The sequence below is a fragment of the Amycolatopsis halotolerans genome (assembly GCF_042647905.1).
GTDB lineage: Bacteria > Actinomycetota > Actinomycetes > Mycobacteriales > Pseudonocardiaceae > Amycolatopsis > Amycolatopsis halotolerans.
The window spans coordinates 1-184,938 of sequence record NZ_JBHRWI010000049.1; the positions used below are offsets into that span (position 1 = coordinate 1).

General features: G+C 68.6%; 172 protein-coding genes, 1 tRNA gene and 1 pseudogene. 73 read left to right on the forward strand and 101 right to left on the reverse strand.

All coding sequences use genetic code 11. The annotated features are described in order from the left end of the window. Positions 1-131 precede the first annotated feature (131 nt). The gene (locus ACFORO_RS33720) at positions 132-557 is read right to left on the reverse strand and encodes a PPOX class F420-dependent oxidoreductase (protein WP_377871188.1); all 426 of its coding nucleotides are present in this window, start codon (positions 555-557) and stop codon (positions 132-134) included. Positions 558-808: 251 nt separating this feature from the next. Between ACFORO_RS33720 and ACFORO_RS33725 the strand changes: the two genes are divergently transcribed. The 4 genes from ACFORO_RS33725 to ACFORO_RS33740 all read left to right on the forward strand — a co-directional run bounded on the left by ACFORO_RS33725 (position 809) and on the right by ACFORO_RS33740 (position 5,618). After that, entirely contained in the window at positions 809-1,336 is a 528-nt protein-coding gene (locus ACFORO_RS33725) for a MarR family winged helix-turn-helix transcriptional regulator (RefSeq protein ID WP_344266566.1), read from the forward strand. Then, positions 1,333-3,954: an MFS transporter gene (locus ACFORO_RS33730; RefSeq protein ID WP_377871189.1), complete on the forward strand. Its 2,622-nt coding sequence runs from the start codon at positions 1,333-1,335 to the stop codon at positions 3,952-3,954. Before ACFORO_RS33725 ends, ACFORO_RS33730 begins: the two co-directional genes overlap by 4 nt. Then, positions 3,951-4,775: a YceI family protein gene (locus ACFORO_RS33735; RefSeq protein WP_354740776.1), complete on the forward strand. Its 825-nt coding sequence runs from the start codon at positions 3,951-3,953 to the stop codon at positions 4,773-4,775. The genes ACFORO_RS33730 and ACFORO_RS33735 overlap by 4 nt, the downstream gene beginning before the upstream one ends. 165 nt (positions 4,776-4,940) lie before the next feature. Then, positions 4,941-5,618, forward strand: coding sequence for a DedA family protein (locus ACFORO_RS33740; protein WP_354740774.1), 678 nt, complete (start codon positions 4,941-4,943; stop codon positions 5,616-5,618). Positions 5,619-5,622: 4 nt separating this feature from the next. Here ACFORO_RS33740 and ACFORO_RS33745 read toward each other — a convergent pair whose 3' ends face one another. The 8 genes from ACFORO_RS33745 to ACFORO_RS33780 all read right to left on the reverse strand — a co-directional run bounded on the left by ACFORO_RS33745 (position 5,623) and on the right by ACFORO_RS33780 (position 11,793). Beyond that, entirely contained in the window at positions 5,623-6,033 is a 411-nt protein-coding gene (locus ACFORO_RS33745) for a VOC family protein (RefSeq protein WP_354740772.1), read from the reverse strand. Positions 6,034-6,165: 132 nt separating this feature from the next. Then, complete coding sequence (locus tag ACFORO_RS33750) at positions 6,166-6,909, reverse strand: SDR family oxidoreductase (protein WP_377871190.1); 744 nt, start codon at positions 6,907-6,909, stop codon at positions 6,166-6,168. A gap of 14 nt (positions 6,910-6,923) precedes the next feature. After that, positions 6,924-7,445, reverse strand: coding sequence for a hypothetical protein (locus tag ACFORO_RS33755; protein ID WP_377871191.1), 522 nt, complete (start codon positions 7,443-7,445; stop codon positions 6,924-6,926). 18 nt (positions 7,446-7,463) lie between these two features. Further along, entirely contained in the window at positions 7,464-8,099 is a 636-nt protein-coding gene (locus ACFORO_RS33760; RefSeq protein WP_116201184.1) for a nucleoside/nucleotide kinase family protein, read from the reverse strand. After that, on the reverse strand, positions 8,096-8,962 hold the full coding sequence (locus tag ACFORO_RS33765) for a PfkB family carbohydrate kinase (RefSeq protein WP_377871309.1): 867 nt from the start codon (positions 8,960-8,962) through the stop codon (positions 8,096-8,098). Before ACFORO_RS33765 ends, ACFORO_RS33760 begins: the two co-directional genes overlap by 4 nt. Before the next feature lie 7 nt (positions 8,963-8,969). Next, on the reverse strand, positions 8,970-9,791 hold the full coding sequence (locus ACFORO_RS33770; RefSeq protein ID WP_377871193.1) for an ATP-binding cassette domain-containing protein: 822 nt from the start codon (positions 9,789-9,791) through the stop codon (positions 8,970-8,972). After that, a complete protein-coding gene (locus ACFORO_RS33775) occupies positions 9,788-10,777 on the reverse strand; it encodes an ABC transporter permease (RefSeq protein ID WP_377871195.1) in 990 nt (329 codons plus the stop codon). Before ACFORO_RS33775 ends, ACFORO_RS33770 begins: the two co-directional genes overlap by 4 nt. After that, a complete protein-coding gene (locus tag ACFORO_RS33780) occupies positions 10,774-11,793 on the reverse strand; it encodes a substrate-binding domain-containing protein (RefSeq protein WP_377871196.1) in 1,020 nt (339 codons plus the stop codon). The genes ACFORO_RS33775 and ACFORO_RS33780 overlap by 4 nt, the downstream gene beginning before the upstream one ends. A 131-nt stretch (positions 11,794-11,924) precedes the next feature. Here ACFORO_RS33780 and ACFORO_RS33785 point away from each other — a divergent pair, with 131 nt between their 5' ends. Together ACFORO_RS33785 and ACFORO_RS33790 are read left to right on the forward strand one after the other, a co-directional pair. Continuing rightward, the gene (locus ACFORO_RS33785) at positions 11,925-12,944 is read left to right on the forward strand and encodes a LacI family DNA-binding transcriptional regulator (RefSeq protein WP_354740761.1); all 1,020 of its coding nucleotides are present in this window, start codon (positions 11,925-11,927) and stop codon (positions 12,942-12,944) included. 148 nt (positions 12,945-13,092) lie between these two features. Further along, complete coding sequence (locus tag ACFORO_RS33790; RefSeq protein WP_354740760.1) at positions 13,093-13,959, forward strand: LacI family DNA-binding transcriptional regulator; 867 nt, start codon at positions 13,093-13,095, stop codon at positions 13,957-13,959. Between the two features lie 3 nt (positions 13,960-13,962). Here ACFORO_RS33790 and ACFORO_RS33795 read toward each other — a convergent pair whose 3' ends face one another. The 12 genes from ACFORO_RS33795 to ACFORO_RS33850 all read right to left on the reverse strand — a co-directional run bounded on the left by ACFORO_RS33795 (position 13,963) and on the right by ACFORO_RS33850 (position 23,834). Continuing rightward, the gene (locus ACFORO_RS33795) at positions 13,963-14,976 is read right to left on the reverse strand and encodes a glycoside hydrolase family 76 protein (protein ID WP_377871311.1); all 1,014 of its coding nucleotides are present in this window, start codon (positions 14,974-14,976) and stop codon (positions 13,963-13,965) included. A gap of 675 nt (positions 14,977-15,651) precedes the next feature. Further along, on the reverse strand, positions 15,652-16,311 hold the full coding sequence (locus tag ACFORO_RS33800; protein ID WP_377871197.1) for a TrmH family RNA methyltransferase: 660 nt from the start codon (positions 16,309-16,311) through the stop codon (positions 15,652-15,654). 16 nt (positions 16,312-16,327) lie between these two features. Next, positions 16,328-16,726 (reverse strand): DUF2784 domain-containing protein, encoded by a 399-nt coding sequence (locus ACFORO_RS33805; protein ID WP_354740756.1) that lies wholly within the window; start codon positions 16,724-16,726, stop codon positions 16,328-16,330. A 285-nt stretch (positions 16,727-17,011) separates the two neighbouring features. Next, complete coding sequence (locus ACFORO_RS33810) at positions 17,012-17,284, reverse strand: hypothetical protein (protein WP_377871198.1); 273 nt, start codon at positions 17,282-17,284, stop codon at positions 17,012-17,014. 48 nt (positions 17,285-17,332) lie between these two features. Next, entirely contained in the window at positions 17,333-17,635 is a 303-nt protein-coding gene (locus ACFORO_RS33815) for a hypothetical protein (protein ID WP_377871199.1), read from the reverse strand. Beyond that, complete coding sequence (locus ACFORO_RS33820; protein ID WP_354740750.1) at positions 17,632-17,994, reverse strand: Asp23/Gls24 family envelope stress response protein; 363 nt, start codon at positions 17,992-17,994, stop codon at positions 17,632-17,634. The genes ACFORO_RS33815 and ACFORO_RS33820 overlap by 4 nt, the downstream gene beginning before the upstream one ends. Next, positions 17,991-18,548 (reverse strand): Asp23/Gls24 family envelope stress response protein, encoded by a 558-nt coding sequence (locus ACFORO_RS33825; protein WP_354740748.1) that lies wholly within the window; start codon positions 18,546-18,548, stop codon positions 17,991-17,993. The genes ACFORO_RS33820 and ACFORO_RS33825 overlap by 4 nt, the downstream gene beginning before the upstream one ends. After that, positions 18,539-19,093, reverse strand: a complete 555-nt coding sequence (locus ACFORO_RS33830) for an RNA polymerase sigma factor (protein WP_354740746.1) — start codon at positions 19,091-19,093, stop codon at positions 18,539-18,541. Before ACFORO_RS33830 ends, ACFORO_RS33825 begins: the two co-directional genes overlap by 10 nt. A 105-nt stretch (positions 19,094-19,198) precedes the next feature. Continuing rightward, positions 19,199-19,762: an orotate phosphoribosyltransferase gene (gene pyrE / locus ACFORO_RS33835; protein WP_116201197.1), complete on the reverse strand. Its 564-nt coding sequence runs from the start codon at positions 19,760-19,762 to the stop codon at positions 19,199-19,201. A gap of 40 nt (positions 19,763-19,802) precedes the next feature. After that, positions 19,803-22,217: an ABC transporter permease gene (locus ACFORO_RS33840; RefSeq protein WP_449224225.1), complete on the reverse strand. Its 2,415-nt coding sequence runs from the start codon at positions 22,215-22,217 to the stop codon at positions 19,803-19,805. 23 nt (positions 22,218-22,240) lie between these two features. Next, positions 22,241-22,987, reverse strand: coding sequence for an ABC transporter ATP-binding protein (locus tag ACFORO_RS33845; protein WP_377871202.1), 747 nt, complete (start codon positions 22,985-22,987; stop codon positions 22,241-22,243). Between the two features lie 79 nt (positions 22,988-23,066). Then, a complete protein-coding gene (locus ACFORO_RS33850; protein ID WP_377871203.1) occupies positions 23,067-23,834 on the reverse strand; it encodes an SDR family NAD(P)-dependent oxidoreductase in 768 nt (255 codons plus the stop codon). A gap of 61 nt (positions 23,835-23,895) precedes the next feature. Between ACFORO_RS33850 and ACFORO_RS33855 the strand changes: the two genes are divergently transcribed. Continuing rightward, on the forward strand, positions 23,896-24,765 hold the full coding sequence (locus ACFORO_RS33855; RefSeq protein ID WP_377871204.1) for a hypothetical protein: 870 nt from the start codon (positions 23,896-23,898) through the stop codon (positions 24,763-24,765). 240 nt (positions 24,766-25,005) lie between these two features. Next, a complete protein-coding gene (locus ACFORO_RS33860; RefSeq protein WP_377871205.1) occupies positions 25,006-28,203 on the forward strand; it encodes an arabinosyltransferase domain-containing protein in 3,198 nt (1,065 codons plus the stop codon). Positions 28,204-28,260: 57 nt separating this feature from the next. Here ACFORO_RS33860 and ACFORO_RS33865 read toward each other — a convergent pair whose 3' ends face one another. Continuing rightward, positions 28,261-29,409 (reverse strand): glycoside hydrolase family 88/105 protein, encoded by a 1,149-nt coding sequence (locus tag ACFORO_RS33865; protein ID WP_377871206.1) that lies wholly within the window; start codon positions 29,407-29,409, stop codon positions 28,261-28,263. A gap of 281 nt (positions 29,410-29,690) precedes the next feature. On the opposite strand from ACFORO_RS33865, the pseudogene ACFORO_RS33870 reads away from it, so the two are divergent. Then, positions 29,691-30,386 (forward strand): annotated as a pseudogene (locus ACFORO_RS33870) (hypothetical protein); the annotation flags it as partial. Positions 30,387-30,807: 421 nt separating this feature from the next. On the opposite strand, the gene clpB reads toward ACFORO_RS33870, so the two are convergent. From clpB to ACFORO_RS33890, 4 genes are all read right to left on the reverse strand, one after another. Beyond that, complete coding sequence (gene clpB / locus ACFORO_RS33875; protein ID WP_377871208.1) at positions 30,808-33,402, reverse strand: ATP-dependent chaperone ClpB; 2,595 nt, start codon at positions 33,400-33,402, stop codon at positions 30,808-30,810. A gap of 93 nt (positions 33,403-33,495) precedes the next feature. After that, a complete protein-coding gene (locus ACFORO_RS33880; RefSeq protein ID WP_354740727.1) occupies positions 33,496-34,683 on the reverse strand; it encodes an MFS transporter in 1,188 nt (395 codons plus the stop codon). A gap of 138 nt (positions 34,684-34,821) precedes the next feature. Then, positions 34,822-36,942, reverse strand: coding sequence for an MFS transporter (locus ACFORO_RS33885; RefSeq protein WP_377871312.1), 2,121 nt, complete (start codon positions 36,940-36,942; stop codon positions 34,822-34,824). Between the two features lie 38 nt (positions 36,943-36,980). Continuing rightward, positions 36,981-37,469 (reverse strand): MarR family winged helix-turn-helix transcriptional regulator, encoded by a 489-nt coding sequence (locus ACFORO_RS33890; RefSeq protein ID WP_377871209.1) that lies wholly within the window; start codon positions 37,467-37,469, stop codon positions 36,981-36,983. 345 nt (positions 37,470-37,814) lie between these two features. Here ACFORO_RS33890 and ACFORO_RS33895 point away from each other — a divergent pair, with 345 nt between their 5' ends. Both ACFORO_RS33895 and ACFORO_RS33900 read left to right on the forward strand, forming a co-directional pair. Beyond that, the gene (locus ACFORO_RS33895; protein WP_344287647.1) at positions 37,815-38,993 is read left to right on the forward strand and encodes a globin domain-containing protein; all 1,179 of its coding nucleotides are present in this window, start codon (positions 37,815-37,817) and stop codon (positions 38,991-38,993) included. A gap of 34 nt (positions 38,994-39,027) precedes the next feature. Continuing rightward, positions 39,028-39,735 carry a dienelactone hydrolase family protein gene (locus tag ACFORO_RS33900; protein ID WP_377871210.1) on the forward strand — a complete coding sequence of 236 codons (708 nt, stop codon included), beginning with the start codon at positions 39,028-39,030 and terminating at the stop codon, positions 39,733-39,735. Here the strand turns inward: ACFORO_RS33900 and ACFORO_RS33905 are convergent. Further along, positions 39,714-40,412 carry a hypothetical protein gene (locus ACFORO_RS33905; RefSeq protein WP_377871211.1) on the reverse strand — a complete coding sequence of 233 codons (699 nt, stop codon included), beginning with the start codon at positions 40,410-40,412 and terminating at the stop codon, positions 39,714-39,716. The two genes, ACFORO_RS33900 and ACFORO_RS33905, sit on opposite strands and share 22 nt — an antisense overlap. 135 nt (positions 40,413-40,547) lie before the next feature. Here ACFORO_RS33905 and ACFORO_RS33910 point away from each other — a divergent pair, with 135 nt between their 5' ends. Continuing rightward, complete coding sequence (locus ACFORO_RS33910; protein WP_377871212.1) at positions 40,548-41,606, forward strand: sensor histidine kinase; 1,059 nt, start codon at positions 40,548-40,550, stop codon at positions 41,604-41,606. Continuing rightward, a complete protein-coding gene (locus ACFORO_RS33915) occupies positions 41,599-42,258 on the forward strand; it encodes a response regulator (RefSeq protein WP_377871213.1) in 660 nt (219 codons plus the stop codon). The genes ACFORO_RS33910 and ACFORO_RS33915 overlap by 8 nt, the downstream gene beginning before the upstream one ends. A 1-nt stretch (position 42,259) precedes the next feature. Here ACFORO_RS33915 and ACFORO_RS33920 read toward each other — a convergent pair whose 3' ends face one another. Next, positions 42,260-43,192: an SDR family oxidoreductase gene (locus tag ACFORO_RS33920; RefSeq protein WP_377871215.1), complete on the reverse strand. Its 933-nt coding sequence runs from the start codon at positions 43,190-43,192 to the stop codon at positions 42,260-42,262. Between the two features lie 100 nt (positions 43,193-43,292). On the opposite strand from ACFORO_RS33920, the gene ACFORO_RS33925 reads away from it, so the two are divergent. After that, positions 43,293-43,868, forward strand: a complete 576-nt coding sequence (locus ACFORO_RS33925; protein WP_377871216.1) for a TetR family transcriptional regulator — start codon at positions 43,293-43,295, stop codon at positions 43,866-43,868. Between the two features lie 254 nt (positions 43,869-44,122). Here the strand turns inward: ACFORO_RS33925 and ACFORO_RS33930 are convergent, their stop codons facing one another. The 7 genes from ACFORO_RS33930 to ACFORO_RS33960 form a co-directional block, all read right to left on the reverse strand. After that, positions 44,123-44,557, reverse strand: a complete 435-nt coding sequence (locus ACFORO_RS33930; protein WP_354740713.1) for a heat shock protein transcriptional repressor HspR — start codon at positions 44,555-44,557, stop codon at positions 44,123-44,125. Positions 44,558-44,562: 5 nt separating this feature from the next. Beyond that, the gene (gene dnaJ / locus ACFORO_RS33935) at positions 44,563-45,747 is read right to left on the reverse strand and encodes a molecular chaperone DnaJ (protein WP_354740711.1); all 1,185 of its coding nucleotides are present in this window, start codon (positions 45,745-45,747) and stop codon (positions 44,563-44,565) included. Between the two features lie 33 nt (positions 45,748-45,780). After that, positions 45,781-46,488, reverse strand: a complete 708-nt coding sequence (grpE, locus tag ACFORO_RS33940; protein WP_377871218.1) for a nucleotide exchange factor GrpE — start codon at positions 46,486-46,488, stop codon at positions 45,781-45,783. After that, on the reverse strand, positions 46,485-48,350 hold the full coding sequence (gene dnaK, locus ACFORO_RS33945) for a molecular chaperone DnaK (protein WP_354740707.1): 1,866 nt from the start codon (positions 48,348-48,350) through the stop codon (positions 46,485-46,487). Before dnaK ends, grpE (ACFORO_RS33940) begins: the two co-directional genes overlap by 4 nt. Positions 48,351-48,537: 187 nt before the next feature. Then, a complete protein-coding gene (locus ACFORO_RS33950; protein WP_377871219.1) occupies positions 48,538-49,944 on the reverse strand; it encodes an alpha/beta hydrolase in 1,407 nt (468 codons plus the stop codon). Beyond that, on the reverse strand, positions 49,941-50,159 hold the full coding sequence (locus tag ACFORO_RS33955) for a hypothetical protein (protein WP_377871220.1): 219 nt from the start codon (positions 50,157-50,159) through the stop codon (positions 49,941-49,943). Before ACFORO_RS33955 ends, ACFORO_RS33950 begins: the two co-directional genes overlap by 4 nt. A gap of 19 nt (positions 50,160-50,178) precedes the next feature. Next, positions 50,179-50,955, reverse strand: coding sequence for a DUF4097 family beta strand repeat-containing protein (locus tag ACFORO_RS33960; protein ID WP_377871221.1), 777 nt, complete (start codon positions 50,953-50,955; stop codon positions 50,179-50,181). 162 nt (positions 50,956-51,117) lie between these two features. Here ACFORO_RS33960 and ACFORO_RS33965 point away from each other — a divergent pair, with 162 nt between their 5' ends. Then, positions 51,118-51,657, forward strand: a complete 540-nt coding sequence (locus tag ACFORO_RS33965; protein ID WP_377871222.1) for a YbhB/YbcL family Raf kinase inhibitor-like protein — start codon at positions 51,118-51,120, stop codon at positions 51,655-51,657. 8 nt (positions 51,658-51,665) lie between these two features. Beyond that, positions 51,666-52,181: an NUDIX hydrolase gene (locus tag ACFORO_RS33970; RefSeq protein ID WP_377871223.1), complete on the forward strand. Its 516-nt coding sequence runs from the start codon at positions 51,666-51,668 to the stop codon at positions 52,179-52,181. Here the strand turns inward: ACFORO_RS33970 and ACFORO_RS33975 are convergent. The 7 genes from ACFORO_RS33975 to ACFORO_RS34005 are packed head-to-tail and all read right to left on the reverse strand — an operon-like array spanning position 52,133 to position 56,951. Further along, positions 52,133-53,281: an alpha/beta hydrolase family protein gene (locus ACFORO_RS33975; RefSeq protein ID WP_377871224.1), complete on the reverse strand. Its 1,149-nt coding sequence runs from the start codon at positions 53,279-53,281 to the stop codon at positions 52,133-52,135. The two genes, ACFORO_RS33970 and ACFORO_RS33975, sit on opposite strands and share 49 nt — an antisense overlap. Before the next feature lie 17 nt (positions 53,282-53,298). Continuing rightward, the gene (locus ACFORO_RS33980; RefSeq protein ID WP_377871225.1) at positions 53,299-54,279 is read right to left on the reverse strand and encodes an ABC transporter permease subunit; all 981 of its coding nucleotides are present in this window, start codon (positions 54,277-54,279) and stop codon (positions 53,299-53,301) included. Next, positions 54,276-55,160, reverse strand: coding sequence for an ABC transporter ATP-binding protein (locus ACFORO_RS33985; protein ID WP_377871226.1), 885 nt, complete (start codon positions 55,158-55,160; stop codon positions 54,276-54,278). Before ACFORO_RS33985 ends, ACFORO_RS33980 begins: the two co-directional genes overlap by 4 nt. After that, the gene (locus tag ACFORO_RS33990) at positions 55,157-55,561 is read right to left on the reverse strand and encodes a GntR family transcriptional regulator (protein WP_377871227.1); all 405 of its coding nucleotides are present in this window, start codon (positions 55,559-55,561) and stop codon (positions 55,157-55,159) included. Before ACFORO_RS33990 ends, ACFORO_RS33985 begins: the two co-directional genes overlap by 4 nt. 55 nt (positions 55,562-55,616) lie before the next feature. After that, positions 55,617-56,045 (reverse strand): GNAT family N-acetyltransferase, encoded by a 429-nt coding sequence (locus ACFORO_RS33995; protein ID WP_377871228.1) that lies wholly within the window; start codon positions 56,043-56,045, stop codon positions 55,617-55,619. A 22-nt stretch (positions 56,046-56,067) separates the two neighbouring features. Further along, on the reverse strand, positions 56,068-56,628 hold the full coding sequence (locus tag ACFORO_RS34000) for a TetR/AcrR family transcriptional regulator (RefSeq protein WP_354740693.1): 561 nt from the start codon (positions 56,626-56,628) through the stop codon (positions 56,068-56,070). Further along, positions 56,625-56,951, reverse strand: a complete 327-nt coding sequence (locus tag ACFORO_RS34005) for a DMT family transporter (protein WP_354740691.1) — start codon at positions 56,949-56,951, stop codon at positions 56,625-56,627. The genes ACFORO_RS34000 and ACFORO_RS34005 overlap by 4 nt, the downstream gene beginning before the upstream one ends. 169 nt (positions 56,952-57,120) lie before the next feature. On the opposite strand from ACFORO_RS34005, the gene ACFORO_RS34010 reads away from it, so the two are divergent. Both ACFORO_RS34010 and ACFORO_RS34015 read left to right on the forward strand, forming a co-directional pair. Beyond that, complete coding sequence (locus tag ACFORO_RS34010; RefSeq protein ID WP_377871229.1) at positions 57,121-59,412, forward strand: (Fe-S)-binding protein; 2,292 nt, start codon at positions 57,121-57,123, stop codon at positions 59,410-59,412. Positions 59,413-59,491: 79 nt separating this feature from the next. Beyond that, positions 59,492-60,484 carry a cation diffusion facilitator family transporter gene (locus ACFORO_RS34015; RefSeq protein ID WP_377871230.1) on the forward strand — a complete coding sequence of 331 codons (993 nt, stop codon included), beginning with the start codon at positions 59,492-59,494 and terminating at the stop codon, positions 60,482-60,484. Here ACFORO_RS34015 and ACFORO_RS34020 read toward each other — a convergent pair. From ACFORO_RS34020 to ACFORO_RS34035, 4 genes are all read right to left on the reverse strand, one after another. Continuing rightward, positions 60,478-61,161 (reverse strand): CAP domain-containing protein, encoded by a 684-nt coding sequence (locus tag ACFORO_RS34020; RefSeq protein WP_377871313.1) that lies wholly within the window; start codon positions 61,159-61,161, stop codon positions 60,478-60,480. The two genes, ACFORO_RS34015 and ACFORO_RS34020, sit on opposite strands and share 7 nt — an antisense overlap. Positions 61,162-61,264: 103 nt before the next feature. Then, positions 61,265-63,856, reverse strand: a complete 2,592-nt coding sequence (gene rph / locus ACFORO_RS34025) for a rifamycin-inactivating phosphotransferase (protein ID WP_377871231.1) — start codon at positions 63,854-63,856, stop codon at positions 61,265-61,267. A 140-nt stretch (positions 63,857-63,996) separates the two neighbouring features. Beyond that, positions 63,997-67,995: a DUF7507 domain-containing protein gene (locus tag ACFORO_RS34030; protein WP_377871232.1), complete on the reverse strand. Its 3,999-nt coding sequence runs from the start codon at positions 67,993-67,995 to the stop codon at positions 63,997-63,999. Positions 67,996-68,058: 63 nt separating this feature from the next. Next, the gene (locus ACFORO_RS34035; protein WP_354740679.1) at positions 68,059-68,529 is read right to left on the reverse strand and encodes a MarR family winged helix-turn-helix transcriptional regulator; all 471 of its coding nucleotides are present in this window, start codon (positions 68,527-68,529) and stop codon (positions 68,059-68,061) included. Between the two features lie 71 nt (positions 68,530-68,600). On the opposite strand from ACFORO_RS34035, the gene ACFORO_RS34040 reads away from it, so the two are divergent. After that, positions 68,601-69,797 carry an FAD-dependent oxidoreductase gene (locus ACFORO_RS34040; RefSeq protein WP_377871233.1) on the forward strand — a complete coding sequence of 399 codons (1,197 nt, stop codon included), beginning with the start codon at positions 68,601-68,603 and terminating at the stop codon, positions 69,795-69,797. Here ACFORO_RS34040 and dcd read toward each other — a convergent pair. Next, a complete protein-coding gene (dcd, locus tag ACFORO_RS34045; RefSeq protein ID WP_116199417.1) occupies positions 69,794-70,375 on the reverse strand; it encodes a dCTP deaminase in 582 nt (193 codons plus the stop codon). The genes ACFORO_RS34040 and dcd overlap by 4 nt on opposite strands. After that, positions 70,362-71,570, reverse strand: coding sequence for an oxygenase MpaB family protein (locus ACFORO_RS34050; protein ID WP_377871234.1), 1,209 nt, complete (start codon positions 71,568-71,570; stop codon positions 70,362-70,364). Before ACFORO_RS34050 ends, dcd begins: the two co-directional genes overlap by 14 nt. 110 nt (positions 71,571-71,680) lie before the next feature. On the opposite strand from ACFORO_RS34050, the gene ACFORO_RS34055 reads away from it, so the two are divergent. After that, positions 71,681-71,751 (forward strand) — tRNA-Gly (locus ACFORO_RS34055). A gap of 262 nt (positions 71,752-72,013) precedes the next feature. Here the strand turns inward: ACFORO_RS34055 and ACFORO_RS34060 are convergent. From ACFORO_RS34060 to ACFORO_RS34075, 4 genes are all read right to left on the reverse strand, one after another. After that, entirely contained in the window at positions 72,014-72,808 is a 795-nt protein-coding gene (locus ACFORO_RS34060) for a hypothetical protein (protein ID WP_377871236.1), read from the reverse strand. Between the two features lie 775 nt (positions 72,809-73,583). Further along, complete coding sequence (locus tag ACFORO_RS34065) at positions 73,584-74,975, reverse strand: amino acid permease (RefSeq protein WP_377871237.1); 1,392 nt, start codon at positions 74,973-74,975, stop codon at positions 73,584-73,586. Positions 74,976-75,115: 140 nt separating this feature from the next. Then, positions 75,116-75,766 carry a hypothetical protein gene (locus ACFORO_RS34070; protein WP_377871238.1) on the reverse strand — a complete coding sequence of 217 codons (651 nt, stop codon included), beginning with the start codon at positions 75,764-75,766 and terminating at the stop codon, positions 75,116-75,118. Between the two features lie 2 nt (positions 75,767-75,768). Beyond that, entirely contained in the window at positions 75,769-76,437 is a 669-nt protein-coding gene (locus tag ACFORO_RS34075; protein WP_377871239.1) for a hypothetical protein, read from the reverse strand. 114 nt (positions 76,438-76,551) lie between these two features. Here ACFORO_RS34075 and ACFORO_RS34080 point away from each other — a divergent pair, with 114 nt between their 5' ends. Next, on the forward strand, positions 76,552-76,929 hold the full coding sequence (locus ACFORO_RS34080) for a nitroreductase family deazaflavin-dependent oxidoreductase (protein WP_377871240.1): 378 nt from the start codon (positions 76,552-76,554) through the stop codon (positions 76,927-76,929). Between the two features lie 8 nt (positions 76,930-76,937). Continuing rightward, on the forward strand, positions 76,938-77,468 hold the full coding sequence (locus ACFORO_RS34085; protein WP_354740665.1) for a GNAT family N-acetyltransferase: 531 nt from the start codon (positions 76,938-76,940) through the stop codon (positions 77,466-77,468). A gap of 1 nt (position 77,469) precedes the next feature. Here ACFORO_RS34085 and ACFORO_RS34090 read toward each other — a convergent pair whose 3' ends face one another. From ACFORO_RS34090 to ACFORO_RS34115, 6 genes are all read right to left on the reverse strand, one after another. After that, positions 77,470-77,745: a GlsB/YeaQ/YmgE family stress response membrane protein gene (locus ACFORO_RS34090; protein WP_009085047.1), complete on the reverse strand. Its 276-nt coding sequence runs from the start codon at positions 77,743-77,745 to the stop codon at positions 77,470-77,472. Between the two features lie 158 nt (positions 77,746-77,903). Beyond that, the gene (locus tag ACFORO_RS34095) at positions 77,904-79,748 is read right to left on the reverse strand and encodes an acyl-CoA dehydrogenase (protein ID WP_377871241.1); all 1,845 of its coding nucleotides are present in this window, start codon (positions 79,746-79,748) and stop codon (positions 77,904-77,906) included. Positions 79,749-79,905: 157 nt separating this feature from the next. Next, the gene (locus ACFORO_RS34100; protein WP_354740661.1) at positions 79,906-80,694 is read right to left on the reverse strand and encodes a response regulator transcription factor; all 789 of its coding nucleotides are present in this window, start codon (positions 80,692-80,694) and stop codon (positions 79,906-79,908) included. Between the two features lie 245 nt (positions 80,695-80,939). Further along, positions 80,940-81,518, reverse strand: coding sequence for a G/U mismatch-specific DNA glycosylase (gene mug, locus ACFORO_RS34105; RefSeq protein WP_377871242.1), 579 nt, complete (start codon positions 81,516-81,518; stop codon positions 80,940-80,942). A 300-nt stretch (positions 81,519-81,818) separates the two neighbouring features. Beyond that, positions 81,819-82,460, reverse strand: a complete 642-nt coding sequence (locus tag ACFORO_RS34110; protein ID WP_377871243.1) for a VanZ family protein — start codon at positions 82,458-82,460, stop codon at positions 81,819-81,821. A 103-nt stretch (positions 82,461-82,563) separates the two neighbouring features. Beyond that, a complete protein-coding gene (locus ACFORO_RS34115; RefSeq protein WP_354740655.1) occupies positions 82,564-82,689 on the reverse strand; it encodes a hypothetical protein in 126 nt (41 codons plus the stop codon). Between the two features lie 169 nt (positions 82,690-82,858). Between ACFORO_RS34115 and ACFORO_RS34120 the strand changes: the two genes are divergently transcribed. Together ACFORO_RS34120 and ACFORO_RS34125 are read left to right on the forward strand one after the other, a co-directional pair. Then, positions 82,859-84,547, forward strand: a complete 1,689-nt coding sequence (locus ACFORO_RS34120) for a bifunctional metallophosphatase/5'-nucleotidase (protein WP_354740653.1) — start codon at positions 82,859-82,861, stop codon at positions 84,545-84,547. 109 nt (positions 84,548-84,656) lie between these two features. Next, a complete protein-coding gene (locus ACFORO_RS34125) occupies positions 84,657-84,998 on the forward strand; it encodes an MmcQ/YjbR family DNA-binding protein (protein WP_377871244.1) in 342 nt (113 codons plus the stop codon). Here ACFORO_RS34125 and ACFORO_RS34130 read toward each other — a convergent pair. From ACFORO_RS34130 to ACFORO_RS34140, 3 genes are read right to left on the reverse strand one after another with little or no spacing between them, the layout of a single operon-like run. Next, positions 84,988-86,823 (reverse strand): VanW family protein, encoded by a 1,836-nt coding sequence (locus ACFORO_RS34130; protein WP_377871245.1) that lies wholly within the window; start codon positions 86,821-86,823, stop codon positions 84,988-84,990. The genes ACFORO_RS34125 and ACFORO_RS34130 overlap by 11 nt on opposite strands. Positions 86,824-86,847: 24 nt before the next feature. Beyond that, positions 86,848-87,180, reverse strand: a complete 333-nt coding sequence (locus ACFORO_RS34135) for a GroES family chaperonin (protein WP_354740647.1) — start codon at positions 87,178-87,180, stop codon at positions 86,848-86,850. A gap of 1 nt (position 87,181) precedes the next feature. Further along, on the reverse strand, positions 87,182-89,044 hold the full coding sequence (locus tag ACFORO_RS34140) for a thioredoxin-like domain-containing protein (RefSeq protein WP_377871246.1): 1,863 nt from the start codon (positions 89,042-89,044) through the stop codon (positions 87,182-87,184). Between the two features lie 137 nt (positions 89,045-89,181). Between ACFORO_RS34140 and ACFORO_RS34145 the strand changes: the two genes are divergently transcribed. Beyond that, positions 89,182-89,754, forward strand: coding sequence for a hypothetical protein (locus tag ACFORO_RS34145; RefSeq protein WP_377871247.1), 573 nt, complete (start codon positions 89,182-89,184; stop codon positions 89,752-89,754). A gap of 280 nt (positions 89,755-90,034) precedes the next feature. Here ACFORO_RS34145 and ACFORO_RS34150 read toward each other — a convergent pair whose 3' ends face one another. Next, positions 90,035-92,338, reverse strand: coding sequence for an oxidoreductase (locus tag ACFORO_RS34150; protein ID WP_354735645.1), 2,304 nt, complete (start codon positions 92,336-92,338; stop codon positions 90,035-90,037). 280 nt (positions 92,339-92,618) lie between these two features. On the opposite strand from ACFORO_RS34150, the gene ACFORO_RS34155 reads away from it, so the two are divergent. Genes ACFORO_RS34155 through ACFORO_RS34170 form a run of 4 tightly spaced genes read left to right on the forward strand, consistent with a single transcriptional unit; the run spans position 92,619 to position 95,715 of the window. Then, positions 92,619-93,128 (forward strand): hypothetical protein, encoded by a 510-nt coding sequence (locus ACFORO_RS34155; RefSeq protein ID WP_377871248.1) that lies wholly within the window; start codon positions 92,619-92,621, stop codon positions 93,126-93,128. Then, on the forward strand, positions 93,129-93,734 hold the full coding sequence (locus ACFORO_RS34160) for a DUF3558 domain-containing protein (RefSeq protein WP_377871249.1): 606 nt from the start codon (positions 93,129-93,131) through the stop codon (positions 93,732-93,734). It begins immediately after the preceding gene. Between the two features lies 1 nt (position 93,735). Beyond that, positions 93,736-94,944 (forward strand): hypothetical protein, encoded by a 1,209-nt coding sequence (locus ACFORO_RS34165; RefSeq protein WP_377871250.1) that lies wholly within the window; start codon positions 93,736-93,738, stop codon positions 94,942-94,944. Positions 94,945-94,971: 27 nt separating this feature from the next. After that, the gene (locus tag ACFORO_RS34170) at positions 94,972-95,715 is read left to right on the forward strand and encodes an ESX secretion-associated protein EspG (RefSeq protein WP_377896710.1); all 744 of its coding nucleotides are present in this window, start codon (positions 94,972-94,974) and stop codon (positions 95,713-95,715) included. A gap of 34 nt (positions 95,716-95,749) precedes the next feature. Here the strand turns inward: ACFORO_RS34170 and ACFORO_RS34175 are convergent, their stop codons facing one another. From ACFORO_RS34175 to ACFORO_RS34185, 3 genes are read right to left on the reverse strand one after another with little or no spacing between them, the layout of a single operon-like run. Further along, a complete protein-coding gene (locus ACFORO_RS34175; protein ID WP_377896712.1) occupies positions 95,750-96,523 on the reverse strand; it encodes an amino acid ABC transporter ATP-binding protein in 774 nt (257 codons plus the stop codon). Next, a complete protein-coding gene (locus tag ACFORO_RS34180) occupies positions 96,520-97,479 on the reverse strand; it encodes an amino acid ABC transporter permease (RefSeq protein ID WP_354735657.1) in 960 nt (319 codons plus the stop codon). The genes ACFORO_RS34175 and ACFORO_RS34180 overlap by 4 nt, the downstream gene beginning before the upstream one ends. A 23-nt stretch (positions 97,480-97,502) precedes the next feature. Further along, complete coding sequence (locus ACFORO_RS34185; RefSeq protein ID WP_354735659.1) at positions 97,503-98,417, reverse strand: ABC transporter substrate-binding protein; 915 nt, start codon at positions 98,415-98,417, stop codon at positions 97,503-97,505. Positions 98,418-98,583: 166 nt separating this feature from the next. Here ACFORO_RS34185 and ACFORO_RS34190 point away from each other — a divergent pair, with 166 nt between their 5' ends. The 3 genes from ACFORO_RS34190 to ACFORO_RS34200 are packed head-to-tail and all read left to right on the forward strand — an operon-like array spanning position 98,584 to position 102,047. Then, positions 98,584-100,245, forward strand: a complete 1,662-nt coding sequence (locus ACFORO_RS34190; protein ID WP_377871253.1) for a circularly permuted type 2 ATP-grasp protein — start codon at positions 98,584-98,586, stop codon at positions 100,243-100,245. Between the two features lie 15 nt (positions 100,246-100,260). Then, complete coding sequence (locus tag ACFORO_RS34195) at positions 100,261-101,208, forward strand: alpha-E domain-containing protein (protein ID WP_377871314.1); 948 nt, start codon at positions 100,261-100,263, stop codon at positions 101,206-101,208. After that, the gene (locus ACFORO_RS34200; protein ID WP_182892903.1) at positions 101,205-102,047 is read left to right on the forward strand and encodes a transglutaminase family protein; all 843 of its coding nucleotides are present in this window, start codon (positions 101,205-101,207) and stop codon (positions 102,045-102,047) included. The genes ACFORO_RS34195 and ACFORO_RS34200 overlap by 4 nt, the downstream gene beginning before the upstream one ends. Here ACFORO_RS34200 and ACFORO_RS34205 read toward each other — a convergent pair whose 3' ends face one another. Both ACFORO_RS34205 and ACFORO_RS34210 read right to left on the reverse strand, forming a co-directional pair. Then, positions 102,048-103,028, reverse strand: coding sequence for a FecCD family ABC transporter permease (locus tag ACFORO_RS34205; protein ID WP_377871255.1), 981 nt, complete (start codon positions 103,026-103,028; stop codon positions 102,048-102,050). It abuts the gene before it with no gap. Then, a complete protein-coding gene (locus tag ACFORO_RS34210) occupies positions 103,025-104,041 on the reverse strand; it encodes a FecCD family ABC transporter permease (protein ID WP_377871256.1) in 1,017 nt (338 codons plus the stop codon). Before ACFORO_RS34210 ends, ACFORO_RS34205 begins: the two co-directional genes overlap by 4 nt. A gap of 62 nt (positions 104,042-104,103) precedes the next feature. On the opposite strand from ACFORO_RS34210, the gene ACFORO_RS34215 reads away from it, so the two are divergent. After that, positions 104,104-105,117, forward strand: coding sequence for an ABC transporter substrate-binding protein (locus tag ACFORO_RS34215; protein ID WP_377871257.1), 1,014 nt, complete (start codon positions 104,104-104,106; stop codon positions 105,115-105,117). Positions 105,118-105,211: 94 nt separating this feature from the next. On the opposite strand, the gene ACFORO_RS34220 is transcribed toward ACFORO_RS34215, so the two are convergent. Next, the gene (locus ACFORO_RS34220) at positions 105,212-106,633 is read right to left on the reverse strand and encodes a M20/M25/M40 family metallo-hydrolase (RefSeq protein WP_377871259.1); all 1,422 of its coding nucleotides are present in this window, start codon (positions 106,631-106,633) and stop codon (positions 105,212-105,214) included. 361 nt (positions 106,634-106,994) lie between these two features. Between ACFORO_RS34220 and pdhA the strand changes: the two genes are divergently transcribed. The 11 genes from pdhA to ACFORO_RS34275 all read left to right on the forward strand — a co-directional run bounded on the left by pdhA (position 106,995) and on the right by ACFORO_RS34275 (position 118,019). Next, positions 106,995-108,200 carry a pyruvate dehydrogenase (acetyl-transferring) E1 component subunit alpha gene (gene pdhA / locus ACFORO_RS34225; RefSeq protein ID WP_354735671.1) on the forward strand — a complete coding sequence of 402 codons (1,206 nt, stop codon included), beginning with the start codon at positions 106,995-106,997 and terminating at the stop codon, positions 108,198-108,200. After that, positions 108,200-109,192, forward strand: coding sequence for an alpha-ketoacid dehydrogenase subunit beta (locus ACFORO_RS34230; protein ID WP_377871260.1), 993 nt, complete (start codon positions 108,200-108,202; stop codon positions 109,190-109,192). The genes pdhA and ACFORO_RS34230 overlap by 1 nt, the downstream gene beginning before the upstream one ends. A gap of 16 nt (positions 109,193-109,208) precedes the next feature. Further along, entirely contained in the window at positions 109,209-110,687 is a 1,479-nt protein-coding gene (locus tag ACFORO_RS34235) for a dihydrolipoamide acetyltransferase family protein (RefSeq protein WP_377871261.1), read from the forward strand. A 108-nt stretch (positions 110,688-110,795) separates the two neighbouring features. Beyond that, a complete protein-coding gene (locus ACFORO_RS34240; RefSeq protein ID WP_370940618.1) occupies positions 110,796-111,368 on the forward strand; it encodes a TetR/AcrR family transcriptional regulator in 573 nt (190 codons plus the stop codon). A gap of 20 nt (positions 111,369-111,388) precedes the next feature. After that, complete coding sequence (locus tag ACFORO_RS34245; RefSeq protein WP_377871315.1) at positions 111,389-113,323, forward strand: ABC transporter ATP-binding protein; 1,935 nt, start codon at positions 111,389-111,391, stop codon at positions 113,321-113,323. A gap of 31 nt (positions 113,324-113,354) precedes the next feature. Beyond that, positions 113,355-113,939, forward strand: a complete 585-nt coding sequence (locus tag ACFORO_RS34250; RefSeq protein WP_377871262.1) for an ABC transporter ATP-binding protein — start codon at positions 113,355-113,357, stop codon at positions 113,937-113,939. Next, complete coding sequence (locus tag ACFORO_RS34255; RefSeq protein WP_377871263.1) at positions 113,936-115,120, forward strand: hypothetical protein; 1,185 nt, start codon at positions 113,936-113,938, stop codon at positions 115,118-115,120. Before ACFORO_RS34250 ends, ACFORO_RS34255 begins: the two co-directional genes overlap by 4 nt. A 17-nt stretch (positions 115,121-115,137) precedes the next feature. Beyond that, positions 115,138-115,638, forward strand: coding sequence for a DNA topology modulation protein FlaR (locus ACFORO_RS34260; protein WP_377871264.1), 501 nt, complete (start codon positions 115,138-115,140; stop codon positions 115,636-115,638). Positions 115,639-115,987: 349 nt separating this feature from the next. Then, entirely contained in the window at positions 115,988-116,452 is a 465-nt protein-coding gene (locus ACFORO_RS34265) for an FxsA family protein (protein WP_377871265.1), read from the forward strand. Positions 116,453-116,464: 12 nt separating this feature from the next. After that, positions 116,465-116,893: a very short patch repair endonuclease gene (locus tag ACFORO_RS34270; protein ID WP_377871266.1), complete on the forward strand. Its 429-nt coding sequence runs from the start codon at positions 116,465-116,467 to the stop codon at positions 116,891-116,893. 10 nt (positions 116,894-116,903) lie between these two features. Then, complete coding sequence (locus ACFORO_RS34275; protein WP_377871267.1) at positions 116,904-118,019, forward strand: DNA cytosine methyltransferase; 1,116 nt, start codon at positions 116,904-116,906, stop codon at positions 118,017-118,019. Here ACFORO_RS34275 and ACFORO_RS34280 read toward each other — a convergent pair. Next, positions 118,016-118,594 carry an SCP2 sterol-binding domain-containing protein gene (locus ACFORO_RS34280; protein WP_377871268.1) on the reverse strand — a complete coding sequence of 193 codons (579 nt, stop codon included), beginning with the start codon at positions 118,592-118,594 and terminating at the stop codon, positions 118,016-118,018. The two genes, ACFORO_RS34275 and ACFORO_RS34280, sit on opposite strands and share 4 nt — an antisense overlap. A gap of 30 nt (positions 118,595-118,624) precedes the next feature. Beyond that, the gene (locus tag ACFORO_RS34285; protein WP_354735692.1) at positions 118,625-119,269 is read right to left on the reverse strand and encodes an SCP2 sterol-binding domain-containing protein; all 645 of its coding nucleotides are present in this window, start codon (positions 119,267-119,269) and stop codon (positions 118,625-118,627) included. Between the two features lie 120 nt (positions 119,270-119,389). Here ACFORO_RS34285 and ACFORO_RS34290 point away from each other — a divergent pair, with 120 nt between their 5' ends. Beyond that, on the forward strand, positions 119,390-120,046 hold the full coding sequence (locus ACFORO_RS34290; RefSeq protein WP_370932921.1) for a TetR/AcrR family transcriptional regulator: 657 nt from the start codon (positions 119,390-119,392) through the stop codon (positions 120,044-120,046). Between the two features lie 309 nt (positions 120,047-120,355). On the opposite strand, the gene ACFORO_RS34295 is transcribed toward ACFORO_RS34290, so the two are convergent. Then, entirely contained in the window at positions 120,356-121,195 is an 840-nt protein-coding gene (locus tag ACFORO_RS34295) for a MaoC/PaaZ C-terminal domain-containing protein (RefSeq protein ID WP_377871269.1), read from the reverse strand. Between the two features lie 3 nt (positions 121,196-121,198). After that, positions 121,199-122,533, reverse strand: coding sequence for a 3-oxoacyl-ACP reductase (locus tag ACFORO_RS34300; protein ID WP_377871270.1), 1,335 nt, complete (start codon positions 122,531-122,533; stop codon positions 121,199-121,201). 95 nt (positions 122,534-122,628) lie between these two features. On the opposite strand from ACFORO_RS34300, the gene ACFORO_RS34305 reads away from it, so the two are divergent. Beyond that, positions 122,629-123,918: an acetyl-CoA C-acetyltransferase gene (locus tag ACFORO_RS34305; RefSeq protein WP_377871271.1), complete on the forward strand. Its 1,290-nt coding sequence runs from the start codon at positions 122,629-122,631 to the stop codon at positions 123,916-123,918. Between the two features lie 72 nt (positions 123,919-123,990). Here ACFORO_RS34305 and ACFORO_RS34310 read toward each other — a convergent pair whose 3' ends face one another. Further along, complete coding sequence (locus tag ACFORO_RS34310) at positions 123,991-124,497, reverse strand: DoxX family protein (RefSeq protein WP_354735701.1); 507 nt, start codon at positions 124,495-124,497, stop codon at positions 123,991-123,993. 184 nt (positions 124,498-124,681) lie between these two features. Between ACFORO_RS34310 and ACFORO_RS34315 the strand changes: the two genes are divergently transcribed. From ACFORO_RS34315 to ACFORO_RS34335, 5 genes are all read left to right on the forward strand, one after another. Next, complete coding sequence (locus ACFORO_RS34315; protein WP_377871272.1) at positions 124,682-125,440, forward strand: MerR family transcriptional regulator; 759 nt, start codon at positions 124,682-124,684, stop codon at positions 125,438-125,440. 130 nt (positions 125,441-125,570) lie between these two features. Beyond that, positions 125,571-126,761, forward strand: a complete 1,191-nt coding sequence (locus ACFORO_RS34320; protein WP_037809009.1) for an ATP-binding protein — start codon at positions 125,571-125,573, stop codon at positions 126,759-126,761. 256 nt (positions 126,762-127,017) lie between these two features. Further along, on the forward strand, positions 127,018-127,167 hold the full coding sequence (locus ACFORO_RS34325) for a hypothetical protein (RefSeq protein ID WP_162836041.1): 150 nt from the start codon (positions 127,018-127,020) through the stop codon (positions 127,165-127,167). A 222-nt stretch (positions 127,168-127,389) separates the two neighbouring features. Then, positions 127,390-128,358 (forward strand): bifunctional helix-turn-helix transcriptional regulator/GNAT family N-acetyltransferase, encoded by a 969-nt coding sequence (locus ACFORO_RS34330; RefSeq protein WP_377871274.1) that lies wholly within the window; start codon positions 127,390-127,392, stop codon positions 128,356-128,358. Further along, positions 128,359-128,646, forward strand: coding sequence for a hypothetical protein (locus ACFORO_RS34335; protein WP_354735708.1), 288 nt, complete (start codon positions 128,359-128,361; stop codon positions 128,644-128,646). Here the strand turns inward: ACFORO_RS34335 and ACFORO_RS34340 are convergent. Next, positions 128,634-129,209, reverse strand: coding sequence for a peroxidase-related enzyme (locus ACFORO_RS34340; protein ID WP_344282747.1), 576 nt, complete (start codon positions 129,207-129,209; stop codon positions 128,634-128,636). The two genes, ACFORO_RS34335 and ACFORO_RS34340, sit on opposite strands and share 13 nt — an antisense overlap. Before the next feature lie 63 nt (positions 129,210-129,272). Here ACFORO_RS34340 and ACFORO_RS34345 point away from each other — a divergent pair, with 63 nt between their 5' ends. Continuing rightward, on the forward strand, positions 129,273-130,457 hold the full coding sequence (locus tag ACFORO_RS34345) for a pentapeptide repeat-containing protein (RefSeq protein ID WP_377871275.1): 1,185 nt from the start codon (positions 129,273-129,275) through the stop codon (positions 130,455-130,457). A gap of 44 nt (positions 130,458-130,501) precedes the next feature. Beyond that, the gene (locus ACFORO_RS34350; protein WP_377896713.1) at positions 130,502-131,152 is read left to right on the forward strand and encodes a hypothetical protein; all 651 of its coding nucleotides are present in this window, start codon (positions 130,502-130,504) and stop codon (positions 131,150-131,152) included. Between the two features lie 7 nt (positions 131,153-131,159). Here the strand turns inward: ACFORO_RS34350 and mctP are convergent, their stop codons facing one another. Together mctP and ACFORO_RS34360 are read right to left on the reverse strand one after the other, a co-directional pair. Further along, a complete protein-coding gene (gene mctP / locus ACFORO_RS34355) occupies positions 131,160-132,824 on the reverse strand; it encodes a monocarboxylate uptake permease MctP (protein ID WP_377871277.1) in 1,665 nt (554 codons plus the stop codon). Beyond that, complete coding sequence (locus ACFORO_RS34360; protein WP_377871278.1) at positions 132,821-133,099, reverse strand: DUF3311 domain-containing protein; 279 nt, start codon at positions 133,097-133,099, stop codon at positions 132,821-132,823. The genes mctP and ACFORO_RS34360 overlap by 4 nt, the downstream gene beginning before the upstream one ends. Before the next feature lie 304 nt (positions 133,100-133,403). Here ACFORO_RS34360 and ACFORO_RS34365 point away from each other — a divergent pair, with 304 nt between their 5' ends. Continuing rightward, positions 133,404-133,673, forward strand: a complete 270-nt coding sequence (locus ACFORO_RS34365) for a helix-turn-helix domain-containing protein (protein WP_354735714.1) — start codon at positions 133,404-133,406, stop codon at positions 133,671-133,673. A gap of 203 nt (positions 133,674-133,876) precedes the next feature. Here the strand turns inward: ACFORO_RS34365 and ACFORO_RS34370 are convergent, their stop codons facing one another. Then, complete coding sequence (locus ACFORO_RS34370; RefSeq protein WP_377871280.1) at positions 133,877-134,719, reverse strand: LysR family transcriptional regulator; 843 nt, start codon at positions 134,717-134,719, stop codon at positions 133,877-133,879. A gap of 77 nt (positions 134,720-134,796) precedes the next feature. Between ACFORO_RS34370 and ACFORO_RS34375 the strand changes: the two genes are divergently transcribed. Continuing rightward, positions 134,797-135,510, forward strand: a complete 714-nt coding sequence (locus ACFORO_RS34375) for an SDR family oxidoreductase (RefSeq protein WP_377871316.1) — start codon at positions 134,797-134,799, stop codon at positions 135,508-135,510. A 4-nt stretch (positions 135,511-135,514) separates the two neighbouring features. Here the strand turns inward: ACFORO_RS34375 and ACFORO_RS34380 are convergent, their stop codons facing one another. The 13 genes from ACFORO_RS34380 to ACFORO_RS34440 form a co-directional block, all read right to left on the reverse strand. Then, positions 135,515-136,090 (reverse strand): EndoU domain-containing protein, encoded by a 576-nt coding sequence (locus ACFORO_RS34380; RefSeq protein ID WP_344282726.1) that lies wholly within the window; start codon positions 136,088-136,090, stop codon positions 135,515-135,517. 46 nt (positions 136,091-136,136) lie between these two features. Then, entirely contained in the window at positions 136,137-137,405 is a 1,269-nt protein-coding gene (locus tag ACFORO_RS34385; protein WP_377871282.1) for a hypothetical protein, read from the reverse strand. Then, positions 137,399-138,004, reverse strand: coding sequence for an ABC transporter ATP-binding protein (locus ACFORO_RS34390; RefSeq protein WP_354736197.1), 606 nt, complete (start codon positions 138,002-138,004; stop codon positions 137,399-137,401). The genes ACFORO_RS34385 and ACFORO_RS34390 overlap by 7 nt, the downstream gene beginning before the upstream one ends. Continuing rightward, a complete protein-coding gene (locus ACFORO_RS34395) occupies positions 138,001-138,894 on the reverse strand; it encodes a TIGR03621 family F420-dependent LLM class oxidoreductase (protein WP_377871283.1) in 894 nt (297 codons plus the stop codon). Before ACFORO_RS34395 ends, ACFORO_RS34390 begins: the two co-directional genes overlap by 4 nt. A 95-nt stretch (positions 138,895-138,989) precedes the next feature. After that, positions 138,990-140,810 (reverse strand): phosphoenolpyruvate carboxykinase (GTP), encoded by a 1,821-nt coding sequence (locus ACFORO_RS34400; protein WP_354735724.1) that lies wholly within the window; start codon positions 140,808-140,810, stop codon positions 138,990-138,992. A gap of 447 nt (positions 140,811-141,257) precedes the next feature. Then, complete coding sequence (locus tag ACFORO_RS34405; RefSeq protein ID WP_377871284.1) at positions 141,258-141,965, reverse strand: hypothetical protein; 708 nt, start codon at positions 141,963-141,965, stop codon at positions 141,258-141,260. A gap of 98 nt (positions 141,966-142,063) precedes the next feature. Beyond that, positions 142,064-142,555 (reverse strand): hypothetical protein, encoded by a 492-nt coding sequence (locus ACFORO_RS34410; protein ID WP_377871285.1) that lies wholly within the window; start codon positions 142,553-142,555, stop codon positions 142,064-142,066. 127 nt (positions 142,556-142,682) lie between these two features. Next, the gene (locus tag ACFORO_RS34415; protein ID WP_377871286.1) at positions 142,683-144,509 is read right to left on the reverse strand and encodes a dynamin family protein; all 1,827 of its coding nucleotides are present in this window, start codon (positions 144,507-144,509) and stop codon (positions 142,683-142,685) included. Continuing rightward, positions 144,506-144,970 (reverse strand): nucleotide exchange factor GrpE, encoded by a 465-nt coding sequence (gene grpE, locus ACFORO_RS34420; protein WP_377871287.1) that lies wholly within the window; start codon positions 144,968-144,970, stop codon positions 144,506-144,508. The genes ACFORO_RS34415 and grpE (ACFORO_RS34420) overlap by 4 nt, the downstream gene beginning before the upstream one ends. Before the next feature lie 69 nt (positions 144,971-145,039). Next, positions 145,040-145,642, reverse strand: a complete 603-nt coding sequence (locus ACFORO_RS34425) for a TetR/AcrR family transcriptional regulator (protein ID WP_377871288.1) — start codon at positions 145,640-145,642, stop codon at positions 145,040-145,042. Between the two features lie 7 nt (positions 145,643-145,649). Beyond that, positions 145,650-146,129, reverse strand: a complete 480-nt coding sequence (locus ACFORO_RS34430; RefSeq protein WP_377871290.1) for a YqeB family protein — start codon at positions 146,127-146,129, stop codon at positions 145,650-145,652. Between the two features lie 145 nt (positions 146,130-146,274). Then, positions 146,275-146,868: a hypothetical protein gene (locus ACFORO_RS34435; protein WP_354735736.1), complete on the reverse strand. Its 594-nt coding sequence runs from the start codon at positions 146,866-146,868 to the stop codon at positions 146,275-146,277. 32 nt (positions 146,869-146,900) lie between these two features. After that, positions 146,901-148,445 carry a dynamin family protein gene (locus ACFORO_RS34440; protein ID WP_354735738.1) on the reverse strand — a complete coding sequence of 515 codons (1,545 nt, stop codon included), beginning with the start codon at positions 148,443-148,445 and terminating at the stop codon, positions 146,901-146,903. Positions 148,446-148,612: 167 nt separating this feature from the next. Here ACFORO_RS34440 and ACFORO_RS34445 point away from each other — a divergent pair, with 167 nt between their 5' ends. The 8 genes from ACFORO_RS34445 (at position 148,613) to trmB (ending at position 155,669) form a co-directional block, all read left to right on the forward strand. Next, the gene (locus tag ACFORO_RS34445) at positions 148,613-149,824 is read left to right on the forward strand and encodes a sensor histidine kinase (RefSeq protein WP_377871317.1); all 1,212 of its coding nucleotides are present in this window, start codon (positions 148,613-148,615) and stop codon (positions 149,822-149,824) included. Next, positions 149,821-150,477 (forward strand): response regulator transcription factor, encoded by a 657-nt coding sequence (locus tag ACFORO_RS34450; protein WP_344282690.1) that lies wholly within the window; start codon positions 149,821-149,823, stop codon positions 150,475-150,477. Before ACFORO_RS34445 ends, ACFORO_RS34450 begins: the two co-directional genes overlap by 4 nt. Positions 150,478-150,712: 235 nt before the next feature. Continuing rightward, positions 150,713-151,648, forward strand: a complete 936-nt coding sequence (locus tag ACFORO_RS34455) for an ABC transporter ATP-binding protein (RefSeq protein WP_354735740.1) — start codon at positions 150,713-150,715, stop codon at positions 151,646-151,648. Between the two features lie 28 nt (positions 151,649-151,676). Then, positions 151,677-152,423: an ABC transporter permease gene (locus ACFORO_RS34460; RefSeq protein ID WP_377871292.1), complete on the forward strand. Its 747-nt coding sequence runs from the start codon at positions 151,677-151,679 to the stop codon at positions 152,421-152,423. 156 nt (positions 152,424-152,579) lie between these two features. Beyond that, entirely contained in the window at positions 152,580-153,488 is a 909-nt protein-coding gene (locus ACFORO_RS34465; RefSeq protein WP_354735744.1) for an ABC transporter ATP-binding protein, read from the forward strand. Continuing rightward, positions 153,485-154,228 carry a hypothetical protein gene (locus tag ACFORO_RS34470; protein ID WP_377871293.1) on the forward strand — a complete coding sequence of 248 codons (744 nt, stop codon included), beginning with the start codon at positions 153,485-153,487 and terminating at the stop codon, positions 154,226-154,228. The genes ACFORO_RS34465 and ACFORO_RS34470 overlap by 4 nt, the downstream gene beginning before the upstream one ends. 218 nt (positions 154,229-154,446) lie before the next feature. Further along, positions 154,447-154,941 (forward strand): hypothetical protein, encoded by a 495-nt coding sequence (locus tag ACFORO_RS34475; RefSeq protein WP_354736201.1) that lies wholly within the window; start codon positions 154,447-154,449, stop codon positions 154,939-154,941. A 20-nt stretch (positions 154,942-154,961) separates the two neighbouring features. Further along, positions 154,962-155,669, forward strand: coding sequence for a tRNA (guanosine(46)-N7)-methyltransferase TrmB (trmB, locus tag ACFORO_RS34480; RefSeq protein WP_354735748.1), 708 nt, complete (start codon positions 154,962-154,964; stop codon positions 155,667-155,669). A gap of 347 nt (positions 155,670-156,016) precedes the next feature. On the opposite strand, the gene ACFORO_RS34485 is transcribed toward trmB, so the two are convergent. Further along, positions 156,017-158,287: an FtsX-like permease family protein gene (locus tag ACFORO_RS34485; protein ID WP_377871294.1), complete on the reverse strand. Its 2,271-nt coding sequence runs from the start codon at positions 158,285-158,287 to the stop codon at positions 156,017-156,019. Continuing rightward, a complete protein-coding gene (locus ACFORO_RS34490; protein WP_037809043.1) occupies positions 158,284-158,979 on the reverse strand; it encodes an ABC transporter ATP-binding protein in 696 nt (231 codons plus the stop codon). The genes ACFORO_RS34485 and ACFORO_RS34490 overlap by 4 nt, the downstream gene beginning before the upstream one ends. A gap of 187 nt (positions 158,980-159,166) precedes the next feature. Here ACFORO_RS34490 and ACFORO_RS34495 point away from each other — a divergent pair, with 187 nt between their 5' ends. Genes ACFORO_RS34495 through ACFORO_RS34505 form a run of 3 tightly spaced genes read left to right on the forward strand, consistent with a single transcriptional unit; the run spans position 159,167 to position 162,957 of the window. Then, positions 159,167-160,969, forward strand: a complete 1,803-nt coding sequence (locus ACFORO_RS34495; protein ID WP_377871295.1) for a sensor histidine kinase — start codon at positions 159,167-159,169, stop codon at positions 160,967-160,969. Further along, on the forward strand, positions 160,966-161,619 hold the full coding sequence (locus tag ACFORO_RS34500; protein WP_354735754.1) for a response regulator transcription factor: 654 nt from the start codon (positions 160,966-160,968) through the stop codon (positions 161,617-161,619). The genes ACFORO_RS34495 and ACFORO_RS34500 overlap by 4 nt, the downstream gene beginning before the upstream one ends. A gap of 30 nt (positions 161,620-161,649) precedes the next feature. Next, on the forward strand, positions 161,650-162,957 hold the full coding sequence (locus tag ACFORO_RS34505; protein ID WP_377871297.1) for an amidohydrolase family protein: 1,308 nt from the start codon (positions 161,650-161,652) through the stop codon (positions 162,955-162,957). 60 nt (positions 162,958-163,017) lie between these two features. On the opposite strand, the gene ACFORO_RS34510 is transcribed toward ACFORO_RS34505, so the two are convergent. From ACFORO_RS34510 to ACFORO_RS34535, 6 genes are all read right to left on the reverse strand, one after another. Next, positions 163,018-163,695, reverse strand: a complete 678-nt coding sequence (locus tag ACFORO_RS34510; protein WP_377871298.1) for an SDR family oxidoreductase — start codon at positions 163,693-163,695, stop codon at positions 163,018-163,020. Positions 163,696-163,747: 52 nt separating this feature from the next. Then, a complete protein-coding gene (locus tag ACFORO_RS34515) occupies positions 163,748-165,433 on the reverse strand; it encodes a hypothetical protein (protein ID WP_377871299.1) in 1,686 nt (561 codons plus the stop codon). Between the two features lie 99 nt (positions 165,434-165,532). Beyond that, on the reverse strand, positions 165,533-166,912 hold the full coding sequence (locus ACFORO_RS34520) for a DUF7850 domain-containing protein (protein WP_377871300.1): 1,380 nt from the start codon (positions 166,910-166,912) through the stop codon (positions 165,533-165,535). Between the two features lie 54 nt (positions 166,913-166,966). Beyond that, entirely contained in the window at positions 166,967-169,048 is a 2,082-nt protein-coding gene (locus ACFORO_RS34525) for a PhoX family protein (protein ID WP_377871301.1), read from the reverse strand. Between the two features lie 160 nt (positions 169,049-169,208). After that, positions 169,209-170,429 carry an MFS transporter gene (locus tag ACFORO_RS34530; RefSeq protein ID WP_354735764.1) on the reverse strand — a complete coding sequence of 407 codons (1,221 nt, stop codon included), beginning with the start codon at positions 170,427-170,429 and terminating at the stop codon, positions 169,209-169,211. After that, positions 170,426-170,911 carry a MarR family winged helix-turn-helix transcriptional regulator gene (locus tag ACFORO_RS34535; protein ID WP_354735766.1) on the reverse strand — a complete coding sequence of 162 codons (486 nt, stop codon included), beginning with the start codon at positions 170,909-170,911 and terminating at the stop codon, positions 170,426-170,428. Before ACFORO_RS34535 ends, ACFORO_RS34530 begins: the two co-directional genes overlap by 4 nt. Positions 170,912-170,996: 85 nt before the next feature. Here ACFORO_RS34535 and ACFORO_RS34540 point away from each other — a divergent pair, with 85 nt between their 5' ends. Then, a complete protein-coding gene (locus ACFORO_RS34540) occupies positions 170,997-171,635 on the forward strand; it encodes an HAD family hydrolase (protein ID WP_377871303.1) in 639 nt (212 codons plus the stop codon). Positions 171,636-171,742: 107 nt separating this feature from the next. Beyond that, positions 171,743-172,600 carry an SAM-dependent methyltransferase gene (locus ACFORO_RS34545; protein WP_377871304.1) on the forward strand — a complete coding sequence of 286 codons (858 nt, stop codon included), beginning with the start codon at positions 171,743-171,745 and terminating at the stop codon, positions 172,598-172,600. 348 nt (positions 172,601-172,948) lie between these two features. On the opposite strand, the gene ACFORO_RS34550 is transcribed toward ACFORO_RS34545, so the two are convergent. After that, positions 172,949-174,037 (reverse strand): inositol-3-phosphate synthase, encoded by a 1,089-nt coding sequence (locus ACFORO_RS34550; RefSeq protein ID WP_354735772.1) that lies wholly within the window; start codon positions 174,035-174,037, stop codon positions 172,949-172,951. A gap of 65 nt (positions 174,038-174,102) precedes the next feature. Beyond that, positions 174,103-174,660 (reverse strand): PadR family transcriptional regulator, encoded by a 558-nt coding sequence (locus tag ACFORO_RS34555; RefSeq protein ID WP_037716279.1) that lies wholly within the window; start codon positions 174,658-174,660, stop codon positions 174,103-174,105. A 245-nt stretch (positions 174,661-174,905) separates the two neighbouring features. Between ACFORO_RS34555 and ACFORO_RS34560 the strand changes: the two genes are divergently transcribed. The 3 genes from ACFORO_RS34560 to ACFORO_RS34570 all read left to right on the forward strand — a co-directional run bounded on the left by ACFORO_RS34560 (position 174,906) and on the right by ACFORO_RS34570 (position 181,035). Beyond that, positions 174,906-175,307, forward strand: coding sequence for a DUF5318 domain-containing protein (locus ACFORO_RS34560; RefSeq protein WP_354735774.1), 402 nt, complete (start codon positions 174,906-174,908; stop codon positions 175,305-175,307). A gap of 70 nt (positions 175,308-175,377) precedes the next feature. After that, complete coding sequence (locus ACFORO_RS34565; RefSeq protein ID WP_377871305.1) at positions 175,378-178,278, forward strand: transglycosylase domain-containing protein; 2,901 nt, start codon at positions 175,378-175,380, stop codon at positions 178,276-178,278. A 441-nt stretch (positions 178,279-178,719) separates the two neighbouring features. Beyond that, positions 178,720-181,035: a transglycosylase domain-containing protein gene (locus ACFORO_RS34570; RefSeq protein ID WP_377871318.1), complete on the forward strand. Its 2,316-nt coding sequence runs from the start codon at positions 178,720-178,722 to the stop codon at positions 181,033-181,035. Positions 181,036-181,099: 64 nt separating this feature from the next. On the opposite strand, the gene ACFORO_RS34575 is transcribed toward ACFORO_RS34570, so the two are convergent. Continuing rightward, entirely contained in the window at positions 181,100-182,158 is a 1,059-nt protein-coding gene (locus ACFORO_RS34575) for a Gfo/Idh/MocA family oxidoreductase (protein ID WP_377871306.1), read from the reverse strand. Between the two features lie 57 nt (positions 182,159-182,215). On the opposite strand from ACFORO_RS34575, the gene ACFORO_RS34580 reads away from it, so the two are divergent. Together ACFORO_RS34580 and ACFORO_RS34585 are read left to right on the forward strand one after the other, a co-directional pair. Continuing rightward, positions 182,216-183,283 (forward strand): ROK family transcriptional regulator, encoded by a 1,068-nt coding sequence (locus tag ACFORO_RS34580; protein WP_354735781.1) that lies wholly within the window; start codon positions 182,216-182,218, stop codon positions 183,281-183,283. A gap of 35 nt (positions 183,284-183,318) precedes the next feature. Continuing rightward, positions 183,319-184,878, forward strand: a complete 1,560-nt coding sequence (locus ACFORO_RS34585; protein WP_377871308.1) for a glycosyltransferase family 87 protein — start codon at positions 183,319-183,321, stop codon at positions 184,876-184,878. The last annotated feature ends 60 nt before the right edge of the window (positions 184,879-184,938 follow it).

Sequence of the window (184,938 nt, forward strand, 5' to 3'; positions counted from 1 at the left end):
CCGTGACCATCATGCACCGTCAACGACTACGACAGATTTGAGTTACGGATCAATAAGTTCCGGACATGGGGCCCAGACACCTTCAAGGAGTCCTTTACGGACCGCAAACCCCAGCAAACCAGCCGAAAAACTCAGCGGGCCAACCCGTAAACCCGCTCGATCTCCACCGTCAGCACCAACCGCCGGTCCGCCACCATCGCCGCCCGGTACTCCGCCCAGTCGGGATGCTCGCCCGCGACCTTGCGATACAGCGCGATCAACGCCTCCACCGCCTCGTCGTCCGGCGCCGCGGCGACCGGCGACAGCACCGCCCGCCCCTCCGCCACCGCGTACGACCAGCCATTCGAAGACGCTACGTGGTAGCTCACCCGAGGATCCCGCCGCATGTTCTTCGTCTTCGCGCGCGCGTCCGTGATCGACACCTGCAACTGGCGGGCGTCGCGGTCGAAGTAATGCGTCACCGTCGACAGCTGGGGACGGCCGTCCCGCTTCAGGGTCGCCAGGACCCCCTGCTTGCCCGCCGCGATGAGGTCGTAGAGCGCTGTGTCGTCAGTCATACCCCTACAAGGCCCGGCGAGAAGGATCTGTTCCCGCTCCGAAACCCCGAGTGACCAGCGGCGTCCGCATACCGGGAGAAACCGGACGTTACCTCTCCGGTTGAAATCTGCTTGCATGCGGCAACTAAAGTGTCATGTGACACAACCATGGGTCGGCCGCTTGCGAAATACGCCGTACGGGCACACTCTTGCTTGAGGCAACTAGTTGCAGTCGCCAACCAATGGTTTGCTCCACCCCAAGGAAGACCCACATGGCACCTCAGAACTCCGCCGTCAGGCCCGAGGCCGACCTCGACCTTGCCGACCAGCTCGGACACGAGCTGGTCCGGTTCATGCGCTTGATCACCAAGGCGAAGTCCCAGGTCGCCAAGCACGGTCCGGACGGGATTGAACGGGCCGCGTACGCGATCCTCTTCTGCCTCGTCCACGAAGGTCCGCAACGCACCAGCAAGCTGGCCGAGTTCCTGCACTCGGAGATCTCCACGATCAGCAGGCAGTCCAGCTCGCTCGTGCAGCACGGACTCGTCGAACGGCAGGCCGACCCCGAGGACGGCCGCGCCTGCTTGCTCGCCCCGACCGCCGAAGGCCTGCGGGTCTTCGACGAAAACCGCAAGCACCGCGCCCGGTGGCTGGCCGAAGTACTCGGCGACTGGAGCCAGGAGGAGCGCGAGACGCTCAACGAGCTTCTCGCGCGGCTCAACACAGGTATCGAAAAGAACAATCCGTCGCTGTCCGAAATCACGGCGGCGGGACAGGCCAAGGGGGCCTCGAACGCATGACGTCCACCGTTGAAAAACAACCTCAGTCGCGAGGGGGAGCGCCCGCTGACGACAGCGAGAGCGGTCCGCGGCTGACTCACCGCCAAATCGTCACGATCATCAGCGGCCTGATGTGCGGCATGTTCCTCGCCGCGCTCGACCAGACGATCGTGGGCACCTCGATCGTCCGGATCGCCAACGACCTGCACGGCTTCGACCTGCAGGCGTGGGCGACCACGGCGTACCTGATCACGTCGACGATCGCCACGCCGATCTACGGCAAGCTTTCCGACATCTACGGCCGCAAGCCGTTCTACCTCGCCGCGATCGCGATCTTCGTCGTCGGTTCGGCGGCCGCGTCGTTCTCGACGTCGATGTACGAACTGGCCGCGTTCCGCGCGGTGCAGGGTCTCGGCGCCGGCGGTCTGATGTCGCTGGCCATGACGATCATCGGCGACGTGGTCCCGCCGCGGGAACGCCCGCGGTACCAGGGCTACTTCCTCGCCGTGTTCGGCATTTCGACCGTGCTCGGCCCGGTGCTCGGCGGCTTCTTCGCCGGCTTCGACAGCCTGGCCGGCCTGCACGGCTGGCGCTGGGTGTTCCTGATCAACGTGCCGATCGGCATCATCGCGCTGTTCGTCGTCGCCAAGGTGCTGAACGTCCCGCACAACCGCCACGACCACAAGATCGACTGGTGGGGTGCGCTCACCATGGTCATCGCCGTGGTGCCGTTCCTGATCGTCGCCGAACAGGGCCAGAAGTGGGGCTGGGGCGATCAGAAGTCCATCTTGATGTACGTCATCGGCGGCGTCGGCATCGTGCTGTTCATCGTCGTCGAGAAGCTGATGAAGGACGCCGCGCTGATTCCGTTGCGGCTGTTCAAGAACTCGACCTTCACCGTGGCCATCATCGGCGGCGTGATCGTCGGCGTGGCGATGTTCGGCGCGATCACGATGATCCCGCAGTACCTGCAGGTCGTGCAGGGCTACACGCCGACCGAATCGGGTCTGCTGATGCTGCCGCTGATGGTCGGCATCATGTCCAGCTCGATCATCTCCGGCCGGATCACCTCGAAGACCGGGCGCTACAAGATCTTCCCGGTCGTGGGCACGATCCTGATCGCCGCGGGCGCGTTCTTCTTCGCCATCGTCAAGTACGACACCCCGATCTGGCACCCGCTGGTGGCCGCGCTGATCATCGGCCTCGGCCTCGGCCAGTGCATGCAGACGCTGATCATCGCGGTGCAGAACGCCGGCCCGCGCAAGGACATGGGCGTGTCGACCGCGTCGGCCACGTTCTTCCGCCAGATCGGCGGTACCGCGGGTGTCGCGGTGTTCCTGACGATTCTGTTCAACGTGCTGCCGGGCAACATCACCAAGGCGTTCGGCGGCCACATGCCTCCGGGCGCGGGCGGCAACCTCGGCGACCTGTCGAGCAACACCAGCGTCATCCAGACGCTGCCGGAAGCGGTGCGCACGCCGATCCTGATCGGCTTCACCGAGTCCATCACCACGGTGTTCTGGGTCGCGGGCGGCGTCGCGCTGCTGGCCACGCTGGTGCTGCTGTTCATGAAGGAGATCCCGCTGGCGGGCATGAACCCGGCCGCGGCCGCCGTCGAAGGCGGCGAGGCGCTGCTGGACCTGGACGAGACCGCCCCGGTCTCGGACGACACCGCTGAGCTGAAGACGGGTTCGCTGTTCGAGGAGACCCCGAAGGAGCCGGTGCTCGCCGGTGTCGGCGGCAGGCACGCCCTGACCAACGGCCACGGCGACGCGCAGGCGGTGGCCGACGCCCGGCCGATGCCGATCACCAACTCGCTGGCCGACGCCGAATTCGGCACGGCCACCGGCTCGGGCGGCGTCCCGGTCACCGGTCACGTGCGCCGCCAGGACGGCAGCCACGTGAGCGCGGCCGCGCTGACCCTGATCGACCAGCAGGGCCGTCAGGTGGCGCGGGCGACCGGCAACGGCGACGGCAGCTACTCGATCCCGACCCAGGGTCCGGGAACGTACGTGCTGATCGTGTCCGCTCCCGGGCACCAGCCGCAGGCCTCCAGCGTGGTGGTCGGCGGGCACCCGGCGAACCTCGACGTCACGCTCACCGGCTCCGGCGAGCTGACCGGCGTGGTCCGTTCGATCGGCACCGCGACCCCGCTGGCCAACGCGACGGTCACGCTGACCGACTCGCGCGGCGAGGTCAACGGCGCGTTCATCACCACCGAGGACGGCGTCTACACCTTCAGCGGCGTCGGCGCCGGGCAGTACACGCTGGTCGCGAGCGGCCCGCACTACCGCCCGGTCGCGGTCACGCTGACGGTGCCGGACAGCGGCGTGCTTCGCCACGACGTCGAACTCGCCGGCGCAGTGCTGCTCCAGGGCGTCGCGCGCACCGAGGGCGACCGGATCGTGCCGGACGCGCGGATCACCGTGCTCGACGCGAACGGCAACGTCGCGGCGGTGGCCCGCACCGACAGCGAGGGCCGGTATGTCGTCAGCGACCTGCCGATCGGCTCCTACACGGTCGTGGCGAGCGGCTACCCGCCCGCCACCAGCCAGGTGACGCTGAACGACGGCGAGGCGCAGCACGACGTGCGGCTGAGCTACGACCAGGCGCTCGACGAGCTGGTCGACCGGTCATGAGCGGGGGCCTGCGCGCACAGCTGCGCTCGAACGGCGGATGGCCGGTCGAGAACGCGGTGCTCACGGTCACCGACTTGAACGGTCGCCAGGTCGCGCGGCAGGTCACGGACGCGAAGGGGGCAGTGGTCACTGACCCGCTGCCCCCGGGCGTCTACACCGCCGTGATCACCGCGCCGGGGTACACGCCGCTGGCCCGCACCGTGCAGATCGGCTCCGACGGGGCCGGGCTGCTCGGCGACATCGCGCTCGTGCCGGTTTCCGGCGCGGTCGAGCTGCCGCCGGAGGGTCCGTGGACGATCGACCCGATGCACTCGTCGGTGGTCGCCACCGCGCGGCACATGGGCATCGCGAGCATCAAGGTGCGGTTCCCGGACGTGGCCGGGCGGATCGAGGTCGCCCGCCCGGTGGAGCGGTCGACGGTGCACGCCGAGATCAAGGCGGGCAGCATCGAAAGCGGCATCAAGATGCGGGACGACCACCTGCGTTCGGCCGAGTTCCTCGACGTCGACGCGTATCCGCTCATCACGTTCGAAAGCACCGGGCTTTCCCAGCTCGGCACGGACAACTGGGCGCTGCGCGGGGTGCTGACGCTGCACGGCGAACGCCGCGACGTCACGCTCGACCTGCGCTACACCGGGCACGGCCCGGACCCGTGGGGCGGCGTGCGCGCCGCGTTCCACGCCGAAACGCAATTGCACCGCAACGATTTCGCGATCAACTACAGCGCGATGGTGCGGGCCGGCGTGGCCGCGATCGGCACCACCGTCAAGGTGGAGCTGGACATCGAGGCGGTGCAGGGCGAGTCCCTGCCGCAGTTCTAGAGAAAACCGCGACAGGCCGCCCGGGAACTGTTCCGGGCGGCCTGTTCGTTGTCCTGGGCGAAAAGGGTGAACAGTCTGGTTATCCCAGGAATACCCAAAGTCACCGAATGCGGAGGATTCGATGGTTGCGTACTGCAGCCGGTCCCAGCCACGTAGGCTCTTCGCGTGAACCTCGACGCCGCCCAGCCCGCGCACGCCGCGGGAATCGGCCTGAGCTGGCTGGACACCGCCGGCCCGGTGCTCGTCTGGGTCATCGTGCTGTCGTTCGTGCTCATCGAATGCGCGCTCATCATCGGGCTCTTCCTGCCCGGCGATTCGCTGCTGTTCGGCGCGGGCGTGGTGCTCGCGCAGCACGGATCGGACCTCAACGCTTGGCTGCTGTCCGGGGCGGCGCTGCTCACCGCCGTGTTCGGCAACCAGATCGGCTATTACATCGGCCGCGGCGCGGGCACCACGCTGATCGCCCGCCGCGGCGGGCGGATGCTCAACCGGCGCAACCTCGAGCGCGCACAGGAGTTCCTGGACCGCAAGGGTTTCTTCGCGATCGTCGCGGCGAGGTGGATCCCGTGGATCCGCACGCTGGCCCCGCTCATCGCCGGAGCCGCGCGGATGGATTCGCGCCGGTTCCTGCTCGCCACCACCGTCGGCGGGCTGCTGTGGGTGCCGACGCTGGTGCTGCTCGGCTACTACGGCGCGGGCCTGCTCGACGCCATTCCGTGGGTCAAGACCGCGGCGCTGTGGGTGAGCATCGCGTTCTTCGTGTTCGGCACCGCGTACGGCGTGCTGCGCTATCGCCAGGAGATGCGCCGTCCGGTCGACGAAACCGACGACGCGCACGCCTGAGTTCTCAGGCCGGGTCGGACCAGACTTCCAGCTGGATGCCGTCCGGATCGCGGAACACGATCACCGCCGAACCTTCGAAGGTCTGCGACTGCGTCGCGGGCAGGTAGGAAACGCCGTACTCCCGCAGGCGGTCCTCCCATTCGGCGACCTCGGCGCGCGACGAAACCGAGAACGCGACGTGGTCCAGACCAGTGCGTCTTTCGTCGAACGCGGGTCTCACCGCGATCGGATGCTGGACCAGCACGACGGAGAAACCGTCTCCCGCCGAACGCAGAACTACTTTGCGCACCCCGGTTTCCGGGTCTTCGCGCCGATGGCTTTCCTCGAGGTCGAGCACCCGGACGTACCAGGGAACACTTCGGTCCACATCGGTCACGGTGAGCGCCAGATGGTGCACAGACGTGAGCTTGGGCATGACTTTCGCGGCCGTCCTTTCAACCCCTCGTTCCAGACTCGCACACCGGGACAACCGCTACGGGCGAGTTGACCGAGTTCCGGGGTCAATCGTGATCTGCCCGTCTCCGGGCGTCTCACTGTCCGAGATCGATCAGCGGCCGCCGCCGACCTCGAGCACCGCTCCCACGGTGAAGGACGCCTCCGGGGACAACAGCCACAGCACGGCCGCGGCGATTTCTTCCGGCTGGCCCACGCGCCGGAGCGGGATCAGGGCGCTGAACCGCTCGGGCCGGTCCGGCATCCCCGCGGCGGCGTGCAATCCGGTCTCGACCAGGCCAGGCGACACGACGTTGACCCGGATCCCCTCCTCGGCGACTTCCTGCGCGAGGCCGAAGCTGAGCGAGTTGACCGCGGCCTTGGACGCCGCGTAATGCACCCATTCGCCCGATGACCCGGTCCGCGACGCAGTGGACGAGATGTTCACGATCGCTCCGCCGGACCCGCCGTAGCGCGTCGACAGCCGCCGCACCGCCTCGCGGCAGCACAGAAAAACGCCGGTGACGTTGATGTCCAGCACCCGGCGCACAGTCTCGACGCTCTGCTCGTCAAGCCTGCCCGGGGTGTTGCCGGTGATGCCCGCGTTGTTCACCAGGCCGACGATCGGCCCCAGCTCGGCCGCCGCCGAAAAAAGCTCGCTGACCTGCTGTTCGTCGGACACGTCGGCGCGGTGCGCAAGCGCTTGCGCACCGCGGGAACGCACCCGCTCGGCGACCTCCTCGGCCGGGGCCGGATCGCCGGAGTAGTTCACCACCACGTCGTAGCCGCGGGTCGCGGCCAGCTCGCAGATCGCCGCCCCGATGCCCCGGCTGCCGCCGGTGACGACCAAAACCCCCACAGGTCACTCCTTGCTCAGCTCGGCTTGAGCGGCTCGACGAACTGGGCGTCGAGCCACCGCATCTGCGCCATCCACATCCACCACGTCGCGTCGTCCGGGCAGTGCTGCCCGTCGACCGCCTCGCCCCGCAGCCACGCGCCGAGCAGCGCGGTGATCGCCGTGCACACGTCGAGCAGCGCGCGTCCCCACCACCATTGGTGCATCGGGGTGTGCAGTTCGAGGACCCCGCCGTGCTCCGGCAGCACCGACAACGCCCAGTCCAGCCGCGTCCGGACGTCGGCGAGCACCTCCGGCTCGAGCTGCGGTTCGGCGCCGGTCTCGCGCATCCGCTCCACCAGCAGCGCCAGCCTGGGATCCGGCCCCGGCGCCGAAGCGGGCTCGGCCAGACGCCGCTCGACCAGCGCCCGCAGCCCGTTCAGGTGCGTGCGCACGAGCGGGACGTACGGCGGGTAGAGCACGGCGATCCGGGCGTCGCCCGCCCGGTCCCAGGTGACCGCGCCGGCGTAGGGATCCGTCGTCGCCGGATCGTCGAACATCACCTGCTCAGAGCCCGCTCAGAGGGCGAAATTCGTCAGCGGCAGGTTCTCGAGCACCAGGTCGGCGCGGTCGCGGGTGTTCGCGATCAGGTCCGCGTTGCGCTGGTCGGAGCCGAGCGCCCGCTGGCGGGCCTCGACCAGCGAACGGCCGTAGCGCCGGTGCCGGGACACCAGCCGCTCGATCCGCTCCGGCTCGTCCGGGGCGAGGAACCACGCCTCGGTGAGGTACTGCCGCACGCCGCTCCACGGGTCGTCCGGGAGCAGCAGGTAGTTGCCCTCGGTGATGACCAGCTGCACCTCAGGCGCGACCGGGACGGCGCCGGCGATCGGCTCCTCGATCTCGCGGCGGAACTCCGGCGCGTAGACCGTCTCGCGGCCCTCGGCGAGCCGGCGGATCAGCTGCACGTAGCCAGCCGCGTCGAAGGTGTCCGGCGCGCCCTTGCGGTCGGTGCGGCCTAGCCGCTGCAGTTCGACCTGGGCCAGGTGGAAGCCGTCCATCCCGACGACCGCGGCGCGCGAACCGAGCGCGTTGGCGATCGCCCAGGCCAGCGTGGTCTTGCCGGAGGCGGGCGCGCCGATGATGCCGAGCACGTGCCGTTCCCGCGGTTTGGCCAGCTTTTCGGCCCGCGCCAGGAGGTCCTCGAACGCCGTCATCGCACTCCCTCTTCTCTGCTCTTCGCCAGTTCTCCGACCGGCCCGGTCCACGAGCGCGGACCCACGTGCCGGACGCGTTCCGCGGCTACCGCGTTCGCGTATCCGATCCAGTCGGGGACGACACTGTCCCGGTTCGCCACGGCGTACGCGAGCGCGCCGTGCCACACGTCTCCGGCCCCCAGGGTGTCCCGCGCTTCGACGAGCAGCACGGGGACCTGCCCAGAGTCTTCCGTAGTGCTCCAGGCGACCGGCTCCGGGCCCGCCGTCGTGATCGTCACTGACACTCCGCGTTCGGCCAAACTCGGTGCGGGAGCACGGAACCGCGCTGAACAGGCTGCCACGCGGACCAGTGGCAGCAACTGGTCCAGTACCGGTTTCCAGCTGCCCGCGTCGAGGATTACCGGGATCTCGCGGGTGCGGGCCTCCCGGGCGACAGCAAGCGCTAGCTCGGGGTGGTGCCCGTCGACGAGGACGGCTGCCACGCCGTCGAAAAGCGGTGCGAGGTCAGGCAGTTCCAGCGGTTCGTCGGCGGCGGCGTTGCGGGAGACGACGGTGCGTTCGCCATCGCCGTCCCGCACCACGACCGCGCTGACCGGCGGTGCCTGCGTGCGTTCTGGAGCGAGATCGACCAGGTCGACGCCGCAGGCTTCGAGGTCAGCGCGCGCGAGTGCGGCCAGCGGGTGTGTACCGAGAGCCGTCACGAGGGTCGCTTCGCCACCGAGCGCCGAGACGGTCACCGCGGCGTTCGTCGCGGGCCCACCGGCCGCGACATCCACCTGCAGCGACTGCACTTTCTCGCTCGGCTCCGGGAATTCCGCGACCCGTTGCACGACATCGACGGTGCACAACCCCGCCAGCAGCACTCGCACGTCAGGTCAACCCGGCGTGCGTGGTGGACGCGACCTCGACGACTTCGCCGTTGTCGTCGAGCTTCAGCGCACCGGTGAGCAGGCCGACGACCTGGTTCATGCTGTGCGACTTCGGCGTCACCACGGCGACGCGCTTGCCGAGCCGGTGCACGTGGATCCGGTCGGCGATTTCGAAGACGTGCGGCATGTTGTGGCTGATCAGCACCACCGGCAGGCCGCGGTCGCGGATCCGGCCGATCAGCTCCAGCACCTTCGCGGATTCCGCGACGCCCAGCGCGGCCGTCGGCTCGTCCATGATCACCGCTTTGGTGCCGAACGCCGCCGCCCGCGCCACCGCGACGCCTTGCCGCTGCCCGCCGGAGAGCGTTTCCACCAGCTGGGTAATGGATTTGACCTTGATGCCGAGGTCGTCCAGGATCCGCTGCGCTTCGGTGCGCATGGTCGCGCTGTCGAGCTTGCGCAACCCGATCCCGAACGGTCCCTTCAGCCGCTTTTCCCGGCCTAGGAACATGTTCGACGCGATGTCCAGCGCCGGCGCGACCGCCAGATCCTGGTACACCGTCTCGATTCCGAAGTGCCGGGCGTCCAACGGGGACTTGAAGTGGACCGTCTTGCCGTCCACTTTGATCTCTCCGGCGTCCGGCACCACCGCGCCGGACAATGCCTTGATGAGACTGGATTTTCCGGCACCGTTGTCGCCGACCACGGCGAGCACTTCGCCGGGGTAGAGGTCGAAATCGGCACCGTCGATGGCGGTGACCCGGCCGTAGCGCTTCACCAGGCCGCGCGCGGAAAGAGTCGGCTGCTGCTGCGTGGTAGTCATGACTGCTGCTGCCTCCGTGCGATCCGGTCCACGACCACCGCGGCGATCAGCAGCGCGCCGGTCGCCAGGTCCTGGTAATTGCCGTCCACGCCCATCTGCGTCAGGCCCGAGCGCAGCACCGCCACGACCAGCGCGCCGAACAGTGTGCCCAGCACCGAACCGCGGCCGCCGAACAGGCTCGTTCCGCCCAGAACCACGGCGGTGATCGAGTCGAGGTTGCCGAGCTGGAACTGGTTCGGGTCGGCGTTCGGCGTGCGGCCGAGCGCCTGCCACGCGGCGATGCCGAAGCACAGCCCGGCGACCAGATAGACCGACAGCACGGTGCGGTTGACCTTGATCCCGGACAGCCGCGCGGATTCCGGCGCGTTGCCGACGGCGTAAACGTGCTTGCCCCACGCGGTTTTCGTGAGCGCGTACCAGACGGCGAGGAACATGAGCAGCGCGAGCGTCATGCCGTAGGTGATCGGGATGCCACCGAAGAGGTACCGCTTCGTGCCGAGCCAGGTGAGCAGGCCGTCGGACACCGGAACCGCCTGGCCGCCCGCGATCAGCTTCGCCACCGCGGTCAGGCCGGTGAACGTGCCGAGCGTGATGATGAAGGCGGGCAGCTTGATCCGCGTCGCCAGGGTGCCGATGAACAGGCCGACGACGACAGTCAGCACGACTCCGGCCAGCAGTGCGAAGAAAACGTTCGTGACTGCGGCCAGTTTCGCCATCACCAGCGTCGCCACGACCATCGACGAAGCGTTGGAAAGGTCGATGCCCGCGATCAGGATGATCAGCGTCTGGCCGAGCGCGAGCGTGCCGACCACCAGCGACTGCTGGACCACTGTGGACAGATTGTCCAGGTCGAAAAAGGTGTCCGTGGCAAAGGAAAACACCACGACCGCCACGACCAGCGCCAGCGCCGGGCCGACCGCCGGGGCCCGCAGGAAGAACTCGCCGAGCGTCTCGCGCTCGCGGTTGTTGACCGTCGCGCTCGTCATTTCCCGCCTCCCCAGCAGTTCTGCAGGCCCCACGCGGTGTCCTTGCTCGGGACGCCCGGCATCGGGTGGTCGGTGATCACCGTCGAACCGGTGTTGACGAAGCCGCCCGGCTTCTTCCCGGTCTTCGCGTACTCGACCGCCGCGAGCACGCCCTGCTCGGCCATCTTCCGCGGGAACTGCATCACGGTGACGGCGAACTGGCCGTTCTTGACGTTCTGCACGCCCTCGCAGCCGCCGTCGATCGAGCCGACGGTGAGCTGTCCGTTGAGCCCACGCGCCTTCAGCGCCGCGTACGCGCCGCGGCCCATCGGCTCGTTCATCGTGTAGACCGCGTTGAGGTCGGTGGTGCGCTGGAGGAGGTTCTCCATGCCTTGCTGGGCGAGGCTCTGGTCGCCGTTGGCGTTGGCGTGCCCCTTGATCTCCGGCGCGCCGTCCTTGAGCCCGATGCCCTTGAGGAACCCGCCGTGCCGCTGAGTGTCGACCGAAGCGCCCGCGGTGCCGTCGACCATCAGAAGCTTGGGATCGGCGCCCTTCAGCGCCGCCTTGACGTACGCGCCCTGCTGCTCGCCTGCCGCGAAGTTGTCGGTGGCGAAGGTGGCGTCGACCGCGTCCGACGGTTCAGTGGCGGTGTCGAGGGCGATCACCAGGATGCCCGCGTCGCGAGCGTCCTTGATGGCCTTGAGCACGCCGGTAGACGAGCTCGGGGTGATCAGGATGGTGTTGACGCCCTGCTGCATCAGGTTCTCGATGGCGCGCACCTGACCGTCGTTGTCGCCGTCGAACTGCCCGGCGAGCGCACTGAAGTCGGCGCCGTTGGCCTTCGCCGCGGCGGACGCGGCGTTGCGCAGTTCGACGAAGTACGGGTTGGTGTCGGTCTTCGTGACGAGGCCGACCTTGGCCTTGCCGCTCCCGCCGGTTTTGGAGCTGCCGCCCCAGTGGCGTTCGACGGTGCACCCGGCGGTGGAGACCGCGACAGCGGCCGCCAAGGCGAGTGCGGTGAGACTCCGGTGTCTCATGGGGATGCCCTCCGAATCGAGGTGCGAGCTTGCCGATGGACGGGAAGGTAGACAGACTCATGCCATGACGCAAGCGTTTGCGCAAACGCTTGCCAACGCTTCTGGTTGAGCTCTCTCGATGAAGGACAGACATGCCGCGACCCCGCTCCGCCCGCCCGACCCAGCGCGACATCGCCGAAATGGCGGGCGTGTCGATCACGACGGTGTCCCACGTCGTCAACGGCACGCGGGCGGTGGCCGAGGAGACGAAAGCCGCGGTGCTGCGGGCGATCGAGACCACCGGGTACACCGGCGACGCGATCGCGCGCTCGCTGGTCACCGGGGGTACGCGGTCGATCGGGATGGCGATCTCGCTGGTCGCGAACCCGTACTTCGCGGCGCTGATGCACGCGATCGAGCGGGAGGCGTCGGCAAATGGCTACACCGTGCTGCTGGCGGACACGCACGACACCGCGGGCACCGAGCGGGACGTCGTGCGTGCGCTGCGGTCCCGGCGGGTCGACGGCCTGCTGATCACGCCCGCGCCCGGCGACGGATCGGTGCTCGGCGAACTGGTGTCGCTCGACGTGCCGACCGTGCTGATGGACCGGCTCACCACGCGGACCGACATCGACCAGGTTGGCGCGGAGAACATCCAGGCGACCTCGGCGTTGACCGCGCATCTGGCGTCGCTGGGCCATCGCCGGATCGGCATGATCTCCGGCGCGCCCGGTCTCACGACGAGCGACGAACGCGTGCTGGGCTACCGGCTCGGCCTCGGCCGCTCCGGACTGAGCTGGTCGCCGGACCTGGTGGCGTGCGGACAGTCCTCTCGCGACGGTGGCGGCCTGGCGTTGAGCACGCTGCTGGCGCTGCCGGAACCGCCTTCGGCCTTGGTGGTGGCCAACGACAGCATGATGGTCGGCGTCCTGCACGAGGCGCGGCGGCGGGGGTTGCGGATCGGCCAGGACCTGCCGGTGGTGGTGTACGACGACGTCGAATGGGCCGATCTCGTGGACCCGCCGCTGACGACCATGGCCCAGCCGATCGACGAGATCGGCCGCCGCGCGGTCCAGTTGCTGCTGGCTCGACTGGCGGATCCCGGACGGCCCGCCGAGACTGTGCGGTTGCCGCCGACTTTGCGGCACCGGGCTTCCTGCGGGTGCTCGTAGCCGCCGGTCTTGACTGCCCGGCGTAACCAAGCACGTGCTTCGTTCACTCACTTCAGTGATTCTCGGGACCCGATCGTCTCGGACCCTCTCTAGTGCGGCCCGACAGTGGTTACTGTTGGGTAGGTATCTACGACGAGGGCCATGAGAAATGACCGTTCTGGCGCCGGAGGTCTCCCACTGGGACCTGCCGGTCACCCATCGGTTCGGGGTGGCATTGGGGAGGCACGCCAGCCCGTACCACGACCAGCTGCTGCGTGCGATCCGCGGCGCTGCCGCGCGGGCGGGTTGCGACCTGCTGCTGGCCGACACCAGCGACTGCCCGCGCGAGGAAGCCGAAGTGCTGCGCGCCCTGCAGGCGGACCGCGTCGACGGCGTGCTGCTGGTGCCCGCCCCCGGTGACGAGGCTGTCGTGAACGGGCTCGTGCGAACCGGCGTGCCCACCGTGCTGGTGGACCGGATCGCCGGCCGCAACGACGTCGACCAGGTCGGGTCGGAGAACTTCCAGGCCATGTCCGCGCTGGTCGAGCACCTGGCCTCGCGACGGCATCGGCGGATCGCGCTGATCACCGGGACCGAGGGGACCACCGTCAGCGAAGAACGCGCCCTTGGCTATCGCCTTGGCCTAGGCCGTGCGGGCCTGCGCTACCACCCGGAACTGGTCGCCTCCGGCCAATCCACCGCCGGCGGCGCGGCCCGGGCCGCCGCGAAGCTTCTGGACGGTTGGCCCTCGCCCACAGCTTTGGTCGTCGCTGGCGAGGCAATGCTGATCGGGGTGCAGTGGGAAGCACATCGGCGCGGAATCCGGATCGGGTCGGAGCTGGCGGTCGTCGGTTATGGCGACATGGACTGGGCGCGCACGGTTTCGCCTGGCGTGACGACGATGGCGCAACCGATCTCGGAGATCGGCCGCCGGGCGGTGCAGTTGCTGCTGGCGCGCTGCCGGGAGCCGGAGCGTCGGCCGGAGTCCGTCCGTCTCGCGCCTCGGTTTTTGCACCGCGCTTCTTGCGGGTGCTGATCTTTACAGCGTTGCGGCCGCCTCCAGCAACATCCATCCTCCAATTTGGACAGACAAGTCTTTTTCCGCCTTGTTTGGCGGATTCTTCGCTGGCTGTGCCCACTCCGCACTGAAGCGTGGACCGGTTTTCTCTTGCGTTGCCCCGTTCCAGCACGCTTCGGCCGACTTCTGGACTAGCTTCTTGGCCGTCTCCGCTTCCGGCTTGGGGAGAGTTTTCGCCGCAAGTGCCAAGTAGCGAGCCAAAATCGCCGAGAAGAGCCCGCCGTCGCCGCCCTCCGAACCAGGGAGGATGCCGTCGGGTGCTCCGTGTTGTTCGACCGCCCGGATGGTGCGGGCCGCATCTTCCCACTGTTCCTGCTCGAGGCACGCGCCGAGGTAAACCCCTTGGCAGTACGAGAAAAGATGCTTGACCAGTTCGCCGGTGTCCGCCCTTATCCCGTCCCAGACGAGGCCGGTTTCGGGGTCTACCAACGTGTCGGTGAGCCATTGCGTCATGGCGCGGGCGCGTTCTTGATCACCCACACGAGCGTGAAAGATGGCAGCCGGGCCGTTTGCCGGGGTATTCTTGAAGGAGTCGCCCCGCCGCCACCAGATTCCCCCGCCAAGGTCTTCGGTCCAGCCTTCATGCAGCCGTTTGTCGATGGCCTCGATCGCTTCGTTCAGGGTCGCTTCGTCCACTGTGGATAGTCGGCGTACTCGTTGCAACGCGAGCCCTAGCCAGGCTATGTCGTCGTAATAGTCGTTGACCCAGGAGCCGAAGTTGCGCCGGTGCACCGTTGTGACGAACCGATTGATCAGCCGCGCCCGGTCTTCGGTCGGTTCACGCAGCTGCGCGTCGACGAGGCTGTCGAGGAGATGGGCCTGCCACCAGTAGTTCCAGTGCCAGTGGACCCGCTGCCCCAAGGTAGGCGGCCACCCACTGCGGCCGAGAGCGGTGCCGGGCAGAGCCCACAGCCGACGGACGTGCCTGGCACATACGGCCCGCTCAGCCGCCGAGGCCCGCGCTGCGGGGTCGATCGCGCCCTCGGCAGGGCCCGCCGCTCCGGCACGCCCTGCGGAATCGGCCGTGCCTTCGCCGGGATCGACCGCAGAGGCACGCACTGCGAGATCGGCCGTGCCCTCGCCGGGATCGACCGCAGAGGCACGCACTGCAGCGCCGGTCGCGCCCTCGGCAGGGTCCGCCGCCGCGGCTCGCGCTGCGGGATCGGCCTCGCGCTGGGCAGGACCGGTCGCATCGCTGCTCGCAGCGGAATCGGCGGGTTTAGCGGGCTCGGATGGATCGGCGGTCATGGGCCGATTCTGCCTGCGCTGCGGAAAACTTGCCTCTCCACGGCGTTTGCCGACCGAGGAACAACTCGGGGATCCGCCAGGCCGCCCGGGCAGCCACCGCCGCTATTGCCGTTGGCCAACCAATTGCCGCGCCGATCGCTCGAGAGCCCTGCGGCCTTGCCACGCCGATCGCTCGAGAGCTATGCAGCCAGTGCTGTGTCGAGGGGGACCGGTCGCAGCGGCTGACTGCCATGTGGTCAGCCGCGCTAGCCGGGCGGGGGTCAAGAACGGAGCGCGCTGCCAGCGTGCGCTCGAACTGCTTCAGGTCAATCGCGCGGCCAGAGCCGAGTCTGGGTTCTCGTGAGTGGCCATACCGGTTCCAACCGGCGTAGCCACTCACGAGACACCCCGTGGCGGCGCGGGTCACCAGGCTTGGGACAGGTCCGCGTGCTGTCGAACCCACGCGTGCATCACAATCCCCGCCGCGACGCCTGCGTTGATTGACCTCGTCGTGCCGAACTGGGCGATGGACACGACTTTCGCTGAGTCCGACTGGGCGGCTTCGGACAGGCCGGGGCCTTCCTGGCCGAACAGCAGCAGGCACTTGCGCGGCAGCTCGGCAGTCTCCACCGGCTCGGCGCCGGGCGTGTTGTCCACGGCTACCACCGTCAAGTCCTCGGCGGTGGCGAATTCCAGCAAGGTCGCGACGTCCTCGTGGTGGCGGAGGTGCTGGTAGCGGTCCGTCACCATGGCACCGCGGCGGTTCCAGCGGCGGCGGCCGACTATGTGGACCTCCGCGGCGGCGAAGGCGTTCGCGGTGCGGACGACCGTGCCGATGTTGTGGTCGTGCTGGAAGTTCTCGATCGCGACGTGGAACGGGTGCCGTCGGGTGTCCACATCGGACACGATTGCTTCGCGGCGCCAGTAGCGGTACGCGTCGACCACGTTGCGGCGGTCGCCGTTGGTCAGGAGTTCGGGGTCGTAGCGCGGGTCGTCTGGCCAGGTGCCCGGCCACGGACCGACGCCGACCTCCTCGCGGTTCACCCACTCGGTGGGGCCCGCTTCGGGTTGTTCCGTCGTCACGAAGGACGATTCTCGCTCAGCCGAGGCTGACGCCGTGCGCCGGACTGTCGTCGTGGCGGTGTCGCCAGCGCAGATACGCCCCCAGGTACGAGATCACCAGCACCGCTAGCGCCACTGCGACCACCACCGGCAGCAGCGAGCGCGGGATGACCGTCCCGTAGAGGTAGTAGGCGTTGAATCCGCCGGGCAGGTCGCCTAGCCCCTGCTGATGCCGGAAGAAATCCTCCAGCGCGGTGAGCGGGCACGGAATGGGGGTGACATTGACGAGCACGCCCCATACCGCGAAGAAAATGTGCCCGAAAATGACTTTCGGCCACCGCCAGGCAAGGAATCCGCCGAAGCCGATGAAGAGCAGGGCCAGGATGTGCACCGCCACGGTTACGTCGGCGAGAACGTGCGCGACCGTCGTGTCCACCTTCGCCCCCTTCCAGTGCACCTACCAGCGACGTTACTCCGATTACTCGCACCAGGAGCGGGAAATCGGGGGACCTCGTGTGATGTTCGACCCACCGGAGCAACGTGTTCACCCGGCAGGTAACGGAGGGATCACTCCGGGTAGGAGAGTCGCCGCGATACTCGCCACGAGGGACCCAACGCGGCGTAAACGACTCCGTTCCGTGCACGCGGGCGGAGTGCGAATGGCCGGAGAAAGCGAGTGAGAAACGCGGTTGACAAACGCGGGAAGAAGGAACCGGCGCAGTTAGCCCGGCGAGCCCGTGCCGCCGACGCCCGGCCAGAGGGTGACCGCGTTGAGCTTGAGGTCATCGGGCAGCAGGGGATCGCGGTTCGAGCCCTCCATCGTCCAGACGACCTCAGAGTCGGGATAAAGAGTCACGTCGAAGGTCACCTCAACGAGCTGCGCGAACTCGATCGAGAGCACGTCGTCGACGCCGAGAACGACTTCGTCGCCATAGGGTTCGACGTTCCAGGTCCTGGGCTTGTCGTCCTTGTTGGTCACCTGGATCCGGATCATGCGCCCCCCTGGCTCGAATGCCAGGGTACCGAAACGGGCAGGGAGCGTTCAGCCAGTGAACGCCGCTCCGTCGATGTCCGTCACCACCAGGCGAATGCGCGCGTCCGCCCACTCCGTCCCCTCGAGCAGTTCGCGCACCCGCGCCTCGGCGGCCGACAGCAAGGGCGGCAGTGGCAATCGCAGCGCCACCACCCGAACCTCCACTGACTCCGGGGTCAAATCCACCGACCCGCCAGCCGGATCGGTCGGGAGCCAGCTGATTTCCGCGGCCGCGCTCGTCGCGGGGCGAAGGCCGTCGACGGCGGACAGGGCGTCGGCGAGTCTTCCGGCCAGCGAACGCGGATCGGTCACCGCTGCCCCACTTCGATGTCCAAAATGGACACTCGGACGGCGTCCACGGAACGACCGGTCTGCGCGAGGACTTCCCGGAACACCGCGAGCTGCACCGCGCGGCCCACGGCGGCGGCTTGGTCCGCGCCCGAGATGACCACGTCGACCTCGACGGTCACGCGGTCCTCGTGGGTGCGGACCCGGACGCCGTCCGCGGGAGCCGGTTCCAGCCCCTTCCAGCGTTGCCGGGCTTCGCGGGCCCAGGCGGTCGCCAAGCCGAGCAGGCCGGGCTCCAGGCGCACGACTCCGGCGGTTTCGGCGGCCGCCCGGGCGGCGACACTCGCGATCACCGGGGCGGCGATCACGTATTCGGCGGTCATTCCCCGTCCTCGTACACGTCTTCCACCAGCAGATCCAGGCTGACCAACGAAATACCCACTCGCGAGGTCGCGGCAGCCGACACCAGTTCTCGTACGCGGGCCAACGTGTCAGCGCCGCTGGTGTTCCCCAGGCGCGTCGTGAGGGTGAGTTCGACCTCGACCTGCGCCGCGCCAGAGGGATCGACGCCGACCTTTCGCACCCGTACGCGGCGGGCGCGGACGTTGCCGGCGGAGTCGGCGGCGTAGCGGAGCACGACCGCGACGGCTTGCTCGCTCACTTCGACCGAGCCCGGTTCGGCGGCGGGAAGGTCCAGCATCTGGCCGCGACGCACCTCGGCGCGGACGGCCGACATGATCCGGCCTACCAGGTCCGGCGGGGTCGGGTCGGGCTCGTCGATCAGCTCCTGCGTCGCCGCGCGCAGGGCCAGCAGGCTTTCCCGCGCGGTGCGGCAGTGGACGCAGTCGCGCTGGTGCTCGTCGACCTCGTCCAGGTTCTCCCAGAGCCGCTCCAGTTCCCGGCCGCACGGCAATCCGTAGTCCTGGTTCACCTCCACGGCTTCATCACCTCCGCCAGCTGCGCACGGGCCCGGGCGATCCGGCCCCGGACCGCGGTGGGGTTCGCGCCGACGATCTCGCTGATCTCGTCGTACGACCGGCCGTGCACCTCACGCAACAGCCAGCACGCGCGCTGCTGCGGCGTCAGCGTCTGAAGCGCCTCGTCGAGCGCGGCGAGCTGGCCGCTGACCTGCACCGCGTGCTCGGGCTGAGTGTCGCGGCGCGGCGATTCGGCCAGGTCGAGGTCGACGTCGGCCTGCGGGCGGCGCGCCCGGATCACGTTGAGGCAGCGGTTGGTCGTTCCGCGGTACAGCCAGCCGACGAACGCCTTGTCGTCGTTCAGCTGCGCCAGCTTCCGCCACGCGCCGAGGAACGCTTCTTGCACTACGTCCTCGGCGTCGCCGCGGTGGTGCAGCATTTTCAGGGCGAGCCGGAACATCGGGCCCTGATATCGCTGCACGAGCTGTTCGTACGCGCGTACGTCGCCGTCTCGCGCGCGGCCGACGAGCGTGGCGTCGTCGAGCGGGACACTGGTCGTGGTCACGGCACCCCCTTCCGTCAGGGGGACACCGCGTGGCGGGCATTCGTCACGCACGCATTGTGAGTGACTGTGCTCACTCCCGCTCGGTTAAAGCTTCGGTGGAAGCCCTCAGTTGAGCCCGAGGTCGTCCTTGCCCAACAGGTACCGGTACTCGAGCCCGGCCTTCTCGATGGCCTCGCGCGCGCCGGTGTCGCGGTCGACGACCGTCGCGACGCCGACCACGGTGGCCCCGCCTTCGCGCAGCGCCTCGACCGCGGTGAGGACGCTGCCGCCGGTGGTGGAGGTGTCCTCGACGGCCAGCACCCGCTGCCCGCGCACCTCCACGCCCTCGATCCGGCGCTGCATCCCGTGTTCCTTGATCGCCTTGCGGACGACGAACGCGTCGAGCACGACGCCCTCGGCCGCCGCCGAGTGCAGCATCGCCAGCGCCACCGGGTCCGCGCCGAGGGTGAGCCCGCCGGTCGCGACGTAGTCCCAGTCAGCGGTGAGCTGCCGCAGCAGCTTGCCGATCAGCGGGGCGGCCGCGTGCTGCAGCGTCGCCCGCCGGAGGTCGACGTAGTAGTCGGCTTCCTTGCCCGAGGACAAGGTGACTTTGCCGTGCACGACGGCCAGTTCGCTGACCAGCCTGGCCAGTTCGAGCTTCGCAGTTTGATCCAACCCGGGGTACGCCACGGCCGAGAGTCTTACACACGCCACCGACAACTTCCGCGCGTCACTCCCCGGTCGCGACGGCCGTCACCGGACGGGTCCGGGTCGCCACCCAAGCCGGGAGGACCGCGGCGGCCAAGGCGAGCACGATCGCGGTCGCGACGATCACCAGGTAGATGGAGATCGGCCCGTCCGGCAGCACCCGGCCGGTCGCGACGAGACAGAACGGCACGATCGCGCCCGCCGACACCACGGTGCCCAGCAGGATGCCGATAGCGGCGATCAGGCCGCCTTCGCCCGCGGCCATCCGCAGCACCTGGCCACGGGTGAAGCCGCCGAGCCGCTGCAGGCCGAACTCCCGCCGGCGGCGCGAAGTCGCCATGACCAGGGTGTTCACCACGGAGATCACCGTGTAGCCGACGATCATGCCGACCAGCAGGTAGTTCACCCACGCGCCGGTCTCGTCGTTCTTGGCGTTCGCGGCGGCCAGCGTGCTCCGGTCGCCGACGGACACCGGGAGACCGGCGGTCGCGGCGGTCAGGCTTTGGGTCAGCCGGGTCTGGTCGACGCCAGGCGCGGCGCGGACGAGCACCTGCCGGGCCAGACCGGACGTGGTGTGCCCGGCGAGCAGATCGGCGGGCAGCAGGAGCTGCTCGGCCTCGGCCCGCTGGTGCACGATCGCGACGACGCGAAGGGTCCGGTCGGTCCCGTCGCCGAGACGGAGCGTGACGGAATCGCCGACGGACCGGGACGCCTCGGCGGTGTCCGGCAGCGCGACCGTCTCGCCGGTGAGGTCTGCGAGGTTGCCGCGCACGACCGTCGCGGCGTTGGTCGTCGCGTCGGTGAGGCCGAGCGCCGGGTAGCCCTTCTTGGTCTGGTTCCCGTCGAACGGCGCGGTGATGAACGCGCGGCTGGTGACGTACGGCGAGACCGCCGCGACGCCGTCCGCGTGCCGGATCCGGTCGATCGCCTCGGGGGAAATCCCGGTGGGACCCGCGACGATCGCGTCGGCACGGAGGTCTTCGGCGAAGGACTGCGCGGAAGCGGCGGTGGTCGTGGTCTGCAGGTAGATGTTGGCGGTCGCGATGCCGACGGCGAGCATGATCGGCGTGACCGCGCCGGCCACCCGGGTGGCCGCGTTGCGCGTGTTGGTGATCGCCAGCCAGCCGGTGACGCCGCTGAACAGGCGCATCGGGCCCTGCAACAGGATCGCGGTCAGCTTCGTGACGCCCGGGCTGATCATCGCGACGCCGATCGCCCACAGCATCACCGCCGGACCCGCGGTGCTCGCCGCGATGGGTCCCGTCATCACCGCGAGCGTGACGATGGCCAGCGCGGTCCCGCCGCCGAAGCACAGGATGGCGAAGATCAGCCGCAGCGGGGTCAGCCAGCCGCGCGGCACGGAGGCCTCGGCGAGCGCCTCGGTCGGCCGGATGCGGCCGACCCGGAATCCGGCCACCAGCGCGGAAATCCCGACGGCGAGCAGGGTCGCGCCCGCCGCGATGATCATCGGGATCCAGCCCTGGTGGAACTGCACGGCGGGCGAAATGAACCCGCCCGAGGTGAACTGCCCGAACAGCCACCCGCCGAACACCGGGCCCAGCGCCGCCGCGGCTCCGGTCGCGAGCACGCCGATGACCAGCGCTTCGCCGAGAACCATGCGACGCAACTGACGCGGGGTCGTGCCGATCGCGCGCAGCAGAGCCAATTCCCGCTGCCGCTGGCGCACCGACAGCATCAGCGTGCTCGCGATGACGAACACGGCGACCGAAAGGGACAGGCCGCCCGCGACACCGGACAACGGGATCAGCCGGCCGCCGCTCGCTTGTGCCTCCGGGAATTCGGCGAGTCCGCGCTCATCCCCAGTCAGCACGGAAACGCCGGAACCCAGCTGCAAAGCGGCGGGATTGTCAGTGCCGACCCCGAAATAGTCGACCTTGCCGGGGTGGCCGGAGAACTGGTCGGCCACGCTGTCGGCGAAGAACACGTCGGGACGATCGCTGACCTGAGCGACGCGGTATTGGCGCATCGACCCCTGAACAGCAATGTCCACAGTGGATCCAACCGCCACGCCACTGGCAGCGGGCAGCACCACTTCGCCGGCACGCGGCGCAGGACCGGGCAGCCGAGCGGACTCCCAGCCGTGCGCGACGAGAGGCTGCTTGCCCAGCGATACCGGGAAATTCACCTCACCGACCACAGTGGACACACCGGGCGTCGCGCGGATCGTGTCCGCCATCGACCGGTCCAGCCGGACCCGTTCCGGCAGCGTGACCGACTGCGTCTTGGGCTTCTCGGAATTCTTCCGGAGATCGAAATTCTGTTGTCCGGCAACGACAGCCGACGCCCAGGCCAGCCGATGCGGCGGGGTCGCGGACCGGATCCCGGTCTCCATCAGACCGGCGCAGGCGGACACGATCACCGCGCCGAGGAACGCGGCCACGAACGCGGCGATGAACCCGCCGGTGCGAAAACGCAAGGTGCGCAAGGCAAGACTGAACATCAGAAGCCGCCCACCGGCATCCGGTCGGCCCAGGCACCGAGGTGGGTCATGCGTTCCGCGACCGCCGCGGCGGTCGGGCGGAGCAGCTCGCCGGCGACCCGGCCGTCAGCGAGGAAGACAACCCGGTCGGCATAGGAAGCCGCGACGGGATCGTGCGTCACCATCACGACGGTCAGCCCGCCGCGCACCGATTCCGCCAGCAGGCCAAGGATTTCGCCCGCGGTCCGCGTGTCGAGCGCGCCGGTCGGCTCGTCGGCGAACAGCACCGCCGGACGGCTGACCAGCGCGCGAGCGATCGCCACCCGCTGCTGCTGGCCGCCGGACAGCTGGCCCGGCAGGTGCTTGCGCCGGTCGCTCAGCCCGACGTGCCCGAGCATCTCGGCGACGCGGCGGCGGTCCGGACGACGCCCGGCCAGCCGCAGCGGCAGCACGACGTTCTGCTCGACGGTCAGCGCGGGCAGCAGGTTGAACGCCTGGAAGACGAACCCGATCTTGTCCCGGCGCAGCTTCGTCAGCTGGGTCTCGGAGAGCTTGCCCAGCTCCTGGTCGTCGAGCAGCACCGAACCGCTGGTCGGCCGGTCGAGCCCGGCCGCGCAGTGCAGGAACGTGCTCTTGCCCGAGCCCGAGGGGCCCATCACCGCGGTGAACCCGCCGCGCGGAAAAGACAGGCTCACCCCGTCCAGTGCCGTGACCCGGCCGTATTCCTTGCGGACGGATTCGAGCCGCACCGCTTCCCCAGTCGCCATGGGGAAAACGCTATGGGTTTACGGGGGGAAACACCCTGGGGCACACACGCCGGGACGGGGTAGGGCTTTCCCTACCCCCTCAGGTGCGGCGTCGGTTGCCCAAGCCTCCGGCGAGCTTGCGCAGCACCGGCCTCGGCAGTAGTCCGCCGATCCCGACCAGGGCTTTGTACTGCAGGCTCGGCACCGAAATCACCTTGCCGCGCCGCAGGTCAGCGAGGGCTTCGTCGACGACCTGCGCCACGTCGAGCCACAGCGCCTTCGGTCCCTCCCGCTGCAGACCGGCGCGCTCGTGGAACTCGGTGTAGGTGAAGCCGGGACACAGCGCCATCATCCGCACGCCCTTCGGCAGCGACATCGCGATGCCCTCGGTGAACGACGTGACCCAGTTCTTGCTGGCGGTATAGGTCGAGCCGCGTCCTGAGAAGAAGCCAGCGACGCTGCTGACGTTGATCACGTCGCCGCGTCCGCGTTCGACCATGCCCGGCAGCGCCGCCCGGCTCAGCTGCAGCACGGCGGTCACGTTCACGTCGAGCTGGCGCTGCAGGTCCTCGGCCGGGATCTCCCAGAACTCGCCGCTCAGCCCGAAGCCCGCGTTGTTGACCAGCAGGTCGACCGGCCGGGTTTCGAGCAGCTCGGCGACCTGCTTGCGGCCGTCCACTTCGGACAGATCGGCGGACAGCACGGTCGCCTCGACGCCGTGCTGCGCGCGCAGCTGCTCGGCCAGCGCGTTCAGCCGTTCCTCGTCGCGGGCGACCAGGACGAGGTCGTGCTTCTCGGCGGCGAGCCGGCGCGCGAATTCCGCGCCGATGCCCGCGGTGGCTCCGGTGATCATGGCAGTGGTGGTCATGTGGGTGAAGCTACCCGTTTTTCAGCTGCGTTCGCCCTGGTGGCGCAGTATGGTCCGGCGCATGGGCAAGCACACCAAGCGGACGCCCGGATATCTGCCCCGGATGGCCGCCGGTGCGGCGCCCCTCGCTCTGTTGCTCGCCGGCCCGGCCGCGGCGCTGGCGGACACCCCGCGCGGGGGACTGCCGCTCGACCTGCACCAGCACGGTTCCTCCTCCGACCTGCAGTTCACCCGCGACGAGACGATGGCGACGCGTGACCTGCCCGCGTCCGCCGCGTCGAACCTGCGCCAGACGCTTGGCTCGGACACCGCCGGCCAGTCCCAGACCCACGACTTGCGGCTTGGCGAGCCGGGTCGCGCGTTCACCGGCAACGACCTCGACGTGCACCACACGCAGCCGTTCGACGGTGCGCACGTCGCCGGTCTGGACCAGTCGATGCGGCACGGCGTCCAGCTGCCGCACGGCGTCGACGCGCTTTCCAGCAGCAAGACCGGCACCGAGACCGGTCTGGCCGGCCGGTTCTCCGGCGACCTGATGAGCGGCACCCGCCTCGAACGCACCTCGGCCGACGCCGTCGACCTCGGCCCGGCGGGCTCGGTGGTCGCGAACTCCGACGAGAGCTTGCTCGGCCAGTTCACCGGCAAGCTCGACGTGGCGCGGCTGGAGTCGACCGAGCGGCACAGTGTGTCCGGCGACCTCGGCCCGGTGCACGCGCTGGCCGCGACGAGCCAGTCGACCGCCGAGCGCACGGACCGGTTCCACGGCGAACTCTCGGCGGCGGACATCGCGGCGGCGCGGACGAGTACCGCTTCTACCCTGGGTGTTCCGGTTACCCGGAGCCAGCAGGTGGGTGCCGAAGTGCTCGGAAAACCGGTCATCGACAACGGATGGACAGTTTCCGGACCGCCGTTCACCTTGTCGCCCGGCTGAGTTCACTGGCTCGCCGAGTCCGCTTTCGGCAACCGAGTCCGGACCGTTTCCGGATCGTGAAACGGTCCGTCCGGCTCCTGGCTCTGACCTGCTTGGTGTCACCCGTTCGCCGTAAGCGAGTCCGGGTTTACTTCACCCACCGTGGTTATTCGTCGGGGGAATCCCGGCTCGACCAGGTGGGGCCGCCCCCGGGAGAGTCCCCAGCGGGAGGCCCGTTTCCGCTTGGATAGCCTGCGGGGCGTGGTCGACCTCGAATCCGTTGCCGCCGAATCGGCGTCTTCGACAGCTATCGGCAAGAGCCAAGCCGGTCGTCGGGCGCGGTTGCTCGCTGCGGTTTTCGGAATCGCGGGCGCGATCCTCGCGATCGCGGTCCCGTTCCTGCCCGTCACGCTCGAGCAAACCACCCTCGACTGGCCGACCGCCCAGGGCACCAGGGCGGTGACCGCCCCGCTGACCGCGCAGGCGCCGATCTCGCTCGACGCGAAGGTCCCGTGCACGACGGCGCGGGCGCTCGACGCGCGTATCGATGGCAGCGCGGTGCTGTTCAGCACCAACCCGCCGAACTCCGGCATCGGCGTCGTCACCGGGATGGCGCTGCAGGTCGGAAACGGCCAGCTCACGCTTTCCTCACAGGGCCAGCAGCTCGGCTCGGCCCCGGTCGGCGACGGCGATTGCACGATCACCGTGCACACCGACGCGAAGCGGACGACAGCGTCCGTCGGCGGGAACCGGATCGCGGACGTCACCGACGACCACCGGCCGCAGCTCACCGGTTACTACTCAGACCTCACGAATCAGGACGACACGCACGGCCTCTCGGTCTCCGCGCAGGTCGACAACCGCTGGGCCAGCACCGCGACCGGCATCAAGCTCGCCGCCATCGTGCTGTCGGTGCTCTGCTTCATCGGCGCGGTGCTCGCGCTGTACCGCCTGGACCGGCTTTCCGGCCGACGCGCGCCCCGGCTGGCCGCGCGCGGCTGGTGGAAGCTGAAATTCCTCGACATAGCCGTGCTCGGCACGCTCGTCGTCTGGTGGCTGATCGGCGCGATGACCGCCGACGACGGCTACTTCACGACCATGGCGCGCGTCCGCGGCGACGCCGGCTACATCGGCGAGTACTACCGCTGGTTCGCCGCGCCGGACGCGCCGATGGCGTGGTTCGTCGATATCTACGCGGCGATGGCCAAGGTCAGTTCGCTCACGCCGTGGATGCGGCTGCCGTCGCTGTTGATGGGCGTCGCCTGCTGGATGCTGATCAGCCGCGGCGTGCTGCCGAGACTCGGCAGGCAGGTGCGGATCAGCAGCGCGGCCGGCTGGGCGGCGGGCGCGGTCTTCCTCGCCTTCTGGCTGCCCTACGACAACGGCCTGCGCCCGGAGAACCTGGTCGCGCTGCTTTCGCTGATCTCGATCTGCACCGTCGAACGCGCGGTCGCCACCCGGCGGCTGGGTCCGGCGGCGATCGGGCTGACCGTCGCGGCGCTGTGTGTCGCGGTCAACCCGCACGGGTTGATGGCCGTGCTGCCGTTCGTGGTCGGGCTGAAGCCGCTGGCGAAGATCGTGCTCCGGCATGCCCGCCAGTTCGGCTGGGTGCCGGTGCTCGCGCCGATCGCCGCCGCCGGGCTGGTGATTCTCACGCTGATCTTCTGCGACCAGACCCTGCGCGGCGCACTGGAATCGGTGCGGCTGCGGTCGTCGCTCGGACCGACCGGTTCCTGGTACGACGAGCTCGACCGGTACTCGATGCTGTTCAGCAACGGCCCGGACGGCTCCATGACGCGCCGGTTCCCGGTGCTGTTGATCTTCCTGTGCCTGGCGACCTGCGCGGTCGTGCTGCTGCGGCGCGGCAACATCCGCGGCGCCGCGCTCGGCCCGAGCCGTCGGCTGCTCGGCATCAGCGCACTGTCCTTTGTGGTCTTGGCGCTGGCTCCAACCAAGCACACGCACCACTTCGGCATGCTGGTCGCGGTCGGCGGACCGCTCGCCGCGCTCACCGCGTTGTCGACAAGTACGACCGTGCTGTTCTCGCGCCGCAACCGCGCGGCGTTCTTCGCGGGACTGATGGTGATCGTCGCGCTCGCTTCGACCGGGCCGAACGCCTGGTGGTACGTCTCGGCCTGGGGCGTGCCCTGGTTCGACCTGCCGCCGCAGGTGTTCGGCATCAAGCTGAGCACGATGGCGCTCGTGGCGGCGGCGGTCGCGCTGGCGATCGCGGCGATCGAGCACATGAAGCACAACGAGCACGAACCGTTCGTCCCGCCCGCGCCGGTCGCGAAGGGCGACCTGGAAAACCGCGGCCGGGCGCTGCGGCTCGGGCTTGCTCCGCTCTCGACGGTGTGCGCGATTCTGGTGCTGTTCGAGATCGGCAGCATCGCCAAGGGCATCCAGAAGCGCTGGGACACCTACAACATGGGTGCCGACAACATCCGCCAGCTGGCCGGGCAAAGCTGCGGGCTGTCCGACTACATCAAGGTCGAACGCGACCCGAAGGCCGGGCTGCTGCAAGCCGCGCCGCAGCAGCCGGAAAACGCCGCGCCCGGTTGGCAGGTGCCCGCCGACGCAGACCGCGGGGTCACCCCGAAGGACTGGCTGGCCAGCACGCAGAAGGGCTTCGTCACCAACGGCGGACTGCCGACCGAGAACGCCGACAGCTGGAACCCGCCGTACCAGTTCGGCAAGGACGGCGCCCCGATCTGGGGCAGCTACCACAAGTCCGGCGACGGCGCGGGCGACCTGCGCACCCAGTGGTACTCGGTCCCGGAGCGGGCGCGCGACGGCTCGGTGCCGATCGTTGTCGCCCTCGCGGGCAAGGCCGACGACCCGAACTCGCTGACCGCCGAATTCGGCAAGAACACCCCCGCCGGATTCCAGGTGCTCGGCCGCGAGCAGCTCGACGCGAAGAAGAAGGACACCAACTGGCGCGACGCGCGGGTCAGCGTGCCCGAGGGCGCGGACCAGGTGCGGATCGTGGCGAAGGGCCGCGGGCTCGGCAGCGACGGCTGGGTCGCGTTCAGCGCGCCGCGGGCGCCGAAAATCGCGAAGATGACCGACGTCGTCGGGCAGGACCCGGTGTTCCTGGAATGGGCCGCCGCCGCGCAGCACCCGTGCCTGCGCCCGTCGTCGATCCACAACGGGATCGCCGAGGTGCCGAAGTACCGGATCAGCGCGGGCGACGACCTGCGCACGGTCGGCAAGTACTGGTCCTCGCCGGCGGGCGGCGGGTCGTTCGTGTGGATGAACGTGGCCACCCAGATGCAGGCGCTGCCGACGTATCTGGAAGGCGACGTCGAGCGGGACTGGGGCACGTTGTACGAGGTGACTCCCGAGGTCTCGAACGCGCTTCCGGCTTCGGCGGCGTTGCATCAGCAGTCGGTGACGCATTCCGGGATCTGGTCGCCCGGGCCGTTGGCCAAGCCTGCCAACCCGACCGGCGAGTCGTAAGTCCGTGAGGGGAACCCTGAGGAACTCTGATTCCCTGAGGGTTCCCCTCACGGACGTTCAGCCCCGGTACCGGGTGAACTGCTCGTTCATGATCAAAAACGCGCCGAGCCCGTGGAAGTCGTTGGTCAGCCGTTTGCGCGCGAAGTAGAAATTCAGGTCGCCGACGTTCGTTCCTTCGCAAATGTCGGCGAGATTCGCCAGCCCGTCGGACCCGATCGACACCTTCTGCAGCACCCCGGCATAGCCGCGCTGAGCGACCGGGGCGTAGGACGCGGGCAAATATCCGCGTTCGATGGCGCGGGAAACGGTGAACGCGTACATCGAGGACGCGGACGTCTCGAGCCAGTTCCCGGCGTCGCCGCCGTGGTCGACCACCTGATACCACCGGCCGGTCCGCGGATCCTGGAACCGGCGGTAGCCCTCGGCGAGGAACTTGACGATCCCGATCAGCTCCGGCCGTCGCGGATGGTCCGCGGGCAGCACCTCGAGGATGTCGATCGCGGCCATCCCGAACCAGCCGATCGCGCGGGCCCAGTGGAAGCTGGAGTGCTTGCCGGGGCCGGTCGCCCACGGCTGGGTGCCGCTTTCGTCGTAGGCGTGGTAGATCAGGCCCTTCGCGGGCTCCTTGAGGTGTCCGAAGTAGACGGATAGGTTCTTGGCGGATTCCTCGTAGCAGTAGGTCGGATCGTCGAAAACCTTGCCGTACAACGCGAGGAACGGCTGCGCCATGTACACCCCGTCGCCCCACAGCTGGTGCTGACGGCTGACCGCGTGCCACATCCCGCCGTCGCTCGTGCGCGGGTAGGTCTCGAAGCGTTTGCGCAGTTGGTCGGCGGCTTTGCGATACTTAGCGTCGCCGGTTTCGTTGTACAGCAACGGAAGCATCTGGCAGGCGCGCATCGAGTCGAGGCTGCTGAAGCTGTTGGAGATGCCGTCGGCGGTGATGAAACGGTCGTACCAGGCGACTAGGTAGTCGAGGTACTTTTGTTCCTTCGTTCGCCGGTAGAAGAGGTATTGGCCGTAGAAGTAGAGGCCGAGCGGGTAGCTCCAGCCGCCGATGGACGCCGGGGTGTAGCGCTTCATGGTGGAGTCGATGACGGCGCGGGACCAGTCGCGCGCGGTGCCCGCCGCCGCGACTCCGGGCAGCGCGAGCGTGCCGAGCGCCGCCGCGGTCCCGGCGAGTACCGATCTTCTCGAGAGGGACATGCGGTGTCCTTCCTGCTGTCGGCGGCGGCGGGAAAGAGTTGTCGAACGACCTCTACTCGCCGGTGGAGCGGTCCGGCAAGGTTCCTGTCCGGGTTGTCCGCCGTGATCGCTGGATAGGCGCAGCGGGCCGTCCGGTCAGCGGGAACCTGTCCGCAATGGACACCTGAGCCGGGCGATTAGCCGATATGTCGACGTAACCTGGACGGTTCCGGCCAAACGGGGCGCGCCGACACGGTGCCGCCGTCCGGGTAGGAGGGCTCGGCAGCGATACCCTGACCGGCGTGGGTATCTCGGCGTGGATCTGGTTCGTCATCGCCGCCGTCGCGCTGGTGGCGGGGCTCGGCCTGCTCTTCGCGGACCGGGCCAGGGAAGGCTCGCGCAACCGTGAGCGGCAGCGCTGGGCCCAGTTGCGCGGCTGGCAGTTCGTGGAAGAGGACGAACGGCTGCCCCGGCAGTGGTCGGGGGGCGCGATCGGCTACTTCGGAGCCGACGCGGCGGTGAACGTCGTCGCGGGCTCCACCTTCACCTCCGACGGCCGCCGTCCGGTGTTCATCTTCGACATCGAGTCGCAAGGCCAGGTGCCCGCGGTGGTCGTGGCCGTGCGCTGCAACAAGACGCACCGGGTGCCGGTCGAGATGTGGCTGTCGAGCGTGCCGTTCCAGCGCGAGAACATGCCGGAGATGCTCGGCCCGATCGGCCAGCGCTACGCCTTCGCGGACGATTCCGAGGGGGCTCGCCAGGTCATCACCCAGGATCTCGTCGACGCGGCTGACCAGCTGGGCGGCGACGTCGGGGTGGCGTGGCTGGAGAACGAGTGGGTGCTGGCGAGCGTGGTGCCGGGGGCCGGGCCGTCGCGGCTTGAGCGGCTGCTGCGCGATCTGGGCGAGATCGCGGACATCGTGGACCCGTTTGACGAGGATTACGACTCGAACCGCACTTGGACGCCTTCCGCGGGCACTCCGACGAGCGCTCCTTCTCCGGCGGACACCCAGGCGACGCGGCCGGTCGACACTCGCGCGGTCGAGACGTCGGCTCCTTCTCCGGCGGATACGCGGGCTACTGAGCGGCAGCCTTCGCCGCCCGCACCGCGGACTCCGCCTCCGGGCGGTGGCGCGACTCCGGTGTCACCGGCGCGTCCGGCGGAACCTGAGCGCGGGGAAGACGGCTGAGAGCTTGAGACGGGAACCGCCCGGTCGCGTTGCTGCGGCCGGGCGGTTTCGCGTTCGGGGCCGGTGATGAAAGTACGTGAGGGGAACCCTGAGGGACTCTGAGTCCGTCAGGGTTCCCCTCACGTACCGCCGGGCGAGTGGCCCGCGCCGCGAAAGCACCCAAACGCAGTGAAGGGCTCCTTGAGGGAATCTGATTCCTTCAAGGAGCCCTTCACGGACCGTCCGAGTGTCAGACCCGCGACACCTTCAGCGTGTCCCCGGTCTCCAGCTCAGGCAGGTCCACCCGCACGGTGTCCCCGTCCCGGACCTCACCGGACAGCAGCTGCTTAGCCAGCTGGTCCCCGATCGCCGACTGCACCAGGCGACGCAGCGGACGCGCGCCGTAAATCGGGTCGAAGCCGTTCAGAGCCAGCCACTCCCGGGCGCCATCCGTCACCTCGAGGTGCAACCTGCGCTGGGCGAGCCGCTTCGCCAGCCGGGCGACCTGGATGTCCACAATGGACGTCAGTTGCTCGGTGCCGAGTGCGTGGAAGACCACGATGTCGTCCAGCCGGTTCAGGAACTCCGGCTTGAACTGCCGCTGCACGACCTCCATCACCGCGTCGCGGCGTTGGCGTTCGTCGAGCGACGGGTCCGCGATCGCTTGCGAGCCGAGGTTCGACGTCAGGATCAGGATGGTGTTGCGGAAGTCCACCGTCCGGCCCTGGCCGTCGGTCAGCCGCCCGTCGTCGAGGACCTGCAGGAGCACGTCGAACACGTCCGGGTGCGCCTTTTCGACCTCGTCCAGCAGCACCACCGTGTACGGGCGGCGCCGGACGGCTTCGGTCAGCTGGCCGCCCTGGTCGTAGCCGACGTAACCCGGAGGCGCACCGACCAGCCTGGCCACCGAGTGCTTCTCGGAGTACTCGCTCATGTCGATGCGCTGCATCGCGCGTTCGTCGTCGAACAGGAACTCCGCCAGCGCCTTCGCCAGCTCGGTCTTGCCGACACCGGTCGGGCCGAGGAACAGGAACGAGCCGGTCGGCCGGTCCGGGTCCGCGACGCCCGCCCGCGCCCGCCGTACGGCATCCGCGACGACCTGCACCGCTTGATCCTGGCCGATGACGCGGCGGTTCAGCTCCTCCTCCATCCGGAGCAGCTTGCCCGTCTCGCCTTCCAGCAGACGTCCGGCGGGGATGCCGGTCCACGCGCTGACCACGTCGGCGACGTCGTCCGCGCCCACCTCTTCCTTCAGCATGACGTTCTGCTTGCTGGCCTCGTTCGCGGCCATCGCGGCCTCGAACTCCTTCTCCAGCACCGGAATCCGGCCGTACCGCAACTCGGCGGCCTTGCCGAGGTCGCCGTCGCGTTCGGCGCGTTCCGATTCGCCGCGCAGTTGCTCCAGTTGCTCCTTCAGCTCACGGACGGTCTCGATCGAGCCCTTCTCGTTCTGCCAACGCGCGGTCAGCGCGGTGAGTTCCTCGCGTTTCTCGGCGAGTTCGGCACGAAGGGCGGTCAGCCGTTCCAAAGAGGCCGCATCGTCCTCTTTGGACAGTGCCATCTCTTCGATCTCCATGCGCCGCACGGCCCGCTCGACCTCGTCGATCTCCACCGGACGCGAGTCGATCTCCATGCGGATCTTCGACGCGGCCTCGTCGACCAGGTCGATCGCCTTGTCCGGCAAGAACCGAGCGGTGATGTAGCGGTCCGACAGCGTCGCGGCGGCCACCAGCGCGGCGTCCGTGATCCGGACGCCGTGGTGCACCTCGTAGCGCTCCTTCAGCCCGCGCAGGATCGCGATGGTGTCCTCCGGCGACGGCTCGCCGACCAGCACCTGCTGGAAACGCCGCTCCAGCGCGGGGTCCTTCTCGATGTGCTGGCGGTACTCGTCGAGCGTGGTCGCGCCGACCATCCGCAGCTCGCCACGAGCGAGCATCGGCTTGATCATGTTGCCCGCGTCCATCGCGCCCTCGCCGGTCGCGCCCGCGCCGACGATGGTGTGCAGCTCGTCGATGAACGTGATGACCTGGCCCGCGGAGTCGGTGATCTCCTTGAGGACGGCCTTCAACCGCTCTTCGAACTCGCCGCGGAACTTGGCTCCGGCCACCATCGACCCGAGGTCGAGTGCGACCACTCGCTTGCCGCGCAACGATTCCGGCACGTCGCCCGCGACGATCCGCTGGGCGAGGCCCTCGACGATCGCCGTCTTGCCGACGCCCGGTTCGCCGATCAGCACCGGGTTGTTCTTGGTACGCCGGGAAAGCACCTGCACGACACGGCGGATCTCGGTGTCGCGGCCGATGACCGGGTCGAGTTCGCCCGAACGCGCCCGATCGGTCAGGTCGACGCCGTACTTCTCCAGCGCCTTGAACGTGCTTTCGGGATCCGCGCTGGTGATCCGGGCCGACCCGCGCACCTTCGCGAACGCCTCGCGCAGCGCGTCCGGCGTGGCGCCGTGCCGCTTGAGCAGGTCCGCGACCTGAGCCCCTTCGGTGGCGAGGCCGACCAGCAGGTGTTCGGTCGACACGTACTCGTCACCCAGTTCGGTGGCGAGCTTCTGCGCCTGCGTGAGCGACTTGACCGCGGGCGCGTCGAACTGCGGCGTCGACACGGTCGCGCCGGTCGCCGACGGCAGCCCGTTGATGATCGGCTCGAGCTCCTTGTGCACGGTCTCCGGGTCCGCCCCGACCGCGGTCAGCAGCGGCGCGGTGGTCCCGTCACCCTGCGCCAGCAGGGCGCCCAGCAAATGGGCGGCCGACACGTGCGGGTTGCCGGCCACGGTGGCCGCCTGCGCCGCGGACGAGATCGCCTGCTGGGTCTTCGTGGTCGGGTTGAAAGCGTCCATCCCTCACCTCATGCGTTCGTGGAAATACCTGGTGACAGGCCCGACCAAGGCCCGTCGACAGGTATAACGTCAGCAAAGTTGAGTCTGTTCCGCTCAACTCTGAATTGGTGCCACCGCGGCCGCGGGCAGCCTCGGTCCCAGCCTGCCGAGCCCGAGCGCCGCGAGGCAAGCGCAACCCCCGACCAGGACCCAGGGTAACCACGCCGCCACGGAAAACAACGACACGATCGCCGGAGCGAGCACCTGAGCCACAGTGAACGCGTATTGGAACGCGGCGAGGTAACGGCCCTTCGCCTCGGGCGGCGCGGCGGCCTCGGCGAGCGCGCCGGAGCGCGGCCCGAACACCAGGTCACCGGCGGCGAACACGAGCGTCGCGGCGAGCAGATACGGCACTTGCCAGCTTCTCGGCACCAGCAGCACGCCGACGCTCGTCAGGCACCAAGCGGCGAACAGCGCGGACCCGGCCCGCATCGCGCTGATCCGGCTGAGGCCTCTCGTGAGCCGCAACGCGACGGTGCCGCCCGCACTGGTGAGCACGGTCAGCAGGAACAAGATCGCGCCGGGCAGCCACGTCGGTGCGTGCAGCCGGTCGAGCACGAACACCGGGGTGCCGATGAGGAAGAAATCGAGCGACAGCCCGAACAGGCCGCTCAGGAGGATCAACGTCAGGTACGGCCGGTTGCGCAGCACGCCGCTTCGGACGCGGACCACGGGGGCGAACCGGCGGCCAGGCGGGATGAACATCGCGACGATGCCCGCCGCGGCTAGGAAAGTGAGGACGTCCACGACGAGCGCGACGCCGTAGCCGCGGTCGCCGAACCAGGTGAGCAGCACCGACGACATCAGCCCGCCGAGCCCGAAGCCGCCCGCGCGCACCATTCCGACTTCGGCGAACGGCCGGTCCTTCGGCACGTCTCCGGCGACTTCGGAGATGAGCGCGAACAGGCAGCTGTAGAACAATTGTTGCCCGGCACCAAGCATGATGGCGGCCACCACAACGCCGCCGACGCCGTGCGCGAACAGATACGCGCTGATTCCGGCAGCCTGCAACAGTTGCGCCGCAAGAACTCCGGTTCTCGGCCCGGCGCGATCCACCAGCCGACCGGCCAGCGGCGGCATGAGAAGCCCTGCTGTAGTGCCCAAAGTGACCGCCGTGCCCGCTTCGACGAGCGGGATTCCGATCACCCGCGTCACGTAAAGCAGTGCGAGCGGAAGAAAAAGTCCGGAACCGAAGTTGTCGATCCCCATAGCCAGCAACATCGCGACCCTGCTTCGCGTCACATATTCGACGCTACCTCTGGGGAAGGGGGACGAGGCAGGGCCGGGAGGGCGCATCGCTCGTCGGCAAATGCCACTCCCAGTAGAAAGCTCGTGAGTGCCTGTCCCGGCTAGAACCGCGACAAACACTCACGAGCCCCTTTAGTCGACGCTGAGTGTTCCTTGGTGCCTAACGAACTCTCGCTCGACGGCTTCGCTCAGCTCAACATCGTGCTGTGCCGCCGCGCCGTCTCCGACCGTCATCGGTTCGGCGTGCGGCGTATATCCGTAAGCCGACACAGTGAGCGTGTAGGCGCCCGGTTCGATTCCCGTGAATCCGTACGCGCCATCGCCGCCTCCAATGTGCGTCGCGGTGACGGTGCCCAGACGATCGGTGAGTGTGAGCACTGCACCAGCGACAGCCGCGTGCCGACCAGCGACGCGTACGCGACCGGAGATGGCGCCCTGGCTGTCCAACAGCAAGTCGTGCCAACGCGCGTTGCCGTTAAGCCGCACGGTCGACACCGCAGGCCGCGTCGAGCCAGCAGTCGCGAGAAGGACGTGCTCTCCCACTGTGTTCGCCGACAGCTCGTACGCGCCGGTACGTCCTGTACGCCCGACGTCGACCTGACGCCCCGTCATGTCGGTGAGCGTAAGCACGACACCGGACACTGGACGACCGCCCGCGTCGAGAACCCGTCCGCGCAGCACGGTGGTCATCTCGACCGGAGCTTCGACCACTGAGACAGCCTCGACCGAGACAGCGGCCGCGGTCGGTGCCGGTGCGTCCGCGTCCAGCGTCCGCCGCAGCGGAACTTCCTTGATGAAGAGCACGGCGAGGAAAGTGACCACGGCGATGCAGCCCGCGACGAAGAACACCGTGCCGGTCGCGTCGCCGAACGCCCCGCGCACCACCGGCTGCAGCGCCGGAGGAAGCGACGAGATGGCGAACGTGCCGCCGCCGCCGGAAACCGCGCCGCCAGGGTGAATGCCCATCTGCGAAAGGGAGTTCGCGATGTTCGTGGCCACCCGGGCGGCCAGCACCGCACCGAGCGCGGACACGCCCGCCGCGCCGCCGAGCGACCGGAAGAACGTGACGACCGAGGACGACGAGCCGATGTCCTTCATCGCCACCGTGTTTTGGACTACCAAAACGAGGTTCTGCATCAGGAAGCCCAACCCGACGCCGACCAGCGCGAGGTAGCCGCCCATCAGCGTCAGGTTCGTCGCGTGGTCCACCGTCGAGAGCAGGAACAACCCGGCCAGCAGCGAAACCCCGCCCGCGACCATGAACGGCTTGGTGCGCCCGGTGCGGGAGATGACCTGTCCGGCCCCAGTTGACGCGACCGCGAGACCCAGCACCATCGGCAGCGTCATCAGACCGGCGTGCGTCGGCGAGAAACCGCGCGCGATTTGGTAGTACTGGCCAAGGAACACCGACCCGCCGAACATCGCGGTGCCGACCGCCAGCGAGGCGAGCACGGCCATCGTGAAGGTGCGGTTGCGGAAGAGCCGCAGCGGAACCACCGGCTCCGCGACCCGGGATTCGACGAGAACCGCCAGCCCCAGCGCGACAATCGCCCCGCCGACATACGCGGCGCTCGACCACGAGACCCACCCGAAGCTGCCGCCCGCCAGCGAAACCCAGATCAGCAGCAGCGCGACACCGCCGACCAGCAGGGTCGCGCCCAGCCAGTCGATCCGCACCTTGCGCTTGAGCACCGGCAGCTTCAGCGTGCGGCCGAGCACCACGAACGCGATCACCGCGATCGGCACACAGACCCAGAAGCACCAGCGCCAGCCGAGCGGCGAGTCCACGATCAGCCCGCCGATCAGCGGCCCGGAAACAGTCGCGACGGCGAACACCGCGCCGGTGTAGCCGGAGTACTTGCCGCGGTCGCGCGGCGCGATCATCGCCGCGATCACGACCTGGATCAGCGCCTGCAGCCCGCCGAGCCCGATGCCCTGCAGCGCGCGGTAGGCGATCAGCTCGGGCATCGACTGCGCGATCCCGCCCAGCGCCGAACCGACGGTGAAGACGACGATCGCGATTTGGTACAGCAGTTTTTTGCTGAACAGGTCCGACAGCTTGCCCCAGATCGGGGTGGTCGCGGTCGACGTCAGCAGCGTCGCGGTGACGACCCAGGTGTACTCGCTCTGCGAACCGTGCAGGTCGGCGAGGATCGTCGGCAGCGCGTTGGACACGATGGTCGACGACAGCAACGCCACCAGCAGGGCCAGCAGCAGGCCGGTGAAGGCCTTGAGGATTTCCCGGTGCGTCATCGGCTGCCCGGAAGCGGTGGTTTCCACTATTCGCTACTTCACTTTCCCGCGTGCGGGGCCTGGCCGGCGCAGTACCCGGACGGGCCGAGCGTCGCGCGCAGACCTTCGTTCAATTCGGCGAGCTGGGAGGTGAGGCCCTCGATCCGGACCTCGTCCCAGCCGCCCAGAGCCGTCTCGAAGAACTCGAGATACTTCTTGCGCCACAGTTCGAGCTGGGCAAGACCGGCTTCGGACACGCTGATCAGCGACGCGCGCCCGTCCTCGGGGGCGGGGCGGCGCTGGATCAGCCCGGCGGCCTGCAACTGGGCGATCTGCCTGCTGATCACCGACAGGTCGACGAGCCTGCGCTTGGCGACCTCAGACGGGCGGGCCTCGCCGTGCTTGGCGAGGTCGGACAGCAGCATCGCCGAGGCCGGGTGGAGCCCGGGCTCGTTCTGCCACGCCTGCATGATCCACAGGTGCTGGAGCTGGGCGGACGCCTTCAGCTCTCGCAGCAGTTCGAGCCGCACGTCGTCAGCTGGGCTCATCGTTCCTCCAGGGCCGGTGCCCACTTGCTTGTATTCTACAAGTTTAGTCGCTGAAGGTTGCGTAGGACAACTATCTAATCGGTGAGCTGCCCCACGTCCCGACCGGCCGGTAACCCGACCGGAGCAACGATGCGGGCATTCCGCCTCAGTGCGGCTACTCTGCGGACCAGACGCCCCGCGGAGCCGACGCGGCGAGCACGTCCAAGGACAACGAGGAGCAGGAGTGGCGAATTCCCCCGCGCGACCGCGCGAGCCGAATCCGACAACCGCGACTGCCCTGCTCTCGTGACCATCCCCTCCCAGCCCCCCGGCCTCCGGTCCCGACCCATGAACGACGACAGCCCGATGACAGCCGATTCGATCAGCCCGCTCCCGCGGACCTCGGCCGCACCCCGGCAGGCGCCGGCGGCCGTCGTCGCGATGGTGCAGCTCATCCGCGACACCTGGGCCAAGTCGGAGCCGTACGCCCCGGAGATCTCCCAGTTCTTCTACGGGATGCTCTTCACGCTCGCGCCCGCCACGCGCGATTTCTTCCCGATCAACATGGAAGTGCAGGGCGGGCGGATCATCCGCGCGCTGGCCCGCGTCGTGCAGATGGTGGACCGGCCGGACGACCTGCTCCCGTTCCTGCGCCAGCTCGGCCGCGACCACCGCAAGTTCGGCGTCGCTCCCAAGCATTACGAGGCCGTCGGCACCGCACTGCTGGCCGCGTTGAAGAACCACCTCGGCCCGGAGTGGACGCCGGAGGTCGAGCGCGCGTGGGCGGAGGCGTTCACCATCGTCGCGCGCGCGATGCAGGAGGCCGCGGCGGCGGACGAGAACCCGGCGTCGTGGTCGGCCACCGTGGTCGAGCACCGGCGGCTCACCTGGGATCTCGCTCTGGTGCGGGTGATCCCGGACCAGCCGGTGCCGTATTCGCCGGGCCAGTACATGAGCGTCGAGGTGCCGCAGCGGCCGCGATTGTGGCGGTATCTGTCCCCGGCGAACGCGCCGCGCGAGGACGGCGGCATCGAATTCCACGTGCGCGCGGTCGACGGCGGCTGGGTGTCCCGGGCGATCGTGAGCCACACGCAGGCGGGCGACGTCTGGCGGCTCGGCCCGCCGCTGGGCCGGATGAACGTCAACCGCGAGCAGTCGCGCGGGGTGCTGATGGTCGCCGGTGGCACCGGGGTCGCGCCGCTGCGGTCGATCCTCGACCACCTCGCGCTGTGGGGCGAGAACCCGAAAACGCGGCTGTTCTACGGCGGGCCGACCCGGGAAGACCTCTACGACCTGGAAGAACTGCGCGCGCTCGCCGCGACCAACCCGTGGCTCACCATCACCCCGGTCGTCGAACGCGGCGACCACCTGCCCGGCTGCGAACACGGCACCCTCGCCGAGGCGGTCACGCGATACGGCGCGTGGCCGGACCACGACATCCTGGTGTCCGGTTCGCCCGCGATGATCCGCGCGACGGTGTCCCGGATGCTGGTCGCGGGAAGCGCGCTGGACCAGATCCAGTACGACCCGTTCACCGCGGACTGAGCGGAATCGGGCCCGCGTGGCTATCGTCGGCGCCATGGACATCCAGATTCCGGTGGCGGACGGGGAAATCGGCGGTTATCTGGCAGTGCCGGACGGCGACGGGCCGTTCCCTGCGGTGGTGCTGATCCACGACGTGTTCGGGCTGAACCAGGACGCGCGCGAGATCACCGACCGGTACGCCGCCGCGGGTTATCTCGCGCTGAGCCCCGATCTGTATTCGCGCGGCGGCATGATCCGGTGCGTGAAGCGGACTTTCCAGGACATGTTCGCCCGCGAGGGCCGGGCGTTCGCGGACATCGAGGCCGCGCGAGTGCTCGTCGCCGGGCGGGACGACGCGACCGGCAAGGTCGGCGTCGTCGGTTTCTGCATGGGCGGCGGGTTCGCCCTCGTGGCCGCCTCGCGCGACTTCGACGCTTCCGCGCCGTACTACGGACAACTGCCGAAGGATCTGTCCGCTTTGGACGGTGCGTGCCCGATCGTCGGCAGCTTCGGCGGCAAGGACTTCTCCCTGCGCGGTGCCGCGGCCAAGCTCGAAGCCGCGCTCACCGAACGAGGAATCCCGCACGACGTCAAGGAATACCCGGATGCCGGGCACGGCTTCGCGAACCACTTCCGGCCCGCACCGCTGGCCGCGCTCGCGAAGGTCGCCGGGATGGGCTATCACGAACCGTCCGATTCGGACGCCTGGCGTCGCGTCATGGCGTTCTTCGAGGAGCACCTTCAGCCCAGCGAACTCAAGTAACCGAGTGCGCCGACCGCGACCGTGCCAAGGCACGCCAGGCCGAAGGTACGTCGGTCCGGGCGCGCGGCTTGTTTCAGCAGCCGGATCCCGGACGGCACGAACGCCACGCAGAGCCCGGCCGCGGCGGCGATCGACCACATCGTCGTTCCTTTGAGGACACCGAGCGGCAGGACGGTCATGGCGGCAAGGGCTACCGCGCGTACCGGGCCGAGCACTCCGGCGCGGTAGGCCGCGAAACCGAGCAGCGGCCAGCCGAACATGATCGTGAACGACAAGAAGCTGAACAGGTGGAGATCGCCGTAGGCTTCCGCGACGAACGCGGTCGCGTAGTCCGCTCCGCGATGCCGGGCAAGATCCGTTGCGGCTTGGTCGAATCCGGCATGGAAGACCCGCTCGACCAGACCGATCAGCACCAGCGCGCCCGACCACGCCGCCCAGCGCGGCTTCGGCACCGCGATCTGGTGGACCACTGTGGACACTGCGCAGAGAAGAACCACCTGACCGGCGAGGAAACAGGTGGCGGCGGCGGTCATTTGTGCCGGATGCAGCACGACCGCGGCGAGTTGGTGCGGAAAGAAGAACGGGTACGGCAGACGCAGCAGCACGCCGGCGAGCACGAGCACCGGACCGAGGACGAGTGCCGCTCCGCCGAGGCGCGGGCCGGGAAAGGTCGACATGCCGCTCACCGTGCCCGGCCGGATACCCCGCGCACATCGGTCCGGGGCGGACAGTTCCACGCCACGGAACTAAACCGGGGGATGACCCACCACAGCACGATGTGCGCGCCCGCCGCACTGGCTAACGTTGCCGTTATGACCCCTCTGCGAGTGAGCGACGTCGCGCTGGCGGCAGGTCTCCTCGTCACGGACGTCGGGCTTGCCGGGAACGTGCTGATCGACGAGGAACCCTGGCGGCTGCCCGTGTCCGCCGTGATCGCGACGCTCATCGCCGCCGCGGTGCTGCTGCGGCGGCGGGCTCCGGTGCCGATACTGATCGGCACCACGGTCGTTTCCGCGTCCGCCGCCGCTTTCGGGCTGCTGTGGGATCCGTTCGTCGGCGCGGCTCTGGTGCTGTACCTCGTGCGTCCGCCGCGTGCTTTGCCTGCCGCGGCCGGGGTTGCGGCGATGTCGGCGGCAACTGCGGTGGTTGGGGAGTGGTGGTACGCGTTCGGCGTCCCGCTGGCGTTGCTCACCTGGGGGCTTGCCGAAGCTCTCCGGTCCCGGCGCGCGCAGACGGCGCGGCAGGAACGGCAACGCGAACATCGGATCCTGGTCGACGAACGCGTCCGGATCGCGCGCGAACTGCACGACGTCGTCACGCACGGGATGGGCTTGATCGCGGTGAAAGCGGGCGTCGCCAACCATGTCGCGGACAGCCGCCCGGAGGAAGCGCGCGACGCGTTGCGGGTGATCGAAGCGACCAGCCGCGCGGCGCTCGGCGAGATGCGGCGGTTGCTGCACGTACTGCGCGACGACGGTGACGAAACTCCGGCCGACCCGCTGGCGGCGTTGCCAGAGCTCGCCGAACGCGCACGGCAGGCCGGCGTCGATGTCGAACTGTCCGTCCTCGGCACTGCGCGGGTGCCGGAACCGGTCGCGCTGGCCGCGTACCGGATCGTGCAGGAAGCGGTGACGAACGTGGTGAAACACGCGGCACCAGCCCGGTGTCGGGTGGTGGTCGCGGTGGCTGCTGAGGGGATCCGGATCCAGGTGACCGACGACGGCGCGGCACCGATCGGGGAGCTGCGCCTCGGCCACGGGCTGACCGGCATGCGCGAACGCGTCGCCCTCTACAGCGGCGAGCTGGTCGCCGGTCCCGGCCCGGACGGCGGGTTCCGCGTCGCCGCCACTCTCCGGTGTGCTGATGCCTGACCAGATCCGCGTCGTCGTCGCGGACGACCAAGCCTTGCTGCGCGGGAGTTTCCGGCTGCTGCTCGACAACGAACCGGACTTCACCGTGATCGGCGAAGCCGCGACCGGTGCCGAGGCAGTCGAGCTGGCCGTGGCCGAAAAGCCGGACGTGGTGCTGATGGACGTCCGGATGCCGATGATGGACGGCATCGAGGCCACCCGGCTGATCGGCGAACAAGCCCCGGACGTGCGGGTGCTGGTGCTGACCATGTTCGACCTCGACGAACACGTGTTCGCCGCCCTTCGCGCCGGAGCGACCGGATTCCTGCTCAAGGACACCCGCCCGGCCGACCTGTGCGCGGCGGTGCGCGTGGTGGCTTCCGGCGACGCGTTGCTCGGCCCGTCCATCATCCGGCGGCTGGTCGCGCAGTTCGCGCGGATCCCGGACGCCCCGCCGCGCGCGGACGTCGCCGCCTTGGCCCCGCGAGAGCGCGAGGTGCTCACGCTGGTCGCGAGTGGACTGTCCAATGTGGAGATTACCGAGCGGATGCGGCTGTCGATGGCGACGGTGAAGACCTACGTCGGACGGCTGCTCGCGAAACTCGACGCCCGGGACCGCGCGCAGCTGGTGATCGTCGCGTACGAATCCGGTTTGGTGCGCGCCCGGAACTGAGCTACCGCCAGACCGCCTCGGCGCGGTCGCTGGCCTCCTGGGTGAAGTAGTCGCCGGTTTCCAGGTCTTCCAGCAGCGACGCGTGGTTCGGCGTCCAGCCCAGCAGCTCGTGGGTGTGCGTGCTGGAGGCGGGCACGTCGAGCGAGAAGAACTTTGCCAGGAAAGGATTTCCGAGGTGCTCCGCGGCTTCTTCCAGAGTCAGGGACGCCGTGGGGATGTCCAGCAGCTGAGCGATCTTCTCCGCGACGCTCTTGATCGCGACTGTTTCCCCGACCCCGTGCAGCACGCTCCCAGCAGGCGCTTTCTCCAGCGCCAGCCGGAAAAGCACCGCCGCGTCATCGCGATGGACCGCGGGCCAGCGGTTCGTGCCGTCGCCGAGGTACGCCGAAACCCCGGCCCGGCGCGCGCCCGCGATGAGCGCTGGGATGAAGCCGTGGTCGCGCGGTCCGTGCACGGTCGGCGCGAGCCGCACGACGCTGGCGCGGACGCCCTGGTCGGCGAAACCGAGGCAGGTCTGCTCGCCGGGAATCCGGAAGCAGGCCACGGAATCGGGATCGGCCGGGTCGAGTTCGGTGCTGACCTGGTCGGCCTTCATCACCAAAGTGCCGGACGTGCTGACGAACGGTTTGCCGGTGCCGACCAGCGCTTGGCCCAGCGCGTCGATCGCCTCGCAGTCGCGGCGGACGAGGTCGTCCGGATCGGCGTAGCTGCCGCCTTGGGCCATGTGCAGGACGCCGTCGGCGGCTTCGGCGCCGCGGCGCAGGCTGTCGAGATCGTCGAGCTCACCGGGATGCGGCGTCGCGCCGAGCGACTCCAGCCGCACGGCGGCAGTGTCCGAGCGGGCCAAGCCGGTGACCTTGTGCCCGGCCCTGACCAGCTCGGCGACGACGGCGGGGCCGGTCTGGCCGGATCCGCCGGTGACGAAGAAGTGCATGAAAGGCTCCTTAGTGTCAGTCACTGACTCTACGCGTAGCGACAGTGACTGACGCAATGTGGTGTCAGTCACTGGCGCAACGGCCGGGTAGGCTCAGGACGTGCCACGGAGCGGAGCAGAAGCGCGCAGCCGCCTCAAGCAGGCGGCGCTGGAGCTGTACCGGGAAAACGGGTTCGACAAGACGACCACCGCCGAGATCGCCGCTCGGGCAGGCGTCACCGAGCGCACGTTCTTCCGGCACTTCCCGGACAAGCGCGAGGTGCTCTTCGACGGCGAAACCGACCTGCGCGAGGACCTCGCCCAGTCGGTCGCCGAAGCCCCGGAAGGCCTGGCGCCGCTGGAAATCCTGCTGCGCGCCTTCAAGAACACCGGCCGGATCATGGAGCGCAATCTCCCGTTCGCCGAACCCCGGCGCGACCTGATCGCGGCGACGCCGACGCTGCGGGAACGCAATCTCGCCAAGGCCGCGACGCTCGCCGAAGCGCTCGCGGAAGCATTGCGGGAACGGGGTGTCGAGGATCGGCTGGCGCGGTTGGCCGCGCAGGCCGGGTGGGCGACGTTCCATCACGCGACGCAAGCCTGGATCAGCGATCCCACGCGGAGTCTCGACGGCTATCTGGACGAGGCGTTCGCGGATTTGCGGACACTCGGGGCGGGAGTCCAGTTAGGACAGTGAGGTCCTCCCGTCGCAGTGGGGAGGGGGCGTAGGTCGCGGACCTGGCCGTGCGGACGCTGCCGTGCGAAGGGGTTCGGGGGGGGCGGGGGATCTTCCGGCGCGGACAGCCTTCCGGAACGGGGACCTTCCGAGGCAGACAGCCTTCCGGGCAGGGGCGGCCAGGGCAGCAAAACCCCCTCCAGCTGCGGCGGGAGGGGGTTGGGGCTCGTGAGTGGCGATCACGGTTCTCACCGTCATCGCCACTCACGGCACAGTCAGCGGCGCTTGGGTTTCCAGACCACCAGCGCGGTGTTCTGCTGCAGCGGCACCAAATCCTTGCGATAGGACGCGTGCACCGCCGCGGCGGCTCGTTCGGCGGCCACGTAGGCGGCGGCGAGTTCTTCGGTCAGCTCGTGCACCCGGGACCGCAACGCGTCGACCTGGTTCTCCAGTTCGATGATGCGCTTGATGCCGGACAGGTTGACCCCGTCCTCCTGCGAGAGGCGCTGGACCTCGCGCAGCAGGGCGATGTCGCGCATCGAATAACGCCGTCCGCCGCCGGCGGTGCGGCCGGGCGAGACCAGGCCGTGCCGGTCGTAGGAGCGCAGCGTCTGCGCGTGCAGCCCGGAAAGCTGGGCCGCCACCGAAATCACGAATACCGGGGTGTCCTCGTCCGCGCCGTGCGGGAGTCCCGGATTGCCGCCGAACATCGACCTCACCTGCCTTCGAGCAACTCGGTGATCTCGGGCCGCGGGTCGTGGCCCTTCATCGCCTCGGCGTAGGTCTCGAGTGCGGACCGCGCCTTGTCGTCGAGTTTCGCCGGGACCGCCGCCTCCAGCGTGACCAGCAGGTCGCCCTGCGCGCCGTCCCGCTTCTGAATGCCCTTTCCGCGCACTCGCAACACTCGGCCGCTCGCGGTACCCGCGGGCACCTTCAGCGACACCTTGCCTTCGAGGGTCGGCACCGTGACGGTGGTGCCCAGCGCGAGTTCGGTGAAGTCCACCGGCACGGTGAGCGTGAGGTTGAGCTCGTTGCGCCCGAACAGCTTGTGCGGGGCCACGTGCACGCGCACGTACAGGTCGCCCGCCTGCGCGCCGCCGCGCCCGGGTTCGCCCTGGCCGGCCAGCCGGATCCGCTGGTCGTCCTTCACGCCCGGCGGGATGCGCACGGTGAGCGTGCGGGTGCGGGTGCTGATGCCCTCGCCCGCGCACTCCGGGCACGGGTCGTCGATGATCTTGCCCCGGCCGCGGCAGTCCTGGCACGGCTCGGAGAACGCGAACGCGCCCTGACTCCGGCTGACCAGCCCGGACCCGCTGCAGGTCGGGCAGACCCGCGGCGAGGTGCCCGGCTTCGCGCCGTTGCCGCCGCACGTGCTGCAGGTGGCAGGGCTCGACAGCCGCAACGGCAGCGTCGCGCCCTTCACCGACTCGAGGAAATCGATCCGCACGTCGGTCTCGACGTCCGCGCCGCGCTGCGGCCGGTTCGCCGTCGCTCCGGCGGCACCGCCGCGGCCGCGGCCGAAAATGCCGCCGAGGATGTCGCCGAGCCCGCCGAAGCCGCCCTGCTGACCCTGCGCGCCGGCCTGGTTGAACAGGTCGCTCATGTCGAACCCGCCGGCACCGCCGCCGCCAGGGAAGCCGCCGAATCCGCCCGCGCCGCCGGAGCCGAAGAGCGTGCGCGCCTCGTCGTACTCCTTGCGCTTGGCCGGATCGGACAGCACGCCGTACGCCTCGGACACGGCCTTGAACTTGTTCTCGGCCGCGGTGTTGCCCGCGTTGGCGTCCGGGTGGTTTTCCTTGGCCAGCTTGCGGTAGGCCTTCTTGATCTCGTCCGCGGTCGCGTCGGAGGAGACACCCAGCTCTTTATAGAAGTCCTTGCCGATCCACTCCCGAGCACTCATCGGGTGTCTCCTCCTTTCGCTGCAAACCGATTGTTACTGCTGGCCGGACTCATCGACCGAACCGTCGAGCGGCAGTTCGCCGCCGACCGACCCGTCCACCGGCGGTTCCGCCGGAGCCTCGCCGGGCTCGTGGTCGGTCACGCCGACCAGCGCCGCCCGCAGCACCCGCTCGCCGAAGCGGTAGCCGCGGCGCATGACGAGGGTGACCGTCGGGCCCTTCACGTCCGGGGACGTGCTGTGCTGCACGGCCTCGTGGACGCTCGGGTCGAACTCCTCGCCCTCGTCGCCGAACGACTCCAGGCCGGCCCGCTGCAGGCTGCTGACCAGCTTGTCGGCCACCGCCTTGAACGCACCGGTGAGGTCGCCGTGCTGCTCCGCGCGCTGGAGGTCGTCCAGCAGCGGCAGCAGATCGCCGACCACGGACGCCTTCGCGCCCTGCACCACGGCCTCGCGGTCGCGGTCGACTCGCTTGCGGTAGTTCGCGTACTCCGCCTGCAACCGCTGCAGGTCGGCAGTGCGCTCGGACAGTTGCTTCTCGACGTCTGAGACCGCCGGGACGACGTCGTCCACGGAATCGCCCAGCGAGGGGCCCGCGTGCTGCGCGGGCTCCTCACCGGCCGGAGCTTCCTCCGCGGCGGGCGGGCGGACCTCGCCGGTCTGCGGGTCCACCCGTCGCCGATCCCGCACGACTACCGGTTCCTCGGGGCCAGTTCCCTCGGTCTCGGAGTGGCGGGGGGTCACTTCTTCTCGTCCTCTTCCACGATCTCGGCGTCGACCACGTCGTCCGCCTTCGACTTCGGAGCGTCGCCAGCCGCACCCGCGGCACCGGCCGCGCCCTCAGCGCCCGGGGCGCCTTCGGCTCCGGCGTTCGCGTACAGCGCGCTGCCCAGTTCCTGCGAAGCGGTGTTCAGCTTCTCGATGGACTCGCGGATCTTGGCCGAGTCGGTGCCCTTGAGCGCCTCGTTCGCCTCGTCGATCGCGGACTTGACCTTGCCCTTGAGCTCCTCGGGCAGCTTCTCGTCGTTGTCCTTGAGGAACTTCTCGGTCTGGTAGACCAGCGTCTCGGCCTGGTTGCGCGTCTCGGCCTCTTCGCGCCGGGTCTTGTCCTCCTCGGCGTGCGCCTCGGCGTCCTTGACCATCCGCTCGATGTCGTCCTTCGGCAGCGCGGAGCCGCCGGTGATCGTCATCGACTGCTCCTTGTTCGTGCCGAGGTCCTTCGCCAGCACGTGCACGATGCCGTTCGCGTCGATGTCGAAGGTGACCTCGATCTGCGGCACGCCGCGCGGGGCGGGCGGAAGGCCGGTCAGCTCGAACATGCCGAGCTTCTTGTTGTGCGCCGCGATCTCGCGCTCGCCCTGGAACACCTGGATCTGCACCGACGGCTGGTTGTCGTCCGCCGTCGAGAAGATCTCGGACCGCTTGGTCGGAATCGTGGTGTTGCGCTCGATCAGCTTGGTGAAGACGCCGCCCTTGGTCTCGATGCCCAGCGACAGCGGGGTCACGTCGAGCAGCAGGACGTCCTTGACCTCGCCCTTGAGCACGCCGGCCTGCAGCGCGGCGCCCACGGCGACGACCTCGTCCGGGTTCACGCCCTTGTTCGGCTCGCGGCCGCCGGTCAGCTCCTTGACCAGCTCGGACACCGCCGGCATGCGGGTGGAACCGCCGACGAGGACCACGTGGTCGATGTCGCCGACCGCGATGCCCGCGTCCCGGATCACGTTGTTGAACGGCTGGCGGGTGCGCTCCAGCAGGTCCGAGGTGATCTTCTGGAACTCGGCGCGCGACAGCGTCTCGTCGAGGAACAGCGGGTTCTTGTCGCCGTCCACCGTGATGTAGGGCAGGTTGATGCTGGCGGAGTTGGAGCTGGACAGCTCGATCTTCGCCTTCTCGGCCGCCTCGCGGATGCGCTGCAGCGCCATCTTGTCCTTGGTCAGGTCAATGCCGTTGGCGGCCTTGAACTTGTCGACCAGCCAGGTGACGATGCGCTCGTCCCAGTCGTCGCCGCCGAGGTGGTTGTCGCCGGAGGTGGCGCGCACCTCCACGACGCCCTCGCCGATCTCCAGCAGCGAGACGTCGAACGTGCCGCCGCCGAGGTCGAAGACCAGGATGGTCTGTTCCTTCTCGCCCTTGTCCAGGCCGTAGGCCAGCGCGGCCGCAGTCGGCTCGTTCACGATGCGGAGCACGTTCAGGCCCGCGATCTGGCCGGCCTCCTTGGTGGCCTGCCGCTGCGCGTCCTCGAAGTAGGCCGGGACGGTGATCACCGCGTCGGTGATCTCCTCGCCCAGGTAGGCCTCGGCGTCGCGCTTGAGCTTCATCAGCACGCGGGCGCTGATCTCCTGCGGCGTGTAGCCCTTGCCGTCGATCTCGGTCTTCCAGTCGGTGCCGATGTGCCGCTTCACGGACCGGATCGTGCGGTCGACGTTCGTGACGGCCTGGTTCTTCGCCGGCTGGCCCGTCAGCACTTCGCCGTTCTTGGCGAAGGCGACGATGGAGGGGGTGGTACGGGAGCCTTCCGAGTTGGCGATGACCGTCGGCTCGCCGCCCTCAAGGACGGCTACGACCGAGTTGGTCGTGCCGAGGTCGATGCCGACCGCTCGCGCCATGGTGCTTCCTCTCGTGTTCTGTCCAGTACTGATGCTATGTTCGTGACCTGCGGTTTCGAGGCACTCTTGAGTACCTTCTTAGCAGGTTCCGCCGGTCTCGCGCTCGGCCCGGTCTATCAGACTTGAGCCGACCGCACTCAACCTTGCTCTCAGGATAACGGGCAACCACCCGAACTTGTTCCCGGGTTCACCCGCAGAATTCGCCCCGCGGTGGTGTGACGCCACTCACCAGGTACCTGGCCTCGGCACGCCGGACGCACTCGGAGTTGAGCAGCCCGGTGTGGCCGTCCCCGAGGTACGTGAGCAGCGCCGATCCGTCGATGCTCGCGGCGAGCCCGTGGGCCCACGGCAACGGCGTCGCCGGGTCGTGCGCACCGCCGACGACGAGGATCGGCGGGGCTCCGTGCACCGGATGCGGCTGCGGCGGGTTCAGCGCGGGAAGCGGCCATCCGGTGCAGCCCGCGGAGAGGTCCCAGTACTCGGTGTAGCGCCAGCTGTGCGGGGCGACCGCGCGGATCGTCCTCGCCGCCGCGCGCAGGTCCGCCGGGCCGGTGAACGGCGACGGGAAGTCCTGGCAGCCGATCGAGCGGTACGCGCCGTAGGTGTCGCTCGCGAACGACGAGTTCGTCGCGAGCGCGCTCGCGTCCGGGTCCGCCAGCGCGCGGCTCAGGGCAGGCCACTCGGCCGGAAGATAGAGGTGGCCGTACGCGCCGGAGGCCAGTTCCTCGCCGGTTGCCTTGCGGCCCAACGCTTTCGCGTAAGCGCCGTGGGCGACGAGGTCGTCGTAGCGGGCGAGCGCGTTCTTGCCGTGCAGCGCACAGTCCGTCGAGCGGTCGCACCACGAGGCGAACCGCAGCAAGGAGTCCTCGGTCGCGGCGGCTTCCTCGATCATCGCCTGCCACGTCGGCCGGGCGTGGTCGACCGCGCCGTCGAGCACCATCGTGCGCACCCGGTCCGGATGCTTCGACGCGTACACCGCGCCCAGTTCGGTGCCGTACGAGACGCCGAGCCAGGAGATCTTCTGCTCGCCAAGCGCGCTGCGGATCCCGTCGATGTCCTCGGCGGCGCTCTGCGTGTCGACGTGCCCGAGCATCGGGCCGGTCTTGGCGAGACAGTCCTCGCCCGCCGCGCGGTTGTGCGCGACGAAGGCGTCGTACTGCTGGTTCGTGGCCGGGAAGAGGCCGATCTTCGGGTCGTACAGCTTCGATTGGTCGCAGCTGATCTTCGGATCGCTGAACCACACGCCGCGCGGATCGAAGCCGATGATGTCGAAGCGGTCCCGCAACGGTTTCCGCGCCGATCCGATGACCTTGGTGTCGAGTCCGCCGAAGCGCACGAAGCCGACCCCGGATCCACCCGGTCCGCCCGGATTGACCAGCAGCGAACCGATCCGGTGCGGCCGGTCGGCCGCGGGCAGCCGGGTGAGCGGGATGTGCGCGACACCCGTCTCCGGATGGGCGCGGTCGATCGGCACCTCGATCTGGCTGCACTGCGCGCTCGGTTCCTGTTCGGTTCCGCACGGCGTCCAGGCCAACGCCGGAGTGGGCGCGCTGACCAGCGGAAGCATGGTCAGCACGGCAGCGGCGAGGTTCATGCCCGGCGCACCTGCGCGGCCCGGTCCTCGGCGGCGGTGCGGAGAACAACTGTCTCCGCGTTCCGGACCACCCCCTGTTGCACCGGAACTTCCACCACCGCGACCGGAGTCGTGGCCTGCGGCTCAGGCGAGTGGCCGATCGCCGCGGTGATCGCGAACGCCCCCACCGCGCCCGCCAGCACCGCGGCCAGCAGCCGCGTTTCGAATGTGCGCATGATGTGTCTGTTCTCCCCTTCAGACGGCCTTGACGGTGACGCTGCCGCTGTCCGTGTTCAGCTCGAGCGTCTTCGTGTCCGGGCCGGAGTTCTGCGGAATGTCGATGCTGCGGTGGCCGCTCTCGCTGTTGCCGGTGACCTGGTAGGACCCGTTACGCGGCACGGTCAACGCGATCCGGCCGGAGTCGGCCTGCGCCTTGACGGCGTTGGGCTGGGTGAGCGCGAGCTCGATCCGCCCGCTGCCCGCCGAGACGTCGACCGGCCCGCGCAGTCCGTCGCCCTCGATCCGGCCGGACTGGCTGTGCACCTGGACCTCGCCGACGTTGTGCAGTTCCGTCGAGCCGCTGTCCAGCTTGAGCTTGACCAGCCCGGGAACGTCCTGCACCTGGGCCCGCCCGGAATCGGCGGAGACGTCGACGCTGCCGACGCCCGAGAAGTCCAGCGTGCCGGAGTCGGAGGTGCCCGTGACCGGGATGCCCGCCGGGACGATCAGCTCCAGGTCGGCGGTGCAGTTGCGGCCGCAGTCGAGGATGACGAGCTGGTCGCCGTCGACGCGATAGGCGTCGCCGGGCTGGCCGCTGAAGTGGTAGCGAAGGGTCTGATGCACCCGTGCCGCTCCAGGCGCGGTGCGGATGCTCACGTCGCCGGAGCCGTTCTCCAGCTTCACCGAGCGGATCTCCTGCGTCAGCGTCGCGTCCCGCGAGACCGTGGACCCGAACCCCCACCCGCCGAATCCGATCGCCACCCCAACGCCGATCACCGCGATGCCGGCCAGTGCCAGAAGCGGGCGTGCCATGTCTGTTCCCCTCAGTACCACTCTCGGCTGTCTCGAGAGACGTTAGAAGGTGCGGACCCCCGGGGACATCCGGTAAACCCCCCGAAACATCCCTGAGGCGGCGTCGCTCAACCCAGGGTCCTAACCTGGCGAACGGAGAGCCCCGTGGATCAGGAGGAACCCATGCCCCAGCCGCCCAATCCGTACGACTACCTGCCGTCGGTTCCCTCGTTCACCCTGCGCAGCACGGACATCGCCGACGGCGAGACGCTGGCCCAGCCGCACCTGTCGGGCATCTTCGGCGCCGGTGGCGAGGACCGGTCGCCGCAGCTGGCGTGGGAAGGCTTCCCGGAAGGCACCCGCAGCTTCGCGGTGACGGTTTATGACCCGGACGCCCCGACGGCCAGCGGTTTCTGGCACTGGGCGGTGTTCAACATCCCGGCCTCGGTGACTTCGCTCGAGGGCGGCGCCGGGGATGCCGCGGGGTCGGGGCTGCCTTCGGGCGCGGTCACGCTTAAGGGTGACGGCGGGGTGAAGCAGTACCTGGGAGCCGCGCCGCCTCCCGGGCACGGGCCGCACCGGTATTTCTTCGTGGTGCACGCGCTGGACGTGGAGGCGCTGGAGATTCCGGAGGACGCTACGCCCGCGTTCCTGGGGTTCAACCTGTTCGGGCACACGTTGGGGCGGGCGACGCTGGTGCCGGTTTACGAGAACAAGGGCTGAAGGTTTCGATGGGGGAGAACGAGGTCGCGGTTGCGGAGGGGGTTCGCCTTCCGCAACCGCGGCCGGATGTGGTCGGCGCGGTCGTCCTGAACGCCGAAGGACGCGCGTTCGTCCAGCTCCGCGACGCGGACCGGCGGCTGTTCCCGAACACGTGGGACGTCGTGAGCGGGCACGTCGAGGACGACGAGACGCCGGTGGCGGCGCTGGCGCGCGAGGTCGCCGAGGAAACCGGATGGCGGCTGCGCCGGATCGTGCGAAACCTCGGCAGCTACCGCTGGCCGGAGCAGGACGGCGTCGAGCAGACCAGCGTCTACTTCGTGGTCGAGGTCGACGGAGACCTGTCCCGCCCGGTCCTGGAATGGGACAAGCATTCGCGTTACGCCTGGGTCGGCACCGAGGATCTGGACATGCTGCTGGAGAACTGCACACCGGACGACACCTTGATCAGGGACGTCGTCGCCCGGGCGCTGGATGTTCACCGGCAGCCCGGCGGCTCCGCCGAACAGAACAGCACCTCCGGATAACGCGGCGAAGGCCGATCCAGCACTGGGTCCGGCCGGTGCCGCAGATGCTGGTCGAAGAACGCCCGTACATACGCGCGGGTGATGTCCATCGTCCGCGCGCCCGGCTGCTCCGCGCCGAAATCGAGGCCGAGCTGGTCGCCGAGCAGGACGAGGTCGGTGAACGACTGGTGCACCACTCCGGTCACCAGCAGCCAGCGCTTCCACCCGGTCAGGTGCTCCCAGTCGTTCTCCCAGCTGATCGTCTCGGGACGACCGCTGCCCGGCGTGTAAGTCTCCGTCTTGCCGAGGAACAGGAACGGCCTCGACAACCCCGTGCCGTCCGGGATCGGGTCGTCGGTCGTGCCGTCGATGTCGATTCCGGCCCGGATGCGCGGGTCCGCCAGCATCGCCGGGATGGCGCTCGCGCCGCCGACGGAGTGTCCGGCCATCGCGATCCGGGACGGATCGATCAGGTCGGCGCCGCGCCATTTCGGACTCGGGCCGGTCAGGCGGTTCAGCACGAACGAAACGTCCGCGGCCCGGCTCCGCTCCAGTTTCTGCCAGAACTCCGGGCTCCGGGGATAGTCGCAGGCGGCGCAGGTGGTCAGGCGACCGTCCGGAAAGGACTGTCCGACGTTCTCGTAGGTGTGGTCGATCGCGGCGACGACGTAGCCGTGGCTCGCCAGGTCCTCCGCCAGCCCGGTCAGCGTGCCGCGCTGTTTCTTGAATCCGGGCGAGAGCACGATGAGCGGCAGGCTCCCGCGCCGTCCCGCGGCCGGAGCGTCGATCGACGCGTGGGTTCGGGTCCGGCTCAGGATGTCCGGCGCCGCGGTGGTGATCCCGCCGTCTTCGAGCAGGAGCCGGGATTCGTCAGGAGTGAGGTACGCGGCGTGCCGTCCGGTCGCCGTTTTCGCCGGGTACCACAGAGAAACCATCAGTTCCCGCGCGTTCACCCCGCTCGCCCACGGGTCGGGGCGGGAAGTGTCCTTGAGGTACAGCGAAGTGGTGCCGACGGGGGACTGGCCGGTCGGCGCGGGCAGTGCCGCCGGCGCCGGATCCGCAGCGGCAGTCACGAGCGGCACCAGGGCAGCGACCGCCAATCCGTAGAGCGCTCTTTTCATGAGGTTTCCTTTTCGGTTCAGGAAAGACGAGTGCGGATCCAGCGGACGCCGAGCCCGGCGAGCAGCACGGAGGCCGCGAGGAAGAGCGCCGTCTCGATGCCCTGCAATAGCCAGAACCGCTCTTCGGGCTGGTAGACGATCCGTTGCCGGTAACCCTCTCCGGCGAGTTTGGCGAAGCACTCCGCGGACGGCAGCGGACGCTGCGGCGCCGGCCCCGGCGGAGGAAGGCACTCCGCCAGCCAGGCCGGGGGTTTGACCACCTGGCCGCGACCGTCGACAGTCTCGTTGGACAGCATCCACGCGCCCTTCGGACCGGACACAGTCAGCAGTTCGAACTCGCCTTTGTCGGTGAGACCCATCCGTGCGATGTTCGACGCGGTGATCGGCACGGTTTGCTCGGTCGCGGGCAGGACATACGGCCGCACGAAGAACGGCACCGCTAGCTGCACGACCGCGAAAATCGCCAACGTAGCGGCCATCGCCACCAGTGTCCGGCGCACCAGCACGCCGAGCACAACCCCGAGCACGAAAGCGAAAACGGCATAGCCGATGGGCACGATGGCGCGAGCGCCGAAGACCGCGGGCGAGAGACGCACGGAGTAAGAACGCGTGCCGGTGACCACGCTGTCGACCGAACTCGACCACCACGTGACGGCAAGACTGAGCGCCCCGGCCGCGATCGCAGCGGCAAGCGCGCCCGCGACGAGCTTCGTGCCCAGCCACCGCTTCCGGGTGACGGTCTGGTTCCACACCAGACGGTGGGTGCCCGCCTCCACCTCGCGGGCGACGAGCGGCGCACCCCAGAAAACACCGATGACCGCGGGCAGCGCGTACAACACGACAAGGCCGCCGTAATACAGCAGGCCTTCGGTTTGCGCGAGCCCTCCGTCGCCGGGACTCGGCCTTCCGACGACCACCAGGATCGCCGCGAGAACACCGAGGAGGCCGTACAACGCGAGCGCTTGAAGCCGGAATTGCCGCCAGGCCAGCCAGATCATCGGAGCACCGCCAGCGCCGGGCGGCGTACGGCATCGCCGCTCAGATAGGCGAGCACGAGGTCTTCGAGGCCGAGTTCGCTGACCGTCCACTGTGGATCAAGAATCGGCGCTTCGGTGCGGACGAGCACGGTGGACTGCCGGTCGGTGTGACTCGCGGAGACGACATGCTGCTCCGCGGGCAGCGTGGCCACATCGCGCCGGGGCCCGGTCAGCCTGCGGTGTGTCGCCAGGATCCCGTCCACCTCGCCGTCCAGCCGCACCTCGCCGCCGACGAGCACGACCAGGTGGTCGCAGACGCGTTCCAGATCGGCCACCAGATGCGAGGACAGCACGACGCTGACGCCGTCCTCGGCGACGATTTCCATCAGGCTGGCGAGAAACTCGCGCCGGGCGAGCGGGTCGAGCGCGGCCACCGGTTCGTCCAGCAACAGCAGTTCAGGGCGTTTCGCGATGCCGAGGGTGAGCGCGAGCTGGGCCCGCTGCCCGCCGGAAAGCTTCCCCGCCCGCCGACGCGGATCGAGTCCCCAGCGCTCGATCCGGGCGCGCGCCAGCGCGTCGTCCCACCGCGGATTGAGGCGAGCGCCGAGCCGCAGGTGCTCGGCGACGCTCAACCCCGGGTAGACCGGTGTTTCCTGCGCGACGAAAGCGACCTTCGCCAGCTGCTCGGGCCCGCTGCCGGGCACGCCGCCGCACACCTCGACGGCACCGGTCGTCGGCGTCAGCATCCCGGCCGCGAGGTTCAGCAGCGTCGACTTCCCGGCGCCGTTCGGGCCGACCAGCCCGGCGACCCGCCCGGCCGGGATGTCCAGCGTGCAGCCGGACAATGCCCAGTTCCGGCCGTACCGTTTGCCCAGCGCCCGTGCCCCCAGTGCCGCGGTCACGCCGTTTCGCCTTGGGCAGCGCTGTGCAAAGTCGTCGTGAACAACGCCTCGATGCCTTCGCCGTCGAGACCGGCCAGCCGGGCTTTGGCCAGCCACTTCCGCAAGTCCCGCCGCAACGAGCCGACGACGGCGGGCGGCGGTCCGGCGAGCGTGGCCGTCACGAAGGTGCCGACGCCGGGGCGGGCCGCGACGAGTCCGTCGTGTTCCAGCTCCCGGTACGCCTTGAGCACCGTGTTCGGGTTGATGACCAGCTGCGCCACGACGTCCTTGACCTTCGGCAGCTGGTCGCCCTCGCTCAGCAGCCCCAGCCGCAGCGCGTGCCGCACCTGCTGGACCAGCTGCTGGTAGGGCGAAAGCCGCGACGCGGCGTCCAGATGGAACTCGATCACTAGTTCCTCCATTTATCTATCTAACTAGCACTATAGGTAAATGGAGGAACGCTGTCGACCGGCCCGGCTACCCGCGGACTGCCTCGCGTTCCAGATACCGCCCCTGGGCGTGCTCGGCGAAGCCGAACTTCCGGTAGAGCTCGTGCGCGTCCGAGGTGTGCAGCATCCAGCGGAAGTTCGCCCCTGGCCCGTTGTCGATCATTTCCCGCACGATCTCCTTGCCGAGCCCCGCGCCGCGCGCGTCCGCCACGACGAACACGTCCGCGAGATACGCCATCGCGACCCCGTCCGAGAACGCCCGCGCGAACCCGACCAGACGGCCGGTCGCCGCTTCGTACGCCCCGACTACCCGCCAAGCAGTCCGCACCTGCTGCTCGACCTGCTCCCGGTTCCGCCAGCGGGCCCAGTACGCCTCGGCGGACAGGAACTCCCACACGACATCCAGGTCCACCCGCGCGACGTCGTCATCCAGCTCATAGCCACCCACAGTCCTCATGGCAGCAAGGTAATCAGCCAGGTCAAGCGGGTTTGAGCAAGTAGTCCACCACCGGCCGCAACTCCTCCGCGGACGGCGGCTCGTCGTCGATCAGGCCCTGGATCAGCAGGCCGTCGATGCCCGCCAGGAACACTCGGAACGCGACCTCGTCGTCGTGCCGGACCATTGACGTCAGAACATCCAGCCAGCGCCGCGCGGCCGGGCGCAGTTCGGGTTTACGAGCGGCCAGCAGGTACAGCTCGTACTCCGCCATCGTGCGCCCGCGGCGAGGGCCCAACGCCTCCGCAAGCAGGCCAGCCACCTCTTCAGCGCCCCGGCTGCCGCGCGAGCGGGCGCGGTCGATCATCCAGTACACCTCGGTCGCCATGTCGCGCGCGCACGAGATAAGCGTGGCCACGAGCAGGTCGTCCAGCGAGGAGAAGTGATAGGTCGTGGACGTCGTCGGCACACCGGCTTCCAAAGCGACCGTGCGGTGCGTGACCCCGGCGACGCCGTCGCGTTCGATCACGCGCAGGGCCGCTTCGATGATCTCCGTCCGCCGCTTCTCGCCGCGGACCTTGCGGCCGTCGGTCTGGATTTTCACGACTGGCTCCCGACCTCGATGAGCACCACCCCGCCGATCACGAGCACCAGCCCGGAGATCACCGCGAGGTTGATCGGTTCCTTCAGGAACAGCACGCCGACCAGCGCGACCAGCGCCACGCCCGCCGCCGCCCAGATCGCGTAGGCCACCCCGATCGGCAGCCCGAGCTTCAGCACCCGCGACAGCGCGAAGAACGCCAAGCCGTACCCGACGACCACGAGGATCGATGGCGTCACCTTGGAAAAGCCCTCGGAGAGCTTGAGCGAAACAGTGGCGGTCACTTCTGCGGCGATGGCCAAAGCGAGGTACAAGTAAGCACCCATAGCAAAACAAAGTACCTGAACGATCGTCCCACTTGCTAGCGAGGCGTGCACCACATCGGTGGGACTTGGGACCGTCGGACCGGTTACCCATCAGTAAGAAGCGTTACCCTGCTCGGCACCGGCGCGCTCGCGCGGCGGCACCACCACACCGGACGAAAGGCACCCGACGATGGGCGCTGTACAGCTGACGCTCGGGGGGATTTCCGTCCTCCTGGGCATCGTCGCCTGGGGAATGTTCATCGCGACCATTGCCCGCTTCGTGCGGGTGATCAAGCTCGGCCAGCCGGACGCGACGCGGGGCGGCCCGTTCGTGGCGCGGATGATCACCCTGGTCAAGGAGTTCGCGGCGCACACCCGCATGGCGAAGTTCCGCCAGGTGGCCCCGTGGCACTGGATGGTCATGTGGGGCTTCCTGATCGGGTCGCTCGCGCTGTTCGAGGCCTACGGCGAGGTGTTCGTCCCGACCTGGGGCTGGCCGATCCTCGAGGACTGGTCGCTGTGGAGCCTCCTGATGGAGCTGCTCGGCGTCGGCACGGTCGTCGGCGGCGTCGCGCTCGCGATCATCCGGCAGCTGAACCACCCGCGCCGCGCCGACCGGATGTCGCGCTTCGCGGGCTCGAACTTCAAGTGGGCCTACTTTGTCGAGGCCGTGGTGATCGTCGAGGGCATCGGCATCATCGGCGTGCGCGCGGCGAAGGCCGCGATGGGCGTCCACGAGACGCCGACCTGGGCCGCGTTCGTGTCGAACCCGCTCAGCGAGCTGCTGCCCTCGAGCGCGGCGCTGGTTTCGGTGTTCGCCTTCATCAAGCTGATGAGCGCCACGGTCTGGCTGATCGTCGTCGCCCGCACGATGACGATGGGCGTCGCCTGGCACCGGTTCAGCGCGTTCTTCAACATCTACTTCAAGCGCGAGGCCGACGGCGGCGTCGCGCTCGGCGCGGTCAAGCCGATGATGAGCAAGGGCAAGGTGCTCGACCTCGAAGAGGCCGACCCGGACGAGGACACCTTCGGCGTCGGTGCGATCGAGGACTTCAGCTGGAAGGGCTGGCTGGACTTCTCCACCTGCACCGAATGCGGCCGTTGCCAGTCGCAGTGCCCGGCGTGGAACACCGGCAAGCCGTTGTCGCCGAAGCTGCTCATCACGCAGCTTCGCGACCACGCCTACGCGAAGGCCCCGTACCTGCTCGCGGGCGGCAAGCGCGACATGGCTGGCGACGAAGTCGGTTTGTCCGGGGACAACATGTACGCGGGCATCGACGTCCTCGCGATCGCTGAGTCGCAGAAGGCGCTCGTCGGCGATGACGGCGGCGTCATCGACCCGGACGTCCTGTGGTCCTGCACCTCCTGCGGCGCCTGCGTCGAGCAGTGCCCGGTGGACATCGAGCACGTCGACCACATCGTCGACATGCGCCGCTACCAGGTGATGATCGAGTCGTCGTTCCCCACGGAACTGAACGGCATGTTCAAGAACCTGGAGAACAAGGGCAACCCGTGGGGCCAGAACGCCAAGGACCGTCTGCAGTGGACGGAAGACCTCGACTTCGAGGTCCCGGTGTTCGACGGCGATATGGGCGACGCGGAGTACCTGTTCTGGGTCGGCTGCGCCGGCGCGTTCGAGGACCGCGCGAAGAAGACCACCCGCGCCGTCGCGGAACTGCTGCACATCGCGGGCGTCAAGTACACCGTGCTCGGCTCGGAGGAATCCTGCACCGGTGACCCGGCTCGCCGCGCGGGCAACGAGTTCCTGTTCCAGATGCTGGCGCAGCAGAACGTCGAGGTGCTGAACTCGGTGTTCGAGGGCCGGGAACGCAAGGCGCGCAAGGTGGTCGTCACCTGTGCGCACTGCTTCAACACCCTCGCCAACGAGTACCCGGAGCTGGGCGGCCAGTTCGACGTCGTGCACCACACGCAGCTGCTGAACCGCCTGGTGCGCGAGAAGCACCTGACGCCGGTCGCACCGGTCGCCGAGGACGTCACCTACCACGACCCCTGTTACCTGGGACGGCACAACAAGGTCTACGACGCTCCCCGCGAGCTCGTCGGCGCGTCCGGTGCGCAGCTGCGCGAAATGCCGCGGCACGGCGACCGCTCGATGTGCTGCGGCGCGGGCGGCGCGCGGATGTGGATGGAAGAGAAGATCGGCAAGCGGATCAACGTCGAGCGCGTGGACGAGGCGCTCGGCACCGCTCCGTCGAAGATCGCCACCGGCTGCCCGTTCTGCCGCGTGATGCTCACCGACGGCGTCACCTCGCGCCAGAGCGACGGCCTGGCGAGCGAGAAGGTCGAGGTCGTGGACGTCGCGCAGCTGCTGCTCACCTCGGTGAAGCGCAAGCCGGAACCGGCGCTGGTCGCCTCGGGCGCGCCGTCGCTCGACGAATCGGACGCGGAACTGTCGGCCAAGCCGGATGTCCCGACGGACGAGAAGCCGACCGGAACGCCGTTGCCCGAGGGCGACGACTGACTCGGTCAGCACTGAAGACGGCCCTTCCAGCCTCGCGCTGGAGGGGCCGTTTTCGTCTGGGGCCATTACGCTTCCCGGCGTGAGCGACGAATCGGAAGGCGGCGGCGAAAGCACTCTCACCGTGGTTCTGGCCGGCGGGGTGAACCTGGCCATCGCGGTGCTGAAGCTCGTCGCGGGCGTCATCACCGGGTCGGGCGCGATGCTGTCGGAGGCCGCGCATTCGGTCGCCGACACCATCACCGAGGTGCTGCTGCTCACCGCGTTGAAACGGTCGGAGCGGCCGGCTGATCGCCGCCATCCGTTCGGGTACGGCAAGGAGCGGTACTTCTGGTCGCTGCTGGCCGCGGTGTCGATCTTCGCCTCCGGCGCGGTTTTCGCGCTGTACGAAGGATTCGCCACCGTTTTCGGGGAGGGCGAGGAGCAGACCAAACCGATCGTCGGCTACGTCGTGCTGGCGATCGCGTTCGCGCTCGAATCGGTGTCGTGGACGCAGGCGGTCCGCCAGGTCCGTCGCGACGCGAAGGCCGAGCAGCGGCCGTTCTTCGCCTACCTGCGGATGATCGACGACCCGGCCCCGAAGACGGTGCTGTTCGAGGACTCGGCGGCGCTGGTCGGCCTGTTACTCGCTTTCGCCGGGATCGGGCTGCATCAGCTGACCGGTTCGAGCGTGTGGGACGGCATCGCGTCGATCCTCATCGGCGTGCTGCTGGCGTGCGTCGCGTACCTGCTCGGCAGCACGAACCGCGGTCTGCTGGTCGGCCGTCAGGCGGATCCGCGCCTGGTCCGCGGCATCCGGGACCACCTCGGGGCCGCGCCGGAGATCGACGCGCTGGTGGATCTGCAGACCATGCTGATGGGCACCGACCACGTCCTGGTCTGCGCCCGCGTGGACTTCGACGACGCTCTCGGGGCCGCCGACCTGGAACACGCGTGCGTGCGGCTGGCGGCCGAATTGAGCGAGCGGTTCCCGGACGTCGCGGAGGTGTTCATCGAGCCGGTGCCGCGGACGGACGAGAAGCTGCGCGCGACCGTGCTGGCCCGGTACGGCCTCCCGCCGCGGCCGACTCAGTAGCCGAAGTCCTGCGTCCAGTACCAGCCGTCCGTCGCGACGCCGACGCCCAGTTTCGTCAGCGAGCAGTTGAGGATGTTCTTGCGGTGCCCGCTGGAGTTCATCCACATCTGCATCACCTGGTCCGCGCTGGTCGCGCCCTTCGCGATGTTCTCCGCACCCGGCTTGGAGTAGCCGGCGGCGGTGATGCGGTCGGCGAAGCTGTCGCCTTCCGGGGTGTCGTGGGAAAAGTAGTCGCGGTTGGACATGTCGTCGCTGTGTCCCTGAGCGGCTTTGTCGAGGTGCGACTCCTCGGTCACCGGGTCGCAGCCCGCTTTGCTTCGCTCGTCGTTGACCAGGCTGATGACCTGACCCACCAGCGTCGGCGAACTGCGCGGCTTCGGTGACGGCTTCGCGCTGCTGCTCGTCGGAGTGTCCTCTTTGGACTCCTCGGTGGGCGGCGGAGGCGGCGCGGGCTTGGCCGACGTCGACGGTGTCGTCGTGGTCGCGGGAGCGCTGGAGCTCGGTGTCGCCGACGTGGAGGACGCCGGCGACACCGCGAAGGGCCGCAACGCACCCGCGGACAGCCCGCCATTGCGCGTCTCTGGGACTGCGACGCTCAGTGTGTCGAGGTGCCCGGAGCGCAGCGCGAAGGTTCCGCCAGCTGCCCCGAGCCCCCCGAAGAGAACACTGAGAGTCACACTCACGACCCGGACGCGCACACTAATGGAGGACACAGCCGCGGAAACTATCACGAACTGATTACGATGGTTACCTCCAAATGGCGCAGCGGCCGGACACCCACTACCCAGCGTCGAGAACCTCGATGTACCCGTCGGTCCCGTTGACCCGGATCCGCTGCCCGTCCTTGAGCAGCCGCGTCGCGCCTTGGACCCCGACGACCGCGGGCAGGCCGTACTCCCGCGCGATCACCGCGCCGTGCGTCATCAGGCCGCCGACCTCGGTCACCAGGCCGGTGATCGCGACGAACAGCGGCGACCAGCTCGGGTCCGTGTACGCCGTGACGAGGATGTCGCCGGGTTCGAGATCGGCGTCGGCGAGATCCAGGATGACGCGGGCTCGTCCCTCGATGGTCCCGGCGGACACCGGCAGCCCGACCAGCGCGCCTTCGGGCAGGTCGTCGCGGCGGTAGCTTCCGGAAACCGCGTCGCCGTCCGACGTCAGGACCCGCGGCGGTGTCAGCGATTCGTAGGACCGGAACGCTTCCTTGCGCTGCCGGATCAGCTCGCGGTCGACCTCGTTCGTCCGCACGACCTCCTGGAATTCCTGCAGCCGCAGGAAAAAGAGGTCCTCCGGCTCGTCGAGCACCCCGGCCGCCACCAAGCGTCCGGCCTCGCCCAGCAGAGCTTGCTTGTACACGAAATAGCGGCTGACCATGCCGTACTTCGGGTACTCGCGGTATCCGGTGAACGTCCGGACGCGCTCGATCATCCGCTCGGTCTCTTCGGCCTTCGCCTCGCCGTCCGCCAAGGCACGCAAGCGTTCCAGGACTTCCTGGGCCTTGTCCAGCGCCTCCCGCCGCCCTTGGTCGAAGCGGCGCTGCCCGGCTCCCGGCTCGAAATTTTTGATGTTGGACAACAACATCGGCACCAACGCGACCGGCTGTTCGCTCCACCGCGGCCGGGTAATGTCGATCTCGCCGACGCAGCGCATGCCGTACTTGTCGAGGTACCCCTGGATCGCCGCGCGCGATTCCTCCCCGCCGGCCAGCTTGGGCAACTCGTCGAGGAAACCGTTGTCCTCGACGTCCCGCAGGAACGCGACGACCTCGGGATGCGTCCGCAGCACGTCCGCGACGTCGAGGAGCGCCAGGCCCATCTCCGCGGTGATGTTGTGCGGAACGGACTGGGTGAGCGTGTCGGCGACGTTCTTCTCGTCGAGCCAGTCCTGCAGGTGCTCGTTCAGCCACCAGGACGCCTGCATCGCCGCGGTGAACACCTCGTGGCTGCGCGGATCGAAGAGAATCCGGCGCATTTCCTTGATGTCCTCGAAGACGAAGTCGAGCAACTCGCTGCCGGACTTCGTCGCGATTTCGCGCCGCAGCGCGGTGATGGAGTCCTCGCTGTGCTGGATCAGCTCGGTGACGACCGCCGGATCGGTCTCGATGGTGGCCGGTGCGGCACCGGGGACCGGCTCGCCGGGTCCGTCGTCCTCGGCCAGCGGGACGAAGCCGTCGCGGGAGAGGACGGTCTCCAGCGCGTCGCCTGTCAGCGGGTCAGATTTCCCTATCATCGCGACGAAACTGGTGCGGCTCTTGGGCACGGACAGCAGCGCGGTGGCGTCCGCGAACAGCCGCCCGCCGGCCTCGGCCATCGGCCGCGGGGTCGTCAGCTGCCAGACCGACAGGCCGAGCGGCTTCATCGCGTCGGTCATCATCTGCTGGTGCCCGACGGAGAGGTAGACGTGGTTTCCCTCGTCGGCGGCCTCCGGGATCGGGAACAGCGTCGTGATGGGGCGGCTTTGGACGATCTGGAACGCGTCGTCGGCAAGGCACCACTCGATGTCCTGCGGACGACCGAAATGCGCTTCGATCGTGCGGCCGAGTGCCACGAGCCGCAGCACCTGCTCGTCGGTCAGCGCGGCCTGTTCCTGCTGGTCCGCGGCGATCTGCTGCTCTTCGGTGCCGCCGCCCTCGACGGCCAGGATGGCGCGCTGCTTGGCGGCGATCGCCTTCTCGACGATCGCGCCGTCGCGCACCTGGTAGCTGTCGGCGTTGACCAGGCCGGAAACCAGCGCCTCGCCGAGGCCGAAGCTGGCCTCCACGGTGGCGATCTTCCGGTTGGACGTCACCGGGTCGGCGGTGAAGGCGACCCCGGCCACCTGCGGAAAGACCATCTGCTGCACGACCACGGCCATGTGGACCTTCCGGTGGTCAAAGCCGTTTCGCAGCCGGTAGGTCACCGCGCGTTCGGTGAACAGCGACGCCCAGCACCGGCTGATGTGCCGCAGGACCGCCTCCGCGCCGATGACGTTCAGGTACGTGTCCTGCTGACCGGCGAAGGAGGCTCCCGGAAGGTCCTCCGCGGTCGCGCTCGACCGGACCGCGTAGGCGCGTCCGTCCACGAGCGCGTCGGTGATCTCCGCCGCCAGATCGTCCGGAATGGCGATGGCTTCGAGCGCCTGCCGGACCTCCGCGCTGCCTTCGCTGATCGCGTCCCGGTCGTCCGGGTTCAGGTTCGACAACCGCTCCAGCGGCTTCGCCAGTTCCGGCGCGTTCTCCATGATCCGCTCGAACGCGTCCGTCGTCACGCAGAAACCGGGCGGCACGCGGACCCCGTCGATCCGCGCGAGTTCGCCCAGGTGTGCACCCTTGCCTCCGACGATCGCGACCTGCTCCTGGTCGATCTCCTGGAGACCGAGCACGTAGCTGCCCATTCGTTCGTTTCCCCCGTCTGTGGTCGTTCTCGGCTGGAGATTCTGCGGTACCACCCGGGTCTTGCGGCAAGCCCCCTGATGCGTTATAAGTTAAATACGGCAGGGAGACGAGTTCTCTTCTGCCTTTTCTTTTTCTCTTGTCACCGGCCGACCTTCGTCGTCGTGACGGCCTCCTTCATGACTGGACGGCCGGTCTGGTCAGTCGCGGTCGCGGTGGTCGTCGTGGTCACGTCCGCGCGCGCCGAGAGCGTGCAGGCGCGCGTGACCTGTTCGCCAGGGGCCAGCTGGGTGATGGTGAACGAGCAGGCCGGGTCCGCGTCGCGAACGGTCACCTCGTGCAAGGGCGCGTCGCCGGTGTTGCGGAGGGTGCTCACGTACGTCACCGGGTCACCCGACCGGATCGGCTGCTGCAGGTAATCGCGGCGCAGGTCTAGCGCCGGGTGGAGCACGGCGAAGTCCGCTTTTCCGGTCGCGGTGACCGGCGGACCCCACGGGGCGGCGGCGGTCGCGGTTACCGGGGCAGCGGTCGCCGGAGCGACGCACTGGTAGCGCTGGGTTCCGCCGACCGGCAGCTCGGCGAAGGCGCGCCCGCAGGCGGGGTCCGTCACGCGGACGTCGTGCAACGGCTGGTCGCCGGTGTTGGTGAGCACGACCTCGACCGGAACCGATTCGTCGGCTCGATACGCGCTGGCAGCGGCGTGTTTGGCGACGGTCAGCGCGGGTTTCTTCACCTTGAACGACGCCTCGGCGGTGGCGCTCACCGTCCGCTGCGTCGGGTCGGTGCCGGTCACCTTCGCGGTGTTCGTGAACCCGGCCGCGCCCGCGGTGATCGTACACTGGTACTCGATTTGAGCGTCCGGGGCCAGGCTCGGGATCTGGTGCGCGCAGGCCGGGGTGCGATCGTCCGCAACGGACAGCGCGGTCAGCGGGACGTCGCCGACGTTGCGGACCAGCAGCGAGAAGGTGACCTTGTCGCCCTGGCGCACCTCGTACGGCTGGGCGTCCTTCATGATCGCGATTTCCGGGTGGATGACGTCGATCTTCGCCGAACCGGACGCGGTGACCGGGCGGTTCGTCGGGTCGGTTCCGGTCAGGGTGGCGACGATGGTGAAGTCGTCCGGTTTGGCCTTCACCGTGCACTGGTAGCTCTGCGCGGCTCCGGGTTCGAGGCGGTCGAACTTCTTCGGGCAGCCCGGATCGTTGCTGGTCACCGCGATGAGCGGGACGTCGCCGGTGTTGGTGACGGCGACCGTGACGGTGAGGTTGTCGCCAGCCCGCGCGACGGTCGGATTCGCCGAGGTCATCACCGTGAGCGCGGGATGGATGACGTCGATGTGCGCGTCGGCGGACGCGGTGAGCGGCGGGCCTACCGGCGGGGTTCCGGTCACGCGCGCGGTGCTGACGGCGTCGTCGGCTGGCGCGGGGATGGTGCAGTCGTAGGTTTTGTTCGCTTTCGGGGCGAGGGTGTCGAGGGTTTTCGCGCACGGGCCCTGGTCGGCGACCTTGACGGCGGTCAGCGGGGCGTCGCCGGTGTTGGCGACCGTGATGGTGAAGGTGACCGGGTCGCCCGCGCGGAACGGGCCGCCGTGGACGGTTTTCGTCACCGCCAAACCGGGGTGCACGACGGTGAACGCCGCGTCCGCGCTGGCGGTTACGGTGCCGCCGAGCGGATCCGCGGCGGTCACCTTGGTGGTGTTCGAGTAGCCGTCGTGTCCGGCTTTAGTGGTGCAGGTGTAGTGCTGCTCTTCTCCTGCGGCCAGGCCGGGGAAGTCGCGGGCGCAGTCTGGGGTGTTCTGGTCCCCAATGGACGCCTTGGTCAGCGGGACGTCTCCGCTGTTGCGCACGGTGACGGCGAAGGTGACTTGGTCCCCTTCGCGCACCTGCGTCGGATCGACGGTCTGCGTGATCTGGACGGCGGGGTGGATGACGTCGACGTGCGCGCTCGCGTTTGCGTTGACCGGACGGCCGGACGGATCGGTGCCGGCGACCGTCGCGTCGCTGGTGAGGTCGTCGGTCGCGGGATGAGTGCAGGTGTAGGTCTGCTTGGCTTGCGGGGCAAGGGTTCCCAGCCGCTTCGCGCATTCCGGGACGGCCGGGTCGGCGACCTGGGTGTCGTGGAGTTCGGTGTCGCCCGCGTTGGTCACGGTCAGGGTGAACGTCGCGGGCTCGCCTGGGTGCACGACGGCCGGTGCCACGCTTTGCGCGAGCGTGACGAGCGGGTGGATCACGTCGATCGCCGCTTCGGTCGCCGCCGTGACCGGTGCTCCGACCGGCGGTTTCGCGGTGACCTGCAGTGCTTCGGTCACGTCGGCACTCGGCGCGGTGGTGGTGCAGTCGAACGTCCAGTTGGCTCCGGAGGCGAGTGCGTCATCGTGTTGCTGCGTACAGCCTTCGGCGCGAGCCATCGAGCTGACGGCCAGTCCGGTGAGCGGCACGTCGCCGGTGTTCGCGACGATCACGCGCACCGCGACGGCGTCGTTTTCGCGGAACGGTCCACCTTGGACAGTCGCGGTCAGGGTCACCGCCGGGTGCTGCACGGTGAACGCCGCGCTCGCCTTTGCGGTGACCGGGCGGCCGGTCGGGTCGGTGCCGGTCACGGCCAGGTCGTTCGTGAAGCCTTGCGCTCCGGCGACCGTCGAGCAGATGAACGTCTGTTTACCCTGCGCAGCAACGGTTCCCAGAGTTCGCGCGCATTCCGCGACATGGTCGTCCGCTACCGCGACGTCATGGAATTCGGCGTCGCCGGTGTTGCTTACCGTGACTGCGAACGTGACACGGTCCCCCTCGCGCACCTGCGAAGGCGCCGCGGCGACGGCTGCCGCCAGCCCGGGATGAACTACGTCGACCCGCGCGGCTGCGGTTACGCGTTGTGTCGTGCCGAGCTGATCTTTGCCAGTCGCGACAACGGTATTGGTCACGTCATCCGCCTGGGCTAACTGTTCGCACTTGTACGTCTCGACCGCGTTGGGAGCCATAGTGCCGAAATTGCGCACACAGCCCGGCACGCTGTCGTCCGCCACCGCGACGTCATCGAGCGGCACGTCGCCAGGGTTGCGCACCGTGACAGTGAAGGTGACGCGGTCCCCTTCGTGCACCTGCGCGGGAGACGCGGCCGCGGTGACCGCCAAGGCCGGGTGGATCACCGTGACGGTCGCCGAAGACTTGGCCGTGACCGGTCGGCCGGTGCCGTCAGTGCCCGTGGCGGTGATGGTGTTCGTGGTGGTCATAGCGGGTTTCGCGGTGCAGGAGTAGGTCTGCTGTGTCCCGGGCGTGAGTACCCCGAAGGACCGCGAGCACGCCGGATTGGTGTCGTCAGTGACGTCAACCGGATTGAGCGGACTGTCGCCGGTGTTGCGCACGGTGACCTTCCAGGTGACCTGGTCCCCACCGTGCACCACCGGGGGGACGGCGGCCTTCGAGACGGACAACGCAGGCGTGATGAGGGGGACTTTCGCGTCCGCGGTCGAAGTGACGACCTTGCCGAGCGGATCGATCCCCTTCACGGTCGCGCTGGCTCCGTCCGGCAGCGGAACCGTCGCCGTACAGGTGCCCACCACGGATTGCCCCGGCGCGAGAGACCCGACGGCGCGAGCGCACGAGGGGACCCCTGAGTCGCTGATGATCACGTCGTGCAGCGGAACGTCGCCGGTGTTGACGGTCTTGAGGGTGAAGGTCGCCTGATCGCCAGCACGGTAAGCCGGTTTGTCGACCTGCTGACTCAACGTCACGGCCGGGCGGAGGACGTCGACGTTGCTGCCCGCCGACGCCGTCAGCGGTTCCCCGCCGGAGCCCACGCCCGTCACCTTGACCGTCGAGACGAAACCCTTCTCCGGCGCGGCGAACGTGCATTGATAGCGCGTGGCCGCACCCGGAGCCAGGGAACCGATCTTCTTGCCGCACTGCGGGTTCTGCTCGTCCACGACGTCCACATCGGACACCGGGGTCGCGGCCGGATTCGTCACGCGCACCGTGAACGTCACCTGGTCGCCAGCGTGCACCCGATGCGGTTCAGCGACCGCGCTGACCTGCAGATCCTGCTCCTGCCGGGCAGGCACCGCTGTCGCGGCGGACGCGACCGGGGGCAGCAGAGTGGCCATCAGGCCGAGGACTAAGAGCAGACGTTTCCCGGCCGAAACCATGCGCGCAAGTTTTCCACCATCCGGTGACGTCGCGGCGATTTCCTACCCGGCAGTGGGATTACCTCACTCCGCTGAGCGATGAGTGAGACGCACGGTTGACTCGTGGGTGATCGCCGCTGCCTGATCGAGGAAACCGATCACCGTTTGGAGTTGCTCGTCGGAGTAGCCGGCCGCCAGCGCCTTCATCGCCGCGACGGTGTAGTCCCACAGCGGGGCGGCGCGCTCGATGTTCGCCGGGCTGATGCCGACGAGGACTTTCCGCCGGTCGTCCGGATGCGGCATCCGGTTGACGATGCCCTTGCGCTCGAGCCGGTCGACCAGCGCGGTGACGGACGCGGGCGCGAGCCCGGCGTACCCGGCCAGCTCCTTCGGCGTGAGCGGGCCGAGGCGGGCGAGGTACTCGGTGACCTTGCTTTCGACCGCCGAGAGCCCGCTCTGCTCGGCGATGGCGGTGTGGAACATGACCGTCTCCGTCGACAGCACCCGCGAACGATGCAGCAGCTCAGCGACCAGATCCTCGCGCTCGCTTGACATGACCGGGAGTCTAGCGGACTATTTAGTTCGACAGAACGAATTACTTTCCAAGATATTCGAGGGGGCGAACCATGACACGAGTTTTGATCGCGGGCGGGGGCATCGCGGGGGCGATCACCGCGATCGCGCTGCACGAGGTGGGCCACGAACCGGTGCTGTACGAGGCGTACGGCCGAAGCTCGGAAGGGGTCGGCGCGTTCCTGACGCTCGCCGTCAACGGCCTCGACGCGCTGACGCCGTTAGGCCTGAAACCGCTGGTCCAAGACCTGGGCTTCGACACGCCGCGGATGACGCTCGGGCTCGGCAACGGCCGCAAGCTCAGCGAGTTCCCGCTCGGCGGGCCGCTGCCGGACGGCACGGTGAGCCAGACCGTTTTGCGCTCCGACCTCTACGTGGCGCTGCGCGACGAGGCGGCAAGACGCGGCGTGCAGACGGAGTTCGGCAAGCGCCTGACCGACGCCAAGCAGACGGCGGACGGGGTCACCGCGACCTTCGCCGACGGCACGAAAGCCCACGGCGACCTGCTGATCGGCGCGGACGGGCTGCGGTCGGCAGTCCGCGGAATCCTTGATCCCGCCGCACCGTCGCCGCGGTACGTGCCGCTGCTCAACACCGGCGGCTTCGCACGCGGCCTCGATCTCGACGACGAGCCCGGCCTCATGCACATGGTGTTCGGCCGCAAGGCGTTCTTCGCGCACGTGCTCGCCCCGGACGGGGTGGTCTGGTGGTTCGCGAACGTGCCGCACGCCAGCGAACCGACGGAATCCGACCTCGCCGCGATGCGCGGGCCCGGCTGGCGGAAGCGGCTGCTCGACCTGGCCCGCCCCGACCGCACGCCGGCCACCGCGATCATCGAGGCCAGCGAAAACATCTACGAACCGTGGGCGACGTACGACTTCCCGACGGTCCCGGTGTGGCACCGCGGCCGGATCGGCCTCATCGGCGACGCCGCGCACGCGACGTCACCGGCGGCCGGTCAGGGTGCGGCGATGGCGATCGAGGACGCGGTGACGCTCGCGATGTGCCTGCGCGACGTGTCCGACCCGGCGGCCGCGTTGACCACCTTCGAGGCGTTGCGCCGCGAACGCGTGGAAGCCGTTGTGGCGCAAGGAAAACGCAACGGCGACGCCAAAGCTCCCGGCCCGATCGGCCGCGTGCTCCGAGACTTCTTCATCTCGCGCGCCGTGCGCAAACCGGCCACCGACGACCCGAACCGGTTCATGTGGGACCACCGGATCGACTGGGCGGCCCCGGTGAAGGCGGCTTAGCGCCAGGTGTCGACGCGGTGGAAGTTCTTGTACGCCCGGCTCGGCGTCGGCCCGCGCTGCCCCTGGTAGCGGGAGCCCGCTTCGCTGGAGCCGTACGGGAATTCCGCCGAGCTGGACAGCCGGAAAATGCACAGCTGACCGATTTTCATCCCGGGCCACAGCGTGATCGGCAGGTTCGCGACGTTCGACAGCTCGAGCGTGATGTGCCCGGAGAAGCCTGGGTCGATGAAGCCCGCGGTGGAGTGGGTGAGCAGCCCGAGCCGTCCGAGCGAGGACTTGCCCTCGAGCCGCCCGGCGAGGTCGTCGGCGAGGGAGACCTGCTCGAAGGTGGACCCGAGCACGAACTCGCCGGGGTGCAGCACGAACGGCTCGTCGCCCTCTTTTTCGACCAGCGAGGTCAGCTCGTCCTGCTGCAGCTGCGGGTCGATGTGGGTGTATTTGCTGTTGTCGAAGACCCGGAAGTAACGGTCGAGCCGGACGTCGATGCTGGACGGCTGGACCATGTCAGGGTCGAAGGGGTCGATGCCGAGACGGCCGGCGTCGAGCTCTTTGCGGAGGTCACGGTCACTGAGCAGCACGGATGCAGCCTATCGGGCGGGCAGGCGGCGCCGGGGCACCCCTCCGCTCGAACACGGCGTTCATCCGCTTGAGGTACCGCCGGCGCCCGAACGCCCCGAGCGCTTCCTGCAGCGCAGTCGCACCGGGGACGAGCTGGCGGACCGTCTCCGCCGCGTAATTCACCCCCGCGGCGGCGAGCACCGCGGCCTGCGCGACCGGGTTGTCCGGCAGCCCGAGAAAGTCGGCGTTGTCCCGCCCGAGCACGAGCCGGCTGATCGCGGAATGCACGCCGACGTTCACCTGCGCGAGAACCTTGCCGGCGGCCCCGCGCCCCTCGCCGATCGCCGCGTGCGTATCGACGAGGGCGCGGGCGAGCCGCTTGGAGTCGTCGTCCGGGATGAATTCGGTGACGGCCAGCATCCAGAGCAACCGCCAGGCGTCGTCCTCGTCGGCGGGCAGCAGCTCGTCGTCGACGCCCATCAGCCAGCCGACGTAGCGCCAGAGATGGAGGATGTCGGCCTTCTCGCGAGCGGTGTAGCGGAGGCCGAGGAGTTGCGTGCCGAAGACGTAGACGAGCGAGAAGAGGAGGAGCGTACCCGCGGTCTGGACCTGATTGACCGGACGGTCCCACCGGTCGTAATCCCAGTCCGGCCGGCTGTTCATCGCGCGCCGGACGTGCGCGTGCACCAGCCGGATCCTGAGCGCGGCCTGATACCCCGTGCCGTGCTTGTGGAGCGCCCCCGGAGTTGTGACGTCAATCCACCACGCCGCGGTCTCCACCAACCGCCGCGGCGCCCGGTACTCGATTTCGCCGGTACCGACCAGGGATTTCGTCGCTCGGGAGGCTAGGTAGCCGCCCATGAGCGACATGTCGCCGAGCGGGAAGAGACCGAGGAGTCCGGCCCTTGTGATCGCCTTCGCACCGCTGACCAGCCTTCTTTGGTCGACCCAGTACGGGGTGGCTTCGACGTGGTCGATGAAGGTTGTTAGTTCGGGCGGGGCTTGTTCCCCGGCCAGCGCTTGGTCGACTCTCGTCTGGTTGTGGGGTTCGCGGTGCAGCCACTCGACGACTGCGTCGGCTAGGGCGTCTTCCTGCTGCGCGAAGGTCCGGAGCCGTTTGAGCTGGCCTTCGTCCGCGGTGGCACCTCTCGTTCGGGCAGCCAGCCGGAACCCGCCTTGGCGGAACATCTCGGGGGGCATCTCGGGGTCGTCCATCGCGCACCTCCGTGGGTCGACAACAAGTGTTGTCACTTTGAGGAGGAGGCGTCAAGGCGTGGCCCCGCTGGACATGGGGGTGCCGTGGTTGTGTATGCTGGCTGGGCACTGCGGATGTAGTTCAATGGTAGAACATCAGCTTCCCAAGCTGAATACGCGGGTTCGATTCCCGTCATCCGCTCTCTTGATTGTTTTCGTAGCTCAGAAGGGGACGTTTCCCAGAATGGAGACGTCCCTTTTTTGCAACACAGCTGCGCCACGGCGGTTTGTCGGCAGATGCGCGACCGCTTCATCATCCTAGGAGTTTCTTCGCACGACTCGCTGAGTCAGGAGGATCCGTGGAGTCGGCTGGCTCGCGTTGCGGAGGGGCGCAAGTTGGGAGCCTTGTTTCGGTCTGCCATGTGCGCCAGCCGAGACGGACGTGCACGCGCGTCCGCCGACCGTCATCCGCGATGTTCTTCGATCGGCTCTGGCCAGCCAACCGAGGTCTCCTCCAGCAGCAGCCGCTGCACCCGCGGATCCGACCAGATCCGCGACAGTTCCTCCGCCAGAGGCCGCATCCCTTCGTCGGCCTGCACGCCAGCTTTTAGCAAGCCCGGAAACCACATCATCCGACGCTGCTGCATGTCGGCCTTGGCGGCGTCGAACTCTAGGTTCAGCTTGTCCTGGCCAGCGGCCACTAATGCCGCAGCATCGCGTTCAGCATCAGACGCATCGCGCAGCGCCAGCTGCCGTGCTACCCCTACGTGCTGCGGCACTGGACCAACGTCAGGGTCATCAATGACTCGATACCGCTCGATCGTCGACCACGGCAGGCCTGTCACCGGGTCTAATCCACCACCAGGTCGCGTTAACCACGCAGCAGCTCGGGCCCGGCGAGCGCGGTAAGCGTCCTTTAACCTCCGCGCAGTACGGCGATCAGCGAGCGCGACATCCGCCTCCGCAATCTCGTGCCGCAGTTCCTCGTCCGTCGGAGGCGGACTTGTCAGAGCAGTCAACCGATCGGTCAACGGCACTTCGAGGTCGCTCCCATTCACTAACCAGTCAGTCTGGAACGCAACGACTTCATCGAGGTCGACCTCCGGCATCCCAGTACGCAACGCCGCGTCCTGCTCACGCCACTCCTCGATACCCAACGAGCCAGCACCAGCCCGCGCCCGAAGCTCGAACAGACGATCCAGCAGCCCCACCGGCCAACCCCATAGCACGTCAGCCGCCTGAGCCTGGTTGAAGTCCATCGACTGATTATCTCAGAACGCCCGAACGCTCCACGACACACCGGCCAGAACTGGCGAGTTGGACAATGCCACCGACGCCCATCTCGCCAGCCGATCCGAAGCAGCAAACCAACGACATGTTCCGGTTAAACTGGGAAACCGCCAATGGTGGCCGTACCTCGGCCGATAAGGGAAGCCAAGGCCGAACTGCCAGCACTTGCGTTACCGGCACGACATTGATGCTCTTCCTCAATTGATCGCAGCTTTCCATACAGGATTCTACTGAGCGGCGGCAATTCCACCCAACGTCCGACGATCTCAGCATCCGAAAACCCGGGCTGGTCACCGACCCAACTTGCCAACTCCTCGCCGGGACGGGGGCAACTGTCCAGTTCAAGCCCTTCCCATAAACCCCGAATAGCTTCCAAGCAGGCAGCGACTGGCCAATCATTGAATAGGACACGGTCTTTCAGATCGTGACAGTCGAGACACGCCGCTACGACATCTCGCCCGCCCGCCACTCGCGGCACCGGGAAGTGATCGTGCTCATGACGGTCGCCCAGGGGCACTTCGCAGTAGAAGCAGACGAGACAGGAACACTTGCGCTTCCTGATCGATTGGCGCACCTGCTTCGGGTCCATGTACACGGTTATCGCTCCAGTCGTCCGACCTCCTGCAAGGATGACGGGGTGATCCTGTGATCGCAACCAGGATCCGAGTGTGCCATCCCGAATCCCTAAGCAGCGACAGTCTTTCGGCGGAGCTGAGTATTCACTGCGGGCTGTGAGACTGGGAGCTATCCGACTCGAGTAACTGTGTCAGTCTTCAGAGACTGAGCCGTTGCCCTGCGGTGGAACCAAAACAACCCGCACAACACCGCCAACCACACCACTCCAACGACCAACGCCAGGCGGGTGTCCTCAGCGAACGCCATCACCACGAAGATGAACACCATGAACACCATCGTCAAAACCTGACCCACCGGCCAGAACGGCACCGGGAACTCCCGCGAGGCCTGTTCCCCAGCGGACAGCTGGCGACGAGCCCGGTAGTGCGTAAGCAGGATCATGAACCAAACCCACACCGTCGCAAACGTACCCACCGACGCGATCAGCAGGAAAGCGCTGTCCGGCAACAGATAGTTCAAAACAACAGCCAGACTCAAAGCGGCAGCAACCACCAGGACAGTCATCCACGGGATGCCATTACGCGTAACCCGGGCCATGACCGCGGGGGCTTGGCCGCGTTGGGCCAGACCGTAGATCATTCGGCCGGCGCCGAAGATGTCGCTGTTGATGGCGGACAACGCGGCCGTGACCACGACGATGTTCAGAACCGTTGCGGCGGAGTGCAATCCGAGACCGGCGAAGATCTGGACAAAGGGGCTGCCGGAGGTGCTGATCGTGTTCCACGGGTTCAGCATCATGATGATCGCCAAGGTCGCCACGTAGAAAAGCAAAACCCGGACGGGGACCGTGTTGACGGCCTTCGGCATGGCGGTGCGCGGGTCTTCGGATTCGGCGGCGGTGAGGCCCAGAATCTCTGTGCCGCCGAAGGCGAACATCACCAAGGCGAACGAAGCGATGAAACCGCTGATGCCATTGGGGAACCAGCCGCCATGGGACCACAGGTTGGTGACACTGCCGGAATTAGAACCGAGGCCGAAGATCAGGATTGCCGCGCCGCCGAGGATCATGGCGACGATGGCGACTACCTTGACCAGGGTGAACCAGAATTCCAGTTCACCGTAAACCCGTACGCTGACCAGGTTCGCGGCGGCGATGACCAGGATCGTGAGCACTACCCAGATCCACCGCGGCACGTCTGGGAACCAGAATCCCATATACACAGCCAAAGCCGTCACATCGGCGACGCAGACGATCACCATCTCGAACGCGTACGTCCAGCCGGTCAGGAAACCCGCGAGAGGACCCAGGTGTTTCCGCGCGTATTCGCCGAACGAACCGGGCGCTGGATCGTTGACGGCCATTTCGCCCAAAGCGCGCAGGACGAAGAAAATCGCCGCGCCGCCGATGAGGTACGCGATCAGGACGGACGGGCCCGCTTTGGCGATCGTGTCCGACGAGCCGTAGAACAATCCGGTGCCGATCGCCGAACCCAAAGCGATGAACCGGATGTGTCTGCCGTTGAGCCTACGGCTCAAACCATCCCCGGACCTCGTCGTCATTGACGCCTGCCTCCCGAAATCGGTAGCCCGCGGTGCGAGCGGGTCGGCACAGTAGAACTGATCCGGCCGGGGCCGCCCAACCAACGACTACCGGAAAGCGTCTGCGATTTCAGACGGTCCACAAAGGACCGCTAGGACCCTCAGCCCTCCACCAATTCCCACGGGGAACCGGGCTCGGCGCGGTCGAACACCTGGCCCGGCGCGGCGAGCAAGGTCGACACGACGTCCGGGTACAGCTGTACGACGTGTTCCAGTTCCAGGCCCTCCACCTCGAAATCCTCCGCTTCGGGGACCTCGAAGCCGACGAACAGCCACGTTCCGTCCTGCTCCCGGACAACCTGGCGAACCGCCCGCGATGGCGCTGCGGCGGTTGTGCCGATTTCGGTCAATCCGGTGCTCAGCTGGACTTCTTCGAGCGGCGAACCGGGATGCGTCCAGGCGGCGACGCGGGCGTCGCGGTGGACGAGATCTTCGTCCAGGTCGTCGGAGTCCGACACCGAACTGAGCAGCCAGGTGCGGCGTTCCGGGTCCCAGTCCGCGGCCATCCCCGCGGGCACGTCGGCCAGCGCGACCAGGTGCGGCAGCAGCGCCACTGCCTCGCGCAGGACCATCGCGCCGAACACCTGGCGGTTGACCTCCATGTCCTCTTCGAACTCGGCCCCGTCGCTGATGAACCAGTCGTCGTCATCGTCGAGGACGACGAAGGCCAGTTTCTCCGGGTGCTCCACCAGTTCGTGCGCGATGATCACCGGGGATTCCGGGTCCTGTCGCAGCGGCCATTCCTCGGACATGTTCACTCCCCGTCGTCGATTACCTGCAACCACTCGGCATCCGGTGCCTCGCGGAAGAACACTTCGCCCGGCTCCGCGTCCAGCAGCTCCACCACGTCCGGGTACAGCTCCGCCACGTGCCCGAGTTCGAGGGTGTCAACCTCGACCTCGGTCTGCTCATCCGGGTCGGGCACCTCGAAGCCGACGAACATCCATGTGCCGTCTTCTTCCCGGCTCACGTAACGCACGCTGCGGGCCGGAGCGTCCGCCGCGGTGGCGATCTCCATCAACCCCAGGCTGAGGTTCACCTCGTCCATCGGCGACCCGGCGTGCGGCCAAGCGGCGTCGCGGGCCTCCCGGTACGCGCGGGCCTCCTCGTCGTCGCTCGGGACGAGCGGCGAAATCAGCACCCAGGACGCGCTGTCGGCGTCCCAGTTCGCGCCCATCCCGGCCGGCAGCTTGGCCAGCGCCCGCAGCTGCGGCAACAGCTCGACGACGTCGTGCAAGCACACCGTGGCGAACTGCTCCCCGTCGAGTTCCGGGTCGTCGCCGAACTCCGAACCGTCGCTGACGAACCAGCCCTCCTCGTCGTCGAGAAGCACGTGATCCAGGTTTTCCGGATGCTCGATCAGGCCCTGCGCGACGAGCACCGCCGCGTGCGGTTCCTGCCCCATCGGCCAGTCTTGCGACATACCCGCTCCCCACCTCGCGTTCGGCTGCGGGCCCATCCCACCAGACCCGTCCGTCCCGGCGCACAGCGCGTCTCCGGCAGGAAATTCCACACCCATTGGATTAGGCTCGGCGGCATGGTGCTGCCCGAACGTCTCGCCCGGTTCAACCGCGTGGTCACCAACCGGGTCACGAAACCCTTCGCCGACAAGCTGCCCGGATTCGGGGTGGTCGTGCACCGCGGACGCAAGTCCGGCCGCGAGTTCCGCACCCCGCTGAACATCTTCCGCACCGACGACGGATTCGTCGTCGCGCTCACCTACGGGCCGGACGCCGACTGGGTCCGCAACGTCCGCGCGGCGGGCGGGGCGGAGGTGCTCACGCGCGGCCATAAATACCGCGTGCGTGATCCGGAACTCGTGCATGATGAATCGCGCCGGCCGATGCCGCCCGGGGTGCGGCAGTTCCTTGGACTGGTCGGCGTCACGGATTTCCTTGTGCTTAAACGAGAATAAGGGGCGCGATGCTCACCGGGAAGCTAGTGCGGCTGCGGGCGATCGAACCGTCGGACGCCGAATCGATCTATCGGTGGATCCACGACCCCGCGGTCGGCCAGTACATGACCAACGACCATCCGCGCTCGCTCGCGCAGCTGCGCAAATGGGGCGAAGAGCGGCCGGTGAACAAGTACGAGAACGTCGTGCTGGGCATCGAATCGATCGAGGCCGGGAAACTGATCGGCGTCGTCGACCTCCGCGACGCGCGCCCAGAGATCGGCCGCGCCGAGTTGGACATCTACATCGGCGAGACCGACCACTGGGACGGCGGATACGGCACTGAGGCGCTGAAACTCATGTGCCGCTACGGATTCAACGTGATGCGGCTGCACCTGATCGCGCTCTGGGTGGTCGCCGAGAACGAGCGCGCGCGGCACGTCTACCGCAAGGTCGGGTTCGTGGAGGACGGCAGGCACCGCGAATGCCATCGCGGGCCCGACGGCCAGTACCACGACATGTACCTGATGAGCCTGCTCGAGCCGGAGCTGAACGACTGAGCTAGCTCTTGACCTGCCGCTTGCCCCACAGGCTCGCGGCCAGCGTCACGCCGATCGCGGCGAGCACGACCTGGGTGATGATCTCCAGCCAGTCGATGCCCTTGGTGTCCGCGTAGCCGAGCCCGCGCGCGATGGCGGTGCCGACGAACGCGGCGACGATGCCGACCAGGATCGTCAGCCAGATCGGGATCGCTTGCTTGCCAGGTGCGACCAGCTTGCCGAGCAGGCCGAGGATCAGGCCGATCACGACCGCGCTGATGATGCCGGAAACCGCCATGGCGAACTCCTTCTGCCGAGAGGATCGGGCCCGACCGGTTTAACCCGGAACCCGAGGCGCCAAACCCGGCTTACCGCCCACCTTCGGCTGCCGCCACTGGAAGCACGAAAAATGCCCCGGTCCGGGTGCGGACCGGGGCATTTTTCCAGCCAGTGCGATCAGAAAGCGGCTTCGTCGATCTCCATCAGCGCGTTGTCCGCGGCCTCCACGATGGCGCGGCGCGAGGTCAGCTCCGGCAGCACGCTCTTCGCGAAGAACGACGCCACCGCCAGCTTGCCCTCGTAGAACGGCTTGTCCTTGGCCGACGCGCCGTCGTCGAGCTTGGCCAGCGCGACCTCGGCGCCCTGCAGCAGCTTCCAGCCGACCAGCAGGTCGCCCACCGACATCAGCAGCCGCACGGTGTGCTGGCCGACCTTGTTGATGTTCTGCGGGTCCTCCTGCGACGAGGTCAGGTAGCCGATCAGCGAGCCCAGCATGCCCTGGGTGTCCTCGAGCGCCTGCTTGAGCAGCGCGCGCTCGTTCTTGAGCCGGCCGTTGCCCGCCTCGGACTCGATGAACTTCGTGATCTCGCCCGCCACGAACGCGAGCGCCTGGCCCTTGTCCCGGACGATCTTCCGGAAGAAGAAGTCCAGCGACTGGATGGCCGTGGTGCCCTCGTACAGCGAGTCGATCTTCGCGTCGCGGATGTACTGCTCGATCGGGTAGTCCTGCAGGAAGCCGGAACCGCCGAGGGTCTGCAGCGACTGCACGAGCTGCTCGGTGGCGCGCTCGGAGCCGACACCCTTGACGATCGGCAGCAGCAGGTCGTTGATGCCGTGCGCCAGCTTCAGGGCGGCTTCGTCGCCCTCGCCGGTCCACAGCTGATCCTGGAAGGACGCGGTGTACAGGTAGATCGCGCGCAGGCCCTCGGCATACGCCTTCTGCAGCATCAGCGAACGACGCACGTCGGGGTGGTGCGTGATCGTGACGCGCGGCGCGGCCTTGTTCAGCATGTTCGGCAGGTCAGCGCCCTGCACGCGCTCCTTGGCGTACTCCAGCGCGTTCAGGTAGCCGGTGGACAGCGTGGCGATCGCCTTGGTGCCGACCATCATCCGGGCGTACTCGATCACCTGGAACATCTGCGCGATGCCGTCGTGCACCTCGCCGAGCAGCCAGCCCTTGGCCGGGGTGCCGTGCTGGCCGAAGGTCAGCTCGCACGTGGTGGACACCTTGATGCCCATCTTGTGCTCGATGTTGGTGACGTAGGCGCCGTTGCGCTCGCCGAGCTCGCCGGTCTTCGAGTCGAAGTGGAACTTCGGGACCAGGAACAGCGACAGGCCTTTGGTGCCCGGCTTGGTCTCGATGCCGGGACCCTCGGGACGGGCCAGCACCAGGTGCATGATGTTCTCGACCATGTCGTTCTCGGCCGAGGTGATGAACCGCTTCACGCCGTCGATGTGCCAGGAGCCGTCCTCCTGCTTGATCGCCTTGGTGCGGCCGGCCCCGACGTCCGAACCGGCGTCCGGCTCGGTGAGCACCATGGTCGCTCCCCAGCCGCGGTCGATCATCAGCTGAGCCCAGTGCTTCTGCTCTTCGGTGCCGTTCTTGTCCACGATCATGGCGAAGTTCGGGCCCGCCAGGTACATGAACAGCGGGGCGTTCGCGCCGAGGATCAGCTCGGCCGCGGCCCACTGCACCGTCGGGGGCAGGCCGAAGCCGCCGAGGTCGTTGGTGAGGCCGAGACGCCACCACTCGCCGTCCATGAGCGCCTTGTAGCTCTTCTTGAACGACTCGGGGATCGTCACGCTGAACGTCTTGGGGTCGTACACCGGCGGGTTGCGGTCCGCGTCGGCGTAGGACTCGGCGAGCGGGCCCACGGCCAGCTTGTTCAGCTCCGACAAGACCCCGCGAGCGGTCTCCTCGTCCGACTCGGCGAGCACGCCCTTGCCGAGCCGTTCCTGCACGCCGAGTACCTCGAAGAGGTTGAACTCCAGGTCTCGGACGTTGCTCTTGTAGTGGCCCATGTCGTCACTCCGTGTCGTGTTCGGCTTTCCGGCCGGGCACTGGTTCCCTTACTCGCCGGTAACATCAGGATATTACCTACGAGTAACCAGAGCAAGCGAATCCGCCCTTCCAGGGGTGGCAATTCGCTCGGAATGACGGGTCGACCAGGGGTCGGCCTCACCGGGTGCTGCGCGCCACGGCCTCCTGCACGGCCGGGGGACCGGCGCTGTCGTCAAGCTGGGGGACGAGGATGCCGCTGCGGAACGCGATGGTCACCGCGTGTGTCCGGTCGCGAGCGGAAAGCTTGCGGAGAATGCTCTTCACGTGGGTCCGCACGGTTTCCACGGACAGGAAAAGCAGCTTCGCGATCCCGGAGTTCTCCAGCCCTTCGGCGACGAGCTGCAAAACCTGGTATTCGCGCCGCGAAAGCGGCATGGCGCCCTTGGGCTGCACGAGGTGCCCGTCGACCGGAGCGGCTCTTGGCGACGGCTCGCGCTTGGGCCGCGCGGTGAGCGCGGACAACGCCGGGTCGATGTAGCGCCGGTCGTGGTGCGCGCGCCTGACCGCCTCGGCGAGCCGCCGGGAATCGACCGCACGCGGCACGATGGCGTGCGCACCCGCGCCGATGGCCGCGGCGAGGTACTGCTGAGTGCGGTTGGTGTCGCGCACGAGGGTGACCAGCACGAGTGCCGGGTCGCCCGCGTTGAGCAGTTTCGCGAGATGGCAGTTGGGGTCGAGCGCGGAGTCCAGGATCACGACGTCCGGGCGGACCTGCTCGCACAACTGCATCGCCGCGTGGTGGCTCGCCGCCTGGCCGGACCAGTGCAGGCCCAGCGTGCGGTGCACCATCGACGCGATGCCCTCGCGGAAAATCGGGATGGGGTCGACCACGGCGACTCCCAGGCTTCGACCGCCGGCTGGCTGACCGGCCGACATGGGCGTTCGGTGGGGCTCGATGCCACGCATCTCGGGCCTCCGTCCTCGAGGTCGCTCCCGGTGACCGGCACGCCCCCTCGGCGTGCCCGCCGGTCCCCCCTGCCGGAACCGGCCGGGAACGACACCTTGTCCCTGGTTCGACTCCGCCGAGAGCGGCTTGTGACGCGGTTTCCCCCTCATGGCCGTAACGGCTGGTCGCAGCAAACTCTCAGTAGAAAAGCGGCCTCGAAATGCGGGAGGACGGCGCAGCGAGGGTCCGCCCGAGTGGGTTAGCTCTACTGAGGGTTTAACTGCTCGGGTGAATCTCCGATGACCGCCTGTGCGCGCAGCCGACCGAACTCCACGGCGAGGGTTTTCGGGGTCCAGTGGGCGTTCAAACCGCTGGGATTCGGCAGCAGCCAGACCTTTGATGTCCCAATTGTCCGGTCTTGCGGTCCGACGGCGGCTCGCCGATCCCCGAACGCGACGCGGTAGGCAGTGATCCCGACCACTGCGAGCCAGCGCGGGCGGTACTTCTTGACCTTCTTGGTGAGGATCTCGCCGCCTTCGCGGAGTTCGGCGTCGGTCAGCTCGTCGGCGCGGGCGGTGGTTCGGGCTACGACGTTGGTGATGCCGAGACCCAAGGCGAGGAGTTCGTCTTGTTCGCCCGGGTCCAGCTGGCGAGGGGTGAAGCCGCTGGCGTGGAGGGCGGGCCAGAAGCGGTTGCCGGGGCGGGCGAAGTGCAGGCCGAGCGCGCCGGAGTAGAGGCCGGGGTTGATGCCGCAGAACAGCACGTTCAGGTTGGCGGCCAGGACGTCCGGGATGGTGGTCCCGTGCGCGGCGGCTTGTTCGGCCTTGGTGGGTTTCGCGGGCATGAGTCCAGTTTCCGGCACGCTGGGCGGTGCGGGCGGGACGCCCGACGGCGCCCGGCAGACCGGCGGGTCACCGCTGACCGGGACTGGTTCTCCGCACGAACTCCCGGCGCGGGGTAGCCAACCCGGCGCCCGGATCGGTAGCCTGTGTGATCTCTCGCACAACGGCGTCGATGAGGAGAGCACATGCAACTATGGCTAGTGCTCGGCCTGGTAGCACTGATCATCGCCATAGCCTCGCTGATCGTGATCCTGGAAGACCGCCGCGCGGCGCGCCAAGCCGCGATCGCCAGACGAGCCCGGTTAGCGCGTCTTGGCGAGGTCGATCCGCTCGCTCCGGGCAGGCTCCACGCGGAGAGTTGAAGAGATCGGCCGAAGGGCGAGCAGCAGCGCACCGGCCAGCCAGCCGAATCCGGCCCCGACGGTGTTGGTCATGAGGTCGTCGACGTCGAAGATCCGGTAGACGAACGGCGCGGTCCCGAAGTTCGCGGTGAGCTGGGTGATCTCGACGGCCAGTGAGGCCGCGAAACCGATCGCCACCGCGCCGACCAGGCCGCGTCGCCACAGCACCCGGGCGAAGAAGCCGAGCGGGACGAACAAGAGCACGTTCATCGCTGCCTGCTGGAACGTCTGGGTGGTGAACCAGTCCGCCGCCGAAAGCCCGTGCTTCACCAGCTCGGTGTGGATGTCCGCGATCCACTGGAACGGCTCCAGCTGCACGGTCTGCTCCAGCCGCCTGCTGTTCGGGCCGGGCAGCGGCAGGAAGACGACCGCCAGCGCCATGCACGCGTAGAACACGACCGCCGCCGTGGTCACCAGGCTGCGCGGCCGCAGCCGGCCGTGGCGCGCGAACTGGAGTACGAGCTGCGGGATCAGGATCGTCGCCCATACGGCGAGGAACCCGATGAACCCGTACTGCAGGGCGGTGACCTGTGCGTTCGTCATATCCAGAACGCTATGGATCTTCCCGCGCGCGCACTTCGGTCGAAGAGCCGGACGGTCTGGACCACGGGTCGGCCAGATGGCCGAGTGCTCGCCGACCGATCGGTCAGCGCTCGCTCGAAGGCGGTTCGTCGTCCCGTTCCGCCCGCTCCGAGCGCCAGGCCGCGAAGACGGTGCCCGCGATCAGCAAGACGACCACGCCGAGCACCAGCACGACGAGCTGAAGTTCCATTTGTCCCCCTCGGCACCCAACGCACAGATCGGCTGGCGCGGGGCGAACGTTACCGAAACTTTCACCCGCCACCGGCCGTTCTGCCCTGGTCAGGACCGTCCGATTTGGGCAGACTGCTTCGCCGGGCGTCCGCATCAGGGGTCAAGCGGGCGCGAACACCGGAGGAAACATGAAGCTCTTCACCCGGCTCGCGGCCACCGCCGCGGCCGCACTGGCCACCGTGGCCGTCACGAGCGCGCCCGCCGAGGCCGCACAGACCGCCGACGTCCGGATCATCGCGTTCAACGACCTGCACGGGAACCTCGAACCGCCGTCGGGATCGAGCGGCCGGATCACGCTCCCGGACGGGTCCAAGGTGGACGCGGGCGGCGCGGCTTACCTCGCGACGCACGTCAAGCAGCTCGAAGCGCAGGTGCGCAATTCGATGGTGCTGTCCTCGGGCGACAACATCGGCGCGTCGCCGGTGATCTCGGCGCTGTTCCACGACGAACCGACCATGGACTTCCTCAACGACCTCGGCGTGAAGGCGTCCGTGGTGGGCAACCACGAGTTCGACGAGGGCTACCGGGAACTGCTGCGCATGCAGTTCGGCGGCTGCAACAAGACCGACGGCTGCCAGTTCCGCAAGAGCTACGACGGCGCACGCTTCCCGCTGCTCGGGTCCAATGTGTACTTCGACAACGGGCTGCCCGCGCTGCTGCCGTTCAGCATCCAGTACTCCGGCGGCGTTCCGGTCGGCGTCATCGGCGCGACGCTCAAGGACCTCCCGTCGGTCGTGACGCCGGAAGCCATCAAGGGCCTCAAGTTCGGCGACGAGGTCGAGGCGATCAACCGCACCGCGAACATCCTCGACCGGCTCGGCGTCAAGGCCCAGGTCGTGCTGCTGCACCAGGGCGACGAGGCGCTGCCCGGCGCGGGTCCGAACGACTGCAAGGTCCAGCCGAATGGCGAGGCCGGGACCATCGCGAAGAACGTGACGCCGAAGGTCGACGCGATCTTCACCGCGCACAGCCACCAGCAGTACAACTGCGTGATCAACGACCCGGCGGGCCAGCCGCGGCCGGTGATCCAGGGCGCGTCATTCGGGCGGCTGCTGTCGGTCGTCGACCTGAAGATCGACCGCCGCACGCGCGACGTCGTCCGGTCGCAGACCAAGGCGCACAACGAGATCGTCACCCGCGACGTCACGCCGGACCCGGCCGTGACCAAGCTCGTCGACGAGGCCAAGACGAAGGCCGCGCCGATCGCGAACAAGCAGGTCGGCACCATCACCGCGGACCTGCCCGCGGCGGGCGGGCCGTCCGGCGAATCGCCGCTCGGCGACGTGATCGCCGACGCCCAGCTCGAAGGGACCAAGTCCAACAACGCCGTGATCGCGATGACGAACCCGGGCGGCATCCGCGCCGACCTGACGTACAAGTCGTCGTCCGCCGGTGAAGGCGACGGCGTCGTGACCTACGGCGAGGCGTTCACCGTGCAGCCGTTCTCGAACATCATGCAGACGATCACGCTCACCGGCGCGAACCTGAAGAACGTGCTGGAACAGCAGTGGGGCCAGCCCGGCGGCACCAAGATCCTGCAGATCTCGAAGTCGCTGCACTACACGTACTCGGCGGCCGCTCCGGTCGGCTCGCGGGTCTCGAACATCACGGTCAACGGCACGGCGATCGATCCGGCGGCCAAGTACCGGGTTTCGGTGAACAACTTCCTCGCCGCTGGCGGCGACGGGTTCAGCGAGTTCACCAAGGGCACCGATCTGGCTGGCGGTCCGGTGGACCTGGACGCGTTCATCGCTTACCTCGGCGCGCACCCGGGCATCGCTCCGCCGCCCGCGGACCGGATCACCGCAACTCCGTAACTCAGTAAGTCAGCAGATAAGTAAGTCAGTAGCTCAGCAAGGAGCCCTCGCCCACCCGGGCGGGGGCTCCTCTCGTTTCTCCAAGACAGCGCGGCGGAGGCGGGGCACGATGGTCGGCATGACGATGACCTGGGACGACGTGACCACGTGGGCACAGGAGGAGCTGGCCGAGACCGAGGTGGCGACCTGGTACCGCACCCCCGCGCTGAAGGTGGCGGGCAAGGGTTACGCGCGGCTGCGCACCGAGGCCGAGGGCGGGCTGGTGCTGTTCGTCGGCCTCGACGAGAAGGCAGCGCTGCTCGCCTCGGGCGATCCGGCCTTCTTCACCACGCCGCACTACGACGGCCACGGCTCGATCCTCGTGCACCTCGCCCGCGTCGATCCGCAGCAGCTGCGCGAACTGCTCACCGAGTCGTGGCGGTCGAAAGCCCCAGCCCGGCTCAGCAAATGACGATCGGCTGCGGCGAGTACGTCGTGCTGCGGCTTTCCTCGCGGACCTCGCCGCCGCTGGCCAGGTCGTAGAACACCCGGGTGTCGCTGACCGTGAACCCGGACGCGCCCGGCGACGCGTGACACTGGCCGTCCGGACCGGGTCCGAGCTGCACCGTCGGCGGTACCTGGTTCGACGGCGCTCCGCTGCGGCCTTCGACGCGGAAGTGCTTGGTACCCCAGATCTTCACCGTCACCGACCCGCCGCTGGCGCTCGCCTGGATCGCGAACCCGGTCGGATCGTTGTTGGCCAGCTTGAGGTCCACGGCGTTGCCGGAACTGTCCACCGCCACCGCGTCGCGGCCCGCCGGGTAGCGGTTGACGAAGTGGTCGTGCGCCGCGTGGCCGCCGTCGCCGAGGCCGGCCAGGTAAGCCGCGTTGTACAGAGTGGACGAAAGCTGCGACAGGCCGCCGCCCGGCACCGCCGGACCGGTGCCGTCCTCGTCGACCGGCGCGGACGCGTAACCGCCGCCGCGATAGTCGTTGAGGCTGAAGGAGTCTCCCGGTTTCACGAGGACACCGTTGATGCGTCCGGCGAGCGTGGCGACGTTGTCCGCGGCCGGGCCGCTGAGCCCGCCGGTGGTGTACTCGCCGATGACCTCCTTGACGCCCATCGCGTTCGCGCCGTCGGTGGTCAGGGTCGGGTGCTTCTGGTCGTAGGCGACCGGCAGATCGCGGCCGGACGGCTTCGCGAGCACGTCGGTGAGGGACTTGAAAGTGTTGGCCCAGTTGATCTTTCGCCCGTCTTCGGACGGTGTGACGGTCGGAGTGCCGGAGTCGAGGCTGATCTGCGCGTCCTTGCTGTTCGTCTCGGTGGACACCAGGTCCGGCTGGACGGCCGCGCGCAGTTTCTCCTGATCGATCCGCAGTTCGAGACCGCCGCCGTTCGGCTGGAACTGGAACGACGACGCGATCGCCGACGGCCGCAGCGTGCTGTCTTTGCCCTGTCCGTGCAGCACGACCGGCGAGGCGACCGCGGGCGCGACCACGGTGTCCAGCAAGCGGTGCACGTCGGCGGAGGTGGTTTTGGCCGGGGTCACGGCCATCTTCAGGGTGACCCCGCGCGGCGAAAGCCAGTCCGCCACCACGGTTTGCACCGCGGCCGGGACGTCGGCCAGCTCCTGGCCCTGCCGCGGCTCGACCGCATAAGCGGTGACGCCGTCCGACTCCTTCGGCGTGAACCCGATGCTGCCCTCGACCAGCGGATGGTTGAGCTGCTTCCCAGCGAGCTGCTGCACCGCGTCAGTAACCTCGAGCTGGTCGCTGCGCGTCACGACGCCCACCTCGCGGGTGGTGAAGAACGACAGCAGGCGCGTGACCGGGCTCCACGGCTGGTGCCCGGCCTGAGCGAGCGTGCCCGGCCAATCGAGGCCGAGCCCGGAATCCGCGGGCACGAGCGTCCCGGTGACGTCACCGGCGTGGATCGCCACCGGCCGGGTCAGCCGGGGCTGGAGTTCGCTGTGCAGCTTGGCTTCGGCCTCGGCGTAGGACAGATCGCCGACGTCGACGCCGGCCACCTGCACACCGCGTGGCACGTCGCCGGCGCTGGTCATCAGGTCGATGGTGTAGGCCAGCACGAACAGCCCGAGCAGGCAGCCGACGATCATGAACGTGCGGCCGACGCGCTTGCGGAAACGGCGGAAGCGGGTGTTGGGCGGCGGGGGCGCGTCGGCCACCGCGAAGATCTCCGTGGCCAGATCGGATTCGCCGGCCAGGGCGGGGTCGTCCAGCAGCTCGTCGCTCAGCAGGTCGTCGGCGAAAGCCGACGAACGGTCTTCTTCACGCAACGCCTGCCTCCCCTGGTACGGGAGCTACAGGTACAGCCCCGTGCCGTGTTCGGTCCGCTCCGTGGCCACCGCGTGGATGTCGCGTTCGCGCATCACCAGGTGGCCTTCGCCCTGGATCTCGACCTCGAGCTGGTCCTCCGGATTGAAGAGCACCCGGTCGCCGTGCTTGACGTTCCGCACGCTGTTGCCGACACCCAGTACATCACCCCACACCAGCCTGCGCGCGACTTGCGCGGTGGCGGGAATCACGATGCCGCCGCTGCTGCGACGCTCGCCTTCCTCCTGCGACAACCGCACGAGGACGCGGTCGTGCAGCATCTGGATCTCGAGCTTCGGCGTGTCCGGCACGCCGTTCATGCTACTGACCGGATGCCGGAGCCTTGGGCTCGCCCGCCATCATCAGGCTCAGCGCCTTCCCCCCTCCGCTCTCGAAACGCACCGGGACGCCCCAGTCCTGCCGGGTGATCCGGCACGCCGGGTGCTCGCCGCCGTCGTCGCAGCTCGCGGCCTGCGCCACTACCTGCAACACACCTTCGGTCGCGCCCTCGGCGAACTTGATACGCCGCACGAGGTCAGTTCCGACTCCGGCTCCGTCGGCGAGCAGTTCCGGCGGCGACGCGGTGATCTCCAGCCGCGTCGACGGCCCGTAGCGCTCGTCGAGCTTTTCGCCGGGCGGCGGGGTGAAGACGACGGAAAACTCGACCTCGCCGGGCGCGAGCACGGTCGGCGGCCGCCGCACGGCCTGGTGAGTGCCCGCGACCGCGGTCGCCTGGCCATTGCCCCCGAGCGGGGTAACCCGGTTGCCCGCCGACTCCACGACGTACAGCTCGCCGTCGTGGCGCACCAGTCCTTGCGGTTCGGCGAACCCGGTCGCGAGCGTCGTGACGTCGCGGGTGAACGGGTCGTAGCGGCGGATCGCGCCGTTGTAGGTGTCGGCGATCGCGACCCGGCCGTCAGGCAGCACGGCGAGGCCGAGCGGATGCTGCAGCAGCGCCTGGTCGGACGGGCCGTCGGCGTGGCCGAAGGTGAACAGGTCCGTGCCGACCGCGGTGTGCACGGCGAACGACTCGCCCGCCGGTTCGATCCAGCGCAGGGCCGAGGTTTCCGCGTCGACGAACCACAGTTTCTGCCCGTCCACGGCGAATCCGGACGGCTGGGCGAAGAACGCCTCGTGCACGTCGCCGTCGCGCAGGCCCTCGACGGTGGTCCCGGCGAACCGGCGGATGGTGCCTGAGGACGGGTCGAACACGCTCAGCGTGTGGTTTCCGGCCATCGCGACGACCACGCCGCCCGCGGGGGCCCACCACGTGACGTCCCACGGGCTGGTGAGGTCGGTGTCCAGCGCCTTGCCGGTGTCAGTGCCGTCGCGCCACTGATTCCCGGTTCCGGCAACGGTTTTCACCTCGCCGGTGTTGAGGTCCAGGCCGCGCAGGCGGTGCCCGGCGGTGTCGGCGACGATCGCGTGATACCCGGCGCGCTCGGCGACTTCGTTGGGCAGCAGGGCGATTCCGGACGGTTCGGCGAACTGGGCCAGGTCGAACGGCCCGTCCTGCGTCCCGCGAACGCCGCTGCCGAAGCGGCGGATGACGGTCTCGCCGTCGGACGCGAACTCGACGATGGAGTGATGTCCAGTGTCCGCCACCAGAATCCGGCCACCAGCGGTGACGACGGCCTTGCTGGGGAAACGCAGTTCGGTGCGCTGCTCCTCGACCGGCACGTACGGGCTGCCGCCGCGCCGGAGCGTGCCCTTCGCGTCGTGCTTGGCGACGAGGTCGGCGATTACGCGGCGTAGCGCCTCGCCGTGGCCCTCACCGGCCGCGACGTGCACGACGTAACCCTCGGGGTCCACGACGACCAGCGTCGGCCACGCCCGCACGGCATACTGCGACCACAGCTCCATCTTCGGGTCGTTGACCACCGGATGGTGCACCTCGTACCGGCGAACCGCGGCCTCGATCGACGTGCGCTCGCCCTCGCGGCTGAACTTCGGCGAGTGCACCCCCACCGTGACCAGGACATCCGCGAATTCCTGTTCCAGCGGACGCAGTTCGTCGAGAACGTGCAGGCAGTTGATGCAGCCGCTGGTCCAGAAGTCCAGCAGCACCACGCGTCCGCGCAGTTCCGCCAGGGTGAGCCGGCGTCCGCCGGTGTTGAGCCAGACGTCGCCGGTCAGCTCGGGCGCGCGTACGCGGGCTTGCCGGGCTTGCGGTGAGGAAGTCACGGGAGGAGTGAACTACATCCGGTCACGCGGTGTTCCGTCAACCACGGCCGGAGAGAAGAACCTCACCCCGGCGAGGGAGCCCATTCCGGGCAAAAAAGGACGCGCGGACGCGGCCGGGCGCTACGTACGCTTCGGGCATGGCACACGTTCAGCCGGCCGAAGCCTTCACCGTGGAGGAGGCCCGCATCCTGCAGCAGAATCTCGGCGAGCCCTTGCGGCCCGGCCTCACGCCCGCAGAACTGAGCGACGTCGAGGACCAGTTCGGCTTCACCTTTTCCGACGACCACCGGGTTTTCCTCACCGCGGGCGTCCCGGTCGGCGACCGTTGGCCGGATTGGCGCCACGGCGACCCGGACCAGCTGCGCAAACGCCTCGACTGGCCGGTCGACGGCGTCCTGTACGACGTGGAGAACAACGACCTGTGGCTGCCCGAGTGGGGCACCCAGCCGCGGTCGATGTGCAACGCGCTGGCAGTCGCGCGACGGCACCTGGCGACGGTGCCGCAACTGGTGCCGGTGTGCGGGCATCGATATCTGCCCGCGACAGCCGGGGAATCCGGGTATCCGGTGCTGTCGGTGTATCAGACCGATGTGGTCTATTACGGCTGGGACCTGCGCAGTTACCTGCGGCACGAGTTCGGCGGAGAGCCCTTGGGGGAGGAACCAGCGGGCGTCCGGATCGTGGAGTTCTGGTCGCGGTTCGTGGAATGAGCTGTGTTTGATGGCGCCGGCTCCGCCGTCGCGTGCGGGATCGCTGTGTTTGATGGCGCCGGCTCCGCCGTCGCGTGCGGGATCGCCTTCAAGTCGGCGTCGGACCTGGTTTGACCCAACCGGCCAAAGACCACCACCCAACCCGACCCGAACGCGGGATCGCGTCGGCGTCTGGCGGGAACGACGTGCACGGCCCCCAGGCCGGGTGCGTCGTTCCCGCCAGACGCCGACTTGAAGGCGATCCCGCCGCGACGGCGGAGCCGGCGCCATCAAACACAGCTCAAGACTCCCGGCGCAGCATCCGGCTGACGCCCGCCGCGACGGTGGTCGCGAGGATCCAGCCGGACGCGGTGAACCCGGCGGCGACCCAGTTGTCCGCGCCGTGCATGTACCAGCGCGACTTGTTGCCGAAGTCGACGATCGGCACCAGCAGGTCGGCGGTGTAGATGACCGGATTCCACTGCAGCCCGGAGTCTTGCTGGTTGACGAGGCAACGCGGTCCGCTGGTCATGTAGCGGCCGGTGTGGTCGTTGACGCAATCGTCCTTGCCGAGGCCGAACCACAGGCTGCCGAGCACTAGGAGCGTGAGCAGCCAGCCGAGCGCGCGCACCGGGCGGAAGCCGTAGCCGACCATCGACCGCTGGAGCCAGCTCCACAACCGGACGCCGGGGCCGAAGAACTTGAAGCCCTTGGCAAGTGCTTCGTAGCGGAACTGCTGCTTCCTCAGGGCGACCGTCGAGGCGTGCTCCTCGTTCCCGGCTGCGCGCAGGGTCGCGGCCAACTGGTCGTACGGTCCTGGACGGTAGCCGCGCATTGCCTTGCGGAGCAGGTCGATCCGGTGGTCCAGCGCGTTGTCGTCGTCGAGGGCGATGCCGTGTTTCAGTGCGTCGTAACGGAAGTCTTCCAGTTCGAGACCGTCGGTGGCCTTCCAGATCTCCTCGTTGTCGGCCAATGCGCCGCAATGTGCCCTGCGCAGGCGCACCGATCCCGTCGGCGGTTCGGCAGGAGACAGGACGAACTCGTCTGCCGTGACGTCACTGGCGTCGAGCGCGATGTCATGCGGGGCAAGGGATCCCAGCTTCGCGCCGTTCATGTCGAGCCTTCGCGCGATCTGCGCGCCGTCGAGATTCACGCCGCCCTCGGCCAGGAATGGACGGTCCTTGTCCTCGGTCAGTACGACGTCGCGGCCGATCCGCGCGGTCCGGATGTCGAGGGAGAAACTGCTCGATTTCCGTTGCCCCGGCTCGGTGAGCAGCGTGCCGAACATGTTCACGCTGCCGCCGATTTCCGCGCCTTGCAGCCTCAAAGTGCCCTGCAGGGTGGCGTCGGTCAGCTGGAAATTTCCGGAGATCTTGGCTCTCCGCGCGGAAAACACGTCTCGCCCGGGGTGGAGGAACATCGAATTCCAAGCGAGGAAGTTGCCCCCGACTGTGACGTCCGCGAGCCTGAGCTGCCCGATCGGGACCCGGAGGTTGGTCGCCTCGATGTCGCCGCCGATCGTCGACCCGTCGAGGTGCAGCGCCCGGTCGTAATACGGCGTCGCACGGCCGCGCACCATGGTGATCTCCGCGCCCGCGAGCCTGAGCGACCCGCCGATGCGCGCGTTGACCATGCGCAACGTGCCGAACGCCCGGAGCCCGTCGGACAGTTCGAGATTGCCGTCCACCTTCAACCGATCCGCGACCAACGCCGGTCGCGGATCGAGGTACGGATCTCCGGATTTCCAGGCGTCCACAGCGATCGGCCCGCGCTGGTCGACCTGAAGCCGCGCCTCGCGCATGACGATGTCACTGTCCACAGTGGCGCTGGGCAGGTAGAGAACACCCTTGGCAGAGAACCGTTTCCGCTCGCTGGCAGGCCCGTAGTTGTCGACCTCGCACAGCAGACTGCCGCCGATGTGCAACCCGTTGCCGTTGAACGCGAAGCCGTCCGGATTGTCGAACGTGGCCCCCGAGAAGTTGACGTTACCGCCGGTCCGCATGCCCGGCAGCCGCACCTCGCCCTTGGCGACCATCCGATACGCCAGCAGGGCACCGGTGATCACCAGCCGGTCGCCCTGGATCGCTTTGCCGTGCGGATGGCTGATCGTGGTCCTGGTGAGCACGACGGACCCGTCGATCACCGCGTCGGTGAGGTTGACCGCCGCATTGGGCATCCCGCGCTCACGATCGTCCCCGCGCTGCACGGTCGTGGTCTCGAGCTCGAATTGATCCGCCGCGATTTCCACGACACTGCGAACCAGCCGCACGTCATTCCGGCTGCGCAAATTGCGTGCTCGCAGTCCGGGAAGCCAGCATTTGCGGAATACGAGCCCGAGAAGCGTCGCCTCCCGCACGTCCGGCGGATGCTCGAAGCGGCAGCGTTCGAATTGGAAAAGGAAATTGAGGTCGGCGGCGCGCAGGTCGAACGTGCCGGTGATGTAAGCGTCCTCGACCTGGACGATCGGCGCGTTCGTGGCCTGCCGTCTCCAGCGGAGGATGCCACTGGTGCCAGGTTTGAGCAGGTCCGCGGCCTTCACCTCGTACCGTTTGTCGGGAACCCCGGCAAACGGATCAAGCGGCGGCAAGGTCGTATCGGTCGGCACGAGCCCCTTCTCCCCACGATCGTCGGCCCTCAGGGAATCGGATCAACGGCGGATGAGCAAGGGGCTGGGTGGAGTAGTGCGTGTTCGTCCTGGCGATTGGTCACTTTGCGCGCGCGGACGACTACGTGATCGATTCACGACGCGTGGCCCGCCCCGGGGCGATCTTGCCCGAACGTCCCTCCTGGGCGGTTCGTGCCTGCTAAGGTCACTTCCCGGAGCTGACCAGGAACAGAGGGTAGGCCGCACCCGAGAAGCCGCGGCTCGTGCGGGGAGGCACGACATGCCAGACGGAACGAACAGCGGGCTGCAGGGCGTCCAGAACCAGATCATCTCGACGGCCCCGACCGCACCGGCGCCCGGATCCGGGTTGATCCCGGGGGCCAACGCGGCCGCGCCGCCGCCTCCACCACCGCCGAATTTCGGAGCGCTGGGGTCGGGTCAGGCCAAGGCGGACTTCGCGGCGGCCGCGTCCAACGGCGGCTGGGAATTCAACCCCGAGGCGATGGACAAGGTGATCCAGCAGCTCGAGGACAGCTTGGACAACGAGTACGCGCGGGCCCGGACCATCGCGATTCAGTTCGCGCAGCTCGGCCAGCCGGGTTCGGACACCGTCACGACGGAGTACTCGAAGGCAGCGGACCGCGCCACCACCGCGTACAACGAATTTCTTCGCGGAACGGTCGATTACCTCGATTCTTATGTCCAAACCCTGAAAGATATCCGAACCGCGTACGTGAAGCAGGACCATGCCGCGATCGACGCGCTGCGCGGAACCCGAAAGGTCGACTGAATGCGAATTCGTAGCGTCTGCCAACTCGTACTCGCCGGCGCGAGCGCGATACTGCTGACCGCTTGCGGAGGGGGCTCGACCGGAGGGCAGCCGACGCCGGAGCCAGCCAGTTCGCAGCCATCGGAGGCCATGCTGGCCCCGAAGGTCGCCGTGCCGCTGACCAACACCGCCCAGTACGAGGCGGATCCTTGCTCCGCTCTCCCGACTTCTGAGGTGGAAAAGGCGGGCGGCAAGGTCAAAAGCAGCTCTGTCGCTCAATCGATCGTCGGCAAATCCTGCCAGTGGACGTTCGACGGAAGCGGCGGCAACGTGAGCGCTGGCTTCTTCTCGGGCAACAAGCGCGGCCTCAACAGCCTCTACCTGGAGAACCAAGCAGGCAGGCTGACCACCTTCAAGCCGCACGCGCCGGTGCTCGGCTATCCGTCGGTCGTCTACAGCAAGGGCGACGAGGGGACCGGATCGTGCGCGCTGGCGGTGGGGGTGCGCGACGACCTCACCTACACCGTCAACACCCAGCTGCGGTCGGGAAGCCCCGCGGTCGCCGACCCGTGCGGGCTGGCGGAGAAGCTGGCTGCCGCCGAAATCACTCGCCTGAAGGCAGGGTGACGTGGCGCTCACCGGTCATGACATCTACAACCAGATCCACAGCCCGGGCGACACGACGGGCCTGGACGCGATGGGCGGCGGCTGCGGCGACCTCAAATCCATCCACAACGAGGTAGCCAACAAGCTCACCGAAAGCCAGGCGGCGCTCAACTCCTTCTGGAAAGGGCAGGCCGCCGAGACCGGCAAGGCCGGGCTCGCGCCGTTGATCGCGACTTCGCACCTGGCCGCGGAAAAGATGGACTCGATGCAGAAGTCCATCGCGGAGCAGTCGGCAGCGTTCAACTACGTGAAGAACGCTGTTGTCCCAGTCGCGCCGAGCAGGCCTGACGATCAGAAGCTCACGGACTACGTTTCGCTCGGAGCGAGCGACGACGAGATCGCCGCCGCGGAGTTCGACGACAAGACCAAGAAGAACGTCGAGGCGTACGGCCAGTACCAGCTGAGCACCGATCCGCGAACCCAGACGATGCCGATGGACTATCCGGCCGCGCACGATCCGAACGTGTCCTCGGGTGGCATCACCCCGGATCAGCCAGCGCCTGGGACGAGTGGGCGGGTTGGCTCGGGCGCTGGCCACCATTCGTCCGGCGGCGGATCGTCGCACAATTACAGCAGTGGGCCCAGCACCTACTCGGCCCCTCCCGGGGCGGCGGGCATGCCAGTACCTCCGTCACCCGGGCATGGCGGGCCTGTGGCTCCGCCCGTGTCTCCGCCGAATGACAGCACCAGGGCGGCTTGGGCCGACCCGACGATCCCTCCGCCGCAGACTTGGCAGCCGCCGTCCTCGTTGCCGGGTGGCGGGAATCCCGGGATCGGTGGGGCGAACGGCGGTTTCGGTCCGGTCACTGGGTTCGGCGGTGGTTTCGGGCCCACTAGCGGCGGTGGCGGCGGGTTCGGCCCAGGCGGCTCCGGATCTGGTTCCGGTGGTGCGGGCAGCCCAGGCGGTGCCGGACCCCGAGGTGTCGGTGGCGGCACCGGCGCGGGAGCGCTTGGCGAGAGCGCGGGCCGTGCTGCCATGGGTGGCGGTGCGGGCGCGGCTGGAGCGAAGGGTCAGCCCGGGATGGGCGGCATGGGTGGCGGCGGCAAGGGCGGGAAAGGCCCAGAGGACGAAGAGCACCAGCGCAAGATCCTGCTCGCCGAAGAGGACCCGGACTCGATTTTCGGGGGTTATGACGGCAATCGGCCTACGCCGCCGGTTATCGGGGCTTAGCGGAATGGTCAGGGGGAGGGAAAGTCGGTGCTGCGCAAGCCCGTTGAGCTGAGCCTGCAGACCTTCGAGGTACTGCTGGAGCGGCTGAATCTCGGCGACATCCACCCGACGCTGGTCCGCGGCGCGCTCTGGTACTCGCCGGACGAGCGGCGGCAGTTGGCTGCTGACACGGATCGCGAGCTGCACAATTCCGGTCTGCTGCAACGCGGACGTCTTAGCGACGAGTTCGTCGAGACGATGCATTTGCTGCAGCGGCCGGGAATCGAGTACTACTCGTGGGTCAAATCGGAGCGCGGCGAACGGACCGTACGCGCGGCGGCGAGCGGCCGGGACGCGGCGACTGTTGTTGCGGTGAACCAGAAGTTGTACATCGCGCCGTGTTCGGCGGATACGGTGGTTCGCGAGTTCATCGCGTTGCTGCCTGAGGCTGCGGCCGCGCGGGTGCTTTCGCTTAACTGTTCCGACGAGGACCTGAATCTGGTCAAGAGCGGCGGCCAACCGTCTGGGCGGACTAGTCCGAGCATTCGGGACGCTAAGCAGGTACTGCAATGGCTTGATAAGCCGCATACGTACTTCGGGCGGTTGTACGTCGCGGTTCGGGACAGTCGGGGGAAGCGGCGGCGTAATGAGAATCCGCCGGGATGGGCGGATATGGAGGAGGGGCGGATCCTGTTCGGGGTGGACAAGTCCGGGTGGGTCAGCCTGGCCGGGGCTGGGCCGCAGGAGATGGCGAAGAAGCTGCAGCAGCTCGAGAACGAGCTGCGAAAGTGAAAGGCCGCCCGGAGAATCTCCGGGCGGCCCCAACTCAAGCGTTCGGGTTCAGAACCCGGGCCAAGAACGCCTTGGTCCGTTCATGCTTCGGATCACCGATAACCTCATCCGGAGCACCGGACTCGACAACAACCCCGCCGTCCATGAAGAAGACCTTGTCGGCTACTTCGCGGGCGAACTGCATTTCGTGGGTCACCACAACCATCGTCATGCCGTCCTTCGCCAGTTGGCGCATGACGCCCAGGACGTCGCCCACCAGTTCCGGGTCCAAAGCGGACGTTGGCTCGTCGAAGAGCATCAGTTTCGGTTGCATGGCCAGCGCTCGCGCGATGGCGACGCGCTGTTGCTGGCCACCGGAAAGCTGACCGGGATAAGACCGAGCCTTGTCCGCCAGGCCGACGCGGTCCAGCAGTTCCAGAGCCCGTTCCCGGACCTGGCCCTTCGGCTCGCGGCGGACCTGGACCGGGGCCTCCATGACGTTTTCCAGCGCCGTCATGTGCGGGAACAGGTTGAATCGCTGGAACACCATGCCGATGTTCTTGCGCTGTGCCGCGATTTCCTTGTCCCGCAGTTCGTGCAGCCGGCCACCATGTTCGCGGTAGCCGACCAGCACGCCGTCAACGTAGAGCCGGCCCGCGTCGATTTTCTCCAGGTGGTTGATGCAGCGCAGCAAAGTGGACTTGCCGGAACCGGACGGGCCGATCAGGCAGAGCACCTCTCGGTCGTGCACTTCCAGGTCGATGCCCTTCAGCACGTCGAGCGAGCCGAAGCTCTTGCATACCTTTTGCGCGGAAACGACAGGAGTCACTGCGCCGCACCCCCGGATCCGCTGCCACCGCGGCCGAAGCGGTAGCCCAGCATTCGCGCTCCCCACTTGTTCTTCTGCGCGGTCGCCCTTGAAGTGCCGCGGGCGAAATATCGCTCGATGTAATACTGCACGACCGTCAGCACCGACGTCATGAACAGGTACCACGTCGCCGCGACGATCAGCAGCGGGACGGTCTTGTAGTTCTGCGAATAAATCGTCTGTGCCGACACGAACAGCTCGAAGTATCCGATGACGACCACCAGCGAAGTGGTCTTCAACATCGAGATGGTCTCGTTGCCGGTGGGCGGGATGATCACCCGCATCGCCTGCGGCAGGATGATCCGGCGCAAGGTCTTGCCCCGGCTCATGCCCAGCGCGGACGACGCTTCCAGCTGACCGCCGTCGACGGACTGGAGACCGCCGCGGACGATTTCCGCCATGTACGCCGCCTCGTTCAGGCCGAGGCCCAGCAACGAGGCGACGAACTGGTTGATCAGCGTGTTCGTGTCCCAGCTGATGAAGGTCGGCCCGAACGGGATGCCGAGTCCGATCTTCGGGTACGCCAGCGCCAGGAAGTTCCAGATCACCAGCTGAGCGATCAACGGCGTGCCGCGGAACAGCCAGATGTAGATCGACGCCGCGCCCGACATCAGCAGGTTCGGCGACAGTCGCATCACCGCGAGCAGCACGCCGCCGAAAATGCCGATGAGCATCGAGAGCACCGTGAGCAGCAACGTGTTCCGCAGGCCGTTGAGTATCCGGCCGTCGAAGAGGTACTCGCCGACGACCGGCCACTGCAACGCGGAATTCGTGACCACGCTGCGGATCACGATGAACGCGACGAACACGATGATCACGCCGGCGATCCAGCGTCCGTAATGCCGGACCGGGACCGCCTTGATCGGGGTGGTGTCGACCTCCTGCCAGGAATCGGCGGGGCCGGGGGGAGTGGACACGAGTAACTAAGTCCTCAGTTTCGTCAGGAAGCGGACGGGTTGATCTCCGACTTGGTGATGGCACCGGAACCCGACAAGCCCCACTTGTCCAGGATCTTCTTGTAGATTCCGCTGTCGATCAGCTTCTGCACGGCGCCCTGCACGGCCTTGCCGAATTCGCCGCTGCCCTTCGGCAGCACGATTCCGTACGGCGCGGTGTCGTACGGCGCGCCCGCGGACTCCAGCTGGCCGCCGGTCTGCTTCACCGCGTAGTCGATGACCGGCGAGTCGGCCAGTTCGGCCTGCACGCGCTTCGCGGTCAGCGCCAGGTTCACGTCGGTCTGCGCCTGGAACTGGGTGATGTTGATGGCCTGCTTGCCCGCCTTGGTGCACGCGGTGTTGCGCTTGCCGAGGTCGTCGACCTGCGTGGTGCCCTTCTGCACGGCGACATTCTTACCGCACAGGTCGTCCACCGAGATTTTGTCCGGATTTCCCTTGAGCACCGCGAGCGAGGTGCCCGCGCTGTAGTACGAGATCATGTCGACGGTCTGCATCCGCTCGGCATTGATCGTGAACGACGAGATGCCCATTTCGTACTTCTTCGCCGAAATACCGGGAATGATGCCGTCGAACGCCGAGTTCTGGAACTCCGTCTGCACGCCGAGCACCTGGCCGACCGCGGTGGCGATATCGACGTCGAACCCGGTCGCCTTGCCGTTGTCGACGAATTCGTTCGGCGGGTAGGTCTGGTCCTGCCCGATCACGATCTTGCCGTCGGCTTTGATGTCGGCGGGCACGAGCCCGGCCAGCGCCGCGTCCTTCTGCGCGGTCGGCGCGCTCTCGCCGCCGCCGGGGGCCTGGCTGGCTCCCGAATCACCGCCGGCCCCGTTTCCGCCCGCACCGCACGCCATCGTCATGCCGACGAGCGCGAAGGCTGGGAGAAGGGCGAGTGCCTTCATTTGCTGTCCTCGGGCCACTTCGTCACTCCTCGTAGTTCTCAAGGGCTGAGAGCTGGCATATTGCCACTCGTAAGCGGGTATGCACAGCACTGATGCGTCACGGGGAAGTTTCGCACAAGACTTGCCGGAAGACGGGTGTCGCGGCCGCCGCGCACGGTAAGTCAGGATGTCCTCCATGAACGCCAACCCCGGTCCCCGGCTGCCGCCAGCCGGACGACGTGCGCGAACGGTGAAAGGCCGCCGCGCGGCCAGGCCCGGCGCGCAGTTCGACGGATACCTCGCCCCGGAGCGGCCGCACGCCGACGCGTACGACGAGATGTTCGCGCCCGACGGCATGGTCCGCGGCCCTTACCGGGCGCTGTACGGCTCGATCGCCGCGCTCGACGCCGGCGATCTCACCAACCGCTCGCAGGCGCTCGATCGGGCGATGGTGGACCAGGGGATCACGTTCTCGCTGTCGGGCCAGGAGCGGCCGTTTCCGCTCGACCTCGTGCCCCGCGTCATCCAGGCGACCGAATGGTCCCGGCTCGAGCGCGGTGTGACACAGCGTGTCCGGGCGCTGGAGGCGTTCCTCGCCGACGTCTACGGCGACCGGCAGATCCTCCGCGACGGCGTGCTGCCGCGCAGGCTGATCACCTCGTGCGAGCACTTTCACCGCGAGGCGTACGGGATCAAACCTCCCAACGGAGTGCGGATCCACGTCTCTGGAGTCGACCTCGTCCGCGACGAGGAGGGCACATTTCGTGTCCTGGAGGACAATCTCCGCAACCCGTCCGGCGTGTCGTACGTGATGGAGAACCGGCGCACGATGGCGCGCGTGTTCCCGGACCTGTTCGCGCGGCATCGGGTCCGTCCCGTCGGTGACTACGCGTCACATCTGCTTCGCGCGCTGCGAGCGGCGGCCGCGCCGAACGTCGCGGATCCGATGGTCGTCGTGCTCACTCCGGGCGTGTACAACTCGGCCTACTTCGAGCATTCGCTGCTGGCCCGGCTGATGGGCGTGGAGCTGGTCGAGGGTCGCGACATGTTCTGCCGCGACAACGTGGTCTACCTGCGCACCACCGAGGGCGAGCGCCAGGTCGACGTGATCTACCGGCGGATCGACGACGAATTCCTCGATCCGGTGCACCACCGGCCGGATTCGGTGCTCGGCGTCGCCGGCATCCTCAACGCCGCCCGCGCGGGCAACGTGGTGGTGGCGAACGCGGTCGGCAACGGCGTCGGCGACGACAAGCTCGTCTACACCTACGTGCCGGAAATGGTGCGCTACTACCTGAACGAGAAACCGATTCTGCCCAATGTGGACACTTTCCGCTGCTGGCTCCCGGACGAGTTCGACCACGTCCTGCAGCACGCCGACGAATTGGTGATCAAACCGGTCGAAGGCTCTGGCGGGTACGGCATCGTTTTCGGGCCGGACGCGTCCAAAAAGGAGCTTGACGCGCTGCGCCGCAAAGTGCGCGCGAACCGGCGCGGCTGGATCGCGCAGCCGGTGGTGCAGCTGTCCACGGTTCCGTCCAAGGTGGACGATCGACTCGCGCCGCGGCACGTCGACCTGCGGCCGTTCGCGGTCAACGACGGCAAGGAAATCTTCGTACTGCCCGGCGGGCTCACCCGGGTCGCGCTGCCCGAGGGCAGCCTGGTGGTGAACTCTTCGCAGGGCGGCGGATCGAAGGACACCTGGGTGCTCGCGTCGCGGTCCTCGACGTCGGAGCAGGAACTGGACCGTCCCGCGCTCGGCGACGTGTCCGTTGTGGACGGTGTCGCCGCGGAACAGGGTCCGGAGCTCTCCACGTCGCAGCAGCAACAACAGCAACAGCAGAGCTGAGGGAGGGAAATCATGATGCTGGCCCGCAACGCGGAGTCGCTGTACTGGATCGGCCGTTACGTCGAACGCGCCGACGACACCTCCCGCATCCTGAACGTCTCGGTGCATCAGCTGCTGGAAGACGCGAGCGTCGACCCGGACCACGTCAGCCGTCAGCTGCTCGCCGTGCTCGGCATCCCGTTCGACGCGGGCGACGCGCTCGACGTGTGGAAGCTGACCGAATTGGTCGCCTACGCGAAGGACAATCCGTCGTCCATCGTCGGTTCGATCAACTCCGCGCGCGAGAACACCCGCGGCGCGCGCGAGGTGGTGTCGACCGAACTGTGGGAATGCCTGAACGCCACCTGGAACGCGGTGCCCGACCGGCAGCGCTACGCCCGCCGCGCCGGACCGCACGCCTTTCTGTCCTTTGTGGAGGAACGGGCCGCGATGTTCGCCGGGCTCGCCGATTCCACGATGAGCCGCGACGACGGCTGGCTGTTCCTGGTGCTCGGCCGGTCGGTCGAACGCGCGGACATGGTGGTGCGGCTGCTCCTTTCACGAGTTTCGGACCGGGCGTCGTCGCCGGGATGGATGACGGTGCTTCGCTCGGCAGGCGCGCAAGACACGTACCTACGCACGAATCGTGGCGCGCTTGACGCCGCACGCGTGGTGCAATTCCTGCTCAGGGACACCCTGTTCCCGCGTTCAGTCTTCCACGCCTTGCGCCAGGCGGAGGATTGCCTGCGGCAGCTCGATCCCGGAATCAACGCGCGGGGCAACGAAAAAACCGAGGCCGTCCGGCTGCTTGGCCGCGCCCGCAGCGAGCTCGAATTCCTCCACCCCGCGGCACTGCTGGACGACCTGCCGCGACGACTGCGCGGGCTGCAGGAATCGATCAAGGAAATCGGGGAAGCGGTGTCCATGCAGTACTTCCACACGTCGCCGTGGGTGGCGTGGAGCGGTGCGGAGGTGTCCCTGTGACCTGGCAATTGCGGGTGACGCACCGGACCGGTTACCGGTACGCGACGCCGGCCACCCAGTCGTACAACGAAGCCCGGCTCACCCCGCGTTCGGACCGGCGGCAGACCACCTTGGCCACGCGCATCGAAACCTCCCCGGCCACGCGTGCCTATCGCTACACCGATTACTGGGGCACCGACGTCACGTCGTTCGACTTGCACGCGCCGCACACCGAGTTCACCGTGCTCGCGACGTCCGTGGTGGAGACGGCGGACGAAGCGGAACCGGTGCGCTCGGCGACGTGGAAGGACCTGCAGAGCGAGACCGTCCGCGATCAGCGCACGGAGTATCTGACGCCGACGCCGTACACGCCGAATGATCAAGAACTGTCCAAGCAGGCCCGTGCGCTGCGCAAGGGGTTGGACCCGGCGGACGCGGTGCTCGCGATCTGCGGCTGGGTGAACGAGCAGTTGAAATACCAGCCCGGAACCACCGGCGTACACAGCACGGCGACTGATTCGTGGCGAGCGCGCGAGGGCGTGTGCCAGGACTTCGCGCACGTCACGCTGGTGATGCTGCGGGCGATCGGCATTCCGGCGCGGTATTGCTCGGGGTATCTGCACACCAAGCCGGAGGCCAAACTCGGCGAAAAGGTGGAGGGCGAGAGCCACGCCTGGGTCGACGTCTGGACCGGCGGTTGGTGGGCGCACGATCCGACGAACGCGATCCCGGTCGGGCCGCGGCACGTGTGGGTCGCGACCGGCCGGGATTACGCGGATGTGGCTCCGTTGAAGGGGATCTTCACCGGGGCTAGTCAGTCCACTTTGGATGTGTCGGTGGAACTGACCAGGATGGCTTAGTCACGCGGTCTGCCGACGACGGGAAACCGCCAGCAGCCACAACAGGTACCCGCCGCCCAGCGCGGCCGCGACCACGCCTACCGGCAGTAGCGAAGCGTCCAGAACCCGCTGGCCCACGAAGTCCGCCGCCAGCACCAGCACCGCGCCCATCGCCGCGGAGGCGACCAGGTTCGGGCCCGGGCGACGGGTCAGGCGGCGAGCGAGTTGCGGCGCGGCCAGGGCGACGAACGGAATCGGCCCGGTCGCGGCGGTCGCGGCAGCGGCGAGCGCGACCGCCGCCAGCAGCACCACCGCACGCACACGCGGCACCGCGACACCGACCGCGACAGCGGCGTCATCGCCCATTTCCAGCATTCGCAACGCGGGTTGGTGCACGAAGATGAACGGCGACAGCACCAGAACAGCCAGGCACAACGGAATGAAGTAGTTCCAGTCGCGACCCGCGAGGTCGCCGGTCAGCCAGCCGACGGCCTGTGCTGCGGCTTCGAGTTTCGCTTGCACCAGCAGATAACCGTTCACCCCGGCCAGCACGGCGCTCACCGCGATGCCCAGCAGCACCAGCCGTGAGCTGAGCAAACCGTGCGGGGCGCACAGCGCGGTGACCAGCAACGCGGTGAGCAGGCCGCCCACGACCGCGCCGACGGAGACCAGGCCCGGACCGGCACCGAACAGCAGGATCATCATGATCCCGCCGGTCGCCGAGCCGGTGGTGAAGCCGATGATGTCCGGGCTGCCGAGCGGATTCCGCGTCACCGTCTGGAAAACCGAGCCCGCCAGTGCGAGCGCGATGCCGACGAAGATCGCCACCAACGCGCGCGGCAAGCGACCGGTGACCACCAGGTACTGCGCCTTCGTGCCGGATCCGGCGAGCGTTTGCAGTACCTCCATCGGCGTCATCTCGTAATCGCCGGTGCCCACGGCGAGCACCAAAAGCACTGCCGCCACCAGGGTCAGCAATCCGACGACCACCCACGTCCTCATCGCCGCACCGCCTTCAGCCGCCGCGCCACGATCACGAAGGCGACGCCGCCGATCACGTCCGTCATCACGCCCACCTGGATTTCGCCGTTACCGCCGAGCAGCCGGCCGAGCACGTCGCAGCCGAGCAGCAATACCGGACCGAGCAGCGCGGACAACGGCAACACCCACCGTTCGTCCTGGCCGACCAGCGCGCGGACGACGTGCGGGATCATCAGCCCGACGAACGCGATCGGTCCGCATGCGGCGGTCGCGGTCGCGGAGAGCAGGCCGACGGCGATCATGCCTGCCGCGCGGATCAGTGCCGGGTTCGCGCCGAGGCCGCGCGCGCTGTCGTCGCCGAGCGCGATCGCGTTGAGCGGCCGGGCGAGCACGCCCGCGATCACCAACGCGGCCAGGAAAAACGGCAGTAGCCCGGCGAGACTGTCGAGGTTCCGGTTCACCAGCGAGCCGACGAGCCAGTACCGCATCTGGTCGAGGCTGTGCGTGTTGATCATCTGCATGCCCTGGTTGATCCCGACGAACACGGCCTGCACCGCGACGCCCGCGAGCACCAGCCGCAGCGGGCTCACCGAGCCGCCGATCACCGTGACCAGGACCGTTCCCGCCAGCGCGCCGAAGAAGGCGAACCACACCAGTTGCTCCGGCGAAGACACCGAGAACACCGCGCCGCCCAGGACGATCGCGACCGCCGCGCCGTGGTTGATGCCGAGCAGGCCGGGGTCGGCGACCGGGTTGCGGGTGATCGCCTGCAGCAACGCTCCGGCGAGCCCCAGTCCGACCCCGACGGCCAGGCCCAGCAACGTCCGAGGGAGCCGATCGTCGCGGATCACGACGTCCTCGAAGGTGCCGCTGTAGGAGAACAACGCGTGCCAGACGCTGCCGAGCGGCAACCGGTTGGAGCCGAAGGCAATGGACAGCACCACCACCGCGACGAGTGCGACGAGCGCCGCGACCAGGACTGTCGCGCGGACGCCCCAGCGCCGGGATGTGACGCGCTCCCCAAGCAGGACCATGGCGTTCACCCTAAGGCAAGGCTAACCTCAGGCGGTACCTCACCCGATCCTCCGGAGTTCCGATGACCATCTCACCGGCGCGGCTGTCCCGCCGCGGCTTCCTCGCGGGCACCGCCGCCGCGGGCACCCTCGGCCTGCTGAGCGCCTGCGGGTACAAAGACGACCAGCCGGCGGCGGGCGACGGCGCGACCTGGTCCTTCACCGACGACCGCGGCCGCAAGCTCTCCGGCGAGCGTCCGCAGCGCATCGTCGCACAGGTGACCGCCGCGGCCGCGTTGTGGGACTTCGGGGTGAAGTCGGTGGGCATCTTCGGCCCGTCGAAGCTCCCGGACGGCAAGACCGATCCGCAGGCGGGCGGCGTCGACCTGAAGTCGGTGACCTCGCTCGGCAACGTGTGGAACGAGTTCAACTTCGACAAGTTCGTCTCGTTGAACCCGCAGCTGCTGGTCAGCGTGATCTATCTGAAGCAGCAGATGTGGTACGTGCCGGACACGATGGCGGACAAGGTCGACAAGGCCGCGCCGAGTGTCGGCATTGGACTGCAGGACATCGCGATGCCGCAGGGGATCGCGAAGTTCGAGGCGCTGGCGAAGGCGCTCGGCGCGAACGTCGCGACGCCGGAAATCCAGCAGGCCAAGGAGAAGTACGAGGCCGCGGACGCCAAGCTCGCCGAGGCGGTCAAGAAGACGGCCGGGCTCAAGGTGCTGCTGCTGTCGGCGCAGAAGGACACGACGTACGTGGCCAACCCGGCGAAGTTCGCGACCTCGAAGCACTACCAGGACAAGGGGATGCAGTTCGTCCTGCCGGAGAAGCCCGACGAAAGCCAGGGCGGCTACTACGAGCAGGTGAGCTGGGAGAACGTCGGCAAATACGCGGCCGACGTGATCATGTACGACTCGCGCGGCGGCTCGCTGTCGCTCGGCCCGGACGGGCTCGGCGGCGTCCCGACCTGGCAGCAGCTGCCCGCGGTGAAGGCGGGCAAGCTGATCCCGTGGAACAACGAGACGCCGTTCTCGTACCAGCGCTTCGCCCCTGAACAGACCCGCATCGCCGACGCCCTCGCCAAGCTGGCCTAAAGCACCCCAATGTGGCATTGGGTGCATGCAACGCACCCAATGTGGCATTCGGTGCGTGAGATGCACCCAATGCCACATTGGGGCGTTCGCCGGGTCAGCTGCGGGCGTGCGCGTCTAGCAGGTGCGCGACCGCTTCGGTGACCTGCTGGGCGTAGTCCAGGTTCAGCCACTCGTCGGGAACGTGGATGTTGGAATCCGCCCCGCACGCGCCGGTGACCAGGAACTGCGCCTCCGGGTACTTCTCGCCGAGCAGGCCCATGAACGGGATCGACCCGCCCATGCCCGCCGCGCGGTGCGGACGGCCGAACACCTCGTCGTCGACCCGGCGCAACGCGTCGGTGAGCCAAGCGGCTTCCTCCGGCGCGTTCCAGCCGTTCTCCGCCTGCTGGTCCTCGGCGATGGTGACCTTCGCGCCGTACGGAACGTCCGTGGTCAGCACCCGCTTGATCGCCGCCAGCGCGTCGTCCGCGACCGCCGTGGGCGGCAGGCGGAAGCTGAGCGTGAGCGTGGTGCTCTGCCGCAGCACGTTGCCTGCTTCGGCGGGCAGCGGAAGCCCTTCGCCGCCGATGATCGACAGCGTCGGCCGCCAGTAGTTGTTCAGCAGCAGCTCAAGCGCGTCCTCGGACACCGTCTTTCCGCCGCTCACCAACGGGAACGCGGTGTGCAGCGCTTCCGGGGCCACCTCCGCGACCGCCTCGATCTCGGCGCGGCGGCTGGCCGGCACCTCGACGTTCAGCTCGGACAGCTTGATCTCGCCGGTTTCCGCGTTCTCGATCCGCTCCAGCAGCTGCCGCAGCACGCGGAACGAGCTCGCGACGACACCGCTGGCCAGGCCGGAGTGCTGCGCGGTGGCGAGCAACTGGACGTTGACCGTCAGGTGCACCATGCCGCGCAGGCTCGTGGTGAGCCACAGCCGCTCGTAGTCCATGCCGCCCGCGTCGAGGCAGACAACGAGGCTGACTTCACCGAGCCGTGCACTCAGGTGCTCAAGGTAAGCGGGCAGGTCCGGACTGCCGGATTCTTCGCCGGTTTCCAGCAGCAGCGCGATTCGCGCGTGCTCGCCGCCGGCCGCGTGCACTGCTTCCAGCGCGGCACTGGCCGCATACCCGGAGTAGCCGTCGTCGACCGAACCGCGGCCGTAAAGGCGACCGTCGCGGATGACCGGCGTCCACGGGTCGAGGCCTTCGGACCAGCCGCCGACCGGGGGCTGCTTGTCGAGGTGGCCGTACATCAGGACGGTGCCCTTGTTCGTCGCGCCCGGGGTGGCCGGAACGTCGACGAACAGCAGCGGAGAACGGCCTTCCAGCTCGATGACCTCGATCCGCGCGCCCGGCAGGGCGCGCCCTTCGAGGTAGGCCTTGACGTGCTGGACGGCGGCGGCGAGATGCCCGGTCGACGCCCAGTCCGCGTCGAACGCCGGGGACAGCGCGGGGATCGCGACCAGACCGGACAGGCTCGGCGTGACGTCGTTGATCCACGTCGAGACCACGGATTCGCGTACGGATTTTTGTTCCACAGCGCCATCTTGCCACGGTGACCGACGTCACCGGCACGAGTGAACGTCGTGAGTGCCGATCGCGGTTCCCACCGGGACAGCCACTCACGAGGGCAGGTGGGACGCGGGATGGCCGACCGACCATCGCCTCTCCCATACTCGGGCTTCCAAACGTTTTCCCTGTTCAGCGAGGTTTTCTCAGCAACAAATCAGCAACTGCCGCTCTCCATCGGAGTAATTCTCGTGCCAGGATGTGGCCACGAACCGTCAACGCCGACGATGACCGGAGCACCTCGGACCCGAGGCGCCGGTCCCCGCCGGTGCAGTCGCTGTGGCCGCCACAAGCGGCCGTCAGAGGCGCCGACACCGAGGAGAACAGCTCATGCCGTCCGAACAGTGGACGCACCCGGAACCTGGAGACGGGCCGGCCGCCGTAGCGGCCCAGCCTTCCCCTGAACAGGTGATCGCCGGTTTGCGAGCGACAAGCGAAGGTGGCGCTGAGCTCACTCAGCTGCTCACCCCCGAGGGCCAGCGGATCCCGTCCGAGCGGTTCGACCGCTACGTCGCGGACGTGGACGACGAAACGCTGAAGAACCTCTACCGCGACATGGTGCTGGTGCGCCGCGCGGACCGCGAGGCCAACGCGATGCAGCGCCAGGGGCAGCTGGGCATCTGGGTGCCGCTGCTCGGCCAGGAAGCCGCGCAGGTCGGATCAGGTCGCGCGCTGCAGCCGCGCGACATGGCTTTCCCGAGCTACCGCGAGCACGGCGTCGCCTACACCCGCGGCGTCGACATGCGCGACCTGATCGGGATTTTCCGCTGCACCGACCACAGCGGCTGGGACTACCGGGCGCACGGGTTCCACCCGTACACCATCGTCATCGGCAACCAGGTGCTCAACGCGGCTGGTTACGCGATGGGCCAGAAGTTCGAGGGCAAGGTCGGCGACGAGGGTGGCGAGGCCACCATCTGCTACTTCGGTGACGGCGCGACTTCGCAGGGCGACGTGCACGAAGGTTTCGTCTGGGCCGCGGTGTACGACGCGCCGCTGGTCTTCTTCTGCCAGAACAACCAGTGGGCGATTTCCGAGCCGACCGAACGCCAGTCGCGGCTGCCGCTGTACCAGCGCGCCCGCGGCTACGGCTTCCCCGGCATCCGCGTGGACGGCAATGACGTTCTCGCCTGCCTCGCCGTCACCCGGTGGGCGCTGGAGGAATGCCGGCACGGCAACGGCCCGGTGCTGATCGAGGCGTTCACCTACCGGATGGACGCGCACACCACGACCGACGACCCCACCCGCTACCGGCTCTCGGACGAGCTGGAGGAGTGGAAGCTCAAGGACCCGATCGAGCGCGTCCGCGCGTTCCTGGCCCGCAACGGGCACGCCGACCAGGCGTTCTTCGACAGCGTCCAGGCCGAGGCGGACCAGTTCGCCGCCGAGCTGCGCGACTACACGTTCAACATGCCCGAGCCGCCGCCGGACCGGGTGTTTTCCCAGGTGTACGCAGAACCTTCGCCGGTGCTGGAAGCGCAGCGCGAGGAGTATCTGTCCTATCTCGACGGTTTTGCCGCGGCGGGTGAGCACTGATGACTGATCTGCAGAAGCTCACGATTGGCAAAGCGCTCAACCTCGGTCTCCGCCGGGCGATGGAGGAGGACCCGAAGGTCCTGATTATGGGGGAGGACGTCGGCAAGCTCGGCGGCGTCTTCCGGATCACCGACGGACTGCAGAAGGACTTCGGCGAGCAGCGCGTGCTGGACACGCCACTCGCCGAATCGGGCATCATCGGCACCGCGGTCGGCCTCGCCGTGCGCGGATTCCGGCCGGTGTGCGAGATCCAGTTCGAAGGCTTCATCTTCCCCGGCTTCGACCAGATCTCCTCGCAGCTGGCGAAGCTGCACTACCGCACGCAGGGCAAGGTCAAGATGCCCGTCGTGATCCGGGTGCCGTTCGGCGGCGGGATCGGCGCGGTGGAGCACCACTCGGAATCGCCGGAATCGCTGTTCTCGCACATCGCCGGCCTCAAGGTGGTGTCGATTTCGAACGCAGTGGACGCCTACTGGGGCATCCAGGAGGCGATCCGCTCGGACGACCCGATCCTCTTCTTCGAGCCCAAGAAGCTGTACCACTCGGGCGCGTTGAAGATGGAGGTCGACACCTCGACGGCACCGTCGCGGGTGTTCGCGTCGCAGGTGGTGCGCGAGGGCACGTCCGCCACGGTCGTCGCGTACGGACCGTCGGTGAAGGTGGCGCTCGACGCCGCCACGGCCGCCGAAGCCGAGGGCAAGTCGCTGGAGGTCATCGACCTGCGCACGCTCTCGCCGCTCGACCTCGGACCGGTCTTCGAATCGGTCCGCAAGACCGGACGGCTCATCGCGGTCAGCGAAGCGCCGTCGGAATCCTCGCTGACCTCGGAAATCGCGGCCCGCGTTCAGCAGGAATGCTTCTACTCCCTTGAGTCCCCCGTCCTGCGCGTGACCGGATTCGACACGCCGTACCCGCCTGCGAAGCTCGAGGAGCACTACCTCCCCGACCTCGACCGGGTCCTGCACGCTGTCGACCGATCTCTCGCCTGGTAAGGGGGTTGCATCAGAAATGCCCGAGTACAAACAATTCCCCCTGTCGGACACGGCGGAGGGGCTGACTGAGGCCGACATCCTCGCCTGGCGCGTCAAGCCGGGCGACACGGTCACGGTCAACCAGATCGTGGTCGAGGTCGAGACCGCGAAGGCCGCTGTCGAGCTGCCGATCCCGTGGGCCGGGGTGGTCACCGAGCTGCACGTGGAACCGGGGCAGACGGTGGAGGTCGGGACGACGATCCTGACCATGGACGTGGATCCCGGCGGGAAAGCCGCGCCCGCCGCTGCTGCTGCTTCCGCTCCCGCGCCCGCTCCGGCCGAGGAGGAGATGAAGCCGCTGGTCGGCTACGGCTCCAAGGCGGCCGGAACAACCCGGCGGGCGCGAAAGCACCCCAATGTGGCATTGGGTGCGTCAGATGCACCGAACGCCACATTGGATGCGTCGCACGCACCGAACGCCACATTGGATGCGTCGCACGCACCGAACGCCACATTGGATGCGTCGCACGCACCCAATGCCACATTGGATGCGTCGCACGCACCCAATGCCACATTGGGGCAGCCCCCGGCCCCAGCGGCACCGGCAGAACCGGCGGCCCCGCGCGGCGGTTACGTCCCGCTGGCCAAACCGCCGGTCCGCAAGCTGGCCAAGGACCTCGGCGTCGACCTGCACTCGCTCACCGGCAGCGCGGACGGCGGCGTGATCACCCGCGACGACGTCCACGCCGCCGCCAACGGTTCCGCCGCCCCCACGGTGTCCACAGTGTCCACTGTGGACACCGGCTACGACCCCGCCACCCGCGAGCGGCGCGTGCCGATCAAGGGCGTCCGCAAGGCGACCGCGGCCGCGATGGTGCAGAGCGCGTACACCGCTCCGCACGTCACGGAGTTCCTCACCATCGACGTCACGCCGATGATGGACCTGCGCGAGAAGCTCAAGAAGTCGCGCGAATTCAGCGGCGTCAAGCTCACTCCGCTCGCGTTCGCGGCGAAGGCCGTGTGCCTCGCGGCGAAGCGCACGCCGGACGTCAACGCGGTGTGGGACGAGGCCGCGCAGGAGATCGTCTACAAGGATTACGTGCACCTCGGCATCGCGGCGGCGACCCCGCGCGGTCTCGTGGTGCCGAAGATCCGGGACGCGGATTCCTTGTCGCTCAAGGAACTCGCGGGCGCGCTCACCGAGCTGACCGACGTCGCGCGCGAGGGCAAGACCACGCCGGCGGCGATGCTGGGCGGGACGTTCACGATCACCAACGTCGGCGTTTTCGGCGTCGACACCGGCACGCCCATCATCAACCCGGGCGAGTCGGCGATCCTGGCGGTCGGGGCGATCCGCGACACCGCGTGGGTGGTCGACGGCGAGATCAAGGTGCGCAAGGTGATGCAGCTGTCGCTGAGCTTCGACCACCGGGTGGTCGACGGGCAGCAGGGGTCGGAGTTCCTCGCCGACGTCGGTGCGCTGCTGGCCGATCCGGCGGTCGCGATCACGTACTGAGCCGAGGGCCGTGTCCACCCGGGCACGGCCTTCGCTTTATCGAGTTGACGGAGTGAGTGCTCACTCCGTAGCGTGGCGAGCATGGAAACGAGGAAAAGAGCACCGGGGATGGCCCCGGACGACCGGCGGCGGATGATCGTCCGCGCGGTGCTCCCGCTGGTCGTCGAGCACGGCCACGGGGTCACCACCGCGCAGATCGCCCGGGCCGCCGGGATCGGCGAGGGCACCATCTTCCGGGTCTTCAAGGACAAGGACGAACTGTTCGACGCGTGCGTGGAAGCCGCGCTCAATCCGGCGGAGGCGCTGGAGATGATCGGGGAGATCCCGGCTGAACTGCCGCTGGAGAAGCGGTTGGCCGAGGCTGCGGAGGCGATGAACGCGCACCTGCAGCGGATGGGCGCGGTGATGGCCGCGACCATGAAGGGCCGCCCGCGCGCGGCTGTGGAAGAAGCGCGCAACCGCAAGTCAGTGACCGGAGACAGCCGCCGCGAGTCGCTTGAGGCGATGCAACGCGCGGTGCGGGAGCTGTTCGTTCCGGACGCCGCCCGGCTGCGGCTTCCGGTGGACAAGGCCGCTTCGCTGTTCCTGGCGCTGCTGTTCACGCAATCCCGCCCGATGCCAGGCGCCCCGACCACTGACGAGGTCATCGACGTCTTCCTGCACGGTTCGGTGCTGGCGTGATCCCCGGCGGTGGGGGCGGGATCGAGATGGCCCTCGGCCGCCGCGGTCGCCGCAAGATGGCGCAATCCGTGCCGGACAGCGGTCTCACCGGGCCGGTCGACATCCCGGAACCGGAGCAGCCGGAACAGCCGAAAGGCCTGCGGGCGCGGCTGTCGCGCATGCGCACTTCCGTGGCAGGCACCGTCCGCGGCCTGCCGAAGGTCGCGAAACTGACCTGGCAGGCCAGCCCGACGCTGACGATCGTGCTCGCGGTGATCACGCTGGCGTCCGGCCTGCTGCCGACGGTCACCGCGTATATCGCGAAAATCCTGCTGGACTCGGTGGTCGCGGCGATCCAGCATCGCGGGTCGACGGCGGACATCGTGCGCATCACGCTGTTCCAGTTCGGCGTGCTGGCGGCGACCGCGATCAGCAGCTCGCTCACCACGATCGCGCAATCCCTGTTGCAGGAACGGATGACGCTCAGCATCCGGCACCAGGTCATGCGGCACGCGAGCGACCTGCACCTGGCGTACTTCGAGGGCTCGGCGTCCTACGACATGCTGCGCCAGGCCGCGCAGGAGGCGCCGACGCGTCCGTTGTCGATGATGACCTCGGCGCTCGGCCTGATCCGGACGCTGATCACCTTCGCCAGCATGATCGCGCTGCTGGTGTCGATCAGCCCGCTGCTCGCGCTGGTCGCTTTGCTGGCCCCGATTCCGGCGTTCATCTCGCAGTCGAAGTACGGTTCGCGGGCGTTCTGGCTCACCTTCATGATGTCGCCGATCAAACGGCGGATGGACTATCTGTCCTCTTTGGTCACGACGGACACGTATGCCAAGGAGACCAAGCTGTTCGGCCTCGGTCCGTACTTCGTGGACCGGTTCCGGAAGCTGGGCGTGGTGGCGTATGACCGGCAGCGGAAGCTGACGGTGAAACGGAATGTCAGCTCGACGTCATGGGGATTGCTGAGCACGCTGGTCGGCTCGGGGATCGCGTTGTACATCGCGCTGGAAGCGGTGGGCGGACGGCTGACGCTGGGCGACTTGGCGCTGTACACCGCCGCCGCGACGTCCGTGCAGAGTTCGGTGACCGGACTGTTCACCGCGTTTTCCGGGATGTACGAGAACAATCTCTACCTGGACACGCTGTACCGGTTCCTCGACACCACACCGGAAATCACCGCCCCGCCGAAGCCGCGGCCGCTTCCGTCCACTGTGGATGGACACATCCAGTTCGAGTCGGTGAGCTTCAGCTATCCGGGCGCGGACGAACCGGCCTTGCACGGGGTGAGCTTCGAGATCCGTCCCGGCGAAACCGTCGCCGTGGTGGGCCGCAACGGCGCGGGGAAGTCGACGTTGTTCAAGCTGCTGTGCCGGCTGTACGACCCGACGGCGGGCCGGATCCTGTTGGACGGCGTGGACATCCGCGAGTACGACCCGGTCGAACTGCGCACCAAGATCAGCGCGATGTTCCAGGATTACGTGACGTATCAAGGCACCGCGGCGGAGAACATCGGCCTCGGCGACCTGAACCGGCTCACCGATCGCGCGCACATCGAGGAGTCCGCGCGCCGCGCCGGAGCCGACGAGCGCATCGCCCGGCTGCCGACGGGTTACGACAGCCCGCTCGGCCGCTGGTTCGACCAGGGCGTGTCGCTGTCCGGCGGGGAATGGCAGAAGATCGCGCTGGCCAGGGCCTTCCAGCGCGAGGCCCCGATCCTCATCCTGGACGAGCCGACGTCGGCTTTGGACGCCCAAGCCGAGCACGACCTGTTCAACCGGCTGCACACGTTGTCGCGCGGGCGGACGACGCTCTACATCTCGCACCGGTTCTCGACGGTCCGCCAGGCCGAGCGCATTCTGCTGCTGGACCACGGGAAAGTCGCGGAGTACGGAACGCACGAGGCGCTGATGGCGGCCGACGCCGGATACGCGGAATTGTTCACGCTGCAAGCGGAGGCGTACTTGAAGTGATTATGTTGGGGTGATCAGCCGAGGGGGTTTCGTGCTCATCACCACTCAGGACCTGGGGGTCACCGCGGGCGAGACTGAGCTGTTCAGCGGTCTCGACCTGGCCGTCGACGCCGGCGAATGCCTGGTCGTCCGCGGTGCCAACGGGGCGGGGAAGTCGACGTTGCTGCGCTGTCTGTACGGGAATCAGGTGCCGACGTCCGGTTCCGTGTCCGTCTGCGGCGGGCCGCCCGACGAGCGGTCCGCCGCTTTCCGCCGCCGGGTTTCAGTGCTTTTCGACGATTCGGCGCTCTTCGACGAGCTCACGCCGCGCCAGCATCTCGACCTGCTGCGCAATTCCTTCGGCGGCGAACTGGCCGACGGTCCGGTGCCGGCTCCCGACGTGCCCGCGTCGGAACTCTCCGCTGGACAACGACGTCGGCTCCTGCTGCACGCCGCGGTCGCGCGCCCGCACGAGGTGCTGTTGCTGGACGAACCGGAGCGCGCCCTGGACGCCGACGGCCGGGCTTGGCTGACCACTCTGGTCCGCACCAGCACGGGACGCGGCGCGGCGGTGGTCGTGGCGAGCCATCACCCGCCGCTCGCGGACGAGGTCGCGGATTACGTGGTGGACCTGTGAAACGCCCGGACCTGGTCCTGGCGCTGGTCATCGCGGTCGGCCTGCTGGGATCGCCGTTCTACAACACCGAACTGGTGCGGAGCCAGCTGATCGGCGGCGCTCCGGTGGGCGCGCTCGGCAGCCTGCTCGTGCTGTGCACCGGCCTCGCACTGGCCTGGCGCGCGACCTTGCGCCGAGGCTATCTGTGGGCCCATCCCGCCACGCTGACCTGGGACGATTTCGACGGGCAGCGGCCTGCCGCGCTCACCCACCGGCTCGTGCTGGACTGGGCCGCCCGCTTCGGTGTCGCCGCGTATTTCTTCGCGGTGTCGGGCATGCTCATCGGTTTCCCCAGCTCGCTCGTCGGCCCATTGGCGCTTTTCGTGGTTGTCGCCGCACTGGCACTGGCGATGGGCCGCCGCCGCTCGCTCCCCGGCGAATCCCTTCTCCCGCTTACCCTCGCACTGCCGCTGATCGTTCCACTGTGGACATACGTGGCAGCCGCCGCCATCGCCGCCTGCGCACTGGCTCGGTCCTCTCCATTGCCGCACACAGTTTCTCGCGACACCCTGATCCGGCACTACACCGAACGCATGGTGCGCCGGACGTCCGCCGCCTTCCTGGACGTCTGGGCGCTGCTCCCGGCCGGACGCCCAGTGCCGTGGCGGAACGCGCTGGCCGGACGCTTCATCGTCACCCGGTATGTCGTCACGGGGACTCTCGCGCGCCGGTACACCCTCGGCCTGCCGGTCTTCCTGGCACTCGCCGTAGTCGCGACCCACGCGACCTTCCCCGCCGTGACGTCGGTGTGGCTGCTCGGCATCGGCGGTTATCTGGCGCTGCTGCCGTTCACCGCGCCGGTCGCGCAGTTGCATCGAGTGCCCGGACTCCGCCGTTGGCTGGACGCGTCAAACCTGCGCCTGCACGCCGTGACCTGTGCTTTCCTGTGCCTGCTCGCCCTGGTCTGGGCGGGTGTGGTCCTGCTGCTGGGCATCCCAGCCTCCGTCAGCGCGGTCGTGGCTGTCCTGATCGCCGCGCTGTCGGCGGTGCGCTCGGTGACCCGCGGCCCGCTGGACTTCAGCTCGATGGGGATGGTGCTGTACGAGGGCGTCCTGATCCCCGCCGGACTGGTGCGGCAACTCGTCCGCGGCCCGGATCTGCTGGTGCTCGGATTAATTGCCGCGAGTTTCGTCCCGGTCTAGTTCTAGGCTTGCTCGCCATGGGGCGACGCATCATGGTCACGGGCTGCTCCGGGGCCGGAAAATCCACCCTGGCCAGGCACATCGGTGCCGCCCTCGACATCCCGGTCACACATCTGGACCGGCTCCACTGGCGTCCCGGCTGGGTTGAAGCCCCGCCAGAAGAGTTCCGCGCCGCCGTCGCCGAGGCCGCCAGCACGGACAGCTGGGTGATCGACGGCAACTACAGCAAGACCTTCGACCTGCGCCTGCCGTTCGCCGACACCGTCGTGCTGCTGGACGCCTCCCGCTACACCTGCCTGTATCGGGTCGTGGGGCGGCAGCTGCGCGAGTGGGGCCAGGAAACGCAGGCGCCCGGGTGCGTGTCGAAGATCGACGCCGAGCTGGTCCAGTGGATCTGGAAGTGGCCGACCCGCCGCCCGCTGATGCTGCGGCGGATCGCCGCCGAAGCGCCGACCGCACGGCAGGTGCTGCTGCGCTCGCCACGCGAGGTGTCCGCGTTCCTGCAGCGCCTGCGATGATCGCCTCGCGGGACCGGGAATGCGGTGCCGCACAAATGGAAGCCCGAGTTGGAAAGATCCTGTTCGAGGCGGCACAGGCATGGCGTCAGGCCGGTGACGACGACCGCGCCATCGCACTGTTGACCCAGGCTGTCGCACTGGGCGGTGCGGAAGGCGACAACGCCCGAGCAGAACTCGCCGAGGTGCTGTTCGATCTCGGCCGAGCAGTCCCAGGTCCACCTGGACGAGTTGCGGGACCAGCGGCTGTCCTCGCCTCTTCCGACCGAGCGATCGGCAGCCCATCCCGGCACCCTGACCTGGACTTTCTCGCGGCCGGGAGCAAAACCCGGCACTCGTTCGTTCACTGAGCATGGCTGTCGTGTTCCTGCTCTACGTCATCGCTGAAGTCGCCGCCATCTGGGCGGTCGGCTCGGTCGTCGGTGTGCTCGGCACGATCGGTCTGCTGATCGCGGGCGCGTTCGTGGGCTCGTGGCTGGCGCGCCGCGAGGGCGGCAAGGCGATGCGCGCGTTCATGGCGACCGCGCAGTCCGGCCGCAATCCGGAGAAGGAACTGACCGACGGCATGCTCGTCGCGCTCGGCGGCGTGCTGATCATGGTCCCCGGTTTCGTCAGCGACGTGCTGGGCCTGCTGATCCTGGCACCGCCGACCCGCTCGGTCGCCCGGCGGTTCTGGCTGCGCCGCGCGGAGAAGCGCGCCGTCCGGTACGCCAACCAGCGCCGCGGCCCGGTGATGGTGGTGGACAGCGAGGTCGTCGCGGAGGAGCCGCGGCCGTCGAACCACCCGGTGATCGAAGGCCGGATCGTCGAAGGCTGAGTCTTTGCCACAATGGCTCCCGTGGAGCGGCTGGTAACGACTTCCGCGGTGAGCGCCCGCATGAGCAAACAGAAGTCCCGCAACACCGGGATCGAAATGGCGCTGCGCAAGATCCTGCACGCCGCCGGGTTCCGCTATCGAGTGCACCGACGTCCGGTCAAGGGCGTCCGCCGCGAGGCTGACCTGGTGTTCGGCCCCTCCCGCGTCGCGGTTTTCGTGGACGGCTGCTTCTGGCACGGCTGCCCGGAACACGGCACGTGGCCGAAGAACAATGCGGATTATTGGCGGACCAAGATCGAAACCAACCGCCGCCGAGACGCGAATACTGACGCACTGCTGCTCGAAGCGGGCTGGCTGTCCGTGCGAATCTGGGAACACGAAGCCAGCGATGTCGCCGCGTCGCGGGTGATCGAGACCGTGCAGGAACGCCGGCCCCATTAATGTTGGTGCCATGCCTCTACCGGGTCAGCCCACCGCCGCGGAGTTCTTCGCGGGCATCGGTCTCGTCCGCCTAGGCCTGGAACCGGCCGGCTTCGACGTCGCGTGGTCCAACGACATCGAACCGGCGAAGCAAGCCATGTACGAGGCACACTTCCACGACCAGGGCGCGCACGAGTACGTCTTAGGCGATGTCGCCGCCCTGCGCGGTGCCGACCTGCCCACGGGCCTCAGCCTGGCCTGGGCTTCCTTCCCGTGCACGGACCTCTCCCTGGCTGGCTGGCGTCGCGGCCTGGCGGGTTCGCACTCGTCGACGTTCTGGGAATTCACCCGCATCCTGGACGAGCTGGGCCCGGACCGTCCGCCAGTAGTAGCGCTGGAAAACGTCGTAGGCCTAGCCACGAGCCACGGCGGCAACGACCTCCGCGCCGCGATCCGCGAACTCAACCGGCTCGGATACTCCGCCGACGCCCTCACCCTGGACGCCCGGCGGTTCGTTCCGCAGTCGCGGCCGCGGTTGTTCATTGTCGGCGCGCAAAACCCGCCTTCGGACTCGCCTGCGCCCTCGCCGCTGCGCCCCGCTTGGCTCTCGCTCGACCCTTCGTTGCGGACACATCGCGCCGCCTTGCCCGCGCCGCCGCCGCTGCTGGTCACCGGGCTATCCGCCGCCGTCGAACGTCTGTCCACCGATGACGAGCGTTGGTGGACGCCCCTGCGTGCTGACGCGTTCGTTGGATCCCTTTCGCCGCTCCAACTGGAGCGCTTGACGCAGTTGCAGGCGGGAAAGAAGCTGGTCTACCGCACCGCTTACCGCCGAACCCGAAACGGAAAGCCAGTGTGGGAAGTCCGGCCAGACGACATCTCCGGCTGCCTGCGCACCGCCCGCGGCGGGTCGTCCAAACAGGCCGTCGTACAAGCTGGCCGAGGCAGCGTTCGAGTCCGGTGGATGACCCCACGCGAGTACGCCCGGCTGATGGGCGCCGGGAAGTACGCACTGGACGGACTACGGAACAACCAGGCCCTGTTCGGCTTCGGGGACGCGGTGTGCGTGCCGGTGGTGCAGTGGCTGTCAGAGAATTACCTGATGCCGTTGGCCCGTGGGGAAATGAGCCTGGAGACCGCGGTCTAGTCCGCCCCAGTCGGCTTAGGAATGTCGAAATACCCCGACAACCGCACCGCCGGCGCGTACTCGCCCTTGACCTTCACCTTCCCGGTAACGAACATCGCCGCCACCGCGGCATTCCCGGTCGCCATCCGGATGAAGTCCTCCACCGCCACGGTGATCGTCGTGTCCGGAGTCCGAGCCAGGTCGGTGCTCGACACGCACAACCCGTCCTCGATGACCGTTTGGTAGCGGTCGAAATCGTCCCCGGCGGGGAAGCGCCACGAGACCACGATGTCCACGTGCCGGGCTCGTTCCGGGAGGAAGTGTTCCGACATCCGGCGGAAGATCTCGTCCAGGAAGACCGCGCGCAACTCGTCGTGGTCGGCGATGCCTTTCAGCTGCTCCCGTGAAGCCGCCGCGACGACATCCACCAGGGCCTGGGTGGTCAGCGAGCCGATGTCGATGCCGGCTCCGGCCGTGCCGAGCATGTGCAGCGTCTCCAGGACCTGCACGAACTGCTCCGGAGTCAGTTTGCCCACCTCGAGGGTGCGGGCGAAACCGTTCACCGCGTGCTCACCGGGTGAGTGCGCGGCACGCATGCGCGAGCGCCAGCGGGACACCGGGGCGGCTCAGGCCGGTCGGGGGAGGTCGAAGTGGCCGACCAACCCGGCTGCGAAGGCCAGGTCGCCCTTGACCTTCAGTTTTCCGGTCACGAACAGGACCGCGGGCGTCGCCTGGTGGGTGATGATGCGGAAGAAGTCCACGGGCGAAAGCGTAATCGTCACACGGGGTTTCTCGCGCATTTCGCGGGACACGGTGCAGGTCCCGTCGGAAAGCACCGTCTCGTAGCGGTCGTAGCCGCCATCGCCGGTGCCGCCGGACAGCCGCCAGTGCACGACCGCGTGCAGCGACTTCGCACGGATGTGCGCTCCCATGCGCGCGAAGATCTCGTCCAGCACCCGCTCCCGCAGCGCGCGTTCGGCGACCACCGCCTCCAGCTGCGCCCGCGACGCCCGCGCGACCAACGTGGCGAACTTCGTCGGGTCGACCTTGTCCAGCGAGAACGCCGGCACCTGCTCGGACAGCCGGACCAACGCCGCCAGCAGGCGGTTCATGTCGGAACGGCCCAGCTCACGGGGGTCAATGGCGTCCGCGACCGCGTTGACGTCGAGCGCGCTCGCGTCGACGGCTTCGGTGCGGTCCAGCGCGTCCAGCAGCGCGACCCCGCGCAGGCCGGCCAGGTCAGAGCTGGTCGCCTCCGGGTTGTCGGCCATCTTCCACCCCTTCCAGAACTTTCCGCCGTAAGGCTACCGGTGAGTAGGTAGCCCGGCAAGCAACGCCGGGGGCCTGGCTCCGGGTACCGTCCGTGCCAGCGAGAGGGAGGAAACAGCACTGTGCCCGACGAAGATCAGCGCCCACCCGAGCGAGCGAGACGGCTCCCGAGGGCGGTCCGTGAACGCCAGATCCTGGACGCCGCGGTACAGGTGTTCTCCCAGCACGGCTACCACTCGGCGTCGATGGACGAGATCTCCGAGGTCGCGGGCGTCTCCAAGCCGATGATCTACACCTACCTCGGCTCGAAGGAAGACCTCTTCGGCAAGAGCATCCAACGCGAGGCGACCCGCCTGCTGGAAGCCATCCAGGCCGGCGTGCAGCCCGACCTCCCGCCGGACATGCAGCTGTGGCACGGCCTGCGCTCGTTCTACCGCTTCGTCGCCGAATACCGCGAGTCCTGGACAGTGCTGCACCGCCAGGCGCTGACCGTCGGCGGCGGTTTCGCGGCAGAGATCACCGCGATGCGCACGCGCGCGATCGAACTGGTCGCGGCGCTCGTGGTGGCCGCGGGGACGCGCAAGGGCCTCGGCGAGCAGACGGAGTTCTCCGGACCCGGCTTGGCCGCCGCGCTGGTCGGCGCGGCGGAATCGCTGGCCGACTGGGCACTGGACCACCCGGAGATCTCCGACGGCGTGCTCGCGTCCTGGCTGATGAACCTGGTGTGGCTGGGGTTCAACGACCTTGTCGAGGGGCAGGTCTGGAAGCCCTCAGAGTGAGCGCTCCGACCGTCTCGATCTGCGCGTTGGTGTTCACGGTCTTCTCGTTCTGGTGGCTCAACGCGCGACCAGGTCGGTACTCATCCCGCTGGTTCTCCACAACACCGGTGCACTGCCGGTCGGAGCGTCACCCAGATATTCGCTGAGTTCGACTCCGCTCCGCCGGGCTTCCAGAACCTAGATCGCGAGATTCGCGTTGAGGCTCAACTCGGACGGCGGGCAAGGTGGCACCACGTCGTCACTTTCGTGCTTCACGCATCGGCGGCCATTCATCCCGAGCAGTACCTCGAGTACCGAAACGAGAAGCCCTCAGAGAGCTGAGATCACCCCGTCCAAATGGGGCTTCGGCTTCCGGGCGTGCCACAGCTCAAAAGCCCACCCGTCGTCCGTCTGCCAGGTCGTGAAGGCCGCGCGGCCTGGCAGCAGCACCGGTTGCTTGAACCGCACCGCGACGCTGTACGCGTCCGGCAGCCGACCCTCGAAGGACGCCAGCGCGTGCGCCTTCGTCCACATGCCGTGCGCGATCGCCTTCGGGAAGCCGAACAGGCGCGCGGTCAGCGGGTGCAGGTGGATCGGGTTGCGGTCACCGGAAACCTCGGCGTAGCGGCGGCCGATGTCTCCCGGGACGTGCCACAGCGCGGACGGTTTCGGGGGCGTCAGCTGAGTACGCGGGCCCGATGAGCCTGAGCCCGAACCCGTGCGGCGGAGATAAGTCGACACCTCGCTCCACACGGTGTCCGCGCCGGACTGGACCTCGCTCACCATGTCGAACTGGGTGCCTTTTTCGTGCGGGCGCAGGTTTTCCGCGCGCACACTCACCCGGAACGTCTCGCCGAGCAGCAGCGGACGGTGCTGCGTGATCCGGTTCTCGACGTGCACCAAACCCAGCAGCGGGAACGGGAAACCCGGTTCGGTCATCAATGCCATCTGCAGTCCGAAGACCAGCATGTGCGGATACGTCGCCGGAAGCTCGTCCGAGAAGCGGAATCCGCAGACTTCGTTGTAGGCCGCGACATGTGCGGGATCAACGACGACCTCGGGGCGCACCAATTCCGTACTAGGCAGGGTCGAGCCGCCACCTCGGCGCAGCAGGGCTTTCGGGTACAGCGTCGCCAGGCTTGGCGCGCTCGTCACTTCGCGAACGGCCATCCCTCACGCCCCCAGCAGCGCCTGGCCGCACACGCGGACCAGGTTTCCGTTGACCGCGGCCGACGCCGGATTGGCGTACCAGGCAATGGTTTCCGCGACGTCCACCGGCAGCCCGCCCTGACCGAGACTCGACAACCGCCGTCCGGCCTCGCGGATGAACAGCGGGACCGCGGCGGTCATCTTGGTCTCGATGAACCCGGGCGCGACCGCGTTGATCGTGCCGCCGTACTCCGCGAGCTGCGGCGCGCCGACGTTCACCATCCCGATCACGCCCGCCTTCGACGTCGCGTAGTTCGTCTGGCCGACGTTGCCCGCGATGCCCGCGATGGACGAAACCCCGATGACGCGGCCGTTTTCGCGCAGGACCTTGTCGCCGAGGAGCTTGTCGTTCACCGCGAGCTGCGCGGCGAGGTTCACCGAGATCACCGAATCCCAGCCGCCCTCGGTCATGTTGCCGAGCGTCTTGTCGCGGGTGATGCCGGCGTTGTGCACCACGACATCCACGCCGCCGTGGCGGGAAGTCAGGTATTCGGCGAGCTTGGCGGGCGCGTCCGCGGCAGTGATGTCCAACTGCAGCGCCGAACCGCCGATTCGATTGGCCACAGTGGACAGATCGCCGCCCTGCGCGGGGATGTCCAGCGCGACCACGTGCGCGCCGTCGCGGGCGAGCGTTTCGGCGATCGCCTCGCCGATGCCGCGCGACGCCCCGGTGACCAGCGCGACCTTGCCGTCCAGCGGCTTGTCCCAGTTCTCCGGCGTGGGCGCGGTCTTCGCGTGCGTGCCGACGCGGATGACCTGGCCGTCCACGAACGCCGACTTCGCCGACAGCAGGAACCGCAGCGTCGACTCGGCCGCGTCCTCAGCTCCTTCGGCGACGTACACCAGCTGCGCCGTCGCGCCGCGCTTGAGTTCCTTGCCGACCGAGCGGACGAACCCCTCCAGCGCGCGCTGCGCGATCCGCTCGCGGCCCTCGGCCAGCTCCGGCGGCGTGCCGAGCACGACCACCCGGCCGGAGGAACCCACCTTGCGGATCACCGGGTGGAAGAACCGGTAGACCTCGCGCAGCTGTCCCGGATCCTTCACGCCGGTGGCGTCGAAAACCAGCGCCGCCTGCCGGTCGGCCGGCGCGCTGATCACCTCGATGCCGGCCTCGGTGAGCTGCGCCCGAACGCTCTTCTCCAGCCGTCCGCCAGGCGCGGCGCCGAGAAGTGCGGGACCCTCGAGTGCGGGTTGGCCGGGACGGTGCCGGCGCAACGTCGCGGGGTTGGGCAGGCCGAGCTTCGGCACCACGAATTTCCCCAGCGGAGTCCTCGTGAACTGCTGGTACCTGTCCGCCATCACGTGCCTCCCGTGCAGTCTGCGTCACGTCGCAGTCTAACCTACTCGCTAGTAGGTTACAGTGTGAAAGGGACGACTCAGAGAGGTGGACGCCCATGGCGACCAGGAAAGCCCCGGCAGTGCGCAAGGTCGCGATCGTCGGCGGAAACCGGATCCCCTTCGCCCGGTCGAACGGCCCGTATTCCCGGGCCTCGAACCAGGACATGTTCACCGCCGCGCTGGACGGTCTGGTCAGCCGGTTTTCGCTGCAGGGTGAGGTGATCGGGGAGGTCGCCGCCGGCGCGGTGCTCAAGCACTCCAAGGACTTCAACCTCGCCCGGGAGAGCGTGCTGGGCAGCAAGCTCTCGCCCGCGACGGCGGCGTCGGACGTCCAGATGGCGTGCGGCACCGGATTGCAGGCAGTCATCAACGTCGCCCACAAGATCGCCCTCGGGGAAATCGATTCGGCGATCGCGGGCGGCGTGGACACCACGAGTGACGCCCCGCTGGCGGTGAACGCCAACCTGCGCCAGATCCTCGTGCAGCTCAACGCGGCGAAGACGCTCGCCGACCGGCTCAAGCTGGTCGCGAAGCTCCGGCCGGGCCACATCGTCCCGGAGATCCCGCGCAACGCCGAACCGCGCACCGGATTGTCGATGGGGGAGCACGCCGCGCTCACCGCGCAGGTCTGGGACGTCACCCGCGAGGCGCAGGACGAACTCGCCGCGACCAGCCACCGCAACCTCGCCGCCGCCTACGACCGCGGCTTCTTCGACGACCTGGTCACGCCGTACCTCAAGCTCGCCCGCGACCAGAACCTCCGCCCGGACTCCTCGGTCGAAAAGCTCGCCAAGCTCAAGCCGGTCTACGGCGGTCCGGACGGCACCATGACTGCGGGCAACTCGACGCCGCTGACCGACGGCGCGTCCACCGTCCTGCTCGCCACCGAACAGTGGGCGAAGGCGCACAAGCTGCCGGTGCTGGCGTACCTGACGTTCAGCCAGACTGCCGCCGTTGATTACGTGCACGGCGACGAGGGTCTGCTGATGGCCCCGGCGTACGCGGTGCCGCGGATGCTCGAACGCGCCGGATTGACGTTGCAGGACTTCGACTTCTACGAGATCCACGAGGCGTTCGCGTCGCAGGTGCTCGCCACGCTCAAGGCGTGGGAGGACCCGGCGTTCGCCAAGGAGAAGCTCGGCCTCGACGCGCCGCTCGGCTCGATCGACCGCACCAAGCTCAACGTGAACGGCTCCTCGCTGGCGGCCGGGCACCCGTTCGCGGCGACCGGCGGCCGGATCGTCGCGACGCTCGCGAAACTGCTGAACGAGAAGGGTTCCGGGCGCGGCCTGATCTCCATTTGCGCGGCTGGCGGCCAGGGCGTCACCGCGATTCTGGAGAAGTAAGCCAAGGTCCGTGAAGGGCTCCTTGAGGGAATCTGATTACCTCAAGGAGCCCTTCACGGACGTTTAGCCAAGTCAGTCGGTGAGCGACTTTTCGGCGCGCTTGGCCAGTTTGTCGGCGCGCTTGCCCGCCTTCTTCGCCGCGCGCCGGGCCCGCCAGCCCAGCGACGGCTTGCCCGCCGTGTCGCCCGCGGCCAGCAGCAGCCCTCCGGCCAGCGACGCGTTCTTGAAGAACTGGATCTGCTGGGCCTGCTTCTCGCCCGGATCGCTCAGCTGCCAGAACCGGTGCGCGGACAGCGTCGTCGGCACCAGCGACCCGAGCAGCGCCACCGCCGCCAGCCGCGGGGCCTTGCCGCTCGCCAGCGCGAGCCCGGCCCCGATCTTGACCGCCGCGTCGATCCGCACCAGCGTGGCCGGATCGCGCGGAACCTGGTCCGGCACCAGTCCCTCGACCTTGTCGAAGGTCTCGGTGAGGAACGGTTCGGCCGCCTTCGCGTGGCCCTGGGTGTCGCGCAGGGCACCGATGCCGCCGAGCACGAAGATCGACGCGAGCAGTGGACGTGCCACCCGGCGCAGTATCACGGTCTCGCCTCTCTGGTCTGGAATCCCTGGGGAAGAACCTACAACCGGGATTGCCCGCCCCGCTGCCCGCCGAACCGAGCTAGCGATACCTAGCCGAATATTGCTCTGGTCCTAGATTGCCGTAGACAGTTCTATCGGGTTCGGGCTTGACCTTGACGCTACGTCAACCTCTACCGTCGAAGCCGTGGTCAGGACGGAATGGTCGATCCAGGACATCGCCCGGTCCGCGGGCACGACGAGCCGGACCCTGCGGCATTACGACGCCGTCGGGCTCCTGCCGCCGACGCGGATCGGCGGCAACGGCTACCGCTACTACGACGAGGACTCACTCGTCCGGTTGCAGCGGATCCTGTTGCTGCGCGACCTGGGACTGGGTCTGCCCGCGATCGCCGAGGTGCTCGACGGGCAGCGCGACGGCGTCGCGGCGCTCGAAACGCACCTGGCGCTGCTCAAGCGAGAGCAGCAGCGGATCGGACGGCAGATCGATTCCGTGCGGACCACGCTTCGGAAACTGAAGGGAGGTGAACGACTGATGGCAGAGGAAATGTTCGAGGGATTCGACCACACCCAGTATCAGGAAGAGGTCACCCAGCGCTGGGGCGCCGACGCCTATCGCAAGGGCGACCAGTGGTGGCGCTCGCTGTCCGAGGACGAGAAGAAGGCTTTCCAGCAGGAACAGCTCGACATCTCGGCGGCGTTCGGAGCTGCCCGCAAGAGCGGGTACGACGCCGGTTCGGACGAGACGCAGGCTGTCACCGCACGGCTGCACAACTGGCTGCAACCGGCGGCGGGGACCGTTTCCAAGTGCTACTTCGCCGGTCTCGGGCAGATGTATGTCGACGACCCGCGGTACGGCTCGTACGACGAAAAGCACGGCCCCGGCACGGCCGAGTACATCCGCGACGCGATGAAGATCTACGCGGAGCGGAACCTGACGGACTAACGCTCCGTCAGAAGGTGCGCTGGGGGTAAGGATGGACGGGGCTGCAGACCCGGCCATCCTTCGGCGACACGCACTAGCTGTATATCCCTGAATATCGGGCTAGCTCTAGATACCTCGATACGGTGACAGAGTGGACCCCATCCGCAACCCCTTCGCGCCCGGCGCCGGGCAGCGGCCGCCTGAGCTGGCAGGCCGGGAAAGGGAGCTGAAGGCGTTCGAGGTCGTGCTCGAACGCGTCGCTCGCGGACGCCCCGAACGCAGTCTCGTGCTGACCGGCCTGCGCGGGGTCGGCAAGACGGTGCTGCTGGGGGAGTTGCGGTCGATGGCCGTCCGGCACCGGTGGGGTGCGGGCAAGATCGAGGCGCGACCGGACGCGGAACTGCGGCGTCCGTTGTCGGCGGCCCTGCATCGGGCGATCCGCGACCTCGCCGTGCGGCATCGCGCGCCGGACCGGGTCGAGGAAGTGCTCGGGGTGCTGAAGGCGTTCGCGCTCAAGGCGAACAAGCCGGACGCGAAGCTGCGCGACCGCTGGCAGCCCGGCATCGACGTGCCCGCCGCGCAGGGCCGGGCGGATTCCGGCGACATCGAGATCGACCTGGTCGAACTGTTCACCGACGTCGCCGAGCTCGCCGCGGACGTCGGCACCGGCGTCGCGCTGCTGATCGACGAGATCCAAGACCTGCAGCCGGACGACGTCTCGGCGCTGTGCGCGGCTTGCCATGAACTGTCGCAATCCGGCGCGCCGCTGGTCGTGGTCGGGGCGGGGCTGCCGCATGTGCCCGCGGTGCTGTCGGCGTCGAAGTCGTACTCCGAGCGGCTCTTCCGCTACTCGCGCATCGACCGGCTCAGCCGCGAGGACGCCGACTACGCGGTGATGGCCCCGATAGAACGCGAGGACGCCGGGATCGAACCCGAGGCGCTCGACGCGCTCTTCGACGCGTCCGGCGGTTATCCGTATTTCATCCAGGCCTACGGCAAGGCCGCCTGGGACGCCGCGCCCGCGGACCCGATCACGGTCAAGGACGTGCAGGTCGCCGCGCCCGAGGCGGAGTCCGAGCTGGCGGTCGGGTTCTTCGGGTCGCGCTACGAGCGCGCGACGCCGGCCGAACGCGAGTACCTGCTCGCGATGGCCGAGCTGACGCAAGGCCGCGACGAGGCCGCTGGCACCGCTGACGTGGCCGTCTACCTGGGGCGCAAGCCCTCGTCGCTGTCGCCGGCGCGCGACAGTCTGATGAAGAAAGGCCTGGTCTACTCCGCCGAACGCGGGCAGATCGCCTTCACCGTGCCGCACTTCGGGCACTACCTGCTCGGCCGGGACTGAGCGAATCTTCCCCTCGCTACCGGTCTATGCGGCTGCCTAGCAGTTTCTAGTGATTTTGCTAGATAGCCGTAGAGGACGTTAGCGCGTTAGCGGCTTGTGACTGCCGACACGCGATCTGTCCGGTGATCTTCAGGAAACTGCCGATGATTCTTCGGCAAGTGCCCCATGTCACCGTAGATTCGTTGGCTTCCTTGTGAAAAAAGGTGCATACTAGAGACACAGCCACCGAAGACCTCTGAAGGGGATGCAAGAGACCATGAGCAACATCGCCGCCAAGCTCCGTGCCCGTCGCGCCGAGGCTCGCACTCGCCGGGCGCTGAACCGGGCGATCGACACCGCGGCCACCTCCACGGTCCGGCAGGAGCTCATCGCCCTCGCCCAGGCGCGTCAGCCGTTCATGCGCTGACCTGCACAATCAACCTGTTGGTGTGTCACTCACGTGAGTGATCTAGACCACAGCGAATCCTGGGTGTAACGCCGCGGAGAGCCGCGTCGATACCCACTACGACCCCGTGATGCTGGCGGACCCCCGACCTGGCAGCATCACGGGGTTTCCATATGTCTGGACCATTTTCGTTCCAGCTCCACCGCCGGGGGAATTCCCTTGCCCCGAACGGGCGGCGGGGAGATGCTTGACTCAGTCAACGATCGAGTCAAGGTGGTCCCCGTGCCGGATTCCGTCCTCACCGAACGCGTCGCCACGGTTCGCGCTTTCAACCGGCTCTACACCGGCGTGATCGGCGTCCTCGACGAGGGACCCGCCGACGCCGAATACTCGCTGAGCGAAGCGCGGGTGCTGTTCGAACTCGCCCAACAGGACCAGCTGCAGGTCAGTGATCTGCGCAAACGGCTCGCGCTGGACGGCGGCTACGCGAGCAGGCTGCTCGGCCGCTTGGAAACCCGCGGCCTCGTCACCCGCGAACGCTGCGCGGACGACGCGCGCCGCCAGCTCGTCACGCTCACCGCCGAAGGGCACGAGGCGTTCGCCGATCTCGACCACCGTTCGGCCAGCCAGATTGGCGGCCTCCTCGACCAATTCGCGGACGCCGACCAGCGCCGCCTGCTCGGCGCGATGGGGACCATCACCGCGCTCGTCGGCGAACAGTCACCGGAACCGGCGGTCACCGTGCGCGCGCCACGACCAGGCGACCTCGGCTGGGTGGTGCACCGGCACGGCGCGCTGTACGCCGAGGAGTACGGCCTCAACGAACGCTTCGAAGCCATGGTCGCGCGTGTGGTCGCCGATTTCGCCGAACACCGCGAAGACCCGCGCCAAGCCGGCTGGATCGCCGAGCTCGGCGGCGAACGAGTCGGCAGTATTTTCTGCACCCCCGGCGACGAGGAAGGCACCGCGAAACTCCGGCTGCTCCTGCTGGAACCGGCCGCGCGCGGACACGGCGTCGGCAAACGGCTGGTGCGCGAATGCGTCGAATTCGCCGCCGCGCAGGGGTATCGGGCGATGGAGCTGTGGACGCTGTCGCTGCTCGCCGCCGCACGCGGGATCTACCGCGGCGCCGGATTCGAACTCGTCGGCAAAGAGGAGACGGACGCGTTCGGCCCCCTCGTGACCGGCGAAACCTGGCGGCGGGAGTTATAGATGTTCGTTCTGTACTGCCCGGTGTGCGACCGCCGGACGCTGCTGGGCGTCGACGAGGTCGATTGGGTCGAGAACCTGACACGCGGCGTGATCTCGGTGTCCGGCCACTGCCCGCTCGGCCACGCCGCCGTCATCCTGACCGGCGACGCGTTCACCCCGCACGCGGACCCGAGGTATTTCGGGCCCGCGCCGCGAATGTGGACGAAACCGGTGCACCGCCTGCGCGGCTGGCTGCGCACCCGGTTCGAAATGAGCCGCGACCTGCCCGGCCCGTTCTATCGTTTCTGACGCCCCATCAAGTAAAACTCGGGATTCGGCTTGAGCGCGGTCAAGTGCGCGAGCCGGTTGGACATCGCGAACAACGCCGTGATCGCGCCGACGTCCCAAATCTCGTCCTCGGTCAGCCCCGCCTCGCGCGCCATCGCGAGATCGCCCTCGCCGAACAACGCGGAATCGCGGGACAACGCCAACGCGAGATCGACAATCGCCCGGCCGCGCTCGTCGAGTTCGACCTGCCACGGGTTGGTCGCGACCTGGTCGGACAGCTCGGGATCCTTCGCGCGGATCCGCAGGATGGCCCCGTGCGCGACGATGCAGTAGGTGCAGTGGTTCGCGCCTGAGGTGGCTACGACGACCAGTTCGCGTTCGGCCTTGGTGAGTCCGCCTTCGCGCTCCATGAGGGCGTCGTGGTAGTCCAGGAAGGCCCTCAGCTCGGCGGGCCGGTGGCCGAGTGCGCGGAAGATGTTCGGCGTGAAGCCGGATTTCTCCGCGATGGCACCGATGCGCTCGCGGAGATCGTCGGGAAGGTCTTCGAGTTCCGTCACGGGGAACCGGCTCACGGGGTTGGTCATGCCGCCCACGCTAACCCGCCCGATTGGCAGACGGCAGGAGGTCGGGTGGGCCAAGGTGTCTGGGTGGACGAACGACCGGCGTTGCGGCCGATACCGCGGTGGGTGATCTGGGCTGGGCTTCCGGCGATGGTGGTGCTTGCCGGGGTGGCGGTGTGGGTGCTGCTCGCCTTCGCACCGGACTCGGCGCAACTGGATGCGATCCGGACTGGTGGGACGCTCGGAGTCGGGCTGGGTGGTGCGGTCGCGTTGTGGCTGGCGGTGCGGAAGCAGCGGTCTACGGAGTTGGATTTGCTGCAGAAGCAGGAGTCGCATCGGCTTGCGGAGCAGGTCGCGGCGGACACCCGGGAACATCAGCTTCGTACGGCCGCCGATGCGCGGGAGGATGCGCTGGCTCGGCGGGTGACTGAGCAGTACGGGAAGGCTGTCGACCAGTTAGGGTCGGAGCGCGCGCCGGTGCGGTTGGGCGGGTTGTACGCGCTCGAACGGCTCGGGCAGGACCATGCGGATGGCCCCTTGCGGCAGATGATCGCCGACGTGTTGTGCGCTTATCTCCGGATGCCGCCGGACGGAACCATGGAGGAGACGCAAGTCCGGCGCGCCGCGCAGAAGATCATTTCAGACCACTCACGACCAGACGACGAGCAGCAATGGCCCGGCCTCAAGATCGATCTCTCCGACGCACATCTCGATCGCGTCGACTTCAGAGGATGCCAATTCGACACCATTCTCTTCACTGGAGCAGTATTCACCGGAGCAGCCGCCTTTAATAAAACGGTTTTCACTGAAACGACCGACTTTAGCAAAGCACACTTTGACTGCAGAACTACGTTCGAATCTGCCATATTCACCAAAGACGCTTTATTTGAATACTCAAAGTTCGCCAAAGTCGCCACCTTTTCCGGCGTAGAATTCGCTGGAGATGCCGCGTTCGACAACACTGAATTTCTGTACCTCGTCGAGTTTCGAGAATCGCAATTCTCCTCGATCGCATCCTTTGCTGAAATTATTTTCCATCACTACGCCGGGTTTCTTTCAGTTCGCTTCGCCGGCCTGACGAGTTTTGCCGCTACTCGTTTCAACGGCAACGTCGTTTTCACTGACTCCGAGTTCATCCAACTTCCCGGCTTCGACGATGCGCGAGTGCGGGTGCGGGTGGACCGACCGCACCTCGCTCGGCACAACTGGCCGGACGGATGGGCCCTCGGCGATCCCGAAGACGGTTGGGCCCCGCTGACCCGAACCGACTGACCCCCGGATGGACCTCGTTCACCCGGAAGGGGTTTGCTTACCCGGTGAACTGGACCGCGTACGTGGACGGTTACTGCGAGCGCACCGCGCCCGGACTCTGGGGCGAACCGCTCAACGACTTGGCCAACCTGGCGTTTCTCGTCGCCGCCGGGATGGTCTGGTGGTATGCCAACGGGCAGCGCACCGGGCGGGTCCTCGCCGTCCTGATCGGGTTGGTCTTCGTTGCCAGCAGCGTGTTTCACCTGGTCGCCACCCGGTGGGCCGCGGTCGCCGACTCCGCCGCGATCTTGTTCTTCGTGTTGTTCTACGCCGCGCTCTTTCCCCGGGTCTTCTTCCAGGCCAAAGCCAAGTGGGCCTGGCTCGGCGCACCGGCGTTCCTGGCGCTCACTGTCGCCTCAAGCGCGCTCGGCGGCGGGCTGTACCTCCCAGCGCTCATCGGGCTCGCGGGGTTCGCCGTCGCGTTGGGGGTCAAGCGCGACTCGTACTGGCTGGACTTCGCCATGGCTGCCGCGGTGTTCGCGTTGTCCTTGGCGCTTCGGAGCATTGACGACGTGGTCTGCGGAGATTTCCCGGCAGGCACGCATTTCCTGTGGCACGTGCTCAACTCGGTCGTGCTGTACCTCGTCGCGAAGGCGATGATCGGCAAAATGCGAGAGGCCCCCTCGCCGGACGACGGCGAGGGGGCCTCTGTCTAAAAAGGACTCAGTGGGCGCCGATGGGGCGCAGGTCCTTGTCGTGTTCGTCGGCGTGGTAGTCCTCGGGCGCGGTTTCGTCGTTGCCCGGGCTCCACTTCAGGGCCCGTGCGAGCACCGAAACCACCGCGGCTACCACGATGTTCGCGACCAGGGCCACGAAACCGGGGTAGATCTGCACCACCGCGAGACCGGTGCCGCTGAACGGGTGCCAGCCGAAGATCGACAGGTTGCCCATCGCCAGCGCGGAGCCGCCGAAGTGGAGTTTTCCGTTGGCCGGGTTGGGGATGCCGTACAGCATGATCAATCCCCAGCCCATGCCGACGATCCAGCCGGCGATCAGGCCCGCCTTGTGGAACCAGCGCGTGTACAGGGCGATGGCGACCGCGGGCAGGGTCTGCAGGATCAGCACGCCGCCGATGAGCTGCAGGTCGATCGAGAACTGCGGGTCGATCAGGATGATCACCAGCACCGCGCCCAGCTTGACCACCAGCGACGCCAGTTTGGCCTGCTTCGCCTCCTGCTTCGGCGTCGCGTCCTTGCGGATGTACTCCTTGTAGATGTTGCGCGTCCACAGGTTCGCCGCGGCGATCGACATGATCGCGGCGGGCACCAGCGCGCCGATGCCGATCGCGGCGAAGGCGATGCCCGCGAACCAGTTCGCGAACTGCGAGTCGAACAGCAGCGGGACGATCGTGTTGCCGTCCGGCTTTCCGGTGGCCGCGTTCGTCAGCGGCTTGACGCCCGCCGAGATCGCGACGTAGCCGAGCAGCGCCAGCAGGCCCAGCACGAACGAGTAAGCCGGCAGCGCCACCATGTTCCGCTTGATCACGTTGCGGCCGCGCGAGGCGAGCACGCTCGTGAGCGAGTGCGGGTACAGGAACAGCGCCAGCGCCGAACCGAGCGCCAGCGTCGCGTACTGCAGCTGGTTGCTCGAGGTCAGCAGGATCGAGCCGGACGGCTTGCCCGTCTTCGGGTTCGGCTTGGCCAGCGTTTCCTTGGCGGTGTTGAAAATGTGGTCCCAGCCGCCGAGTTTCGAGGGCAGGTAGATGATCGCCACGATGATCACGATGTAGATCAAGATGTCCTTGACGAACGCGATCAGCGCGGGCGCGCGCAGGCCGGACTGATACGTGTAAAGCGCCAGGATCACGAACGCGATCAGCAGCGGCAGGTGCCCGACGATGCCGGAACCGTTGATGCCCATCGTGCGCAGCACGGCTTCGAGGCCGACCAGCTGCAACGCGATGTACGGCATGGTCGCGACGATGCCGGTGATCGCGATCAGCAACGCCAGCGTCGGCGAACCGAAGCGGCCGCGGACGAAGTCGGCTGGGGTCACATAGCCGCGCGAACGGCTGACCGACCACATGCGCAGCGCGGGCAGCAGCACGATCGGGTAGACGACGATCGTGTAAGGCAGCGCGTACAGGCCGAGGGCGCCGGCGCTGAACACGAGCGCGGGCACGGCGACGAAGGTGTAGGCCGTGTAGAGGTCACCGCCGAGCAGGAACCAGGTGATCCACGAACCGAACTTGCGGCCGCCGAGGCCCCATTCGTCGAGGTGGTCGAGGCTGCCGCCGGCCTTCCAGCGTGAGGCGACGAAGCCGAGCACGGTGACGACGACGAACAGGAACGCGAAGACGATCAGTTCGACCCACTGAATGTTGTTCATCGGGCGTCCCCCTCGTCCAAGTCGTCAACGCTCAGCTCGTCCTGGCCCTGGTTGCGCGGCTTGTCCTTGGTCGCCACGTAGACGATGCCGGTGCACAGCACGCCCAGCACGACGAACGCCAGCTGGAACCAATAGAAGAACGGAAGGCCGAACAGCCGCGGCCCGTCGAAGTTGAACAGCGGCGTGACCAGGATCAGCAACGGGATCAGCAACAGCAGGTTCCAGGCACTGAACTGGAACCCGCGCACCCGACCGCCCGGTTTGGCAGTGGACATCGAACCTCACCTAACACTCACGTGACACGCGACCGCCTGACCCTAGACCGCGCTCATCCCGCCGTCATACGACTTCGATATCGATTCGATCAGCACTGCGACCACGGTCCAGGGTGTGGACAACCTCGGGGACAACCCGCTCCCGCACGGCCTCGGCGAGCCGTTCGCTACCCCTATCGGCGGGACCGGGCCGCCTCGAATGCCCCAAGAGCTTGTGCCGGACGGCGGTTGTCCACGGGGTTCGGCCGCTTGTGCACAGAGTTATCCACAGGCAGTGGACAACTCTGTGGCTAAACTGGTCGGCATGGTCCGCGTGCCCCTCACCGACGAAGAACGCTCCCGCGGCGAGCGGCTCGGCCTGGTGCTGCGCGCCGCCCGGGCCAGCCGCAGCATGGTCGACGTGGCCGCGGAAGCGGGCATTTCGGTCGAAACCCTGCGCAAAATCGAGACCGGCCGGATTCCGACGCCCGCGTTCTTCACCGTCGCGGCGATCGCCGACGCGGTGGACATGCCGCTGGACCGGCTGCGCGTCGCGTGCGACGGCGATCCGGCGGCGTTTTCGCAGGCCAGTTAAGGTCTCACGGCTTCTCGGGTTGATCGGGCAGCTGGTCGGGGCGGATCAGGCAGAGCTGGTGAGTCCGGCCGCCGCGGGCAGGATCGGCGAGCTGATCGGGCAAGCGCCCTGTGGACAACTGTGGACAGCTCAAGACTCGACGCGAAGCGCGACCGCGATCCGGACGAACGCGGCCACCCTGGCAAGCGGCAACTGTGGACAACTCAAGCCGCGGCGCGAAGCGCGACCGCGGCCCGGACGAACGCGGCCACCTCCGGGGAGCGGCTGGTGGACGGCCAGGCCAGCATCGTCGTTACCTCCGGGGCGTCGACGACCGGAACCGCGACGTGTTCCGGCCACTGCCAGGCCCGGCTCGACGCCGGGATCACCAACAGCGTCCGGCCGAGTGCGACGAGCTGAGCGAGCTTCGACTGAGTGCGCACCTCCGGTCCTGGACCATCCGGGTAGCTACCGTCTAGGCGGGGCCAGCGGGCGATCGGCAGGTCCGGCACGTCGCTGACCTCGGCCAGTGTCAGCGTCTCCCGGACAGCAAGCGGATGGGTCGCCGGGAGGATCGCGACTTGGCCCTCGACCTGCAGTTCCTCGGTGTCGAATCCGGCGAGGTCGTCGTAGGGGTGGTGCATGATCGCGACGTCCGCGGAACCGTCGCGGAGCAGGCCGGCCTGCTCGCCGACTTCGCACAGCAGGATCTCGACCGGCGGCGCGTCCGGGGCGTTCAGCAGCCGTCGCAGGAGTTCGTGCGACGCACCGGCTTTGGTCACTAGGACCAGCTGCGAGTCCCCGGCTCGGCGCGTGCGGCGGGCGGCGGCCGCGACTGCGGCGAGGGCCAGGCGGGATTCGCGGAGCAGCACCCGACCGGCCTCAGTCAGCGCGACGCCGCGGCGGTTTCGGTCCAGGAGCTGCACGCCGAGCCGCCGTTCCAGCTGGGCGATCGCGCGGGACAGCGGCGGCTGGGCGATCCCGAGCCGTTCGGCGGCGCGGCCGAAGTGCAGGGTTTCCGCGACCGCGGTGAAGTAGCGAAGCTCGCGGGTCTCGAGGTCGTCCACAGAAATCAGCGTAATACCCGGTGGGTATCACAGCGGACCTGATCGATCTTGGCCACAACGCGAGGTCCGAGACGACCATGGGCGGAGTGAACGACACGAAGACCGCGCTGGTCACCGGCGCGAACAAGGGAATCGGCCTCGCCATCGCGCACGGCCTCGGCTCGATCGGTTTCACCATTGCCGTGGGCGCACGCGACGAAACCAACCGAGAGAAGGCCGTCGACGAACTGCGCGCAGCGGGCATCGAAGCGTTCGGCGTCGCGCTCGACGTCACCTCCGAAGACAGCGTCGCCGCCGCGGCCGAGACCCTCGAACGGCTCGACGTCCTGGTCAACAACGCTGGCATCGGCGGCCAGACCGACGGCGGCGCCCAGGACCCCACGACGCTCGACCTCGACGTCGTCCGCACCGTCCTCGACACCAACGTCTTCGGCGTCGTCCGGGTCACGAACGCGATGCTGCCGTTGCTGCGCCGCGCCAATTCGCCGCGCATCGTCAACATGTCCAGCAACATGGGCTCGCTGAAGCTGCGGACCGGCCCGATTCTCGCCGCCTACGCCCCGTCGAAGACGATGCTCAACAGCATCACCGTGCAGTACGCCCGCACGCTTGCCGACACGAACATCATCGTCAACGCCGCCTGTCCCGGTTACGTGGCAACGGATTTCACCGGTTTCGCCGGAACGCGCACGCCCGAGCAGGGCGCGGCGATCGCGGTCAAGCTCGCGACGTTGCCGGACGACGGGCCGCGCGGCGGGTTCTTCGACGACGCCGGGGCCATCCCCTGGTGACGCCTCAGCCGCGCAGGTCGGCGAGCACCCGTTCGCGGTCGTTGAGGTAGCGGCAGTCGCGGACGGGCAGCTCGAAGGAGTTCAGCAGCTTCTCGAAATCCGCGTACTCGTCCGGGTTGAGCTGGATGCCGGTGACCTCGAAGTGCGCGGCCATGGTGTCGGCGAGTTCCTCCCATTCGCCGGACCACTGCAGGTCGCGGTAGTGCTCGAGGTCCTCCGCTGGCATCCGGTCGGCGAGCAGCCGCAGGACGCTGTCGACGAAGTAGCTGATCCGGTTGCCCGACCGGTCGTCGACGGTCGGGTTCGCCGGGTCCCGCGCGGCGTCCGGGTTCCGGACCACGCCGGGGCCCGGCAGCGGGAAGCTGGTGTGCACGAGCCCGTCGCCGTTGACCAGGACGACCACGCGCACGCCGTACCGTTCGCCGACGCAGCGCCAGCGGCCGTTGTACTGCTGCCGCCGCGGTTCGCCCGGGTCGTTGGCGACGTCCTTGACCACCGCGATGATCTGCTCGTCGGTCCATCCGGGCGGGAATTCGCAGGTCGCCCTGCGGCCGATGCCGGAAGCGTGTCCACCGCCCACGTTCGGCTCCTCTCGTCGGCACGGAGCCTAACCCGGGAGCGCCCGTTCAGCCGACTTGTGCCAGCACGAAGACGCCGACCGCCAGCAGGTCCGGACCGCGGAACAGTTGCCGCATAAGGTTTGCCGGCATCGGTCCGGCGGGGGTGTCGACGAAACCCGCGCTGCTGTAGTCGACCGGCTGGCGTGTGACGGTGCGCAACACCGAAAGCACCGCCAGGGCGACGGTCACCCACGAGAGCGCCGAAAACGCGGTGCCCAAAGCCAAAAGTGCCACTGAGAGCAGAGCGCACCAAACCAGTCCGACCACCGTGAGCGCGACGCCGTGGGCGATCACCAGCTCGTGCGACGACGAGCCGAGCCACCTTCGGCGACCCGGATTCCGCCACAGCACGCCAAGACCGGCCCCGAACGGAGTAAGTGCGACGTACGCGCCGATCCCGACGAGCACCGGTCCCGGCAGAGTGGGAACAGCAACATGGCCGACGGCTACCGCGAAAGCCACTAACAAAACCGCGCTCGCGTACCGGGCACGGCCGACGATCCCGACCCACGCGAGCCGGAACGCGGTGGGCGGGCGCAGCGACCACGAGCCCGCGGGCGCGGACTCCGGCAGCATCATCATCGGGTCGAGGAACGTCACCGCCATCGCGCGAAGAACCCGCGCGTTCCAGCCGTCCAGCAACACCGCGCGCCCGGCGCCGCTGACGGCTTCGCCGCCAAAAGCCAGCAGCAGACCGCATAACGCGAGCGCGGCGCCGACGTACTGCACCGCCGTCGCGTCAAGCCGAGCGGCGGCGATGACGACGGCGGCCACTGCGAGGAGCAGCGGTCCAGCGGCTTCGAAAAGGAACGCGGTGCGACGCGCGGTGGTGAACGCGAGGATCGTGCCACCGGCGACGAGCGCTGCCGCGGCGCGCCACCAGTCGAGCGAACTGCCGCCGACCGCCAGCATCAGCGCGGCGAGATATCCGATCACCACCACGAATCCGGTGAGCACGCTGGCCAGCCGGGTCGCGACGACGCGGCGGCGGTCCACCTCGGCGAAGTCCATCCAGGTCAGCTCGGCCGGTTCGGCCCAGACGAAGCCGCGCCGCAGCAGGCTTCGCCAGCCCACGGCGGCACACAACGCGACCAGGCCGAGCACCGCCGAGTAGTCCACTGCGGACAGTCCAAAGAGGACTTTGTGCCAGGCGTCGGTGCGGAAGAACGCGGTGAACAGGAAGCCGACGCCGAACATCAGCACGAACGTGGGACTGTCGCCGCTGAAGATGCCGCCGAACCGCTTGCGGCCGGGCACGCGCAACCGGGTCACCACAGTTCGAGCACGCTGTCTGCCGTGTCCAGCAACGGTTGATGGTGCGTGGCAACGACGACCGCCGCGCCCGCCGCGGTGGAGCGGCCGATCAGCTCGACCAGCCATTCCTTGCCCGCGGTGTCGAGCGCGCGTTCGGGTTCGTCCAGCAACAGCACTCGATGCGGTCGCGCGGTGACGCCCAACAGCAGCAATCGGCGACGCTGTCCGGCCGAGAAATGTCCGGCGGTGACCCGGGCACGTTCAGCGAGTCCCGCGTCCGCGAGCAGTTCTTCGAAATCGCCGAGATCGTCGCCGAACGAACCGGAGAGCAGCTCCAGGTGCTGCATCGGGGTGAGTTCGGCGAAGAAGTCGGAATCGTCGAAGAGCACGGAAACCTTGCGGCGGAACGAAACGCTGCGCTCGTCCGGTTTCGCGCCGTCGATCAGCACCCGGCCCCGCTGCGGTTGCTGCATGCCGTACAGACACCGCATCAACGTGGATTTGCCGACGCCGTTAGGCCCGACAAGCACCGCGCATTCGCCAGGATCGACGGAGAAATCGAGATCTTCCAACAGCCACAGGTCACCGGCCTTCACGCCGAGCCCGCGCGCGTCGACTATCGGCGACACAGCAGGTCCACCACCGGGGCCAGCACTTCGAGGTTGGGTTCGAGGACCGTGAAATAGCTGAAGCCGAACCGAACTCGGTGCGCGACCAACTGGTCAGCGATTTCCTCAACCGTGCCCACCAGCACCGTCGGGACCTCGGCCAATTCTTCGAGCGTGAGCGTGTCGCTGAGGCGGGCGTGGATTTCCCGCAACGCGCCTTCACGGTCATCGGTGATCTGGACGAATTGCGCGAGCAGGTTGAATTCGGCGGCACGGCCAGCCAGCCGCTCGGTGACAAACCGCGTGCGTTCTTCCACTGCGTCCGCCGTCGCCAGCATCGGCGGCGCACCGTCGCGCACCTTTGCCGTGCCGCTGAAGGCAATGGTCGCCGCGTGCTCGGCGGCGAGCGAAAGCAGCCGGTCGCCGCGACCGCCGATCATCAATGGGGGACCGCCGGATTGCGCCGGTTGCGGCGCGTATTCCGGATCCGCGTACAGCCGCTGGAGTTCCTTGATCGCGAGTTCGAGGTGATCGACCCGCGCGCCCGCGCCCGGAAACGGCATTCCCGCCGTTTCGAACTCCTCTTTCACATATCCGGCGCCGAGGCCGAGTTCGAGCCGTCCGGACACGAATTGGTCCGTGCCCGCGACGTCCCGGGCGAGCAGTGCCGGGTTGTAGAACGGCGCGTTGAGCACGAAAGTGTTGAGCCGCACCCGTTCGGTGACCGCGCCGGCCAGCACGAGCGCGGGAAACGGCGGCGCGATGCCGAGGTGATCGGCCACGCTCAGCACGTCGTAGCCGAGTTCTTCGACCCGGCGGCACTTCGCGATCCACTCGTCGCGCGAGCCCGGCAGCACCATGTTCACGCCGAACCGGAACGGCCTGTCCCCAGTAGACACCATGCGGCCCACGCTACCGCCCTCCCCAACGCAGTGAAGGGCTCCTTGAGGGAATCTGATTCCCTCAAGGAGCCCTTCACGGACCTTGGCTTGGCAGCTCAGCCGAGGCGCTGGGCCAGCGCGTCGAGCTCGTCGCGCAGCGAGGACGGCACCTCGCCGATCTTCGCGAACCACTCCTCGATGAGCGGCAGCTCCGCGCGCCACTCCTCGTTGCGCACCTCCAGCGCGGCCTGGATGTCCTCGACCGGCTCGGACAGGCCGTCGAGGTGGAGGTCCTCGGCGTTCGGCACGAAGCCGATCGGGGTCTCGACCGCGTTGCCCTTGCCCTCGACGCGCTCGAGCACCCACTTGAGCACGCGCGAGTTCTCGCTGAAGCCCGGCCACAGGAAACGGCCGTCGTCGCCGCGGCGGAACCAGTTGACGTAGAAGATCTTCGGCAGCTTGTTCGCGTCGGCGTTCTTGCCCAGGTTCAGCCAGTGGTTGAAGTAGTCGCCGGCGTGGTAGCCGAGGAACGGCAGCATCGCCATCGGGTCGCGGCGCACGTTGCCGACCGCGCCGACCGCCGCGGCGGTGGTCTCCGACGACATGGTGGCGCCCATGAACACGCCGTGCTGCCAGTCGCGGGCCTGGTTCACCAGCGGCACCGTCGTCTTGCGGCGGCCGCCGAACAGGATCGCCGAGATCGGCACGCCCTTGGGGTCGTCCCACTCCGGCGCGAGGATCGGGCACTGCGACATCGGCACGCAGTAGCGCGAGTTCGGGTGGGCGGCCTTCTCCTCGGAGTCGGGCGTCCAGTCCTGGTGCTTCCACGAGGTGGCGTGCGCGGGCTTGTTCTCCATGCCCTCCCACCACACGTCGCCGTCGTCGGTGAGCGCCACGTTCGTGAAGACCGTGTTGCCCTTCTCGATCGTGCGCATGGCGTTCGGGTTCGTGTGGTTGTCGGTGCCCGGCGCGACGCCGAAGAAGCCGAACTCCGGGTTCACCGCGTACAGGCGGCCGTCCTCGCCGAAGCGCATCCACGCGATGTCGTCGCCGAGGGTCTCCGCGCGCCAGCCCGGGATGGTCGGCTGCAGCATGGCGAGGTTGGTCTTGCCGCAGGCGCTCGGGAACGCCGCCGCGACGTAGTGGACCTTGTCCTCGGGCGAGATCAGCTTGAGGATCAGCATGTGCTCGGCGAGCCAGCCCTCGTCCCGGGCGATGACCGAGCCGATGCGCAGCGAGTAGCACTTCTTGCCCAGCAACGAGTTGCCGCCGTAGCCAGAGCCGTAGCTCCAGATCAGCCGCTCCTCCGGGAAGTGCGAGATGTACTTGGTCTCGCTGCACGGCCAGGCGACGTCCTGCTCGCCCGCGGCCAGCGGCTTGCCGACCGAGTGCAGCGCGGGCACGAACTCGCGCTCCGAGCCGTCCGGCGCGATGAACTTGTCCAGCGCGGCCTTGCCGGCGCGGGTCATCACGCGCATCGACGCGACGACGTAGGCGAAGTCGGTGATTTCGATGCCCAGCTTGGGGTTTTCGTCGCCGAGCGGGCCCATGCAGAACGGAATGACGTACATCGTGCGGCCGGTCATGCAGCCGCGGTACAGCTCCGTCATGGTGGCCTTCATCTCGGCCGGGGCCACCCAGTTGTTCGTCGGGCCCGCGTCCTTCTCTTCCTTCGAACAGATGAAGGTGCGGTTCTCGACCCGCGCGACGTCGTCGGGGTCCGAGGTGGCCCAGTAGGAGTTCGGCTTCGCGTCCAGCTTCACGAAGGTGCCGGCGTCGACCAGCTCCTGGTTGATCCGGGCGGCTTCCTCGTCAGACCCGTCGACCCACACCACGCGGTCCGGGGTGGTCAGCTCGGCGACCTCCCGGACCCAGGACAGCACGCCACTGTGCGTCGTCGGCGCTTTGTCCAGTCCGGGGATGGCGACTGCGGTCATCTCTACTCCTGACTTCCGACGACAAAAGAGCCCACACCGCGAACGACAGTGTTCTTGGTGCGGGCTTCGTTGCCGGCGACCGAATGGCTTCGCACACCGGCGGAAGACCGGTGTGCGGGTTTTGGGATTCCCCGACTGTAGCCGGATGGACGGCAGGTAACCGAGAGCTGACCTGTCGGTTCTCTCACAAGAACGATAAGGGAATCGATTCAGTTTCACCGGAACGGGCCAGCGGCGAAAATCTTTCCGCGTGGCCCGCGTCGCATTCGTGCCGGATGCCGGAGCTGGGCTGATCAGTCCTGATCTTCGCCAGGACGCTGCCGGACACTCCCCGGGCGCCGGTTCGCCGGACGCGGGCGGACGGCGTGGGGCCTTGGCGTCCCGGAGACGACGAAACGGGCCCGGCGCGCGGCCGGACCCGTTCGTGTGACGTCAGTTACCGAAGGCTCAGTTGGGGCTGATCCACTGCCCGGTTCCGCTGTCGATCTTCGCGACGCCGCTGAGCAGCTGCGCGCCCTCGCCGCCCCAGGCCGAATCGCTGCCCGGGTCGACCGCGGCGGCCGAGTCGAGTGCGTGGTTCGCGCCGTCGGTCTCGGTCCACTGGCCCTGGCCGGTGTGCTCGAAGGTGTGGGTGGAACCGTCCGCGCCGACCTGCACCGCGACGTCGGCCTGGCCGTCGCCGTTGGTGTCGGTGAAGGCGATGGTGCCGCCGGACTTGGTCTCGACGACCGCGGTGTCGTTGTGCCCGTCGTGGTCGGTGTCGATGGTGGCGACCCCGGCGTCGACGTTGCCGTCCGGCAGGTCGGCGTGGATGTGCCCGGTGGTCGAGGTGTCCTGCGAGTGCGTGTCGGTGCCGTCCGAGCCGGACTGGCCGTGGCCGGATTCGACCCAGCTGCCGGTCTTCTCGTCGTAAACCGCCTGGTCCACGACGTGCCCGGTCGAGTCGAGCACCGCGTAGTGGTCGGCGACGCCGTCGTGGTCGGTGTCGGCGAACGCCTGCGCGGTGCCGTCGTCGTGCTCGACGACCGCGGTGTCGGCGACCCCGTCGTGGTCGGTGTCGTAGTTGACCTCGGCCTGGTACTCCTGGCCGTCGACGTGGACGGCCAAGGCCTCGTGGCCGGTCGCGTCAGTGCCGCCGCTCTCGTCGACCCACATGGGTTGGTCCCCCTTATTACGCCGGGTCTGCCGCTGGTTTCGCTCGGTATGACTCACGTTAGGCCGGTTCGGTTCCCGTCCACAAGCCGATCACCTGCTCACGGCGGCAAGTTGACCGGAAGCCCGGAGCCGGTGACGAAGACGCACCAGGTCCCCGCTTCCTCGCGGTTCAGATCGAGCCGGGTGGTCGTCGGCGGATGCGCGTCGCGACTGACCTCGACCTCGAAGAACGCGCCGTCGCCGGGGCCGGTGGTCGGCTTGCCGACGCGCATCGAGACGTTGTCCTTGGCGAAGCGCTCGACCGACCGCGTCGCAGGGTACTCGGTGGAGGCGTGGCAGTCGACGTTCTGCAGGCCGATCGGGTCGCGCCGGTTGACCGCGTCAACGTAGGCCCGGACGACGACCTCGGGGCCGCCTGCCGGACGGTGCACTTCGACGCTGTCGTCGGTCGCGATGACGAAGATCGCGAAACCGCCGCCGCCGAGCAGCACCACGGCACCGAGGCAGATCCCGATGATCAATCCGACGCGACGGTGCTTCTTCGGCGGTTGCGGCGGTTGCCACTGCGGCGCGGGTCCGCTCGGGTTCACCGGGGGCGGGCCGCCCCATTGCGGGGCTGGCGGTGCTCCCCACTGGGGCGGGCCAGCGGGTGGCGCGCCCCATTGCGGCGGTTGCGGTCCAGGCGGCGGAGATCCGGGTCCGTACGTCACCGGCTGATCATGCCCGATCGCGGACCGTGCGAATGCGAGAAAGCAGAGTCTCGGCCCTGGTGTGGCTCTCGGTCACGTCCTTCAGGCGCTTCGAGACGATCGCGATCTTCTTCGCCCGCTCCTGCGCGCTCATCTTGATCGTCTGGTCCACCTCCTTCAGCTCCGCCTCGATCGCGTCGATGCGTCGGCTGAGTGCCTCGTCCAGGGCGAGCGACAGCTGCTGTTCGGCCTCGATGAGTTGTTCGGCGATCAGCTGGTCGAGCGTCGAGCGGGCGTCGGCGATGGCTTCGACCAGCCATTGCTTCAGATGCTGTTTGTCCGAGGCGTGCTTGCGAGTGCGCGCCATCCACCAGCCCGCGCCGAGGCCGATCACGATCGTCGCGGGGAGCACTACCGGGTTGAGGATCGCCACGCCGGCCAGCGGCAGGGCGGCGATCTTTCCCGCGCCGACGCCGCCGGAAATGCCCATGAACACCAGCAGTTTGTCTTCGGCCGTCGGCGGCTTCTTGTCCGGCGGGCGCAGTACGACCGGCGGGCCGCCGGCGCGGGCGAACTGGGCGCGGATCACGTCGAGTTCCTCAGCCGAGAACAGCTCCGACAGGGCGGTGTTCGTGACCTGGTTCAGGCGTTGCGACAGCTGCATCGACACTCGCTGCGACGCGGTCTGCAGCGCGATGTCCACTTCCTGCGGCAGCGCGGCCAGGTCGTCGCGCTTCGCCCCGTCGATGCGTTGGCGGAAATGCGCCTGTGCCTCGCGCATTTCCCGGCTGCTCTCGTGGCCGACCTCGACCCGCGTGCGCTGGATTTCGCCGCGCAACCGCAACTGCCAGCCGCGGGTGGAAGTGCGGCGCTGGGACTGAAGATCGTCGCGGCGGGCGCGGAGTTGTTCGGCTTCCGCTTCGCCTGCCGACAGGGCACGGCTTTCCGCTTGCAGCTTCGCTTTGATCCCGGCCAGCGCGCTCGACAGCGAGCGGAGCGTGTTGGCTTCCTTGAGCATCATCGACCGGCCGACCAGCAGTTCCTGCAGCGCTACCTGCACCGCCGCGATGCCGGACTTCTCCCGCAGCATGGCGGCGACCTGCTCGTTCGGCGCCTTCGCGGCGGTCTCGAACACGCGCGCCGACACCGGATGGAAGACCGCGTCGGCGAACCGCGGCGCGTGTTCGGCGAGCAGTTGCCGGTCGGCTTCCAGGATCTCGCGCCAGCCGCGGAACGCGTCGGTTTTGGCCAGTACGAAGACAACCGTCTCGACGCGGTCCGCGACCTCGCGCAAAAACTGCAGCTCAGTCGAGGTGAACGGGGCCGACGCGTCGACCACGAACACCAGCGCGGTCGCGCCCGCGGCGGCCTCCTTGGCCAGCTCGCCGTGCAGCGAATCGAGCCCGCCGACGCCCGGGGTGTCGACCAGGGTCAGCCGTTCCAGCAGCGGGACCGGGCCGGAGACCTCGACGTAGCGCGGCGGCAGCTGTCCCGGCGGCAGCTCGTGCGCGGCGGACACCCAGTCGACCAGCTGTGTCAGGTCGAACGGCACCGAAGCCAGCTGACCGGGGTAGCAGGCCTGCGCGCCCCACTGCTGCGCGTGCTCGAAAACGAGGTAGGTCGCGGTGGCCACGTCAGCGTCCACAGGGGACAGTCCCGGGGTCGCGAGCAGGGCGTTGACCAGCGAACTCTTCCCGCGGTTCGTCTCGCCGACGACCACCACGGACGGTTTCTCGGAGCGGGCCTTGCGCTGGTCCTCGACCCACTTAGCAGCCTGTGGATCAGCCTCGCGGACGACGCCGAGCAGCTGTTCGCGAGCGGCCTGGACTTGAGCGGGAAGCGTCGGTGCGGTCACTGCGCCCGCTTCGCGTAGACGGTGACGATCGGCGCGCGCAACAGCCGTTCCTGGTCAGCGAACCCGACGACCTCGGTCTCCGCGACGACGCCTTCCAGCTCCGGATCGTCGGTGGGCACGGCACCGCCCGCCTCGTGGCGCGCCGGGTCGAACCGTTCGCCTTCGGCACGCAAAGCGGTGACGCCGATGTCGGCGAGCCCATGTTCGAGCCGTTCCACGACACCGCTGCTGCGGGCGCGGTCCAGCGCGTACAGGCAGAGTTGGATGAGCGCCTGCCGGTCGGAAAGCGCGCGTTCGAGGTCACCCGGGGCAGCTACGAGGTCCACATCGGGATCCGACGCATCCGCCGCGTCGTCGGTTCCGTCCGCTTCGGCGATGATCCGAGCGAGGGCGTCCGCGCTGATCTCGCCGGTCGGCGCTTCGGCCGCGTCGGCTGCTTCCTCGTGGCCGAACCACGCCATCAAGACCCTCCACTGGCCGTCCCGGTGATTCCACCAGTTTGCGGCACCCCGGCGCGCGGCGGGGGCGGATCACTCAGACGGGCCGAGAATCCGCGTCAGCAACTGCCGCAGCACCGCTTGCTCGTGCTCGACGTCCAGGTCGGGATCGAGGCTCGCGCGGGACAACAAGGCGTCGACGAGCGCAACGATCCAGTTTCCCGCGTCGGCCGGGGACAGCATGGGGGAGAAGCGGCCGGTCCGGACGCCGCGTTCGACCAAGCCCGCGAGGCCGACGCGCATGAGATCGTCGTTGCTGCGGATCAGCTCGTTGAACTCCGGATCGCGCGCGGCCTGTGCGGCTGCTTCAAGGATCAGCCGCACCACGCCAGGCAGGACGATCGCCGACGTCATCCGCGCGACCACGGCGAGCACGCCTTCCCACGGGTCGGCCATTTCCACCGCGGTGGCGAGCAATTCCTCGTTCTCGGCGGTGTCCGCCTCGAAGATGCCGACGAAGACCGCGCGCTTGCTGGGGAAGTAGTGGAACAGGCTGCCGGAGCTGATCCCGGCGGCGCGGCAGATGTCCGCGGTGGAGGTCTTTTCGAAGCCGTCGCGGGCGAAGCACTCGGCTGCCGCGTCGAGAATCGCGCGCCGTTTCGCCGCGTGCTTCTCGGGATCGACCGTCCTCACCACTGGGACATCATCGCTCAGGCGGCGGTTCGTCGAGCCACGGGCGGCCGTGCGCGGTAAACGCTTCGGCCAGTTGCCGCCGGGAGAGGTCCGTCTTCTCCTTGGCCACTTCCCGGTCGTTCTCGCCGAGCAGCACGAGCTTGCCGTCGTCGAAGAACACCGCGGTGAGAGGAGTGTCGATGCGCCGGCGCCGTTCGCGTCGTTCGAGCGTGACGCGGGTTGCGGAAACCGTGACGATCAGCCGGTCCCACGCCCAAAACCAGGCGAACGCCACCCCGAGCAGCACGCCGACGGCGACCGCGCCGATCAGCCGCCACGGCTGCGGGATCTGGTGCAGCAGCCGGAACGGGCCCTGCACCGGGAACCACGGCAGCGACGCGATCCAGGCGGCGAGCGCCTGGACGCCCCAGCCGAGCAGCGCCCCGCCGACCGGGCAGGCCAGCCAGGACCCGCGGCGCACCCATGCCGGTTCGTCGACCGTTGTCTCCATGGTGGCCAATAGTAGACCGCGCGCTCGGTTTATGAATGTCCGGCCTGGTCGAACGCCCCAATGTGGCATTGGGTGCACGGGACGCACCGAACGCCACATTGGGTGCGTCTAACGCACCCAACGCCATATTGGGGGCACCGCGGGTTCAGGCGAGTTCGCGGATCAGCGAGCGCATGGCCTGGTCGAGCGCGGGGACGTCGGCCGCCAGCTGGGACGAGACCAGCAGCTGGTGCTCCGCAGTCCGCAGCCACACCCGGCCCGCGACCGGGATCTCCAGTACCGACAGCCGGAACGGCCGGGCGCGGCGGCCCAGCTCGACTTCGGTTTCGCGGACGAGGCGGCCCAGGCGTTCGCCGGCGAGGATTTGGCGGCGGTGGAAGCCGGACGAGACCGGGCGGCGGGCCGCGGCGAAGTGTTCAGCGGCGGCCGGGGCGAAGTGCTGTGCCGCGAGGTCGATCGCCGAACCGTCGCCGGGAGCAGGGCTTTTCCGGCGGGTGCGCGCCGAACCGCGGTCGCGCAGGAAGGTCAGCAGGCCGTTCCACCACGGTTCCCACTGCACTTGCACCGCCGCGCGGTCGAGGGCGGGCGGGACGTGCACGGGGACCGCTGGCTCCACCGGCGGGAGCAGCTGACCGTCGGCGATCGAGAGCGCGAGTACGTCCCGGAGGAACAACGCCACGTCGACGTCGTGGTCGCTCCCCCAGTTCACCCGCCACGAGGTGGTGTCCTCCAGCCGCACGACATTCAGCCTACGCGTCGCGGGCGAGTTGTTTACTGTTCGCGAATCTGTTGCCAGATCAGGAAATAGGCGCGGTGCACGACGTGGGCCACGCGGCTTTGCGCCGGAGTCGCGCCGAAAGACGCGAAAGAACGCCACCAGCCAGCGCGTTCCAGCGCGTGCGCCGCCAGTTCCGGCCGCGGGGCGCCGGGAAGGCCGAGCTGTGCGCCGATGTCGGCGTTGCTGCCGACCCGAAGCACCTCTTCCGCCAGGTCTTCCGGCATCTCGACCGCCCCCGACGCGACGAGCGTCAATGCCTCCAGCAACCGCAGCTGATGCGCTTCCGGACGGGCCAGCAGCACCTCGATCGCGTCGTGCACGCGCTGGCGTTCGCCCGGGTCGCCGGACGTGTGCGCCAGTGCGGTCACCGACGCGAGCGCGGCCGCGGCCTTGATCCCGTCCGCGCGTGCGGCGAAGACGATGGACAGACGGCGGCGGACCGCGTCGAGTCCGGAGATGTCGAGAAGCTTGCGGCGCAACGCTCCCGCGGTGATCTCCGGTTCCGCGCGGATCTTCTCGACCGCGCAGCGGATTCCGAAGAGATCGAGCTTCTCCAGCAACCGCAACCGAATCCCGGTCGGGATGTCGCACTCCCAGCTGGTGAAGATGTCGGCCGCGATGAGCATCGTTTCGAGGATGTCGTCGTCGAGCGCGGCGAGCTGGCCGAGCGCTTCGGCGTCCGCGGAGGTGAACCCGCCGGACTCGGCCGATTCGGCGATCAGGCCGATCACCGGCAGCACGTCCGCGACGCGCGGCTTCAGCGTCGAGGCCTGTTTCTCGGCGAGCAGTTGCGCCGCCTTCCAAACGTCTCCGCCGGAGCCTTCGACAGATTCCGCGACGACCGTGTCCGCCTTGTTCAACACCGCGATCGCGTTGACCGGCCCCGCCTCGCGGCTCGCGGTCGCGGCGGTGAACGCGGCCAGCGCCTGCTGATCGTCCGCGCGCACGCCCTGGGTCACCACGTAGAGCACGGCTTCCGCGCCCGCGACGGCGTTGCGCGAGGTGTCGTCGAGGTCGTCGGAACCCTCGTCCTGCTCGGCCGCGCCCAGCAGCTGCTCGGTCCGCGACACCGACGCCGCGTCGAGCGAGCCGAGACCCGGGGTGTCGATCACCGTCATGTCCTGCAGCACCGCGTTGGTCAGGTACGCCTCGAGGTGCGACACCTCGGAGATGTCGACGCCCAGCTCAGCCGGGATCGATCCGTCGGCGGCGAACGGCAGCACCTGCTTGCGGCCGTCGAGGAACACCACCTCGACCCGGTCGACGGTGCCGTACTGGAACCGCGTGACCAGCCGGGTGCACTCGCCGACGTCGGTGGGCGCGACGAGCCGTCCGATCAGCGCGTTGACCAGCGTCGACTTGCCCGATTTGATCCGCCCGGCGACCGCCACCTGCAGCGGCGCGCCCAGCCGGCGCAGCACCTCGGCGAACCCGGCGGCCGTGCGCGGGGACACCTGGGACCGCAGCCGGTGGCACAGCTCCGCCACCGACGCGGACAGTGGGCCGGCGAGCCGCCCCCGTTCCGCCGCTGCCGTCACCGCCCCGGCCCCCCTTCCGGCTCGTTCGCTCCCCCGTGCGGGAATCGTCGCATGCCGGTCATCCTTCGGTCGCACCGAAGGTGCTACCCGCGACCGACGCGCCCGCCGGCCGCGCGACCTACTGTTGAGTCGTGCGACGGCTCAGCCTCTGGATGCGTGCCCACCCGATGGTGGGCGACTCGCTGCTCGCGCTGTTCCTCGCCGCGTTCGACATCCTGGTGTTCGCCACCGGCGGCATCGACCCCGCGCTGCCCGGCCCGGATTGGTTCGTCGCGATCCCGATCGACCTCGCGGTGGTCGCGCCGCTGGTCTTCCGCCGCAAACGGCCGGTGCTCGCCGCGTACATCGTGTACGTCATTTCGTACGCGCACAGCGCGCTGGACCTCGGGGTTTCCGGCCTGGCCGCGCTCGCGATCAGCCTCTACTCGGTCCAGGTCTACGTCGGACGCAAGCAAGGACTGCTCTACGGCGGTGCGTTCGTGGTGGCCATGGTCGTCACCGCGATCGTCAAACCCGAGCCGTCGATGGCGGCCCAGTTGGTGTTCAGCGCCGTCACCATCGCCTTCTGCTGGCTGCTCGGCGAGTTCATGTACGCCCGCCGCGCCTACCAGCGCGAACTGGAGGCCCGGCTGCACCTGCTGGAGACCGAACGCGACCAGGCCGCGCGCATCGCGGTGGCTGAGGAGCGCGGCCGGATCGCCAGGGAACTGCACGACGTGGTGGCGCATTCGGTGAGCGTGATGGTCGTGCAGGCCGACGGCGCGGCGCTCGCCCTGAAGTCCAATCCGGAGCTGGCCGGACGCGCGCTGGGGACGATCTCCGAAACCGGCCGCGGCGCGCTCGGCGAACTGCGCCGGCTGCTCGACGTGCTGCGCAACGACCACGGCGACGGCGAACCGCGGGTGCCGCAGCCGGACGCGACCGCGCTGGGCGACCTCGCCGAGCGGATGCGCGCCGCGGGCGTCCCGGTGGACCTCGTCCTCGGCGACGGACTGGACGAACTGCCCGCCGGGGTGTCGCTCGGGATCTACCGGATCGTCCAGGAATCGCTCACCAACACGCTCAAGCACGCCGGTGCCGGGGCCAGCGCCGCGGTGCGGGTGCAACGGACCGGCGACCAGGTCGAGGTCCTCGTGCGCGACGACGGCGCGGGACGGGCTCGGCGGCTGGAGCAGGTCGGCGCGGGCGGAACTCCCGCGGCCGGGTCGACGGGGGCGGCGGCCCGGCAACCGGTGCCGCGGCTGTCGGTAGCGGGCGGGAACGGGCTGATCGGGATGCGGGAGCGGGCGAACGTGTACGGCGGAACACTGGAGGTGGGCCCCGCCGCCGGCGGTGGCTGGCAGGTGCGAGCGGTGCTGCCGGTTAGGTTGAACTCGTGATCCGAGTGGTGGTCGTCGACGACCAGGAACTGATGCGCGTCGGGTTCCGGATGGTGCTGGGCGCGCAGGCCGACATCGACGTGGTCGGGGAGGCGGGCGACGGCGCGCAAGCCGTGCGGATGGCCGCGGAACTGCGGCCCGACGTCGTGCTGATGGACGTGCGGATGCCGGTGCTCGACGGCGTCGAGGCGACGAAACAGATCGTCGCGGCGGGCACCGCGCGGGTGCTCGTGATGACCACCTTCGACCTCGACGAGTACGTCTACGCCGCGCTGCAGGGCGGCGCGTCCGGCTTCCTGCTCAAGGACACCCAGCCGGACTACCTGGTGTCCGCGCTGCGTTCGGTCGCCGACGGCGACGCGGTGATGTCGCCCTCGGTCACGCGCCGGCTGCTCGACCGGTTCGTCGGCTCCGGCGGCGCGGAAATGCGCGACCCGGCCGAACTCGACGTGCTGACCGACCGCGAACGCGAAGTGCTCGTGCTGATCGCGAAAGGCATGTCGAACATCGAAATCGCCGAGACGTTGTTCCTTTCCGAGGCTACGGTGAAAACACACGTGGGGCGGATCCTGTCCAAGCTCGACCTGCGCGACCGGGTACAGGCGGTCGTCCTCGCGTACGAGACCGGGCTCGCCCGGCCGGGGATCGGCTGAAGCGTCCGATTCGGACACTGTCCACACCGGACCCCGCTGCGGATTTCGTAGCGGGGTCCTCGCGTATGAGGCAAAGTTCAGGGTCGGCTCAGGGACATCCCCCATCGCGCTCAACCCTGCGACACGATTGAGTACTACTCAGGTCGGGTAGCCGGTTCGGTCCACGGGATGACGCGAAAACGGCCGAGCTGAGACAGGATGAATTCCGTCAGCACCGCCGTAGAGGGAGCAGGGGATGATCGAGGCAACAGGTCTCACCAAGCGTTACGGGAACACGCTCGCGGTGAACAACCTGTCGTTCAGCGTGGCAGCGGGGAAAGTCACCGGATTCCTCGGCCCGAACGGCGCAGGCAAGTCCACGACCATGCGCATGATCCTCGGCCTGGACAACCCCACCGGGGGCCAGGTCCGGATCGGCGGGAAGCTGTATCACGACCTGAAGGAACCGCTGCGCACGGTCGGCGCGCTGCTCGACGCGAAATGGGTGCACCCCAACCGCTCGGCCCGCGCGCACCTGCAGTGGATGGCCCGGTCCAACCGGATCCCGGCGGCGCGGGTGGACGAGGTGCTCGACACCGTCGGCCTCACCAGCGTCGCGGGCAAGCGGGCGGGCGGGTTCTCGCTCGGCATGTCGCAGCGGCTGGGGATCGCCGCCGCGCTGCTCGGCGACCCGGAGGTGCTGCTGTTCGACGAGCCGGTGAACGGCCTCGACCCGGAGGGCATCCTCTGGATCCGGAAGTTCATGCAGCGCCTCGCCGCCGAAGGCCGGACCGTGTTCGTGTCGAGCCACCTGCTCTCGGAGATGGCGCTCACCGCGACCGATCTCGTGGTCATCGGCAAGGGCCAGCTGATCTCGCAGTCCACCACTGAAGAGTTCGTGGCGCGGGCCGCGGAGAACACCGTGAAGGTGCGCTCGCCGCAGCTTCCGGCGCTGCGCCAGCAGCTGATCTCCGCCAGCGCGCAGGTGACCGATTCCGGCGAAGCGCTCATTGTGTCCGGAATGGACAGTGCGAAGATCGGCGAGATCGCCGCTTCGGCGAGCCTCGTGCTGCACGAGCTGAGCCCGCAGACCGGCTCGCTCGAGCAGGCCTTCATGCAGATCACCGGCGACTCCGTCGAGTACCACACCGGGCTCGAGGCAGAGGCGCAGCAGGCCGCGGCCATCCGCTGACCACACTCTCGTTGGGAAGAGAAAACTCATGACTTTGCTCGCGGTCGAACGCATCAAGCTCCTCACCACCCGGTCGCCGTGGTGGTGCGCCCTCATCGCACTGGCCCTCACCGTCGGATTCGCCGGCCTCATGGCCTCCGCCCTGCCGAGCGGGGAGGAGATCTCGGTCGCCAACACCCAGGCCGGACACCAGTTCGGCATCGCGGTGATCATGGTGCTGGCGGCGCTTTCGGTGACCACCGAATACCGCTTCGGCACGATCCGCACCACGTTCCAGGCGGTGCCGCACCGGGGTTCGGTGCTCGTCGCCAAGGCCACCGTCGTCGCGCTGCTGTCGTTCGTGATCGGCGAGGTCGCCGCCTTCGGCGCGTGGGCGCTGGGCTACGCGATCCGCCCGTCGGACTCGGTGGCGCTGCACACCTCCGCGGACTGGATCAACGTCGCCGGCGTCGGGGTGGTGTTCGCTTTCGCCGCGGTCATCGCGGTGGCGGTCGGCACCCTGATCCGGCACAGCGCCGGCGCGCTCTCGCTGCTGCTGATCTACGTGCTGGCGGTGGAAAACCTCGTGCAGCTGATCCCGACCGTCGGCGCGAAGATCCACCAGTGGCTGCCGTTCAACGTCGCGGAGCGCTTCCTCGGCGGTTCGGCTTCCTCGCGAGGACCGGGCCTGCCGGACGCGGTCCTGTCGCAGTGGGGCTCGCTGGCCTACTTCGCCGGCGTGGCCGTGGTGCTGCTGGCCATCGCGATCGGCGTCGCGAAGAAGCGCGACGCGTAAAGACCCACAGGGGCGTTCGGACGAGTCAGGCGGGGGCCGGGCCAGCCGAACAAGGGGAAAAAGGGGAAAAGGGGAACAAGATCCGGGTCGCCTTTCGGGGGGCGGCCCGGATCTTTTCGTTTCGGTAGAGTTCGGGTCCACGAGAAGGGGGACGGCGTGCTCCAAGCGACTGGACTCACCAAGTCCTATGGCGACACCGTCGCGGTGCGGGACCTGACGTTCACCGCGGAAGCCGGTCGCGTCACCGGGTTCCTCGGCCCGAACGGGGCGGGCAAATCCACCACGATGCGGCTGCTGCTCGGGCTCGACGCGCCCACCGCGGGCACCGCGCACATCGAGGGAAAGCCGTACCGGCAGCTGTCCGATCCGCTGCGCACGGTCGGCGCGCTGCTCGACGCGACGTGGCGGCATCCGGGCCGCACCGCCCGCCAGCACCTGCGGTTCCTCGCCGCGACGAACGGGCTGCCGGACCGGCGCGCCGACGAGGTGCTGGATCTCGTCGGGCTGTCGGCGGTGGCTCGCAAGCGGGCGGGCACGTTCTCGCTCGGCATGCTGCAGCGGCTCGGGATCGCGAGCGCGCTGCTCGGCGACCCGCGCGTGCTGTTGTTCGACGAACCGGTGAACGGCCTCGACCCCGAAGGCGTGCACTGGGTGCGCCAGCTGCTGCACGGGCTCGCCGCGGAAGGCCGCACGGTGTTCGTGTCGAGCCACCTGCTGCCGGAGATGGAGCAGACCGCGCAGGATCTCGTGGTGATCGGCCGCGGCCAGCTCATCTATCAGGGCACCATGGCCGATTTCGTGGCCCGCGCCGGTTCGCGCGGGGTCCGGGTGCGCACGCCGCACGCCGACGCGCTGCGGAAAGCGCTCACCGAAGCACGCGCGGTTTTCACCGAGGATTCCGGTGCGTTCCTTGTGTCCGAAATGGACAGTGACGCGATCGGCGAACTCGCCTACGCCGCGCGCGCCACGCTGCACGAGCTGAGCCCGCTGGCCGGTTCGCTCGAACACGCCTACCTCGAATTGACCGGCCAGGCGGCCGAATTCACCAGTGGAGGTGCGCGGTGAATCTGCTGCGGGCGGAACGGATCAAGCTTTTCAGCACTCGCGCGCCGTGGTGGTGCGCGCTGATCGCGGTGGCCGCGCCGATCGCGTTCACCGCGTTGTTCCTCGGGCTTTCCGGGGCGGAAATCACCGCGGACGTGAGCAACACCCAGCTCGCCACGAGCACCGGCCGCACGGTCGCGCTGGTGCTGGCGGTGCTCGCCGCGACCGCGGACTTCAGCTGGGGCACGCTGCGGTTGACTTTCCAAGCGGTGCCGACGCGGACGCCCGCGCTGCTCGCCAAGGGCGCCGTGGTGTTCGCGGCCTGCGCGGTGCTGGGCCTGCTCGCCGGCGTCGGCTCGTGGGGAATGGCGCACCTCGTGCGGCCGGACGCGGACCTCGGCCTGCACTCCGGAGCGGACTGGCGGATCGTGTTCGGCCAGATCCTGACCTTCGCGCTGGCCGGCCTGCTCGGGGTCGGCGTCGGCCTGCTGCTGCGCAGTTCCGCGCTGACGCTGGCGATCGTGCTCGTGTGGACGCAGCTGGTCGAGGGCCTGGTGCTGCTGATTCCCAAGATCGGCAGCGATCTCTACCAGTGGATGCCGTTCTACGCCGCTTCGCAGTTCGCCGGTGGCGATTTCGCCAGGACGACGCTGAAACTGTCGCCGCCTTTCGGGCCGTGGGGTTATCTCGCGTATTTCGCGGCGATCAGCGTGGTGTTGTTCGCCGCGGGCGTGGCGACCGCGAATCGGCGGGACGCCTGACCTGCACGTGCACATTCCCGATTGCGCGGCGGGCAATCGGATTAAATTCACGTAAACCGGTGTGGCTTCTCTCACAGGGAGCGGACATACTGTCGGAAAACCACGGATATTCAACGCGGAGCCCCGTCTCAGCTCTCCGGAGGTGAACCGTGACGGTGGACGTTGATCAGGAATTCGTTTCCCGCGACGCTGCGGTACCGACCCCCCGGCTCGAGCCGATGCTGGACCTCGAATGGTCCCAGGCGATCGAACTGCCCCGGTTCGCGCTGCCCGCGACCCGGCCCGCCGAACTGCGCCAGGCGTGGGTGCACCGCGCCCCCGAGGACGCGGTGCTCGGGCTGTACCGGCGGGTGAGCGGAACCGACGAAACGCTGCCCGCGCCCTGGTGGCTGCGCGCGGTCGCGAGCGGGCGGCTCGAATCGCGCGAACTCGGCTTCCGCATCGAGGACCGGGTGGCGCAACTGCTCGGCAAGCGGATGGGCTGGGAGTTCGTGCCGTGGGCGGCCGACGGCGAATCCGGGTACTGGGAATTCATGCCGTCCGAACGCGGCAAGTCCGGTCATTCCATCCCGACGACCGTGCTGAACACCGACCGGCACGACGGCTGGATCGACGTGCTGCCCGCGCATTCCGCCCGCGCCCCGGAGCCGGTGGCGGTCGCCGGACTGGCCGGACTGCGCTCCCGGCTCGGGGAGTTCGAAGCGGTCCGCTGACCCGCCCGTATGTTGTCCGGGTGGAAAACGAGGACCAGCCACGGCTGCGCAGCGTGGTCAGCTACGTCAAACGCGGCGGACGGATGACCGTCGGTCAGCAGCGAGCCTGGGAAGAACACTGGCCGCGACTCGGCCGGACGGTGTCGGAGCTGCCTTCCGGGCCGGTCGACTTCACCGCATGGTTCGGCAGGGAAGCGCCGGTCATGCTGGAGATCGGCTCCGGAATGGGCGAGACGACCTCGCAGCTGGCCGCCGCCGCGCCGGAGCTGAACTATGTCGCCGCCGAGGTGTACGACCCCGGGCTCGGGCAGTTGATGCTGCGCGCGGAGAAGCTCGGCGTGACGAACCTGAGGCTGATGCACGGTGACGCGGTGGTCCTGCTGACGTCGCACGTCGAGCCCGGCACGCTGTCCGGCGTGCGGTTGTTCTTCCCGGACCCGTGGCCGAAGAAGCGCCACCACAAGCGGCGGATCGTGCAGCCGGAGTTCGTGGCGTTGATCGCTTCGCGGCTGGCGCCGGGTGGGACGTTCCATATGGCGACGGACTGGGAGCACTACGCGGAGCAGATGCTCGAGGTGTGCTCGGCGGAGCCTGCGCTGCGGAACCGGTACGCGGATGAGCCCGGTGGCTGGGCGCCTCGGCCGGAATGGCGGCCGGTCACGAAGTTCGAACAGCGGGCGGACCGGGAGGGGCGGGTTTCGCACGACTTGATCTTCGAGAAGCGCTGATCTCGGGCTGATCTCGGGCTTGAGCACCACAGTGGCATTGGGTGCGTGAGATGCACCCAATGTGGCGTTCGGTGCGTTGAGCGCACCCAACGTGGCATTGGGGGCAGGTTGGCCGAGCAACCAGGGCTGGTGGAGTGGGCCGCGTTGGCGAATGGAGCGAGATCAGCGAAGCAGACCGGGCTGACGAAGCAGTGAAGCAACCGAGGCTGGCGTAGTCGGCGAAGCGAGCAGTACTGACGAAGCGAGCGAAGTGACGAAGGGCCGTCACCGGGTTCCCATCCCGGCAACGGCTCTTCGTTTCCTTCACCCCCGGTGCCGCCCCTCCCCCGACGAGGGGCGGCCGCCAGCTATTCGTCGGCCAGTGGTTCCGCCTGGACCCGCTTCAGTGCGGGCGTGCAGACCGACGCGCCGAGGAGTGCGACCCCGATTCCGAGCACCACCGGTGCGGCGATCCACGGGCTGAACACGACCGACCCCCGTTCCATCGTTGCCATGAACAACCCGAGGCCAACCACGACGCCGGTCACGCCTGCGCCGATGGTCGCCACCAACGCGGGCAGCGCGGCTTCCATCCGCAACGCCCGGGAGAGCACCCGCACCGGTGTGCCCGCTGCCATGAGGGCGCCGAATGTCCGGCGACGGTCCATGACCGAGCCTGCGGTCGCGACGGCGGCGCTGCAGCCGGCGAGGATGCCTGCCGCGATCAGGCCGATCACGGTGACCCGCCGCAGGTCGCTGAGCTGCACTTGCTGTCCGTAGAGGTGCTGCTCGCGGCTGCCGATTTCCTCCCCGACCGCGTTGGGCACCAGCGCCGTCCGCACGATCTCGCGGTTCGCTTCGGCGGTCGGCACGACCAGGGTGACCTGGCTCGGTTTGACGCCGGCCGGCACTGCGGACGGGTCAATCACGTATTCGCCGAAGCTGTTGTGCTTCTCCGGGTGAAACGTGCCTGTCTTGACCGCGCCGAGCGGGGTGCCTGTGCTGTCCTCGCCGCCGAACCGCGCGACTCGCAGGTTGCTCGTGTCCAGCTGGTACGGCGTGTACAGCCCGACCCCGGGCTTGCAGTCCTGCTGAGTGATCCCGAGCCGGGTCAGCTTCGCGGCGTCGGCGCAGGTCATGACGTATGCGCGCTGCATCGACCGGTAGTTCCCCTCGCCCTGCATCACGTAGACGCTGGCCACCGGGACGACGCGTTCGGAAAGTCCGGCCTTCGCGAGCGTCGCGTTGGTCCGCTCGGTCGCCTCGGGAGCCCGGTTCGCGGTGACATCGACGTACAGCGCCGAGTCCACGTACTGACGTCCGCCGCCGGCGAGGGATTCGATCGACGGCAGCAGGGTGAGCGCCATCGACCCGGTGAACACCGCGAGCACAATCCCCGCCGAAGCGCGGTAAGAACCCTTCGGGTCATTGCGCAGCCGACGTCCGGCCAGCAGCGACGACGGCCGCCGCCAGGCCCGCACGAACGTGCCGCCGACCGCTGAGGTCACCCACGGTCCGACCACCATCGCCGAACCGACCACCAGCAACAGGCCGAACAGCACCAGGTTGCTGCTGCCGCCGCCCCGCGCGCCGAAAACGGTGTAGAAGAAGAACAATCCGGCCGCGGGCAGCGCGAGCAACCGCCACCAGCGCAACGGTTTCACGGTGTGCCCGCCGCTCGCGAACAGCGGCGTGCGCACCACTCGCCGCAGGCCGAGCACCCCGGCGAGCACGACCAGCACCGGGACCAGCAGCACGGCGAGCACGGTCAGCCCGACCGGCAGCGCGAAGTCCGACGCCAGCCAGGTCCCGCCGTCCCACGGCACGAAGGTGGCCAAGCCGCGCAGCGCCGGGCTCAGCAGCAGGCCGAGCAGTGCGCCGACGCCCGCGGACAACCCGGTTTCGGCGGCGACCATCGCGGTCACCTGGCCGGGAGTCGCACCGGCCAAGCGGATCGCGGCGAGCCGTTGTTCGCGGCGGGCGGCGGTGAGCCGGGCCGACGACGCGACCAGCACCAGGCTCGGCACGAGCAGCACGATGATGCCGACCCAGGACAACACCGTCAGCAGGCCGTCCGGATGTCCTTGTCCCCCGGGGAAGGCCGCGGCCGGGAACGCGTCCTGGCCGGGCAGGTCCTTGTGCCCGTACGGCCGCATCTCCTGCGTGCTGTGCCCGACGAGCGCGACGAGCTGTTCCGGGTACCGCAGCGCCTCGTCGCCGAACGCCGCGACGGGCTTGCCGAAGCGGTTCCCCAGCTGGTCGGCCGGGGTGGCGTTGAGCAGTTTCCCGAGCGCGGGCGACACGATCGTCTCGCTGGGGCCGGGCAGTTGCGGGATGCCCGGGGGCAGTCGCAGCGAATCGGTCGGGCCGGTGACCGCGATGTCGACGCGGGCGACCTGCTTGCCGTCGAAGTAGTCCTTGGAGGAGTTGACGAGCAGGGCGTTCTGCTGGCCGGAGTCGTAGCGGCCGCTGCTCTGCCACAGCGCCCGCTGCTCGCGCGCCTGCGTGGCGTACGGCAGCGTCGCCAGCAGCAGGACGAGCCCGGTCGCGACGGCGACGCCGACCGCGGTGAGGATCGCCGAGGTGCGGGTCCGCCGGTCGCCGCGCAGCACCCGAAGGGCGAGCTGGAACGGGTTCATGCCGCGAGCCTCGTCGCGATCAGGCCGTCGCGGATCGCCACGGTGCGCGGCATCGATTCGGCGAGTTCCCGGTCGTGGGTCACCACGAGCACCGCGGCGCCGGACGCCTGCGCGGCGGCCAGCAGCGCGTCCATCGTCTCGCGGCCGGTGCGGGTGTCGAGGGCGCCAGTCGGCTCGTCGGCGAAGATCACCTTCGGCCGGTGAGTGAGCGCGCGAGCGATCGCCACGCGCTGTGCCTCGCCGCCGGAAAGCTCACCGGGACGGCGGGCTTCCTTGCCGGCCAGCCCGAGTTTGCCGAGCCATTCCCGCGCCGCCGCGATAGCTTCACCACGAGTTCCGCCGGCCAGCAGCGACGGAAGTGCGACATTCTCTTCCGCGGTCAGCTCGGACACGAGCATTCCGGACTGGAAGACGAAACCGAATTCGGTGCGCCGCAGTTCGCTGCGCCGCTTTTCGCCGAACTGGTCGATCCGCTGTCCCTGCAACCAGATCTCGCCGCTGTCGGCCCGCAGGATGCCCGCCAGCACGTGCAGCAGCGAGGTTTTGCCGGATCCGGACGGGCCGACGATGGCGATCGCTTCCCCCGGCTGGACGTCGATGTCGATTCCGGCCAGCGCGTGCTGCTGCCCGTAGCGCTTCACCAGCCCGCGCCCCGACAACACCGGTCCGGCGCTCCACTGTGGATTCGTCATCCGCCAGCTCTCTCCCTGTATCCGTCATTCGTCTTCGGCTGCGACGGAAAGCAGCTTCGCGGATTCGAGCGGGTGTCCACTTCGGGCAGACGGCCGGTACCCGCGGGCCCGCCATCGGCCGATCGGCCGATGGCGACGAACCACGTGGCCAAGGTGCGCACGGGCGCGAATCATCTACCGTCACGGTGTGCCGCACTCCCCGCCGTCGAAAACGCTTGTCGCGCGGGCGACCGAATTCGCCCGCCGCCTCGACATGTCCGTGCTCGTGTTGCTCGCCGCGCTGGCGTTCGACCTCGCGTTCGTGACCAACGCGGCGCTCGACAACACCGGCCCGCGATTCGTCGACCTGGGCCTGTTCCCCGGCATTTTCGCGATGGCGGCGTGCGCGCTCTTCGCCCGCAAACGCGCGGCGGTCGCGGGGGTGTTAGGCGCGCTGACGCTGATGTTCTGCACCTTCGTCATCCGCTACCTGAACATCCCGGCCTACTCCAGCGTGCTGGCGAACCTGAGCATCACCGAGGTCGTGGCCGGCGTCGAGATGGTCTACTTCCTCGCCCGCCGGGCCCGGCCCGGGGTCGCGTTCGCGGTGATCAGCGCGCTGGTGCTGGGCGCGCTCACCGCGGTGTTCGGCCGCGAATACAACAGCCGGATCTACGCCAGCAGCATCGCGCAGTCGTTGCTCTTCGGGTTCCTCTGCCTCTTCGCGGCGGTGGTCACCGGCGTGCTCGGCCGTCCGCGCCGCCAACGGGACCCGGCGACAGTGGAACGCCTGCGAAACATGCACCGGTTCACCGAGCTGGTGCGCGGGCAATGGCCGTTGATCGGCATGCTCAGCATCGGCGTGCTGGTCGAATTCGGCTACACCTACGAAAGCGGCAGCCGCGGGTTCCCGTTGCTGGCCTGCTCGATCGGCGCCGCCGCGGTGACCGCGCTGTCGCCGCGCCGTCCGCGCGACGCGATCCTGGTGGTGGCCGGGATCCTGCTGCTGTCCGCTCTCGCGACGCCGTTCCTGCATCCCAGCCACGGCTACCAGCTGCTGGCAGGCATCCCGCCGACCCAGATCGTGGCCGGCTTCGGCGTGGTCGTGAACGTGGTGCGGGCGGTGCCGCTCGCCCGGGCCTGGCCGCGGATCGTGGTCCTGTCCGGCGTGGTCGGGATCGGCGCGATCCTGAACTTCAGCCAGTACAGCATGGGGCGGCTGATCAGCGATCCGCTGTCGCTCGGGATGCTCGCCACCGTCGCGGTCCTGCTGCTCGGCATCGCCATCGCGATCGGCCTCTACCTGCGGTCCCGCGATTCCGAGCGCGCGCAGGTGGTGAAATCGGCGGTCACCGACGCGCAGACGTCCGAGCGGATGGCGCTGGCCAGGGAGCTGCACGACGTGGTCGCGCACCACGTGACCGGGATCGTCGTGCAGGCGCAGGCCGCGCGGATGATGGGGGAGAAGAACCCGGAGCTCGCGCTGGAGGCGATGGGCCGGATCGAGAACGCGGGCGTCGAAGCGCTCGCCGCGATGCGCCGCCTGGTCCGCAGCATGCGCGGCGACGCGCAGGCCGGCTCGGGCGAGTTCAACGAGCAGGCGACCACCGATCTGGCCGCCGACCTGCACCGGCTCGTCGAGGCGGGCAACCACGGCGTGCCGACGAAACTGGAGCTCAACCTTCCGCGGGACCTGCCGCACGAGGTCGGCCGGTCGGCGCTGCGGCTGGTCCAGGAGTCGCTCACGAACGTCGGCAAGCACGCCTCGGACGCCACTGAGGCGCTCGCGCTGGCCGAGGTCGTCAACGGCGAACTGCACTTGCGGGTGACCGACAACGGCAGCGGGCAGACTCATCGTCCGGCGGGCGGGTCGGGCGGATACGGTCTGGTCGGCATGCGCGAACGCGTCGCGCTGCTGCACGGCAGGCTTTCGGCAGGCCGCGAGCCGAATGGCGGCTGGCGGGTCGAGGCGTGGCTGCCGCTCGAGGCGAACGGGGAGACAGACGGGTGATCCGGGTACTGATCGCGGACGACCAGGAAATGGTGCGGATGGGCTTCCGCATGATCCTGGACGCCCAGGACGACATCGAGGTGGTCGCGGACGTGCCGGACGGGATCTCCGCGGTCTCGAAGGCGCGCGAACTGCGCCCGGACGTCTGCCTGCTGGACATCCGCATGCCGGGGCTCGACGGGCTGGAGGTCACCCGGCAGCTGGCCGGGCCGGACGTCGCCGACCCGCTGAAGGTCGTCGTGGTCACCACCTTCGACCTGGACGAATACGTGCACACCGCGCTGCGCAACGGCGCGAGCGGCTTCCTGCTCAAGGACGCCGGTCCCGCGCTGCTGATCGAAGCGGTGCGCGCGGCCGAGCGCGGCGACGCGCTGGTGTCGCCGCAGATCACCGTGCGGCTGCTGAAGCATTTCGACGGCGGAACCATCGCCAAGCGCGAGGCCCCGGCGCCGTCGGAACCGCTGACCGCGCGCGAGATGGACGTCGTGAAGGCCGCTGCGCGCGGGCTCACCAATACCGAGATCGGCGCGGAGCTGTTCCTGTCGCTCTCGACGGTCAAGACGCATTTGGCTTCGGTGCAGGGCAAAGTCGGCGCGCGTAACCGAGTGGAAATCGCAGCTTGGGCTTGGCGTAGCGGCGTAGTGGATTAACCGCTACTGGCACGCCCGTACTATCTCGTTATGTCGCGTCGATTCCATGCCCCGGTAGTTCTGCCCGCCGACCCGTCCTGCTCGCTGCTCCGCGACGCCGTCGTGGATGTCGACGACGAGGGCCGGATTTCGTTCGTCGGACCGGCTTCCAGTGCGCCGGAGTTCGCCGGCGAGGAGACCCGGCTGACCGGAATCCTGTTGCCCGGCTTGGTGAACTCGCACGCGCACAGCCCGATGACGCTGCTGCGCGGGATGGGCGGCGACCTGCCGCTGCTGCGCTGGCTGCGCGAGATCATCTGGCCGACCGAGGCGAAGCTGAAACCGACCGACGTGCGCACCGGCATGCTGCTCGGGTCGGTCGAAATGCTCCGGCACGGCGTGACGACCAGCGCGGAAATGTATTTCGAAGGCGAGCAGCTCGTCGACGCGGTGCTCACGACCGGCGGCCGGGTGCTCGTCGCGCCGCCGGTGATCGAACTGCCCGGACTGGACTGGCGCGCGACGCTGGCGGCGATCGACCGCTGGATCGACGCCGACGGGCTGCGGTTCGGTCCCGGGGAGCGGATCGAGCTGGGTTACGGGCCGCATTCGGCGTACATGCTGAACCCGGACGGGCTGCGCGCGACCGCGGAATCCGCGGCCGCACGGGGTGCGCTGGTGCAGATTCACGTCGCCGAGGCGGCGGCGGAGGATCTGGAGCAGCGCAAGGAGTTCGGATCGGTGCCGCAGCTGCTGGATTCGCTCGGCATGTTCAACGGGCGGACGCTCGCCGCGCACTCGATCCACCTGTCGGACGAGGACATCGCGATCTTCGCCGCGCGCGGGGTCGGAATGGCGCATTGCCCCGGCTCGAACGCGAAGCTGGCTTCCGGCATCGCGCGGATCAAGGACTTGCGCGCCGCGGGCGTCGCGATCGGGCTCGGCACCGACGGTCCGGCCTCGAACGACGACATCGACCTGTGGGAAGAGCTGCAGTTGACGGCGATGTTGGCGCGGTTGGCCAATGACGATTCGACCGTGGTGACCGCGAAGGACGTGTTCCTGATGGCCACTCGCGGCGGTGCCGAAGCGCTCGGCCGCCACGACCTCGGTGTGCTGGAGCCGGGCCGCTGGGCCGACCTGGCGCACGTCGACCTCGACGACCCGGCCTTCGCCGCCGGTCTGGACGTGCCGGACGAGCAGTTGCTGGCGAACCTCGTGTGGGCAGCCGGTTCGCGCCGGGTGCGGGATGTGTGGGTCGCCGGGGAGCAGGTTGTCGCCGACGCCGAACCGACGCGGGTCGACCGTCGCGAAATCCAGGCGTCGGTAGCCGACACCGCCGCCCGGCTGCGCGCCTGACGCTGTCCGTGAGGGGAACCCTGAGGGAATCAGAGTCCGTCAGGGTTCCCCTCACGTACCTCAGCGCGGGCGGACCTGGATTTCGGTGAAGTGGGCTTCCGGGGTGGCGGTCACGGCGGTGACCACGGCCGTCGCCACGGAATCCGGGCGCAGGTACTTGTCGGCTTCGTAGTCGCCGCCCTCTTGGGCGCGGGCCTCACGTTGCATGTCGGTGTCAGTGCGGCCGGGGAAGATCGACGTCACGCGCAGGTCTGGTTCTTCCGCTCGAAGTGAGTCAGTGAAGGCGCGAACCGCGAACTTGCTTGCGGCGTAAGGACCCCAGCCCGGGCGAGCGGTGTAACCGGCACCGGAGTTGATGACGACCACGTGGCCGTTCGCGTTGCGGAGTGCGGGGAGCAGCAGGCGGGTCAGTTCGGCGACCGCGATGACGTTGACCTCGAGGTTCGTGCGCCAGACAGAGGCCGGAGAGTCGGCGACGGTGCCGATTTTGCCGACTCCCGCGGAGTGGACCAGCACGTCCAGGCGGTCGATCTTGCTGGCGGCGGCTTCCAACGACGCGGCGTCGGTGAGGTCGACCTGCCAGGGCTCGGCGCCGGGGAGTTCCTCGGCCACCTTCGCGAGGGCGTCGGTGTCGCGACCGCCCAGGAGCAGGCGGTGCGTCGGGGACAGCTGGTGCGCGATGGCCGCGCCGATGCCCCGGGAGGCACCGGTGATCAGGGCGAGCGGGAGGTCGGTCATACCGGCCACGGTAGGCGTCCGCGGCTGATTCGCCAGTTCGGGGAGTCGTCGATCACTTCGCCGGGGCGCACGAGGCCGCGGCCAGCGGGTCGCGGGGAAAGCGGATTTCCGTTCGGTGCGGTGCGCTGGTGAAATTGTCGATAAACCGACTCAAGGTGAGCGGTTCGCGGGTCGAAGCGAGCACCTCCCGGACTTCTGGGCAGCGCAGCGCCTGGCGGGCGGCGTCGATCTCGGTGGGCTGGAACATCCGGATCTCACCGTCGGTGGCGTAGTCGCCGTATCCGGCCTCGGCGACCTCCCATGCCCCGACCAGCCATTTCGAGTGCCCGGGGCGGCCGTTCGGGATGGCCGACGAGTGCGCGGCGAGGTCGCTCGCCAGGCCGTAGCCGTCGTGGATGCGGACGTCCAGGGACACGACGTTGCTGATCGCGCCCATGCTGTCGGCCGCCATGGTCACGTACGGCCGGGTGGTCGGGAAGCGGAACCACTTCTTCACGTCGCCGTAGCTGTAGACGACCACCGCTGGCTGCTTCGTCCCTTCCACCGCTTCGACCGCACGACGGGTGACGTCCTGGCCTAGGTAATCCGTTGCCAGCACCGGGTGTTCGTGGCCGGTCGCCCACGACCAGTATCCGCGCTCGTCGGTGACGCTCACCGCTTGATGCGTGTTCTCGTACGGCACGCGCAGCCAGCCACCCGCGACCACCGCCCACGCCGCGACTCCGGCGGCGAGCGCGATTGTCTTCTGGGTCAACGGGATCGCCATGACCGGAAGCAGCAGCACGAACAACGCGGGCAGCAACATCCGGCCGTGCATGAAATCGCCGCCGACGCGCACGACGTACAGGGCGAGCAAAAGCGCGCCCGCCAACGGAGTCAGCAGCAAGATCCGCGACCGGCGCGTCAGGATCGCGGCGATCACGAGCAGCAGCAACGGAATCCACAGCACGTACGGGCTGATCAAGTCAGTCAGGTACGCGAAGCCGCGCGGCCAGTCGCTGTTGGCCGCTTCCTTGGCGAGTGCAGTGTTCGGCGTGAGCAGGCCGTAGTAACCCATCCGGAATACCTGATAGGCCAACGGAATCGCGATGCCCGCACCGAGCCAGCCCAGTGCGGCAAGCCATCGCGGGCGGAGCAGCAGGACGAGGGCGATGAAGCCGATCACGCTGAACAGCGCCAGATCCGGACGGACGAGCGGGCCCAGTCCGAGCACGATCGAGGTGGCGATGGGCGTCCTGCCGCGCACTAACAGCCACCAACTCAGTCCTAGCCACAGGAACACCAGGCCGGTTTCGAGTCCGGAAGTGGCGAAATCCCGGAACGGCGGGAGCGCGCACACGATCAGCGCGCCGGCGGGGGCGACCGGTCCGGCGTAGAGGCGACGGGCGCCGTCCAGGCCGAAAAACAGGCCGCCGACCGCGCACAGCAGGCCGGTGATCACCGCGACCCATTCCAGCGGCGGGCCGGGGATCGTGCCGACCCCGGCGAGAAGCCAGGTCCACAACGGACTCGTGCTCGCCTCGACGCGCTCGTCGACGTTGAACACCGGCCCGTTCCCGGCGAGGATCTGCCGGACGGTGCGGAGCACGAGCAACCCGTCGTCGCTCATCCACCGGCGCTGCCAGGCCAGCACCGTGTACACCACAAGGACCGCCGCCGTGGCGGCCCACGTCCAGGTCATCGGCCGGCGGTACCACGGGATCGGGTCGTCCGGCGGCACGCCGGCGGCCGCGGTCATGATTGGTCCAGACCTCCCCGAGACGTGGTGTGCAGCCACAGTCTCGCATCCGGCCGGACGTGACGCTCAGTGGTCGCCGCGAATGTCCGTGAAGGACCGCTAGCGGGCGGGCGCGGCGGAGGCGGTGGGCGAGGGCGGAACAGTCGGAGCGGGCGGAGCCAGGCCGATGTCCAGGTCCATCCGCTCGCGGTCCTTGCCGCCGAGGGTGAACGGCGAGGTGCAGCCGGTCGCCGGGTCGACGGCCGAGTCCAGGCCCGGTGCGCCCGCGCCGCGCTGGGTCACGGTGAGGCCGTCCGGCAACTGCGAGACGTCGAAGCACACCTGGTAGGTGCCGTCCTTGCGCTGATCGAACAGATAACTGCCGTCGGCGTTCGTGCGCGTGGTGGCGACTGTGCCGCCCGCGCCGTCCTTGAGCGTCACCGGCAGGTCCGGGAAGCCGGGTTCGTCGTCGTCCTGCATGCCGTTGCGGTTCAGGTCTTTCCACGCGCGGTCGCCGATCTTGCCGACCGCCGGCTGCGGCGTGACGGTGACCGTCGCGGTCGCTTTCTGCTCGGCGAGCGGCCCGCCCGGAGCGGTGGCGGTGACCTTCGCGGTGTTGACGTGCCCGTTGTCGTCCTCGGTCAGATTCGGGTGATCGCAGGTGAGTTCGCGGGCCGCGCTGGCGGCGAGATCGAACGCGCCGGGAAGACCGGCGCACCACGGGTCCTTCACCAGCAACCCGGTGAGCGGCTGGGAACCGGTGTTGGAGACGGAGATGCGGAAGTGCGCGGCATCGCCGGCCGGGATGGCAGCCGACGGGCCCCACGTTCCGTCCGCCGGATTCCGCACCTCCATCTTCACCGTGAACGCGGCGAGACCCACGTGCACGCAGTCCCACAGCACCCAGTTGTGGTTGGTGCTGGCGAAGAACGAGACCGCCGCGGTGTCGTCCGGCGCGGTGACCGGCGGCACCTCCTGCCGCGCGAGCTTGCCGTCGGAGGCGATGTCGTGCGTGACCGCGAGCGGTTTCTCCACCAGCACCCGGCCGGCGCTGTCGGCGAAGCGCAGCCCGGTGGTCGCGCTCGCGTGCGAACCGAGGCCGGATTGCGCCGTGCCCGTCCACACCGACAGCGAATATTGCCCGCCGGGCACCGCTTTCACCTGCTGGACGGCCGAGCTGACCCGGCCGTCCGGCGTCTGGATCTGGGCGTTGACGTGCCCGTCGACCGCGTGCGCGGTGCTGGTGACCAGCTTCGGCACCCGGTCGGCCGGGGTGCTGCGCGGAACCGGCGCGGCGGGGCTGAACAAGTACCCCCGCGGCGGCCCGCCGGGCGAACCGGCGTCCTCCACGCTCGGATTGGCCGCGATGCCGCCGCAATCCGGGGCCCCCTCGGCGGGAGCCGACCCGGGGGTGACGACGGCGAGCGCGCCGACCAGCATCGCAGTGCCCGCCGCCGCGCCCGCCGTACGTCCGATCGCGACTTTCCTTGCCCGCCTCACGCGGTGAAGCTAGACCCAGGAAGGCCGATCGGCGGTGAGAAACACCCCAAAGTGTTACTTGCGGCCGATCCGGCCGGGCAATCCGAAGGTCCCCTTCTTCCACACGGACACGATCGCCGGCCGCGGCTGGGAGCTGCCGCCGTCCGGCCAGTGCGAGGTCGGGTTCGCCGAACTCGGCGCGTCCTCGCCCGGATGCTGCACCGCGACGAGCACGAGATTTTCGGTGACGACCGGACCGCACGTCTCGGCGCCGACCGGCACGGACAGGAACTGCTTCACGTGCCCGCGCTCGGGGCCGGTCACCGGAACCGAGAAGAGGCCGTCGTTCGCGCCGAGGGTGTTGCCGTCGGTCGAGATCCACAGGTTGCCGTGCGGGTCGAAAGCCACGTTGTCCGGGCACGAGATCGGGCTGACCTGGTCCTTCGGGAAGCCGCCGAAGTAGGTGTCGGCCGTGGCCGGGTCGCCGCAGACGAGCAGCAGCCGCCAGGAGAACCGGGTCGCGGCGCTGTCGCCGCGGTCCTCGTCCCATTCGAGGATGTGCCCGTTTTTGTTGCGGGTGCGCGGGTTCGCCTCGTCCGGGGCCGCCTTGCCCGCCGCGCCGCGGTCGGAGTTGTTGGTGAGGGCGGCGTAGATCCGGCCGTTGACCGGGTTCGGCTCGATGTCCTCCGGACGGTCCATTTTGGTCGCCCCGGCGCGGTCGGCGGCCTGGCGGGTGAACACGTAGACCTCCTCCGCGGTGAATCCGTCCACAAAGGACTTGTCGCCGCTGGCAAGGAGGATCCACTCGCCGGTCCCGTCGAACTCGCCGTCGGCGGGCAGCTTGCCGGAGCCGTCGATCTCGCCGGGGCTGTTGCCGGAGAACTTGGCGACGTACAGGGTCCCCTCGTCCAGCAGCGCCGAGTTGTGCCGCCGGGCAAGCGCGGAACTACCCTTCTTGTACTTGCCCTTCGAGACGAACTTGTAGATGTACTCGAACCGCTCGTCGTCGCCGGAGTACACCGCGACCCGGCCGTCCGCGGTGATCTTGACGTTCGCCGCTTCGTGCTTGAACCGGCCGAGCGCGGTGTGCTTCACCGGCGTCGAATGCGGGTCGTTCGGGTCGATTTCGACGACCCAGCCGAACCGGTTGGGCTCGTTGGGCTCCCGGGAGACGTCCCAGCGCTTGTCGAACCGCTCCCACTTGCGCGTGCTCTCGCCGGTACCGACCGCGTACCGCTTGAGCCGCGCGGCCTCCGCCGGATCGGAAACCTTGTCCGCGTGGGCGAAGTACTGGTGGAAGTTCTCTTCGCCGGACAGCACCGTGCCCCACGGCGTCACGCCGCCGGAGCAGTTGTTCTGCGTGCCGCGCACGCGCTTGCCGGACGGGTCGGCCGAGGTCTTGAGGTACTTCGAACCGGCCGCCGGACCGCGCACCTCGAAGATCGTGTCGAGGGTGATCCGCCGGTTCAGCGGGCTCGGCACGGTGCGCAGCGCGCCGCCGATCGGGTCGCGAAGCGTCTGCAGCACCGACAATCCGTGTGCCGCCCAGGCGATCTTCATCTGCTCCTCGGTGGGATTGGCCGGGTCGTACTGGTCGGCCGGGAACAGGTGCACCTCGGTGGTGTACTCGTGGTTGACCACCAGCAGATTGCGCAAACCGAGCGGATCCTGCGGGATCAGGCCGACGAAGTCGTTGTTGTAGCCGAACTGCTTGGCCTGCGCGGCCGCAGTCTGCTTGCGGAAGTCGAACTTCGGCGCGCCGGGGACCACCGGGTCGCCCCAGCGGATCACCACGTGCTGGGCGTAGCCGTCGGGGATGCTGACGACGTCGAGTTTGTTCGGCGGCACCGGGGTGAAGTCCGTGCCGGGCACCGCGCGGCCCTTCGCCAACGGCGCCGGGGCCTGAGCCGGGGTGGCCGCCGCGGCAGTGCCGGACAGCGCGGCGAACCCGCCCGCGGCAGCGGCCATCACCGCACCGGCCTTGAACACGCCGCGCCGCGAAACGCCCTTGGCGATGTCGCCGAAGTACTCGTTGCCCGTCGGGTTCGGGGCCTCGTGCGCGCAGGCGTTGCCGCAGCGGTATTCGCAGGTGATCGGTGACCGGCCGCCGGAATGCGCGGTGAACAAGGGCAGCAGTCGTCCGGGCTCCAGGGACACGGGGCCTCCAGGGTCGCTTCTCGGTGGGAACCCGGCGACCGTATGCGGCAAAAACCCCCTGAAACGGACTAAAAGGTTAACGGCGGATGTATTCGGTGAAAGACGACGATCGCCCCCGAACAGACAGTCCGGGGGCGATCGCCGAGTGTCGCGGAACGGCTCAGAACTCCTCGTCGCCGACGAGCGCGGCCTCCTTCGGCACGGTGTGCGGGTCGGCCTTCTTCTCCCGCTGCGACAGCAGGACGGCGGCGATCACGCAGAGCACGGCGGCGACCAGGAACGGACCCTGCTCCCAGCCCATCCACTCGGCGATGTGGCCGACGAGCGTGGCCGCGACCGCGCCGCCGAACCAGCGGCAGAAGTTGTACCCGGCGCTCGCGACCGGCCGCGGCGCGTCGCTGATCGACATCGCGGTACCGGTGAACAGCGTGTTCAGCAGTCCGGAAACCAGACCGGACACGATGATCCCGACGACCACCACCGGCTTGCTCGGGATGGCCAGCACCAGCATCAGCACGGTGTAGCCGGTCACCGCCAGCGCGGCCGCGTGCCGTTCGCCGAAGCGGGCGGCCATCTTCGGCGCGAGCACCACGCCGGCGATCGCGACGCACAGGCCCCAGCCGCAGAAGATCAGGCCGACGGCGATGGCGTTCCAGCCGAGCACGAACGGGGACCAGGCGAGCACCGCGAAGAACGCGGCGGTGTAGAGCGCCGAGGCGATCGACGTCCGCAGCAGACCGGGGTGCTTGAGCGCGCGGATCGGGTCGAGCAGCTTGATCGGTTGGCGTTTCTCGGCCGAGTCGCTCTGCAGGAAGATCGAGCACAGCACCAGCGCGGCGATCATCAGCACGGCGGTGCCGAGGAACGGACCGCGCCACGAGATCGTCCCCAGCAGCGCGCCGAGCAGCGGACCGACGGCGAGCCCAACCCCGAGCGCGGCCTCGTAAAGCAGGATCGCGCCCGATTGGCCACCGGTCGCCGCGCCGACGATCACCGACAGCGCGGTGGCGATGAAGAAGGCGTTGCCGAGCCCCCACACCGCGCGCAGGCCGACGAGCTGTTCGATCGAACCGGCCGCGGCGCACAGCGCAGTCGCGGCGACGATCAGCGTCAGCCCGACCAGCACGGTCCGCTTGGCTCCGAACCGCGCGGACATCGCGCCGGTGAAGAGCATCGCGATCACCTGCACGCCGAGATACGACGTGAACAGCAGCGTGACCTGGGACGGCGAGGCGTTCAGGCCCTTGGCGATGGACAGCAGGATCGGGTCGACGAGGCCGATGCCCATGAACGCGATGACCGCGGCGAACGCGGTGATCCACACCTGTTTGGGCTGGCCCTTGACCGCGTCCAGCAGGCTCGAGTGGTGCTCAGCGCTCATCGCGGATCAGTTCCTCCTTCGGACGTTACGGCGAGTTCCGCGGCGGGGTCGTCACGGTGGAAGTCGGCGATCAGCTTGGTGAGCGCGGGAAGCGCGGCGTCGATGGCGGCGCGCTCGGCCGGGTCGAGACGGTCGAGCCGCGCCCGCAGCTCCGCCTCCCGGCCGGCGATCATCTCGGCGTAGAACCGCTCGCCTTCCGGCGTGGCCTCCACGAGCACGGCGCGCCCGTCCTCCGGGTCGGGGCGGCGGGTCACCATGCCGAGCCGCTCGAGCCTGCGGACGACGTCGGTCATCGACGGCATCCGCACGCGTTCGAGGCGGGACAGCCGACTCATCCGGCTCGGCCCCCGGCCGACCAGCTCCGACAGCACCGACCCCTGGGTCAGGGTCAGCAGCTGCGCGGATTCGCGGCGCACCAGGTAGTAGAGCCGGAACACCACCGGCCGCAGCCGCCGGGCCAGATCGCCCCTCGAGGAAGTCACTTAGCTAGGCTAACAAAAATTAGTTAGGGTAGCGAAGTAATTCGGCTCACAAGGTGGTCCAGGCCAGGACCCCTAGGCTGGTCCGGTGGATGCGGTGATCTTCGACCTCGACGGCGTACTGGTGGACTCCGAGACGACGTGGGACGAGGTGCGCCGCTCCGTAGTAGCCGAGCACGGCGGGACCTGGCGGCCGGAGGCGACGCGCGCGCAACAGGGGATGAGCACGCCGGAATGGGCGCGCTACCTGGTGGAAACCCTGGGCGCGCGGCTCACCCCGGACGAGATCGCCCGGATCGTGATCGACGAGATGGCCGCCCGCTACGCCGAGCGCCCGCCGGTGATCGACGGCGCCGACCAGGTCGTCCGCGAGATCTCCCGGCACTGGCCGGTCGCGATCGCCAGCTCGTCGCCGCCGGTGCTGATCCACTCGTTCCTGACCGCGTGCGACCTGACGTCGCTGGTCCCGGTGGCGGTGTCGAGCGAGGAAGTGGCCGCGGGCAAGCCGGAGCCGGACGTCTACCTGCGCGCGGCGATGCTGCTGAACGTCGAAGCTTCGCGGTGCGCTGCCGTGGAGGACTCGACGAACGGCCTGCTCGCGGCGTTCGCGGCGGACATGACGGTATTCGCGGTGCCGAACCCGCACTTCCCGCCGGCCCCGGAGGCGCTGCGCGATGCCACAGTGCTGCCGAATCTGGCCGCACTGCCCGCCGCGCTCAGTGAGTGACACAGCCCACAGCGCCAAATAACCCCAAATCGGTCGCTGCCGGTATCCGGCCAGTCGCACAGTGCCATCCTGAACGCCTGCCAACAAGATCGGCGCAAGGGGTGGAAATGGCTGCACCGGAACAGGATTGGGACATCGTCAGCAGCGTCGGACTGACCGCGCTCGGGGTCGCGGCGGGCCGGGCGATCGTGACCGGAGCACCGGATCCGCTGATCCAGGATCCGTACGCGGCGGAGTTCGTGCGCGCCGCGAACCCGCCGCGGCCGATGCCGATCGAACCGGTCGACGACCCGCTGTGGATGGCGATGGCCGACTACCTCGCGGTGCGGTCCCGGTTCTTCGACGAGGTGGTCACCGGCACGGACGCGCCGCAGGTGGTGATCCTCGCCGCCGGACTCGACGCCCGCGCCTACCGGCTCGACCTGTCCGGCCGCGACGTCTACGAAGTGGATCAGCCGCGGGTGCTCGCGTTCAAACAGGACGTGCTCGACGGGCTGGGCGCGGCCCCGCGCTGCCGCCGCCGCGCGATCGGGGCCGACCTGCGCGAGGACTGGCCGAGCGCGTTGGAAAACGCTGGGTTCGACCGCACCCGGCCGTCGGTGTGGATCGCCGAGGGGCTGCTGCCGTATCTGCCCGCGCGGGCGGAAGAACTGCTGTTCGACCTCGTGCACGCCCGGAGCGCGCCGGGCAGCCGGATCGGGATCGAGCACATCCCAGACCTCGGCGGAACCGAAATCCTCGACACCATCCGGAGTTCGGACGCCGGAGCGCGGCTCGGCCTCGACGTGAACGACGTGCTCTCGACCGAACCGCGCCGGAACCCGGTCGAATGGCTCGCCGGAGCAGGCTGGCGGACGACGGTCGAGCGCGCGGGCGATCTCGCCGTCCGGTACGGAAAACAGCTGGCCGAACCGTTCGGCGACATGATGACGAAAACCGAACTGGTGACCGCCGACCTGCGCTAACACCCAATGCCAGGAACTTAAGGCTGTGGTGCGGACGCGATTCCGGCGTGTTTCCGCAGCTCAGCTGGCTTGACCAGGTTGAGCGTACGTCGCGGTGGACCCGGGAGCGGAAGCCGGATTGTGGTCCGTGAGGGGAACCCTGAGGGAATCAGAGTCCCTCAGGGTTCCCCTCACGGACTTCAAGACACGGCCACATTGCGACAAATCAGGCATTCCGGTGCTGTTGGCGTCCTGTGCGGACGGTCAGCGGACCGAGGTCACCCGGCTTAAGTTCCTGGCATTGGGACTAACGCCGTGAAGGGCCCTTCGAAGCTTCCGAGGAGTCCTTCACGGACGGTCAGACTGGGCTCAGCGCTCCAGTTCGCCGCGGATGAAGGCGTCGACCGAGTCGCGGGCGGTCGAGTCGTCGTACTGCTCCGGCGGCGACTTCATGAAGTAGGACGACGCGGACAGGATCGGGCCGCCGATGCCGCGGTCCTTGGCGATCTTCGCCGCGCGCACCGCGTCGATGATGATGCCCGCCGAGTTGGGGGAGTCCCACACCTCGAGCTTGTACTCGAGGTTCAGCGGCACGTCGCCGAACGCGCGGCCCTCGAGGCGGACGTAGGCCCACTTGCGGTCGTCGAGCCACTGCACGTAGTCCGACGGTCCGATGTGGACATTGCCCTTGCCGAGCTCGCGGTCGACCTGCGAGGTGACCGACTGGGTCTTCGAGATCTTCTTCGACTCGAGCCGCTCCAGCTCCTTCATGTTCAGGAAGTCCATGTTCCCGCCCACGTTGAGCTGCATCGTGCGGTCGAGCTGCACGCCGCGGTCCTCGAACAGCTTCGCCAGCACGCGGTGCGTGATGGTGGCGCCGACCTGGGACTTGATGTCGTCGCCGACGATCGGGACGCCCGCGTCCTCGAACTTCTTCGCCCACTCGGGGTCGGAGGCGATGAACACCGGGAGCGCGTTGACGAACGCGACCTTCGCGTCGATCGCGGCTTGGGCGTAGAACTTGTCGGCCTCTTCGGACCCGACGGGAAGGTAGGAGACGAGCACGTCGACCTGCGCGTCGCGCAGCGCGGCGACCATGTCGACCGGAGTCTCGTCGGACTCCTCGATCGTCTCGCGGTAGAACCGGCCGAGGCCGTCGAAAGTGTGCCCGCGCTGGACAGTGACGCCGAGCGGCGGCACGTCGGCGATCTTGATCGTGTTGTTCTCGCTGGCGGAGATCGCCTCCGAGAGGTCCCGGCCGACCTTCTTCGCGTCGACGTCGAACGCGGCGACGAACTCGATGTCGCGCACGTGGTAGTCGCCGAACTGGACGTGCATCAAACCGGGGACGCGCGCACCGGGATCCGCGTCGCGGTAGTACTGGACGCCCTGGACCAGCGACGAGGCGCAGTTCCCGACGCCCACGATGGCCACCCGAACGCGGCGGTTCTCGCCCATGCCGGTTTCTCCTTCAATCTCATTCACGTGCATCTGCAGGTCTGCCGCCCCGTTGCGGCCGCCGCTCAACTCGGTCCCGGCTGCTCCGGGCCGCGCTGCTCGGCTTGTTCGTGCGCGATCAGCTCGTTGAGCCAGCGCACCTCCCGCTCGCTCGACTCCAGCCCCAGCCGGTGCAGCTCGCGGGTATAGCGGTCGATCTTCTCCTCGGCCCTGGCCAGCGCGTCCCGCAATCCTTCGCGCCGCTCCTCGACGCGGCGGCGCCGTCCTTCCAGGATTCGCATCCTGACGTCGGCCGGTGTCCGCGAGAAGAACGCCAGGTGGACGCCGAATCCCTCGTCGTCCCACGTCTGCGGTCCCGCGTCGCCGAGCAGTTCGGCGAAGCGTTCCTTGCCCTCGGCGGTGAGCTTGTAGACGCGGCGGCCGCGCCGGGACCAGGCCCGGTCGTCCGCCTCGTCGAACTCCTCGACGAGGTAACCGGCCCGCAGCAGCCGGCGCAAGGTCGGATACAGCGAGCCGTACGAGAACGTCCGGAACATCCCGAGCGTCTCGTGCAAACGTTTGCGCAGCACGTACCCGTGCATGGGCGCCTCGTGCAGCAATCCGAGGATCGCGAGTTCGAGCACACCACACCCCATTCCGGGAATACGCCGCGACCGGCACCGTTGACCACACGGAACCGGCTCAGCCAACCTACTCGCCGAGTATATCGCGTCGATACATCGGAGTGGCGGAAATAACCCGCTGCCAGCACTCGCCCGATGATCCGTGATCAGAGCGTTATCTATCTTTCGGCGTGTCCGAACGGTTGCCCAGGGTGCGGGAAAGCAGGGGGCACCGCGGACACAGAAAGAGCCCGTACTCTGTCCTCGTGCGAAACCAGCGGCAGGTTGTGGATTACGCCTTGCAGCGCCGTGCGCTGCTGGCCGGCGTCCGCTCCGGACGCGTCGGAGACCACGAGGTCTGCGACGCGAGCCCGTACCTGCTCCGCGCGGCGAAGTTCCACGGCAGACCCGAGGACCGGGCCTGTCCGATGTGCCGCCGGACGCCGTTGCACCTCGTTTCGTGGGTGTACGGCGACGAGCTCAAGCACGTTTCGGGATCGGCACGCACCCCCGCGGAACTGACCCGGATGGCCGGGGTTTTCGGGGAGTTCACCGTCTATGACGTAGAGGTGTGCCGGACGTGCCATTGGAACCATCTGGTCCTGTCCTATGTCCTCGGCACGGGAGAACCCCAGCCGACCCGGCCGCGAAGGACTGCCGGGCAGTGACGAGTACCACAACCGCTGCAGAACGCGGGGCGGCTCCAGTGCAGACAGCGCCGCCTTCGGAGGCCCATTCGTGAACGACGACCGCAATCGCCCCTGGCCGAGCCAGGAGCCCGATGCACCTCGCCGTGCCCGGCGACCTCAAGAGGACCCCGGTCCCGCCTGGCCCGCTGATGACGCCCCCCGGCGCCCCGCGCCGCCCCGCCGTCCTCCCGCGGGCGGCCCGCGCCCGCCGCGCGCCCAAGCCGGTCCGGAGTGGCCGAGCGGCGACGAAGGCGGTCCACAGTGGCCCGCGGCCGACGAGCCGCGCCGCCCGCAGCGCCCGCCGCAGAACCGCGCTCCGCAAGGCCGTCCGCCGCAGGGCCCCGGACCGCAGGATCGCGGTTCGGGCACTCGCGCGTCGCAGATCCTCGACGGACAGGGCGCGCCGCCGCGCCGCCAGCCTCCGGGCGGCCGTCCCGGCCCTGACGGCGGCCCTAACGGGAACGCCACCCAGGGATTCCGGCAGCCGCCGCCCGGCGGACGGCCTCCGCAGGGCCGCCGGGTCCCGCCGCCGCCCCCGCCGTCGTCCTATCCGGAGACCGACCGCGAGCCGGACCTGATCACGCATGCCGCGCACAACGGCTACGCCCCTTACGACGACCGGTACGACGACGCCTACGACGACCCGTACGACGAGGAAACCCGCCTCGCCCAGTACTCGGACGACGCGGACTTCGAGGACGACCCGGAAGGCGAGGAGGACGGCAAGAAGAAGAGCAAGGCCGATCTCACGCCGAAGCAGCGCCGCAAACGCCGGTGGAAAATCATCCGGCGAGTGCTGTACGCGATGTTCGGCCTCTTCTTCGTGGTGCCCGCGATCGCGTTCGTGATCACCTATTTCACGGTCGACGTGCCCTCGCCGCAGGAAGTGCTCTCGAAGCAGAGCCAGCCGATCACCTTCTACTACGGCGACAAATCGGTGATGGGCCGCTCGGTCCCGGAGGGCGGCAACCGCGAACTGCTGCAGCCCAACCAGGTGCCCGAGGTCGTCAAGCACGCGGTGTACTCGGCCGAGGACGCGACCTTCGAGACCAACTCCGGCTTCAACGTGATGGCGATCCTGCGGTCGGTCTTCAACCAGGCGACCGGCGGCACCGGCGGCGGTTCGACCATCTCGCAGCAGTACATCAAGCAGGCGACCAAAAACGACCAGGCCACGCTGTCCCGTAAGTGGACCGAGCTGGCGAAGTCGTTCAAGCTGAACAACGAGACGTCCAAATCGGACATCATCACCGGCTATCTCAACATCGTCTTCTTCGGCCGCCGCGCGAACGGCGTCGCCGCCGCCTCGAAGGCGTACTTCGGCAAGGACGTCGGGCAGCTCAACGCCTCCGAGGCGGCGCTGCTCGCCGGGATGATCCAGGGCCCGGGCAAAGACCGCGACACCGCGTACATGCAGAAGCGGTGGAACTACGTGATGGACCAGATGGTGGCCAACCACTGGCTCTCTCCCGCCGACCGCAAGGCCGCGCAGTTCCCCACGCTGGTCCCGCGCGACTCGCAGCAGAAGCAGGACGCCGGAACGCTGGACTACCACATCCAGCAGCGCATCTTCGACGAACTCAAGGCCAAGGGCTACGACGAGGACAAGCTGTACTCCAGCGGCGCGAAGATCTACACCACGATCGACCCGAACGCGCAGAAGCTCGCCGCGCAGTCCGTGCAGGACAACATGGAGGGCCAGACCGACGACAGCCTCAAGGGAGCGCTGGTCGCCGTCGACCCGAGAAACGGGGGCGTGCTCGCCTATTACGGCGGGCCGACCACGGTGAAGAACGACGCGGGCAAGGACACGCTCGCCACGGACTGGGCGAACGTGCCGCAGAACCCGGGTTCGTCCATGAAGGCCTACGACCTCACCGCCTGGCTCAAGATGGGCAAGGGGCTCGGCGAAACCTTCGACGGCACCGACCGGCGGGAACTCGGTGGCCGGGTGGTCCGCAACGCGGGCGAAAGCTCCAGTTGCGGTCCGCAGTGCACGGTCAAGAAGGCAATGGAGGTCTCGGCGAACACCGTGTTCTACGACATGGTGCTGAACTGGACGAAACCGGCCAGGGTCGCGGAGGCCGCGAAGGAGGCGGGCGTGCAGTCCGCGCCGCAGGGCAAGGCCAAGCTCGGCACGAGCGACGCCAACATCGCCCTCGGCGGTGGCGCCACCGTGGTGACCCCGGAGGACATGGCCGCGGGGTACGCGTCGTTCGCCTCCGGCGGCGTCCGGCGCGACCAGCACTTCGTCGCGAAGCTCACCAACTCCCAGGACGAGGTCATCTTCGACGACTCCGCCGGGCCGGGAAAACCCGCGTTCGACGACAACGCGGACAAGAGCAAGCAGATCGCCGGGAACGTGACCGACGCGCTCGGCCCGGTCATCGCCGAATCGCACCTGAAGTGCCCGAGCGGCCACGAGTGCGCCGGCAAGACCGGTACCCAGCAGTACGACCCGAAGGACAGCGACCCGGCCTCGTACAAGGACCGCAACGCCCAGACCTGGATGGTCGGGTACACGCCGTCGGTGTCGGCCGCGGTCTGGATCGGCGGCGACGGCAACAAGCCGCTGCACGACAAGAACGGCAAGCCGATCTTCGGCAAGACGATCGCGGGCCCAGCCTGGCAGGACTTCCTCACGAACTACCTGAAGGACAAGCCGGGCGAGAAGTTCGACAAGGTCGACCCGATCGGCAAGGACGCCGACCAGGTCGTCACGTCGAGCAAGGCGGCCCCGCCGCCGCGCGAAACGTCCAGCGAGCAGGCACCGCCTCCGACGACGGAGTCCTCGTCGGCGCCGCCGTCCACTTCGTCGCACCCGCCGTCCTCGACGACGACCAGCCCGACCCGGCCGAGCGGCATCTTCGGAGGCGGCACCGAAGGCGGGAACCCGGGCAGCGGGGGCGGTCCCATCGTGAACGGCGAACCGCCTAAACGCAGCGGCTGATCCGCGGCCAAGCGCTGTCAAGAGGCTCCTCTCCGCACTGGAGAGGAGCCTCTTTTTGCCGGTACCGCCCGGCTGGGGGTGCGGTAGGTTCACCGACGGTCTCCCTCCCCCGCGAAGGGGATCGGCCAGGAGAGTGAACCTCGACCGGGGTTGCCGCGTCTGGTCATCAGAGGGCCTTCTGCGTCCGCAGGCTGCCCGTGTCCGAGAAGAGGATCCGCAGTGAACGACGACCGCAGCCGCTCCTGGCCCGACCGGGATCCCGACCCGCGGCGTCAACCACCTCCCTCCCAGCCCAGACAGCCGCCGTGGGCCCGCGGTCCGCAACGCCCCGCCGCGGGTCCGACCCGCCCGGCCGGACCCGCCGGTTCGCCGCCGCCGGGCCGCCGTCCGCCGCCTCCCGGCCGCCGCCCGGTCCCGCCGCCGCAGCGCGAGCCGGAGCTGATGACCCACCGGATCGCCGAGGACGACTACCGCGACCAGGGCTATCGGGGCGCCGACTACCGCGACGAGGGCCCGCTCGATCCGGACGACGGCTACCCGCCGGAGGACTTGGACAAGAAGGGCCGCACGCCCGCCCAGCGCAAAAAGAGACGCTGGAAGATCATCCGGCGCTGTGCCTACGCGTTCGTCGGCCTCTTCATCGTGATCCCGGCGATCGCGTTCGTGATCACCTATTTCATGGTCGACGTGCCCTCGCCGCAGAGCATCGCGCAGGGCCAGAACCAGGCCGTCACCTATCTGTACGCCGACGGCAGCCCGATGGGCAAGGACGTGCCCTCCGGCGGCAACCGGCAGATCCTCACCCCGCAGCAGATCCCGGACGTGGTGAAACACGCGGTGATCGCGACCGAGGACTCGTCGTTCGAGACCAACTCCGGCTTCGACGTCACCGGCCTGCTGCGCGCGGCGTTCAACCAGCTCACCGGCAAGGCGGGCGGCGGGTCCACGATCTCGCAGCAGTACATCAAGAAGGCCACCGACAACGACGCCCCGACGCTCACCCGAAAATGGACCGAGCTGGCGAAGTCCTTCAAGATGAACCAGACGTACGAGAAGCAGGACATCATCACCGCGTACCTGAACATCATTTACTTCGGGCGCGGGGCGTATGGCGTCGGCGCGGCGTCGCAGGCCTTCTTCCACAAGGACGTCTCGAAGCTGGACTACACGGAGGCCGCGCTGCTGGCCGGGCTGATCCAGCAGCCGGGCCGTTCGGAGAACCCGAAGGTGGCCCAAGGCCGCTGGAACACCGCGCTCGACCGGATGCTCGAGAACAAGTACATCACCGCGCAGCAGCGGCAATCGGCGCAGTTCCCGCAGGTCATCCCGCTCGAGGAATCGAAAGACGACGCGAACGCGCCGTACAAGTTCATCAACGTGCAGGTGAAGGCCGAGCTGGCGCAGCACGGCATCGACGACGACAAGTACTACGCGGGCGGCTACACGGTCCAGACCACCATCGACAAGCACGCCCAGGAGGTCGCGACCCAGGTGGCGACCGACGCGTTGAAGGACCAATCCGACGACCGGCTGCTCAATTCGCTGGTCGCGGTCGATCCGAAGACCGGCGGGGTGCTCGCGTACTACGGCGGGCCGGCGCTGGTCGACGTGAACGGGAAGAAGCAGGGCGCTCGCGACTGGGCGAACACGCCGCAGAACCCCGGTTCGTCGATGAAGGCGTTCGACCTCACCGCGTTCCTGAAGATGGGCAAGGGGATCAACGAGACCTTCGACGGCAGCAACAACCGGGTCTTCGACGGCCGCAAGGTGCGCAACGCGGGTCCCAGCTCCAGTTGCTCCGGGCAGTGCACCGTCGCCGAGGCGATGAAGCGGTCGGCGAACACGGTGTTCTACGACATGGTGCTGAACCAGACGCATCCGGGCCCGGTCGGGCAGGCCGCCCAGGAAGCCGGCGTGAAGACCAAGGACAACGGCGGCAAGTCGCTGATCTCCACCGCGGACGCCAACATCGCGCTCGGCGGCGGGAACACCCAGATCACGCCCGCGGACATGGCCAGCGCGTACGCGACCTTCGCCGCCAACGGCGTCCAGCGCGACCGGCACTTCGTGCTGAAGGTGACCAACGCGCAGAAGGAAGTCGCCTACGAAGCGCAGCCGAGCGCGGGCAAGCCAGCATTCGACAGCAGCGCGGACAAAGCCAAGCAGATCGCCGGCAACGTGACCATGGCACTGGGTCCGGTGGTCGACTTCTCGCACCTGAAGTGCCCGTCCGGGCACGAATGCGCGGGCAAGACCGGTACGCAGCAGCACACGGTGCGGTCGGGCGAACCGGCGTGGGCAGCGAACGCGAACGCGCAGACCTGGATGGTCGGCTATACGCCGTCGGTCTCGGTCGCCGCGTGGGTCGGCGCGGACGGCGACCAGGCGCTGCACGGTTCGGGCACGTCGCCGATCTACGGTTCGACGATCGCGGGTCCGATGTGGCAGAAGTTCCTCGACGGCTACCTCAAGGGCAAGCCGGCGGAGAAGTTCGACCAGGTGTCGCTGATCGGCGTTCAGGCCCCGCCGGCGCAGGGCGACCAGAACGCGGGCGACGGGCAGCAGCCGCCGCAGCAGACCAACGGCAACCAGCCGGACCCGGGCGACGACGGCAACGACCACGGCGGCCCGATCACCGGCGGGCCCAGCCAGCCGCATTGGCCGACCGGGCTCCCGCACTGGCCGTCCGGCAAGCCGTCGTCGCACAACCCGCCCACTGGCGGTCCGACGACGGGCGAAGATCCGCCACAGGAGTAAGGAAAAGGCCGTGGCCGCGACGGTGGGGGGAGGCCGTCGCGGCCACGGCCGTTCAGGGGCGGCCTCAGCCGCCGAGGGTGATCACGCGGCCTTCGGCACCGGAGCGGTGCGCGGCTTCGATCACGCGCAACGCCTCGACCGCGCTCGCCGGGTCGACCGGGAAGTCCGCATCGCCGCGCAGCGCGTCCCGGACCTGGGCGTAAAACGCTTCGTAGCAACCGGTTTCGGTCGGCACCAATTCGGTTTCGTCGTTCACACCGAGCCGGCCGGCGTCGCTTTCCGGCTCCACGCCCCAGCCGTCGTCGCCAGGCCGGAGACCGGCCTTGATCTGCGGTTCCTGGACGTCGAGGCCATATTTGGTGAACGTCGCCTGATCGCCGAGCACGCGGAACCGCGGGTTGCGGGTGCCCGCCAGCGCTGACGACCACAGGTGCGACCGCACTCCGTTCGCGTGGTGCAGAGCCACGAACACGTCGTCGTCCACCTGGACGCCGGGGCGGCGGCGGTCGACCTCCGCGTAGACCTGGGTGACCGGGCCGAACAGCTGCAGTGCTTGGTCGACGATGTGCGCGCCGAGGTCGTAGAGCAGACCGCCCGCCTCGGCCGGGTCGCCGAACTCGCGCCAGTTGTCCTTGATCTTCGGCACCCAGCGGTCGTAGCGGGATTCGAAGCGGAAGACCTCGCCGAGGCGACCGGAGCCGAGCACCTTGCCGACGGTGCGGAAATCCGAGTCCCAGCGGCGGTTCTGGAACACCGTGAGCCCGACGCCCTTGGCCTTCGCCGCGTCGACGACCTGCTGCGCCTCGGCCGCGGTCGGCGCGAACGGCTTGTCCACGACCACCGGAATCCCGGCCTCGATCGCACGGAGGGCGAGCGGCATGTGCGTGCGGTTCGGCGTGGTCACCACGACCAGGTCGAGATCACCCGCGCGGGCGAAAAGCGCGTCCGCGTCCGGGACCACCTCGGCGCCGGGATGCTCGGCGCGCGCCTGCGCGGCCCGGTCCGGGTTCGCGGTCACCAGCACGGCCGGGACCAGGCCCGGCGTCGCCGCGACCAGCGGCGCGTGGAAGATCCGGCCGCCGATCCCGTACCCGAGGATGCCGACCCGCGCGTCATCAGCCATGACCCCTATTAAACAACACTGTTGCGTAATAGGCCACCCGTCCGAGATGATCGGCCGATGGCGGAAACCGGCGTCAACCTGCGCGGGCTGCGACGCCACAACCGCGCGCTGCTGCTCGGGCACATCCTGCGCGCGGGCGGGCTGAGCCGGGTCGAGCTGGCGCAGCGGTCCGGGCTGACCCAGCAGGCCGTGTCGAAAATCGTGTCCGACCTGCTGCCGGAAGGGCTGCTGGACGTCGAACGCGCACCCGCGGCCGGGGTCGGCAAACCGCGCACGATGCTGCGGCTGCGCGCGGAAGCCCGCTGCGCACTCGGCGCGCAGCTCGACCGGGACGGCTACCTCGTGCTGCGCACCGGCCTGACCGGCGAGGTCGAGGACATCGTGGAAGGCCCGCTGCCGATCGGCTTCAGCCCGGAGGTCGCGGTGACCGCGATCGCCGACGGAGTGCGCAAACTGCTCGCCGACCTCGATCCGGCGCGCGTGCTCGGGCTCGGCGTCGGCGCGGTCGGACCGCTCGACCACCACGCGGGCCGCGTCCGCGACGCCACGAACATGCCCGGCTGGCACGACGTCCCGCTGCGCGATCTGCTCGCCGAACGCACCGGGCTGCCGGTCACGCTGGACAAAAACACCAACTCCGCCGCCTTCGCGCACGCCTGGCCGGAGGAGACCTCGGCGGCGACGGCGGTGGTGCTCGTCGGCACCGGAATCGGCGTCGGACTGCTGATCGACGGACGCGTTTACCGAGGCCCGCGCACCAACGCGGGTGAGTTCGGCCACACCACCATCGCGTACGCCGGACCGCGCTGCGCCTGCGGCCGCCGCGGCTGCGTCGAGGTCATGCACCGCGCCGCGGGCACCCCGCACGACGCCGCCCGGCTGCTCGGCATCGGGCTCGCCGACCTGGTGCAGGTGCTCGATCTCGAGCGGATCGTCCTGTTCGGACGGACGATCCGCGGCGCGCCCGAGGTCTACCGCGAAACGGTCTCGCAGCAGCTGCGGGACCTGCTGCCGGTGCCGTACTGGCAGCGCATCGACGTCGAATTGAGCGATCTCGACGAGGAAGCGGTGGCCCTCGGCGCGGCTTTCGAGGTGCTTGCCGGGTTCTATGCGGATCCGAAATGACCGGCAGCCCACCCGCGGACCGATAGCATCCCGACGTGTCCCGCGTCTCCGACCCCGCCGACGAGCCGGATTCGGCTCCCCGCACGCTCACCCCGGCGGAGCGAATCGCCCCCAGCCGCCACGACCCGCTGGTGGCCGCGGCGACGAGACCCGTCGGCGGTCCGATCGGCGCGCACGCGGCGGTGGGCAGGCAGTGGTTCTGGTCGCCGCAGCGCGTCGGGCTCGCGATGGCCGTGCTCGCGCTGGTGGTGTGCTGGTTCGGCAAGGCTTCGTGCATCCAGCAGTACAGCGATTCCAACGGCGTGCACCAGCTCGACTGGCGCTCCGGCCGTCCGTTCGTCGCGATGTGCTACTCCGACATCGTCCCGCTCTACAGCTCGGAAAAGCTCGACGATTCGCACACCTTCCCCTACGTCACGTCGTGGCAGGAGGATTCGCAGACTGCGGAGAACCAGACCCGGTACATGGAGTACCCGGTGGTCACCGGCCTGTTCCAGTGGATCAACGCGAAGCTCGCGGCGGGCTGGACGTCGGTCGCGAACGCGGGCTGGCTGCCCGGCGCGCTGCCGGTGGCGATCTACTTCAACATCTCCGCGTTCTGGCTCGCGCTCGCCTGGCTGGTCACCGTGTGGGCCACCGGGCGGACGACGAAACGCAGGCCGTGGGACGCGGTGCTCGTCGCCGTCTCGCCTCTGGTGCTGGTCCATGCCTTCACGAACTTCGACGCGCTCGCCGCCGCGGCCACCGCCGCCGGGATCCTCGCGTGGTCGCGAAAACGCCCGGAAGTCGCCGGAGTCCTGTTTGGACTCGGCGTCGCCACCAAGCTGTATCCGTTGTTACTGCTCGGAGTGCTGTTCCTGTTGTGCCTGCGCGCCGGGAAGCTGAGCGCGTGGAGCCGGACCGCTGCGTTCACCGTGCTGGCCTGGCTGGTGGTGAACGTCCCGTTCATCGTCGCCGCGCCGCGCGGCTGGTGGGAGTTCTTCCGGCTCAACACGTTGCGCCCGATGGACCCGGATTCGCTCTACAACGTCGTCTCCTACGCCACCGGCTGGGCGGGCTTCGACGGCGTGCTCCAAAAAGGACAGACCCCGGCCGTGCTGAACATCGTGGTCGCCGTGCTGTTCGTGCTCTGCTGCGCGGGAATCGCGTACGTCGCGCTCACCGCGCCGCGCCGGCCGCGGTTCGGGCAGCTGGCCTTCCTCGTCGTAGCGGCGTTCCTGCTCACGAACAAGGTGTGGAGCCCGCAGTACTCGCTGTGGCTCGTCCCGCTGGCGGTGCTGGCGATCCCGCGCTGGCGGCTGCTGCTGGGCTGGATGGTCATCGACGCGGCGGTGTGGGCGCCGCGGATGTTCTATTACCTCGGCGTCGACCACAAAGGACTGCCGGCGGGCTGGTTCCTCGGCGGGGTGGTCATCCGCGACCTCGCCGTCGTCGGGCTGTGCGTGCTGGTGCTCCGCGAGATCTACCGTCCGCGCACCGACCTCGTCCGGCTCTCCGGAGACGACGACCCGGCTGGCGGCGTGCTGGAGCGGGCCCGCGACAAGGTCACCTTCGCCGCCTTCCGCCGCTCCCGCACCGAACAGCCCGTCTCCTGAATTCCGTGAGGGGAACCCTGAGGGACTCTGATTCCCAATGCCAGGAACTTAGGCTGCTCT

Excerpts from the sequence above, each read along its gene's own strand:
- ACFORO_RS34280 (WP_377871268.1), bottom strand. The coding sequence starts at position 118,594 with ATGCGTGCCGCGCACTCACCCGGTGAGCACGCGGTGAACGGTTTCGCC.
- ACFORO_RS33905 (WP_377871211.1), bottom strand. The coding sequence starts at position 40,412 with ATGTCGACCTTTCCCGGCCCGCGCCTCGGCGGAGCGGCACTCGTCCTC.
- ACFORO_RS34515 (WP_377871299.1), bottom strand. The coding sequence starts at position 165,433 with ATGACCGCGGCCGCCGGCGTGCCGCCGGACGACCCGATCCCGTGGTAC.
- ACFORO_RS33890 (WP_377871209.1), bottom strand. The coding sequence starts at position 37,469 with ATGAGCCCAGCTGACGACGTGCGGCTCGAACTGCTGCGAGAGCTGAAG.
- ACFORO_RS34080 (WP_377871240.1), top strand. The coding sequence starts at position 76,552 with ATGGTGCTGCCCGAACGTCTCGCCCGGTTCAACCGCGTGGTCACCAAC.
- ACFORO_RS33990 (WP_377871227.1), bottom strand. The coding sequence starts at position 55,561 with ATGGAGGAACTAGTGATCGAGTTCCATCTGGACGCCGCGTCGCGGCTT.
- ACFORO_RS34060 (WP_377871236.1), bottom strand. The coding sequence starts at position 72,808 with ATGGACTTCAACCAGGCTCAGGCGGCTGACGTGCTATGGGGTTGGCCG.
- ACFORO_RS34230 (WP_377871260.1), top strand. The coding sequence starts at position 108,200 with ATGACTGATCTGCAGAAGCTCACGATTGGCAAAGCGCTCAACCTCGGT.
- ACFORO_RS33725 (WP_344266566.1), top strand. The coding sequence starts at position 809 with ATGGCACCTCAGAACTCCGCCGTCAGGCCCGAGGCCGACCTCGACCTT.
- ACFORO_RS34120 (WP_354740653.1), top strand. The coding sequence starts at position 82,859 with ATGAAGCTCTTCACCCGGCTCGCGGCCACCGCCGCGGCCGCACTGGCC.
- ACFORO_RS34360 (WP_377871278.1), bottom strand. The coding sequence starts at position 133,099 with ATGTCCACTGCCAAACCGGGCGGTCGGGTGCGCGGGTTCCAGTTCAGT.
- ACFORO_RS33955 (WP_377871220.1), bottom strand. The coding sequence starts at position 50,159 with ATGCGCACATTCGAAACGCGGCTGCTGGCCGCGGTGCTGGCGGGCGCG.
- ACFORO_RS34115 (WP_354740655.1), bottom strand. The coding sequence starts at position 82,689 with ATGGAACTTCAGCTCGTCGTGCTGGTGCTCGGCGTGGTCGTCTTGCTG.
- ACFORO_RS33995 (WP_377871228.1), bottom strand. The coding sequence starts at position 56,045 with ATGAGGACTGTGGGTGGCTATGAGCTGGATGACGACGTCGCGCGGGTG.
- ACFORO_RS34065 (WP_377871237.1), bottom strand. The coding sequence starts at position 74,975 with ATGACGACGAGGTCCGGGGATGGTTTGAGCCGTAGGCTCAACGGCAGA.
- ACFORO_RS34195 (WP_377871314.1), top strand. The coding sequence starts at position 100,261 with ATGCTGGCCCGCAACGCGGAGTCGCTGTACTGGATCGGCCGTTACGTC.
- ACFORO_RS33810 (WP_377871198.1), bottom strand. The coding sequence starts at position 17,284 with ATGATCCGGATCCAGGTGACCAACAAGGACGACAAGCCCAGGACCTGG.
- ACFORO_RS34050 (WP_377871234.1), bottom strand. The coding sequence starts at position 71,570 with ATGGACGACCCCGAGATGCCCCCCGAGATGTTCCGCCAAGGCGGGTTC.
- ACFORO_RS34135 (WP_354740647.1), bottom strand. The coding sequence starts at position 87,180 with ATGAACGGCGTGCCGGACACGCCGAAGCTCGAGATCCAGATGCTGCAC.
- ACFORO_RS34035 (WP_354740679.1), bottom strand. The coding sequence starts at position 68,529 with ATGTCAAGCGAGCGCGAGGATCTGGTCGCTGAGCTGCTGCATCGTTCG.
- ACFORO_RS34240 (WP_370940618.1), top strand. The coding sequence starts at position 110,796 with ATGGCCCCGGACGACCGGCGGCGGATGATCGTCCGCGCGGTGCTCCCG.
- ACFORO_RS34550 (WP_354735772.1), bottom strand. The coding sequence starts at position 174,037 with ATGGGCGAGAACCGCCGCGTTCGGGTGGCCATCGTGGGCGTCGGGAAC.
- mug (WP_377871242.1), bottom strand. The coding sequence starts at position 81,518 with ATGCCCGCGAAACCCACCAAGGCCGAACAAGCCGCCGCGCACGGGACC.
- ACFORO_RS34485 (WP_377871294.1), bottom strand. The coding sequence starts at position 158,287 with ATGAACCCGTTCCAGCTCGCCCTTCGGGTGCTGCGCGGCGACCGGCGG.
- ACFORO_RS33915 (WP_377871213.1), top strand. The coding sequence starts at position 41,599 with ATGCCTGACCAGATCCGCGTCGTCGTCGCGGACGACCAAGCCTTGCTG.
- rph (WP_377871231.1), bottom strand. The coding sequence starts at position 63,856 with ATGGGCAGCTACGTGCTCGGTCTCCAGGAGATCGACCAGGAGCAGGTC.
- ACFORO_RS34215 (WP_377871257.1), top strand. The coding sequence starts at position 104,104 with ATGACCATCTCACCGGCGCGGCTGTCCCGCCGCGGCTTCCTCGCGGGC.
- ACFORO_RS34285 (WP_354735692.1), bottom strand. The coding sequence starts at position 119,269 with ATGGCCGACAACCCGGAGGCGACCAGCTCTGACCTGGCCGGCCTGCGC.
- ACFORO_RS34300 (WP_377871270.1), bottom strand. The coding sequence starts at position 122,533 with ATGGCGGACAGGTACCAGCAGTTCACGAGGACTCCGCTGGGGAAATTC.
- ACFORO_RS34445 (WP_377871317.1), top strand. The coding sequence starts at position 148,613 with ATGGTGGGCGACTCGCTGCTCGCGCTGTTCCTCGCCGCGTTCGACATC.
- ACFORO_RS33820 (WP_354740750.1), bottom strand. The coding sequence starts at position 17,994 with ATGACCGCCGAATACGTGATCGCCGCCCCGGTGATCGCGAGTGTCGCC.
- ACFORO_RS34575 (WP_377871306.1), bottom strand. The coding sequence starts at position 182,158 with ATGGCTGATGACGCGCGGGTCGGCATCCTCGGGTACGGGATCGGCGGC.
- ACFORO_RS33980 (WP_377871225.1), bottom strand. The coding sequence starts at position 54,279 with ATGATCTGGCTGGCCTGGCGGCAATTCCGGCTTCAAGCGCTCGCGTTG.
- ACFORO_RS34100 (WP_354740661.1), bottom strand. The coding sequence starts at position 80,694 with ATGCGTGGCATCGAGCCCCACCGAACGCCCATGTCGGCCGGTCAGCCA.
- ACFORO_RS34265 (WP_377871265.1), top strand. The coding sequence starts at position 115,988 with ATGGCTGTCGTGTTCCTGCTCTACGTCATCGCTGAAGTCGCCGCCATC.
- ACFORO_RS34490 (WP_037809043.1), bottom strand. The coding sequence starts at position 158,979 with ATGACGAATCCACAGTGGAGCGCCGGACCGGTGTTGTCGGGGCGCGGG.
- ACFORO_RS34530 (WP_354735764.1), bottom strand. The coding sequence starts at position 170,429 with ATGAGCGCTGAGCACCACTCGAGCCTGCTGGACGCGGTCAAGGGCCAG.
- ACFORO_RS33900 (WP_377871210.1), top strand. The coding sequence starts at position 39,028 with ATGGACATCCAGATTCCGGTGGCGGACGGGGAAATCGGCGGTTATCTG.
- ACFORO_RS34085 (WP_354740665.1), top strand. The coding sequence starts at position 76,938 with ATGCTCACCGGGAAGCTAGTGCGGCTGCGGGCGATCGAACCGTCGGAC.
- ACFORO_RS33965 (WP_377871222.1), top strand. The coding sequence starts at position 51,118 with ATGCCCCAGCCGCCCAATCCGTACGACTACCTGCCGTCGGTTCCCTCG.
- ACFORO_RS33755 (WP_377871191.1), bottom strand. The coding sequence starts at position 7,445 with ATGTTCGACGATCCGGCGACGACGGATCCCTACGCCGGCGCGGTCACC.
- ACFORO_RS34160 (WP_377871249.1), top strand. The coding sequence starts at position 93,129 with ATGCGAATTCGTAGCGTCTGCCAACTCGTACTCGCCGGCGCGAGCGCG.
- ACFORO_RS34455 (WP_354735740.1), top strand. The coding sequence starts at position 150,713 with ATGATCGAGGCAACAGGTCTCACCAAGCGTTACGGGAACACGCTCGCG.
- ACFORO_RS34405 (WP_377871284.1), bottom strand. The coding sequence starts at position 141,965 with ATGTGGGTCGACGAGAGCGGCGGCACTGACGCGACCGGCCACGAGGCC.
- ACFORO_RS34070 (WP_377871238.1), bottom strand. The coding sequence starts at position 75,766 with ATGTCCGAGGAATGGCCGCTGCGACAGGACCCGGAATCCCCGGTGATC.
- ACFORO_RS34090 (WP_009085047.1), bottom strand. The coding sequence starts at position 77,745 with ATGGCGGTTTCCGGCATCATCAGCGCGGTCGTGATCGGCCTGATCCTC.
- ACFORO_RS33975 (WP_377871224.1), bottom strand. The coding sequence starts at position 53,281 with ATGAAAAGAGCGCTCTACGGATTGGCGGTCGCTGCCCTGGTGCCGCTC.
- ACFORO_RS34190 (WP_377871253.1), top strand. The coding sequence starts at position 98,584 with ATGTCCTCCATGAACGCCAACCCCGGTCCCCGGCTGCCGCCAGCCGGA.
- ACFORO_RS34505 (WP_377871297.1), top strand. The coding sequence starts at position 161,650 with ATGTCGCGTCGATTCCATGCCCCGGTAGTTCTGCCCGCCGACCCGTCC.
- ACFORO_RS34365 (WP_354735714.1), top strand. The coding sequence starts at position 133,404 with ATGGTCCGCGTGCCCCTCACCGACGAAGAACGCTCCCGCGGCGAGCGG.
- ACFORO_RS33950 (WP_377871219.1), bottom strand. The coding sequence starts at position 49,944 with ATGAACCTCGCCGCTGCCGTGCTGACCATGCTTCCGCTGGTCAGCGCG.
- ACFORO_RS33895 (WP_344287647.1), top strand. The coding sequence starts at position 37,815 with ATGACAGCCGATTCGATCAGCCCGCTCCCGCGGACCTCGGCCGCACCC.
- ACFORO_RS33720 (WP_377871188.1), bottom strand. The coding sequence starts at position 557 with ATGACTGACGACACAGCGCTCTACGACCTCATCGCGGCGGGCAAGCAG.
- ACFORO_RS33735 (WP_354740776.1), top strand. The coding sequence starts at position 3,951 with ATGAGCGGGGGCCTGCGCGCACAGCTGCGCTCGAACGGCGGATGGCCG.
- ACFORO_RS34075 (WP_377871239.1), bottom strand. The coding sequence starts at position 76,437 with ATGTCGCAAGACTGGCCGATGGGGCAGGAACCGCACGCGGCGGTGCTC.
- ACFORO_RS34185 (WP_354735659.1), bottom strand. The coding sequence starts at position 98,417 with ATGAAGGCACTCGCCCTTCTCCCAGCCTTCGCGCTCGTCGGCATGACG.
- ACFORO_RS33865 (WP_377871206.1), bottom strand. The coding sequence starts at position 29,409 with ATGTCCCTCTCGAGAAGATCGGTACTCGCCGGGACCGCGGCGGCGCTC.
- ACFORO_RS34545 (WP_377871304.1), top strand. The coding sequence starts at position 171,743 with ATGGCTGCACCGGAACAGGATTGGGACATCGTCAGCAGCGTCGGACTG.
- ACFORO_RS34325 (WP_162836041.1), top strand. The coding sequence starts at position 127,018 with ATGAGCAACATCGCCGCCAAGCTCCGTGCCCGTCGCGCCGAGGCTCGC.
- ACFORO_RS33775 (WP_377871195.1), bottom strand. The coding sequence starts at position 10,777 with ATGACGAGCGCGACGGTCAACAACCGCGAGCGCGAGACGCTCGGCGAG.
- ACFORO_RS34210 (WP_377871256.1), bottom strand. The coding sequence starts at position 104,041 with ATGGTCCTGCTTGGGGAGCGCGTCACATCCCGGCGCTGGGGCGTCCGC.
- ACFORO_RS34340 (WP_344282747.1), bottom strand. The coding sequence starts at position 129,209 with ATGACCAACCCCGTGAGCCGGTTCCCCGTGACGGAACTCGAAGACCTT.
- ACFORO_RS33885 (WP_377871312.1), bottom strand. The coding sequence starts at position 36,942 with ATGACGCACCGGGAAATCCTCAAGGCCTTCACCGGCCTGCTGCTGGCC.
- ACFORO_RS34235 (WP_377871261.1), top strand. The coding sequence starts at position 109,209 with ATGCCCGAGTACAAACAATTCCCCCTGTCGGACACGGCGGAGGGGCTG.
- ACFORO_RS34205 (WP_377871255.1), bottom strand. The coding sequence starts at position 103,028 with ATGAGGACGTGGGTGGTCGTCGGATTGCTGACCCTGGTGGCGGCAGTG.
- ACFORO_RS34260 (WP_377871264.1), top strand. The coding sequence starts at position 115,138 with ATGGGGCGACGCATCATGGTCACGGGCTGCTCCGGGGCCGGAAAATCC.
- dnaJ (WP_354740711.1), bottom strand. The coding sequence starts at position 45,747 with ATGAGTGCTCGGGAGTGGATCGGCAAGGACTTCTATAAAGAGCTGGGT.
- ACFORO_RS34375 (WP_377871316.1), top strand. The coding sequence starts at position 134,797 with ATGGGCGGAGTGAACGACACGAAGACCGCGCTGGTCACCGGCGCGAAC.
- ACFORO_RS34330 (WP_377871274.1), top strand. The coding sequence starts at position 127,390 with ATGCTTGACTCAGTCAACGATCGAGTCAAGGTGGTCCCCGTGCCGGAT.
- ACFORO_RS33785 (WP_354740761.1), top strand. The coding sequence starts at position 11,925 with ATGCCGCGACCCCGCTCCGCCCGCCCGACCCAGCGCGACATCGCCGAA.
- ACFORO_RS33855 (WP_377871204.1), top strand. The coding sequence starts at position 23,896 with ATGGGCAAGCACACCAAGCGGACGCCCGGATATCTGCCCCGGATGGCC.
- ACFORO_RS34475 (WP_354736201.1), top strand. The coding sequence starts at position 154,447 with ATGCTGGACCTCGAATGGTCCCAGGCGATCGAACTGCCCCGGTTCGCG.
- ACFORO_RS34270 (WP_377871266.1), top strand. The coding sequence starts at position 116,465 with ATGGCTCCCGTGGAGCGGCTGGTAACGACTTCCGCGGTGAGCGCCCGC.
- ACFORO_RS34580 (WP_354735781.1), top strand. The coding sequence starts at position 182,216 with ATGGCGGAAACCGGCGTCAACCTGCGCGGGCTGCGACGCCACAACCGC.
- ACFORO_RS33760 (WP_116201184.1), bottom strand. The coding sequence starts at position 8,099 with ATGACGGCGTTCGAGGACCTCCTGGCGCGGGCCGAAAAGCTGGCCAAA.
- ACFORO_RS33930 (WP_354740713.1), bottom strand. The coding sequence starts at position 44,557 with ATGTTCGGCGGCAATCCGGGACTCCCGCACGGCGCGGACGAGGACACC.
- ACFORO_RS34040 (WP_377871233.1), top strand. The coding sequence starts at position 68,601 with ATGACACGAGTTTTGATCGCGGGCGGGGGCATCGCGGGGGCGATCACC.
- ACFORO_RS33770 (WP_377871193.1), bottom strand. The coding sequence starts at position 9,791 with ATGACTACCACGCAGCAGCAGCCGACTCTTTCCGCGCGCGGCCTGGTG.
- ACFORO_RS33920 (WP_377871215.1), bottom strand. The coding sequence starts at position 43,192 with ATGCACTTCTTCGTCACCGGCGGATCCGGCCAGACCGGCCCCGCCGTC.
- mctP (WP_377871277.1), bottom strand. The coding sequence starts at position 132,824 with ATGAACAACATTCAGTGGGTCGAACTGATCGTCTTCGCGTTCCTGTTC.
- ACFORO_RS34010 (WP_377871229.1), top strand. The coding sequence starts at position 57,121 with ATGGGCGCTGTACAGCTGACGCTCGGGGGGATTTCCGTCCTCCTGGGC.
- ACFORO_RS33780 (WP_377871196.1), bottom strand. The coding sequence starts at position 11,793 with ATGAGACACCGGAGTCTCACCGCACTCGCCTTGGCGGCCGCTGTCGCG.
- ACFORO_RS33960 (WP_377871221.1), bottom strand. The coding sequence starts at position 50,955 with ATGGCACGCCCGCTTCTGGCACTGGCCGGCATCGCGGTGATCGGCGTT.
- clpB (WP_377871208.1), bottom strand. The coding sequence starts at position 33,402 with ATGGACGCTTTCAACCCGACCACGAAGACCCAGCAGGCGATCTCGTCC.
- ACFORO_RS33790 (WP_354740760.1), top strand. The coding sequence starts at position 13,093 with ATGACCGTTCTGGCGCCGGAGGTCTCCCACTGGGACCTGCCGGTCACC.
- ACFORO_RS34460 (WP_377871292.1), top strand. The coding sequence starts at position 151,677 with ATGACTTTGCTCGCGGTCGAACGCATCAAGCTCCTCACCACCCGGTCG.
- ACFORO_RS34305 (WP_377871271.1), top strand. The coding sequence starts at position 122,629 with ATGGCGACCAGGAAAGCCCCGGCAGTGCGCAAGGTCGCGATCGTCGGC.
- ACFORO_RS34570 (WP_377871318.1), top strand. The coding sequence starts at position 178,720 with ATGACCCACCGGATCGCCGAGGACGACTACCGCGACCAGGGCTATCGG.
- ACFORO_RS34335 (WP_354735708.1), top strand. The coding sequence starts at position 128,359 with ATGTTCGTTCTGTACTGCCCGGTGTGCGACCGCCGGACGCTGCTGGGC.
- pdhA (WP_354735671.1), top strand. The coding sequence starts at position 106,995 with ATGCCGTCCGAACAGTGGACGCACCCGGAACCTGGAGACGGGCCGGCC.
- ACFORO_RS34295 (WP_377871269.1), bottom strand. The coding sequence starts at position 121,195 with ATGGCCGTTCGCGAAGTGACGAGCGCGCCAAGCCTGGCGACGCTGTAC.
- ACFORO_RS33910 (WP_377871212.1), top strand. The coding sequence starts at position 40,548 with ATGACCCCTCTGCGAGTGAGCGACGTCGCGCTGGCGGCAGGTCTCCTC.
- ACFORO_RS34095 (WP_377871241.1), bottom strand. The coding sequence starts at position 79,748 with ATGGGCCACTACAAGAGCAACGTCCGAGACCTGGAGTTCAACCTCTTC.
- dnaK (WP_354740707.1), bottom strand. The coding sequence starts at position 48,350 with ATGGCGCGAGCGGTCGGCATCGACCTCGGCACGACCAACTCGGTCGTA.
- ACFORO_RS34005 (WP_354740691.1), bottom strand. The coding sequence starts at position 56,951 with ATGGGTGCTTACTTGTACCTCGCTTTGGCCATCGCCGCAGAAGTGACC.
- ACFORO_RS33970 (WP_377871223.1), top strand. The coding sequence starts at position 51,666 with ATGGGGGAGAACGAGGTCGCGGTTGCGGAGGGGGTTCGCCTTCCGCAA.
- ACFORO_RS34145 (WP_377871247.1), top strand. The coding sequence starts at position 89,182 with ATGGCACACGTTCAGCCGGCCGAAGCCTTCACCGTGGAGGAGGCCCGC.
- ACFORO_RS33745 (WP_354740772.1), bottom strand. The coding sequence starts at position 6,033 with ATGCCCAAGCTCACGTCTGTGCACCATCTGGCGCTCACCGTGACCGAT.
- ACFORO_RS34155 (WP_377871248.1), top strand. The coding sequence starts at position 92,619 with ATGCCAGACGGAACGAACAGCGGGCTGCAGGGCGTCCAGAACCAGATC.
- ACFORO_RS34275 (WP_377871267.1), top strand. The coding sequence starts at position 116,904 with ATGCCTCTACCGGGTCAGCCCACCGCCGCGGAGTTCTTCGCGGGCATC.
- ACFORO_RS34030 (WP_377871232.1), bottom strand. The coding sequence starts at position 67,995 with ATGGTTTCGGCCGGGAAACGTCTGCTCTTAGTCCTCGGCCTGATGGCC.
- ACFORO_RS33730 (WP_377871189.1), top strand. The coding sequence starts at position 1,333 with ATGACGTCCACCGTTGAAAAACAACCTCAGTCGCGAGGGGGAGCGCCC.
- ACFORO_RS34430 (WP_377871290.1), bottom strand. The coding sequence starts at position 146,129 with ATGGAGACAACGGTCGACGAACCGGCATGGGTGCGCCGCGGGTCCTGG.
- ACFORO_RS34110 (WP_377871243.1), bottom strand. The coding sequence starts at position 82,460 with ATGACGAACGCACAGGTCACCGCCCTGCAGTACGGGTTCATCGGGTTC.
- ACFORO_RS33850 (WP_377871203.1), bottom strand. The coding sequence starts at position 23,834 with ATGACCACCACTGCCATGATCACCGGAGCCACCGCGGGCATCGGCGCG.
- ACFORO_RS34125 (WP_377871244.1), top strand. The coding sequence starts at position 84,657 with ATGGTCGGCATGACGATGACCTGGGACGACGTGACCACGTGGGCACAG.
- ACFORO_RS34510 (WP_377871298.1), bottom strand. The coding sequence starts at position 163,695 with ATGACCGACCTCCCGCTCGCCCTGATCACCGGTGCCTCCCGGGGCATC.
- ACFORO_RS34400 (WP_354735724.1), bottom strand. The coding sequence starts at position 140,810 with ATGACCGCAGTCGCCATCCCCGGACTGGACAAAGCGCCGACGACGCAC.
- grpE (WP_377871287.1), bottom strand. The coding sequence starts at position 144,970 with ATGGCGTGGTTCGGCCACGAGGAAGCAGCCGACGCGGCCGAAGCGCCG.
- ACFORO_RS34395 (WP_377871283.1), bottom strand. The coding sequence starts at position 138,894 with ATGGTGTCTACTGGGGACAGGCCGTTCCGGTTCGGCGTGAACATGGTG.
- ACFORO_RS33845 (WP_377871202.1), bottom strand. The coding sequence starts at position 22,987 with ATGGCGACTGGGGAAGCGGTGCGGCTCGAATCCGTCCGCAAGGAATAC.